Source organism: Psychrobacter sp. JCM 18902, assembly GCF_904846615.1.
Taxonomy (GTDB): Bacteria; Pseudomonadota; Gammaproteobacteria; order Pseudomonadales; family Moraxellaceae; genus Psychrobacter.
On record NZ_CAJHBK010000001.1, the window covers coordinates 2,710,557 to 2,941,242 of the forward strand.

Below are 230,686 nucleotides of genomic sequence, written 5' to 3' on the forward strand. Positions count from 1 at the left end.
AATACGAAAATCTGTATCAAGCTCGTCTAATTCTACATCTAGTTCTGAGCCTAATTCGTCTTGTGTTGAATGAGGGTGCTTTGAGCGCATAGCATCAAAAATATCGCGCTCTAGCGCATAGCTTAACACCATATAATCGCCTTGCATAAAACCGCGTGGATCGACAGGTGCCAGCGCTAATAATACCGTTTTGCCATTACTAAGATGGTTTTCGTATTTGATGATATTCATGGTCATTACGACCAATATCAGCGCCAATCCAAGTAAGGCAACAGTGATGGTAACGGCTCGTTTTTTTAGCCAATGCGTGGATGGTGACGTGTTATCAATCAAGCGCTTGGTCAAAATTTTATTTTTCATGAGTGGCGCTCCTGATGATCGTTGGCGCTCATTGTCAAATCAGTATCGTTGATAAAGGGGTTAGCGAAATAGCGTTTAATCAATAGCCAACGCCCCATCAGCATGGTCAGTCCGACGATTAGCATTGAGAGAGATTTGATTAGCAATGAAGTATCGAGCTGATAGTAATACCAAAATACATAGCTGACCAAGGCGGTGATACCCAAACCTAATAGCAGCCGTTGGCTATTGGCGATCGCAATGACGATAATAAGGCTGGTCGCGAGCAGTCCTGAGACGTAAATCGATATTATCCCAAGCAATACAATCCCACCACCAATGAAGAGTCCCGCTGCCGATAGTAATTTAACGTCGTAACGTTTTAGAATCAGATAAGCGGCATAAAGGCTGGCAAGTGTAAGCAGTACTTGCGCCAAATAGTAATTGTAGCGAAAAGTGTCGCCATAATAAGTAGCAAGGCTATGACTATGTTCAGCGGCGATAAAGTACACAGAAACGCACAACAGCATCAGCGCGCTGGCGTAACCAAGGGCTTTAATAATATCAAAAGCATCCGCGCGCCATTTACTAGGTATACGCTGCAATAGAGAATAGCGTGATAAGTTGCTGCCAGTCGTAATCAGCGCCAATAATCCCAAGCTAACCTCAGGTAGATGATAATAGTTAAGCAGATAAACCGTCAAACCTAGCGTCATTATGCTGCCCAATAGGCGATAGATACGGTTGGGCATAATGACCGTCATAACGGCTTGCACGATTAAAAAAAGCCAAATATCTATAGGATGTGACAAATTATTATCAAATAAAGCAAAGCCAATGTAGGCTTGCCCAGCCGAGCTAATAGCCAATGCTAGGCTACTGATAAAGGTATTATCACGGCTTTGCTTGTTTCTAAATAAGACAAAACCCGCCGCGCTGAGTACTAGACCTGTAATTAACAAGGCAATCACGCTGTCAAAGCCATCGATGCCGAACAATAATAAAGACAGAAAGGCGATTAGAAACAGACTTGCTACAATACCGCTGAGACCAAAAAGTATTTGTATAAACCAAGGAATATCGTTTTGAGAGTGATTATTCGCTATTGTTGCCTTAGCACTTGTCTCACCAGTACGGGCATCAATCACATTGCCATCAATAAATCCAAGCTGTTGCAGCTGTAAAAGGACATTGTCCGAGTGTTGATTATTCATATCATTACTCATAATTACCTCCTTTGACGACAGCACTGGGGCGGTTGTTTTCGCTGTTTAAACGTGCCGCATGACGCAGCCAAACAACCGCCGCTGAACTCATGCCAATCAACAATAGGGCTAAGATGAGAAAACCACCCATATCAAAATTGTCTAAAAACAACTTACCCGCCCAAAACATCACCACGACAATGACAGAGCCACATAAATAGGTCAGCATTAATAGATTGATGCGATACCAATAAAATCGCCAAACCATAAATCCGCACCAGCTCATCCATAGCAATAAAGTGATTAGCGTCATTACAATATTGGCGTCATCAAAGACATAAAGAATGGCAAGGTAGGTAATAAAATAGCTGCTGAGTAAACCGACGACATAAGCGCTCCAATCCAGCTCGGGCTTAAATCGGCTGCGTGTGACTGATGGTAGTTGACGGTCGATAAACGCGAGCCACAAGTTTAGCGCCACAAAATTAACAGCGGCAAGCACGCCTATCTGTAAGACACCTTCATAAAAATAACTGACAAAGGCAAAGTCCATAACGCCGAAATATAAGATGAGACCAGTATTGACGAGCCCCAACCATAGCAGCCATAGCGCAGGGAAGCGGGCGATAATTACCCACGGAACAATCAATACGGCCCAACCAAAAAATAGCTGCCACGTATCAGCACCCGTTTGATAGACCTGCCCAAATAGCGCCAATAAGCTACCCGTAATCACGCTGGCAATAAGCAATAATAATTGGCGAATAAGCTGAAACCGTCGCCTAAAAGACAGTGCAACGTATAAGGCAATAGTGACAACCAACGCCCCTTCGACCAAAGCGAACTTGCCCATTTTGCCCATATTTATCCAGTTATAGGCAATAAAAAACACCAGCGATAATACCAGCGCTATCGCCCCGATAATCAGCAGGGCTTTATCAAAAAAGACCAGCCATGAGCGTTTGCTAGGATAGACTTGCAAATGAATCGCTGCATCGTTGGCATGCGTCAATGGCAGTATGCCTTGCTTGAGTAAATGCTCGATAGTACGCCGTGGTTGGCTCATAGCGTCCTCTAAATAAAAAGATGATGTTGCTTATCTTAGCTTTTTTGTGAGAGGCGGGTACACTAAAGTTTATAGTTTTTTACTCAATAAAACTCAATACGGCTAAGCACCTGCTCTTGTACAAAATAGGCGCAAATATAAGCGCTCGGCCACGCGACTATACAATCAAAATTTCATCAAGAGATCAGCGTTATTAGCTTTATAAAAAGGAATTAATAGTGATATGGATAGGTATTTATTCTAAGTTTAGTGATTTTTATCATGATCTTACTCAGCTATTACAAAAATAAGTAATTGCAAAAATCAAAAAATTGCACGATTTTGAATAGCGAATAAGTCTGGTTTTGAATGTCGAAAGTACCACACTCTTATCCATCAGCATCGGCTTAAAAAATCTATCAAATGATTAGTTATTAATAATAGTCTTATAAATAAAATTCATCATATCTACTAGGGTTTTATTGCTTGATAGCATTGAGTTCATTCACTTGACAGTGATAATTAGTGATTAAGAAACTGAGATTTGTAGTAATAATACAGGTTTCGAATGAGCGGTAGTATATTGCTGATGAAAGGTAATAAGTAGCTATAAAATTTACTCAATTAATAGTAATCACATCTAAGTTTTGGTCGTCGAAACTGCTTTGATTGCAAGCTTATTTTGCTTGTTAGTATCGGGGAGGAATTAAAACTTATTGACATTTGTATCGTTTTTAATTACTAATAGTTGTCTACAATATGACCAATAGTTAGTTAAAGTATTGTTAATAAACATAGTCAATATACGGATATATTAACTCGAATCACTACTATTTAGTTGATCCGCCCAGCCACTGACCAGCAAGGATAGCTATTATATGATGCGCACTCCTAATCACTTTTTGTCCTCTATATTTTTGCCTACCTCTCTTGCGCTCGCCATGTCTATGACTGGCTGTAGTAGCGAGAAGTCTGGCACTGACAGCCAAGCAGCTGCCGTTGATCCTAATGTACTGGCTGATACTCAAGCGCTCGTCGTCAATAATGGCACTGAACCTGAATCACTTGATCCACACAAAGTATCGGGGGTACCAGAATCTACCCTTGGCCGCCAGATGTTAGAAGGTTTAACCAATACGGATGCCGAAGGTAAGACCATTCCAGCAATGGCAACCAGTTGGGAAAGCGAAGACAATAAAGTATGGACCTTTAAGCTGCGCGATGCTAAATGGTCAAATGATGATCCAGTAACGGCAGAGGATTTTGTCTACAGTATGCGCCGCTTGGTCGATCCAAATACTGCGTCGCCGTATTCAAGCTATTTGGTCGATGCCAAAGTAGTAGGCGCTGATCAAATCGTTGATGGTAAGGCTGGCATTGAAACCCTTGGCGTAAAGGCTATCGATGATAAAACTTTGCAAATTACGTTATCAGAGCCAGTCCCTTATTTTCCAGATATGTTGATTCATAATTCAGTCAAGCCCGTTCATAAAAAGACCGTTGAAGCCTTTGGTGATAAGTGGACAGCTCCTGAGAACATCGTGGTTAACGGTCCTTACAAGCCTACCCAGTGGCAAATTAATGACAAAATCGTTTTAACGCGTAACGCTTCTTATTATGACGATGCCAATACGACTATCGATACCGTCACTTTCCTGCCGATTCCTTCTAGTACGACTGACGTCGCACGCTATCAGGCGGGTGAAATCGATGTGACCTACAATGAGATTCCAACCGAGCAGTTCGCTTCGCTTAAAGAGCAAGTGGGCGATCAGCTAACCGTATCTCCTTATCTTTGTACTTATTATTACGAGTTTAATACGGTCAAGCCACCGTTCAACGATCCCAACGTACGCCGTGCTTTAGCCTTAGCTTTGGACCGCGATACCATTGCGGATAAAGTTATCGGTCAAGGACAGACGGCCGCTTATCAGTTGACACCCCCTGCCACCAATGGCGATATTGCAAATAGTCCAGAATGGTCGACTTGGGATCAAGAAAAGCGGGTTACTGAGGCCAAAAAACTTCTCACTGAAGCAGGCTATAGCGATAGCAATCCGCTGACTTTTGAGCTGCTATACAACACTAATGATAATCATAAAAAGACTGCGGTCGCGGCTACTTCACTATGGAAGCAAGCGCTCGGTTTCGTCGATGTGACTTTGACCAATAAAGAATGGAAAACCTATTTGGATACTCGCCGTAATGGTAATTATCAAATCGCGCGTGCTGGCTGGTGTGGTGATTATAACGAAGCGTCAGCTTTCTTAAATATTGCCAAATCTGACAATAGTGGCAACTACGGTAAATACAATAACGCTAACTTTGACAGTTTAATGGCGCAAACGCTGAAAGCTGGCGTTAGTCCTGAGCAGCGTGCCAACCTATACAAGCAAGCTGAAGCTCAGCTCGATCAAGATATGGGTTTACTTAACATTTATCATTACGTCAGCCCGCGTCTAGTAAAACCTTATGTCATTGGATTTCCGACTAAGGATATATTAGACAATTGGCAGGTAAAAAATCTCTCAATTGCTAAGCACTAATCGTTTGACTGATCGCTAAATAATTCTATCGATTGAATGTCTGAGAGCGTTAAAAGCAGCTGGTTTTATTTATCGCTCTTATCAAATAACGCTGATAGCACCATTAGTTTCATTTTTCACGACCACTCTCATTAGGCGTGTTAGATGAAACTTTTGTTATTTATAAACGACGATTATCAATATTTTATTTAAAACCAAGTCATTGAATATTGCTAGTTGAGTGATAACTGGGCGTTAGGTTTGTGCTAGTTATCTCATTTTAATTTAGCTGAAAAATAAGCATCATTATAAAAGAGGCATTATGCTAAAACTGATTTTTCGGCGTATCTTAGAGGCCATTCCGACCTTATTTGTATTGATCACGGTCTCCTTTTTTATGATGCGTTTGGCGCCAGGCAGTCCATTTACGGGTGAGCGTAGCTTGCCACCTGCGGTACTGGCAAATATCGAGGCCAAATACAATCTCAACGATCCTATGTGGCTACAGTATGTTAATTATCTAAAGCAGCTGGCGGTAGGCGACTTTGGACCGTCTTTTAAGTATAAAGATTATACGGTTAACGAGCTGTTGTCGCAGTCGTTTCCCGTCTCTATGGAGTTGGGTCTATACGCTTTTATATTGGCATTGGTCTTAGGACTTATCTTCGGTGTTATCGCAGCCCTTAAGCAAAACTCATGGATAGACTACGTACTGATGGCCTTTGCTATGACAGGCGTTGTGATTCCAAGCTTCGTTAAAGCGCCATTATTAGTGCTGATTTTTGCCATTATTTTGCAATGGCTACCGGCTGGTGGCTGGAATGACGGGGCACTCAAAAACCTTGTATTACCAGTCGCCGCTTTAGCGCTCGCTTATGTTGCGAGTATTGCTCGTATCATGCGCGGCTCGATGATTGAGGTGATGAATAGCCAGTATATCCGAACGGCTAAGGCGAAAGGTTTGCCGATGCGCCAAATAGTGATGAGGCATGCGCTGAGACCCGCACTACTACCCGTTATCTCTTATTTGGGCCCAGCCTTTGTCGGTATTATCACAGGCTCCATTGTGATTGAGACGATCTTTGGTTTACCTGGTATCGGACAGTTATTCATTAACGGCGCACTCAATCGTGATTATGGGGTAGTGCTTAGTTTGACCATTTTAGTCGGGGTATTGACCATTGCCTTTAATGCTATCGTCGATATTTTATACGCGGTAATTGATCCAAAGATTCAGTATTAAGGCGACCATTTAAGCGCATTATCATTCCAATACGGTTTGATGGGTATCATTCATTATTATTATGCTAAATAGATTATTAAAAGGACGACTATGAGCCTTACCGCAGACCAGACAACTGACCTAGCAGACATAGGGGCTCAGGAAATCAAAGGCCGCAGCCTTTTGCAAGATGCTAAGCGCCGTTTTTATCGCAATAAGGCCGCCGTAGCCAGTCTTTTTATCTTGCTACTCGTGGCTGCTTTCGTCATCTTTGTGCCGATGTTAGCACCTTTTGGTTATGCCGAAACCGACTGGAACTTTATGCAGTCCGCGCCAGCCATCGATAACAAGCACTACTTCGGTACTGATTCACTCGGTCGTGATTTGTTAGTGCGAACCGCAGTAGGTGGTCGTATCTCCTTAATGGTAGGTGTCGCTGGCGCTACGGTTGCAGTGATTTTCGGTACGATATACGGTGCAACGTCAGGCTATCTTGGTGGCAAAGTCGATACCGTGATGATGCGTGTATTAGAGATTTTAAGCGCCTTCCCCTTTATGTTTTTTGTGATTTTATTAGTCACTATCTTTGGTCGTAACCTTATCTTAATCTTTGTGGCGATTGGACTGGTATCGTGGCTGGATGTTGCGCGTATCGTTCGCGGGCAAACGCTAAGCCTGAAGAGTAAAGAGTTTATCGAAGCTGCGCACGTAGGCGGCGTATCAGGCTTTAATATTATCTTACGCCACATCGTGCCCAATGTACTCGGGGTGGTGGTGGTTTATGCCTCTTTATTAGTGCCAACGATGATTTTGTTCGAGTCATTTCTAAGCTTTTTGGGACTTGGTGTTCAAGAGCCGATGACCAGTTGGGGGGCGCTGTTGCAAGAAGGCTCAAAAACCATGCAGGTAGCACCTTGGCAGATTTTGATTCCCTCAGCTTTTTTGGTCATTACTTTATTTTGCTTTAACTTTATTGGCGACGGTCTGCGTGATGCGTTTGACCCCAAAGACCGCTAAGAGGGTGACATCATGAAAAACCAAAGTATGAAGGATAAAAGCATGGAGGGTAAAAGTATGGAAGATAGAAACATAGCAACTCAAAAGATTCATAACGCCGCCAACGCGCCTAGTGCTCCTGAGAAAATAGAGTCTACTACCTTTAATATAGGTACTGATTCAGCGCTCGATAAGCCACCTAATGCAGAAAACAGCTTGTTAGCAGTCAAAGATTTATCGGTACAGTTCACGACCGAAGAGGGTCTAGTAACGGCGGTCAATGGCTTAAATTTTAACCTGCATGAAGGCGAAACCTTAGGTATCGTTGGTGAGTCCGGTTCAGGTAAGTCGCAGACAGCGTTTGCTATTATGGGGTTATTGGCAAATAACGGTGATGCCAAAGGTTCGGTACGCTTTGAGGGTAATGAGCTACTAGGATTGTCACAAAAAGCACTAAATAAAATTCGCGCCGAGCAGATCGCGATGATCTTTCAAGATCCGATGACCTCATTAAATCCTTATATGAAGATAGGCGACCAGCTCGCTGAAGTATTGATTTTACATAAAGGTATGAGTAAAAAAGACGCTTGGGCCGAATCCATACGAATGCTAGACGCAGTTAAGATTCCAGAAGCCAAAAACCGTATTGGCATGTATCCGCATGAGTTCTCAGGTGGTATGCGTCAGCGGGTCATGATTGCGATGGCATTATTATGTCGCCCTAAGCTGTTGATTGCTGATGAACCAACCACCGCGCTCGACGTTACTGTTCAGGCGCAGATTATGGTTCTATTAAACGAGCTAAAACGCGACTTTGGCACCACCATTATTATGATTACCCATGATTTGGGAGTTGTGGCGGGTATCTGTGATCGAGTACTGGTGATGTATGCTGGGCGCACCATGGCGTATGGAGAGACTGAAGAGATTTTTTATGCCCCAAGTCATCCATATACTATTGGGCTACTAAAAGCGATTCCGCGTTTGGATAACGATATGGGCAAGCTTGAAACCATTCCAGGTAGTCCACCAAATTTATTAGATTTGCCTGCAGGCTGTCCTTTTTATGAGCGCTGTTCTCATGCTATGGATATCTGCCGTGATACACCGCCACCGTTGGAATTTTTACCGAACGAGCGTCAACGCGCTTGTCACTGGCACCCTGAAACAGCCGTTGATCACTCACTAGATAGCTCAGCAGATATCGATGCCAATAATCAATCAGGGATGGAGGGCTAGCTCATGATGATACAGAATTTAGATAGCGCCAGAAGCAATAACCCAGCACCGTTATTGCAAGTAAAGGACATTCATACCACCTTTAATATCAAACAAAAAGGTACTTACTTTTGGCAGAAGCCTGTCACTCTAAAAGCAGTTAATGGGGTATCGTTTGAGCTATTCGCTGGTGAGACTTTAGGGGTGGTGGGCGAATCAGGCTGCGGTAAATCAACACTCGCTCGTACTATCATCGGATTGATACAAGCTGACTCTGGCAGTATCAAATTTTGTGACGAAGAGATGGTGGGTGCGTCCAAAAAGACCATGAGATTAAAGCGAAAAGACATTCAAATGATCTTTCAAGATCCGCTGGCATCACTTAACCCGCGCATGACTGTAGGGGATATTATCGCCGAGCCTCTTCGCACTTATTATCCTGAAATGAAGAAGCCTGAGGTGCAAAACGAGGTACGCGCCATCATGAAAAAGGTGGGGCTACTGTCCAATCAAATTAACCGATATCCGCATGAGTTTTCAGGAGGTCAGTGCCAGCGAATAGGCATTGCTCGAGCACTGATATTAAAGCCCAAAATTATTATCTGTGATGAGCCAGTCTCCGCCCTTGATGTCTCGATTCAGGCGCAGGTCATTAACTTATTGCAAGATGTGCAAGAAGAGATGGGGTTAGCGCTTATTTTCATTGCCCATGATCTTTCTGTGATTAAGCACATTGCTGATCGAGTCTTGGTCATGTATTTAGGCAACGCCGCCGAGCTGGGTTTGAACAAAGCCGTATACGGCAATCCGACTCATCCCTATACCAAAGCACTGATGTCTGCTGTACCGCTACCTGATCCTATTGCTGAGCGTAACAAGGTCATTCAGTTATTAGAGGGTGATTTACCCAGTCCGATCAATCCGCCGTCAGGTTGCGTTTTTCGTACCCGTTGTCCACTAGCTGATGAAGAATGCGCACAGATTAAGCCCGTGTTAGAAGGCAGCATAAATCACCGAGTGGCTTGTTTAAAGAACAAGGTCGAGGTGACTTAAAAGTGGTTTTTGGTTTATGAGTATTGACTGTATTAAAAGCATGCGGACTTATTCAAATGCTCTTAATACAGTCTAATGTTTTTGCTCATTGGTTTTAAACGTCAGCAGTTAGCATCAATCAATCTCACCGATATCGATAGTCATTTGATTAAGTAATATTGTTAGCTGACCACGATGGTGGGCTTGGAGATTGACTTGTTACGGGAGTAATTAGGGTCATTAAAGCCTCTTATCCAGATCTAGTCACTTATCATAATATGACTCAACATCCTTAATACCCAATCAAAAAACACCCTTTTATCTTCGCATAAAATACCTTCAGCAAGGTTGTGTATACGACCACGGATTTCTTAATTTATAGCGGCATGATGATTTACCATCAACTCACAGCAATGCGTCATCGTGGCATTCTCATACTTTAACTTCTAGCTGGTTCAATAAAACTCAATACGACTGAGCAAATGCTCTTGGATGAGATAGGCGCAAATATAAGCGCTCGGCCACGCGACTATAAAGGCATATTTCCATGAGTGAAACAGCGTGATAAAGAACCCATCGACGAATCCTACATTGATCAGCAGTAATGCAGTTGAGATAATCGTGGACATCAGCAGTGCCATTAAAAAGGTAAAAATAAGCCGATAGTACTTGCGCCGTGTGCGTATTCTAATGGTAGGGAATTTTGCCATAGTGTGGAGGTATCCTACATGGTGATGGTGGCGTTTGATGAACGATGAACGATGTTGCGTAGCGTCATGAGTCGTCATTACCAACCATGATATCGTATGTTGTTGAGTGGATAAAATCGTTATTATCAATGGTGACATTCGTTATATTTTAATGACTGTTGTCTCATGCATAAAAATAAAAATTCCTGAAAAATAACAAACTAAAGATGATTAATTTTGCTACGATAAAATCGATTACAATCCACAAATAAGGCAATAAAATGACCGTGCACAAGCAGCGAACATTGGGCATCATCGGTGGTATGAGTTGGGAGAGTAGCGAAAGCTATTATCGGCTGATAAATGAGGGTGTCAAGGATAAGCTGGGTGGCTTACATTCAGCAGATTTATTCATACATAGCGTGGACTTTGCGTTGATTAATAAGCACCAAGAGCAAGATGAATGGGCAGCGCTGGGTGTAATCATGGCGAATAGTGCTAAGCGTTTGCAAGCCGCTGGCGTACAAGGGCTCATGATCGCCTCTAATACAATGCATAAATTACTTGATGATGTGCAAGCCGCGACGCATTTACCCGTTATTCATATCGCCGATGCTACTATTGCCGCCATCAAAAAACAGAATCTGTCTAAAATTGCCTTACTGGGCACTCAGTTTACGATGACGGAAGATTTTTATAGGCAGCGTTTGGTGGATGCAGGGCTTCAAGTGTTGATACCAGAGAGTGATGCACGAGCAGAGGTACATCGAATTATCAAAAAAGAGCTGTGCGTCGGTCAATTTAAAGACAGCTCGCGCCAGTATTATCAGCAGGTGATTAAAGATTTAGCAGATCAAGGCGCAGAGGGCGTCATCTTAGGCTGTACAGAAATTGGGCTGCTCATTAAACAAGCAGATAGCTCAATTCCCGTATTTGATACCACTTTGATTCATGCAGCGGCAGCGGTGGATTTTTTATTAGAGTAGCGCAGACTGATAAAAATATTTAAGCCTATAACATTTTGACCAAGCGCTCTAACAGCTCAATCGTGCGCTCTTGTCTGACCAAAGCGACGCCTTGTCCCGCCCATAAAGACTGATATTCTGGGTCAAGATTATTGGTCGCATGACCACGCAAAAATTTGGTCATCGCATTTAATTGTGGATAGGGCGGTAGCTCATGCGCGCTTTCAAAGCGAGCAAAATCACGCAAATAATCATTTAATAAACCACGAGCTTGTTTACCTGAAAACAGTCTCGTTAAGCGTGTCTCAGCACTGCGTTTATTTTCACTAGCATCAAGTAGTGCTTGTTTATAAATATCATTAATACCGCATTTATCTGTGGTCAAAAACGCCGTTCCGATTTGCGCCAGCTCAGCGCCAGCCGTTTGCACTGCTTTGATATCTTGCCCAGTCATGATGCCACCTGCTGCAATTAACGGAATATCGGTACACGCGCGCGTTTGAGTAATCAGCGTCAATAATCCCAATGGATCGGTTTCACTTTGCGCGAGCCAGCCACCGCGATGTCCACCCGCTTCGACCCCTTGTACACATACCGCATCTGCGCCAATATCGCTCCATGCTTTCGCTTCTAATGGATGATTTGCCGTCCCGATGACACGCGTGCCTAGACCTTGCAGATGCTGAACTTGCTCGGCACTGATAATGCCAAAGGTAAAACTGGCGACAGGAACGGGATTGTCATAGAGCACTTGCAGCTGATCCGCGAAGCTTAGTGCTGGGCGTTCAGGTAGTGCAAACTCTATATTGTTTTCTTGATAGTAATGACTTAGCCAAGCAGGGATTTCGGTATCAAAGGTATTCGACTCATGCTCAGACAATACCATTAGATTGATCATAAAAGGGCGATCAGTGAGCGATTTAATGGTGTCAATATGGCTATGCAAAACCTCTGGCGGCGTCATGCCCGATCCCAATGAACCCAGTCCACCAAAGTTACTCACTGTCGCCGCAAGCTCAGGGGTGGTTGCGCCTGCCATTGGTGCTTGCACGATAGGGTGGGTTATATTAAGGGTATTCAGTAAGGTCATGACGGGCGTCCTTTTTATTTTGTTAGGTTTTTATCTCACTTACTTTAACAGAGGTAGGCGGAGCGTGTGTTGGATAGTGTTTATTTAGTTATTCGATAAAAGAAGTAGGTTTTGACTACAGGGTTATAGATAAATAAATTAAACTCCACTCAAAATCTTAGTTTGAATAGAATTTTGTTGGATTATAAAGGTAAAAGCTGTAATACTACACTTAATTATAATACCTCAATCTAATAAAAATATAAGGAATTTTGATGCCAGATTTAGTAACTCCACTTGTATTGAAAGCTACTATTCCGGTCTTAATAAAAAAAATACTGGATGAGATCAGACCTACTGTTGGAAATATAAATGACCAAACTAGACAGTTTTTTGAAATTGGTTTAAAAAAATATTTAAATAAGAAGTTTGATCAATATTCTGAGCTTAAAACTCTACTAAGAGGTAATACACCAGTATATATTTATAATATATATTATCCTTTAAAGTTAAAGAATGATGATGAAGTTATTGAAACAAATAATGTCGCTAATATATTTGAGAATTCTAATGCTGTTACTATTATAGGCGATGCAGGTAGTGGTAAAAGTACACTTATAAAACATTTATTTCTAAATACAATTAAAACAGGATATGCAATTCCTGTACTTGTAGAATTACGATATTTGAACAACGATGAAAATAGCCTACAAGAGTATATTAGGAATAAAGTCTTAGAAGATTGTATTGCTGAAAATCCTAAAATTTTAGACAAACTATTTGAAACAGGAAAATTCGTATTTTTCTTAGATGGCTATGATGAACTAAATACTGAAGTTAAATCTAATATTGTTAAAAATTTAAGTGAGTTTAGGAATAAATATCCAAGCAATAAGTTTATATTAACTACAAGACCCTACTCAGGTATCGAGCAATTACAACGATTTCATAATTATTATGTAAAAGAGCTTTCTATAGAAGACAATGAAATTTCGGAATTCGTAAATACACAATTAAGAGATGAAGTTGAGCTTAGAAATAAAATAAATGAATCTATAATCACAAATAGTAGTGGACATATTAATAGCTTTCTAACAAACCCTTTACTGCTATCACTGTATATTCTAACCTTTAAATCTAATGCAGATATACCAGCTAAAAAACATATTTTCTACCGCAGAGTTATTCAAGCGTTATTTTCAGAACACGATAGTCAAACTAAAGTTGGTTACATTAGACAAAAACAATCTGGATTAATTCAAGAGGAGTTCGAAACAGTATTACAGTTATTCTGTTATCTATCTTATTTTGAAAGCAAGTTTAGCTGGGATACAGATTTTATATTTGAAAAATTTAAAATTATTAAAAATAAAAGTGAAATTAATTTTGAAAACTATAAGATTTTAAAAGACTTAAGTTCAGCCGTTGCGTTGTGGATTGAAGATAATGGGTTGTATTCTTTTGCCCATCGCTCTTTACAAGAATATTTTGCCTCATTGTTTGTTAAACAAATGACTTTAGAAGGCAAAGAAATAGTATATAAGAAAATACTTAATAGGCTGGATAAAAACCAAATATTTTTTGAATCAGAAAACTTTTTATCCTTATTGGAAGAGATGGATGAGTTGAACTTTAATAAACTTTACTACCTTCCCTTATTAATTGAAATTAAAAGTATTTTAGATTTTTCAAGTAATAAGAGCCTTTATTTATCATTTATTAAAAAGTCATTTCCAAAAATTAAAAAAAGTCCTGTTCTTATGGGTACAGCAATAGAGTTTAGCGATGATTTTGGTAAAATATCTTCTTTTAGAGAAGACTATCTAATTGAGTTGCATGGTATTCTTATTAAAGCGATCAAAGTTATTGATAAGGAAATATTGCCTATAGTTGAAGTGGTAGACGGTGTGAAATATTGGGAAATATCATTAATAGAAGAATTCCCAGATTATTTCATTCAAGCAACATATGATGATGCACTGAATATAGCTATCTCATATAAAGATGCATTACTCGATGAGATAAAAAAGACAAAAGATTTCATCGAAAAGTCAGAGAAGAACGATATAGATTTTGCCGATCTAATTTAGTAGATAAAAAATATTCAGTGATAAGAATATCAGACTATATATATCCTTCAAAGAGATAAAAATTCTCACCTTTGCATATTTAAGGTAAGAATTTTTGCTAAGAATACATATTTATTTAGTTTTTAACTAATAGCAGCGGTTAGCTAAGCCTTCTTGACATCGCCTGAAACTACTGCTTAGCTTATGGAATGCGTTGATTTTATAATACTAAGTAAGGTCATGAAGGATCTTCTTTTTATTAAGACTACTACCTAGGTTTATAACATAAGAATTAACGGAAATAGGTCAGCCCTCAACCCATCAAAAAGACAGCCAAGAAAACCAACCCATTTATTTCAACTTGATGCTTAGATTAAACGCTTAATTCAACTGCAAAGAGCCCTTCGCATTCATCAGAAGCTCAACCACATCATCACCGCTAATCACTTCAAAGCGCTTATCGATGGCTGATTCTTCGACACCATTATGTTTCATGCAAGCGCCGCAGACCAATACTTGACCGCCTTTTTCGATAAAGGCTTCTAACAATTCGCCCGCAGGTTCAAATGGCGCGCCAATATTGACGTTATCTAACGCGTTGGGCAGTGCCAAATGTACCGCGTCCACCATCAATATCACTGAGGCAGAATGACCTTTTTTGAGTGCCACGCCAGCCATAGTAAATGCTAAGGTGATTTTGCTTGGATTTGATTCACTATTATCAAATAACGTACCGACATAATCCGTCGTGTTAGCCATAGTATTCTCCTTATAAGACTGTTTTAATTAGATAGTATTTAGTTGAGCTGAGTATGATGCTCACTACTATCCTAACATTTAATATATATATTTATATAATGTATTGTTAGGAAATAGTAGTTATAAGGTTAACTGATTGTGAATAGGTGTTTGTGACTTATGAATAAAGCTGAATAATAAATGCTAACTTTGCGGTGGCCACGGACGATCAGCATCACTGATGATCCATTCTGCCACATAGCCACTCGGTGGCAACTGCCAATCTGCTTGCCCCAATGAGGCTAGTACACGTGCTGTTTCTATCACCTTACCTTTTTCAGTCACGCCCGTACGCAGTAGCGCAGAGGAGCAAGGTTTGCTCTTTACCCACATCGATTGCTCAATATATATCCAGCGCTCATCGAAGCCGACGATATGCGTTTTCATGGTGATTTTATCAAAGGCACGAATGCGTTTGCGATATTGGATGGTGCTGCCAGCGACGACCAAACCCCAACGCTGCTTGAGCAGTTGGCTACCAAGCCCGCTACGCACCGCGAAGTCAGTACGACCCATATCAAAAAGGGTAAGTACGCGACCATTATTCATCTCTAAGAAATTATCAATATCTGTCAGACGACAGCGAAAGCTAATCTCACTCGTATCTTTAAACGTTAAGGTATTGCCTTTTTTGACTTGTAGCGCGGCGTGGGCGATGGTGCTGGCATAACGGATAAATGGATACATAGTGCAATCTCAAAAGAGTAAAAGGTAAAGTGAGTATTCTTATTTTAGGGCTTATTAGATGCTACACCGATATGATTAAAATAAGCGCTGACAGTTTCAGGTATCCAGTTGATATCAAATCTTGATTTTTTATAAAGATGCGGCAATTTGTCTTTATCAGAGCGATAACGAATAAAACCCACATGCCCGCCATGCTCAGTGTCTAAGATAGTGACACTGTTAGACACATCATTCGGCGTGGCGGTAAAACCAAGGAAGGGGTCGTCTTTGGCACTAATTAACAATAAAGGCTTCGTTACTTTTATCAAATAAGGCAGGGCTGATGAGGCTTGATAGTAGTGGTTATTAGAGCGGTAGCCGTGACGCGGCGCGGTAAAGATATCGTCAAAATCACTGATGCGATTGACTGCTTTGATTGAGTCGATCTCTTCTTTGCTGATGTCATTGGCTAAGGCTTTTTTGATAATCGGGTTGAGCAAATAAGGGGTGTAAATTCGATGACTCAAAAAGCTGTGCATACTAAGCGCCGCTGATGACATATCGACGGGAGCGGAGATGACCACAGCGCCTTGGCAGATTGCGTCGTCGCCATATTCGCCCATATATTTTGCCAAAGCATTGCCACCCAGTGACACCCCAGCCGCATAGATATTGGCGTACTGCTGACTTAGGTTTTGCAGCGCATGATGCACCTCATCGGTATCACCCGCATTATAAAAAACTCGACCATTAGCAGGAATGCCGCCACAACTGCGGAAGTGCGCCACCACAAAGTGCCAGCCCTGAGCGTGCATTTGATGCGCCAAAGCACGTGCATAATGGCTGTCGCTACTGCCTTCCATACCGTGGAATAGCACGATTAATGGCGTTTGTTCACGCTCGCTGTTTTCTACGGTGGCGATAGGATGCGCATCATAAAAGTCATAAGCAATATCACTTTCATCCAACGAGTCTTTTTCGACCACACGGCGATAAGTAGGCGTTTTGGGCGCAAAAAACTTAGGCAAGATGCTTTGCAGATGCGGATTGGCCAGCCAAAAGGGCGGCTTAAAAGGCGCTGGAGAGAAGGGTTGGCTCGGTTTTGACGTTGGCGAATTTGAGGTTGGCATAAAGGTATCTTATTTAATGGGCGTTAAAATCATCTTTAACAATCAGTGCCTTATCATACCCATGCCAGTTATCAAAACCAATAAGATTTAGTGAATGCTCAGTGAACGCATGATTACTCATTCAATTTTTCCGACGCATTTAATACCCGTCCATCCATCGCCAGACGTTCTTTTAAATGGTCGATATCTGCCTCAGCAATCGTCACGGTCAATGTCACTTGTTTACTATAGGCAACATCATCGATACTGCCATTTAAACTGTCGACCACATAGCGGCACTGTGCTTCGGTCGCAAACTCTGCCAATATCTGCACTTGTACCATTGGCACATAAGGGCTTAAATCCATCTCATCGACGACTGCTTGCGCTGCGCCTGCATAAGCACGGGTTAGACCGCCTGCGCCCAGTTTAATACCACCAAAATAACGCACCACGATAATAATGACGTTACCGATCGCTTTATGTTGCAGCACATTTAATATAGGTCGCCCTGCCGTGCCATTCGGTTCACCATCATCATCAAAGCCTGCACTGGTAGTATTATTGGGATCACCAATGATATACGCCCAGCAGTGGTGGCGCGCATCGGCATATTGCTCGCGTAGTTGTTCCACGTGAAACATTGCCTGTTCACGCGAGGTTACAGGATAAGCGTAAGCAATAAACTCGGATTTTTTAATTTCTAAGCGCGCAGTGACAGCACGTTTTAGCGTTTGATAGCTCATATTTCATCAGGTCTAGGTTGGATATGGTAAACTTGTCTAACTTTCACTGTCGTCCGTATTGGGTGCAGTGTTCATTTAATTTTTTATTATAGTACCACTTCTGACCCATGAAGATAGCGGACACGCTCAGTGCGAGTGCTGATGTCGTTAGCTGCTACGGTAAAGTAGGTATCATCAAACGAATGGTAGGCAATATATGCGTCTAGATAAATTTTTGAGTAAAGCTACTGAGCTATCGCGTAAAGAATCCAAAAAAATTCTGCACGCTGGTGAAGTGACGGTAAACGATCAAGTCATTAAAGACCCTGGCGTCCATGTCGATGTGGTCAATGACGATGTGATTTGGGCAGGCGAGCCATTATCGGTCGCGGCGGGCAGTCGTTATATTCTATTACATAAGCCTGAAGGCTTTGAATGTACGCTGAAAGTGAAAGAGCATCCAATCGTCACTGAGCTGATTGCGGTGCCAGAGCTTGGTAGCTTGCGCATTGCAGGGCGTCTTGATGTTGATACGACCGGCGCATTACTAATGAGTGATGATGGTAAATGGTTACACCGTGTCACCAGTCCTAAACATGAACATGCCAAAATCTATGAGCTGACTTTAGCAGATGCGATGGATGAAGCGGCGCAAGCCAATGCCGTCAAAGAAGTCGCTGAGGGCATCCTTTTAGAAGGCGATCACGAAGAAACAAAACCTGCGGTTCTAGAATTCATTGATGAGACGCATGCACGTTTGACGCTTGAGCAAGGTAAATATCATCAAGTAAAACGCATGATGGGTTACTTTGGTAATAGAGTGGTTGAGCTGCATCGCGCTAGTGTCGGTCATATTACTTTGGAAGGATTAGAGAAAGGCGACAGTCGCTTTTTAACACCTGAAGAAGTGGCTAAGTTCTAAGTTTTTCATCTTGAAATGAACTCGCAAGCACTTCTTTACAATCAGCAGCCACTTCACGTGTGCTGCTTTTTTTGACCGTAGTGTTTGACCATGTTTTTTAACTGTAGTTTTTAACTATCACTTTTACCCTGTTATGTCTCGCGTGTCCACTGTGTTGCCTATCTCTTAAAGCTCAGTAGCAGTTTTGCAAAATTGAGCCGTTAAACCTTTGCAAAAGTATTCCTTGTGCTAAAGTCTGCCTATCTTTTTTTTAATCTATTTTTTTACATAATATCGTTGTCTTTATTAAAGGTGGCTATTGTTAAAAACCGATATTGTTAGAAGCGAGTATTATTAGAAACAGCTATTCTTAAGATTGAGTGTTGTTAAAATTAAAGGTTATTAAAAATCGTTGTTACTGAAACGCGCTGTTATTAAAAGCTGTTTTTGTTAAAACCAGATAGGACTGTCTCTGTGAAATCATCTCTATTAAAATCTGCCAGTTTAATTGGCGCCATGTTATTGGCAACCACCGCTTGTGCCCAGTCTAGTGATACTGCCGCTACTAACCAAAAAGCGAGCCAGAGTACTCAAAATACAAAAGCCGCTGGCACTGTTAGCAAGTCTGTTGACAGTCGCTTGCGCCAATTGCTCACTCAGGCAGGGATCAAAACACAAATTAGCTCTATTGTGCCGTCCAACTTACCCAATATGTATCAAGTCAATTTGGCGGGGCAGTTGCCTTTGCATATCACTGAAGATGGCAAATATGTCATTCAAGGCGAGCTACAAAAGAATCCAAGCAAGCGTGTAGTCACCAAGACGCCAGCGCGTAGCACCAGTGCGCAGGCAGGCAAACCTGTCAGTGCGAGTGTCAAAGCTGATATATTGGCAAATATGGATGCGCTGAAAAATATGAGCACTAAGACGCCGTTCTTTTATACCGCAGTGCCAGGTGTGATTTGGGGTGCGACATTAGAAGGCGTGCCTTTTTTACTATCGGATGATGCACAATATATTACTGATGGCGAGATTTCTGTCATCGAAAATGGTCAATTCATCGGACTCGATGAGGAGTTTGAAAAGCGTAAAAATCAGTCTGTGTTTGCGACTTTAGATGAAAGCCAGCTGATTAATTATCCAGCGACCGGCTCTGAGAGAGCGGTTATTTATGTGGCCAATGATGTCAACTGTCCTTATTGCCGCCGCTTGCATCAGCAGCTACCGATGCTTAATGCCAAAGGTGTGACGGTTAAAACCATTGGTTATCCGATATACGAGCAGTCCCCTGAGCAAATGCGTGGCATTTGGTGTCAAAGTGATGAGGACAGCCGCCGTAAAGCTTTTGATAAAGCAATGTTGCAGGGTGAGATGACACGTGCACCAGCAAGTTGTACAGCCGATCATGTGACGCCCAATCGCGAAAAAGCGGCAGGGCTTGCAGTCATGGCTACGCCTGCTATCTACCGTGAAGATGGCGTGCTTTATCAAGCGAGCTTTGAGAGTCCTGAGTTTTTAGAATTTTTGGGCGTACAGTAGCTCACACAGATGTTTAATAAAGTTATGAATAAAAAATGTGTTAAGAGATGATATTCCTTAATATTGATAAAAAAGACCGCCACAAATTAATTTATGTGGCGGTTTTTTATTACCTCTAAAAGATGGAGATAGAAAGTCTATTGTGGCAACACGATATCAACGATTTTCCAACCAATTAAACCGTTACGCTGCATCTTGATGGTGAGCGGATAACCTTTTACCTGACCGCTAATGGTGAAGCAATTAATACCGCAATAGCCCAATGTTGGCTTGTCACTGTCCGACCCTTGCGCTACCTGTTGCTCCAGTTCAGCGGCTTGTTTTTTCATGATTTGCTGCATTTGGCTTTTGACCACTGCATCCACATCACCGCGCTGGATGATAAGATTTTGAATCAAATTTTTGAGATCGACCTGATTACTGGCGATTGCCCATGCAGCGGCCAGCTCTTTGGTCGCGGTATTGGCCTGACCTTGGGTATTGATGACTTTTTCGATATTTTGTGGCGTGATAGCACCATTCACCGCCTGCGTGATAAAACTATTAGCGGCTTGGGTCAATGGCTCGCCGCCCAACTCAGCGACCAATGGATAATTGGCCATAGTCGCCGTAAACTGACTGGTTAGTTGGTTTTGGATGCTAGGTCGCACTTGCTCATAGTCGATCGCTGCGGCGATGGTCGCGCCGTCTTTGGCATCGTAGGCATTTTTAAGCTGATAAGCGCTGTAATAGGGCGAGCCTGCATAGACAGCGAAGGCAATGACGATTAATAAAATAATCAGCTTCTTCATAAAGATCAAACCCTTATCGCAAAACAAAAACGTAATGATGGGCAGATTTAATACTGGTGAGTATAAATCTAAAACCCCAAAGATATAGCGATAAATATTAGCATGGCTGAGACTTTTTAAGGTATGAAAACCTTTGTTCATTCCTTAATAAAACCTTTTTGTATGGCCAAGCGCACTATAGTGGATACTTTCCCTGCCTAAGCGCTTGATAAATCGCCATAGCATCTCCATAAATAGCGCAAACTTTTAATAATTGATTTGGCTAAGCAGCATCCCGCCGTATTCGCTTGTAAGATTCATAGCAGTATCACCTCTTTTCTCTCACTATTTATGATGTTTCATGTGAAACCTTTGAGTGCCATAGTGAGTCGTATTAAGGTGGTGGTTGACTAGAACTACTGAATCGACTGTCCGGTGGACTGTAAAGACGATAGGAGAGCCCATGAGTAAGCGCGATTTTTATGAAGTATTAGGTGTGAGCAAGACCGCTGAAAGCAAAGAAATTAAGCGAGCTTACCGCAAGCTGGCTATGAAATATCACCCTGACCGTAACTCTGATGATCCAGATGCTGAGGATAAATTCAAAGAAGCATCCATGGCTTACGAAGTACTAAGCAGCGAAGAGAAGCGCTCTGCTTACGATCGCATGGGTCATTCAGCCTTCGAAAATGGTATGGGCGGCGGCGGCTTTGGCGGTGCAGGTGGTGGCAACTTCCAAGATATCTTCGGTGATATCTTCGGCAACTTCGGCGATATCTTCGGTCAGCAGCGTGGCGGCGGCGGTGGACGTTCGCGCCGTGGTTCTGATTTGCGTTATGTGATCGAGCTGACTTTAGAAGAAGCGGTACGTGGCTGTAAAAAAGAAATCAGTTTCACTGCGCCTGCGCCTTGCGACACGTGCGATGGTAAAGGGGCAAAAAATGCCTCTGATATCGTAACTTGTCAGACCTGTCATGGACAAGGTCAAGTGCGTATGCAGCAAGGATTTTTTGCCGTGCAGCAGGCCTGCCCACATTGCGGCGGCACTGGTAAGCAAATCAAAAACCCGTGCTCTGACTGTCACGGTAATGGCGTTAAAGACAAATCACGTACGCTAGAAGTGTCTATCCCAGCGGGTGTTGATGATGGTGATCGCGTCCGTTTAGCAGGCGAAGGTGAAGCAGGCGGCGCGGGCGTCCAAAACGGCGATTTATACGTTGAAGTACGCGTAAAACCGCATAATGTCTTTACCCGTCAAGGGGCTGATCTCTATATGGACGTACCTGTGAGCATCACCGATGCAGCACTGGGTAAAGAGGTCGAAATTCCAACCCTAGATGGTAAAGTGAAAATCAAGGTTGCAGAGGGCACGCAAAGTGGTAAGTTGCTGCGTGTGCGCGGCAAAGGCGTGACACCAGTACGCACCACCATGAAAGGTGACTTGATTTGCCGTGTGGTTATCGAAACCCCAGTGAACTTAACTCGCGAGCAAAAAGACCTGTTGCGCCAGTTCCAAGATACGCTCGACGGTGATAGCAAGCATCAGCAGTCGCCACATAAGAAGTCATTCTTTAAAAAGATTGGTGACTTATTTGATTAACTGAGTTGTTTTAATCACTCGTTTGGTTAAATGACTAGATACAAAACCCCCAGTGTTTCATGTGAAACACTGGGGGTTTTTATTGACGCTATAAAAAACCATTCAGGTGGTGATATTTGCTAAACTTAGCATCATAACATTTAAAACCTTTCTTATTAATATAGAGCTTTTAGGGTAAAAATATGAGCCAACAGATAACAGCGCAAGAAAATACAAATAAACAAGCCATCAAAGTCGGGGTTATTGGTGCTGGTGGTCGTATGGGGCGCATGCTAATAGAAGCGGTACAAGATAACTCGCAAACGGCATTAAATGCCGCGATAGAACGTCAAGGCTCAAGCCTTGTTGGTGCGGATGCTGGCGAAGTCGCCGCTATCGGTCGCTTAGAGGTACAGATTGTCGATGATTTAAAAGTTGTCATTAATGACATCGATGTACTCATTGACTTTAGCTTGCCTGATGCTACTGAGCAAAATATGCAGATTTGTGCGGCAAACAATGTCGCGATGGTCATTGGCACCACAGGATTCAATGAGCAGCAAGAGCAAGTGTTGGCAAAAGCCAGCGAGAAAATTGCGATTGTCTATGCTGGTAACTATTCAACAGGTGTTAATCTGTCATTGAAATTGCTCAACATGGCAGCGAAGGCATTTGGTGAGGATGCCGATGTAGAAGTTATCGAGGCCCACCATAAGCATAAAATCGATGCGCCATCAGGCACAGCATATATGATGGCAGAAGCCGTTGCAGAAGCTCGTGGACAGAACCTAAAAGATGTCGCTGTTTATGGCCGCGAAGGACAAACGGGCGAACGCAAAGCAGGTACTATTGGTATTCATGCCATTCGCGGCGGTGAAATCATTGGCGATCATACCGTGATGTTTATTGCCGATGGTGAGGTGGTTGAAATTACCCATCGTGCCCGCGCGCGTATGACGTTTGCCGCGGGTGCTGTACGTGCCGCGACTTGGGTTATCAAACAAGAAGTTGGGCAATATAATATGCAGGATGTGTTGGGTTTGAATGACTAGTTTTTGAGCAAGTAAGGTTTGAGTGATTAATGTTTCTTGCTTGCTGCTTTATGGTTGCTGAGGATAGCTTACTGATAAAGTGGAATGACGTTTAGGAGTCAAGCATGGATAAGTTTAGCAAGAATCTAATAGCGAGTTTTAGTCGCGTTGTGGCTGTTGACAGGGTTGCCAGAAGTATCAAAGCTGCCAACAGCGTCACGACACTCAAACCTAGCAAAAGCACGTTTTACGCTAGCCAAATAGCATTTGCCCTAAGTTTGACGGTAGTGCCAATAGTCGCACAAGCTGCGACTTTTCAAACCTACGTCATCGACACTTATGGCGGTGATGCATTATTACCTGCTGTTCGTCAGCAGCTAAATACCAATCGTGACGGCGGTACAGTTACTACCTATCAAGACAAGTTAATGTTGCATACGACAGCCGCTAACTATCAGGCGGTACAGCAGTTATTGACTCAGATTGACGGTCAGCCACAGGCATTGACGGTCGCTGTGCGTGTTGGCAACAATAGCAGCGTCCAAGGTAATATTCAGCAAGGGCAGGTCATTATTAGCAATCGTGGTATTCAAGGGTCAGGGATTATTCATCAGAGCAATAGCCAACAGCAAACAAATAATTTATACCAAGTACAAACCTTGTCAGGTAGTGCCGCCAGCATCAGTACAGGGACGCTTTATGCGCTGAATCAAACCTACGATGTAAATAGTTATACAAATTATAAAAGTCCCTCAGTACAGATTGTCATTCAGCAGCAGGTATTGCTACCAACGACGCAAGGCATCACGGTTACGCCAAGATTATTACCGACTGGTCAAGTCGAAGTAACATTGTCACAAGTTGAAGAAACACTCGCACGCTCCTATTCATCTTTTCAGAAAAACAGTAATCATGCCATTCAAGGTCAACGATTAGACACGACCATTATTATCCCACGTGGTCAATGGGTAACTATCGGACAAATCTCTCAAAGTAGCCAAAATCAACGCGCAAGTGATGGTAGCAATCGTGCCATTGATAGTACTAAAAACACACCAATTTGGATAATGGTGCAGTAGTCTTGCATTCACTCATATTATTTTTGGCATAAAAAAGCACAATACTGTAATGAGCAGTATCGCGCCTTTTTATCGACAATAATCTATTGCAGATTAGTCAACGTAGATCACTTCTAACGGTGGAAAACCATTGAACTCAATAGATGAATACGAGTTAGTATACGCACCCGTGGTCAACCAAAAGATTTTATCACCAATCTCCAGCTCTTCTGGCAATTGATAGCCCGCTTCTTCATACATGATATCGGTCGAATCACAAGTAGGACCGGCCAGTACCACAGTGCCTTTGCTGGTTGACGTTTCCATCTTAGGCGTATAAACCGGATACTTGATGGCTTCACCCAACGTCTCGATTAAGCCTTGGAATAAGCCCACATCGGTATAGACCCAACGCGTTAAATCGGTGTGCGACTTACGCGAGATAAGCACCACATCACTGACCAATACGCCCGATCCACCAACCAATGAACGACCTGGCTCAAGGATAATCTCAGGCATGTCTTCTTCACTATAGTCGTCTGTCAAATAACGAGTGATCTCTTCAGCGTAGACCTTTATAGGGTTCACTTCACTGATATAGTTGGCTGGAAAGCCGCCACCCAAATTGATCATTTGTAGCTTAATATTTTCTTCGTTTTTCATCCAGTCAAACATGTATTTGACCTTGGCTAGCGCATCATCCCAAGCGGCAACGTCTTTTTGTTGACTACCAACGTGGAATGAAATGCCATAAGGCACTAGACCCAAATCACGAGCTTGAATCAACAGCTCAATCGCCATATTGGGATGACAACCAAACTTACGAGACAATGGCCATTCAGCGGTCTCAGAGCCTTGTACTAAGATACGCACAAAGATTTTTGAACCAGGGGCGTGCTTGGCAATATTTTTTAAATCCGCTTCTGAGTCGGTCGCATACAAGTCAATACCTTTTTCAAAGGCATATTTGACATGCTCCGCTTTTTTGATGGTATTGCCATAAGAGATACGCGATGGCTCAACGCCGCAGTCTAATACGCGATCAAGCTCATAGATGGAGGCACAATCAAAGTTCGAACCAAGATCAGCAAGCAAGTTAATCACTTCAACAGCAGGACTGGCTTTCATTGCATAATGGATTTTAGCATTGGGAAAAAACCCAACCATTTCATGATATTTGGTTTTGATACGGCTAAGGTCCACGACCAAAAATGGCGTCTCGCGACCTTCAGCAGCTTGAGTGAATTTCTGCCAGCCGGCAGGGTCAAAATATTGGTCAATTTTGATCATGGTCATGGTAGGGAACCTTTAATAAAGACAGTAGGTGTTAAAGAGTAAATGCTCGAATCACGTCATTGTCATCTCACATTAGTGTCATCACGCATCTCACAGGTAATGAAACCTTGCATCCATGCTGATTAAATGACGTAAAAATAGCTTAGATGATGAATGGACTAAGAATGGCTGGGCTGCGGCTGTTTATCCGCCATTTGTTCGCCTTGTTTTTCGCGTATTTTAACGATTTTACGCACTTTATCGCGAGCACGAGTTTGCTTGAGACGTGATAAATAATCGACGAATATGACCCCATTTAAATGATCCATTTCATGTTGGATGCATACCGCGAGTAAGCCTTCTACTTCTTCATCGATTTTTTGACCATTCTCATCTAAGGCTTCAATACGCACTTTGTTCGGGCGCTCAACACTGTCATAGACTTCAGGTACGGACAAACAACCTTCTTCATAGGGCTGTTTCTCTTCCACCAATGGTGTCACCTTTGGGTTGATAAAAACTCTAGGGCTATTTTTATCTTCAGACAGATCCATGACGATGAGCTGAATATGGCGATCCACTTGGCTTGCCGCTAAACCGATACCTTGTGCCTCATACATCGTCTCAATCATATCAGCGATTAAGGTTTTGATTTCAGCAGTCACTTCCTTAACAGGCGTAGCAATAGTACGCAGGCGCGGGTCTGGGTAATTTAAAATAGGGAGTAAAGCCATAACGCTCACCTCAATGATAGGGATAAAATAGGGTTGATATTATAGGATAAATGGGGACAAAAGTAATGCTTATCAATACTTTCGCACAATTATTGCTTTTTATCATCGTAAAAAATCAAGGAGGTCGCTTTTATTATAGGTATAAAAAAGCCCTGCAATTCGCAAGGCTTTTGGATTTATATAAGCTAGACTAGATGTAATATGACTTGCATAAGTAGAGTTGCTTTTTAGTAAATTGAGTTTAGTAAATCAAGTCACTTCTAAGTCATTAAAGTCACTTGATGCAGCTAAAACATCTGAGCAAAAGTGTAAAGTTATACGCCACGTTTGCTCATAATCATCTCATAGATAAATAACAGGATGATCGCACCGATTACTGAGAATATCAAACCAGTAAATCCACCATCAGCATTGATACCGATAAGACCGGCCAAGAAGCCACCTAATAAAGCACCGACGATACCCAATACAATGGTCATTATCCAGCCCATCGGGTCGCTACCTGGCTTGATGGCTCGTGCCAATAAACCTGCAACCAGACCTACAATAATCATCCAAATAAAGCTCATATTATTCTCCTAATTTATTATCATTTATAATAGTTAATCAATTTTGATAAGCTCATTGTAAGCACTGTATAGACGTAAAGGTAAGCGCGAAATGTTACCAGTGTATGAGCTATGTGAGGAAAATCGTAGATTTGCTAATATGCAGGTAGAATAGGTAAATGAAAGGTTACAAAGGTAGTGAAGTCGAAAACGCCGTTTATATATTAAGGCATTTTTGGATATCGACGCTCCCTAATACTGATACTCTCTATAGTAATCGCAAGTAATCAGAAAAAGTTGATCATAAAAAAACGTTGCTCATTTATAATAAGCAACGCTCTTATTTGACACCAGAACTAAACCAGCTAGATTATTTGTTGCGTAGCTTTATTAAGTGGCTTTATTACGTAGCGCAGTTAATAAGCGTTGATGAATACCTTCAAAACCGCCATTCGACATAATCACAATGGCGTCACCCGCTTCTGCATGCGTGTCGATATGCTTGATGATGGCATCGATACTAGAGAGCACCTGTTGGTTGCCCATGTTAGGATTTACGCTATTGGCATTTTCAATGACTTCTTTTAGACCCCACTCCAGTCCTGTCGGCTCATACCATAAGGTATGATCGGCGAGAGCAGCAGACTCAGCCAAGCTGTCTTGATGAATGCCCATTTTCATGGTGTTACTACGTGGTTCAATAATCGCCCAAATTCGTCTGTTCGCCAGTTTTTTCTTGGCACCATCTAAAGTCGTAGTAATGGCTGTAGGGTGATGAGCAAAATCATCAAAGACTAAGATATCATTGACATCGCCAATCAGCTCCATCCGACGTTTAATGCCAGCGAATGCTGATAACGCCGCGCAAGCAGTTTTAACACTGACGCCGATGTTATAAGCCGCTGCGATAGCAACCAAGGCGTTATTCACATTATGCATGCCGCTCATCGACCAATCGACGACTCCCATGGCTTCTTCATCAGCAATATCAGCCGCAAAACTAACCGCAAATTGACCACCATCTTCGCTGATAAGCTCAGCCTGCCATTCGCTGTTATTGTCTAAATTCTCATCTTCTACATTAGTAGCGTTTGCTGCTGAATCCAGTACGGCTGTCCGCCAAACGGGTGTCCAAACCCCTTTCGCTAACGTCTCCTCTAAGCTGGCAGTCGCTGTGGGCATAATGATTTTGCCCGTGCTTGGAATCATGCGCACCATATGATGGAATTGGGTCTGAATAGCTTCAAGATCCGCAAAAATATCCGCATGATCAAATTCTAGATTATTTAAAATAGCCGTACGCGGACGGTAATGAACGAACTTTGAACGCTTATCAAAAAATGCAGAATCATATTCATCCGCTTCGATAACGAAATAGCCAGTATTTGCCGAATCGTCATTATCAATTTTATCCGCACCCAAATAACTGCTGTGAGCGAAGACGTGCTGTAAATGCTCGTCAGTGGTATCAACCAGTGGCACACCGCCGATTAAAAACCCAGTATCGATACCCGCATAGTGCAATATCCAAGCGAGCATAGTCGTCGTCGTGGTTTTACCGTGAGTACCGGCAACGGCTATCACATGACGCGATTGTAATACCTGCTCAGATAAAAACTGTGGTCCTGAGGTATAACGTAGACCTGTGTCCAGCATGTATTCGATGACATCCATACCGCGCTTCATGGCATTACCAACGACGACTAAATCTGGTGCTGGTTGTAAATGCTCTACCAGATAGCCTTGCTCAATGGTCACGCCCGCGTTTTCCAGTTGGGTGGACATCGGCGGATAAACGTTGGCATCTGAGCCCGTGACCGTATGCCCAAGCTCGCGCGCTAGCAATGCCAGTGAGCCCATAAAAGTACCACAAATACCAAGAATATGAATATGCATAGACGTTCCGTACGAGCTTAAATTAAAAGAATAAAAATGGAGCATTATCCCAAAAGTTACCGATATTAACTGTGGTGTATTCTAGGATACGCTCAACCTAATGAGCATCAGTCTTGGCTATAATTAAAATATCATAAATGGTGACAGCGTTAACCGTGCTTCATGTACCAAACGTACTATTGACGCCCGCTTGCCTTATCTCTACTTTATATTGCTTCGACCCTATATTCTGTCACAAAAACAGTATAGGTTCGCCAAATAGCAGCGTCGAAAACAAGCCCTTATTGTAAAGTAAACACCGCATGATGACCAATAAAAAACGCCCAACAAGTAGGCGTTATTAAAAGGATGGTTTTGCTCATTGAGCATCACTATATTCAGAGCACCTAAAATTTAGAGCCTCTAAATGTTTATGCCGCTATTTTATTATTTACGCGACAGGGTATAATCATTGTTAGGTTTTTTATGTTCATCCATTAAGACAAGATGATTGTCTTGAATATGATACGCTTCAATGTTTTTGTCTTCATAGACAATCGTAATCATATCATTGTCTTGACGATAAACACCAGGCTCAAACAGGGGTACATTCGGCATTTCGGGATTGTTATCTATACTGGTTTTTAGCACTGAACCATCAGCGAACAAATTCAATGTAATATCAGTGCTATCACAAGATTTACAGGGTACCATGCCACCATAATCGCCCATTAACGTGGCTTGTAACGTGCCATTACGCGGCTCTGAGCGTGTCAGCGATTGATGTGGATATGCACCGTTACTCGATTGGGCAGCCGCAATCAGCGATTGTCCTTCTGACACTTTATCTAGCTCACTACCTGCATTTAATAGATTGGTCTCTGACAAGTTCTCTGCGCTAGCTTGTGCGCTGTTCTCTTCTACATGATCGATAGGGGCGACCTTAGTCGTCATACCTTTATCGCCGCTAGACGAGGTACTATCACAGCCGATGAGCAGCACACAGAGGGGCAGCGCTAGCAAACAACGACCACCGCGTTTGAGGATAGTTAGCGTGTTAGAACAAGTAGGCAAAAAATATATCATGGTCACACCAAAAAACAGTTTTTTAATAGTCATTCCAAATGATTATCGACACTATCGACAACTCAATACGTTGTCAAAAAGGAAAGATAATAGGAAGGATAAATGTTTAAATTAGAGTAGAAGACTACGAGACTACAAGTGCCATCTGAGGCTAGGCGGCGAGAAGAAGCTATCGGTAGCCTATCGCCAATCAGTCAACAGTGATGGATATTTAAAACGCTATTTTACCCATCAAAAGCAAATAAACTGTGTCAAGATATCAAAGGTTAAAGATATCTCTGTGGCCTTTTTGTTATGATAGGTTTAGCCATGAGCTAAGAATAATGGTTTAACATTGATAGATATGACGAACCAAAATTATCGGAGATATTTCATAGTGGCTCATGAACGAACAGACGTTTAGTAATACATACGCCTGTTCGTTTGGAAAAATGGATCTAGCAAAAACAAAGGATATAGCAAAAAGCAACGTAGGGGCTAATTCGCTATCAAGCAAGGCGGCTAGGGGCAACAGGTCGTAAAATGCGCCATAATATCAACCCGTGTACCACCAATAGTAGACTAAATAGAATCAAAGATTGTTCAGGAATACTCAGACCCATAAATGTCCACTCAACAGAGGCACATTCGCCAGAGCCCGCAAAAACTTCTTTAAATACTTGCAAAATCGGTAGCGTATCTAACCAATAATCCAGCCCCGGACCACAAGAAGGTACTTGGTCGGCAGGCAGATGCTGTAGCCAAACATGTCGTCCAGCCACGGCAGTCGCCCAGCCGATACCTGCTAAGCTACCAAGCCATAATACCAATCTAACTGCCTTAGATTTAGGGTTGAATAATGCGGCTATCAAAGCAAAACTGCCCATGATTATGAGGCCAATACGCTGAAAAATACACAGTGGGCAAGGCGAAGACCCCATATAGCGCTGTAAAAAAAACAGTGCAAAACTCATACCTATTACGGCTATTATCACCAAAAATATTTGCAAATTGCGGTAAGTGGTCAGCTTTAGCATCGGGCAGTTACTCTTATAAAATAGTCATCTATACACGTTAAGTGGCGGTCAGAATTTAGTACTCAAAACTCAGAAATCAAAACTTAGCGATATTGCTGTAAAAATTCCATAAAATCTTCAGTTTCGGCTTTTTCAATCTCAGCTTGCTGTAATATTGATTTTTCTGCCAACACTTCATATTTGGCTTGAGTGTTTGGACTAAGCGTTTGCTGTAATAAAGACTCACGATGCTGCTGCGCCAAGGTAAAGCCAAGCTGCCATAAGCTGCCTAAACGCTGACTATCAGAGTTCACTTGTGCTGAAATGGTTGATTCAGAGTGCCCTGCTTTACCTTGCATTAACGCGACTGCTGCACGGTAATCGTTGCCGCCATAATGCGCATCAAGTAGCGCGGCAAGTGGTTGCATACGTTCTAAGTGCACCAGCATCCAGCTCTCAAGCAGTTGCTCTTCGCCGTTGTTTATAATGTGTAAGCCTTCGCGGCGACCTTCGTTTACCACGCGCTCAAGATTGATGGCTAGGGTCTCTTCTTCCTCAGGTAACAGATCAGGTGAGTCGCTCAGCAGACAGTACAGCGCCATGACCTCTAAGAAACAAGCGCTAGACAGACGAATACCGACATCGCTATAAGGGTCTAGATCGATTGCACGGAACTCAACATAGGCGATACCGCGGCGCTCTAATGCTTCGGTCGGTGTCTCGCCGCTCATCGCAATTTGTTTGGGACGAATAGGGCTATAGTATTCGTTTTCTATTTGTAAAATATGATTGTTGATTTGGATAGGGTTGCCATCGGCATCATCTAAGCCAAGCTTGGCAAAGCTTTCGTGCGGAGTCTGAATCGCACGGCGCAGTCCATCGACATACTCTGGCAGATAGTTATAACGAATATCGAGCTGTTCTTGCACACTATTGGTATAACCAAGCTTGCCCATACGTAGGCTGGTGGCAGCAGGCTTATAGTAGGTTGAGTCGTTTAGTAGCTCTAAATCATGCTCACGACCAGCTAAGAAACAAGGACAAACGCTAGGGCTAGCACCCAGTAAATACAACACCAAACTGGTCAGTCGCTTAAAGTTACGGATAAGCCCTAAGTACTTTTCGTTTTTAAATTCTGTCAGCGTTTGCGCTTGTGCAGCAGGCATTTCAGCTTGCCAGACTTCAAATAATCCGTCACCAAAAGACAAGTTATAATGTAAACCTGCAATCGTTTGCATGCGGCGACCATAGCGGATGCCAAGCCCGCTACGGTATAGCGTCTTGAGCTTACCTGTATTAGAGCTGCCATAATCAGCCAGTGGGATGTCTTCGTCATTCGATGACAGCATACAAGGCATAGACAGCGGCCACATCAGCTCACCTTCAGGCATGGCTTGATAGACCAATACATGCAACTGACGCAGCATGTTTAGCGTCTCTTTTGGTGAGGTTTTGGGGTCAGTAATTAGCTCAAGTAGGCTTTCTGAATAATCAGTTGTGATAAACGGATGGGTGAGCTTTGAGCCAAGTTTGGCTGGATGCGGCGTCTGAGCCAAGTATCCATCGGGTCTTACGCGCAGACCTTCTTTTTCGATACCGCGGAGCATGCCCGTTAGATGCTTGCTATCAAACCAATTAGGAATGTCAAAATTCACAAAGCTACTCGCAAAATTACTCATAATAGTCATCTATTGTTATTTATTATGGCGGATCAAAACACGACTGGCGTTTGACCATAATGAAGGTAAATATTGGATTAAGAATGCCGTCAGTTTAGCTCAAAGCTGCCCTGAAAACCACGGACAATTACAAATACGATAAGCTTTACAGGCGCTCATTCATCTTGATTTTAATAGGTATTTCAATAAAAAATTTTATGAACAGCGCGTTACTGTTTTCTAAAAAACGCATAAAACAAGAAGCATCTACCTACGAGATAGATGCTTCAAAAGTACGACGTTAAGCGGTTTATGATAGCGTTGACTAACGAGGAAGGTATCTTGATCAAAAGTCATGCGTCTTGCCAACTTAAATAGAGAAGGATGAGCCACAGCCACACGTGGTGGTGGCATTTGGATTGGTGACGATAAAGCGTGCGCCCTCTAACCCTTCAGTATAGTCAACGGTAGAGCCTTGTAAATACTGATAGCTTAGTGAATCGACGACCAAGGTTACATCGTCATTATCAAAATTGGCATCATCTTCATTGAGCTCATTGGCGAAGTTAAAGCCGTAAGAAAAACCTGAGCAGCCGCCGCCCGTCACATAGACACGTAACATCAGATCGCTGTCGCCTTCTTCTTCACGTAGACGTCGCACCTTTTGTGCAGCGCTATCGGTTAAGCTTAAAACAGTTGGGTCTACTGGCTGGCTGGCGCTTGGATTAAATTGGTTGGCTGATTCGTTCATATCTACCTCAGTTGCTAGGATCAAATGCGGTCGTCCAGTTAGGGTTTGCAATGAAATAGTTGCAAATAAAGATACGCACGGCGTTTGATTCAATTGGGTGCTGTTATTATGGCGCTGCTATTGGTATGACTAATGGCGCATTATAAATATGATATCTGTGTCATTACAACGATTTGGTTGATAACGGGCACTTATCTCATCGCAGTATATCATAATGGGGGTATTGATTCGTTTGTCAAGAGTGACGCTACTGGCTGAAGGTGGCTGATTGATACTAGCGGTTATTATCCCCATAAACTCATGCTAAGAGAAAGACTTTTTGTGCGAATAAACACTTGGTTTTGAAATAGTTATTTAATCGTTTGCCTATGGGGCAAGCGTTTGAAATAATAGCCGCCAGTTAACATGCCAGATGTGTGTTTTTTATTGCCTTATATTTTATATTACTGTTGAGTTGAAGAGATTATATGATCGAATTTAAAGACGTTGGTGTTCGCCGTGATGGTCGTGAGTTGTTTGCAGGGGCAAGCTTCCAGCTACATCCGGGCCACAAAGTTGGCTTGACGGGCAACAACGGCACCGGCAAATCTACCTTATTTGCCTTATTGTTGACGCGAATGGACAGAGGAGATACCGAGGTCACGCTTGATAGAGGTGAAGTTAGTATTCCTGATAGCTGGCATGTGGCGCATATGGCGCAGGAAGTTGGTGCTACGACGCAGTCTGCAATCGATTATGTATTGAGCGGTGATGAGCAGTGGTATGAGATTAATGCTTCTTTGAATGATTTGAGTAGCGTCAGTGATGAGCAGATTGGGGTATTGCATCAGCAGTTTGATGAAATTGATGGCTATCGTACGCCGACTAAAGCGGCACAAATCATGGCAGGTCTTGGTTTTAATACCAGCCAGCATGAATTACCCGTAGAAGGGTTTTCGGGTGGTTGGCGCATGCGTTTGAATCTCGCCAAAACTTTGATGAGCCGTGCGGACTTAATGTTACTCGATGAGCCGACCAACCATTTGGATTTGGATGCGATTTTGTGGCTTGAGACTTGGATCAATGCCTATACTGGTCTGGTCATCGTCATCTCGCATGACCAAGCCTTTTTGGATGCCACGGTCGGTCATATCTTGCATGTCGAACAACAAAAAATCACCCTTTATACCGGTAACTATCAGCAGTTTATTCGCACGCGTCACGAGCGTATGGCGCAGCAGCAGCAAGCCTTTGAAAAACAAGAAGCGACTAAGGCACATTTGGATGACTTTATTCGTCGTTTCCGTGCCAAAGCCAGTAAGGCTAAGCAAGCACAAAGCCGTATCAAGCAGCTTGAGCGCATGGCTGAGCTGTCACCGATGATGGCGGACAACCCGTTCTCTTTCCGCTTCTATGAGCCAGCAAATATGAGCTCACCACTGATTGAGCTGACCAAAGCGGATATTGGCTATAGCGATACGCCACTTCTATATAATGCCAATGTGCAAGTGACGCCTGATACGCGTCTTGGCTTGCTAGGTATGAATGGCGCAGGTAAATCAACATTGATTAAGGCATTGGTCGGCGAGCTTGGCGTATTAACAGGGACGTATCGTGTTTCGGATACCCTGAAATTAGGCTACTTTAACCAGCATCAAATGGATATCTTGGATGCCAAGGCAACACCGATAGAGATGTTGCGTCGTCTAGCCGGTAAAACCTCTGATGCGATGTTACGTTCGTTTTTGGGTAGTTTTGACTTCCGCGGTGAGCGTATCGATACGCCGAGTGAGCTATTCTCTGGGGGCGAGCGTGCGCGTTTGACGCTGGCATTGATTGTTTGGCAACGTCCGAACGTTCTGGTACTCGATGAGCCGACCAACCACTTAGATTTACAAATGCGCCAAGCGCTGACCATCGCCTTGCAAGGATTTGAAGGGGCAGTGGTACTGGTTTCGCATGATCGTGAGTTGATTGCCAACGTCTGTGATGAGCTGTTTTTGGTACATGATGGTCAAATCGAGGAGTTCGATGGTGACATCAGCGACTACGGTAAGTGGTTGGCAGAAAAGCGTAAGCAAGAGAACTCATCAGATAAAAGTACCAGTAAGAAAAAAAGCAAAAAAGAGAGTAAGAAATTCGTTTCACGTGAAACGGATAAGGGTCAAGTGAGTAATCAAGCACCTGATAATTCATCAAAAAGTAAAGCGACGACGCCCACGCTTAGTAAAGATGCGCAGCGCAAATTGGCGGCTGAACAACGCAAACTCACCGCGCCTATTCGCCGTGAGATAGAAGAGATAGAAAAGACATTGGCTAAAATTGATGGACAGCTCGTGACCCTTGAAGAAAAACTGGCTGATACGGATTTGTATGAAGAAGGTCGCAAGTCTGATTTGCTGTTATTACTTAATGAGCAAACGGCATTGCAGCAGCAGCACAGTGACAATGAAGAAAAACTATTGCTTTTGATGACGACATTAGAAGAAATGGAAGCGGGTTTTGAGTAGAGAGCTGTTCACTATAGTAAATAACAGGTTTTGATTGTTTTTTAAGCTATTTTTACTTGATAAAAACAGTCACAAAAAAGGGAGAGCGCTGGCTCTCCCTTTTTTATTACGTTATTCCTTACGGTATTTACCATCACCATAAGACAGTATTTCCATTGTGGTCGTACATAACTGACAGTTTATTTGACCAGCAGCGGCTTTCGATAAATCCAAAATACGACCCCGAATGAAAGGGCCTCTATCGGTGATTTTTACGATTACACTCTGCTTTGTCTTCTTGTTGGTCACTTGTACCTTCGTACCAAACGGCAACGTGCGATGCGCAGCGGTCAAAGAGTTCATGTTGAAGATACTACCACTAGCAGTGCGTTTACCATGGAACTGACTACCGTAATAACTGGTGTTTCCAGCAAAAACGGTGGTACTCAGCAATAGTGATAATGTGATAACCAAAGACTTGATTAAATAAGACATTTAATACCTTTAAGCAATTTATAAAATAGACAGATACACTTGCCTATGTTATTCATACTCCCTATGAGTACAAATATTATATTCATTTTACAACACATACTTTGTCATATTCTTACGGTTCTGTAAAAGAACTACCAAGGTCAAAACGCTCATTTAGGCACGCTAGCTATTAAATACCAGTGATCTGTATGTAATTGTTTTAAATAATGATTTACATTGTTAATGGTATTTTTGGCTTGACTCTCTATTTTTTCATTAGGGCGAGTGTTAAATTGATATGACGTCTGTGGTTATCAAAGAATAATAATGCCAGAATCATAGAGAAGTATGCCAATGCAGTGACAAAGGCGAATCATAATGTATTAAGTGCTTCAAACAACCTAAACACTGCTGTTGTTCGGCACTATTACTGGTAATATTTGTATAACGGTATTGAATTTTTATATTACTATCATTATTAGATAGACTATCGTTACCACCTGTTATGTCGCAGTTGAATAAATTTCCGTACCATATCGTTTAAAATGGGCATACCAGTATCATTAACATGCTTTTATGTTGAGGACAAAAACATGGCAGAGAAAAATTACTATGACATTTTAGGGGTCAAAAAAGACGCGTCAGCTGCAGATATTAAAAAAAGATACCGTAAGCTTGTCCGTCAATATCACCCTGATGTGAGCGATGATCCAGATGCAGACAATAAGATTGCTGAGATTAATAATGCTTACGAAACCATTAGAGATAAAGAAAAGCGTGCCGAATATGACGCCATGCTAGACAATCCCTTTGCTGGTCAAAGTGGTGGTTTTGGTGGTCAATCTGCAAGTGGCGGGCAAGGCGGCTACCGCTGGGAAGATATCAAAGATCAGTTTGGTGAAGGCGAAGCTTATGGCGATGGTGGCTTCCGCTTCGATGACATCTTTTCGGCATTTGGTCGCGGTGCACGTGGTTCAGCGGGTGGACAATCGCAGCGTGGTGGTTTTGGCTCGCAAGATAGTAAAGGTCAAGATCAACATGCAGAGATTACGGTTGATTTGGCGTCCGTTTATAATGGCGACGACTACAGCATTAAGTTGAATGTCCCTATTCGTCAACCGAATGGCAGTGTCGAGTATGACAACAAAACGCTGAAAATTAAAATCCCTAAAGGCATCACGGATGGCAAGCAAATTCGCTTAGCAGGGCAAGGTGCCGCTGGTATTGGTGGCGGTAAAAATGGCGATTTATTTTTAAAAGTAAAAATCCGTCACGCAGACAATATCCGTATCGAAGGCGCTGATGTTTACCAAACCGTCAATATAGCGCCATGGGAAGCGGCGTTGGGTGAAAAAATCAACGTCAGTACGCCAGCTGGTACGCTCGCTGTGACTGTGCCTAAGAACAGCAAGTCTGGTAGCAATTTACGCCTAAAAGGTAAAGGTATCCCTGCTAAGCAAGCGGGTGATTTGTATCTAACCTTAAACATCGTGAACCCTGATATCAGCACTGAGGCTGCGACCCAAGCTTATGAGCAACTAAAACAAGCCTTTGCCGACATCAATATTAGTCGTTAATGGCCGCCAAAAATTACTCACATTGAAACACTGTAATAGAGATGAAGACCATACGATAACGATGAAATAAAGAGCAAACGAGGATAATAGCTATGAAACACTCGCCTGAATTTACCGATATTATCATGAGCTTGGATGAGCTGGTATCTGCCTGTGGCCAAGAGCGCCAATGGGTCATCGAATTGATTGAAGAGGACATCATCGAATATGATGTGCCGGAACGTGAGCAGTTCACTGGTTATCAGCTGACGACAGTGCGCCGTGCCTCGCGCCTTAGCCGCGACTTTGAAGCCAGTGTTCCTGCGATTGGCTTGATACTTGAGCTGTTGGATGAGCTCGAACAATTACGCCAATTTAAACGCCAATTAGACATGCAGACACCAGTGATTGAAATTGAAATCGATCATTTAAAATAATTTTTTCCCCTTTAGTCAGTACATAAAAAATCAGCACAAAAAAAGGGTCTCTAAAATGAGACCCTTTTTTTGCAAATAATATATTTAGCGTTTAACGCGCATATTTTGGATCAGCTGCTGCGGTAAACAGTACATCCGTTGAAGAGTTCAACGCCGTTTCTGCCGAATCCTGTATCACACCAATAATAAAGCCAATCGCAACCACTTGCATGGCGATATCGTTTGGAATGCTAAATAAGCTTGCTGCTAATGGTATAAGCAATAATGAACCACCAGCGACACCAGAGGCACCGCAGGCGCTAATGGTTGCAACCAAACTGAGTAGCAGTGCTGAGGCAAAGGTCACTTCAATACCGAGTGTATGCGCGGCTGCAAGCGTTAAGACGTTAATTGTAATCGCCGCGCCTGCCATATTAATGGTCGCACCCAGTGGAATTGTTACCGAATAAGTATCTTCGTGTAGACCCAGTTTGCGGGCAAGGTTCATATTGACGGGAATGTTAGCAGCCGAGCTACGCGTAAAGAATGCGGTAATCCCTGACTCACGCAAGCACTTGAATACTAGCGGATAAGGGTTTTTGCCCGTTTTGATCAGTACAATAATAGGATTGGCAATCAAAGCGATGAATAGCATACAACCAACCAGTACCATCAAGATACGCGCATAACCTGCCAAAGCCGCAAAGCCTGTCTCAGCGACGGTGTTGGCGACCAAACCCAATATACCAAAAGGTGCTAGGGCAATGACCCACTTCACCACTTGGGAGATGGCGTCAGAAAAATCACCGACCACAGTGCGTGTGGTATCACTGGCTTGGCGCAGTGCGAAACCGATGATAATTGCCCACGCTAAAATACCAATATAGTTGGCTTCAGCGATGGCATTAACAGGATTGGCAACCAGGTTTAGTAGTAGATTGGTCAGTACTTCTTTGAGGTTGGCTGGTGGGACTTGCTCAATTGTGGCGTTGACCAATACCAGTTCTGTCGGGAATAAAAAGCTCGCGCCGACAGCTGTCAGTGCGGCTAAAAAAGTGCCAAACATATACATGATAAGCACAGGCTTGACGTAAACCTCATTACCGCTGCGATGTTGGCTAATGGCCGCCATGACCAACACAAATACCAGTATCGGTGCGACGGCTTTTAGTGCTCCTACAAATAAGGTACCCAATAATCCTAAGGCAATACCGATATCTGGTGCCAACCAACCTATCAATACGCCCGCTATCAAACCGATAATAATAAGTGGTACTAGACCAATGCGCTTATACATTGCAAAAAATGAATACATCCTTACCCCGACAATCTAATGAATAATGAAAGAGAACAAGCCATTTTATGTTTTTTGCTTTACTAGTCTCATACTCATATACAGGTAAGATTCGTAAAACAGAATAAAAATGGGTAAATTATAACCAAAAAAAGGGCAGTTAAGCCCTTTTTTTATTTTTATACCTATCAATTAAGGTGATTGGTTTGTTATGGTCGTTTTAAAGAGACCCAACATTAGCGTGCATATTTTGGATCAGCAGCGGCAGTAAACAAGACGTCTGTTGATGAGTTCAATGCGGTCTCTGCGGAGTCTTGCAGCACACTAATAATAAAGCCAATAGCCACCACTTGTAGAGCAATATCATCAGGAATATTGAATAAACTGGCCGCCAAAGGAATGAGTAGTAATGAGCCACCAGCGACGCCAGAGGTACCGCCAGCACTAATTGTAGCGACTATACTTAGCAGTAATGCTGAGCCAAAGGTCACTTCAATACCGAGTGTATTCGCGGCTGCAAGCGTTAAGACATTAATCGTAATCGCGGCACCTGCCATATTAATAGTAGCGCCTAATGGCAGGGTGACTGAATAAGTATTTTCATGTAACCCTAATTTGCTGGCAAGGTTCATATTGATAGGAATGTTAGCAGCAGAGCTACGGGTAAAAAACGCAGTAATACCAGATTCACGTAAGCAGGTGAATACCAGTGGATAAGGGTTTTTACCTGTTTTGAAATATACGAGGAGAGGGTTCGTCACCAAAGCAATAAACAACATACAGCCTATCAGTACTAGCAAAATTCGTGCATAGCCCAATAACGCAGCAAAGCCAGTATCAGCGACGGTATTGGCGACTAACCCCAAGATACCAAAAGGTGCTAGCGCGATGACCCATTTGACTACTTTTGAGATGGCATCTGCAATGTCATTGACAGTGCTGCGAGTCGTCTCGCCAGCTTGTCGTAACGCAATGCCAATAATAACGGCCCAAGCTAATATACCGATATAGTTAGCATTGGCTAGGGCAGCAACTGGATTGGCGACGAGACTGAGTAATAAATTGTTCAATACTTCTTTTAAGTTTGCTGGCGGTACTTGCTCGATGGTCGCATTCACTAACGTCAATTCGGTTGGGAATAAAAAGCTGGCACCAACAGCGACTAAAGCGGCTATAAAAGTGCCTATCAGATATAAAAACAGCACCGGTTTTACATAAACCTTATTACCGCTACGATGTTGACAGATAGCAGCCATCACTAAAAAAAATACCAGTATAGGGGCAACAGCTTTTAGGGCACCTACGAACAGAGTCCCCAAAATACCTAAGGCAATACCCACACTTGGCGCCAGCCATCCTATCAAAGTACCTAGTACTAAGCCGATAACAATCAGCGTTACCAATCCGATTCGTTGGTACATCGCTATTAATGAATGCATTTTTACCCCTTTAGTCCATTTGGAAATAAATATTAGCTTAACAATCGTTAGCTTAACGACCGAAGGATGTTAGCATTTTTTGTGATAAGCGCCTACTGACAGATTTTATAAGGCAGTAGGCAATAACGTACTTATAAGCCTCTAAGAATTTTAAAAGTCAAAATTTAAGCACAAAAAAACGCCATGACTGGCGTTTGATTTTGTAATAGAAGACTAAACTTTGAAATGGGTAAGCTCATAGCCGAGTTGCTGGTAATGCTTATATTTAGCGCGGCCTGCCTCAGTGCTGACCGTATCAGGTTTGATAAGCTCTAGAATACGAGTTGGCAATGTATTGCTGGTAGCATTTATAAAGTCATTAACGGGACGTATCGTAGTATTGAGTACGATCCCTTTAAAGTCGGCTGGCATATAGCTGGCAAGCAACACTGGTGCTAATAATTGATTATTAATATCAATATGAACACCGTCAATATCGGCGCCTTCAGGATTAGAATCTAAAAGGCGTTGATGCGGTATAAAGCTCGTATCGTCTTGTGCCCAAAGGGCTTGATCAAGCGTCGACAGCAATGCATCGTCTTTTTCGATAAGAATCAATAACGACTGGCTGCTTTTATTGAGCGCCGTCTGGGTCAGCTGACAAATAAAGCCCAAGAAATCTTGGGCTTTATTCTCAGTTAATACATAAAAGCTAACTTTCATAGAGTGGTTTTCATTGAATGGTGATTCATCAATAGATTATGCCATATTTGCGCTATTTTTTAGGTATTGCATGAATAATGGCACTGGACGACCAGTCGCGGCTTTGTCTTGACCTGAAATCCATGCCGTACCAGCGATGTCTAAATGCGCCCATGCTTGACCTTCTTCGATGAAGCGCGATAAGAAACAGGCAGCAGTCACAGCGCCAGCACCTTTACCACCGATATTTTGAATATCAGCGATAGGGGAGTCAATCTGCGTTTGATACTCGTCATCCATTGGCATGTGCCAGATTAGATCGCCTGATAAGTTACTGGCGTTTTCTAAGTCAAACAACACATCTTCGTCATTACTAAAGACTGCCGAGCGTACATGACCCAACGCAACCACACAAGCACCAGTCAAGGTTGCGACATCAATGATGGCTTTTGGCTGATAATACTTCTGCACGTAGCATAAGGTATCGCACAATACTAAACGACCTTCAGCATCGGTATTTAGGATTTCAACGGACTTACCGTTCATTGCTATGATGATATCGCCTGGACGCGTTGCCTCTCCTGATGGCATATTTTCAGCACAAGCTAGTGCACCGACGACATTGATCGGTAGACGCGCTTCACATAATGCTTTTAGGGTACCGAGTACCGCAGCAGAACCGCCCATATCAAATTTCATCTCATCCATCGCCGCACCCGGTTTGATTGAGATACCACCTGAATCAAAGGTAACACCCTTACCAACAAGCACGATAGGGGCATCATCGTGTGCACTTTGGGCATTGTCTTCGCTATTTTGGTCAGCTTTTTTAGCGGCTTTTTTGCTAGCAGCTTTGGTTGGTAGTTTATCAGCCAAGGCTTTGAGACCGCCAGCTACTTTTGCGCTGTTGGTGGTGGCTTTGCTAGTATGGCCATCAGCATTGACGCTAAAATTAGACTTGCCACGATACTCCATCAGTACCAGCTTGCCTTCTTTAGTAGAGCCTTGCGCGACCGATAAGAAGCAGTTCATACTCAGTGCTGACATCTCGTTTTCACCAAGTACCGTGACTTTTAAGAGGTCAGGATAAGTGGCTGCCAATTCTTGTGCTTGTTCTGCCATATACGCTGGGAAACAGATATTACCCGGCTCATTGGCGACATCACGGGTCAAGCTTTGACCAGTAAAGACCGCTTGTGCAAAGTTTAATGAGTCTTCTAAAGACGACTCTGCCAATAAGTAGATGTCTGTTAAAACAGGTGTTTGCTGCTCAGATTTGTACTTGTCAAAACGATAGCTTGCTGCCAATAGGCTCAGCGCAAATTGGCTAAACTGGTTTTCTTCTAAGCTATCACCTAACGCCACAGTGATAGAATCGACGCGTTTTTGGGTGCTCTTATAAATGGTCTTGGCAATTTTTTCTAGAACGCTATGACGCAATTTATCAACATTACCCACACCGACTAATAATAGCTGTACTGGATTTTCTTTGGTGGTTTTCTTATCACCCGCTAGCGCATAGTCAGCGACGGTTTCACAAGCTTTGCCGTTAAAGTGTGATACTTCAATCAATTGCTCAATGCGGGTTTGATAATCGCTCAATACTGACTCAGCTAAGATATTTTTTTGATCATCAATTAAGACGACAAGGCAGGCCGCGTCTTTACTTTTCGCTTCTTTTTTGAGGATTTTTTGCGTATGAGTTTTTGGCAGTGTTTGGGTTAATTTAATATTCATATATTTATCCTTATTGGGGTTATGACATTATAGTTATGACGTTAACGCTATGAAAATGGCAGATTTTTTTAATTGCTGATACCTGTTAAATTATCAGATTGTTTGGCCAATCAAGCAATCGCAATAGTGTAGCATATTGCGAGGTGAGTGCGCAGTGAGCAAGGTTTAGGTCATGGGTTCGAACCGCTTATTAGCTATTAACTAACTCATCGGTTGCTACTAAAGCGGCAAATCTATCTTGCAGTGCTGCCATGGCGGTAGCATGCATGGTATCAGCGCTGATTTTCTCTTTTTTATAGTCAGGCAGGTCGCGAGTGGCACAAGCATCATGGCAAACAAAACTGTCAAAGCCTAAATCAAAGGCGGCTCTCACGCTTGAGCTAACACACATATGACTCATAAAACCTGCAAAAATAATTTGCTGTTTTTGCGCAGCTGAAATAAGTGCTTGCAGCTGGGTATCATGGAACGCATTGGGATTTTTTTTGACGATGACGGTTTCGCCATCCTTTGGTTGTAATTCAGCGATAATCTCGACGTTAGATGATAAAGGATCAAAAACGTTGCCATTATCTGCGCCGTGATGGGCGATATGGAATATCGGAGCGTTCTGTATACGAGCTTTATCTAGCAATAGTCGCGCATTTGCAATGGCATTCGTACCAGCTTGCCCCAATGGCATCGCACCATCGACATATTCGTTTTGATAGTCAATAAAAACTACGGCGCAATTTGACCAATTGAGCGTATCAAATTGACCACCAGCGATTTCAAGTAAAGTAGAAGGGGTAGAACCGAGTTTATTTGTCATTAATATTCTCCATTGGGCGAGCTAATTAGGAATTTTTAGTTTTCTCAGTTTAACAAGTAATCCTAATGGTGCGAGGGCAGTGATACGAATGACACACAAAGGTTTCCAAATGACATCAAGTAAAAATGTTATATAAAGACTTAATAAAAAGGCTTCTTAGATAAGACAAACTAATGAGTTAAGTTCTCATTATTTTTTTCATATCATATCTATTATTAGTGAACCATACAGCGTTATAGGAAGATGGACGCAATGTTTGCAAACACATTTCACAGCCATTTTTGAGCAAAATATGCTAGGATTAGCGGTTATCTTTATCGCTAATTTTTACAGCATGTCGCTAACCCGTCTCGCAGATATTTTCATATCTTTTGCCGTTGCTTTTAGGGCTGTTTAAGTATCTGATTGAGCAGCACGGTCTTGTATTTCTATTGTCCAGTTATCGGTATCAGCTATTTTATTTAGAGCTATCCATAATTGTCAGTGTTTGCCAATAAAGCTGCGATAAATCGTGCGACTATCAACCTTTTTAAAAGAGTGCCCATTGTGATATTACGCCGCTATATGACTCAACAAGTTGCCTCAACGACCGCATTGGTCTTGGGGTTTTTAGTGGTGATGATGCTGGGCGGTCGTTTGATCCGTTACTTTGGTATTGCCGCAGAAGGCAATCTAGATATCAGCTTGTTATTTACCATCATTGGTTATAATTTGCCGTACTTTTTAGAGCTTATCCTGCCATTAGCATTTTTTATCGCTCTAATGCTGGTATTCGGGCGGCTGTATGTCGATCAAGAAATGGCGGTGATTAATGCCAGTGGGGTGTCGCGTGGTAAACTTGCCCGTTTGATGACGCCTTTAATCCTGGCGTTGTTTGTTGGTGAAGCGGCTTTATCTATCGTTGGTAAACCGTGGGGCGTACGCTCATCAGAAAGTGTCTGGCAACAGCAAGCATTGACCAGCGCTTTTGATTTAATTCGTCCCAATGAATTTATTAGTAGTGGCAATTATCATTTGTATGTGGGCAGCTTGAGCGATGATAAAAAGCAATTGCAAGATGTCATATTGATTCAATCTGAGCCTGAAAAAAAGGGCAGTGCCGCTAAAAATAACACTGCTAAAGAGGCTGCTGTCGATGTTAAAAACACCATCGATCCAGAAACGGCTGAGCAATTAAATATTTCAGACATGCCAAATATGCCAACGGCGATTACTAATAATACCAACATCAGCAAAGATACTATCACGTTGGCTAAGCGTGCCGAGCAAGTAGACACGGGTAATAGCGGTGTGACCCAATTGGACTTGTTCCAAGGGCGTCGTTATGAAGTCGGTGCTGGCAGTCTGAAATACAATCAAGTGGGCTTTGATCGTTACCGCATTACTTTGACAGAATCCTCAAAAGAAGTCATCACTGAAGATAATATCGAAACGCAAGCGATTGGACCATTATGGCAAGCCGCGACGGGTGGTACGGCAAGTAGTGGCAACTCGCTGCGTGTGGCACAAAGTGAGCTTGGCTATCGTTTGGCATTGCCGTGGTTGATGATCATTGCACCAATGCTCGCTGTACCACTGGCACAAGTACGCCCGCGTCAAGGTCGCTGGTTGCGCCTATTTCCTTCGATTTTATTGTTTGTCAGCTGTGCGCTGGGTATTATTTCACTTAAAAATGCTGTTAGCAAAGGCAGCGTGAGCGTCTGGGCATATGCGTGGCTCATTTTAGGATTTATGGCATTGGCGCTTTATATGAATTGGGGTAGCCGTGTGCAGCATCGATTACGCTTTCGCAAACCGAAGAACACGCCTTTAACAGTTGCCGATCATCAGAGCAGTGGCTCACAAGGAGGGCAGTCCTAATGAGTGTCTTATCTTCTAAACCATCTAATCCTGACTCGCAAAACGCTCATGCTAAGTACGCTCGCAAACCTGCCAAACTAAAAGTGCTGAGCCGTTACGTCAAGCTGAACGCTTTGCTCGCAATCGTCGGAGCTGTCATAGGCTTGTGGGCATTACAGCTGGTATTCTCTTATTTGTCTGAGCTGGATTCGTTAGATGATAGCTATACGATGGGCGAGGCGATTAAGTATATTTTTTATCGCTCGCCTTATTTTTTAGAGCAATTTATTCCCACTGGCGCATTGCTAGGTGCAGTGGTCGGCTTGGGCTTGCTTGCCAATAAAAGTGAGCTGGTCGTGATGCGTGCCGCTGGCGTCAGCGTTTATCGTATCGTCGGTTGGGTATTGCAGCCTGCTTTGATTTTTGTGTTGCTCGCATTGATTATCAATCAGTTCGTGCTGCCGCACTCTAATCAATTGGCAAAAGAAATCAACGACGAAGATAGCAGTTCATTGGTCACATCGGTACGCGGTTATTGGACGTTGCAGCCACGCTTTGAGAGTACAAAAGACGGCAGTGCCAAGCCAGATGGTAGCGATATTTTGTATATCGATTATGCTGATGTGCAAGGCAATATCGGTGAAGTTAAACGCTGGCATTTAGACAATAATGGCAATCTGCAAACGGCCATTCACGCTGAGGGTGGTAAATATATTGGTCGTGAACCTGTTAATCCTGCCAGCAGCAAACCGAGCGAGCAATATCGCTATGAGTGGCAGCTGAACAACATGACCAAGCTGATGATTAATCAGGGCTTTGAGAGTAGCCAAGCCATCTCACCGTCAGATATTTTAAGCCTGCCCTTTGCCCCAGAATCGGTATATCTGCTTACCCGTAAGGCAGAGGATTTGTCATTGACTCAGCTGTATGAGCATCGTCAATTTATGCGCCAACAAGGCACACGCTCGTTAAGTCATGAGCTGGCTTTTTGGCAAAAGCTACTGTCACCATTATCGATTTTATCGCTGGTGATTGTTGCCTGCTCATTCGTCTTTGGCTCACTGCGGACGCATAGCTTGGGTTTACGTATTGTCGTTGCATTACTATTTGGCTTGCTGTTTAGTTATGTGCAAGACTTGGTTGGCTTTGTCTCATTGGCGACTGGATTTTCGCCATTATTAATGGTGATATTACCGATTATCGCCAGTGCGATATTGGGTGGATATTTGCTCAAACGGCAGATGTAGCCAGATATCATGTGCCATCAAGAAGCCCACTAAGACACTATGTTTTAGCGGGCTTCTTTGATTATACAGCTTTTAAGACATAAGCTTTTAAAGCTTAGTCTTTCGTCGCCATGGTAATCGTATAGGTCTTACCTTGTTTGATCTTTTCGCTGTTGCCAAACACTTCGGTAAACGAGCGCTTCATAAACTGACGCAAGCCATTGATGGTGACCACGTAAAAACGCCCACCTTTACGCATACGGGCATAGGCATCGAGGAAATATAAATAATGCTGCTCTTTACCTACTTTGGCTGGCAAGTTTGACATCACAAGGCTAAAGTCTTTGTCTTTTGCTACGTGATTGAAGCCATTTGATAAATGCACATCGACGTTTTTTAGACCGTTTTTCTCACAATTTAGGCGTGCATATTCTACCGCCATAAAATCTTTATCAATCAACGTATGCAGACCGTTTGGACATTCACGCGCTGCCGTCATACCGAGTACGCCATAACCACAGCCCAAATCAATCGAGTCGTCATCCGCTTCAAAGTCAATATAATCAAGCAGCATCAAGCTACCGTCATCGAGCTTTTGCGGTGAAAAAATGCCCCACGTGGTCGAAAAATCAAATGGCTTACCCAGTACGTCTTGGCGAAAATTAATGTCTTCACGCCAATGTTGGGCGTTTTTCAATAGGTCAGCAGGTGGTCTATGGCTCATGAGATTCTCGGATAATGGATAAGTAAAAGGTGGTGCATTGCTCAGTTATGCAGCGTGCACATCATACGCGTATTGTAACGAGAAAAGGGTAGGTTTGCAGCTATGGTTCTTTAGATTTTATACTTTTATAATTTGTATGTTACATTATGGCTGCATATACTCTACTCACTGATAGATTCTTTTCGAACATTATAATCACATGGAATGTCGCATGAAAAATCTTTTACTTAGTTTGGCGCTCAGTTTAAGTGTTCTATCAGCGACCCCTGTCATTGCTGCCGTACCAGCTTTCTCTGCCGGTAAAATAGCTCAGGTTAAAATCAAAGACTTAAGCTTTAAAGAAGTAATGCGTCAGTTTTATAATGGTCAGATGTTCGATATTCATGTGGATTATATGGAAGATATACCGTATATCGGATTAGGGAAATATGATGATTCTGGCAGGGCGACTATCGCCTTAATGCGCCCTATTATTCAATATAAAAATACAGCTCGTGAAGATCGTTATCTGATTATTATTGAAAAAGCTCAGGTTTCTCATGGAGAAATTGATACTTGTCATATGTGTAAGGCAACAGCAGACTTATACAGTTTTAAAAAATTGAATAATGGATTGTTTCAGTTAGTGAGTCAAACACCGAAGGACGTAGAGTATTCGAGTAGTAATGGAAGTGTGGGGCTATATGCCGAAGATATTCAGGATGGTTTGCAGCCGTTAGGTAAGAATCTAGTAGGTAGTGTATTTACGAATTTTTATATGGGCCAAGGTGCAAGAGATGACTGGTGGGAAGCCTTACACCTACCTGAAAATGATTTCATCAATGTTTATTATATTGGTGATGCTGGCTCAAGCAATGAGCGTTACGATGAAGACTCACCTTTGTATTATGGTTATGAAGGGACTTTAAAAGTATTGTCGGACAATACCACTTATTATCCTATTATGTTGACTTACAAAGGCGAAAAGCCTACTGAAGATGATGAGCGTATTGAGACTATTAACTACAGTAAAATTGTGAAATTCAATCCGATAAAAAAAGCTTATGAATAGATTTAGTAAATGAGCTGAATATTTCCTTAAGAAAAGAATAGTACACAACCTATATCAGATTTAATTTCACTTAACCCCTTGGATGATGCTCTGCATGCAATTTCTGCAATCTTGCCGTCGCCACATGGGTATAGATTTGCGTAGTTGATAAATCACTGTGCCCAAGTAGTAACTGCACGCTACGTAAGTCTGCACCATGATTCAGCAGATGCGTAGCAAAAGCGTGACGTAGGGTATGCGGTGATAGTTCTTTATCGATACTGGCCACTTTGGCGTATTTCTTAAGCAAGTACCAAAAATTCTGCCGCGTCATATAGCCGCCTTGTGCGGTCAAAAATACCGCTTGGCAATTTCCTGATTTCAAATGTGCAATCAAATCACCACGAGCATGCGTTAGATAGTCTTCTAGCGCATCGCTTGCGTATTCGCCGAGTGGCACTAGTCGCGTTTTATTTCCTTTCCCTGTGATTTGAAGCCAGCCAGCATTTAGATTCACTTGCTCTAATGAGAGATTAATCAATTCACTCACACGCAGCCCGCAGGCGTATAGCACCTCTAACATGGCTTTATCACGGAGTCCTAGCGCAGTGCTGGTATCAGGCGAGGCAAGTAGATTATCGACATCTGCCTCTGCTAAGTCTTTGGGAAGTGGACGTCCGAGCTTGGGGCTTTTGATACGCTCGCAAGGATTGTCTTCACGCAGATTACTAGCAATCATCCATAGATAAAACTGACGCAAGCTTGAGAGCATGCGTGCCTGAGTACGTGGGGTTTTGCCTTCTTGAGTAAGGGTTGATAAGCAGTGCAGCACGTCATCAGGCTGCCAGCGTGTCAGGGCAATAGGATTGGTCAGCTCGCAGGAACGCAGGTCGCGGACATACGCATTACGAGTACGAGTCGCTAGACCACGTGCCAGCATGGCTTGACGAAACTCAGTCACATAACTGGGTTCATCATCTACTGCCAGCGCCTTAGGTTGGCGCTGTTGCACGGCACGATCACGGCTCATAACTCAGTACTCGATGGTTGAATGTTAGATAAGCGTTAGACACCATAATGAAGTGACTTCAGCACTGCGCGCGACATGTAGAGGGTCCGTATCATCTTGACTGCGACCATGCTTAGGTTGGGTGTCCAGACGATATTTTACGGCCAATCCAGCATCGGCAAACAAGCTTAGTAACTCATCACGGGTGCGTAGTTGCAGGTGCTCTGCCAAGTCCGACATTATTAACCAAAGCTCTCCGTGCTCAGCTAAGTGCTGTTTGGCACCTTGCAATACTCCACGCAGCATCGCGCTCTTGGCATCATAGACGGCGTACTCAAGAGACGAGCTTGGCTTAGCAGGTAACCAAGGTGGATTACAGACAATCAGATTGGCGAGTGGTGCATCAGTCGGATACAAATCGGCTTGCTGCAATTGTACGGCAGGTAACTCTAATCGTGTAAAATTCTCGTTGGCACAGGCCAAAGCACGTGGATTCAAATCCGTTGCGATCACTTGTGGAACACCGCGCTGCGCTAAGATAATAGCCAGCAATCCCGTGCCGGTACCGATGTCATAGGCGACATCATGGCTCGCTGGTAGCGGTGCATCGAGCAATAGCTGTACATACTCATGACGGGTTGGTGCAAACACACCATAATGCGGGAAAACTGATAACCCTAAGCTGTCTATTGGGACGCCTTTTTCGCGCCATCCTGCTGCACCAAGTGCACCTTGCAAGTCACGAAATGACAGCACACAAGACTCATCCATTGCCTTATCTAGTGGGCCAAAAGCGGCTGTACAAGCTGCACTGACATCGGGGGCGCGGCGTAGTTGGCTGACATAATTGGCATCAAGCTCTAGTAGCAAACGGCTTAATATGCGCGAACGCTGCGCTTGGAGTTGGCGCTGCTGATGAAATAGATTGGGTATTTCTTTAGAGTTGCTTGAACCAGATTCTGTTGTAGATTTAGCCGCTTTTTTTGCTTTACGCAGCTCGGAGCGCTCATTGGTACGATCTATGCGACGACCGAGCGCTTGTAGCAACTGGCGTGCATTATGAAAATCACCGCGCCACAGCAGTGAGCTGCCTTCGCAAGCTAAGCGGTAAGCGTCATCTGCGGTCGTTGTATCATCGACCAATACAATACGCGCAGGTGGCATATGATTGCTTTCAGACAACCAAAGAGCATTATGTAGAGTCTCGTTTTCTTGCCATTGTACATACTGCTTTTCTGTTTGTAACACGTAATAGCCTACCTTTTGTGAAAGATACTTCGCTTAAAATGCAAAGATACCTTTATATTGTTTATTGCGCTGTCAATGTTGTGCTGTGATCAATGCTTTGCTGCGGTAACTTGAGTGCATTTAAGCGCTTTTTTTCTTAACCAGATAACGATAAAGCGTGGCGCTGATTGGTGCATCCTCATCGCCAGCGACCATTATTTCATCGGGATCGACGTTTAGATTTACATTTTCAGCAAGCGTTTCTTGCTGCACAAGCTCATGTCCCAAATGACGACAAAAATTAGGAATGTCACGAGTGGTGGCTGGGTCGGTGGCGAGTATTTCAATCACCTCGCCAGCATCAGCGTTACGGATGGTTCGATGCAGCATCATGACTGGCTCAGGGCAAATCAGCCCTTGAGTATCTAAATAATGATTGATCGTCGTCTGCGTGGTAAAAGTGCTCATAGTAGTCATTTAAATCGATAATATAAGGTGAAAGTTTTTTGCGTCATTTATAAGTATGCTTTACGCTTCTTCAGCGATGTCTGTGTCTGTGTCTTTTTCTGCTTCTAGAAAATTAAAAAAGCGCTTAAAGCTCACTTTAAATAAAAACGCCACACCTAGCCAACAAGATAAGCCTAACCAGGCGGTATCAGCGAATAATAAGCCACCAACCAATATGATGGTCGATACGCCAATGCTCATGGCAATCATCGACGCTTGGTTTAAGCGATAACGATAAATCACCAGCGCATCATAAATAGTAATAGGAATCGTAAGCGCAACCAAGGCATAGGGCAAGTTATAGAAAAGTTGATAAAGCAGTTGATTGTCATGAAAGGCTTTGATACTGGCAATGGTGCCAAAGACCATAAAGGCGAGAATAGCGGCATAAATGAGATAAATCGCTATTTGATTCGCTCGCTGTGCGCCTTTGATACGGGCGATGGCAAGCGGCGCAAAACCATGTTGCGATTTGTTTTGCAGGGAGTGGTCTGAGACAGTGGTCATAATAATCAGGTATTTATCCGTGTAGAGTGACGATATGTCAGAATTGGCAGTGTTTTAATTAAGAGTGCTTTAACAGCAGGTTTATCGCTGATTTAATCGGCTTTGATAGCGTCGATGGCGATACTGCTACTGGGGTCAGCGAAATAAGTCGACATCAGAATGCAGGCAGAGATGTCGTCAATTGGGTCGCGTTCATGCTTAATCCAACCATTATCCCATGCAATCTCACGCGCTGCCACTGAAGTCAGGCGCTCATCACAAAGGCTCACGACCACTGGTAGATGCTGTTCCATGACTCGATGCGCTAGACGACGGGCAAATTTATGCGCACGTTTGGAGAGCATGGAGCTGCTACCATCCATATTAAGTGGCAACCCAACCACCACTTTTGCCACGCCCCAGACTTTGATAATACCGAGCAGATTATCCCAATCAGGCTGACCATTATTCATCGCCAAAATATCAAAAGCACGCGCAGTCTCGGTAATGGTGTTACCCAGCGCCATGCCCATCTTTTTTACCCCGTAATCGAGCGCCAAAATAAGATGAGGCTTAATAGCAGGTTCCGCCACAGTAGTGTCAGCAGTTTCGATTTCAATGCTCGTATCAGACTCTACCATCATTATGCATACTTCCTATTTCTATTGGGCGTGATTCATTTAGCTTAACGGCTTTAATTTAAATGCAGCTTTAATTTAAAAGGATACTTTAGCAACCGTAGCCAATCATTAAGCATGACCAATATCGCTACTAAGGTAATCAAAGTTCACCCCAATCTTATCCGCGGCAATTTGCCAGCGTTCTTCGAATGGTGTATCAAACAATAAATTCAGATCAGCAGGGCAGACAAGCCAATCGCCATTATTTAGTTCTTGATCGAGCTGTTTTTTACCCCAGCTGGCATGACCCAAGCACAGCTGATAATGCCCAACGCCTTGACCTGCGGCGATACGCTTAAGGATATCTTGACTGGTGGTAATACAGACGTTTTCTGAAATTGCAAAAGACGATGCCCATTCTGGTTGACCCGTATGCAGCACAAAGCCAACCTCTGGATACATCGGGCCACCCTCTAATGCCACATCTTCCATCACTTGCGCATCCGTCACTTCAATGTCTAAATCTTCTAGCAGTTTGCCCACGCGTGCCTGCTCTAATGGACGATTGACCATCAGACCGAGTGCACCGTGTTTATCATGGCGGCAAATATAGATCAGCGCCTGCTCAAACCGTGGGTCTGACAGTTCTGGTGCCGCGATTAAAAAATGATGGGTCAAATTGGCTTTAGACATAGAGACAAACGCACCCTAATATTGAAGGTAAAATAACAGAAATGACACACCACTATATGGCGATACTGAGGTGAAAATCAACCAAAGCAAATATTTAGCAGTGATGAGACACAGCGCTGCACAACTGGTTGATGAATGACCAAGCCTTTATTTCACATCGGTCAATAAGCTACGCGCATGGTCGCGAGTGACGTCAGTGATGATCACACCGCCAGACATGCGTGCCAACTCGTCGACTTGCGCGCTATCAGTCAGTATTAATAGCTCGCTTTCGGTCTGCTCGTCATGATGTTTTTGTACCAAGATATGCTGATGTGCTTGCGCCGCGACTTGTGCTTGGTGAGTAATGGCCAGTAGCTGCTGCGTCTGCCCAAGTGCGCGCAGTAGCTCACCGACCACTTGCGCCGTACCGCCACTGATACCGACATCGACTTCATCAAATACCAGCATAGGTTTTGCGGCATTATTATCGGCATTGGTTGCTTGCAGTACTTGCATCACCAGTGCCATTCGTGACAGCTCACCGCCTGAGGCAATCTTATGTAATGGCTGCATAGGCATACCGACGTTGGCGCTAAATAATAAATCAATATCATAGCAACCTTGTGCATTATAGTGGCTCGGCTCGGCCTTCTTGGTAAAGACAAACTCGCAGCGGGCGTTGGGTAGCGCGAGCGGTTGTAGTTGCTGCATTAATTGTTTGCTGACGATCGGCGCGGCTTTCGAGCGCTCTTTATTTAACTGAGTGGCGAATGCAAGATAGTCTTGCCAAGCCTGCTCAATTTGTGCCGCCATCGCATCACTGCTTGGCTCGTTTTCTAGCTGCTCTAATTGCGCTTCCCAGCCCTTTGCTTCATCGATTAAGTCGCTCGTTGGCAAGCTATGTTTACGTGATAAGCGATGTCCTAAGCTGATAAGACTGTCTAATGTCTGCAAACGCTCAGGATCAGGCAATTGTTGCTCAGCATAATCTGACAGTAAGCCTGTTACCTCAGTAATTTGTTGCTGTGCTAAATGCAGCTGTTCGGAGGCTTGCTCAAAAGTTTGGCTGACACTCATTTGGTTATCACAAAGCTTGATCGCTTGCCCAAGCAAGGTCATGACGTCTGGCTCATCCGTGTCATTATCAAGAAGATGTAAGCCATGACTGGCCTCGATCATCAAAGCTTCGATATTAGACAGCTCTTCGTGCTCCGCTTCGACTTCTGCATAATCAACTGCCAATAATGGCGCAATATCAGCAAGTTGGCTTTGCAATAGTTGAATACGGTCTTGGCGATGAGCCTCACGGCTCGCAATGTCTTCAGCACGGCGTTTGAGCTGCTGATAGGTTTGATAGCTACTGGCAGTTTGTAAAGCTAGAGACGTAATTTGCGCCATCTCGTCGAGCCATTGCACTACAAACTGAGGCTTGAGGAGCGCTTGCTGAGCATGTTGACTATGGATATTAACTAACAATGCACCTAAGCTCTTAAGCTCCGCCAAGCTGACAGGCGTGCCATTTAACCAAGCTTTTGAGCGTCCAGTATTACTGAGCTGACGACGAATGAGGACTTCGGGTTCTTCTAGTGCTCTATCATTTTTAGCGAACCACTCAGCGATGACATTGTTATGCTCCACATCAAACTGCGCATAAATATCAGCTTGCGCCGCCCCGTGTCTGACCATTGCACTGTCTGCGCGCTCGCCAACACACAAAGACAGCGCATCCAATAATAATGACTTGCCAGCACCGGTCTCACCAGTGATGACATTGAAGCCTTCAGCTACACTCAGCTCATGCTGAGCAATCAACGCAAACTGATGTAAAGTTAATGATACTAGCATCAATGCCTCTCATGACAGACAATAGACTTCATATACATCTCAAGAAGCCATATATAAAATAGGGTAGATAAGGGAACCAAATTATTCATTCAACCGTGTTAATGAGATAACTATTATAGGCAAATAGTATGGTGTTAAACGCGCTTAAATACAAACTTTCAAGCGATGTATAATAGATTTTATTGTTGGAAGATTACCATAAAACTGTCAAAAACTGGCTATGAGTCATCATCATAATATTCACAATATCAATCATTAAGATGATTAAGCCTATCAAAATGATGGCTGTGTACTAAGTATGGTTGCGGATTAGACTTATAAAAATAGTCCAATTGTAGCGATCAGGTGCTGACTCAAAAAAGGTGAGTAAATAAGTTTAAGATTCGCATCAAACAGCATTTTCCTAGTCGCTTTAACAAACTTTATAGATATAATGTGGTAGCATAATCTCACATAATGATAAACTCTTCTGATTAGATTAGTGCAGTGTAATATACGATAACGAGTCATAATTTTGTAAAATGATAGGCGTATAGTTGGAAGAGTATGCCACTCGGTCATTATTCTAAAGTATTTTCATAGAACCTGTGGCTAGCTTTAGCACACAGATATCTAGTATAGAAGGATACAGTACGTAGTACAGAGGTGTCGGTTAACGATGCAACTCTGGCGGTACTCTAACCAATTACTTATTTTTTAGTTTCGTAATGATTATTTGATAAGGAAGCCACTATGACAGCGGCGCAATTTACTAATGTAACAGTTAATGCTCAAGCGACGGTATCTTATGATGGTCGTTGTTCAAGCCACACTATTATGTTCGAAGATGGTCGACATAAAACATTGGGCGTTATCTTGCCTTGTGATAATTTGGTTGAGCATTATCATTTTAGCACCAATACCTCCGAGCGTATCGAGATCACAGGCGGTGAGTGTGAGGTCAAAATTAATGGTGACGAAGAATTCAGCTATTACCGCGCTGGTCAATCATTCGTGGTTGAAGGCAATAGTGGTTTTAATCTGCGAACAGAAGAAATTGTTCAATATATCTGTCACTTAGAAGGGTAAGTTTGCTAAAGCTGTTATTAAGTAATTGATGACAGCAAAAAGCCTTTTACTCAAAAAAAGAAAAACCTTATCGAATTGGTAAGGTTTTTCTTTTTCTGCTGATATTATTTATATGCAGATATCCATTTATTGATACAATTACTGTCATCTCTTTTTATCGCCTAGTTTTTATCATATAGCGCGATACCCACTTTATACTCAATAGGCCTATTATGGCAAAACCTACCTATTTTTATGGCATTCATGCGATTGATGCCTTACTCGAATATCGTCCTTTAGATGGGCTAAGCTTGTTTGTGCAGCAAGGTCGTGAGACTGATAGCCATGTACAAGCGATCATGGCGCAAGCACGTGACAATGGTATCAGTATCCAACCCACGCAAAAAGACAAGCTCACGCAATTATGTGGCAGCCCGCAGCACCAAGGTGTGGTGCTAAATGCGCGTCCTTTAGGATTTGCTGATGAAGGCTTGCTTACTACCCTTGCTGGGCGTGACCAATGCTTATTATTGGTCTTGGATCAAATTACGGATGCGCATAACTTTGGTGCTTGCTTGCGTACCGCAGTGGCGATGGGTGTGGATGCCGTGGTTTGTCCGAAACATCATGCGGCAAGTCTGACACCAACAGTGGCTAAAGTATCGGTCGGTGCAGCAGAGATGATGCCGATTATCAGTGTTACCAATCTGGCACGTACGCTCACGCAAATCAAAAATGCTGGGGTGTTTGTGTTTGGTACAGCGCTTAATGCAGATGCCAAACCGATTCATGCCGCTGATCTGACTGGCAAAACAGCCATTATCATGGGTTCAGAAGGTGAGGGGATGCGTCGCCTGACTATGGAGAGCTGTGATGAGCTGGTGTATATTCCGATGTCAGGAAATGAGCATGGCAACCTTCAAAGTCTAAATGTGAGTGTTGCCACTGGTATGGCGCTGTATGAAGTCAATCGACAGCGTACTTTAGCTGCTGGGCAAGCTTAAGATATTCTTGGTGTAATGGCGCTAGTTGCACATACAGAGCCGCAAGATCACTTTCGTTGAGCACCACATCATCTGCATGACGATTGCGCTCTTCGCGGCTCAGCTGATTCACCATGATGGCTTTGATTTTTTGTATACTTTGTTCGTCGCGCTGACTGGCACGCGCAATCTGCGTATCCTCGGTGGCATCCATTACTAAGATACGTTGGCATAAATTGGCAAGCCCTGCTTCTGCTGCTTCAATAAGTAGAGGCGCTGACAGTATCACGTAAGGCGAAGTACTGGTTGCTAACTGTGCTTTTGCTGCTTCGCGTATCGCTGGGTGAGTGATTGCTTCTAACTCAATCAATGCCTCAGGATGTGAAAAGACGTGCGTTCTTACTGCCACTCGATCCATTGATCCATCACTATTCAACACCCAATCACCAAATTTTTTCTGGATTTTGTGCAGAGTGTTGCTACCTTTAGCGACGACTTCATGGGCAATCACATCCGCATCGATAATATCAATGCCTTGCTCAGCGAACCAAGCACTCGCAGCGGACTTGCCACTACCGATACCACCCGTTAAGCCAACTACTAAGGTTTTACTTTTCTTTTGCGGGGTCTGGGGCTTATGAGAATAAGGTGAAGATGCTTGTTTTGACATAATAATGACTTATCTGCTCGATATAATGACAGTGATGGTTATAAGCTAAGAAAGTATTTTGGTGCCTATTTTAAGATTTGGTGTCTGTTTAAAAAGGAGCGACCGAAATACTTTCTAGAACAATTTAGTAAGTATACATGCCGAGATACCAGTTGACGATATCTGAGCCATATAATAAAGCAACAATACCAGCGATAGCGATATAAGGACCAAAGGCAAACGGCTTGCTTTCACCCTGTTTCTTCATCAAAATAATCCCAACAATTGAGCCTAATAGAGAAGACAATAAAATAATCAATGGCAACATCATGGGCCCAAGCCAAGCACCTAATACTGCCAATAATTTGAAATCTCCCTGCCCCATACCATGCTTTTTAGTGATTAGATAAAATATCTTAACCACTATCCACAATGACAAAAATCCTAGCAATAAGCCCCAAATTGACTGGGTAGGTGAGACAAACCAGCCTTGTGAATTCACTGCTAATCCTAAACCCGCTAATGGAAAGGTCAAGCGATCAGGCAGTAATTGGGTATCAAAATCAATACCAGTTAATGCAACCAGCGTCCATACCAAAATCAGGGCTGACAAGCCAGCTGCAGTTACGCCAAACTGATAAATTACTAACATTGATAGTAGGGCTGTTGCTAGCTCAACCAGTGGATAACGCAGTCCAATCGCTGCTTTACATTCTGAGCAACGGCCACGTAGTATTAACCAGCTAATTAACGGTATATTTTCGTACCACTTTATTTTGTGGGCGCAATGAGGACAGCGTGAGGCTGGTCGACTCAAAGTAATCGGCTGGTCAGCTGCTACGATATTTGATAGGGGCAAAGTGTGTTCGCGAGGCATGTCTGCTTGTTCTGACATAAACTGGCTGCACTCTTGTCGCCAGCTATAAACCATCATCAGTGGAATACGGTGAATCACCACATTTAAAAAACTGCCAACACAAAGACCTAATAGGCCGAATATGCCTAAAGCGATAGGCATATTATCTTGTAATAACTCTATAAATTGCATGAACAAGCTGTCCTTTAGTTAGCTTTTAGCCTACTACTGCGCCCATCTGGAAAATCGGTAAATACATGGCAATCACCAAGCCACCGATTAATACGCCTAAGACTGCCATAATCAAAGGTTCCATCAAGCTGGTCAATCCATCAACAGCGTTATCTACTTCATTTTCATAGTAGACGGCAACTTTGTCTAACATCTCTTCCAAACTACCGGATTCTTCACCAATGCCAACCATTTGAATGGCTAAGCTTGGGAAAAGGTTGGTCGAGCGTATTGAAAACTGTAATTGTTGACCAGTAGAAACATCATTTTTGATTTGCTGAGTGGCATTATAAAATACAACATTATTAGTGGCACCAGCTGTAGAGTCGAGGGCATCAATAAGTGGCACGCCCGCAGCAAAGGTCGTCGATAGTGTACGAGCAAAACGAGCAATAATAGCTTGATAGGCAATATTGCCAAATATTGGTGCTTTTAAAACCGCACGGTCTAAGAAGTCACGGAATTTCTTAGAACGTTTTTTCGTCTCTGAAAAGCCAATGATAGTACCGCCGATAATGATAATTAAAATAAACCACCACGCCTGCATCCACTCAGACATATTGACAACCATTTGGGTAAAAGCAGGCAGCTCTGCACCAAAAGACTCAAATAAACCAGAAAATACAGGTACTACTTTAATTAGCAGGATGATAGTCACAATAATAGCAACGACGATAACGGCGATAGGGTACTTCATTGCTTTCTTAATTTTGGCTTTAAGTAATTCACTTTTTTCTTTATAGGTAGCAACGCGTTCAAGCATGGTTTCCAGTGCACCTGACTGCTCACCAGAATCGATGAGTGAACAAAACAGATCGTCAAAATAACGCGGGTGCTTGCGTAGCGCTGAAGCAAAGGTTCCACCCGCTTCAATGTCCGATTTTATTTGTAATACCAGATCTTTCATACTGGGATTGTCAAGTGAGTCAGCAACAATCTCAAAGGATTGGGTCAATGGCACGCCCGCTTTCATCATAGTCGCCATTTGCCGAGAAAAAATAGCAATATCAATAGGTTTGATGGATTTCTTGAAAGTGTAAAGCGGCTTCGGTTTTTTCTTGATACCTTTGACGCTGATACCTTGTTTGCGTAAAGTCGCTTTTGCCAACTCTAAACTACGGCTTGTAGTCTCCCCTTTTACTTTTTGTCCGCGTCGATTCACCCCATCATAGACAAAGTCTAACAGCATGTCGGTCTTCGCTTTTGCCATGTTACTACCCTCAAAATATTGTCTAATATAGATATTGCAAAGATGTACAACGATGCCTGACTCATTATATAAAAAGGCATACTTTATTTTAACGTAAAAAACCAGTATAACTCTGTTTTATATTTAAGTATATCTGGTAGGGATTATTGCTAATTTATAAAAGTATGTACGATTACCACCCATCATATAATTCCTCATATAAATAATGGCATTACTCATATAAGAGTGGTTCTGAACTTTCGACTATACTTTTCACCATCGCACTGACAAAGACTGCTTTTTAGATAGCTGAAGATTAAAAAGTAGTTGGTTTAGTCACTTCAAACGTTTCTCTTTAGTGATCAGCAGTGTCTTTTTTTTGTGCGTATGCAACATGCGCATAGCCAGTATGCTTACTCAGAAGTAACGCGCATCATTTCTTGAATACTGGTTACGCCTTGTAAGACTTTTAAAATCCCAGAGCGACGCAGGTCTCGGAAGCCATTTTTGAGTGCAGCGTCTTTGATATCTATCGCGTTACCATCTTCCATAATGATGCGTGAGATATCAGGGCTGACTTTCATGACTTCGTAGATACCGACTCGTCCTTTATAACCTTCACGGCATTCATTACAGCCTACTGGCTCGTGAATGATATTGTCTGGATTGTCCAAATCGGCGTCTGTAAAGCCGAGCTCAAGCAGACTTTGCTTAGGGATATTAATAGGTTTTTTGCAGTTTTTACACAAACGTCGTGCTAGGCGCTGGGCAATGACCAAGTTCACTGAAGTCGCGATATTAAAGGAGGCCACACCCATGTTCCGCAGCCGCGTCAGTGTTTCAGGTGCTGAGTTGGTATGTAGGGTTGAGAGCACCATATGCCCTGTTTGCGCTGCTTTAATTGCAATTTCAGCAGTCTCAAGGTCACGAATCTCACCAACCATGACAATATCAGGATCTTGGCGTAAAAAAGATTTGAGGGCATTTGCGAAAGTTAGACCCACTTTTGGATTGACGTTGACTTGATTGATCCCCTCCAAGTTAATCTCCACTGGATCTTCAGCAGTGGATATGTTGGTCGCGCCAGTATTTAAAATATTAATACCAGTATAAAGCGACACGGTCTTACCAGAACCAGTTGGTCCCGTGATAAGCAGCATACCTTGTGGTTTATGCAGTGCCTCTAAAAACATATCTTTCTGATCAGGTTCATAACCGAGCGCTTCAATACCCAACATTGCTGAAGAAGGATCCAAAATACGAAGTACAAGTTTTTCGCCAAATAGGGTAGGCAGACAGCTTACTCGAAAGTCGATGGCTTTATCTTTAGATATCTTGAGCTTGATACGTCCATCTTGTGGCACACGGCGCTCTGAAATATCCATCTGCGACATGACTTTTAAACGGGCCGCAATTTTCCCAGCCAGTTGTACGGGTGGATTGGCCATTTTTTGCATCACCCCATCGACACGAAAGCGAACGCGATAGGTTTTTTCATAGGGTTCAAAGTGCAAGTCAGAGGCGCCCATACGAATGGCATCAACCAGCATTTTATTGACAAATTTTACAACGGGTGCTTCCTCGACGCTATCACTAAGCTTGGTCTCGCCTTCCTCTTCTTCACCTTCATCAAAGCCAATATTTAAATCGCTATCAGAGAAGCTATCAAAATTTTGCATGGTATCAGCGTAAAGACTTTCAATACGCTTTTTTAACTTATCTTCTTCGACGACAATAGTTTCAATAGACAGCCGTGAATTAAAAGCAATAGCGTCGATTGCATCCACACGAGTTGGATCACTCAACGCGACGAATAAACGCTGTCCTCGCTTGAATAGTGGCAACGCATTAAATTTACGAACGATTTTTTCATCCACTAAGTCTTTTGGAATGACATCAATATGTAAGGCATCAAGATCGAAAAGAGGATCACCAAAAGCTTGTGACAACATCTGTGCAAGATGATAAGCATCTGCCAATTTATTATCGACTAGGTAGGGCACTAGTCCTACTTGTTGCTGTTGCGATTCGGTCTGCGCGATTTTCATATTCGCTTCGCTGACGATACCTTCGCTGATTAGCTGGTGCGCTAAACCACCATACTTGCTCGTGGTGATAGACATTACGACTTCTCCTTAATACCCAATATGCTATATATTTGTCTGAAATCCATATACTTCTGAGAGCCACTTACTATTATAATTTTTAACAGAGACCTGCTATAAGTCATTGTTAGCCTTTAGGCTATCATTAATAACAGTCAATGCAGAGATGCTCTTACAAGAGATCTAGCAGAGAAAGCGTTTTAATAGTGTAGGTCATCAGTAGCTTGGTCGTTAGATTGGTGATAATGTTCTGTTATATATAGACACAATACTATAAAACATTACTTTAGTTTAAAGATTTTATATGGACGATTGAGTGCTTGACCCAAAAAATCATAGCTTGAGACAATGTCTAGAGCGTATCCTCAATTTAATAGACTATCCTCTAAATAAGTTGAAAATGGTTGAATTTTGCCAAACATCGTCAAATAGCTTATCAATATCTCGATAATATTTGCGCTACTTTCCTTGTTTAACAGTAATTTATCTGATTTTTATCATAATTTTTTAGAGTGAGGACACGCCCTAGTAAATATTCGCACTGACTGTCTGTTTTTCTGCTGGTGGCAGCATACTATAGCACTTGAGAATTATTTGTTATACTGGCGCGCATATTAGCCAAATTGGCAAGAATAGATGAAACAAGGTAGATGAGTATGCAAGCTTGGGTAATTGGTAATTGGAAACAAAATCCAGCAACGAGTCACGACGTCGATTTATTGTTGAATAATTTGTTGACTACGATTGATGCTAAAGAGCAAGCCGACACAGAACGGTCAAGTAGTCGCTGTCAGTTGATGGTGGCACCAAGCTGTATTCATCTGGCAGCTGTCAGTGCGCGTTTAGCCGGTAGTTCGATATTGAGTGCAGCGCAAGACGTCAGTGCGCATAGTGCCAGTGTTGGCGCTTATACGGGTGAATGCTCAGCACAGCAAATAGCAGACGCTGGGGCAACTTGGACGATACTGGGTCATTCTGAGCGTCGCCAGTATCATAGCGAGTCTCACGATACGTTATTGCAAAAAGTGACTCACGCACTCACCCAAGGTTTGGGCGTGGTATTTTGTATTGGTGAAACTCAGGCTCAATATGATGATAAGCAAACCCTTGACGTAATTGACACTCAGTTATCAGTCATAAAAGAAGTAATTACTACCCAACCAGATCTCATATCATCACTATCTAATCGACTGATCATTGCTTATGAGCCAGTGTGGGCGATTGGTACTGGCAAAGTCCCAACCGTGAGCGAAGTCAGTCAAACGCATCAGCATATTAAGCAAACCATCACAGGCTTTGCAGAATCACTAAAGGTAATGAGTGTGCTATATGGTGGTAGTGTCAATGCGGACAATGCTGATAGCTTTGCTGCAGATCCTATGATTGATGGGGCATTAGTTGGCGGCGCATCATTAAAGGTAGAGAGTTTTTTGGCAATTGCCAATGCCTTTAGTCGAGCTAAAGACTAGTTAATAGAGATAAAACGTGCATTTCATGGCAGTCTCGATTATAAAATGTCTTTATCAGTTGGCAAAAGTAGGTTTAACAGTGCCCTTGCAATCGTGTACAATGCGCCTTATTTATATAATCGATTTGGCAGCATTACCCGTCAATTGCTATTCCTATTAACCGTAAGATTTATTTTCCGTTATCAGTCGTCATTACGCGGCAAAAGAGGCCACCATGTTTACGTTTATATTAGCCCTGCATATTATCGTGGCGATTGCCATGATCGGCTTGATTTTGATACAGCATGGTAAAGGGGCAGACGCTGGAGCTTCTTTTGGCGCTGGCTCGTCAGGTACGGTCTTTGGTGCGGCAGGAACAGCGAACTTTTTAACGCGTGCGACAGCAGTCTTAACAGTGATATTTTTTATCACCAGTATGACGCTAGCCGTTCACGCGCGCAAACAGGCTGAAGATCAGTTCCGTTTAGATGCACCTGTGTCAGCACCACAAACGCCGCGTCCATTGACACAGAATCCTCAATAACTGTATTTTAAAGACACTTGCCTTTAATAGCTGTCTTTAGTCATTGCCTTTTAATTGAGGCAGCTCTTGCTATTTTGAGGCGTTAGATTTACAATGCTTTTCTGTTTTAGCAGTCTGATCCTATCGATGCCTACCTTAAGCATCTATTATGATAGAGTAGATAGTAATAGTAGAGCAGTGAAAAATGCGATTGTGGTGGAATGGTAGACACGCCATCTTGAGGGGGTGGTGGCGCAAGCTGTGGGGGTTCAAGTCCCCCCAATCGCACCAAGTTTTTAAAGTTGTAACGTATTAAGTGCGGCGTTAGTAATATAGGTAAGAAATTTAGTTTAATTTATTTAAAATAAAGATTGACACTTATATAAAACCCCCCTATAATACGCACCATAGATTGATGCGGGGTGGAGCAGTCTGGTAGCTCGTCGGGCTCATAACCCGAAGGTCGTTGGTTCAAATCCAGCCCCCGCTACCACTTTTTATACTGATGTTTTGTACACTAAATTTGTCAGTAACGATTAGCCCACCATTATGTTTGTGGGTTTTTTTGTATCTGACGGTCAGTGGTATCGCGGTATCTATCCTACTTATGCTAAGCTCTAGTTCTATAGAGTGCGATATTATTCGTTATTGGTTGTCACCTGCCGCTATCGGCGCGCTGCTTCTTAAGCACACTATCCTTTATTACTCACTCCTTTATCGATAGTACTGCTTTGTGAATAATAAAAGCATTGTCTGGCTGAGCTTGATGTTTTTTGTGCTCATCCCTATATAAGCGCATGTCATATAAAATAATATGTTTGTGATTTAAGATAATATAATGACTGTGTCTCTTACTAATAAATAAACTCCATGAGTGAGCGACAATTACGCGGTTTACTAAGTACGATAGATACGTGAATAGGAAAAGATAAATAGATTATGAAGCTTTCAACCAAAGTTACAGAACTGACCAATATTATTGCTCCTGCCGTCGCGGCTTGCGATGTGGCATTATGGGGTATCGAGTTTGCACCGCAAGGCAATCGCTCTTTATTACGCATTTATATTGAGGCGTTGCCAGAAGAGCAGGCCCAAAATAAACAAGTAACCATTGAAAACTGTGCAGCAGTGAACCATCAAGTGAGCGGTATTCTTGAGGTTCATGATCCGATTGCTGGTGAGTTTATCTTAGAAGTTTCTTCACCAGGTTTTGACCGTGCATTCTTTTCCGATGAGCAGATGCATGCCTATGTTGGTCAAACCGTCAGCTTGCGTTTAATACAAGCGATTGGTGAAGGTGATCAAAAACGCCGCAAAGCGACAGGTACTTTAGATAGTATCGATGCAAATGTCTTAAATCTGACATCAAGCGATGGTCAGCAGTTTGAGATTGCGCTGAGTAATATTGATAAAGCCAATTTGATTTATGAAGATGCCTAAGCTTTTGTACAGCTTGGTTTGATTTGACAACTTGAAGTAATAAATCATCCATCAGCATTTTAATATCCAAACAGCTTATATAGCTTACGGTGAAAATATAATAGCAATACATAAATCATAAAATTTAAGTCAATTAAAAATGATAGGACAGGTATAGCATGAGTCGTGAAATCTTAACGGTAGTAGAAACTGTCAGTAATGAAAAGGGCTTAAATCCTGAAGATATCTTTGAAGCGATAGAAGACGCTTTGGTGGTATCGACCAAGAAAAAAGTATACACCGAACAGCCAGAAGTGGCAGTACGGGTTGCTATCGACCGTACAACGGGCGATTATGATACTTATCGTTACTGGACAGTGGTTGCAGATGAAGACCATGAAATGCCTGCTTGTCAGCTAGCCATCAGCGATCTTGATCCAGAAGAATGGTCAATCGGCGATGTCAAAGAAGAACAGATTGAATCGATTGAGTTTGGTCGTATTGCTGCGACTCAAGCCAAACAAGTCATCATCCAAAAGATTCGTGAAGCTGAGCGTAATTTAGTAGCAGATGCTTTTGAGCCACGTGTTGGCGAGATGATGTATGGCGAAGTCAAGAAGCAGACTCGTGATGGCTATATCATTGATCTAGGTGACAATGCCGAAGGCTATTTGTCACGTGATCAGATGCTGCCGCGTGAGCAATTACGTGCAAAATCACGTATCAATGCCATTTTGTATCATGTCAACCGTGAAAACCGCGGTGCTCAGTTGCTACTGTCTCGTACTCATCCTGAAATGCTTTCAGCATTGATGCAAAAAGAAGTACCTGAGATTGCCGAACAAATTATTGAAATCCGCAACGTCGCGCGCTTGCCGGGTACTCGTGCTAAAATAGCTGTGAAAACCAACGATCATCGTATCGATCCAGTTGGTGCTTGTATTGGTATGCGTGGTACACGTATCCAAGCCGTACAGCAGGAGCTTGATGGCGAACGCATTGATGTTGTGGTGTGGTCAGATGATCCAGCACAGTTCATTATCAGTGCTTTAGAGCCAGCTGACGTCAGTAGCATCATCTTGGATGAAGATACGCAAACGGCTGATATTATCTTTAGCACCAACGATCAGTTGGCGCGTGCGATCGGTTCACAAGGTCAAAACGTACGTCTAGCGTCTGAGCTAACGGGTTATAAGCTTAATATGATGCTAGAAGAAGAATATCAGCAGCGTCAACAAAACGAATCGAAAGCCTTTATCGAATTATTCTATGAACGTTTAGAAGTGGATAAAGACTTAGCGCAAGCACTTGTCGATATTGGTTTTACCAGTATTGAAGAAGTGGCTTACGTACCAGTTGAAACCTTTTATGATATCGAAGGTCTAGACGATGAAGCGATTGAGATGATTCAAGAGCGTGCAAAAGAAGTCGTCATCGCTGATGAGCTGGTCAAACAACAGAACATGAAAGAGCCAAGTCAAGAGCTACAAGAGCTTGAAGGTATGACAGTCAATTGGGCTTATAAAATGGCACAAAAAGACATTATTACCGTTGATGATTTGGCAGAACAAGCAGTCTTCGATCTCGAAGATATCGAAGGTTTAGACTCTGAAACCGCAGGAAAACTCATCATGAAAGCTCGGGAATCTTGGTTCAATGAATAAGCGGTAACTGCATATCGCTGTCTTTTAGTGATATGCTATCGATAATAAAGTGCTGGTATGAACGCAGTACCAATACCAGCCTTACCCCAATCATTTGTAGCCAACAACTGAATTGAACATATAGCAAATAATAGACAGTAGGTGATAATAAATGGCAGATAAGACCGTCAAAGAACTGGCAGATATGGTAGGCAAAACCGCAAGTGCTGTACAACAGCAATTGGTAGATGCTGGACTGCCTGCTCGTGCAGAGGGTGACCTAGTCACTGAGCTTGAGCAAGAGAAGTTGGTGACGTATTTAAAGCAAAGTCATGGTCAGCAAGAAAAGCGTCGTATTAGTCTTAAATCTAAGACAACTAGCACTGCGCGCGTGACCGGCTCTTCAGGTAAATCTAAGAGCGTCAATGTGGAAGTGCGTAAAAAGAAAGTATTTGAAAAGCCTGATCCAGAAAAAATGGCTGAAGAGTTGGCTGCGCGTGAGCAAGCGATGATTGAGTCGCAAGAACGTGCTGCTAAAGATGCTGAAGAGCGTGCTGCTACCAAGAAGAAATCTGAAGAACGTCAAGCTGCAACCTTGGCTGCAATGCGTGCAAGCTTAGGCTCTAGCAAAAAGTCAGATGATAAAAACGACGATATCTCAACCTCAGTGGTCGTGAAAAAAGGTGGCAAAACCACTGTCGAAGTAAAACCTAAAGACCAACCGAAGAAAAAAGTTGCAGCGACGAAACCGAAAGTTGAAACGGCAGTTGAGCGTAAAGCGCGCGAAATGCGTGAGAAAGAAGAAGCTCGTTTACGTGAAATCGAAACAGAAACACGCCGCGCTCAAGCTGAAGAAGCACAGAAACGTACGCTTGAACAAATGCGTAAAATGGCTGGAAAATATACAGATCAGCCTGCTTCTGAAGTTCGTAAAGATGAGCCACTAGCAGAAGGTTTGGTTGGTGATGCCTTAGAAGAATCATTTGAAAAAGAACGTCGTGAAATTAAGCGTGGCACCAGTAGTACTAGTGCTCGTGGCCGTGGTCGTCGTAAGAATCAAGATGAGCGTGAAATCAAAAACCGTAAAAACGGTTTGCGTTCAACGCAAGCATCACAGCATAAGTTCGAAAAACCTGTTGAAAAAATTGTTTACGATGTTGAGATTAGTGAACAAATTACAGTCGCAGATCTTGCTCAACGTATGGCAGTTAAAGCGCGCGAAGTCACCAAATTGCTTATGAAAATGGGTGAGATGGCTCGTGAGTCAGATACGATTGATCAAGCGACAGCAAGTTTGCTCGTTGAAGAGATGGGTCACAATCCAGTACTGGTTAGTGATACTAAGGTTGAAGACGATCTACAAGACGCCGTTGATGAGCGTAGCAGTAACGTTCAAACTCGTCCGCCAGTAGTCACGATCATGGGTCACGTCGATCACGGTAAGACATCATTACTTGATAAAATTCGTGAAACAAAAGTGGCAACTGGTGAAGCAGGTGGTATTACTCAGCATATCGGTGCTTATCATGTTAAAACCGATCGTGGTGTGATTACCTTCCTTGATACTCCAGGTCACGCGGCGTTTAGTGCTATGCGTTCACGCGGTGCACAGGCGACTGATATTGTTGTGTTAGTTGTTGCCGCTGACGATGGTATGATGCCGCAAACAGCAGAAGCTATTGATCATGCCCGTGCTGCTGGTACGCCAATTATCGTTGCAATCAATAAAATGGATAAGCCAAGCGCTGATCCAGATCGCGTCCTTAATGAATTGACTGCTAAAGAAGTCGTTTCAGAAGAGTGGGGCGGCGATACCCCAATGGCTCGCATCTCAGCCAAAACCGGCGATGGTATTGATGAGCTGTTAGAACTTATCAGCCTACAAGCTGAACTAATGGAGCTAGAAGCACCGTTAGATGGCGCTGCTCAAGGTGTGGTTATTGAATCAAGACTTGAAAAAGGGCGCGGTCCGGTTGTTAGTGTCTTAGTTAAAAAAGGCACATTAAAGCAAGGCGACTTGGTCTTGGCAGGCGAGCATTACGGTAAAGTTCGTGCGATGACTGATGAACATGGTAAGCGTATTCAATCAGCAGGTCCTTCTATCCCTGTAGAAATTTTAGGCCTACCTGAAACGCCAGCAGCTGGAAGCGAGTTCTTAGTCTTAACCGACGAGAAAAAAGCTCGCGAAGTGGCAGAGTTTAGAAGCAACCGTGAGCGTGAGCGTCAACTTGAACGTCAGAATGCCATGCGTTTAGAAAGCATGTTTGATCAGATGGAACAAGGTGATGTGTCATTCTTGAATATCGTATTGAAAACGGATGTTCGTGGTTCGCTTGAAGCGTTACTTTCTGCATTGAATGAGCTATCAACTGATGAAGTTAAAGTCAGAGTAATTAGCTCAGGCGTCGGTCCTATCTCTGAATCTGATGTGACACTTGCAGAATCTAGCGAAGCGGTATTGTTAGGTTTCAACGTTCGTGCTGATGCGACCGCACGTCGCAAAGCAGATGCCGCCAACATGGATATCCGTTATTACAGCGTTATCTATGGTTTGATTGATGATGTAAAAGCAGCTATGAGTGGTATGCTTGCGCCAGAACATCGTGAGAAAATCCTTGGTGTTGCAGACGTTCGTGAAGTATTCCGTTCTAGTAAGTTCGGTGCTGCTGCTGGTTGTATGGTGGTTGAAGGTACAATTTATCGCAACAAACCTATCCGCGTATTGCGTGATGACCAAGTTATCTTTACTGGTCAATTGCAATCATTGCGTCGCTATAAAGAAGACGTTAATGAAGTACGTACTGGTATGGAATGTGGTATGGCTGTTCGTGGCTATGATGTCGAAGCTGGCGATAAGATCGAAGTCTTTGAAATCCAAGAGTTTGCACGTACTATCTAACGTTACAGTTCGATAGCAGGATATCTAATCATGCAATATGCTTAATCAGCTGAGCAGGTTAGTATCTTCTTAATATCTAGCTGTACTTAGGCCTAACAGGTACATCCTGCTAGGCCTTTTTTACCAACTATTAGTCCTAAAATTTGTTAATAAGCCAATATATCAATCAGTGAAAATAAGCCATATTAAAGTAAGGTAACAATATGAACCAACGTCTACAACGCTTAGCCGACCAAATTCAACGTGAGCTTGCTGTTCTCATTCGTGATGCAGTCAATGACCCTCGTTTGACTGGTTTTGTCACTATTTCCAGCGTCAAGGTTAGTCCTGACTTAGGATATGCTGATGTCTATGTCACCATCATGGAGCCTGAGCTTAACGATTCCATGAATAAGACCAATCATGAAGAGAGTATCAAAGTACTTAATAAAGCGGCGGGTTTTTTGCGCACCGAATTAAGCCACAGCCTAAAAACACGTACCACACCACGCTTGCGTTTTCATTATGACGAAGTGACTGCTCGTGGTAATTACATGATGGATTTAATCAGTAAAGCAGTTATTAAGACTGAAGAAAATGAGTCTGACGAGCAAGAAAACGAAGAGTAGAAGGGTAAAAGTCGTTATGTCTATCGCATCTACGCAAGCGGATAAAAAGTTTAGTAATCACCCTGACAAGACTAAAGTCTCGGGTGTTATTTTAGTTGATAAACCCAAAGGCATGACTTCACAGCAAGTGGTTTCAAAGGTGAAGTATCTTTTTAAGTCGCCAAATCATGACAGTAAAAAAGCGGGGCATACAGGGACACTTGATCCAATGGCAACCGGTCTATTGCCGATCTGTATGGGTGAAGCGACGAAATTTAGTCATTATCAGCTAGATGCAGATAAATCTTATCAAGCAACTATTCTACTTGGTGGTCAAACTGATACGGGTGATGCCGATGGACAAATAACTGCTAAGGCACCCATTCCAAAATTTGATGATGTACTTTTAGACAAAGTCGCCCAGCAGTTTTTAGGTGCTCAGCAGCAGATACCACCGATGTATTCTGCACTAAAAAAAGATGGCAAAAAACTCTATGAGTATGCTCGTGCTGGTATTGAAGTAGAACGAGCGCCTAGAGATATTGTAATCAAGGCCATTGATCTAAAAGCACTTGATCATAAGCAAATTCAATTGACAGTGACCTGTACTAAAGGGACTTATGTGCGTGTACTTGGTGAAGACATCGCCAAAGCGATGGGTACATTAGGGCATTTGACTGCATTACGCCGTACGCAGGTTGGTGATTTTAAAATCAATGATGCGATTACTTTGCCAGACTTAGAAGCATTAGTGTTCGATAACAGGCAAGAGCAATTGATGCCGGTAGATGCTTGCATTAATATTGAAGCTGAGATGGTATTGACGGTTGAGCAGTGTGAGCGTATACACATGGGTCAACGTTTGAATGTATTTGAGCAACTGACAGACAGTCTGCGCGACTATATTTCAACTAGTATCAGTCATCAGTCGTCTGTGTCAGAAAACAACGATATTCAACTAGATAGTGATATGGTTAGTAGTGACGATGACCAACAACCCTTGATCCATGAGATTCCAGTTGATATTCGTTTGATAAATCAGCAAGGTCAGTTTCTTGGATTGGGTGCCGTAAGTCTCAACGGTAGATTGCAGCCTAAAAAATTAATCCAGCGTTAATGTTACGGTTCTTATATATCCCTCGTTTAAACACGATTTAGCTTACTAATAGTTTACACTAATCACATATCCTCACATTTTATTGCAGGTTTCACCTATGGTGGAACCTGTTTTTTTTGTACTTTAGATCTACCGGATAGGAAGTCTGGATAGAAAAATAAATCGAACTAAGACTCTAAGAATAAGAACATAAAAAAATAATAAGATAAAAAGTCATATATCAAAAACAAAAACTAGGTTCGAAAGAGAATATTTAATAGGAACAAGGTGGGTCAGAGGAAGACTATACAGCCAATAATAACAACGACTCATAAAAATAAAGTATGAATAATAAAACAACTAAAAGAAAATCACTCATAACGAAAAAAGGAATATCATGAAAACCATCGCTTTTTTACTACACAATAACTTCGAGCAAGCAGAATACGAAGAGGTTAATAATCAACTCAAAGATAAAGGTTACAAGACACTTCTTATAACCACAAATAAAGAAAAAGAAGTGCAAGCCATGCAGCAAGATGTAGACAAAGGCGACACCTTTATTGCTGATATTTTTGCAAAAGACGCAAGCATTTCTGATTATGATGCGTTGGTACTACCAGGTGGTACTGTCAATGCGGATACGATTCGTGGCAATGAAGAGGCTCATAGTATTATCAATGCTATCAATGATGCAGGCAAGCCATTAGCTGTCATTTGCCATGCTCCTTGGGCACTTATCAATACAGGTATTGCCAAAGGTAAAACGCTCACTGCTTATTATACGCTGCAGATAGATTTAGAAAACGCTGGTGCAAAATTTGTAGATCAAACAGTACAGGTAGACGGTAATTTGATTACCTCACGTAATCCAGATGATATCAGCAATTTCGTTGATGCTATTGATAAGGCATTATCTTAATTTTTCTACCCACTTACTGAGTAATTAATTACTTATATTTCTTAAATATTCACAACCGTAACTGAGGATAGTATTATGTCAAACTCTAATCCAAACGATACCAAGCTTGAGCAACAACGTTCTGAGTCAGCAACTGCAGCGCTTAAAGGCCAAACTGAGAACAATCATACTGAAGATAATGAAGCCGCAGCAGATCGTATTGCGGACAACCTAGGAAATGCTAAAGAAGACAAGTAGAGTATGTAACGTGTCATCCATAATAAGGTGATACTGATATATTTGCTGATCATCTCTACATCTCAATGCCACTGACGATATTTGTATCTCAATGTAAGAAGTATAAAACAGCTACTTTAAAAAATAATAATTCAGGAGCTAATATGAGTAATTCATTGAATAACATGGATGAGCAAGAAAAAGAGATTGAAAGGCTTGCAGAAGACATCAATCCTAGCGAGCATGCTACTCCTGATAGTTTAGCAGAAGTTACCACAGCTGCACCGCTTGAAGATGATGAACTAGGCGGTAACGCGACGGAAGATTAGGTCAAGAAATAAGCAAATTCTATTGCCTATTGACGGGTGATTTAACTATAAAAAATAAATCTGACTTTACAAGTATTGTGAAAAACTGCTGCTAGTTCAGCAGTTTTTTGTTATAATCACCGTCACATTTACATTAGGTTGAGATCAGACATCGTGCTTCATAGACTGTCCAAAACGGATAGTTATATTAAGTGCTCTCTCATAGCAACTTATCCTAAATGGTCGTTATGACTCATTAGCTTGTCGTACACTAGGTCAACTCTAGTAATGCAGGGTTGTCCTGAATGACGTGCAAGCTATTTTATTTACTATTCTACTGCTTTAGATCTTACTCAAATTCGAGAATGTCTTAAAGCTTTTAGCATTGCCGGAGATATTTATGCTAACTAATACCGATCGCGAACAAATCATTGCTCAATACCAACGTGGCGAAAATGACACTGGTTCTCCAGAAGTTCAAGTAGCACTATTGAGTGCTCGTATCAACGATTTGCAGAACCATTTTAAAGCACATAAAGCTGATCATCATAGCCGTCGCGGTCTTATCCGTATGGTTAATACGCGTCGTAAATTGCTTGATTACCTAAAAGGTAAAGATCTTGGTCGTTACACCACGCTTATCAGCCAGTTAGGTCTACGTCGTTAATCTAACGACAATAGTACGAGTGGATGCTAAAATAAAAGAAGCCATCATATGGTGCTATTTTAGAATTTTTGCTGAATCGCTTGGAACTTGCTTGTTGCTATCGATAAAATAGATTTTTCTAAAAACGGTGTGGAATAGTTTCACGCCGTTTTTTTATGCTTATTCATTTTCAAGATTGATTTTGGATAGCATTGGTTATAAAGACCAATTCAAGTAGGTAATAGAATTTTTCGTAAAAACAGTAATACTAGAGCCTAGAGCTAAGTGTTTTCTATCGATAATTGCTGTGTTCCGCAATTCATTGGTCAATGGCTATAAATCACTGTAAAATAATGCCTTGTGAGTTTGATAGTATATCTACTACATATATGGTGACTATTTATAAAATACCCGTTTCTTAGCTTATAGAATACCTAGCTGCGCTAATACCTGACTCTCAAAAGCGCAGAAAAATAGCCTATAGGGTTTTTAGCACCGAAGTCTTTTGACTTAAGGTCTTTTTGATAGTATTTATAGTAAAGCCAAAATTGAATGACCAAATATACACAATAGTACGATGTCTAGCACCGATAGGCATATGGAATAACTAGGTAATGTTATTGGCACTGGTTGAGATGATTTCTGAGAGAAAGACTGTCAATTATTAGTCATATACACTAGTAGTCACATACACAGAATTTTAATGAAAAATATCAGCTTTTTATAATGCTGATATTACTTTCGTCAGTCAACATTAGGAAGATTATATGACAATGTTTAACACCATTAAGCGTGAATTTCAGTATGGCAACCAACAGGTTGTGATTGAGACAGGTCGTATTGCTCGTCAAGCAAACTCTATTTTGGTTCACATGGGTGGCGTTACCGTACTTGTCGCAGCAGTGGTAAAGTCAGAGGCTAAAGAAGGTCAAAACTTCTTTCCGCTAACGGTTAATTATCAAGAAAAAATGTATGCAGCGGGCAAAATCCCAGGTGCCTATGGCAAACGTGAAGGTCGTGCAAGCGAGTTCGAAACCCTAACCTCACGCTTGATTGACCGTCCGATTCGTCCGCTATTCCCTGAAGGTTATGTTAACGAAATTCAAATTACCGCAACGGTTGTTTCATCAGATAAGACTCAGTCTGCAGATATCGCAGCCTTAATCGGCGCATCAGCGGCACTGGCTATCTCTGATGCACCATTCAATGGCCCAGTCGCAGCTGCCCGTGTTGGCTTTATCAACGGCGAGTACATCCTGAACCCAACCATTGAGCAGCTTAAAGAGAGTGATCTTGATTTGGTTGTGGCTGGTACGAAGTCTGCGGTACTAATGGTTGAATCTGAAGCCGCAGAGCTGTCAGAAGATCAAATGCTAGGCGCGGTATTATATGGTCATCAACAACAGCAAATCGTTATTGATAACATTGCTTCAATGGCAGAAGAAATCGGTACTGCTAAGCAGCAGTATATTGCCCCTGAGCGTGATCAAGCGCTTACCAGCAGCATGAAAGAGCAGTTTGGTGAGCAAGTTGCTGACGCTTATACGATTACTGATAAGCAAGAGCGTTACACTAAGCTTGACGAAATCAAGCAGTCAATTATTGATGCACTTGCTGGTGATGCTGAGTCAGAAACTTATGCTGATACCGTATCTGAGCTTAAAGAAATCTATAACGATCTTAAATATCGTACGGTTCGTGACAATATCTTGTCAGGTAAGCCGCGTATTGATGGTCGCGATCTTGAGACTGTTCGTGCCCTTGACGTACAAGTTGGTGTATTGCCATACACGCATGGTTCAGCATTGTTCACACGCGGTGAAACGCAAGCATTGGTTACGACCACGCTTGGTAACAGCCGTGATGTCAACATGATTGACTCACTAGGTGGCACGATTCGTGACCATTTCATGCTGCATTACAACTTCCCACATTTCTCAGTTGGTGAAACAGGTCGTGAAGGTATTCCAAAACGTCGTGAAATCGGTCATGGCCGTTTAGCACGTCGCGGTGTACAAGCAATGCTTCCAGATAGCGAGCGCTTCCCGTACGTCATCCGTGTGGTATCAGAGATTACTGAATCAAACGGTTCATCATCTATGGCGTCTGTTTGCGGCGCAAGCTTGGCATTGATGGATGCTGGTGTTCCACTAAAAGCACCAGTTGCTGGTATCGCGATGGGTCTGGTTAAAGAAGGTGAGCGTTTCGCTGTACTATCAGACATCTTAGGTGATGAAGATCATCTTGGCGATATGGATTTTAAAGTTGCTGGTTCTAAAGATGGTATCACTGCGCTGCAGATGGACATCAAAATCGAAGGTATTACGCCTGACATCATGGAGCAAGCGCTTAAGCAAGCCCATGCTGGTCGTATCCACATCTTAGATGCGATGAATAAAGTATTGCCTGAGAGTCGTACTGAAATCAACGCTCATGCACCAAACTATGCGGTTATCGAAATCAATCCGGATAAAATCCGTGACGTAATCGGTAAAGGCGGCGCGATGATTCGTCAGCTAACCGAAGAGACTGGCGCAGTTATCGATATCGATGATGGCGGCACGATTCGTATCTTTGGTGAAAACAAAGCGGCAACTAAAGCAGCTATCGGTAGAATCGAAGCGTTGACTGCAGAAGTTGAAGTGGGCAAAACTTATGAAGGTACGGTTGCTCGTATCGTTGATTTTGGCGCGTTTATTAACGTCTTGCCAAACACTGATGGCTTGGTACACATCTCACAAATCGCTGAAGAGCGCGTTGAGAACGTTTCTGACTACCTAAAAGAAGGTCAGATCGTTAAAGTCTTCGTCCAAGACGTCGATAACCGTGGTCGTATTAAATTGACTATGAAAGGTATCGAGCAAAGCTAATCGATATCTATTATAGTCAACATATAAAAACCGCTTTAAGTCTCTCGTCATGATTGCTTAAGGCGGTTTTTTTATGGGTGTAAAATCTTGTTTGCAGTAGAATATCCTATTAAAGTAACTGGTCTATATCAAAGTGATTGGTCTATATTAAAGTCTTTAGGAAGATGAATATCGATTCGAACTTTAGGCAAATCTTGTAGGTGCTGTATGAGTAACGGCAAGATATCAGCGTGCCAGTCTAACGCAAGTGAGCCTGTGTTTGCTAAATTGGCTGCGTTGGACACGTTATCTGTATCATTTCGTGAGTGGTTATGAATAAGAGGACGTACCATTAGGGCAATTCTGCGAATACCTTGATAACGGATGAGCGGGATAAGCTGCTCAGATAAATCATTCAACGCGGCAATTAACCATTGTGACCGTGTGGGGTGGTAAGGATGATTTGATACCACAAGATTAGCGATATAACTGGGCTGATTACCATTACTGCTGATACTTAAACCAGCTTGCTCAAGCGCGCGTTTATGCAGTAAGCAGCTGCCAACACGTAAACTGCCATCACGGCATGCACGATAGTAACGTTGATAATTATCAGCAAATAAAGTCTTAGCTTTTGTGAGAACAGGATCTAAAAGAATCCCTGCAGTATTGACTGGTAGAATAAGCAGCTGCGCGCTACTATTTAAGATAGGGGCATGGGTTAGTTGTATATTTGCCATTGTCAGCCCCTTGATAAAAGTCTAAATAATGAGCTACTGTTTGTCGCCGTTTGTCTCGGCTTCTAATTGCGCTATTTGTTGTTCAAGTAGGGCGATTTGCTCTGCTTTCATATCAGTTAATTGCTTGTTCATCGTCAGTTGTTCAGCAGCCAATTTTTCTTGTTCAGCTAAGCGCTTACGCTCGTCTTCTAAGCGATCTATTTCTTCTTTGGCAAGACTATCTGTTTCTGGCAAAGCCGCATTTAAGATAGCATCAGCATTAGGTATTTGATTAACTGTGGTTGTCTCATTAGTATTTGACGTTAAGTCACTATTGTTTGAACTATTGTCATTATTACCTAAGGACGTAGCATCTAATTGAGTAGCGCTATCTGGTTCGGTCGTCGGTGGTGTACTTTCGATAGGCGCAGTATTAGTGTCTATTGAATTGTTTTTCCAGACCAAGTAGCCAATCAGTAATGCCGCTAATATAATAATTGACAACCATTTCTGGCGTGACTTACTGGGCTTTTTTTTCAGTGACCTGGTTGACAGACGACGCATTTTTTGGCTTTTCATACTATAGTCGATTTATGTTAGAAATATAAGTAGCCATACTATAGCAAACTCAAAATAAAAAGCCTATCTATTGCTAGATAGGCTGGTAGCTATTAAGACTTGACGCTTAATATTTAAGGTTTGAATTTTACTGTGCCGCTGGTACCAGTAGCCATAATATCACGTGCAATTTGGTCTTCAGCATGGTTTTTGGCACTGATTGCATCAGGATCAGGGCGATGTTCGCTATGTCCACATAATGTGCATTCAATATACTCATCAGGTTCTGGGGTGACGACGTTTATTTGTACCACCGCATCCATCGCTTGACACTTAGGGCAGCGAACACCGGATAAAAACTGTCGCTTTGGTCGCGTTGATTGATAGCGCATTTAAATCATCCCATGTGTTGTTGAGGCATTAGCAGCAGCACTGCCTTTTTTAGTATCAGCAAAACCGCTATGACGTAACAACGCATCGATACTAGCACTGCGACCACGGAAGTTTTCAAAGTTGGTTTTGGCAGGAAAACTACCACCGACTGCTAGGATAGTCTCACGGAAGGCTTTACCAGTGACAGGGTTAAAAATACCTTCTTCTTCAAACTTGCTAAAGGCATCTGCCGATAGCAACTCTGCCCATTTATACGAGTAATAACCTGCCGCATAGCCGCCTGCAAAGATATGACTAAAGCCGTTAGCAAAACGGTTGTAGTCAGGTGTCTGCATGATAGCAATGTCGTCTCGAACGGTATTTAGCGTGGCTAATATACCGTCATAATCTAGCGCTGGCGTATGCGCATGAATCAATAAGTCAAACAGTGCGAATTCGATTTGACGTAGGGTTTGCATGCCGCTTTGGAAATTCTTCACCGCCAATAACGCTGCAAGTTTGTCTTTAGGCAAGGGCGCACCGGTTTCGACGTGGCTACTAATCAGCGCAATACCTTCGGCATCCCATGCCCAGTTTTCCATAAATTGACTGGGCAACTCGACCGCATCCCACTCAACGCCATTGACACCAGCGACATCACCGACTGTCACTTGGGTTAATAAATGATGCAAGCCGTGACCAAACTCATGGAATAGAGTCAATACTTCATCATGCGTCAATAAGCTTGGTTTGCCATCGAGGGCAGGGGTAAAGTTGCCGACCATAAAGCAAACGGGCAGCTGCTGATGATTTTTTTCACTGTAAGTATAACGTGACTGAAAACCACTCATCCAAGCGCCGCCGCGTTTACCACTGCGTGCAAATAAGTCAAAGTAAAAGCCACCAAGCAAGTTATCATCAGCATCAAACAACTGATAAAAGCTGACATCGTCGTGCCAGCGTGATACGGATTCACTTTGCTCTTGGACTTTGATACCGTACAGACGCTCAACGATGGCAAATAATCCGCTAATCACTTTTGGTAAGGGAAAGTACGGGCGGATTTCTTCTTGCGATAAGCTGAACTCGCTTTGTTTGACTTTTTCGGCGACATACGCACTGTCCCACGCCTGTAACTCCTCAATACCATAATCCTGCGCATACTTTTGCAACTGAGCTAAGTCTTGCTTAGCCGCTGGAGTTGCTTGCGTGTCCAAACTCCGTAAAAAGGTTTCTACTTCTGCTACGTTATCTGCCATTTTAGTCGATAGTGAGACTTCTGCATAATTGTCAAAACCTAATAGCTTGGCTTTTTGCTCACGTAATTGCAGGATTTGACCCATGATATCGGCATTGTTTAGCGACTCACCTTTGGCATTGGTATGTGCATCGAACTCAGAAGCACGAGTGACATAAGCGCGGTATAGGGTCTCGCGCAGTTCACGGTCATCCGCATGGGTCATGATGGCAAGATAAACAGGGATATTTAAGCTTGCCACGTAATAAGGACTTGGCAACGCATCGACTTCTACTTGCGTGAGCGTACCGTTGGCAAGCGCGCGCGCTTTATACTGTTCGCCAACATCTGCGAGTAGCGCCAGTCCACTTTCGGTTAGACCTACCAATTGCTCTTGCTGCAGCGGTAAGGCATAAGCTTGGGTGGCATCCAGTACATTGTCTGAAAAGGTCGCTGATAAGGTAGAAAGCTGACTTTGAATAGCCGCAAACTTTTCCTGTTTATCTTTTGGTAATGCGACACCTGACAGCTCAAAACTGCGTAGCGCAAGCTCAATAGCCCGCGCTCGTGCAGGCTCAAGCGCCGCAAAAAATGCTGTGTCATTGACGATAGTTTGATAACGATTAAATAGCGGCTGACACTGTCCCACTCGTGTGCCATAAGCTGATAGTGTGGGTAGCAGTTCATGATGGACATGACGAATGTCGTCATTGCTCATGACGCTATTCAGGTGCGATAAAATGCCCCAACTGCGATCCAATGCCAGATTAATATGATCAAAAGTCATCACATCGGCCAGCGCTTGCTCAGCACTGATATTAGCAGCGCTATCATGGTTGTCAGTATCTGCACTCATCTCATCTAAAAATGTATTGGCTGCATCGATGGCACTGATGACATGGCTTTGTAATGTACTTGGCGAAACGTTGTCAAAATCGACAAGGCGTAAATCTGCAGGAAGGGTTTTCATAAAAGTATCCGATATCTGATCGTAGTGAATGAATTATTATTGAGTAAACGTCGCTTTATATAAGAGATTGGCTTGCCGTGACATTTAGAACGTTATTAGCTTTGTGTTATTTTTCTTTTTTTGCTGTCTTATCGATAAGCTATATAAAAGATGGGTTCGTTTGACGAAAATGCAACCTAATCATTGACTATATAAAAAGTGAAGCGAGAAGATAGTGAATATTAAACGGGTTTAAAGCCGATCAGCTAGACTTTTAGAACAATACAGAGTGTTCTACTTACAAAGCGCTATCATTTGCTTGCAAATTAACCCTACAGCGAGTGAGGTTTGACTGCTAGCATCAAGGCAACGGAATAAAAAGATTAAGTACTACTGATAGCAAAAACTATTAATCAGTTGACTCATAGCAAAAATCACAATGTTAAAAGTAAATGATAATAAAACAAGGAGCAATAAATGAAAGCGACTCTCAAAAGTTTACGTGAAACCAAAGCCAACCCTGCGGTTAGTATCTTTGTTAAGACTCATCGTGAGCATCCTGCTAATGATCAAGATCCCATTGCCCTGAAGAACCAATTAAAAGTGGCTGAAGAACGCTTAACCAACGAATACGATAAGCGCACAGCGACTACTATACTCGATAAGATTCATGATAAAACCAAAGAGCTAAATCACAACTTAAATCTTGATACCTTAGCTATTTTTGCCAGTACCGACGATGTGCAAGTTATCCGTATGCCGATTGACACCACGGAGCGTGTGGTGATTTCACATCGTTTTGCGACTCGAGATTTGGTGCGTGATATGGCAAGCGCGGTGCATTATTACACCTTGGTGCTCACTCGTGATAATGCCCGCTTGATTGAAGCGTCTAATGATCGCGTGGTGAGAGAGTTCGATAAGGACGATGACTTACAAAAAAACATGGATAATATCCCATTTCCTATTGAAAACAACGGTCTATATACGACAGGCGATGGTGGATCGGATCGCTCGTCTAATAATGAAAGCAGCTATCTAAAAGAGTTTTTTAATCAGGTGGATAAAAGTGTCCAAGAGCTGTGGGGTGAGCATAAAATGCCTCTCGTCGTTGTTGGCGATGCTAAAAATATCGGCTACTATAAAGAAGTTTGTGATCGTCCAGACAACATCATTGCCACAGTGTCAAATGCGACCAATTTAGAAGATGGTAGTGCTCAGCATATTATCAATAGTGTGCAAGAGGCGGTGGAAGGCTATCGTACATCACTGCATCAAGCTGCCATGGGCGAGATTGATAAAGCACGCGGTGCCAATATGTTGCAAACAGATCTACAAGAAGTCTACCGCAGTGCCTTCCAAGGTGCAGGCGAGACGCTTTATGTCCGTCGTGGTTATATACAATCAGCCAAAATTGATGAAAAGGCACAGACTTTGAGTCTCGCAGATGATGCGGCTTCAGAAGGCGTTACTGATGATGCAATTGGCGAAATCATTGAGCATGTCATTCATAATGGTGGCGAAGCAGTATTTATGCCACAAGATATTATGGGTGAAGATCAACCAATTGCTTTGGTGACACGCTATTAGTTGATAGATAGTGCCTATTGATGACAATCCTTTGCGAATTCGCCATTGATAGAAGATAGGTATAATATGGGAGCATTGGTTCGATAAGAATCAATGCTCTTTTTACATTGATGATATATTAAGCCTTTATCTAAAACTTATACTTGATTGCCTTAGGTTGTTAAATGATGCTAAATAACATACCAAATACTCTTATGCAATTTAGCGTCACAGCAATGATAGCCTTTAGCTCCAGTCTCAGTATGGCAGAGACAGATGTGAATAATATATCTGTGAGCCATCTATCATGGGGTCAATTGCCGCCTTCTATTCAAAACTATTATCAAATAGACTCTAAAAAAAATAAAATGAGGCTAAAGACCAAAGATATTGTTGCTATTCGTTCTTGGATCGGCACAGTAGGAGAACAGTATTTGGTTCAATTACAGCGTTTCAATTCAACCAATAGCCCTGACGAGCCAGCAGGAGAGGTCTTCACGCATTTATATGTTATAGATGAACAAGAAGCTTTACGAGTATGGCAAATATATGATTATGTACCCTGCGATGGGTTAGATGTAATCGCAGAATTCGCTAAAAACACCGCCGTAGTGACTGATATTAATAATAACGGTGTTATCGAAGTGAGTGTGCCTTATTATCTCGGTTGTCGTGGTGACGTAAGTTATGATGAGATGAAAGTAATCATGTACGAAGGGCAGCAAAAACTTGCTGTACGTGGTAACTCTGCAATTTGTAACGCCAAGACAGACCAGCCAGTTGATGCTACTGGTTATTACGGTGGTGACTACAAGATTGATGAAAAATTACTACAGCAATCAGCGCTATCAGCTCCTCAAAAATCAGTATTTAGGCGTCACTTGCAATCAGTGTGGCGAGATAACCAATGTTCCATTTATTTTAAGTATGATGACTAATTCTATGACTACCACAACCTCTTTTGTGCTAACCAGCTATAACATTCATAAAGGCATGTCGCCGATGAATCGCCAAGTTAAAATACAAGGTATCGCCCAAGCGCTCGATATTATTGGCTCCGATGTACTGTGTCTCCAAGAAGTGCAAGGTCAGAATCTTAAGCGCAATATGCAATACAACGAATATCCTGACCAATCGCAACATGAATGGTTTGGTGAGTATTTACAGCTGCAAAATAGCTATGGTAAAAACTCAGAGTATGAAAACGGTCATCATGGCAATGCGGTATTGAGCCGTTTTCCATTGGATCCTAAGCATAACGTCAATATCACCGTCAATAAGCTTGAGCAGCGCGGCGTCTTGCACTGCGAAGTACAACCAGTTGGATGGGATGTACCAGTGGTTGTACTGTGTGCACACCTAAATTTGTTTGAGCGTGATCGCATCAAGCAATATGAAGCCATTGCCAACTATGTTCGTAATGAGATTGCACCTGATCAACCACTGATTTTGGCAGGAGATTTTAATGATTGGAAAAAAATGTCTTGTGATAAGCTTGCTACTAGCTTGGGTATGACCGAAGCTTTCAAGCATTGTCATGGCAAACTGCTGCCAACTTTCCCAGCCAAGCTTCCTGTGCTTAGCTTAGATCGTATTTATGTGCGTAATCTAAGAGTGAAAAATGCCTGGGTGCATACGGGCAAACCATGGTCGACACTGTCTGATCATCTGCCGCTCAGTGCGGAATTGGCACATTTATAAATGATTATTAGATAAGCTTAAGTTATTCACTAAAAATAAAATTGAATGCAAAAATAAAGCAATAGATACCTATAAGGATATATAACGATGTCTACTCTTTCTCATAACCCGCTACCAACGACCCAACATGCCGTACTCATACGTGAGTTTGGCGAACCTAAAGTGATGAGCTATCAAGAGGATGTGGCCATTCCTGTGTTAACAGATAATCAGGTATTGGTCAAAGTTGCTTACGTGGGTATCAATCCTGTCGATTACAAAACGCGTCAAGGCAAAGGCTGGGGCGCTGATGCCATTCAAAAAGACAAGTTTGATAAAAATGAGCCTGCAATTTTGGGGTTTGATATGTCAGGCACTGTGGTCGATAGTCGTAGTGAGCAGTTTACTATCGGTACACAGGTCGCTGCCCTGACTTTTCATGGTGGCTGTTATGCAGAGTATGTAGCAGTCGATGCTGACATGCTGGCAAAAGTACCGGATTCTGTCACGTTACAGCAAGCAGGTGCGCTGCCTTGTATTGGACAGACGGCGATACAGTTTGTAGAGTTTGCAGATATTCAAAATGGTGAGCATGTGGTGATAAACGCGCCAGCAGGCGGCGTGGGTCACTTGTTGATTCAGCTGCTCATGGATAAAGTGGCTAAAAACAATATCAAGGTGACCGTCATTTGCTCACCAGAGAAATATGCCAAGCTTGATGAAATAATAGATACCAATCAGCTTACAGGTTGGATTGACTATACCAAAAACGATGAATTTCCTGAATTACAGGCAGATGTGCTACTGGATTTGGTCGGTAATGAAGCAGGCGTGCGAGCGCTTAGCGTGCTCAAATCTGGTGGTCGCGTCAATGTGTTACCAACGATTTGGGTGGATAAACTCAAAGAGGCAGGTAGCCAGAAGCAGTTAAAGGTAGCGGGTTATAAGGCGCAGCGTAGTGGTAAAGATATGGCGCGAGTTTTACAGCTCGTTGCAGATGGCAAGCTAACGCTACGTATTCAGCAAACCTATCCATTGTCTGAAGTGGTCGCGGCTCATCATGAGCTGCAAAAAGGTGCTGCTTTTGGCAAGATCGTTTTGAAAGTGAGCTAGAGTATGTGCTTAATCTGAAGGCATGCGACTAAATGGGCTAAAAATGGTTAAATCTTTCTAGACTGCATCAAATAACGGGTTAATATCGATATTAATCAGCTATTTTCCTTGTTTGGCTACCGTTTATCTCATTTTTATCCCCATTTTCAAAACGAGGACGCGCTCTAGCTTATATTAAGTTACATTAATTTAATGCGGTAGCACTTTTCGAAACGTGAGGCTGATGCGCCCTGATGAGACAGTTTTAGTTTTTGTAATGGTATGCATCCAAAAATCCTGCGTATCGCCATGCATAACGATAAGCTGACCGGACTCAAGATATAGCTCAACCTTGACGGGCTTGTTCTTTTGTCTAATAGTTTTATGCTTAAAAACAAATTTTCGCCTAGCACCGAGCGATAAAGAAGCAATAATCGGCTGCGCGCCCAGCTCTTTTTCATCGTCGGCATGATAACCCATGCCATCCTCACCAGAGGGATAGTGGTTAAGTAAGCAAGAATTGAAATCAACGTTGATACCACTGCTTGATAATTGCTGCTCAATATGTCGTTTTACGTGCAACATCTGCTTTGACCATGGAATGGCTCGACGCGTCTGTCCAGAGTAATGATAACTGACATCGTGGTCACCCATCCAGACGATTTGGCGAGTGGTAACATGTGTTTTACCAAACAACGTCACGATGTCAGACTGCCAAGGTAGCTCGGTTAGTAGATTCTCATACAGAGCGTTAGCATCATTGATAACTACCCCTAAGTCATTGACCTGACCATCGTAAGGCAATAGGTTATCAGTCGGTGTAGGCGCAAAAAGGTCAGTCATCACTTAGACGGCTCAGCTCATTTATGACTATGATAATGCTCATTGATAACTTGAGCACATAATTCAGGTGCTTCCATCGGCAGTAGATGACCGTAATCTAACAAAGATATGATGCTGTCATCAGGGACGAATTTTTGCCATTGTTGTCGCACTTTATGGTTAATAAACAACGTCGGCTTGCCAGTGATAAGCGTATAAGGACAGCTTAATTGCTTGAGGGCGGTATCGATATGCGGCGCGCCGAAATAGTTGGCGAGCTCTTGTTCAGGCGCAAATATCAGCGTGTAACTGCCATTGGTATCTTTGGACAAACTTTGCTCTGCAAATACTCGCAAATGCGCATCACTCATGCGCCTATAAGCACGTTGAGCACGTAAGTTCTCATAATAATCATCGATGCTTGCCCAAGTAGACTGTTTGGTTAGAGTGCTTTTAAATGGTTCGCGACTAAGCAGAAGCTTACGCGGCAATAGGTTGTAAAGTCTGGCTTGTGGTTTGGTAAACGTCACAGGCTCTATTAAATATAGCTGTGAAAACAGATCTGGGCGCTGGGCTGCAGCGATGGCAGTGGCAGTGGCTCCTTGCGAATGACCAATACCAACGATGGGTTTGTCTTGCGTTTTTTCTAAAAATTCAATAAGTATCTCAGCATCCTGCTCGCGCGTAAGACGACGGCGCTGCGGCTTGTCATACCAATAGCCACGAAGCGCAAGCGAGCTGATTTTGAAGTCAGTTGCCAGCGCACTTAATAAGGGACTATAAGTACCAACGGTAAAACTATTGCCACCATAAAAGTGTGCTGGCACGCGAGAGGCAGTACTTGACTGTATTGATGGCGTAAGCTGGCTAAGGTTATAGTAGCGCGCTTGTTTTCCACTAATATTAATATTTTTTGCAAATGCTTTCATAATGTACACACCTCCTTGTGTCTGATTTTTAATGAAAATTAAGGGTTGTACTTAGCTGTCTTCACCTAAAAATCCGCCACTTTGACGGTGCCACAAGCGAGCATAAACACCGTGTAGATTTAATAATTCATCATGGCTGCCTTGTTCGATAATTTGACCTTTATCCATGACCACCAATCGATCAAGTGCGGCAATGGTGGAGAGACGATGGGCAATCGCAATGACCGTTTTACCTGTCATGATGTCATTCAGGCTTTCGGTAATGGCAAATTCAATCTCAGAGTCAAGGGCGCTGGTCGCTTCGTCCAATAGTAAAATGGGCGCATTTTTCAGCATAACACGTGAGATGGCGATACGTTGACGTTGACCGCCAGAGAGTTTGACGCCGCGCTCACCGACTTGTGTATCAAGTCCTGTATTGCCCTTATCATCATATAAGTCTTTAATAAAGTCCCATGCTTGCGCTTGTTTGGCAGCCGTAATAATTTCTTCGTCGGTTGCATCAGGACGACCGTAAGCGATATTTTCACGTACTGTCCGATGTAGCAAAGACGTATCTTGCGTCACCATACCTATCTGCTGGCGCAAAGACTCTTGGGTGACTTCATCAATTGCTTGTCCATCGATAAGGATTTTACCGCTATCAACATCAAAGAAGCGTAACAATAAATTAACCAAGGTAGATTTACCGGCACCTGAGCGTCCAACCAAGCCTATCTTTTCGCCAGGTTTAATGTCCAAATAAAAGTTATCGAGCAATTTAGTCTTCGTAGTAGGCGTTGCTGATGTTTTCACTGTATCTAAGCTATCGCCTTCGACCGCATCGCTATCATTCTCATAACTGAAATCAACATGATCAAAAACGATACGACCTTCGGTGACTTTCAAAGCGGGTGCGTTGGGCTTATCAATGATTTTTTGCGGCGCTGATAAGGTACGCATGCCATCTTGTACGGTTCCGATACTTTCAAATAGACTGGCAGTTTGCCACATGATCCAACGAGTCAAACCGTTCAAACGTAGTGCCATGGCTGTCGCGGCAGCAATCGCACCGACACCGACCGCGCCTTGTTGCCATAAATATAAGCCAATAGCCGCAGTGCCACTAACCAAAATCACACTGATCATATGGGTTGATACTTCTAAATAACTGACCCAGCGCATCTGTGCATGGACGGTACCTAAAAATTGCCCCATGGCATTTTTGGCATAACTCAGCTCACGGCGTGAGTGGCTAAATAGCTTGACCGTCATGATATTGGCGTAAGCATCGGTAATGCGGCCAGTCATTAAAGCACGGGCATCGGCTTGCACAATGGCAGTTTGTTTGAGCTTAGGGATAAAGTACCAAATGGTCAGCGCAACCAAGACTAGCCAAACGATAAACGGGATTAATAATAGGCTGTCCAGATTAAATAAAATGACACCTGACGTAATAAAATAAACGGTGACATACATAAACATGTCGGTGACGGTCATGACTGTATCACGTACGGCCAGTGCGGTTTGCATTACTTTGGCTGAGACACGTCCAGAGAATTCATCTTGATAAAACTGCATCGATTGCCCAAGCATCCGCTGGTGAAAGCGCCAGCGCATTTGCATAGGAAAGACGCCTTGCAAGGTCTGAAAATGGATGAATGATGACAATGCAATCCATAGCGGACTCATGATCATGACGGCTAGCATGAGCAGTAGCATATCGCCTTTTTCTAACCACAGATTCTGCGGTGTATAGACGCCTAGCCAGTCAACAATATTCCCAATCCAAGCAAATAGCATCGCTTCATAGATGCCAATGCCCGCAGACAAAATCATAAATATCAATAGCCAGCCACGTAAACCGTTGGTACACGCCCACAAGAACTTTAGCATGCCATCACGGGGTGAAGGTAGCGGCATAGGGGTTTCAGGAAAGGCAGGGAGGCGAGTTTCAAAAAATCGAAATAGAGCATTCATAGGCAGTCATAAAACATCAATAGCAGTACGCCAAAATCAACGACATTACTCGTTATTTTGAATCTTTACTTTTGTTATTAGGATTGAGTACTATTTTAGCAAACTTCCCAATCAGACCTGCATGCTAATTGTAAATTGAAGGCTAACGAACTACTTGTCAGCAGTCGAATAAAAGCCAATAAATAGATTGCTGTGTAAGAAATACTTTGTTACATTCTATGGCTTTATCCCAATTGGCAGTTCGCGCTTTGTCTTCAGTATATGAATGATGAGCGAATAGTACCCCCGTAAAGTGGCAGTTTAACAAGGTAGTAGCTCATGATATATTTGACGATTGCGGTGCTTTGTAGTGTCGCCGTTTCAGTATTGCTAAAAGTGTTACGACAGAAGAATATAGACATACGCCAGACCATCGTCGCAGGCTATCCGGTGGCTTTTCTACTGACGTGGTTTTTATTGAAGCCAGACGTCAGTGGCATGAATGCGCTTGGCGGTGCTTGGGCGATTATTATTGCGCTTGGCATATTGCTACCTGCGGTATTTATTATCCTTGGAAGGGCGATTGAATCTGTGGGAATGGTAGCAACCGATGCGGCTCAGCGGCTATCGTTAATTATTCCTATCGTCGCGGCTTTTTTATTGTTTGGTGAAGTACTGACCGGCACGCGAATATTTGGACTGTTATTAGGCTTTCTAGCACTCGGAGCGTTGATTTATCGTCCACAGCAGGGTCAGATTAGCAGACAAGCGAAGCATACACCGCTTTGGCTATTTGGCGTCTGGGCAGGCTATGGCATTATTGATATCTTGTTCAAGCAAGTTGCCAAGCAGGGCACTGCTTTTCCTCTGACATTATTTGTCAGTTTTGGTTTAGCAGGATTATTGCTGTTTATTTATTTGCTGATTACGCGGGTGCGCTGGCAGGGGAATGCGCTCGCAGTAGGATTGTTATTAGGTGCGCTCAATATGGGCAATATTTATGCTTATGTACGTGCGCATCAATTATTATCCGAGTCGCCTAGCATCGTCTTTACCGGCATGAATGTCGGTGTCATTGCAGTGGCAACCTTGATAGGAGTTGGTGTGTTTAGGGAGTCGCTTAACCGTATTAATGTCTTGGGTTTATTATTAGCCATTTGCTGTGTGGCAGTGCTGTTTTTAGCATAAACGTTCAGCCTAGTGAGTTAGCTCATAAGATAGGTGATAATTATTTTATCAACGCATTAACTTATCAGATATAGGCACAAAGAGCGTCCTATGATAAGGTTGTCTACAAACAGTAAGGCTAATATTAGCCAATAAAAAGCGATTTACTTTGTGACACTTGACCTCAACCAATAATAATAGGACGCACTCTCAATGGAATATCAAAACCAATATAACAAACAGCTACAACGCATTAAAAATGGTTCAGGGTTCATCGCGGCACTGGATCAAAGTGGTGGCAGTACACCAAAAGCGTTAGAGAATTATGGTGTCACAGGCGATGATTATGACAACGATGAAGCCATGTTCGACCAAGTGCATGAGATGCGTGCGCGTATCATGACTTGCGAGGCTTTTGATAATGAGCGTGTGCTTGGGGCGATTTTGTTCGAAGATACTATGGAACGTGAGGTCAATGGCAAACCGACGGCCAATTATCTATGGGAAGATAAAAATATTGTCCCATTTTTAAAAGTGGATAAGGGTTTGGCTGAGCAAATGAATGGCGTCCAAGTGATGCGTCCGATGCCAAATTTAGATTTGCTACTCGATAAAGCCAAAAACTATCCAGTATTTGGTACCAAAATGCGCTCAGTAATTTATGAGCCGAATGTCGATGGCATTGAGCTGGTCGTGCAACAGCAATTTGATGTGGCAAAACAGATACTCTCAAAAGGTCTGATGCCAATCGTAGAGCCTGAAGTCGATATCAACAGTAGCAAAAAGCATGAATGTGAAGTCATACTAAAGACCAGCATTTTGCACAATCTGGATCGTTTGGCTGATGATCAGCAAGTGATGCTAAAACTGACCCTGCCTGAAGAAGCTGGTTTTTACCAAGAGCTGATTGATCATCCAAAAGTGCTAAAAGTTGTAGCGTTATCGGGCGGCTACAGCCGTGGCGATGCTTGTGCTAAGCTCAAGCAAAACCCGGGTATGATTGCTAGCTTTTCACGGGCCTTTACTGAGGGGCTGAGTAAGCAGCAAAGTGATGATGAGTTTGCTAATACTATCAACACATCTATCGAAGAGATTTATGAGGCGTCGAAGGTTTAAAGCCTTCAACCTTTATAATTGATTTTGAATCCCAGCTGACTTCAGGTTTGCTGGGATTTTTTTAATGGCATTCACAGTAGATATTTATTAAACTTGTGTTTGCTTTCATAGTCTCTGGAGAGGTTGTGTTTCGCTTTATTACTTTAGGATTATTTTTATTAAGTTGGAGTGTTTCTAGTCAGTCTATGGAGCCTGTACATTTTTCAGGTACTTGGGCAAGCGCTGCTTATTTTAATAATGCCATCGATGTTATATCAGAGACAGTTAATATCGATATTACAGATGATGCTAATAATGCTGGTTATACAGTGAGCTATAAGCTGTATAACAATCGTGAAGGGCTTCAATTCCCATTGGTTTTTGAAGTATTCGATGAATTTGGACAAAGTAATGAGTTCGAAATTACTGTCGATGGTCAATCGGTGCCTGTTGTAACGGTTACTGAAGATAATAACGGGCTTGAGACTTCTGACTTCTATATACCAGCCAATACTGGTTTAGAGCAATTCAGAGCAGATTCAAAGTATATCAATCTGGATTTGTCGTCAGGGTTGCATACTATTACAGCTACTTATGACGTCCAGCCGCATTATTATGGCAGTGATTGGACTGGGATAAGCACTTACTCTTATTCGTTAGTGCCGATGAAGGAGAGCGTCAGTGATGATAAGCAGTTTAAAGGGTCATTTATTAAGCTAAATTTCAATGGTAGTTTAGACTATATCAGTATTGGTATCGATGGCACGAAGAATACTTTACCTTCTAATAACCAATGGCATTTCAAAGATAATCTAACAAAAGAGATTGATTTTACTATTCAAGCACCTCTGAATCCTGTGGCAAAAGTTTTGACGGCTGTTTCGCCATTCATAACTATAAGTTTCGCGCTATTTGTATTGGGTGGACTGCATTTACGTATGATGAAACGTAGACAGCAAGCCCAGCCCGAAACCCTTTGGACAGTCATGCTCGTGGGTGGTTTTCTAGTGCCTCTGCTTAGCCTGATAATTTATTACCTCTATCTACTGGTGACAGATATGATCATTGGTCAAGGCGCAACAGGAGAGAGTCGCGATTTGTTCTTTATATGGGTTTTGCCGTTAGGCTATATAGTAATAACACCTATTTATTTGATAATTAGTTTTGTGGTTTTTATGATGGTTAAACAGACGGTTACTGAAACAGTAAAGTAATTATAGTTGAAGGCTGTAAATAGCTTTGTGATTCGCGAACAGCTAGCTGACGAGCCATTTGAGAGAATATTAATGCGTAGGATTATTTTAGGATTGCTTTTATTAAGTACTAGCATGTTTAGCTATGCCAATATGGCGTCTCCCATTATCGACGGTACTAATGCCAGTACGGCATATTCAAGCAAAGATATCGATATATTGTCTGAAAACATAGATATCAATATTGCTGAAGGTTTTAATAAAGCTGACTATGATGTCACTTACGAAATTTATAGCGCTAAAGAAGGCGATCGAATACCTTTGGTTTTTGAGGTGTTCGGTAGCATAGGGAATGATGCAGACAAAAGCTTTATGGTCGAAGTCGATGGGCAAGCGGTACCAGTACTTATCAATTATGATTATGAAAGTCATTCAAAATCATTGCCCGCTTATCATGATCCAGAAACGGATACGGCTGTACAGTTCCATAATGACGCTAAATACTTTGAGATAAACTTAAGCGAAGGCAATCATGTCATTAATGTTAAATATTCTGCCTATCCTACAGTAAACCGTAGTGATTGGACCAATCAATATATCTATAGCTATTCATTAAAACCTGCCAAAACTTGGAAAAGCTTTGGTGACCTGACCGTTACTCTAAAGATTGCTGATGAGTCGCAATATTTGAAGACTAATCTTGGCGAACCTTTAAGTGGGATGATAAAAGCAGATTCTAAGTGGTTTTTTGATCATCTGCCTAACGATGTTCTAGAAATATCCTACCGACAGCCACCAAGTTCTTTGGCTCAATGGCTGATTGATTTAGATGGAAGAGTAGTGTTTTTAGTATCGATAGTATTACTTGGTTTTATGCATTATAGATCGTTGCGTTCGAGTCACAAAAAGCATTCTAAACAAGCAAAAGCAATCCTTTGGTCGGGAGTGTTCATTGTGCCTCTCATAGCATTGATGATAGTTTTCTATAAAATTTACTTTATAGACTGGTTACTGGGCGAGCATGCTAGCAGGTATCATGGCTATACACTTTTGATTGTTATCTTTGGCTATCCACTAGTTTTGCCTTTTTATCTAATCATTATGAAGTTATGCGATTCTTATTTGAAACGAGTTTTTTTACAACCCTCACAAGTAGGTACAAAAAGAGCTTGAACCCAGTGAATGGATTCAAGCTCTTTAAGTTAGCCAGTTTTCAGTAAGTAAAGCACTACACCTCTTTAATAACATGACCTACATTGATTGAATCATCCGATTTCGGAGTTGATTTTTTATTAGCGGCATCTTTATCCAGTCCTGCCGCATAATCCCGCACATTCTGAGTGATTTTCATTGAGCAAAACTTAGGTCCACACATAGAGCAAAAGTGCGCCGTCTTATGCGCGTCTTTAGGTAAGGTTTCATCATGGAACTCACGTGCCGTATCTGGATCAAGTGCTAGATTGAACTGATCATCCCAGCGGAATTCAAAACGTGCTTTTGATAAGGCATTGTCACGCGCCTGTGCGCCTGGATGACCTTTTGCCAGATCTGCTGCGTGAGCGGCGATTTTATAGGTGATGATACCGTCTTTAACATCTTTTTTATTAGGCAGACCGAGATGCTCTTTTGGGGTGACATAGCACAGCATAGCAGTACCAAACCAGCCAATCATCGCCGCACCAATCGCACTGGTAATATGGTCGTAACCAGGTGCGATATCAGTGGTTAGTGGCCCTAACGTATAAAATGGTGCGTCGGCACAAACTTCTAATTGCAAGTCCATATTCTCTTTAATACGGTTCATTGCTACGTGACCGGGACCTTCAATCATGACCTGTACGTCATGCTTCCACGCCACTTGGGTCAACTCGCCAAGGGTACGCAGCTCACCAAATTGCGCCTCGTCATTGGCATCTTGCAAACAGCCTGGACGTAAGCCATCGCCTAGACTAAACGCCACATCGTACTGCTTCATGATTTCACATATATCTTCAAAATGAGTATATAAAAAGCTCTCTTTATTATGAAACATGCACCACTGCGCCATGATAGATCCGCCACGCGAGACGATGCCCGTTAAGCGTCCAGCAGTTAGCGGCACGTACTCTAATAAAACACCCGCATGGATAGTAAAGTAATCGACACCTTGTTCGGCTTGCTCAATCAGCGTATCGCGGAATATCTCCCACGTTAAATCTTCAGCCACGCCATCGACTTTTTCTAGCGCTTGGTAAATCGGTACAGTACCAATCGGCACTGGCGAGTTACGAATCAGCCATTCGCGCGTTTCGTGAATATGATTGCCAGTCGACAAATCCATGATGTTATCCGCACCCCAACGCGTGGCCCACGTCATTTTAGACACCTCTTCATCGATAGAAGAACCTAACGCTGAGTTACCGATATTTGCGTTGATTTTCACCAAGAAATTGCGTCCGATAATCATCGGTTCAGATTCTGGGTGGTTGATGTTGTTTGGGATAATTGCGCGACCTGTAGCTACTTCACTCCGCACAAACTCAGGAGTGATAACCGTCGGCGTATTAGCACCAAAGTTTTCACCGTCATGTTGACGCATATCGGTCAGCTCATGCTGTTTTTGCGTTTCGCGAATGGCGATGTATTCCATCTCAGGGGTAATGATGCCGCGACGAGCATAATGCATTTGCGTGACGTTGCCAGCTTTGCCATCGACATCTTTGGCGCGGCGTGGTTTGTCGATATGAGCAAATCGTAGATTGGCAGTGCTGATATCGCGGGCGCGTGCCATTCCGTAAGAGCTAGACAGTCCGCTTAATTGCTCGGTATCACCGCGCTCAGCAATCCAGCCTTCACGCAGCTTTGGTAAGCCTTTGGTCAAATCAATCTCGACGTTGGGATCGGTATAAACGCCAGAGGTGTCATAGACATAAAATGGTGGGTTCTGTTTCCATTCGTTTTCAGAAACGCCTTGCACAGGGGTAGGATCAAGCGTGATTTCACGCATGGGTACTTGAATATCGGATCTAGAGCCTTCGATATAAACTTTACGGGAGGCGGGGAGAATGCGGTGTAAGTCGCGAGCGTCTTCTTCAAAGCGCGCATCACTGGCACTGCGGTGAGCAGGGGTTTTTAACGCATCTGTCTTAGAAGGTTTTTGAGAAGGAGAAGTGGCTAATAAAGTTGTCATATGCTGTCCTAGCGTGTTGGTTTTTGAATAAAAGCAACACCGCCAGTAGCTGCGGGGGTAGCATCTGTGATCCAGACAAATTCAGCTCATGAGCATCATTCGCGACTAAAACTGAAGGATATAGTCGTGAATAATACTCATCAAATGTTGGACGCAGCTTTATATCAGTCTTCACTACTTAATAGTACATCACGCACATTAAGATAGTAATGAGGATAAAAAAGGCATTTCTGCACGTCCTTTGCCATAAATAACAAAGTGCTTAAGACTTCCCTGCGTCGGTACTAACCGCATCAGGTTCGGCGGGTGATCTCTCAGCGAATGTATAAAGGCGACTACTTTAATAAAGCAAGTTTAGTAAAGCGAGCCAATAATACACCGCACCCCGAGTCTGTCAGTGTTGTAAATCAACTCAATACTAACAAAGTTCTGCAATGAGGGCTAATGATATTTGAATGAAAACATCAGACTTTGAGTTTGCTGTTCGGTCTGGTTATGAGCACAGATTCTTAGTAATAGTTATCAAAATTACTCGATATTACTGGTATTTAGAATACTTATCTAAATATTATGTAAAGCGAATGAAAGATTCCAGAGGTTGTCATTAAACTGTCATAAAGATTTGGCAAGATAGCACGCATATCACAAACAAATACTTTTTGTATCGTTGTTAAACTTTAGGAGTCCTACATGCGTTATTCGTTATTAGCAGTGGCCGTTAGTTGTACATTAATGCTTACGGCATGTAATAAATCGACTGAAACGACAGAGCCAGCTGCTGATACTAGCAGTAGTGCCGCTACCACGGCTGAAACAACCACTCAGAATCAGGCAACGCCTTCTGCTGATACAGGTTTTAAATCTGCTGAAAATATCGCAATGAATATCACGGGTGCAGGTGCATCGTTCCCGCAGCCTATCTATGCCAAATGGTCTTATGACTACAATGCTGCTACTGGTGGCCAAGTCAACTATCAATCTATTGGCTCATCTGGCGGTATCAAACAAATTCAGTCAAAAACCGTCGATTTTGGTGCTTCTGATGCGCCGATGACGCCTGAAGAGCTAGACGAAGCGGGCTTGATTCAGTTTCCGACGGTCATCGGCGGCGTTGTTCCAATCGTCAACATTGACGGTGTCGAGCCGGGTGCGTTGAAATTAGACGGTGCAATGTTAGCAGACATCTATTTGGGTAAGATTAGTAACTGGAATGATCCTGCGATCAAAGCCATGAACCCAGATTTAACACTACCTGATGCTGCTATTACTACCGTATTCCGCTCAGATGGTTCAGGTACGACGTTTAACTTCACAGATTATCTAGCTAAAGTTTCACCAGATTGGAAAGACACAGTTGGTGTTGATAAAACCGTTAAGTGGCCAACGTCTGCGACTGGTGCAGGTGGTAAAGGTAACGAAGGCGTTTCAAGCTACGTCAACCGTATGAAAAACTCTATCGGCTACGTTGAGTATGCTTACGCTAAGCAAAACAATATGTCACATACGGCACTGAAAAACGCAGCTGGCAACATTGTTCAGCCCTCTGCTGAGACATTTGCAGCAGCTGGTGATATCGACTGGTCACAACAAGAAGGCTTTTATAAAGTCATCACTAACTCTGAGACGGATCAAGCATGGCCTATCGCTGCTGCTACTTTCATCTTAGTGCATAAGCAACCAGAGAATCCTCAGCAAGTCGCTGGTGTATTGAACTTCTTTGATTGGGCTTATACCCAAGGTGATGACGATGCCATGGCACTCGATTACGTACCATTCTCTGATGCAGCGGTTGCCTTATTCAAGGAAAAATGGAACGAGGTAAAAGGCAGTGATGGACAGCCTGTTTATAAGCCTGCTCAGTAACCTGTTTCTGCTAAATATTCTTTAATACCTTGTCAGTGCCTTACTAGTCCCTTTCGAGTTATCCTCTCGAATAACTATTCTCCGGTAGTTATTTGAGAGGTTTTATCACAGCAAATTTGATGACAAGTTTGTTGTGATAAAACCGAATGAATGCTTCTACTATTTTGACTTGATTCTATTTAATGCTGAGACACTTATGAATGATTTAAGGTCCCAACTGGCTAAACAAAAGCGCTATGACTTATTGTTTGTGAATGCTACTAAGGCTTTTGCCATACTGGTACTCTTATCGTTGGGCGGCATTTTAGTCTCCTTGATTATCGGAGCATGGCCGAGCATTCAGGCATTTGGTCTTGGATTTTATACCAGTAATAATTGGGATACGGTCGCCAATGAATACGGGGCTCTTGCCCCTATTTATGGCACGCTAGTAACGTCATTTATAGCTATTCTCATTGCAGTACCAATCAGTTTTGGCATTGCCATATTTTTGACCGAGATGTGCCCAACCTTCCTCAAAAAACCACTTGGTATCGCCATTGAGCTATTGGCTGGTATTCCTTCTATCATTTACGGTATGTGGGGATTGTTTGTATTTGCGCCTTTCTTCGGTGATCACATTCAGCCTTGGTTCATTGAACACGTCGGTCCACTACCCATCATTGGTAAGCTATTTACGGGCGCGCCAATGGGACTGGGGATGTTTACGGCATCCCTTGTACTTGCCATCATGATCATTCCATTTATCGCCGCCACCATGCGCGATGTTTTTTCGGTCGTGCCAGACCTGCTTAAAGAATCAGCATATGGTATGGGCGCAACGACGTGGGAAGTTATGTTCAAGATTATTTTGCCGTATACCAAAGCTGGCGTGGTTGGTGGCGTGATCTTAGGACTGGGTCGGGCATTGGGTGAGACGATGGCAGTGACTTTCTTGATTGGTAATGCGTTCAATATCAGTCCAAGTCTCTTTACCTCTGGTGTCACCATTACCTCAGCTTTAGCCAACGAGTTTGCCGAAGCGTCGAGTGAGCTACATTTGGCTTCTTTATTACATTTAGGCTTAATCTTATTTGTCATCACCTTCATTGTGCTATCTCTAGCAAAACTCATGCTCATGCGCATGGATCACAAGGCAGGCAATCGGTAGTCGTTTGATAATCTCGATAGGTCTTTTACGGATTTATTGGACATCAATAAACATTGATAGATATTGATAAAAGATATGGGAAATAAATAGTATGGCTGCTAACAATGCGATCAATGCACCACTACCGACTCAGCCAAACAGTGCTAGCCGCTACAATCGAAGCCTTTATAACAAGCGCCGTTTGACCAACAAGTTAGGTCTAGGCTTTGCCATGTCGGCGATGGTTTTTGGACTATTTTGGTTGTTTTGGATTTTGTTGACGCTCTTTGTGGAAGGCTTTCAAGGTATTGTACAGCTGCCTATTTTTACTGCTGATACACCGCCACCGATGAGTGCGGGCGGGCTGCGTAACGCCATTGTCGGTTCAGTAATGCTCGCGTTTTCAGGATTGTTTATCGGTGCACCTATTGGCCTCATGACAGGTATTTATTTATCCGAGTTCGCTCAAGGCAGTATGCTTGGCAAGGTAACGCGTTTCTTAAATGATATTTTGTTATCCGCACCCTCGATTGTGATTGGTCTTTTTATTTATGCATTGATGGTAAAAGGTCAAAGTTTCTCTGGTTGGGCAGGCGCGTTAGCATTGGCATTAATCGTTATTCCTGTGGTCGTGCGTACCACTGAGAATATGCTCAATCTAGTGCCTAATAGCATTCGTGAAGCGGCTTACGCACTTGGCACACCCAAGTGGAAAATGGTGACTCAAGTAACAATTAAGGCAGCTAGAGCAGGACTGACCACTGGGGTGTTATTGGCATTTGCTCGAATCACTGGTGAGACAGCACCGTTGCTATTTACGGCGCTTAACAACCAGTATTTCAGTACTGATATGGGTCAGCCTATTGCCAACTTACCCAATACCATCTATCAGTTTGCGATGAGTCCTTATGAAAACTGGCATACCTTAGCGTGGGCGGCGGCGTTGCTGATCACGACCTCTGTCTTGGTATTAAATATTTTGGCGAGATTCATCGGTAGTAGAGGTCAGGCTAAATAAAGGCTGATGGTAAATTAAGGCTTGTCCTAGATTACCTCGAGCCTTTACTTCCATTTATATTCATTGAGCTGGGTTGGAACATATTATGAATGATGTCATGAGCAAAATCCGTATAAAAAAGCCTGTCGATAAATTCAATGCGGCAGATAAATTTAATCCAACAACAGACAGTTTATTAAACAGACCGATGTCGACGGCAGCACAAATGGAGCAGCCAGATATTGCCAGCCTAACCAAACAAACGCTTCATGATATTCCCAAAAACATGCCTGCAGCAAAAATGCAAATTCGGGATCTGAATTTCTATTATGGTGACTTTCAGGCGCTAAAAAATATCAATATCGATATTCCTGATAAAAAAGTCACTGCTTTCATTGGTCCTTCAGGTTGCGGCAAATCGACGCTATTACGTACCTTTAATCGGATGTATGACTTATATCCGGGTATGCGGGCAGAAGGCAATATTAATCTTGATGGCAACAATATCTTGGGCAAAGACGTCGATGTCAATTTGCTGCGCGCCCAAGTCGGTATGGTCTTTCAGAAACCAACCCCATTCCCGATGTCAATCTATGACAATGTCGCCTTTGGGGTACGCCTTTATGAAAAGTTGAGCAAGGCTGAGCTGGACAATCGAGTAGAGTGGGCACTCAAAAAATCCGCATTATGGCCAGAAGTGAAAGACAAGCTAAAAGCGTCAGGGCTTTCGTTATCAGGTGGTCAGCAGCAACGCTTGTGTATCGCACGTAGCGTCGCGACCAAGCCTGAAGTGTTATTGCTTGATGAGCCAACGTCAGCGTTAGATCCTATCTCGACAGGTGCGATCGAAGATTTGATTGAAGACTTAAAACAGGATTACACCATTGCCATCGTTACGCATAACATGCAACAGGCCGCACGGGTGTCAGATTACACCGTCTATATGTACTTAGGCGATATGATTGAGATGGGCGAGACCGACCAGATATTTACCAAGCCTGCCCAAACCGCGACGGAAGATTATATTACGGGTCGTTATGGCTAACATCGCGGTCTGAGCAAGGACGACGTGCTCGATACGTTCAATAAGATATCGTGAGCCAATCTGTTCGACTCAACAGCCACACCGCGCTACCAAAATATGGATTTTAGGGAATACCTCTTATGCAAAGCGATAAGCATATCTCCAAAAGTTTTGACCAAGATCTTGATGAAGCTATCCGTCTATTTCTATACATGGGTGATAGCGCGGCCAACCAAGTGGCGAAAGCGATCCATGCGCTTATCGATAAAAATGAGACACTGGCGCAAGAGGTGATTGATATGGACTTTGATATCAATCGAATGGAAGTCGAGTTGGATGAGCATATCTTGCTATTGGTCGCCAAACGTCAGCCCGCCGCCAGTGATTTACGCTTGGTCATGTCCATCAGTAAAGGCGTGGTTGATCTAGAACGCATCGGTGATGAAGCCGTCAAAATTGCTCAGATGGCCAAAAAAATTGCGGCACAAGGTAAACTGTCATACGGTTATGCGGAAGTGCAACATCTTAGCAATCAGGTTCGTTTGATGCTGCACAATGCGCTAGAGGCATTTAGCCAATCGAATGCTGAGCAAGCGTTTGAGGTCATGCGTAACGATAGCATGGTCAATGATGAGTATCAGTCAGCCATCCGTGCTTTGATGACCTATATTATGGAAGATTCACGGCACGTTTCAAAAGTCATTAATATTATGTGGGTATTGCGCGCGCTTGAGCGGGTAGGCGATCATGCACAAAATATTGCAGAACTGGTGATTAACTATATTAGTGGGCAAGATGTGCGTCATTCCGACTATGCGCTGGTCGAAAAAGCCGTGCAAGAAGCCAATGACCGTATGGCGGCGCGCCAAGTCAGTACCCTGTCTGCTACTAAATCTGCCACCGATTTCGTAGACTCAAACGGTGATGATGGCTGAAAAAAACAGTTCATCGTTAATTTTACATCCAAAAAAACGCGCTATATTAAATAGCGCGTTTTTTATATTGTGGCAATAATAAAAACAATTAGCTCTCTGGCGTCCAACCTTGTGCACGCTCATAATCTTCATTATCTAAAAATTTATCTCGTTGTTCGGTGAGGAATTTTTTGGCAGCAGGATCTAACATGCTTAGATGGTTTTCGTTAATCAGCATCGTTTGCTGTTCAAGCCATTCTTTCCATGCTTTGTCAGATACCGTTTCTTGTAGCTCCTGACCTTTTTTATTAGGAAAAGGCGGGTGCGGCATTTTTGGCAATTCTTGCTGATATTTACGGCAAAATACCGTATTGGCTTGCGGATTAAAAGTCTCAGTCATAAGGCGTTCCTTATTATGGTTTGGTTATTATAAAAATATGTTATTGAATCACTCATAAGAATAGTTATACCAAACCCAAAAAGTAAGATTAGCTGTGTCAAACTCGCTTAGCCTACAAGGCGTAGTACTTTGACTCGTTTTCCTTGCTACTCTAATTTCTGTGAATGGTATTAGTTAGCATTTATTCAGCATAAGTGACTTAAATATTATTAGCTGAATTTACTTTACCTCATCATGGTATCAAAAACACCCGCAGCAGGGGCGGGTGTTTTTTATGGTAAAAGCTGTCTGGTCAACAATGCGATTTTACGCAAATACCTCTAAACGGCTACGACCGCGAGCAACGGCTTGCTTAACTTGATTTGGCGCTGTACCACCTAAGTGGTCACGGGCTGCTAATGAGCCTTCTAACGTTAAATATTCAAAGACATCATCACCGATTGCATCGCTAAATTGCTGTAGCTGCGCCAATGACAAATCGCTCAAATCAACACCCTCGGCAATACCTAAAGCAACGGCATTACCCACCACTTCATGAGCATCACGGAACGCCACACCATTACGTACCAAATAATCTGCAAGGTCAGTAGCGGTAGCATAGCCTTTCATTGTGGCAGCGCGCATGTTTTCTTTATTTGGGGTGATATTCGGTAGCATATCAGCAAAAGCCAATAAACAGCCGGTAAGCGTATCGACGCAATCAAACAACGGCTCTTTGTCTTCTTGGTTGTCTTTGTTATAAGCCAGTGGCTGGCTTTTCATCAGGCTAAGGAGTGTCATTAGCTGCCCAAAGACACGTGCTGCTTTACCGCGAACCAACTCTGGTACATCAGGATTTTTCTTTTGCGGCATGATAGATGAGCCAGTACAGAAGCGATCAGGGATTTGCACAAAGTTAAACTGCGCTGACATCCATAGGATAATCTCTTCACTCATGCGAGACATGTGCATCATAAGGATAGACGCGGCAGAAGTGAATTCAATCGCGAAGTCACGATCTGAGACGGCATCAAGCGAGTTTTGGCAAATACCTTCGAAACCTAACAGCTCAGCAGTAATGGTACGATCAATGGGGAATGTCGTGCCAGCAAGGGCAGCACTACCAAGTGGCATCTGATTGATACGGCGGCGCGCATCGACCAGACGTTCGGTATCGCGATATAACATCTCAAACCACGCCATGACGTGATGACCAAAGCTCACTGGCTGCGCCGTTTGTAAATGCGTAAAGCCGGGCATAATAGTGTCAGTATGCTGCTCAGCCAAATCAAGCAAACCACTTTGCAAGCGTACTAATAAGGCAATGATATTATCAGTCTCTTCGCGTAGCCAAAGACGAATATCGGTGGCAACCTGATCGTTACGGCTACGACCCGTATGCAGCTTTTTACCAACAGCGCCGATGATGTCAGTCAAGCGCGACTCAACATTCATGTGCACGTCTTCTAGCGCGATTGACCAGTTAAACTCGCCAGCCTCAATCTCGCGCAGTACTTGATGTAGACCATCAATAATGGTGGCTACTTCGTCAGCGGTCAAAATGTCACATTCTTTAAGCATGGTCGCGTGGGCGATTGAGCCTTGAATATCGTGACGAGCAAAGCGTTGGTCAAAGCCAACAGAGGCGGTGAAGGCAGCGACAAAGCTGTCCGTCGCTTCACTGAAGCGTCCGCCCCACATCTGCTGGCCTTGGCTGTTTGAAGGACTGCTTACAGGGTTGTTTTGTGCAGCGTTATTTGTTATCGGAGCATCTGTGCTAGAATCAGAGACAGATGGGTTTACATTTGATTCGGGACTACTAGGTTTTGAAGAATTGGCGTTCATATCGGTACAAGACAAGTCAGCAGAATAAGAGCTCAAGTATAGCAAAGGATGAGGTTGCCTTACTAGCGGAGCGCTTAGAGTTTTTTATTCCCAAGCTCATGGAAGTCATGAAGCCTTGGCAGTGGTTCATTTATATCTTTTTTTGGTCACTATTCGTCACGGTAATAAATCGCTATGATATTGCCACGTGGTCAGATTTTTTGATTCAGCTGTTTAGCAGAGTCCTGCAAAACACCTTGAGTATTATTCCTTCCTTATACATCATTGATTATTTGCGCCCCATTTTTAAGGGCATGAGCATACCTAAAGCCAGCATGTATGTGCTTGCCTTACTCATGGTGGCATCTACCATATCCATGATTTTAGTCATGCTGGTGATGATTAACATTGGTTGGTTTGAATATGATCGTCAAACTTTTATTCTAAATATATTATTTGATGCGGTGATTAGTGGTGGCTTTACCTTAGTGTTCTTACTGTATTTTTTACGCCGTTATCGCGAGACGAATGCGCTCAAACAATCGTTTGAGCAGAAATTGAGTGCACAAAATGATGTGATCAAAGCACGAATCGCTCCGCATTTTTTCTTTAATACCATTAATACCCTTGTGTCACTGATAGAGTCCAATCCAGCAAGAGCTTCTGCTTTATTACAGCACGTTTCTGCCTTATTCCGTGCCAGTTTCAATGGGGCACGAGAGATTAGTTTTGAAGAAGAAATTGCTCTTTGTGAGCACTATCTAGCGATTGAGTCTAGCCGCTTAGCGGATAAGCTTGAAGTGAGTTGGCAATTGCCTGACGAAGATGTCATGTATGACATGGTGATTACTGCCTTGACCTTACAGAGCGTGCTAGAAAAAATGCTGCTGAATGTGGTGGAGATGACCACTGAAACCATTTATATCAATATTAGAGTCACTTGGCAGCAGCATCGGGTTGTGATTACGATTGGTGTCGCGCTGCCGAAAAAAACCATGATTATTAACCATGATTTACGTCAGCACATGAACTTTTATATTCAAGCGGAACGTTTACGGGCTTATTTCGGTCAAAGTGCGGATATTAAAAGTAGCGTTACCAGTAGTCGAATTATTACCGTCATCGACTATCCGCTGCAAGATGTTAGTTTATGACCGTTTTTTTGGGCTTAATTTTGTATTTTATTTCTCAAGAAATAGGTATGGCATACTTATTGCACCATGTTTATAGCTAATGGGTTGTTTTACTTTGTATTTAGCCATGATTCCCCATAAAAATTATTATCGATAAATGCATTGAAATAAAACTCAATGCACAAGGCTATCAACGTCAATATAGCCAGTTATTGTTTTATGAAATAATTAAAGGTTTTTATGCTAAGTGATTGGTAATGAGTGCTAATATGTTGGTAAGACCATTGAAAAAAATACTAAGTTTATCCTGGGATTGGAGTTTGCATGCGTATCGTAGTTTGTGATGATGAGCCACTAGCACGTGAGCGTTTGGTTAGAATTGTACAGGAGTCAGGTCATCAAGTCGTTGCTCAAGCAACCACGGGTGCAGAAGCCATTATCGCTGTCAAAACTCAGCAGCCAGACATCATATTATTAGATATTCGTATGCCTGAGATGGATGGGGTGCGCTGTGCGCAAGAGCTTGCCAAGCTTGAGCATCCGCCAGCTATTATATTTGTCACCGCTTATGATCATTATGCCATTGCCGCGCTAAAAGCCAATGCGATTGGTTATTTATTAAAGCCTGCCAATAAAGATGAGTTACTAGAAGCACTAGATAAAGCGAAAAATTTGAACGCGGCGCAGTTAAATGAGATTCGTAAACTCGAAGACCCAACAGCGCGTCCAGTACGTGAGCATATCGCTGCTCGTACCCACCGAGGCGTTGAGCTCATCAAGCTCAAAGATATCTATTATTTTACCGCCGATCAAAAGTACGTCAAAGTCCGTCACAAAGATGGCATTGTCCTGATTGATGAGACGCTAAAAGAGCTTGAACAAGAATTTGAGGATCGGCTGTTTCGGGTGCACCGTAATGCCATCATCAACCTTAGCTTTTTGGACTTTTTAGAAACGTTGGATGCAGGACAATATCAAATACGCTTTAAAGGCATTGATGAGACACTCGCGGTTAGCCGCCGTCACTTACCTGCATTACGTGACAAGATTCAAAGCATGTAAGCTGCGGTTTGCATAGTGAAATAACAGCAAAATAACAGCAAAATAACCGTGAAATAATCATCCCATATCATCAAACCCTTATTTATGCTTAAATAGGGGTATTTTTTTGCGTCAGCATTGACTATATATGGTTTATATCGCCCATTTTTTGTGGAAAATTTGCAGTATTGTCTAATACTGACATGCATAGTACTGATGTGAACAGTATCGAATTTATTGAGGCCCTTTATGAGCAATCCGCAGCAAACTGCTTTGACTACCTTGAATATCGCCACGCGTCAGAGCCCTTTAGCACTATGGCAAGCTGAGCATATCCGTGCTCGTCTACTAGATTTGTATCCTGAATTGACGATTAACTTGCTAAAAATTGTCACTAAGGGTGACAAGATTTTGGACACACCTTTGGCTAAAATTGGTGGTAAAGGTTTGTTTGTCAAAGAGCTTGAGCAAGCACTATATGACAAACAAGCGGACATCGCGGTACATTCATTAAAGGACGTACCGATGCAGCTTCCTGAAGGCTTGATGCTGGGCGTCTATTGCAAACGCGCTTCACCGACTGATGCTTTTGTGTCTAACACCTATAATAGTCTTGATGAGTTGCCGCAAGCCGCAGTCGTTGGCACGTCAAGTTTGCGTCGTCAGTGTCAGCTTAAAGCCTATCGCCCAGACCTACAAATCAAAACCCTACGCGGTAACGTTGGTACACGTTTGGGCAAGCTGGATGCTGGCGAGTATGATGCGATTATTTTAGCGACCAGTGGTTTGCAGCGTATCGAGCTGGATGAGCGCATACGCGGCGAGCTTGATATCAATGCCTGCCTGCCTGCGGTTGGTCAAGGCGCTTTAGCGATCGAATGCCGTGAAGGTGATGATGAGGTGCTAAAATTACTGGCACCACTGAATGATGATAAAGCTCGTATCCGTCTCATTGCTGAGCGCGCGCTAAACCGTCATTTAGAGGGTGGCTGCCAAGTGCCCATTGCTGCTTATGCTGTGTTACAAATAGCGGATGAAACAAGCAGCAACAATGATGATAACGGTGATAATGGCAATAACGACAACGGCAATGTGTTATGGCTACGTGGCCGCGTCGGTCAAGCGGATGGCAGCGAGCTGCTAAAAGCAGAAAAACGCGTCACATTGATCGGCACACAAGCCGAGCAAGAAGTACAGGCTAATCAGCTTGGTATTGATGTTGCCAATATACTGCTTGCCGATGGCGCGGGTGATATCTTATCCGCGATTTATCATCCTGAATAACATACCAGTATTTTGATTATCTTAGTCATAGCCCCAGTATTATTGATGCTAGGGCTATCGTTAAGCCAATTCTATCAGTCTTTTGTCATGGTACGTCTATGTCATCAACATTAAATCACGCCCAGCTTATTGCTAACAGTCAATCAAATAATGAGTCATCACTCACGCAAGTAGTCATCAATACTCGCCCAGTAGAGCGTGCCGCTGCATTGACGGATCATCTACAAGTAGCAGGGCTGACGGTGGTAGAGATACCGATGTTGACGTTACAATCACGCCCAACGACTGAGCAAGACATGACGCTGATGCGGCAGTGGCTAGCAGGCGATTATAAGGCGCTTGTGATTGTTAGCCCAACGGCGGCCGCTTCAGGACTGGCTGTTTGGCAAGCGCTTGAAGATGAGCGTCAAGCTCAAAATCATGACGATGATAATAATAATGAGCGAAAAGATATAGCAATTAATGCTCTGCAAGCTCCGAGCTACTTGATTGCCGTGGGTGAAGCGACTGCGTCAGTATTAAATCATGCCAAAATGGAGGCATCGAATTACCAAGTGCTTCAGCCTCACATTGCCAATAACGAAGGTATGCTAGCGATGCCTGAAATTGAGCGTTTGCAAGCAGGTGACAAGTTGCTCGTGTGGCGCGGATTGGGAGGTAGGCGACTATTGGTCGATACGTTGCTGGCACGCGGTGTGCATATCGATAGCATTGCTTGGTATGAGCGCATAATGCCAGTCGATGCGATGGCTCAATATGAGCAGTGGCTAAAAGAGTTTTTAACCGATAATTTAACGCATAATATAATGCAAGATGCGTCGGCAGTGCAGCAACCAAAGCCAATCGTTGTGGTCAGTAGCGGTACAGCCTTTGAGCATTGGGAAAGCATCGTTCGGGCTGTAGCAGAAAAGGCATTAAAGCAAGAAACAGCCAGAGAAACCCCCGCTATTTTGCCCTATGAATTGTCAGACTTTTCTTATGTGGTGTTGGGTGAGCGTTTAGCCAATATGGTCGCTGATCAGCAGTTAAGCTATTGGCGTGTGGAAGATTTGGCGCCAGAAACCATTCTTGCTGCTATCCATGCTAAAGCCTGTTAAATGTATAAATGTACCAACCGATGATCTGTCCTTATCTATTATGTTTCACTTTTTATTTATTTGCTTTAAACCTGTTTTAGCCAAAATAACGGTGCTGCCTTATGTCAATCAATTCTGAATCGTTATCTCAGGAACCTTCTGCTACTCAGCAGCGCCGACAAGCAAATGTGTTTTTGTTGCGCCTGCAGTGGCTGGTTATCTTGTTGCTTATCGCCGCCCTATTGTGGCTCTACATCAGCCAACAGCGTTTCCAACATAGTGTTAATGAGCGTTTGCAAAGCAACGAGCAAGTCGTCAGCCGTCTGAATGAGATGGATGACCGTCTATTTGCGATGAGTCAGCAGACGCTGCCAGAGCCTCGATCTGCCGCCAGTAGCCAAGCGCAAAACCAGTTAGATCTACTGCGTATTCAGATACAAGCTGCTGATAGATTGTTGGCAGACAATAACGACAGTGCGGCGATTGATTTGTTGCGTGGTCTACACTGGCAGCTTTCGCAAAGCAGCAATGAGATTGCTCCAGCGCTAACGGTTGTGATCAAACAAAGCTTGATGAAAGACATCGAACGTTTGCAGGCGAGCAGCTCTCAGCCCAGTCCTTGGCAGCTACAAAACCTCGCCATCCAAAATATTCAAGAGTTTTTGCACAGCTATGAGCGTGTGAGTAGCGAGGCGACACCGCACAATAGCGCTGATAGTAATATGAGCCTCTCGCGCAAACAACTGACCATTCACGAAGTGATTATGACCTTAAATCTGGCCAGTCAAGCCAGCAATATGCGCGAACAAGAGCAGCTTATTGGTTATCTGCGTCAAGCAAGAAATCAACTACAAACATTGGTGCCGAAGTCTGCTATTCCTCAAGAGTCAGCGCCAAAGGCAGCCATGACTAATACTGAAAACACCTCTAATGATGCGTCCGCAGGCAAAAAACAAACCTCTACCGACAAGAATCTACCAACCAGATCCTCTCCGACAAATATCGCAGAAGTTATAGATTGGTTAGATAAATTGATTGCCAATGCACCGAAACCAACGCCATTGTTGACCACTCAGATTTTGGATAAATCTCAGCGTTAGTGGTTCAGTGGATGTTGATTGATAGATTTATGAATATAAAAATAAGAGAAATGACGTTATGGACAGTTTGAATCAAGCAGCACATGTAGCCTCTAATATCGCAGATAATCATCCTGACGAATTGTCTCATTATCCCATTATTCATCACCAGCCCATTCACTGGGGCGAGATGGATGCGTTTAACCATTTAAATAATGTGATTTATTACCGTTACGCTGAATCAGCACGAATTGGCTATTTGCAGGCGCTAGGTATGTTTGATGGCAGTATGGTGACGGTATTGGCACAATCTAGCTGCCAGTATTTACGCCCAGTGACTTATCCTGATACTTTGCTATTGGGAGTGCGCTGTCAGCGCTTGGGCAATACGAGTATCGTGATGGAATATAGCTACTATAGCACCGTGCAAGCGGCCATCGTCGCGACGGCTGAGGCAGTCGTGGTACGGCTCGATAGTGAGGGAAAGCGTAAGTTAGCTTGGACAGAGGAAGAGCGCGCTCGGCTATTGGCATTAGAAGCGAAAGTTGGTCATACACCAAAGCTTTAGTACTGAATGTTAAATAAATGAAAAAAAGGCACGCTAATGTTATGTTAGCGTGCCTTTTGCTATGTGGCTGATATCGAATCAGCCAATTAATCAGTCAATCAACTATTAATCTTGCTTTGGCGCATGTACGAAATCGATGACGTTCAAGTCAAAGCCTGATAATGCGTAAAACTTCATGGGTGATGATAATAAACGCATATCACGAACACCTAAATGCCGCAAAATCTGTGCGCCAACACCAATGCTGCGATACGGCTGCTGAGTAATGGTCGATTGCGATTCATTGTCTGCCGCTTTGTCTAACGCCTCTCCTAAATCTATTGGCTGGTTGCTACCAATCCAAACTAATACGCCGCGATCTGAATTACTGATTTCCTCCAGTGCTGAGCGTACGCTCCAGCCACTACGACCCGTCATATCATTTTTGGCAGCAAACAAGTCGCGTAGTGGGTGAAAACCATGGACACGGACGGTGCTGACGCCTTCGCTCACATCGCCTTTTACCAAAGCCAAATGCGTTTCATCAGCGCCAAATTCGCGGAAGCGATGTAGCGTAAAGGTGCCGTATTCCGTTTCAAAAGGACGCGACTCAATTTCTTCTACCGTTTGCTCGTTCGCGATGCGGTAGTTGATGAGGTCAGCAATTGTACCCATCTTGATGCCATGCTCTTCGGCAAATATCTCAAGGTCATCACGGCGCGCCATCGTACCATCAGCATTGATGATTTCGACAATCACTGCTGCGGGCTCAAGCCCTGCTAGGCGTGCTAAATCACAACCAGCTTCGGTATGCCCAGCGCGGTGCAAGACGCCACCATTTTGAGCCATGATTGGGAAGATATGTCCAGGCTGGACGATGTCTTCAGGTTTTGCCGAAGAAGAAACCGCTGCTTGAATAGTACGTGCACGGTCAGCAGCAGAGATACCCGTGGTAACGCCTTCAGCGGCTTCGATAGAAACCGTAAAGTTGGTGCTAAATTTTGCCTCGTTATGATCAGACATCAGCGGCAAAGCCAACTGTTGGCAGCGTGCTTGTGACAAGGTCAAGCAGACCAAACCACGTGCATGAGTAATCATAAAGTTAATATCTTCAGGGCGCACATGGGTCGCTGCCATAATGATATCACCTTCATTTTCACGGTCTTCATCATCCATTAAGATGACCATCTTGCCAGCACGAATGTCTTCGATAATCTCAGGAATCGTATTTAAACTCATAGTAAGTCTCAATATTTTATTATTTATAGATAGGTGTGATGTGGAATATAAAGCATACTCTGTCTATTGTAGCAGTAGATGCTACAGAGCGCTGTTGCGGTTAGGCAAAGTGCATTGGATCAAATTGATCCACCGTAGACAGACATTATGGAATCATTGCTCATATATCAATATGAGGACATTTTAACGCTTTTCAGCCCACTGTGCTGCTTCATCTCGAAACTATATGGGCCAGTCTGTCAAATATAGTGATAAGTATTACTAATGGTCACGACGATTCATGTATTCAATGAAGTATTAAGCAAAGGGCTAATCGACCATGTGAGCCATCAGTCGTTACTGGCTGCTTGGCTTTTTAGCCAATCCATAAACTGTTTGCTGTGTTGCTCGCGTTGGTTGTCGGCAAATTCATAAAAGCTGGTACCAACTAAGTTGTCTGGCAAATAGCTTTGCGGATAATAGTGATTGGGGTAATCGTGTGGATAGGCGTAACCTTGACCATAGCCTTGATTGCGCATCAGTTTGGTCACGCCATTGCGAAGGTGTAGCGGTACTGGAGAAGCATCTTTTTCTGCCAACGCCATCGCAGCATTGATGGCTTTATAAGTGCTGTTACTTTTGGCACTGGTCGCCAGATAAACCACTACTTGTCCCAAGATTATACGCGCTTCTGGCATACCAATTGATTGCACACTACGTAATGCTGCATCGGCAAGGAGTAAAGCATTAGGGTTGGCATTACCTATATCTTCACTGGCCAAGATGACCAAACGCCGCGCGATAAAATCGGCAGGCTCACCGCCAACTAACATCCGCGCCATCCAATAAAGCGCAGCATCAGGGTCTGAGCCACGTACGGACTTTATCATCGCCGAGATAATATCGTAATGCTGCTCGCCATCTTTGTCATAGCGTACCAACGCGGTCTGAGCGACACGAGCGACCAATTCATCGTTAATGACGAGCGGTGATTGCTTAGTGTCCGCCGTTTGAATAGCAAGCTCTAATAAATTCAGCGCCTTCCTCGCATCGCCGTGCGCCAGTTGGCTGATAGTGTCCTGTGCTTGTAAATCAACCGTCAAATTTTTCAGCACTGAATCTTCTGAAATTGCCCTGTGCAATACCGCACTGATTTGCTTAGGCGTCAGTGGCTCTAAACGATACACTTGGCAACGTGATAGCAGGGCATTATTGACACTAAAGGACGGGTTTTCAGTTGTCGCACCAATCAAGGTAATATCACCAGATTCAACCGCGCCCAGTAAGGCATCCTGCTGAGCCTTGTTAAAGCGGTGTATCTCATCGATAAAAACCACTGGCGATTCAAATGCCAATGAGTCCTTATTGTCTAACACTTCTCGCAGCTGTTTGACCCCAGTATTCAAGGCAGACAAGGCATGAAAAGGTCTGCCAACAGCATCAGCCAACAGCATGGCAATAGTCGTTTTGCCGATGCCAGCTTCACCATGCAAAATAATCGATAGCAGATGCCCTTGTTCGACCAAACGCCGCAAGGGCGCACCTGCTGCCAGTAGATGTTCTTGACCAATGATTGCATCAAGTGTCGTTGGGCGCATACGCTGGGCAAGGGGTGTATCGGCATGAAAATTAGGCGGCATAGAAATCTCTATTATCAATTTAAACAGCTATCAATTAGTTCATAACGACAGTGATTAATGGGTTTTTATTGCTGCATCTAAATGACTACATCCTAGATTACATTCATCATTTGTATGGAAAAATATTATATCTGTCTGTTTGGCATGATTTTCGCACTAATGAATATTAGACATGAGTAGTAAAAGTAGGCTAATTTATAAAGATGCTATTTAGTATGTGTCTTGGTATGTGTCATACACGATAGGCTAACGCAGATTTACGTTAATAAAAGTCAATCAAGTGTACAGCTTATGTCCCAAATACTTTGATTTTTATGCTTTTATCCCTATTAACGGTTCAACAGCATTGATAGATCGCAGATATCACGCGCGATTTACGACCTATCATTTGTGATCATCCATTCATTAGGCATAAGGTATTACCGTCATGATGTCTCCGCCGATATTGCAGCGTTTGTTTGCTCGCTATTTATATCGCAGTGCCAAGCAGCAATCACGTTTGCTTACTACAGGTGAGATAGCGCTGGCGCGGTCAGTATTTGGCGACAGTATCAATCTCGATGAGGTTCAGCTCAAGACTGCTTGGTGGGTGTTGAAACATTATGCCGTTAGTCCTAATGGCAATATTTATTTTAACCCAGCAGATTGGATAATAGATTTTAGCGATGCTTCATTGAGTAAAAAAAGCTGGCTGATACATGAATTGACCCATGTATGGCAACTACAGCAAGGCTTAAAAGTGGTGCGCGGTGCACTTATTGATCGCCGTTATGATTATGTGCTCAAGACAGGCAAATCCTTCTTTAACTACGGTATCGAACAGCAGGCGCGTATGGTTCAGGATTATTTTATTCGTCGTCAGCGTGGACAAGACTGTCAAGCATTAGAAACTTGTATTCCATTTTTAATCGTGAAGTCTGACGACAATATGAAGTGATATCCATTGGCAATGGATTGCCATGATAATTTTGGTTTTTATTATTTTGCCTTAACAAGGACACGTACCCTTATGTTTAAATTTTTGCCAAAAAAGCCCAATTATAAAATGAATAAAGGTGTGGTTGATGATTCTATCAATCAAAACAACACCCTTTTACAGCACTCGTCAACCTTGCTTGCGGCAACACTCAGCGGCGTATTACTGTTAAGTGGTTGTCAGCAGCAAGCAGAGACTCAACCGGCGCCAGAAGACAGTCAGAGCGTTGAAAAAACGAGCACTGAAGACAGTCAACCTATGCGCCCAAGTGATTCTGCTGCTACCCGCATAAAGCAGTTCCAGCCTATCTATGTCGCGCAAGCACAAAGGCTACAGCGTCGTTTACAAGCAGAGTATGAATCCCTACAAGCCGCTGATAGCTCAGATAGTGAGGATTCATTGCTGCTAAATGATGATACTGCTGCTAGCGATACTAATACTAATACTAATACTGATAACGTGATGGAGAATAACAGCGATGCAGCTGATAGCAGCTCACTATCTGCTGACACCACAGATGATGAAGTGGATATCTCCGCTGAGGCTGATATCAATACCAGTACGGAAGTTGGCGAGCGTGATTTAACGGTGTTAAAGCGCATTAGCCTTGAGCCGCGCAAGCCTGTCATGCTAACAGAAGATCAAATCATCGAAAGCTACCAGCAAGCGATGGAAGCGCTTTATCAGCCTGTGACGACACCTCTTAGCGCAGAAGATGTTGATACGTTAATTAATATCGCGACATTGGCTCCGCAATTATTTGAGCATGCAGAAATTGCTGGCAGGCTCAGTGCCAAGAGCCCAGCATTAGCGCGTTTGATTATTCAGCATCAGGTTTGGGAGCAGATAGAAGCTCAGCAAGTGATTGATATGCAGCAGATGAAACTGAATCAACAAAAAGAATTTGAGACGCTTATGACTAAGTTTAATGACACCATTAAAGGTTATGATGAGCAAATTGCCAAATATGAGCAGACACTAAAAGAATTCCAGTAGCCGCAATTCTGTCACTCAACCAGTTATTCATTCAGTAACGGATAGGGTTTCTATAAAATGTAATGTGGCTAATCGTATCAAATGAGACAGTAAGAACCATAAAACCAGAACCATAAAAAATCCCGCACGATGGCGGGATTTTTTATGGTTCTAAAAACTAAAATATAAGTGACTATTTACGGTCTTCAACTTTAACGAAGTCGCGATGCGTTTCACCCGTGTATAACTGACGTGGACGACCAATTTTGAACGGTGTGCTGTGCATCTCTAACCAATGGCTGATCCAACCAGAAGTACGAGCCAATGAGAAGATTACGGTAAACATTGACGTTGGAATACCGATGGCTTTAAGGATAATGCCTGAGTAAAAATCAACGTTTGGATACAAGTTACGCTCAACGAAGAACGGGTCTTCTAAAGCGATTTTCTCAAGTGCCATGGCAAGCTCAAGCTTAGGATCATTGATGCCCAATGCGCCCAATACTTCGTCACAAGTTTCTTTCATCACTTGTGCACGTGGATCAAAGTTTTTATAAACGCGATGACCAAAGCCCATGAGCTTCACTTCACGGCTCTTCACTTTTTCCATGAATTCAGGCACATTTTCAACTGAACCGATCTCATCTAACATCTCAAGCACGGCTTCGTTCGCGCCGCCATGTGATGGTCCCCAAAGGGCGGCGATACCAGCAGCGATACACGCATAAGGGTTGGCGCCAGTAGAACCAGCTAGACGTACCGTAGACGTTGACGCGTTTTGCTCGTGGTCAGCATGCAAAGTAAAGATTTTGTCCATGGCACGAGTGATGACGTCATTGGTTTGGTAATCAACATCAGCAGGCGTGGCAAACATCATGTATAAGAAGTTTTCAGCATAGCTAAAGTCATTGCGTGGGTACATGAACGGTTCGCCTTGCGAGTATTTATAACTCATCGCAGCAAGCGTTGGCATTTTAGCGATTAGACGGATAGCCGTGATTTCACGATGCTCTTCGTTACTGACATCTAATGCTTCATGATAAAACGCAGATAAAGCACCAACGACACCAACCATAATAGCCATCGGATGCGCGTCACGGCGGAAGCCTTCAAAGAACTTGCGCAATTGATCATGAACACCCGTATGCTTACGGATTTTTTCAAAGAAATCTGCTTTTTGCTCAGCGTTCGGCAAATCGCCATGAATCAAGGCATAAGCCACTTCTAAATATTCAGCATTGTTTGCCAATTGATCGATAGGGTAGCCGCGGTGTAGTAGCTCACCCTTACCACCATCAATATAAGTAATCTTTGATTCAACAGGGGCGGTTACTTTAAAACCAGGGTCATAAGACCAAAATCCTGATTCTTGTAGAGCAGCAATATCTAGAACTGGACGCCCTAAAGTACCTTCGATAATAGGAAACTCGTATTCTTTACCATTGACGGTTAGTTTGGCATTAGTGTCAGCCATAAATTGCTCTCCATTGGTTTTAGCTTGTTAGAATAAAATTACGACAGACGCACACCCTCGGTCTATCGTTAGTCAAATCATAAAAATGCATTTAACTCATTTAATACGCAGGGTATATTAGCAGTAATTACTTATGATTTGAAAAGACTTTTACCATCAATAGCACCAATTGGCACGGTTTAGTCGTGTTTATTCACTGTAATTTTTGTATCAAAATATGTCTGATTGGTTATTTTGCTTAGAAAGCTTGTTTTTATGACAGTAAGTACAGCTACATTATCCGCATAATTTTTAAAGAATTTTACGATAATAATGTAGCAGGTTTGATTAATATTCGGGTTAAAAACAGACAGAGTATGCGTAGTAGACGAATTGAGTTTGGCGTAAATTCCCTCAATATTGAGCAATTTTGGCAAATACGTATGACTGCTGTCTATTTATTTGTTAACCCAGCGTTTGCCTTTTACTACTTAGGGGATAAATTTGTAATTATCGCCCAGTCATTTTATAATTGTAGGAACTTAACTGGCACTCGCTTTGTGCGAATTGATAAGTGGTCATGATGTAGTGTCGTTTTTCTATTCATACTCGGTTATGGCTGAGTAGCACCAGAGCAACGACGCACTAGCGTTTTGATAGACAATATCTGTAATCCAGGGTTTGAATGCTTTTGTTAACTGTTCTATTTTTAAGTCATTAGTAAAAGGGCTGTATTGATATCGATGACGGAGTAGCGCTGTCTTTATTGATATGACCAGTAAAAATAGACTAGTTAATCGATCTTACTCATGTTTATTTTCTTTGTTGTATAATAGACGGGTTGTTTTATAGACCTGTCGATTTGACGAGCGATATTAAACAGTTTATCAATACCTTGTACCCCACGATCCTTTCTTCATATTTAGCGCAAACTAAACGAAGTCAGCTAGCTCTTCCTTACTTTATTCGTCTCGTGTGTTGCTCAATGCTTAATCGACATCAGTGATATCAAGCGTTGATAGCAGATACAGGAGTATAACCGCAAAAAGGATGCCCGCTGTGAAAAGCAACCGACCTATTGATCTGCCTTTAAGCCAAGTGATTAGCGTTAATCGCTCACCGATTGCGATCGCCTCTATCTTGCATCGTATCTCTGGCATTATTTTATTTTTATTGATTCCTGTCATGCTGTGGTTACTACAGAACTCATTGGCTTCGGCTGAGAGCTTTGAAACCGTATTTGACAATGTACTTGTGCGCTTTTTAGCATGGATATTTGTTGCAGCGATTGCTTATCACTTTGTGATGGGCATCAAGCACTTATTTGCTGATATGGGCATGAACGAAGAGCTAAAATCTGGCCGCACTGCGTCTATGGTTAGTTTTGTGATTGCAGCGATTCTAATTGTCGCGTCATTTGTATGGGTGATGTTCTAATGATAAAAAATGATTCAGGAATCAAAAGTGCGACTGGTCTGACAGGTTCAGGCTCACGCGATTGGATTATCCAGCGTATTAGCGCTGTCGTTTTAGCCGTTTATAGTGTGGTATTGCTGGGCTTCTTTTTGACGCACGGCGAGGTTACTTATCTTGAATGGTCATCATTCATGACCAGTTTGCCTATGCGCCTATTTAGCTTGGTGGCGGTACTTGCCCTAGCTGGTCATGCTTGGGTTGGTATGTGGACCGTGTTCACCGACTATATCACTACTGGCAAATTGGGCTCAAGCGCAGCAGGTCTACGCTTAGTGCTACAGTCATTGATGATTATCGCTATTTTAGTGTTTCTATTTTGGGGCATTATGATTTTTTGGGGTACTGGTTTCGGTGTGGTTGCTGTTTAACGATAGCCAATCCCCTATAATCTGGATACGGTGTCAGGCTCGCTTAGTCTACTATTTGTAGTTCTGGTGACTCGCCCTCCTTGTATCCATATTATATTGAACAGACTATGTATTGATAATATTTATTTATCTGTAACTTGATTTATCTATAAACAATAACGGACGCGACTAGCAAATGTCAAAGTCATCCGTTAGTAGCCAAAAATAGTCATAGCCAATCATAGCGTTGGACATCATTGACTTAGCCAGTCACTTATATAATAGGTGCGCTATGGTTTAGTCAGTGAGCGAACCCAATATAACGATAGATATGCAAATTAGGTGGTTAAAGGTTGTGAGCGTCATCCACTTTGATAATTGCAAATAGTGGCAAGACAATAAAGTGTTTTGTCCAGCAATAGGATGATTTTGAGACAGCCTTTTTATTTACTTCTAAGCATTAATAGGCATTAGGAAAACCGTAATGGCAACTAGACAAGATAATACCATTAGTAATATTAAGACGCTAAACTACGATGCAGTCATCGTTGGTGGCGGCGGCTCAGGTATGCGTGCTTCACTACATTTGGCAGAAGCGGGCATGAAAGTTGCCGTTTTGACCAAAGTATTCCCAACCCGTTCGCACACGGTTGCGGCTCAGGGCGGTATCGGCGCAAGTTTGGGCAACATGAGCAACGATAACTGGCATTTCCACTTTTATGACACCGTTAAAGGGTCAGATTGGTTGGGTGACCAAGACGCGATTGAATACATGTGCCGTGAAGCGCCTAAAGTCGTCTATGAGCTTGAGCACATGGGCATGCCGTTTGACCGTAACGAAGACGGCACAATTTATCAGCGCCCATTCGGTGGTCATACCTCGAACTATGGCGAAAAAGCCGTACAACGTGCGTGTGCTGCAGCTGACCGTACGGGTCACGCGCTATTACATACGTTATATCAGAAGAATTTGCAGCAAGGTACTGAGTTCTTTATTGAGTGGATTGCGCTTGATTTGATCAAAGACGAAGCGGGTAATATCAACGGTGTTATCGCGCTTGAACAAGAAACCGGTACGGTTGCCGTATTCCAGTCACCGATTACTGTCCTAGCGACAGGTGGTGCTGGTCGTATCTTCGCCGCTTCTACTAACGCTTATATCAATACTGGTGACGGTATTGGCATGGCAGTTCGTGCTGGTATTCCATTACAAGACATGGAGTTTTGGCAGTTCCACCCAACGGGCGTTCATGGTGCAGGCGTACTGTTAACTGAAGGTTGCCGCGGTGAAGGCGCTATCTTACGTAACAAAGATGGCGAAGCGTTCATGGAGCGCTATGCGCCAACCGTGAAAGATTTGGCACCACGTGATTTGGTTTCTCGTTCTATGGATCAAGAGATCAAAGAAGGTCGCGGCTGTGGTCCAAACGCTGACCATATCGTAATGGATATGACCCATTTGGGTGTAGAAACCATCATGAAGCGTTTGCCATCGGTATTTGAGATTGGTAAAAACTTCGCTAACGTTGATATCACCAAAGAGCCAATTCCCGTTATTCCAACCATTCACTATATGATGGGCGGTATTCCAACCACTATCCATGGTCAAGTAATCACGCCTGATCTAGAAGCAGGTACGGACGAAGACGGTCTATATGCAAAAGGCAACGTGGTTAAAGGTCTTTATGCTATCGGTGAATGTGCTTGTGTTAGTGTTCACGGTGCCAACCGCTTAGGTACCAACTCTTTGCTTGATCTATTGGTATTTGGTCGTGCTGCTGGTAAGCATATCGTTGATGAATTCCATCATGCCGATCATAACTATAAGCCTCTAGATCCACGCGTGCTAGATTATACGGTCGGTCGTTTAGACAAGCTGCAACAGTCGACTGAAGGCTACAATGCCCAAGACGTGGCTGACGAGATTCGTGCGACCATGCAAGCGCATGCGAGTGTGTTCCGTACGCAAGCGATGATGGACGAAGGCGTTGAGAAGATTTTAGCGCTTGGTGACAAGATTGAAAAAATCCATTTGGCCGATAAATCACAAGTATTTAACACAGCGCGCATTGAAGCATTCGAAGTGGCTAACTTGTATGAAGTGGCCAAAGCGACGATGGTATCAGCGGCAATGCGTCACGAAAGCCGCGGTGCTCATAGCGTGTCTGACTATGACCGTCCAGAAGATGATGATTACGCACCAAATGGCCGTAATGACCACGAGTGGATGAAGCATACCTTATGGTATTCTGAAGGCAATCGCATCATTTATAAGCCAGTTCGTAAAGTACCACTAACGGTTGATTATATCGAACCGAAAGTTCGCGTCTATTAATTTTAGACTGCGCAATTTAGCGATACGAACAGCGTAAACGTTTTATTTTTTATTCATTTATTAAAAGGTGACCGCCAGCTACATGCTCATGCCAGCGTGACAATATGATTAGTTGATATTTGATAATTACTGTCAATATGGGCTAATCAATAGCGCTGATATGCTGCAACCTTTGTATGCCCGCCATCACCTACGTGTGGAGTTTAGCATTATGAGCCGAGGTACTCGCACCATCGAAATCTATCGCTACGATCCTGATCTGGACGCAGCGCCGCGCATGCAAACGTATACGATTGAGTTGCTAGACTCAGATCGTATGTTGCTTGACGTGTTATTACGCCTAAAAAAGGAAGACGAAACACTGACCTTCCGTCGCTCTTGCCGTGAAGGTATTTGTGGCTCTGATGGCATGAACATCAATGGCAAAAATGGTCTAGCGTGTCTCATTAACATGAACACTCTGCCAGAAAAAGTCACGGTTCGTCCATTACCAGGTCTACCTGTTGTTCGCGATTTGGTTGTTGATATGAACCAATTCTATGAGCAATATGAGAAAGTACATCCGTACTTGATCAATGACCAGCCAGCGCCGCCAACTGAGCGTTTGCAGTCACCTGAGCAACGCGAAAAGCTAAACGGTTTGTACGAATGTATTCTATGCGCATGCTGTTCAACCAGCTGCCCATCGTTCTGGTGGAACCCTGATAAATTCTTAGGTCCATCAGCACTACTGCATGCTTATCGCTTCGTGGCTGATAGCCGTGATGGTGATACGCAAGCACGTTTGGCGCGCTTAGATGATCCATTTAGCCTATTCCGTTGCCGCGGTATCATGAACTGTGTATCAGTTTGTCCAAAAGGTTTAAACCCAACCAGAGCAATTGGTCATTTACGTAATATGCTCATTGACCAAGCAGGTTAATCGTTTATAATTGTCTGGTTTTTTGCAGATAGCGTACGAAAAACACCACCTAATCATTAGGTGGTGTTTTTTATGAGCAGTATATCTGAGATTCTTTGATCGTCTTTCAGTGTTAGATAGAACTTATAGAGACGATTATTCGACATGGTTAAAGGTAAGGCTGGGCTATCAGTACGTTGGTTGTATGTAAGAAGGCATGATATATACGTCAGCAATCTATATAATTGGTGTTAGAAAAAAGTATTCAGCCAGAGATATTCACCACGTTAAATGTTAGAATAGCGCATTATTTTAATAATTAGTTGTTTTGATAAACCACTATCAGTCGTTAATGTTTAACTTACTGATAAATAAGTATTCAAAACAAGTAGTAGAATGAATAATGCACTCAATATGATAGTAGATATTCATTACCTAAATAGTTAGTATTGAACAAACAAACTATGGCGCGAAACGCTGTCATGCTACTCTATACAGCAACGTATGTTTGCCATAAAAAAAGTAATGATAGCTTGGAAATAACCAGACGTTCCAGTGAGGATAGCCAAATAATAGGCCAGCTTAAGGCGTCAATAATTCATCGATCGTTTATCTTTGATGAATTGGTTATGACTAACTTCAGTATATATAAATTAATGTTGTGAGACGAGTCAGATAACAAAACTGGACGTTCACAAATAATTATATTTTTAATATAGGTACTGTAATGGCACTTATTATCACTATTTAGCATCACTGTCCGTCATAAGCAAAAGCACAGATAAGCGTACTTTTCTTTTATAGTAATAAGTGTGGTTCATAAATCAGTACTGAACAGAATACGATTGAGTTTTTATAGCATTAAGTATTTAGATGTCTCACATACAACAGATTACACAATAATAAGCACGATTCCATTCATTTATCTATCAAATAGACGATTATTATGAATAGTATAACTAAAGAAGCCGCAAGCCTAGGACATACAGAACTGGCTGCTGACAACGCCAGCTATATAGAAGCTCTTTATGAGCAGTACCTAAACGACCCTGATAGCGTTGATACCGATTGGCAGACGTATTTTGAACAATACAAATCGCCAAACGATGCACAGCATAACGCTATTAAAGAACAGTTTTTGTTGCTTGCTCGCAACCAAACTGCTAACAAAGCCAGCACTCAAGCGCCTGATGCAAATGCAGGCTTAGCCGACTGTGCTAACCCTAAACAAATGGGTGTACAGCAGCTGATTTCAGCTTACCGTCGCCGTGGTCATCGCCGCGCCAAGCTTGATCCGTTAAATCTACATCCACGTGCAGAAGTGGAAGATTTGACCCTTGCTTATCATAATCTTTCAGAAGCTGATCTTGATACCGTATTTCCTACCAATGATTTAAATATCGGTAAAGACGAAGCGCCTTTACGTGAAATCATCGAAATTATGGAACGTGTTTACTGCCGTTACATTGGTACTGAATACATGCACGTTACCACCAGTACTGAAAAACGCTGGATGGAAAAGTATCTAGAAACCAACTTAGGTTACATCAAGTTTGATAAAGAAAAGCGCTTATCTATTCTTGAGCGCCTAACAGCAGCTGAAGGTCTAGAAAAATATTTAGCACGTAAATATACGGGCGTTAAGCGTTTCGGACTAGAGGGCGGCGAAAGCTTTATCCCTGCTATCAATGAAATCATCCAACGTGCAGGCGGTTATGGCACTAAAGAAATGGTCATTGGTATGGCTCACCGTGGACGCCTAAACCTACTGGTCAATATCTTAGGTAAAAACCCTGCGGACTTGTTTGACGAGTTTGATGGTAAAGTACAGCCAGAAAAAGGCTCAGGTGACGTTAAATACCATAATGGTTTTTCATCGAATGTGATGACGCCAGGCGGTGAAGCGCATTTGGCTTTGGCATTTAACCCATCACATCTTGAGATTGTCGCACCGGTATTGCAAGGCTCTGTACGTGCCCGTCAGGTGCGTCGCAACGATCAGCCACTTTTAGACAATAAAGGCGGTAATTCAGTATTGCCAATCGTTATTCATGGTGATGCTGCGTTTGCTGGTCAAGGCGTGGTTCAAGAAACATTCCAAATGTCACAAACCCGTGCTTATACCACTGGTGGTACTGTACATATTGTGATCAATAACCAAGTCGGTTTCACGACCAGCCGTCAAGAAGACGTGCGTTCGACTGAGTACTGTACTGACGTTGCAAAAATGGTACATGCACCTATCCTACATGTGAACGGTGACGATCCTGAGTCGGTCGTATTTGCCGCGCAGTTAGCATTAGATTACCGTCATGAGTTTGATAAAGACATCATTATCGATCTGTTCTGCTATCGCCGTAATGGTCATAATGAAGCCGATGAGCCGTCAGCGACTCAGCCACTCATGTATGCAGTTATCAAGAAGCTACCAACGACTCGTACGATTTATGCACAAAAACTTATCGAAGACGGTATTTTGAATGCTGAAGAAGAAAAGCAGTATGAAGATGACTATCGTGAGTCTTTAGACCGTGGTGACTATGTTGCAAACTCATTGGTTAATGAGCCTAACGAAGAGTTGTTCGTCGATTGGAAACCTTATTTAGGTCACGATTTGGTGGATGATTGGGATACCAGTGTCGATATCGAGATTCTAAAAGGGTATGGACGTCGTATGGCGGAAATGCCAGAAGGCTATAAGTTACAACGCCAAGTCCAAAAAGTGGTTGAGCAGCGCTTAGCCATGCAGACAGGCGAAGAGCCATTAAACTGGGGTGCAGCTGAAACGTTGGCATACGCATCACTAGTCGATAACGATAAAGTATTGGTACGTATTACTGGTGAAGATGTGGGTCGCGGTACTTTCTCACATCGTCATAGCGAAATCTATAATATCAATGATGGCAGTATGTATGTGCCATTGGCTCATATGAGTGACACTCAAGCCCGCTTTGCCACTTATAACTCATTGTTATCAGAAGAAGCGGTATTAGCCTTTGAATATGGTTATGCAACGACAGTACCAAATGCCTTGATCGTTTGGGAAGCGCAGTTTGGTGATTTCGTCAACGGCGCGCAGGTGGTGATTGACCAGTTTATCTCAAGTGGTGAGACCAAGTGGCAGCGCGTTTGTGGTCTAACTATGTTATTACCACACGGTTTTGAAGGTCAGGGTCCTGAGCATTCATCTGCTCGTCTTGAGCGTTTCTTACAGCTATGTGCTGAAGACAATATGCAAGTAATAACGCCAACGACACCTGCGCAGATCTATCATGCGCTACGTCGTCAAGCAGTTCGCCCAATTCGTAAGCCATTGATTGTCATGTCACCGAAGAGTTTACTACGTCATAAGCTAGCCACTTCAAATCTTGAAGAGCTGGCGAATGGTAAGTTTGAAACGGTACTGCCAGAGATGGACAACCAAAATGCAGACAAAGTCACTCGTATGGTGCTTTGTGGTGGTAAAGTTTATTACGACTTACTTGAGCAGCGCCGCGCATTAGGTCTAGATCATGTCGCTATTGTTCGTATTGAGCAGCTCTACCCATTACCAGAGCAGCGTTTGATGGCTGAGATTGAAAAATACAGCAACTTGGCTGAGATCGTTTGGACACAAGAAGAGCCGCTGAACCAAGGCGCTTGGTATTATTTAGCACCGCATATGTTCCGTATCGTCGTACCACACCCAACCAAGGCGAAAGTCATGGAGCCAGTGGCGCGTCCTGCGAGTGCAGCACCTGCTACAGGGTCACCAAAACTGCATGCTCAACAGCAGCAAGCGTTGATCGCTGGTGGTCTTGGTATCAGTGTCGATGAGTTGGCTAAGTAACAGATTATTGAAGATAAATGAATCAGGCGATAACAGTCAGTATGTTGTAATAAAATCTAGATAGTATTATCTAAGATCGCTATGCAAGATGGCACTGACTGCCTATCACGACTTAATAACAAATATGAATATCCCAATCTAAGGAGTATATCGATGGCTGATATCAAAGCCCCCGTTTTTCCAGAATCAGTTGCCGACGGTACTATCGTTGAGTGGCATGTCACTGAAGGTCAGCAAGTCAATCGTGATGACCTATTGGCTGAAATCGAAACTGATAAAGTCGTATTAGAAGTTGTGGCGCCTGATAACGGCGTTGTGACCAAAATCGTTAAGCAGGTTGATGATACCGTGTTGTCTGACGAGATCATTGGTCAATTCGAAGCTGGTGCAAGCGCCAGTGCAGATAATGCTCCTGCGGTAGATCCAGATCAACCAGCAGCGCCAGTACAAGCCAAGCAAGCAGCAGATGGTGGCGAGCCTGTCCAAGCAACAGATAAAAAAGACGAAGCGGATCATAAAGATCAAAGCCCAGCGGTACGTAAAGCAGCGAAAGAGTCTGGCGTAGATCCTAAAGAAGTGGAAGGTAGTGGTCGCGGCGGCCGTGTGACCAAAACAGATATGGCTAACCCAACATTGAAAGCAGACAGCAGCATCAAATCTGATAGCGGCCGTCCAGTAGCTGAATCAATGGGTGAGCGTACTGAGAAACGTGTTCCAATGACGCGTCTACGTAAGACAGTCGCCAATCGTCTGCTAGCAGCTTCACAAGAAACGGCGATGCTAACGACGTTTAACGAAGTGAACATGAAGCCATTAATGGACATGCGCGCTAAATATAAAGATCAGTTCGAAAAACGTCATGGCGTACGTTTAGGCTTTATGTCATTGTTCGTGAAAGCGGCAACCGAAGCACTTAAACGCTTCCCAGCAGTCAACGCTTCACTAGACGGTGATGACATTGTTTATCATGGTTTCTACGATATCGGTGTTGCTGTATCATCTGATCGTGGTTTGGTTGTTCCCGTACTACGTGATACTGATCGCATGAGCATGGCGGACGTCGAAAGCCGTATCCGTGAGCTTGGTGGCTTGGCTCAAAAAGGTAAACTTGGTCTAGATGACATGACTGGTGGTACTTTCACTATTTCAAACGGTGGTGTATTTGGCTCATTGATGTCAACGCCTATTTTGAACCCACCACAAACAGCTATCCTAGGTATGCATGCGATCAATGACCGTCCTATGGCTGTTGATGGTAAAGTTGAAATTCTACCGATGATGTATCTTGCATTGTCTTATGACCATCGTATGATTGATGGTAAAGAAGCGGTACAGTTCTTAGTAACCATCAAAGAATTGGTTGAAGATCCAGCCATGTTGCTACTAGACCTGTAAGCTTTTAAGCTTGTATTGGCAACCGCCGATACAAGCTTTTTAACTTTAGTCTAAACAGTGGTGCTCGTTGTTTATTAATAAATAAGAATGCTTCGCTGATATGGTGTATTTACCGTAAAGTGAGAAAATTTGAACCAAAACATGGCTTATTTATTAACGAGACAATCCTCAGTTTAAACGATATTTACAATTAGAACGATAATTAGAAATAGGAACGTACTATGAAAGACAATTATGATTTAGTCGTCATCGGCGGCGGTCCTGGTGGTTATGAAGCCGCTATCCGTGCAGGTCAGTTAGGTATGAGCGTTGCTTGTATCGAAAAGCGTGTTTATAAAGGTGAGCCAGCACTTGGCGGCACTTGCTTGAACGTTGGTTGCATCCCATCAAAAGCCCTACTTGATAGCTCGCATCGTTACGAAGCGACTAAGCATGACCTTGCTGAACATGGTATCAGCACTGGTGACGTTGCTATTGATATTGAGCAAATGATTGCACGTAAAGAAGGTATCGTTAAGCAATTAACGGGCGGCGTTGCAGCATTATTAAAAGGTAATGGCGTTGACTGGCTACAAGGCTGGGGTACGCTGGTTGATGGTAAAGGCGTTGATAAAAAAGTTAAATTTACTGCCCTTGCAGATGAAGCAGAAACGACCATCACTGCTAAAAACGTGATTCTTGCGGCAGGTTCTGTGCCGATCGATATCCCAGTTGCTAAAACTGATGGCGATCGTATCGTTGACTCTACTGGCGCCCTTGACTTCACTGCTGTACCTAAGCGTTTAGGCGTGATTGGTGCTGGTGTCATCGGTCTTGAGCTTGGTTCAGTATGGCGTCGTCTAGGCGCTGAAGTGGTTGTTTATGAAGCGTTGCCAAGTTTCTTAGCAGCCGCTGATAAAGACATCGCTAAAGAAGCGGGCAAAATGCTGAAGAAGCAAGGTCTTGATATCCGCGTTGATACCAAAGTAACCAATGCTGAAGTCAAAGGCGATCAAGTTGTTGTCACGAGCGAAACCAAAGGCGAGTCATCTGAAGAAAGCTTCGACAAACTGATCGTTTGTGTTGGTCGCCGTGCATACTCTGAGAAACTGCTTGGTGATGACAGCGGCATTCAATTGACTGAACGTGGTCTTATCGACGTGAACGATCAATGTAAAACCAATCTTGATGGTGTTTATGCCATCGGTGATTTAGTTCGCGGTCCAATGCTTGCACATAAAGCGATGGAAGAAGGCATGATGGCCGTTGAGCGCATTCATGGCGAAAAAGCCCAAGTTAATTATGACACGATCATTAACGTCATCTATACCCATCCAGAAATCGCATGGGTTGGTTTGACGGAGCAAGAAGCTGAAGCCGCTGGCTACGAAGTTAAAACAGGTTCATTCAACCTAGCAGCGAACGGCCGTGCATTGGCTCAAAGCGAAGCAGAAGGCTCTATCAAAGTCGTGGCTGATGCTAAAACAGATCGCCTATTAGGTATGCATGCTATCTCTGCTGGTGCTGGTGATATCGTCCATCAGGGTATGATTGCGATGGAGTTTGTCTCTAGTATCGAAGATTTACAGTTGATGACTTTTGCTCATCCAACCATTTCAGAAGCCGTGCATGAAGCTGCTCTGTCTGCTGATGGCCGTGCTATCCACGCCATTCAGCGTAAAAAACGTAAGAAATAAGTCGTTATTTTGATCAGTACCAACTTATAACCTGATCGCGGTGGGGTCGTTATGGCTTCCACCACGGTCATGAGTGCGCCATATGCCTGTCTAATATGTATATACGCGCACTTGTTTTCACTTTTTATTAATTGTAAAAAATAAAGGATACAATCAATGAATTTACATGAGTATCAAGCAAAAGAGCTATTAAAAAGCTATGGTCTGCCGATTCAAGAAGGCATAATTGCCTATAACGGCGACGAAGCTGCTGCTGCTTTTGATAAAACGCCAACAGACATTGCGGTTATTAAAGCGCAAGTACATGCTGGTGGTCGCGGTAAAGCGGGTGGCGTAAAGCTGGTTAAAACTCGTGAAGAAGCCAAGCAAGTTGCTGAAGAGCTAATCGGTACCAATTTGGTTACTTTCCAAACTGACGCTGATGGCCAACCAGTTAACTTCGTATTGGTTGCAGAAGATATGTATCCAGTACAAACTGAGCTATATCTTGGTGCAGTCGTTGATCGTTCTACGCGTCGCGTAACGTTCATGGCATCAACCGAAGGCGGCGTTGATATCGAAGAAGTCGCTAACGAAACCCCAGAAAAAATCTTCAAAGTACACGTTGATCCTTTAGTTGGTCTAATGCCTTTCCAAGCGCGCGATGTTGCGTTCAAACTTGGTTTAGAAGGCAAGCAAATCAACCAGTTCGTTAAATTGATGACGGGTGCTTATAAAGCATTTGTTGAAAATGACTTTGCACTAATGGAAATCAACCCATTAGCCGTTCGTGAAAATGGCGAAATCGTTTGTGTTGATGGCAAAATTGGTATCGATTCAAACGCACTGTATCGTTTGCCTAAAATCGCAGCACTACAAGACAAAACACAAGAGAACGAGCGTGAGCTTAAAGCGGCTGAGTTTGACCTAAACTATGTTGCTCTAGAAGGCAATATCGGTTGTATGGTTAACGGTGCTGGTCTTGCTATGGCAACGATGGATATCATCAAATTGTACGGCGGCAAGCCTGCTAACTTCTTGGACGTTGGCGGCGGCGCAACTAAAGATCGCGTTGTTGAAGCATTCAAGATTATTCTTGAAGACAGCAGCGTTGAAGGTGTTCTAATCAACATCTTCGGTGGTATCGTACGTTGTGACATGATTGCAGAAGCGATTATCGCTGCTATCAAAGAAGTTGACGTAAAAGTACCTGTTGTTGTCCGTCTAGAGGGTAACAACGCTGAAAAAGGCGCGCAAATCCTAGAAGAGTCTGGTCTGAAATTGATTTCTGCCCAAGGTCTATCAGATGCGGCTCAAAAAATTGTCGATGCTGTTAAAGCTTAATATATTTGAGGCATAGTCCTCTAAATATATGTGCTTAAGCATAGTAGTCAACGCGTAATAGCAGCTTGTTGATATGAATTTATCATTAACATTTAATGGATAACACATCATCAAGTGGCTATTGCAAGACAACCGAATACAAGGAATAAATAATGAGTGTATTAATCGATAAAGATACCAAAGTATTGGTACAAGGTTTCACTGGTAAAAATGGTACGTTCCACTCTGAGCAAGCGATTGAGTACGGTACTAAAGTCGTTGGCGGCGTAACTCCAGGTAAAGGCGGTCAAACGCATTTAGGCCTACCAGTATTCAACACGATGGCAGAAGCTATGGAAGCGACCCAAGCTGACGCTTCTGTTATCTATGTACCAGCACCATTCGTACTAGATTCTATCGTTGAAGCGGTAGATGCTGGTGTTAAATTGATTATCGTTATTACTGAAGGCGTGCCTACTTTAGACATGCTAAAAGCAAAACGTTATATCGAAGAAGCTGAAGGCGTACGCATGGTTGGTCCTAACTGCCCAGGTGTTATCACGCCAGGTCAGTGCAAAATTGGTATCATGCCAGGTCATATCCATTTGCCAGGTAAAGTGGGTATCATCTCACGCTCTGGTACATTGACTTATGAAGCCGTTGCTCAGACCACTAAGCTTGGTTTTGGTCAGTCAACTTGTATCGGTATCGGTGGTGATCCTATCCCTGGTATGAACCAAATTGATGCGTTGAAACTGTTCCAAGAAGATCCACAAACTGAAGCGATCATTCTAATCGGTGAGATCGGTGGTACTGCTGAAGAAGAAGCAGCCGCTTATATCAAAGACCATGTAACCAAGCCAGTCGTTGGTTATATCGCTGGTGTTACCGCTCCAGAAGGCAAGCGTATGGGTCATGCTGGCGCTATTATCTCTGGTGGTCAAGGTACTGCTGAAGAGAAATTCAAAGCGTTTGAAGATGCTGGTATCGCGTATACGCGTGACCCATCTAAGCTTGGCGAGAAGCTAAAAGAAGTTACTGGTTGGTAAGATAGGCATAAGTCTACAGTTTAACTACCAAAACTGCATTGCAAAGAAACAAAGACACCCCTACAATGGGGTGTCTTTTTTTGTCTCAAAAATAAATTTATGAAAAACAAGATACTAGTCACGGGTGGTGCAGGTTATATTGGCACACACACCTGTATCGCACTGCATGAAGCTGGGTATGAGATTGTAGTTTACGACAACTTGTCTAATAGTAGTCGTGAAGCAATCAATCGTGTCTCAAATCTCATTGGTCAACCTATTGAGTTTATCGAAGGCGACATACGAGATGCTGAATTACTTAAAAAAGTATTTGCTGCACATGATTTTTTTAGTGTCATTCATTTTGCTGGCTTAAAAGCGGTTGGTGAATCTGTTGCCAAACCACTCCTGTATTATAATAATAACGTCAGTGGCACCATTACCTTACTACAAGTGATGGCTGAGTATGATGTCAAAAACCTCGTTTTTTCTTCCTCTGCGACTGTTTATGGTGATCCCGAAACGCTACCTATCGATGAGAACTCAAAGCGCTCTTGTACCAATCCCTATGGTCAGAGCAAGCTGGCTGTTGAGCACATATTAGAAGACCTAGCCGTATCTGATGACAGCTGGAACCTGATACCTCTTAGATACTTTAATCCAGTAGGGGCACATCTGTCAGGGCAGATTGGCGAAGACCCTAATGACATACCTAATAATTTGATGCCTTATATCTCGCAAGTAGCAGTTGGCAAGCTTAATAAACTCAATATTTTTGGCAATGATTATCCTACCGTAGACGGTACAGGTGTACGTGACTTTATCCATGTTACGGATTTGGCGCAAGGTCACGTTGCTGCGCTGAACTATTTAGAGCAGAAAATTAGTCTAAACGAATATAAGAATGACCAAGAATACTCAGTAGGATTTTTACCTATTAATCTAGGAACTGGCAAAGGAACTTCTGTATTGGAGTTGATATCTACATTTTCTAAGGTATCTGGACAGGCTGTTCCTTATCAGTTCGCTTCCCGCCGTGCTGGTGATATTGCCAGTTGCTATGCAAGTGCTGATAAGGCAAAGGAGCTATTAGGCTGGGAGGCAAAACTATCTATCATCGACATGTGCCAAGATAGCTGGCGCTGGCAAAGACAAAGTCCGAATGGCTATAAGTAAATAAACTTATTAGATCTATCAATTCTGTTACTTACAAAGGAAACCTATATGAGTATTATCGTGCAAACTGGACATGAAACTTCTAAATCCAAGCAATTGATGGAAAAACTATATGAGAGAGGCTTGAGTAGACCTGCCAATAGCTATACTCACGAAATGACTCCTGAGCAAGTTTCAGAGACTCTTTATAAGGTATTATCACGAGAAGATATCTCACTTGGTAATGAAAAGATGGCTGATAATGTCATGACTGATTTTTTACTGGCTAATTTGGATTTTAAGCATTGGGGTTGGGCGTCCGAAAAGAATATAACTACCTTAGAATATTGGCAGCATATTAATCCTGATATTCGATCTATTCTTGTATTTGATCATCCTAAGAAAGTTTTTGAATTCATTAACTTTGAAGAGCTTACTATTACAGAGATAGATAGATTAATTAATGATTGGGTAAATTATCATGAAGATATGTTGAAAGTATTTGAATCTGAAAATGTTGGATTAATATTGGTAGAGGGTGACAGTGCAATACAGTATTTTTCAGAATTTAGCTCCCATCTGAGTAATATCACTAATAATTTAGAGTTGAAAAAAAATTGGCAAGTTCAAAGGAAAGAGTCGAAAACTACTGAGTTCAGTAACAAGAAGTACTCAAATATAGCTTCTGATATGATCATAGATCAAATACTGAAGAATTATCCAGAAGCAATAAGAGTTTTTAATACTTTGCTTAGTAAAGCTACTATGAAGAAAAGTGATGTTATTTACAAATCTAAAGCCCCAGACCTAGGTGTTTTAGTAGACTCACTAAACTATATAATGCAATGTCTACATTCTAAAAATTTAGAAAGTACTATAAGTAAACTTGAACAAGAAAAATCATCTTTAGTTAAAAATAAGGATAGTATAATTTCAACTAAGGATAATAAAATTAAGCAACTACAAGCTGAGATAAATCAATTGCAAGCAAAGATTGAGTTGATTGAGAGCGAGTTGAGTAACAATGATTCGAAGGAAATATCAGAAGTAAATAGATGTATTGATAACGAAAGTAAATTACTTATTGAGCAGCTTAATCAAGTTCAAGAAGAGTTAGAGATGTTATATTTTAAAAATGAAAATTTAAGGCCGGTATATTTGAAAGGTCGATCTAATAGCAATAATAATTTTAAATATTATGGAGCAGTGGATAGAGTTAAAGAGGATTTACCATATAGATTAGGTAATACAGTGATTAATAATAGTAAAAATATTACTAGTATCATAAAGATGCCTACCAAATTAATTCAAGAGTATAAAGATTTCAAAAATAGTGACGCGCCTAGTCTTCCTGATCTTGAAGATTATGAGGACTCATACAAAGCTGAAAAGGTTAAAAGTCATTTATCCTATAAGATAGGTAAGGTAATTGTTGAAAGCAAAAAATCACCAATTAAAACTTTAGGATTGCCTATTCGTATAGTTAAAGAAGTAATACTATTTAAAAAAACATTAAGATAAGAGTGATATTATGATTAACGAATATAAAATCCCTAGAGACAAGTTTAGTAGCTTGTTATTCGCATTATCAAATTACGAACAAGAAGACTTTGGTGAGGCAATCAAGAATTTGAATGATTATAACAAATCAATAAGGAAAATCTACTCTGATATATATTCGGTTACTAATATATCAGATGTACATACATCTATTATCATAGTTTATTCCGAATACAATGATATAGAGGAGTTTTATAAGTGCGTTAGATCTGTTTGTAAATCCAACAATGATAAATTAGAGCTTATAATAGTTAACAATTCTGTAAAACTAATTGATATTAAGAGTTTGGTTAGTGGCTTCAAAACATCCATAATTAATTTATCGTGCAATATACTACCTTCGGCGGCAAGAAATATTGGTTCGATTGTAGCCAGTGGGGATTGGCTATATTTTATTGACGATGATGCTGAAGTTGAAACGGAATGTCTTGAGACATTAAAATTAAATTATAAGCGTAGACATGCAGCAAGAGGATTGATTTATCCTAAAGACCCTAAGTTAACTACACCTAAGCATTATAATTTAGGCTCTAATATCGTGTCTTCAGAATTAAATATTGAGGGTAACTTATTAATTAGGAAGACGCTATTTGAGGCTGCGGGAGGATTTGACCCGCTTATGTTTGCTCATGAAGGAAAGGACTTAACGAGGAAGTGCAAATCATTAGTTAAAAATAATGAGATTATTTATGATCCTAAATTGATTATATATCACAATCCTAGTAATTATGAAGAACATAGTGCTAAGAAAGTTAGAAATGAGCGTTCAGAAAGGTATATGGCTTATAAAAAAAGTAATAATATTGATATTATTAAATGTTTAGCTATTGTTTCTGTTTCAGAGAAAGACTCATTCAATAATATATTGAAGCTAATTGAGCAAGAGAATGAAGTATCCATTCATTTTTTATTACTATCAGAAGATACTGCATCAATTTTAAAAAAGGTCAAAGAGTATCATCTATTACATCGAGTAACTGTATTGCCTGAAGCGTTTTCTGACTTTCATATCTTCGATAGGCTTGGATACTCACTGTTACTATTCATGAACGTTAATGCATCTTTTAATGAATCTGATATAAAGCGTGCATCATCAGATTCTCTTAGATATGCAATTATTAAAAGTATATCAGATCAAGATGCATGGATAACATATTTAAATCTTCTTAATAGTTCTTCTCCAAACGAATTAGCGAATAAAGCTATGGATATGGTAGAAGTTTCTCATAATAAAGATAAAATACTTTATAAATTAGATAGGCCTGAAAGTCCTAAATATCGTGAAAGAGACGATATAATAGTTATTAGTTTTTATACTACGGATGAATATTATTCTGAAAAAGCTAATGAGCTTAAAAAAGAGCTTAATTGGCTAGGTATACAGCACGATATTCAACCCATTAATATACCAGATAATTTGGCATGGCCAGACATATGTAGAAAAAAAGTAAATTATTATTACACGCTTTTTAGCAAACATAGAAAAGAGTTTAAGAAAGTAGTTTGGATAGATGTCGATTGTAACCTTAATTATCTTCCATCTTTTATACACGATTTTGATGTTGACTTTATGGCGTTTAGAAGAGGTTTTCCTCATAGTAAACACTTAGAGAAAAATAGAACTAGACACTGGGAGCCTTGCTTTTTTGTTTTTAAATCATCATCTCAAGTTTGTTATGATATGCTCAAATACGCTTCAGACTTAGAAACTGAAATGCCAACATTGAAGGCAACTGACGATTATTTTTTTGAAGAGGCGTGGAGGAAGTTTGGGTCGGCTTTAAGTGTTTTTGAGATTCCCGGAGAAATGTCTTCTAGAGGAAACAAATCACAATTCAATCCAGTTGAATCTAGAAGTCATAGTGTTTTCTTTAAATTTGGAGATAGCGGTAACGTTGCAGACTATAAAGGTAAGGTTATACAGCATTCAGTAGCTGCTAATACAGTTTCAACAAAACTAATAGTCCAGAAAGATAAAAAAGCGTCTCTACCGACTTTAATTAATATTGCCAGAACTGATAAAAAAGATATTTTTGATCCTGTATGTACGTTTGGAAAAGGATTTACTGAAAATGAGAGAGAATTGGTCAAATCTCTAACGAACTATGAATTTTCAGAAAACCCTATACTTTTAAATTGGTGGATAAGACCAGCACCAGGGAATATGGGAGATTGGTTATCGCCTTATATTCTTAGTAAGGTAGCGAAAAGATCCGTGAAGTATGCTCCTCCTCCGAAGGCGAAAGTAATTAGTCTAGGATCGGTTGGTAAATTTATTTCTGATCATCACACGGCTTGGGGCACTGGAATAAGTGCACGACATACTGATATGAATAAGAACGCGCGGTATTTGGCGGTAAGAGGGCCATATACTGCAGAAGCAATCAGTTTATCAGGTGGCACTAGCCCAAGAGTTTTTGGGGATCCAGCTATATTAATGCCAGATTTATATCAACCAAGAAAGATTAAAGGAAATGATAAAAAACAGTACGGCTTAGTTAGGCATTTTATACATCAAAATAGTGATTTAACTATAGATAGTGATATTCGTGATATTAACATTCTACTTTCATCACAAAATGATATTGAAAACTTTATTGATCAACTATTTGCTTGCAAAGCAGTTGTGACTACCTCATTACATGTGATGATACTATGTTTATCTTATAAGATACCGTGTCGATTAATTGATATTACTGAACAAGAAAAATCTGTTCATGGTGACGGTATAAAGTATAAAGATTTTTATGAAGGCGTAGGTATTAAGCCAAAATTGCATGTTGATTTTGGTTCAATAATTACAAAGTCATCAATAGAAAGTGCAGTTGTTGACGATGATTTTATTGATAGGAGTCTAATTGACGAACTTCGAAAAGTATTACTTGATGATATATCAAATAATCCATTGTCATATATATAACTTTATAAAATAAAATCGACTAATAGTATTGACTCATAGGAGTAAAATTAAACTTTATATAAGGGGTAACCTTAGATAAATAAAATTATCTAAGGTTACCCTTATATTATGATGATAATAAGTAAGATTGACATCATGCTGATTTTTTTGTGACAGTATATATTAGAATAGATTAATAATTTTTTTTCAGCGGTAGACTGTTATTTCCATAAAACCAGTTTTGTATGAGTGCTAGCTTTAGAAAGTTTAGATTAAGATATGGAGTATAATAGAATTTTAAAGTGACAAAAGGATTTGGGTACTCTAGCATCAGAGATTCTACTAATCGACCTATGTATTGTGATAATTAATCGGGGAACCACAACAGATAAAAGGTAAATATTACACCATCTTTTCATAGCTTTAAGTTGCTTAGATTATGGTCCATAATTAAACTTACTTTATAATAAACAGCATTAAGCTGAATGTTGAGTAACTCGTCAGCTGTCTGAGCTGTTGCTTCAGCTATAAAAAATTCTAGTAGCCATAGCTGTGATTTTTTACTTAACTTACAACGGGTTACCCTCATAAAAGAAGTTTGTCATAGTTCTTATCTACTAAAGCTCCGATCCAATCTGCTGTTATAGAGTTCTCAACACCTTTTAATAAAATCTTGGAGGCATAATGGATACGATTAATAAAGATGTAGTTATATATGGCGCAACATTTTCGGCTTGTGTTTGTGCACTAAGAATTGCTAGAACAGGTAAACAGGTTGCTATTGTGGCTCCCGAAAAGCAATTAGGCGGCATGATTACAGGTGGTCTTGGTATCACTGATGCAGCCAATGTTCGTATTTGGTGGGGTGAGGCTCAGGAGTTTGCAGATGCTATGTCCGCAAAAACAGGATATACAACGCCTCGATTGAAGTGGAATTTTCCTGCAAGATACGCTAAAGAATGGGTTGATGCGACAATAATGGCCGAAGATAACATTGAGTTGTTTCTAGGTGAGTCTATCTATTCAGTTGCTAGGGATGGTTATTTATCTAAAGGAGGTTATCTTGCAGATAGTAATAACTTTGGAAAAATTAGAGAGATAGTTACTGCTCAAAACAAATTTAAAGCCTCTGTTTTTATTGATGGTTCATATTCTGGTATGTTGATTGCTAAGGCTAACGTAAAACATGGAATTGGTAGGCAGCCAAAAAGTTTATTTCATGAAATAGCAGCTGGACGACTTATTAATGATGAGCCGCAGTTTAAACAAGATTTAACTGATGAGGATGGTGATCTTATGAACTGGGCACAGTTTGTAGAGACCTCAACAGAGGGTAGTGCAATGGCCATGGGTTTCAGACTCATGGTAACTAATGACCCTGCTCGGTCCGTTGGATGGCCAGCACCCCCGAATTATAATGAAAATGATTTTCAAGATGAAATTTTAGACGCTAATCGTAATGGATCATTATATAATAAACTACTAGGTTTCAGGGTTTTCAAAAGAGTAGTCTATAATGATATGTATTGTAGAGAAGTGATGCCTGATTATGAAGCAGCAACAACAAAACAACGTGAAGAGTTTTGGCTAAGTTATAGTAAATCAAAAATTGAACGCTTGGCATACTTAGATGAATTTGCGACCAATGGTGCTGACTTTGGTGGACCTTTAACATGGGAATATGCAAGCACAACAGATGAAGCTAGGCGAAAAGAAATACGTGAACAGATAATGTATAAGATGCTCGGTCGTTTCCATACATTTGCACATTCGGAAAAAGTACCTAAAAAAATTCGTGATGGAATGGCAGAGATTGGCTTGACTAATAATAACTTTGAAAATGATTACATTGGGGTTCCAGGTTGGTCGCATGAATTATATCAAAGAAACGGACGGTATTTGCAAGGTGCATCAGTCATTAACGAAAAACACGTATTGAATGAAAGTAGATGGGCTGACCAAGTGGCAGTTTGCGGCTATTTTATGGATAGTAAATACATACAACAAATAGCAACGTCAAACGGTAAATCCATTCGTGACGGTGACTATCAGGCAACATATTTCGAAACTGATGATGGCTCACATAAGGGTCGTCTAGAGCGTTATCGTTATTTTGGAATACCAATGTCAGCAATGGTTACAGAGCCGGGTGTATGCGATAACTTAATATCCATATGGTGTATTTCTGCTACTAATGGAGCTTTTAATGCTATACGTCTTGAGCCATCTTTAAGCAATGTAGCATTAGCGGGCGCTGAAATGGCGATTGAATCAGTAGAGTCAAATGTGCCTGCAAGTATGCTAAGTTATAGCAGGGTAAGAAAAAGGCTCGAGGATGCAAATGCTGTATTGTATAGATACTTTGATGGAAAGGGTGTGTGATTATGAAATGGATAAGCAAAAATGGAAGCGTCAAATCAAATACAAGTTGTGATACATCAATTTTATCAAATTACATCAATTTACATGGTGCAGGCGTTGCAATTTCATCGCCTGATGGTACTCATGGTCCTACCGAAATCGTAGTAAGTCAAGATGGGTGGGCATTTTTAGAATTGGATTTATCCCAACTTGGTGAGCAAGTAATGCAAGTTAACGCAAATGGCTGGTACGTTTTAGATGATTTATATATTTTTGCACCGAGCGGCGAATATCCGATAGACAATATTATTAGCGTTACAACTAAACCAAACGGCGCAGGCCGTGAGATTGTTTCAAACATATCATTATCTAACATTAATAATCATAAAGAGTCTATTAAAGCAGTATCTATGTATGATAAGCCCATTAGAGCACCATTTTTGTATTTTAACTTAACTGGTTCTGCTAAAGTAGGCAAGGTGTTAGCAGTTTTTACAGGTAAAGTATTGACTAGCCAAACGCCTATTTCTACCAATTATGATAAAAGAAATATTTAATTCCACTGAATATAGTCAGTTCACAATAAAATTAGTACAGCCCATATCATGAAACAGTTTAGGTAAATCATTCTCCATCCAACTTTGGCGTAGAAATTTTGCCTGTGCCCACTTTTTCTCGATGGGATTTAGATCAGGATTGTAAGGTGGCAACCAAAAAATACGATGTCCATGCCTATTCAGTAGCTTTTGAATGTATTTGCTCTTATGAAATCTAGAATTATCTATAACAATCATGCATTTAGTCTTAAGGCTTGAGATCAACGTGTGTTTGCACCAATGATAAAATATGCTGCTATTAATGTTTTTCTCAAAGTAATCAAGCGCAAACAGCATTTTTTCATAGAGCGTACCAATGACATTAGTACGCTTTTTTGCTTGCCAGTTTGTAGCGATCAATACCAGGTTTACCGATAGGTGCATATCCGTAAGGTCTTATGGTTACAGCCTCAAAGCCACTTTTATCCATAAAAATAATGGGAAAGCCTTGCTGCGTAAAGCTAACAGGCTTATTCTGTTATATTGCCCTTTTTATTGCCCTTTTTATTGGACAGGTTTTTGGATGCTATAAGGTCTTTTTTTTGACTGAGTCCAAGACGCTTTAAAGCAGTGTGTATGCCTGTCTTACTACAGTTAAAGCGCCTAGCTCGTTCTGAACCGTCCCGACTTTATCGGAGGTTGATTTACTTGAGTCAGGCAGCTATGCCTAACAGGGTTAAACTATCATAATACCGCTTTTCAAATTCAAAAGGCGATACATAACCAATCGTGCTATGCAGTCGTGTTTTGTTAAACCAGTCTGCCCATTCAAGGATTGCCAGTTCAATCTCATTTACGCCAGTCCAGTTCTGCTTTAAATAATGAATCACCTCAGGCTTATAAAGGCCATTAACCGTTTCAGCTAATGCATTGTCATACGAATCACTAGTTGTGCCGACAGAAGCGATAATGTCAGAGTCAGTCATACTAGTAGTGTAGTGGATAGACAAATACTGCACTCCTCTATCGCTATGATGAATTACATCCTTGGCCTTGCTTTTACCGCGCCAAATGCCTTGCAATTGATACTGTCTCACTATCGTTCAATGGTACAACGAGCAACACATATTCCATCAGCTTTCATCTGTTGCCAGCCTTTACGCACACCATAACGGAATTTACTGTCCTGCCAGATACCTTTAATCTTACTGATATAGAAATCGTCATGCTAACTACGCAATGAGCGCTTTTCAGGGCAATCTTCTAAGTCCTTAATACGCTGATAGATAGATGGGTCAATCGGTAGTACCTTACAGATTGGCTCGATCCCATAAAAATGCTTGTTGTCGTCAATAAACTGAACCATTATCTCATTTAGCGGTCTAGCTCTTTAATACGTTGCTCTTGGCTTTGAGATTGTACTTAGGAAGGAATGGTTTGGTCTATGTGCTTCTTGTGCCATGATCGTAAGGTTTCAGGCGTGCAGCCAATTTTAGATGAGATAGCTTGAATGTCTAACCATGTGGAGGGGTAGTCGCTTGATGCTTCAATCAGCATGCGAACGGCGCGTTCTTTAATCTCAGGAGTGTAGGTTTGTCTTTTCATTGTCGTACTCTCTCAGAATATTAAGTCTCCGACAATACCGGGGCGGTTAATAAGTTAAAAAGCAGCATTTATTTATGATAATCAGAGAGTATTATGAATTAGATGCTGAACTATCAAGTTATTAAGACGGGAGAAATCGAGGTGTTAATGACTGGAAAAAATGCTGTAAGAGAAGTGATCTTACAGCTCAATTCTCTTACAATGAAATCAAGAAACGCTGTAGTATTGCTCATCTAGGGTATTAATTGAATAATACTAGCCAGCAAGAATATGGCCAGACTTATTAGAGAAACTTGTGGTATCGTCTGTCGTTAGGTTCAGATTACTATGTTGTTATTAACGACAGTGTTATAATCTTATAAGGGAGTTATTTACAGTATTGTTTAATCTCTATCTTATACTGTGAATTTTGTAATAAGTCTAATAAATATGAAAAAAATAACTATCGTAGGTACAGGGTACGTTGGTCTATCGAATGCTTTGTTACTTGCACAACAGCATACAGTGATAGCTTTAGATATTAACGAAAATAAAATCAATAGAACTAATCAGCGACAGTCGCTTATCGATGACAAAGAAATAGAAAACTTTCTAGTTCGTAAAGAGTTGGATTTATTTGCGGCGACAGATAAGGTACAAGCTTATACAGATGCTGATTATGTATTAATAGCAACTTCTACGAACTATGATACAGATACCAACTCTTTTGATATCGTAGCGTCGAGGCAGTAATCAACGACGTATTGGCAGTTAATGCTGGTACTCTTATTATCATAAAATCTACTATTCCAGTTGGCTTTACGCAAAAAATGAAGAGGAAGCTCGGCATAGATAACCTTATCTTAGCTCCTGAGTTTCTGCGAGAAGGTAAAGCACTGTATGATAAGCTGTATCCCTCACATATTATCGTTGGTTAGCAGTCAGAGCGGGCTGCAGCCTGTGCAGTTAAAGAAGACATTGATATTTTATTCACCAATAGCGTTGAAGCAGAAGCTATCAAGTTATTTGCCAATACTTATCTTGCTCTGCGCGTCTCTTACTTTAATGAGCTTGATACTTATGCAGTTGTGCATGGTTTAGATACTGAGCAAATCATCAAAGGCGTTTGTTTAGATCCAAGGATAGGAGATTTTTATAACAATCCCTCCTTTGGTCATGGTGGTTACTGTCTACCTAATGATACGTAGCAGCTATTGGTTAATTATGAAAATGTACCGCAGAATTTAATACAAGCTGTGGTTCCATCAAACGATACTTGTAAAGAATTTATCGCTAATGATATAGTGTCGAGTAATCCAAAGGTCGTTGGTATTTATCGTTTAATAATGAAAGCGGGCTCTTATAATTTCCGTGCTTTAGCGATTCAAGGTATTATCAAACATTTAAAGCTATTAGGTACTACTGTCATTATTTATGAGCTTAAGCCTGATGAAGATAACTTCTTAGGTTGTAATATGATTAATGACTTAGATATTTTTAAAAGTAGGTCAGACGTTATAGTAGCCAATCGTATCTCAGAAGAATTAGAAGATAGCTTAGATAAAATGTATACGCCAGATCTATCAGGTTCAGACTATTAATTAGGCTTAAATTTGAAATACTTTACCTACGTTAGAGACAAGCAGTTTGCTCATGCGCTAGCAACTTTAAGCCCTAGGATACGCTATATTAGTGCTAAGCGACGTTGGTATGCAGCGCGCTTAGGCTTGTATAGTACTATTTCAAAAAAATCGTCATGGTTACTAGTAAAGACGCCAAGGCATACATTAGTGTCTACTATAGCCAATATTAAGCGTCGAAACTTAACCGAAAATATGGCTAAAAGCCATATAGAGCATATCTTATATCGTAAACGCTACCGCCAGTTTCATAATGAATTTATTAAAGAAATAATATCCTTCTATCCTGAAATGATATTTAATTTTTTAAAAGCGCAGAAAGAAAAGTCAGGTATGTTAGATATATCCTATTATCAGGGGCTATATATTGCGCTTTTACAGCAGTATTACCCACTAGATACTAACATCAATAATTATTTAAGTAGTTTTTTATCATACCAAGCAGATAATGAGTATACAGATAAAAGATGTCTCTACAATAATATAGCACTTCATATGCCACTGGCTAAGCTTTCCAATTTAAATCAAATTTTTACTCATCATCAGCTTAGTCATATACAACTGTTCGATGAGCATCAGCAATTCATGGTAACCAATTTAAGTGCAGTAGAGCAGCAGAAAAAGTTACAAGATAATAATCAGCTGCATAAAGTGACCGTTATGATCACTACTTATAATGCCAGCGAAACGATAGATAGCTGTATTCATAGCCTACTACAGCAGACATGGCAAGATTTAGAAATAATAGTGGTTGATGATGCCAGTACCGATGATACCTTACTGCGTTTGCAGCACCTAAGTGCTCACAATACCGCTATAAAAGTTATTTCTCTACCAAAAAATACAGGTACATTTGCTGCCAAAAGCATTGGTGCACAATATGCGACAGGTGAATTTTTAACCTGTCAAGATTCTGATGATTGGGCACATCCACAAAAAATAGCAGAGCAAGTGCGGCCATTGATAGAAGACGCTAGTATCATTGCCACGACATCCCATTGGTTGAGATTAGATCATGATGGTCAATATTATGTACGTCAAATATATCCCTTTCTGCGTCAAAACCCAGCTTCGCCTATGTTTCGTTTGCAAACAGTTAAACAAGAGAGTGGTTTGTGGCATATCGTAAGAACGGGTGCTGATAGTGAGTTCTTTGAACGCTTAAAGCTAATATATGGCAATGAAAGCATTGTAGTCATCAAAAAACCGTTAACCATCGCCAGTCATCGCCCTAACTCCCTAATGACATCAGAGCAATTTGGTATTTATAATCGTACAGCAGCGCTGGCTCGTTTAGACTATTGGGAAGCATGGCGACTATGGCATATAGACAAACTTCATCAAAAAGCGTGTTTGGTTATGCCTAGTGTCGAAAAACAAGCAAATGCTCCACAAGCTTTATTTGTTGGAATACCAGATAGCATTCAAGTAGATATGCTGAATTTAAAAGAAAACTTAGCCACACATATAGTATTGAGTAAGCTTTGATATGAACTCTAAATAAAACTCTTTATTACATACTAACGATAAATATTAAGCTAATAGGATTTTTGAGGTATGAACAAAATCACCCACGCCGTTATCCCTGTTGCTGGCTTTGGCACCCGTATGCTACCGCTATCTAAATCCGTGCCAAAAGAACTGTTACCACTTGGCAATCGGCCTGCTATTCATTATGTGGTTGAAGAGGCGATTGCTGCTGGTATTAAGCATATTGTCTTGGTTGGTCATGCACAAAAGAGCGCGATTGAAAACTACTTCGATATCAATGCCGAGCTGGACAATCAGCTGCGTCACAAAGGTAAAGATGAGCTAGCCGATAGCTTAAACTGGCTGCCAGATGACGTGACCGTATCGATGATACGTCAAGGCAAGGCGTTAGGCTTAGGTCATGCGGTACTCGCGGCTCGCCCCATTATTGGTGAGCATGATTTTGCCGTATTGCTTCCAGATGTGGTACTCGATCCTTTTACGGGCGACATGGCTGCTGATAACTTAGCCTTTATGATTGATGCTTTTGCTGAAGACAACCATTCACAGATATTGGTGGATAACGTTGCTGATGAAGATGTGCATAAATATGGTATTGCTAAGCTGAGTGATACCAGCAATATTGATAATCAAATAGACATAAATGCCAGCTTTAAAGTCGCGGGATTTATAGAAAAGCCCAACTTAGCCGATGCTCCTTCTAAGTTAGCAGTCGTTGGTCGCTATGTGTTTAGCAATCATATCTTTGATTATTTGGCCAATACCAAAGCCTCGGTCGGTGGTGAAATTCAGCTGACCGATGCTATTGATGCACTGATTAGTGAATACGGCGTGAATGTCACGACCATGCGCGGCGACAGCTATGATGCAGGCGATATGCGCTCCTATATGCAAGCATTTATCTATTTTGCCGAGCAGCAATTAGCAAATGAAGAGTAATCAATGAGCGATACGAAAGATAATAACAAGTATAGTAGTGCTCGAAATTCTAAGTACTGGCAGCAATTGCAAGAATTAGCGGCACAGCCATGGTCGCTGGATAAACTATTTACGCAAGATACTGAGCGCACGAGTCGTTTTAGCACTCAAGTTGGTGCACTATATATGGACTATAGCAAGCAATGTATTGATGAACAGGTACTGGCAAGTCTTTTGCAGCTAGCAGAAAGCTGTGAATTGCCCACAAGGATTGATGCACTTATGCAAGGTGCGATGGTCAATACTAGCGAGGAGCGTGCTGCCTTGCATACAGCACTACGATTGCCAGAGTCTGCCAAACTAGACGTTGATGGGCAAAATGTCGTCGCTGATGTGCATGATAGTCTGTCTCAAGTAGCACGTTTATCTGAACGTGTCCGTAGTGGTACATGGCGCGGATTTTCTGGTAAAGCCATCACGGATGTGGTCAATATTGGTGTTGGTGGCTCTGACCTTGGGCCGCTTATGGCGACGACCGCGCTAGATGAGTGGGCAGATACCGACATTGAAGTACATTTCGTCTCTAATATGGACGGTACTCAGCTTGATAATTTGCTCAAGCACCTCAATCCTGAGACCACCTTGTTTATTATTTCGTCCAAATCATTTGGTACGGTTGATACGTTATCTAATGCTAAAACAGCATTGTCATGGCTGCTTGCCACTGCCAAGCTGCGTGCAGGTACTGAAGACAGTGTGCTACGCCGCCACTTTATTGGTATATCTGCTAATAGCGAAAAAATGAGTGCTTGGGGTATTCATTCTGAGCATCAGCTACAGCTTTGGGAATGGGTTGGTGGGCGTTTTTCTTTATGGTCGGCGATAGGACTGGCGATTGCTATTCGTATTGGTATGGCTGGGTTTAAAGCGTTATTAGCTGGTGCGCATAGTATGGATCAGCACTTTGCTCAGGCTGATTTTGCAGAAAACGTGCCCGTATTATTGGGGCTACTGGCTGTTTGGAACAGTACCTTTTTACAGGTGAATGCCCATACAGTATTGCCCTATGATGGTCGTCTCAGCTATTTACCAAGCTACTTAACCCAGCTTGAGATGGAGAGTAATGGTAAATCGGTCACCCAGCACGGTGATCATATTGATTATGATACCTGTCCGATTCTGTGGGGCGAGATTGGCTCTAACGCGCAGCATGCCTTTTATCAGTTGCTACATCAAGGCACACAGCAAGTGTCTTGTGACTTTATTGCTTGTGTGCGCCGCTATAGTGGTCAATCGCAAAACGCGCCATTACAGCAGCAGCATGAACTGTCTTTAGCCAATTGTCTAGCACAGAGCCGAGTGCTGGCTTTTGGTAATGCCGCAATCCAAGAGTCTGAGGTTCAAGTAGCTTCTGCCGCTGATAAATACAAATATTACCGTGGCAATCAGCCGTCAACGACATTGCTAATCGATGAGCTGACGCCGCACAGTTTGGGAGCGCTGATTGCGCTTTATGAGCATAAAGTCTATGTCATGGCCAGCATTTGGGATATTAACCCGTTTGATCAATGGGGCGTCGAGATGGGTAAGCAAATGGCGGAGTCTGTACATCAAGCCATGCAGCAAGCAAGTGAGAGTCAGTTTGACAGCTCCACTAACCAGCTGTTAAAACATATTCAGCAGTTGTCTTGATCGTTTTGCTACTAAGTCAATAATTATTAAAGGTGAACGCATGAGCGCTGTTTCTATAAATGACAATACACCTAAATATACGCATGAATCTAAACCACAAAGCACTGCAAGCAAGCAAGTTTGTGTGCTTATTGGTCATAGTATTGAGGCCATTACTAGCGCCGTGGTGCTGGCAAGTCTCGGTCATCGCGTGCATCTTTATGCAGATATTGAGCTATTGACGCAGCAAATACAGCAATACGGCTTTGAGCATCATTTGCAAGCACTGTGGCAAATGTATGAGCAGCAGCAGGTTATTATCAGTACAGCATTACCAGCTAGCGCTGACACGTTAATACAATATTATGAAACGACAAATTTTAGTGACAGTCGTCACATTAATGAGAGCAATGAGATTGACGACCAAAGCACCGTTGCGCTTTATTGGTTGTTTTTAGACAGTATCAAGCCAGCATGGGCAGAAGCCAGCTGGATTACCGCCTTCAACCACAGCCATCAGCAATCGTTACCCGTGATTATAAGTGGCACTGAGAAACTAGGGGTTGTCTCAGCACTGGCGCAAAATTTGCAGCGCGCGTGGGTCTATTATGTGCCGTTTGTATTCTTGCAAGACGGTGAGGTTTATAGCTCAATGCTAAGTCCTTCACTATGGTTACTTGGTGAAAAAACAGCCAACAGTAGCCAGCATCTAGAAGTATTAAAGCCGTTAATGCAGCATGCGCGTGCCGCTCATCACGCTGATATCGCAACGATAGAGTTTACCCGTAGCAGTATCATGGCGATGCTGGCGACGCGAGTGAGTTTTATGAATGAGATGTCACGCTTGGCGGACAGTCAACAGGTTGATATCAAACAAGTTAGCCGTATCATGGGGCTAGATGAACGCGTTGGTAGCAGCTATCTACAAGCAGGCTGGGGCTTTGGTGGTAACACACTACCCACTGAACTGGCTAAGTTACAGCAGTCCAGCCAAACGCACAGTTTAGATATGCCGCTATTACAGTCAGTCATGCACATCAACGAAGACCAAAAAGAGCTGATATTCCGCAAATTCTGGCAATATTTTGATGGCTTTATTGACAATAAAACGGTGATGATTTGGGGCGGTAGTTATAAATCAGGTTCAGGACGTACCGCAGGCTCAGCCATACATCCATTACTAACGTTATTATGGTCTTATAATATTCGTACTTTAGTGTATAGCGATAAAGCACAAGATGAACTTGCCATGCTTTATCAGCAGCAATCATTACTGAAATTGATTAATAATCCTTATCAGCAGCTAAGTGCCGCACAGGCGATTTTTATCATTAGTTGGTCGCCACAAGATCAACTAGATATTGCCAAGCTTAATCAACACGCGATGCCAGTATTTGATGCACAAAATGCTCTGACTCGATTACAAATAAATAGCTTAGTAGGCGATTATATGGGTATTGGTCGGTCTAAATAGCGTTATTCAAGATTCAAGTTTTTCAGTTACTAAAAAAGCTCGTTGATAATTATCAGCGAGCTTTTTTGATTTTTAGTCGAAATCACTTATATTAAATCGTATTCGTTTACGCTGGTACAGCACCTTGGCTAGCAAGCCATTGCTGAATCTCTTGTATTTTGACTTTGAGCAAATCTTCGTTACCACGACTTTCGATATTAAGCCTGATTAGTGGCTCGGTATTCGATGCGCGCAAGTTAAAACGCCACTCTCTGAAGTTAAGACTTAAGCCATCGAGCGTCGATTTGGTGGGATTTTCGCTGCTAAATTTTTCCTCAATAGCGCTAATAATAGTTGGCGCACCATTTGTTGTGAGTCGAAAATTAAGCTCGCCTGAACTTGGATAGGCTTGAATATAGCCAGTAACCAATTCTGATAAAGTCTTACCAGTGACAGACAACAGCTCAATGGTGAGCAGCCATGGAATCATGCCGCTATCGCAATAGAAAAAGTCACGGAAATAGTGGTGGGCAGACATCTCGCCGCCATAAACCGCGCCAGAGTCACGCATGACTTGCTTAATAAATGAATGTCCAGATTTACTGATGACAGCCTTACCGTTATGTTCTTTAATCACGGCTTCAGTATTGTAAATGACCCGTGGATCGTAGACGATTGACTCATTTGGGTACTTATTCAAAAATGCTTGGGCAAGCATGCCGACGATGTAACTGCCATCAATAAATTCACCATGTTCATCGAATAAAAAGCAGCGGTCAAAGTCGCCATCAAAGGCAATGCCAAGGTCGGCTTTATTTTCCAAAACAGCTTGCTGAGTCGCCACTCGATTGGCTTCAATCATAGGGTTGGGGATGCCATTGGGGAAGCTACCATTTGGTGTATGATGCAGTTTAATCACTTCAATTGGCGCACCAGCTTGTGCAAGCTTTTCAATCAACAAGTCAACTACGGGTCCCGCACTGCCATTGCCTGAGTTAATCACTAATTTAAGCGATTTGAGCTTATCGGTATCAATAAAAGTCATGACATGATTGATATAAGCGCTTTTATCAGTTAATAATTGCAACGTTCCTGATCGGTTTTTAGTGATAAATTTCCCAGACTCTGCCAATGCTTGAATCTCTGCCAAACCATCATCAGCACTGATCGGCTTTGAATGTTCCTTAACCAATTTTAAGCCGTTATAGTTAATAGGGTTATGACTGGCTGTGACCTCAATACCACCCAAGGCCTGATAATAACTGGTGGCAAAATAGACCTCTTCTGTACCGCTCATGCCCAAGTCAATCACATCGACACCAGCATCTATAATACCAGCGATGGTCGCTTGTTTTAATTGCTCGCTTGAATGGCGAATGTCACTACCAATAACGATGGCAGGTTTTAGATTTACCATATCATTGTCATGAGCCTCAACCGCCGCACCATAACGCTGAAATAAAATCTGTGCAAAAGCACGACCAATACGGTAAGCAATGGCTTCGTTTAGATTTACCCCAAGCTCGCCGCGAATATCATAAGCTTTAAATGAATCAATAATAATGGGATTAAATGCAGTTTCTGGCTGATAACGAATGGTCGCAGACGTAGACATAATGATAAAATTCCTTGCGCGTGTGCAATGATAAAATAATAAAGTAGATAGCACAATTATAAGCCAATCAAGGTTCAATGATACACTAACTGCTAAATTGAACGATAAGCAAAAATATAAGAGCCTCCCTTATGAATACTCTCGACAATAAAATAGTAGCGCCTACACCAGCACAAGGAACGCCAACTGCTAGTGGTGAATTAGACGATTTATTGGCGTTGATGGCACGGCTACGTTTTGATTGTCCGTGGGATAAAAAACAGACCAATCACAGCCTAATTCCTTATGCGATCGAAGAGGCTTATGAGCTGGGCGAAGCGGTACAAAGCGATGACGATGAAGATATCAAAGGCGAGCTAGGCGATGTGCTGCTGCAAGTGGTGTTTCATTGTCAAATGTATGCTGAGCAAGGTCGCTTTGATATGAGTGACGTTATTACTACTTTACAAGAAAAGCTCATTCGTCGTCATCCGCATGTGTTTGAGGCTGAAACCCTTGAAGATGACACGGCGGTAAAAGCTCGTTGGAATGAGATTAAAGCAGAGGAGCAGCAAGCGCGCGAGGCACGAGGCAAACCAAAACGTCGTTTAGACAATACCAAAGCGGGCAGTGCGCTCATGCAAGCGCAAGATGTACAAAAACAGGCGTCAAAGTTAGGGTTTGACTGGGAAGGCGTTAGCGGTGCTTTTGATAAGCTAGATGAAGAGATTGCCGAGTTAAAGGCTGAATTGATAGATAAATCAAAAGATGTTGCTGAATATAACACAAGCAAAGCCAATATTAGCGATATTGAAAAAGAGCTGGGTGATTGTATGTTTGCGCTGGTCAATGTGGCGCGCAAACTCAATCTTGATGCAGAAGCAGCCACCTTAACGTGTGTGCATAAATTCAAATCACGTTTTGGTTATATTGAAGAACAGTTAGCTGCGGCTGGCAAGCGTTTAGAGGATAGTGATATTAACGAGATGGATGCGTTATGGGAAGCGGCGAAACAACATGAACGATCGTCATGAACGCTTATCATACGGCCTCGTTTGTTAGCTTGGTCAATATGGCTGTTTTCAGTCTAATATTGGCGGTTTTTATGTTGAACAGTGTTCAAGCTGCGCCTTGTTTTGATAATCCTCAAAGGGCTTATGAATATCTATTGGCGCAAGAAAGTGCCAAAATACAGGTACGTGACCAAGCCATCATTAATATCAATCGTGCTAGTGAAGGCGCGCTCGTTTCATTAAACGGTATCGGCAGCAGCAAAGCCCAAGCAATTATTTTATATCGTGAGATGTTTGGTGATTTTAAGACAGTGGATGAGTTAGCAAAGGTCAAAGGTATCGGTGCAAAAACGGTTGAGAAAAATCGAGGACGTTTACGCGTACAAGATTAAGGGCAGTATTTTGCTTTAATTAATCCTAATATTGACAAAATAGCACGTAAGTATCAGTCATAACACACCTACTAGGCGCAAAATTTGTTAAACTAGCAGGTACATCCGCCTGATAAACGCTGTGTTCATCAGGGGTGGTTAAAGAATACCGGCGAGGAGTAGATGCATGGCCGAGCGTGCCGCCAAGCAGTTAGAACTGAATAAATCTGAATTACCCAATTCCATTACTGAAGTGATTGCCACCTTAAACCGAGCTGGGTTTGATGCCTATATCGTCGGTGGCGGCGTGCGTGATACCTTATTGGGTTTACGTCCAAAAGACTTTGACGCTGTCACTGATGCCAAGCCGCATGAGATCAAAGACGTCTTTGGCAAGCGCTGCCGCATTATCGGTCGCCGCTTTCAGTTGGCGCACGTGTATTCAGGCCGTGAGTTGATTGAGGTTGCTACCTTCCGTGGTCCACCAATCAATGATGCTAATACCAATCAAGACGGTATGATCCTGCGTGATAATGTTTGGGGTGATATCAAACAAGACTTCTCTCGTCGCGATTTCTCTATTAATGCGCTTTATTATCAACCACTTAAAGGTGTGGTTCATGATTTTTGCGGTGCGCTTGACGACATTGATAATAAAATCATTCGACTGCTCGGCCATGCGCCCGTGCGTATCGAAGAAGATCCAGTCCGTTTGTTGCGTGCTTTACGTTTCAAAGCCAAGCTCGGTTTTGAGTTTGATGACGAGTTAGCCGATCAGTTTCATGATGGCAACTGGGCATTGCTTGAGCAAATATCACCGCATCGTCTCTATGATGAAACCCAGAAAATGTTTACCGGTGGTTATCTGGTGCCATTATTGCCGCTATTGTTTGAGTCAGGGGCGATTGATAGCTTAATTATCTATCCACCATCTGAGCCGAGTGCACTGGTCAATCAAGTCGCTATTAATACCGACAAACGTATTGCTGCTGGCAAAAGCATCAATCCGGCGTTCTTTTATGCCGCGCTATTATGGGAAAACTATCTGCATCAGTTGGCAAAAGCCAAGAAGCGCAATATGCCGTTTGCTGAAGCGCAAATGCACGCCGCTGGTAAAGTGATTGATCGTCAACGTATCAAGACCGCGATTCCTAAATTTGCAGAGCAGTTTATCCGTGATATCTGGATACTGCAGCCAAGACTTGCAGCCCCGCGTAGCAAACAAATCGTCCAACTCTCTGAGCATCCACGTTTTCGCGCAGGTTTTGACTTTTTATTATTGCGTGAGCAATGCGGTGATGCTGAGCATCCGTTATCAGAGTCGACCAATGGTATGGGCGATTGGTGGCAGACCTATCAGACATTGTCTGAACGAGAGCAGCAGCAAGCCATTGATGATTTTGATGAAAATATTCGTCGCGGTGCCTATAAAAAAGGCCAACAAGCGCAGCGTAGCCGTGGGCGTAATCATCAAAATTCAGAGTCAAATAGCATCGATCACTCAATATCTCATCAAAAAAATACCAAGCACAGCAAAGCCAATGATACTGCTGAGCAGGGTAGGAATGATAAGAATATGGTAAATGACCCGTCAAATATTCCAGCACGTCGTCGCCGCGCTGTCAGTCAATCAGCCTCTGTTAAGCAATCTGGTGGCAATAACAACAAGCACTATGAATCGCAGCAAGTAAGTCAAGACAGCCATGAGCTTGCTCAGTTACGACAGCTATCCCTTGCCAATAGCAGTAACCAAGCGGCAAATAAACGCCATCATTCCAAGCCTGCACCACTTTTTGTAATTGAGCACGAAAAAGTCGTGCCGCCATTGCAGAAGCAGCTATCAAATGGTGATAAACCTGATAGTCGTCAAGGGGCGGCGCAGAAAAAACCTGCCCATAAGAGTGTATTAACTGAGAAAGCGCTAAAAAATCAGGATGTCAGTTCTGATGCTAACTCTTATAGTAAGGCTGACAGTAAGCCTGATCGCTCAAATCAAGCTCAGCAGCCAAAAGCAACACAGTCAAAGGTTACGCCTTCATCTGTGGCTCGTTCGGTAGCAAGATCGCCTGCGCTCGTCAGTATGAATAACGAGCCGATACCTCATAAGCGTCGCCGTCGTCAGCCGAGTGTAGAGAGTATAAATCTTGCTAGTAACACAGAGATGCAAGTAACGACTAACAACGATGTTAAAGCTGCAGCAAAGTATGCAAAAAAAGCACCTAAGCCAGCAGCCCAGCCTACTGATAAAACAGAGATTCCGGCTAAAAAACCAGCCAAAACGACAGAAGCAAAGTCTGCTAAAACCAGCCAAGCTGCTAACGGCAATGTTGGTATGAGTAGTGTAAATGACAATAAAGGCCCTATCCCATCGAAACGTCGCCGTCGCCAACCTAGTACTGACAATGTCTAATATTACTAATGATGCGGGCAACGCGAATTGGGTAACCTGCTACGTAGGTTTGGGTAGCAATTTGTCTAACGACTTGGGTTCACCAGTAGAACATTTGCAGCAGGCAATCGCAGCGATGCAAGAGCATAAGCAAATACGTGCGGTTCGTGTTTCTTCGTTTTATGCTTCAGCGCCTATGGGACCGCAAGATCAGCCTGATTTTGTTAATGCCGTCGCTGAGTTTGAGACGATATTGCCGCCTTTTGAGTTGCTTGCTTACTGTCAACAGTTAGAAAAAGAGGCTAAGCGTGCACGAATACGGCGTTGGGGTGAGCGTAGTTTGGATGTCGATATTTTGTTATACGGTGAGGCGCAAATCACTGAGCCACAATTAACCGTACCGCACGCTGGATTGTTTGAGCGTAATTTTGTCTTATTACCACTGCGAGAGTTAGCTCCAGCGCTTATCATTGCTAGCAAGTCGATAGATGACTATCCGCCTAGCAAAGATTGGACAGGCTTAAAATTACTGTAGCCAATCTACTATAAAAGAGTGAAAACGCTTACCTCTTTTAAGGTGAATCACCTATAACAAACGATTGCTAAAAGTTTTGATCACAATCAGAATAATAGCTAGAGACAGCTAAAGGTTAATCGAGGATCATATGACGACGTTATCTACTTTAAAAAAATTCAAAAAAGACGGCACCAAGTTCACTTGCTTAACGTGCTATGACTCGATGTTTGCACGAATGATGGAAAAAGCAGAGATTGATACCATTTTAATCGGTGACAGTTTGGGCATGGTGGTGCAGGGTCATGACTCAACGTTACCCGTGACTGTCAATGACATGGCTTACCATACGGCCAATATTGCCCGTAGCAATAAACACGCGCTGATTTTGGCTGACTTGCCGTTTATGAGCTATGTAACCCTGCCAGAAGCGGTTGCCAATAGTCGCCAGCTGATGCAGGCGGGCGCGCATGTGATTAAGATTGAAGGCGGTAGTGAGCTTTGCGATTTAATCACGACTTTGGCGCAAGCAGGGACGCCTACTTGTGTGCATTTAGGATTAACACCGCAATCAGTCAATGTGTTTGGTGGTTATAAAATCCAAGGTCGTGGTGACGAAGCGGCTGATAAATTGCTTGCTGATGCGAAAGCAGTCGTTGCGGCAGGTGCTGCGCTGCTAGTGTTGGAGTGCGTACCTGCTGAGCTTGCAAAAGTAGTGACGGAAGCCGTCGCAGTACCAGTTATTGGGATTGGTGCTGGTGCAGATACGGATGGTCAAGTGTTGGTCATGCATGACATGCTAGGTATGACGCACGGCCGTGTCCCGCGCTTTATTCATGACTTTTTGACCGATAAGCGTAATAGCGCGCACAGTATCGAAGGCGCATTTGCCCTTTACCAGCAGTCAGTACGTAAAGGCAGTTTTCCAACCGAGCAGCACCAGTTTAGCTAATATTTTAGTTTTTACGATTATCAGTAGAAGAATAGTTAACCATGCCAATCATTCATCATCATATCTCCGCATTGCGTACGGCTTTACAGTCTTATCGTGGACAAAAAAATGACAATCAAGATGGCCCACAGCGTATCGCTTTAGTGCCAACGATGGGCAATCTGCATGCCGGTCATCTTGAATTAGTAAAAATAGCCAAGCAACATGCTGATATCGTGGTGGTTAGTATTTTTGTCAACCCTACTCAATTTGGCGAGGGAGAGGATTTTGATAGTTATCCTCGCACGCTTGATGAGGATGTCGCAAAGCTAGCAACGGTCGATACTGATTATGTGTTTGCGCCCAGTATTGAAGAGATGTACCCAGTCTTACCGCCACCGACCTCCGTTCTTGCAGGTGCTATTACCACTCAATTATGTGGTCAATCACGCCCTGGGCATTTTGACGGTGTTGGTATTGTTGTCTCTAAACTGTTCAATATCGTACAACCGGATATGGCTGTTTTTGGACAAAAAGATTATCAGCAATTAGCGATTATTAAGCAATTGGTACGTGATTTAAGTTATCCCATTGAAATTATAGGGGCACCTATTGTCCGCGCTGCAGATGGTTTGGCGCTCTCATCGCGTAACCAATATTTAAGTGCTACTGAGCGTGAGGCAGCACCTGTCATCCATCAAGCGCTACAATATTTAGCAAAGCAGTTAGAGAGAGGCGAACAGAGCCAACAAGCCGTTCAGTCGTTGCTAGCAGAAACGGATCAGCGTATTACGGATGCTGGCTTCATTATTGATTATTTAGACATTAAAACCGATACGCTAGAGTCTCTCACTAATGATACTGTAACTTTTAATGCAGAAAATGAGAATTTGATGATTCTAGTCGCTGCTTGGCTAGGACGTGCACGTTTGTTAGACAATCAATTGGTGACGGTGGATCAATCGTTGTGACATAGTAATTTGCAGGATGCAATGGACTAGAATGGGTGAATCATGGATGTGAGTCAGGGTGAAAATAACAGTCAATCTGAGCAGGCAGCGTGTAAAATAGCAACCGATAAGCTCAGTATCCTAGTGGTATCAGGGCGTTCAGGCTCAGGTAAAACCTCAGTATTGAATATCTTAGAAGATTTAGGATATTATTCTATTGATAACTTACCGTTATCCTTATTGCCGGATGCTGCGCATAAATTGGTCAATGAAAGTGGGATTCGTCGTATTGCGCTTGGTGTTGATATTCGAACACCGCGAGCGGATCTATCCAACTTTGCAGAGATGCATGCATCCCTAAAAAAAACATATGGGGCGCATGCGGTCAAAGTAGTGTACGTGACCGCGCAAGAAAGTACCTTGATAGCACGTTTTAATGCGACACGCCGCGTACATCCGCTGATGTCACAGGATATCGATAGTGACAATGCTAAGCACATTGCTTTTAATCTACCTGCCGCGATTAAAAAAGAAGTGGAGCTGTTAGAGCCTATCGCAGGTCATGCCGATATCAGAATTGATACCAGCAATTTGAATATTCATCAATTGAAAGACAGCTTGCGTGAACATGTCGGCGTGGACAATCAGATTGTGATTAATCTGCTGTCTTTTGGCTTTAAATATGGCAGTCCTATTGATGCAGATTTTGTCTTTGATGTGAGAATTTTGCCGAATCCGCATTGGAATCCTGAATTGCGTACTTCGACAGGTCTAGACACGGAAGTTGCCGCATTCTTTGCCGACTATCCAGAAGTGGCTGAGATGACTGATGATATAGATAAGTTTTTAACCCGTTGGTTGCCCGAATTTTTACACAATAACCGCCATACAGTGACAGTGGCTATTGGCTGTACTGGTGGTAAGCATCGTTCAGTATTCATCACCGATAATTTACAACGTCGTCTTGCCGATGTTATGCCGCAAAGTATAAAAGTGCTGGCGAAACATCGTGAAAAAAATCGTTGGTAGTTATTGGTAAACACTGGGGCATATCTTCATTTTTATGACTATTCCTAAAATGAGGACATGCCCCTGTTAATTTTATTATTTATTATTTTGGAAAGCTTTTATGATTGACTGGAAAGAACAGGATATGCGCGTCTCGCGCACTGAACTCAAAAAAGCCCATGAGCGCTTGCAGAAGTTGTCGATACCACTTGCCAGCTTATCGAAAAAGCAACTCAAAAATCTGCCAGCCAGTGACTATTTTATGGCAGAACTCATGGCATTGGCCGATATCACCAGCGCTAATGCTCGTATTCGCCAAACCAAGCGCGTTGGTAAGCTGATTAGTGAAGAAAACCGCCACGAATTGGTAAAAGCATTATTTGATGCGTTTTTCCCTAAAGAACAGGTCTCAAAAATAGAAAGTTGGTTTGAGCGTTTAAATATTAATGATGAAGGGACGCTTAAGCAGTTCGTTAAACAATACCAAGCATCTGAACAAAATAGTATGTATCAATTACTGTTATGGATTGAGTACGCCAAACATACCCAAGATGATGAGCTGATGGCAGAGTCTAAAGCAGACTTAGCCAGTTATATTCGTGAAGTCACTATTTTGTCGCAATTGAAAAAAGAAAAATAATAAGATGATAGCGACTAAGTAACTTTGACCACTATTTATACAATATCTCCACTTATAAATTAATGTAGTCTGCAAATAAAAAAAGCCAATCATCAAGTGATTGGCTTTTTTATGGGTAAGAGCATTTAGGTACAAATGACACTTGTGGATAAATGCTAGTCCCTAGTTTATAACGGTACCTAATTTATATTAGTACTTAACCTATTTCTTTTCAGCACGCACTTTGTCAACCAAATAGTCAACGACTTTAGGTACAGTAGCACTTTCACCAGTTACAACGTATTTGCCTTGCACGACGACTGCTGGCACACCAGAGAGCTGATAACGCTTAGCGCCTGCTTGTGAACGACCAATTTTCGTACCAACGGCGAATGAATTATAAAGGCTGTTGAATTTCTTCTCATTAACGCCTTTCGATGCATACCATTTACTTAATGATGATTGGTCAAAGATTTTCTTACCATCTTTGTGAATGGCATCAAATAGCGCGTCATGAGTCTTGTCTTCAAACCCTAGCAGCTGAGCGGCATAGAAACCACGAGCGTTGGCTTCCCAGACAGGGTTAAGCGCTGCTGGCGTTTTGAAAAAGGCAACGTCTTTGTCTTTGTTTTTAGCCCATTTTTCCATATGTGGGTTAAGAACGTTACAATGCGGGCAACCATACCAAAAAAACTCACGAACAATGATAGCATCACCGCTGATTTTTTCTGGATTGTCTAGCACGCGATAGTCTTTTCCGGCGACATAGTCGGCAGCTTGTGCGCCCATAGTGGCAAGTCCAATGGCCATGGCCAGACCAGTCAATGTGATGACACGTTTCATACTTTATCCTTGAGGTGTGAAAACTTAGGGTTTGTTGAGATGTTTTAGTATCGTATGGTTTTGGGTATAGCGCACAGGTTTTTAAAGTGCCCAAACGAGACAGCGTCGAGTATAATCGAACTATAGTGACGTATCGACTATAATAACGTAAAACATGGTCGCTTGTGAATCCGATTCTTAACTAATGGTTGTAAAGCTGTGAGCCATTATTTAAGGCTTATTTCACCGTGTTTTTTGGAATTTTTTTAGCGTTTTATTATTTAGGTTTCGGGCTGTTTGAGGCATCTATCCTCTAAAAAAACGGTACAGAAAGTATGAACGTTTGCTAAGAGTATTCACAATCGGTGACGATGTACTCACGACAAAGCTGCCGCTCTCATGCTAATATTAGGTACATAATTGTGCACTGTATATGATTACAACGATAATGACAATAAAGGAAAAATGCAATGAGCTCAGCTCTATCTTCCTCGCCTTCTTTGAATGAGCAAGCAAACAGCAGTCTTGATGATACAACGGCTACCGCCATTAATGTAGATCCTAGCGAAGTCGACAAGTTTAATAAGTTGGCAAGCGAATGGTGGAGCAAGACGGGTGCATTTGCGACTTTGCATGAAATAAATCCACTGCGTCTAAATTGGATAGAAGAAAACGTCAAGCGTAGTTATCAAAATGACAGTGCTGATACGGACATTCATAAAACGGCTGAAACCGGCTTGGCTGGAAAAAAAGTGCTCGATGTCGGCTGTGGCGGCGGTATATTGTCAGAGTCTATGGCACGTCGCGGTGCGGATGTGACAGGGATTGATTTGGGTACCGAAAATCTGAAAGCGGCAGCGCTGCATGCAGAGCAAAGCGCTTTACATGAGACGTTGCGCTATCAGCATATCCCAGTAGAAGAACTAACCAAAACTCATGCAGGTCAGTTCGATGTAGTGACTTGCATGGAGATGCTCGAACATGTGCCTGACCCCAGCTCGATTGTGCAGGCGTGTTTTGAGTTATTGGCACCAGGCGGTGTTTGCGTGCTATCGACGATCAATCGAAACCCTAAATCATATCTATTTGCCATCGTTGGGGCAGAGTATGTATTGCGTTTGCTCGATCGCGGCACTCATGACTATGCCAAATTTATTACGCCAGCCGAGCTAGACAAAATGGCAATTGATGCTGGATTCACACGTCAAGATATCATTGGCTTGCATTATAATCCGCTGACCAAGCGCTATTGGTTAGCTCAAAATGTCGATGTCAATTACATGATGGCAGTACACAAGCCACTGGCTTAAGCTGAATGCCGTATTTGGTTGTTTTCATGCCATCCTATTTCACTCAACACCTTATCTATATTAAGAGCATTCACTATGAGCCAATTTGTAAAAGCGGTTTTATTTGATCTCGATGGGACATTAATCGATACGGCTGCTGATTTTGTCCGTATTATCGGTAAAATGAGCCGCGAAAATGATTGGCAAGCACCCCCTGAAACAGAAATTCGCGAGCAAGTTTCTGCTGGTGCCTCAGCGATGGTACAGTTGATGCTACGTCATAACGATCAAATTGAGGTTAGCGAAGAAGCTTTGCAGGAGTTTCGCCAACAGTTTTTAGATGATTATGAAGCTGAGATATGCGTCGATAGTTGTGTGTTCGCTGAATTAGAAGACGTGTTGACTGCTCTTGAAGAAAAAGGGGTGCCATGGGGTATTGTGACCAACAAGCCGCGTTATCTGGCAGAGAAGTTACTAGACAAGATGCAGTTAGACGGGCGCTGTTCTGCTTTGGTCTGTCCTGATGATGTGTCTCGCTCAAAGCCTGACCCAGAGCCTATGTATGCGGCGTTAGAGAAGCTTGGTATCCCTCGCGGCGCCGCTGAAAGCGTGATTTATGTTGGCGATCATATCCGTGACATTGAAGCTGGCAACGCGGCTGGCATGCCGACGATTCTAGCTGCTTATGGTTATATTCCGCCTGAAGATCAAAAAAACCTAAAGAAATGGGGCGCAGATTATATTACTGATACGCCTGAGCAATTAAACAAGCTGTTGCTTTCTTCTGGTAAATTTGACTATTTATAAATCAAATTATAAATCGAGTTCGCCACACCCTATGTTTTTAAAGAAATACGATAAATACTTAGCATCCCAACTATTAAACGATAAGCAGTGAGTAATGCCATGAGTGACAATATTAATCAGCTGGCTAATCAGCAAGACCACCAAAAAACCGTTCAAAGTCTAACTCAACCTTTAACTCATGATGATATTCGCAACTTTGTGCCATCTGATAATTGTTTAGATGGTAAGACTATTTTGGTCACGGGGGCAGGTGACGGTATCGGCCGCGTTGCCGCGCTGACTTATGCTCGTTATGGAGCGACAGTCCTGTTATTGGGACGTACCAGCAGCAAGCTTGAATATGTTTATGATGAGATTGAAAGTCTTGGTGGCAAACAGCCTGCCATGCTACCGATGAATCTAGAAGGAGCAACCTATGCTGAGATGCAGCAGTTAGAGGGATTGATTAATAAAGAAGTCGGTCAGCTCGATGGCATCTTGCACAATGCGGGTATGCTTGGGCAGCTAACCCCACTTGAGATGTATGACGTCGATACTTTTGCACAAGTTATGAAGGTGAACTTTACCTCGACGTTTATGCTCACCCAAGCACTGCTACCATTACTTAAAGATGCTGAGAATGGCTCTATTGTTTTCACCTCTAGCACGGTCGGTACACATCCTCGCGCGTTCTGGGGTGCTTATGCGCTGTCCAAGCAAGCCGTAGAAGGCATGAGTGATATCTTTACCCAAGAGACGCAGAATACGACTAATTTACGTTTTAACTGTGTCAATCCTGGTGGCACTCGTACCAATATGCGCGCCCATGCTTATCCAGGAGAGAGTCCTATGAGCTTAAAAACGCCTGAAGATATCATGGCAGGCTATGTTTGTCTGATGAGTGATGCCAGTATCGGGGTACGCGGGCAAGTGGTTGAGCTACAGCCAAAAGATTAGCCATGTGATTTTTTGCTAGGAAATGTCATTATTTAGCGCATTTATTCGCTTAATTTCAGATTGAGGCATGCTCTAGTAGGTTGCAATTAATTATAAACAACCCCATCTATTTGTTATTAAAGCGATTTGTAATATCTGATTATCGTAAATAGGATGAAGTTATGGCAGGTGGTTGGTCAAGAGATGGTGCTGAGCATGAGCAAATGGATGCAACGGTAAATGATGCATTAGAGCGGGCAAGACGTGCGTTGCCAACTGGCATCAGTGCCGAGATGTGTGATGAATGCGGCAAGCCTATTCCAGAAGCACGGCGGTTAGCAGTGCCTGGTATTCAGCATTGCGTCAGCTGCCAGACAGAACTTGAACAAGAGGCGAGAGCCGCTGAGTTGTTCAACCGGCGCGGTAGCAAAGACAGTCAATTACGTTAAAAAAGAAAAAGGGCGGACATTGCTATATCGAACAGTAATGTCCGCCCTTTTTTTATCTATTACTATATAACCAGTGCCATTAGTTCACGGTCGCAGGTATCCCAATCGATAGAAGGTAGCGTCTCTATAAAAGATAAAAATGCTGTCCTATCTTTTTCTTCTGAGCGGTCGCTTTCTACCGCTGTATCGTTGTCGTTATTAGTATTTGCATCCAACTGTAATATAATCTCTAGCCGACTATCAACTTGTGCGCTGACCGTACTGGTGGTTAAACTGTCAGGGGTAAAATTGATTTGTAGCCAGCCATCAGACGTATGAACCACACCTTTGATACGTTGCCAGTTCGGTAGCGCTAATAACCAACTCTGTAACTCATCCGCTTTTAATATGTAGTGCGCTGGCAGTCGCCAACCCGCCAACTGTAACTCTTGCTGTTTCTCATGATAACGATAAGGTAGCTCAATATCTGTGTCGGTCTGCGAATCATCTTTGTTTGTAAAAGCGTCGGATGACAAGGTGGTCGATATCGATAGGGCATTACTCTGTGGTTGCAAGCTAGTAATCGATTTTTGAGGGTGAACAATATTGACTGTGCGTTGTTTCGAGATAACCTGACTGGGCTTGGTTAGCTGAGTTTTCAACTCTGACACGCTTGATTTTGATAAAAGAATATTGGATGAATCATTTGTATCATGAGATTTCTGCTCAGATGCTGCCCAAATAATTTTTACCTGTGCATTGAGCTTGGATATCCATTGTTGCAGTGCTTGTTTTTCGCTATCGCTCAATTGAGCATAGCGATTAATGACCAACACATCGGCATCACGGACATGCGCTTGAAAACCGTCATGATGACGATGTTTATCTTGCTGCCATTGCACACCACTCAGTACCGTTATTACTGCTTGCATATTGAGTGCTGTTTGCCAATGCGGTGCACTGAGCTGCATGATAAGCTCACGCGGATGAGCAAGCCCTGTGGGTTCGATGAGCAACCGCTGTGGATGATGCTCATTAAGTAGCCGACTGATAGCAATTTGTAATGGCAGCTGACTGGTACAACAAATACAGCCACCACTGACTTCGCGTATCGCAATATTATCTTGCTCAGGCTTACTATCTTTCGCACTTGCCAGCAGCGCACCATCAATACCGATACGACCAAATTCATTGATCAGCAATGCCCAGCGCTCATCGGCAGGTTTGATAGCAAGCAGCTGATTAATCACTGTGGTCTTGCCAGCACCCAAAAACCCTGTCACCAAGGTGCAGGGTATGTTTTGAAAAATAATAGGTTTTTTCACAGAGGCACTCATCATATAGGTCGTATTTGTGAGTAATCAAACACGGCCTATATTAAAAGGAAATGATATTAGCGTATGTCCTCAATTCAATCGATAATCGGAATTTTCGAAATGAGGACACACATAGTCAAAAGTTACTCACTTTTAACGGTTTCTACTTCAGCTTCGTCAGGAACGAATACGTAGCCTACACCCCAAACGGTTTGGATGTAACGCGCTTGTGAAGGGTTGTCTTCAATCAAACGACGCAAACGTGATACCTGTACGTCGATAGAACGCTCCATCGCACCCCATTCACGACCACGCGCAAGGTTCATTAGTTTGTCACGGGTTAATGGCTCACGTGGATGCTGTACCAGTGCTTTTAGCACCGAAAATTCACCTGTCGTTAAAGTGACAACATTGCCGTCACGTTTAAGCGTACGTGTCGATAAATCAAGCGTCCACGGTCCAAACTCAACCACTTCAAGCTGATGGCTTGGTGCGCCAGGCAGCTCGCGATTTTGACGACGTAATACCGCTTTAATACGAGCCAATAGCTCTTTGGGGTTAAAGGGTTTTGGCAGATAATCATCTGCACCCGCTTCTAGACCAGCGATACGATCGGCATCACCACCTTTGGCTGTTAGCATAATGATAGGAATGTCACCATTATTTTCGCGTAGACGTTTACAGATACTGATGCCGTCTTCGCCTGGTAGCATCAAATCGAGTACCACCAACGAGAAAAGCTCACGCTGCAACAGCTTATCCATTTGACTACCATCATGAGCGGTACGAACGACAAAACCGTCGTCTTCTAGAAAGCGCTGTAATAAAGAGCGCAAGCGTGCATCGTCATCAACGACTAAAATTCGCTGAGTTAAGGTATCAGGGCTGTTATTTTCAGACATACAGGCATCCTCTTATAAAAATTATTATTAGTAGAAATTATCGTTAACAGTCAAGGCTAAAGGTTATATAGTCAAAATGATATAAAGAAAATACGGTGTCAGGTTCGTTGAGTCTACTATTTATAGTATTTTAACGTGCTGTCCTCATCGCTCAATTATCTTGAATCGACTATACAAAAAAACCTGAGCAAAAAAACTGTCTTTATTCAATGAGTGGTCAAAAGTAAAGGTCCGTCTCAATCCATCATAAATTTGAATACTATTGTTCAATGCGTCAGCGCGTACCAATATTTGCGCCTTCGATACTTTAGTGTATAAGATTGCACCACTAATTGCATCACCCATCAGGACAAATGCTGTATGCGTTTGTTTAACAAAGCGACAGAACCTATGATATGAGACGATTTTCGTCATAAAACTAGCGATAAATAACGAAAAGATAAAAAGGATTTTTATTCATGCAGCTTTTGCTATAATGCAAAACTACATTTCTCAACGATTGATACGTCTATGAGTAGCACTGATACCTTAACGCCATCTCAAACCTCGACAAATGCACAGGTTTTGGATGCAACCACACACGCGAATATTCACGACAAGCTTGCTCGCGCGCTTGGCATTAAGACTGCTCAAGTCAATGCGTTTGTCAAACTTTACGATGAAGGCGCGACCGTTCCATTTATTGCCCGTTACCGTAAAGAAAAGACGCAGAATCTTGACGATGCGCAACTGCGAGCTTTAGAGAAGTCACTCAATTATGAGCGTGACATGGCCACCCGTCGCCTCAAAATTACTGAGCTGCTCAGCACGCAGGGCAATCTGACGGACGAGCTACAGACGCGTATCGATAATGCGACGTCGAAACTTGAGCTTGAAGACATCTACTTGCCATACCGCCCGCGTCGCCGCTCTCCTGCCGCCAAAGCACGTGCTGCTGGTCTTGATGTGGCAGCGCAAGCCGTCTTGACGCAAGAAATCATGCCGACAGAAGCACTGGCAGACTATCAAGTACAATCGAGCATTACCGATGATAGTGGTAATGAGATCGAAATTGATTTTAGCGATATCACCAAGCAATTGGCTGGTGTACAAGCCATCATCGTTGATGAATGGACGCAGGCTTTGGCTTTGCTAGACAACTTACGCAGTGGCTTTGCCAAGACGGCCAGTATCGTATCTGCCGTTGCTAGTGAAGAAAAACGTGAAGTCGGCGAAAAATTCAAAGATTACTTCGAGCATAGTGAAAGCCTTGCACGTCTGCCAAATCATCGCCTATTAGCAATGCTGCGCGGTCGCCAAGAAAACGTCTTAGGTCTTAAAATCGAAGGCGAAGACGCACCCTTTATCGAAAAAATCATTAAACATTTTGAGATTGATTCTAAAGCACCTGATGCTCGTCAAGAATTTTTGACAGAAGCTGCGACCAGTTTATGGAAAGACAAATGGCGTCCGCATATTGAACACCGTTTATTGACAGAAAAACGTCTGACTGCTGAGGCCGATGCGATTGACGTGTTTGCTAATAATTTACAGCACTTATTAATGTCAGCGCCTGCCGGTCGCAAAGTAATTTTAGGCGTTGATCCTGGCATTCGTCATGGTGTAAAAATGGCCATCGTCGATGCTCAAGGTCACGTCATGTTAGACAGTGAAGACAAGCCTGTCGTCGCCACAGTTTATCCATTTGCTCCTGATAATAAGATGGATGAAGCTAAAAAAGTCATCGATGAATTATTAAGTACTTACCACGTTGATTTAGTCGCTATCGGTAATGGTACGGCGAGCCGCGAAACAGATGCGATGATTAAAGAAATTTTGGCTGCCAACTCTGAATTACAAGCCAAATCAGTTATCGTCAATGAGTCAGGTGCGTCTGTTTATTCAGCCAGTGAGCTTGCCACTGATGAGCTTGGTAATTTAGACGTTTCTGTACGCGGTGCGGTTTCTATCGCCCGTCGCTTGCAAGACCCTTTATCAGAATTGGTCAAGGTTGATCCAAAAGCGATTGGCGTTGGTCAATATCAGCATGATGTTAACCAAACACAATTGGCAGATAGTCTTGATAAAGTTACGCAAGATAGCGTAAATGCGGTTGGCGTTGATGTAAATACCGCAAGCCCTGCTATCTTGGCACATATCGCTGGTTTGAATAAAAACGTCGCGCAGCAAATCGTGACCTATCGTAAAGAGCATGGTGCTTTTGAAAGTCGTGAATCATTAAAAAACGTTCCACGCTTAGGCGCTAAGACCTTTGAACAAGCAGCAGGCTTCTTGCGTATCCATGGTGGTAGTAATCCCCTTGATGCCACTGGTGTGCATCCAGAAAGCTATGCGCTGGTCGATAGCTTATTGGCACAAACTGGTAAGGCATTGCCAGAAGTCATCGGTAATGACGGCGTACTAAATACGATAGATAGCACTGCACTGGCTGCTAATGATGACAATATTAGTGTAACTGCTATCATCGATGAGCTAGCCAAACCAGCACGCGACCCACGTCCTGAATTTAAGACTGCTAACTTCCGTGAAGACGTTAACAGTATTAAAGACTTGAGCGAGGGTATGCAGCTTGAAGGCGTGGTGACCAATGTGACAGCCTTCGGTTGCTTCGTTGATGTTGGCGTTCATCAGGATGGTTTGGTACATATCTCACAGATGGCCAATGACTTTGTCGCAGACCCGATGAACCGTGTCAAACCAGGCGATATCGTCTCGGTACGTGTCATTTCTATCGATGAAAAACGTGGTCGTATTGGATTTAGTATGAAGCCAGAATCTGAAAAGCCTGCGCGCCCAACAGCGAAAGCGGCTGAAAGTACTGGTAATGATGAGAAAGTCAGTCGTCCACGTAGCGATCATGCAAATAGCAAACGCCCAAACAGTAGCCGTCCATCGACTGATAAGCGCCCGTCGAAATCTCGCGGTAATCGTCAGGATAAAGACCATGCTAATAATGATCGTAGCAAAGCGCCAAGGGCTGATAAAGCAGAAGCACCTAGCAAAATGGGTACGCTTGGGGCGCTGTTACAGGAAGCTGGCGTGACTAAAACCAAAAAATAGTCAATGTTAATAGTGACAAAAAAGGCAGCCATTAGGCTGCCTTTTTTATGGAATGTATCTAAAGATAGAAATTGTTAATGAACACTGATAACTGCTCAAACCTAACTCGCTGAATAACCTCTTTTCAATGATTTCAGCTAACAGCGGGATTTGTATCGTATTCTATAATTCTTCTGTGGCTTCTTCAGCTTCTTGTAATTCTTCTTGTGTGTCTAACGAGTCTTCTTCTTGCATCGCTTCTTCAGAATCTTGAATCAACTCTTGCTCGGCATCCATCGCTTCTTGCTCAGCTTGAAGCTCAGTAGTCATCGGCTGTTGCTCAGCACTGTTGTTAACGCTTGCTCTTGAGATAATCTGTGTCTCACTAATCTGAAATGGGCTAGATTGATTGTCTGCTGAAGTATTATTTGTATTGTCACCTTCCATCTCAAGTGTGGTGGCAGTAGCCGCTGATTGCACATCTACTGCTGCAGTATCAGCAGGTGCTGCCATAGCCAAACTTGGGATAGTGAGTGCAGCGCCAATCAGTAGCGATAAAGACAGAGTACTTTTTTTCATTAATCAATTCCTTAATTTACAATCTTATAATGTCAGCTTAAAAAATTTCAAACTTGACGCTTATGTTGCTAACTGCTGTATACAGCCGTTGCATATCACACATTCATTTAGTAATTCAAATCTATATATTTAATATATCTAACATTTAATTGGTAGACAAAATAAAATCATGATAACCATTAAGAGACTATCATGATGGATTTGGATAAAGAGCTTTATAAGCTGACCTAAATCAGTGATAAAAATCTAAAGGGGAGAATACCAATTAAAGAAGCGTTAGTTCAGTAGTCCATAGATTAAAATTCTAACAGACGGATGTTAGCAGGTGACTTTGTGCAACTATTGTATGGTTATTGTCAGATAAGAAAATAGCATTATTTTCTACTTTCCTATCTCTAATTTTCCTATCTCTAATTTTTATAGCAACGATGTCTCAACGAATCTTGTTCGTTTATATTTCATTAAAGTCTTATTCAATAACAATATACTTGCCAGTGTTTGGATCAACGACGCGTTGTTGAGTGCTGCTACTAGGAACACGAATGACTGGGAAAGTTTGATTGATTTCAGTATTGTCGATGACATCCGCATCTGCTTCTTCACCAACGATTACAGTACGATTAGCCTCGTCTTCGATAGCAATGGCTGTACCTGACGCTGTGTTTACTCGCTTGATTTGATCGTTCGGTACGATGATGACTTCTTTGACACTATATTTAGTAGGGCGGATAACACGTGTGGTTTCAACGATGACAGGCTCTACACGGCGATCTTCGATAATCGCGAGTTGTGCTTCTGGTGCTTCAGCTTCTTTTGTTTCGCTCGTAATAGGCGTTGGAAACTTGGCACCGAAGTGGTTATCGCACTGCTGCATGCTTAAACGTACTGGATTGCCAGCCTTATCCATATAGACGTTGACAGGCATATCAGCGGCGATAGGGACGTATTTCCCAACCAATGCACCCGAAACACCATAGCGACCATTTGACTGCCCAACCCCTAAATCACAAGCACCTGCTGAGTAATCACTGGCTGTTAAGTTGTTTGCATTGACCACTGTTTGAGGAATCATTACTTCAGACAAGCGCATTTTTTTGACAGTTGCTTCACCTGCTTGGCGCTTTGGGTTTTGATAAGTATAAGGGGTATAAAATTTGGCCGAACCGTCTTTGACAGCGGTGACACACTCCTCATAACTGTCATAGCCAACATTGCCGTGGCTATCGGTAGTCATAGCGGCGTTAGCAGAGCTTGCAAACACAGCAAGACTGGATGTCATCACAGCAGCGGTCAATATATTTATTTTCATTGTTATGTCCTTTTAATTAGATGAGGGTCTATTGATTTATTACAAATTTATGATAAATCAGTAAAACTTAATTTTTATTAATATGATTTTTATTGCACTAGAAAATTACTCTGAGGTGTCTAAGGTCCAAATGAAATATTAATGAGCCAATTATCCCTCTCAAAGCTGCTATACAATATGGGATAAAAAAATATGAGATAAAAAATTGCTTAACCTCTTTTATCCTACGTCATTCACTGCAATATGGCTGTGACATTACTCTAGAAATGTGTAGCTTAATGTATTAAAAAGGCAAGAAATGCCAATATCATTTACCAAATAATCACGTTATTATTATTTATTAACAATCGCTCAAAAGATTTCAATCTGAATAATGAGAAAAAATAGGCAATAAAAAACCGTATCTCGTTGCTAAGATACGGTCATTAATTAGATATTAAGAAGTAGATTGCTTCGATTTATAAATGGGTAATCTTACGAATCGACAACTTCAAAACTAAGACCCGCATGCTCTTCTAAACGCGCCAGTAGATGATTACCCATGGCAGAGGCTGGTGTCCAAAAACCACCACCAATTTCTTCTTTGCTGATATCTTGTGCTAAGCATAACGCTGCTTGCGCTAGCATACGCGAGGTACTGCCGTAACCTGGATCTTTGTCACCCGTTACTTTCGTATTGATGGTGTCTTTATTAGCCGTTTCTCCAAAGAGGCGAATGTCAAAGTAGCCGTTTGCTTGCTCTTCTGCAGAAGGACCAGAACCTGACTTTGGTAGCACGTGCTTAGCTAATAACTCACGGCTCGGTTTGACCATCATAGCAGTGGCAAATCCAAACAAGCCAGCGCTCATTGCATAGCTTGATAATTGACCTTTCACACCATCTTGCATCCACATTGCTTCGTCATATTTAAAGTCACGACCATATTCATAGCCAAGCAATTGGTTGGTGCGATGCACGATACGGGTATTGATGCTAGCCATGACAAAAGGCGCAAGCCAGCGTTTGTGCTCACTATCGTATGCTGGCTTACTGACATTAGCTTGGCGCACGTTTGGCGCATCTTTGTCATCATTGAGCAGATAAGGATTTGCTACCTGCTTACGACGTGACTTGTCCTTTCCAACTTCTTCAAAAATAGTCGCCATCGAGGCAATGGTGCCACCCGATAGACCGCCTTTCGCTGCTTTGACACGCATATGAATCACATCACAAGCGCGACCAAATTTCTTTTCTGCTTGGGTTTGGGTAAAGTAGACGCCCAAATCCGATGGAATCGAATCAAAGCCACACGAGTTGACAATACGAGCGCCGCTTTGCTTTGCCGCGTCCTGATACTTATCCATCATGTCTTTGATAAATATAGCTTCACCGGTGAGATCGACATAATCTGTCCCATGAGTGGTACAAGATTTGATCAGCGGCTCACCGTATTTAAGATAAGGACCGACGGTTGAAATGATGACTTGGGTTTGTTTGGTCATCTCATCAAGGCTATCCGCATCGTCACTATTAGCAAGAATAATATCGACAGTGCTGCCAAGTTTAGATTGCAATTCGTTCAGTTTTGCTTCATCACGCCCAGCAATCGCCCACGTGACATCGGCGCCATCTTTGTCTTTAGTATTAGATAAAAACTCTTTTAAATAGTGTGCTGTGATTTGACCAACAAAGCTGGTTGCACCATATAAGACGACTGCGTAAGGGCGCTTTTCATCGCTGCGCTGTCGTGTATTGTTTGAGGTATCCGTATTAGTATTGGTATCCATATTTATTATCCTTAATAGCTATTTTGATGAGTCGTGTGACGTTTAAAATTTGTTGCCATTTAACAGTCAGAGTTTGAAGTCTAATTTTTTGATAGAAATCAGGTTAACTATATATATAAGTCATGACTAAATGAGTCATGGGTCAGACTTATATCTGCCTGAAAAAGATATATTAAAGTATTTTTGACCATTAAAAATGACTTGTAAGTTACTGTTTATAGCAGATTATATGATGAAAATGTTGATGGCTAAGTGATAACTAACCATCTGTACACATAACTCCCATAAAGAGATGAAAAAAAGGTTCGATGTTAAGATTTGCTACAAAGGTTACATAACCTACCGATATCATTACCAAAATGAACGTTTTCTAAAGATAAATATTGCTAATCTATGGTCGTAAGCAGTATTAATGGTTGAAAAACTAATAAATATCAAAAAAACAAAAAGTAAAGAAAAAGGAGTTTTAGAGAGAGCAAGGCAGTCATTAATAATAGTAATTATTTCTTATTAATAATTGTCCATTGCATCAATCTAAATATCTGGTTTTCTAATAATAATTTTTAAGGAGAAGGTTATGTTTCGCTGGGCTATTATTTTTGCCGTGATCGCATTGTTAGCAAGTTTATTGGGTTTTGGCGGTGTTGCAGGATTGTCTGCTAATTTGGCATATATTTTCTTAGCAGTCGCTGTCATTTTATTTATTGTGGCATTTGTAAGCCGCAAGATGTAATTAATAACTGTAAATTGTTAAATAAAAAAGTCCTCAATTGAGGACTTTTTTTGGTATTTAATAATGTATTTACTAATGAAAAATTTTTATAAACATTATAAAAACAAACACATCACTATAAACGTTTCGGCTGGACTATGTGTTCCATCCGTTTCGCCAGACGAATATCATGGCTGGTAATACCGCCGGTATCGCCAGTAGTCAAGCGCACCTCTACCATGTTATAAGTGTTGCGCCATTCGGGATGATGCTCGAGCGCTTCGGCATGGAACGCGGCTTGATTCATAAAGCTTATGGCTTCGATGAAATCGCTGAAGTGATATGTTTTTACGATAGCATTGCCCTCGCGCTGCCAACCGGGCAATTCTTCTAGCTGCAAATTTACTTGCTTATCAGATAAACTACTCATATTAATCACCTTTATTATTATGTTGGTTTGGTTTATTAAAAACTATATCAGGCACTACATTGTAGCTGTCAAAGCTATTGTACGAAACTTCAATCCTCTTTTTCAGTGGTATCATTGACGCTATTACATTACTGTAAAGACCTTTTTTTCTATTGCCATTATAGGTCAGAAAACCCGCCTATATTTGCTATCTTGCCATATATTCGAAGATAAATATACGAGGGCAGATAGCAAATAAATAGGAGGGTAGTAGCGTATTAACGCTTCAATTTTATTAGCCAAGCTGAACCATAGTAAATGCTTAAAACATTTCTAAAGAAATTATGACGCTTATTAGCATACTGCATTTTCTATGGCTCATCGCTAAAGAGTGGACTATAGCAAGTCTTGGTAATCAGGATGTTTGCTGATATATGACGAGACAAATGAGCACTGTGGTATCACTTTTTTATTCTGTTCACGAGCATAGTTGAGGGCATGCTTAACCAATGCTGAGCCAATACCGCGCCCGCCTAGCTCCTGAGGTACGATAGTATGATCATAAACTAATGTATCGTCACGCTCTTGATAGCTAATATAGACAGTATAACCGTCAATAGAGGTCTCAAAGCGTTTAGCCTGTTCATCATGGGTGATGGTTAGGTTTTGTTCAGAGTTTTGATTTTTCATGGATATTCTCCGTTATTATTGATTATTATCGTTAACTATTATTGGTTTTTTTAGTATGGATCAATCGTATTTTTAAATGAAAAGAGCTTGAATGACCAAATAGATTGTTCACTAAAGTATGAGTCCTTTCGATTCACATTTATAGTTCTTTACCGTAAGAGTCGATAGAGTAAATGTTAAGACTAAAGGGGTCTACCAGTGATCTCCATATGAGCTGCATATCAAGCATAAAATAAGGCTTGGCGCATGACAGGGGGAAGATATTTACCCAATCCACGTATAGCGGGCAGCTCTTTTTGTCTTTCTGCTACGGCATGATTTGTTTCAGTGATTGACGTAGTTTGTGATTGTAAATAAGACTGCCATTCTTCAGCACTTGGCTTGCTAAAGTGGCGGATACGTCCCAGCATTTGCCGGAATTGTGTACCAAAGCGCCCAGTATTATAGGGTAGATTGTACTTGCGGCATATTGCCTGTAATTGTGGTGCGATACGAGCATAGTGACTGGCTGGCATATCAGGGAAAATATGATGTTCGATTTGATGCGATAAATTACCCGTCAAAATATGAAACAGCTTACTGCCCTGAATATTGCTGGAGCCAAGAATTTGACGCACATACCAGTCGCCTTTAGACTCATCGGCATCGAGATGGGTATAGATATGGGCTTGTTCGGTAAAGTGTCCACAGAATATCACCGCCCATGTCCATAGGTTACGAACGATATTGGCAGTAACATTACCGCTCAGTGTGGTCATAGCACTACTTCGACCTAATGTCAGCCCTGCTAACGTGGGTAGTACAATATGATCTTTGCCCACTTGCCGGGCGATTTTGGCAAATAATGCGCGAGATTTCTGTTGCATGGTTTGGTGTCGATCAGGGGAGTCCGCGTATTCGTCGACACTGATTTGAATATCATGAAAGGCGACCGCCCACTCAAAACCTAAAGCCAATATCGCTGTTTTAGACATATTATGGCGATCGCTTGGCGTCCAAGGTTGCTCATCAGTCACGCGAATTAAGTGATAGCCAACATCATGGTCACGACCAACGATATTGGTAAAAGTATGATGCAAGTAATTATGAGAGTGTTGCCACAAGGGGGCAGGACAGACAATGTCCCAATCAAACTTTTGGCTATTGAGATACGGGTGCTGCATCCAGTCATACTGACCATGCATGACATTGTGCCCAAGCTCCATATTATTTAGAATTTTGCTGAGGCTCAGTAGTGAGGTACCCAATAACCAAGTCGCGACAATTTTACGTTTTGACTGCATGCATCCAGCCGCTGCCAGTAAGCCACGTGCTGTCATTTCACTATAGACTACCGCGGCATACACTCGTTTAATGTATCGTGCGTCATCACTACCTAACGAATCCATCACGCTTCGGTAAAGCACATTTAATTCATGAGCGAGGGCATCAGATTGCGCCTTCGGTAAGGGCGCTCCTGTCAATGTTGGGTAGCGAGTCAACTGCTTTGCTTTCTGCTTTTTTGCATCAGTTAGTTGGGTCAAAACGGGTACAGCAGATTGTGCAGTAGTGACGGGTGGTAGCAAGCGCATAAATAATCCTTAACCGAAATGGTACGGATAGTCGGTACTGGGTTCGGTTCAATAAGTTGTTTAAGTTTTTACCGTAGGCTATAAGGTAACAGTAGGCTATGTTTCTATCTTATGAGCCGTTATGAGCATTTATTTTTATCACCGTGTTGCTAAATATCCAGCACCACATCAGTCATGGCAATGTTGATGCAAGTTTGAATAGATTCATAACCATCACTGCTTATTTTTCCTGTGTGAATATTTTTGACCACACCGCTGACTTTATTGCAGCGACACAACTGGCAGATACCTTGTCTACAACCATGCGCTAAGCGAATTCCTGCGTCCTCCGCGGCATTCAATATTGTCGTGCTACTGTCAAACTGCCGTTGCCTCGCCCGTAAATAAACAGTATGTTGCGCTGCGTGTTTTTTTCTATCGAGCGCTTGTTCGTTATCAAAATTGAAATCAGGCAACGCATGACCAAAGTTTTCTACAATAATATTATCGCGCAGGTTTTTATTGTGCGGTAAAGTCACCTTCGCCGCTGCTTTATATAAGCCAGTCAACAGAGCCTGTGACCCGCATGCAAATATTTGCGTATCTGCCAGCGGTAGGTTTAATGCCAACAAACTGTCTACGCTCAAGTGTCGCTTGCCAGCCAAATAAGTATCAGATTTCTCGGTATTGACCAGATGATAGGCGAAAGCTGGATACGCTGTGCTCAGTTGTTGCCATTGGTTTTTGAACGGGAGCATTTCAGTGCGACTGTAATATAGCAACGTCACATGATGTCCGTTGTCTAGTGCTTGCGTGATGAGTCCTAACATGGGCGTAATACCGCTGCCACCTGCGATAAATAATAAAGAAGCAGATTTTTCGGCAGCTGATTTTGTCTGTACCTTTATAGATGATTGTGCCAAAGTGAAAGAGCCACTGGGGGCACTACTGTTGATGACACTGCCAAGTGCCATATGTTTGGTTAAATAATCCGAAACCAAGCCTTGCGGCTTAATGGCAATAGTAACCGCAAGATAAGGGGGTTGCTTTTTGCTATCGTCACTATTAATACTGTTGTTGATAGCAGCATCTTGCCACCAGAGCGGTTGGTGCGCTAAACCTAATAATGAATAGCTGCGCTGATGATACACACCTTTAATAAGAAGGCTTAAGTTAAGATGTTGACCACCCTGCCAACCACGTTGCGGACTCACTAATTGCCGTCGAAAAGCATGATTGGTCTCAAATCTGAGCGCTATTAAGTCATCGCTAAGGGTATACCGCGCAACAAGTCGCAGCTTTGGGACAGTGAAAGACCAAAACGGCTGTAAGTGTGATCCAATAAAATCGATAAATGCATGTTGAATCATTTCAGGACGATAGCCGTTGGTCATATTATCAATACCTTTGTTAATACTATCAAAATGATTGACGTCATAAATATTGTGTTCACCTGTGCGCCAATTTAGCGGATATCACTTAGGTCAGGTTGATTGAATTTATTAAGCTATCCTAACATGCTAACGGCTATTGATTAAATTTGCGAAAGTTTTGATGCTATTTTTTGTGGTCTTTATAAAACAGTTATAAGTCAGAATGTTAAGCGAAACGGTTCGATAGTAGGTTTCGTTACCGCTTTTAGCTAGAAAGCGGAGCACTCTGTGACAAAAGCCGTAAAACAATCGTTAAAACAATCTGTTGGCTTGCAGGGTATGCGCCACAATGCGATAATGGCTTATAATTTGTAACCCTGATTTTGAGGTGCAGCACGCTTGGCATTATTGCTAAGTATGATTCGCTTGCCTCTTTTATGCAGTCTATCGGAGTGTTAATGGCTCAATATATTTACACGATGAACAACGTGTCAAAACTTGTTCCACCTAAGCGTGAAATTTTAAAAAATATTAACCTATCGTTTTTCCCTGGCGCCAAAATTGGTGTTTTAGGTATCAATGGTTCAGGTAAATCGACTTTGCTACGCATCATGGCGGGCGTGGATACTGAATTTAGCGGTGAAGCTCGTGCGCAAACCGGTACCAAAATTGGTTATCTTCCGCAGGAACCACAGCTTGATGACAGCAAAGACGTACGTGGTAACGTCGAAGACGGTATGCGTGAAGCGTTAGATGCACTTGCTCGTTTAGATGCCATTTATGCAGAATACGCTGAGCCTGATGCTGACTTTGATAAGCTTGCTGAAGAACAAGGCAAGATGGAAGACATCATTCAAGCGTGGGATGCTCATAACTTAAATACCCAGCTCGAAAAAGCAGCTGATGCCCTACGTCTGCCACCTTGGGATGCGGATGTTAGTAAGCTGTCTGGTGGTGAAAAACGCCGTGTGGCACTATGCCGTTTGCTATTGTCACGCCCTGACATGCTGTTACTTGACGAACCAACCAACCATTTGGACGCTGAGTCCGTAGCATGGTTAGAGCAGTTCTTGCAGAACTATAGCGGTACAATCGTTGCCATTACCCATGATAGATATTTCCTAGACAACGTCGCTCAGTGGATTTTGGAGCTAGATCGTGGCCATGGTTATCCGTATGAAGGCAACTATACTGAGTGGCTCGAGCAAAAGAACACCCGTTTAGAGCAGCAGAATAAGCAAGAAGAATCATTTGCTAAAGCACTGAAAAAAGAGCTAGATTGGATTCGCAAAAACCAAAAAGGTCAACAAGCCAAGTCTAAATCTCGTGTACAGCGCTTTGAAGAGTTGAACTCAACAGAGTTCCAACAGCGCAATGAGACCGCTGAAATTTATATTCCACCCGGTCCACGTTTAGGTAATAAAGTCATTGAAGTGAATAACATCTCCAAATCATTTGGTGATCGTCTGCTTTATGAAAACCTAAGCTTTAACGTGCCAGCTGGTGCTATCGTCGGTATCATCGGACCAAATGGTGCGGGTAAAACCACGCTATTTAATATGATTACTGAGCGTGATACGCCAGATACGGGTTCAGTCGATTTGGGCGAAAGTGTCAAAGTCGCTTATGTTGGTCAGGTACGTGATAACTTAGATGACAGCAAAACCGTTTGGGAAGAAGTGTCTGACGGTCTTGATATTATTACGGTTGGCGATTACACCACGCCAAGTCGTGCTTATATCGGTCGCTTTAACTTCAAAGGCTCAGATCAGCAAAAGCACGTCGGTCAATTGTCTGGCGGTGAGCGTAACCGCTTGCAGCTTGCTAAGACATTGAAGCAGGGCGCGAACGTATTGCTCCTTGATGAACCTTCAAACGATTTGGATATTGAGACCTTACGTGCGCTAGAAGATGCGATTCAGGTCTTCCCAGGTACGGTCATGGTCGTCTCGCATGATCGCTGGTTCCTTGACCGTATCGCCACTCATATCTTGGCGTTCGAAGATGAAGGCCCAGTTTGGTTCGATGGTAACTATTCTGAGTTTGAAACCTATCGTAAAAAGACGATGGGTGATGCTGCCACTCCTAAGCGTATGAAATATAAAAAGATTTCAACCTAGGACTGTTATTTAAAAAGTAGTTGTTAAAAAAAACTACTTAGAAATTTCAAATTTAAAGATAAAAAAAGACCTCTAATCAATTAGAGGTCTTTTTTTGCTCGATATATTTAGTTTAGCTCATTAAATATTGTAGCTGGTTACAAATTAACGCTTACGGCCAAATTTACGCAGCTTTTTATTACTAATCTCAGTAATCGCATGGGTAATTTCTTCTTCATCTAAGCTGGCGACTTGCTGCAAAATCTGCATCATGTCAGGCGTTAGCACGTACTTAGCATGACGAGCAATATCATTGATACGATGATCAAAGGTCAATACGCCGGTTTCATCATCTTTTTGCAAGTAATCAAGACGAGTCAAGGCACTGATGAAGCTAGTGAATAAGGCGCGGTCAAAGAAATCAGGAATATCGTCTGCATATAGTACAGATAGGCGCTGACCCAGCAGATGACACAGATCAACGACTTCGCTTTCAGTTAGATTTCCTGAGCCTTGCTGGGCGAGTAGGGCAAGCGTCATAAAGTAACGCTCAAGGCTCTGTCCGACAGGCGTCGCTAGCACTTGCAGCTGCTGATAGTATTTGCTGTTTGACTCAGGGACGCTGAGTACGCCATCACTCAATTCGACAATTAGACCATGCGAGAGTAAGCTGTCGACTTTTTTGTTTAAGGTATCAGCTAAGCCATGTGCTGGGTAATATAAGAACAGCTCGCTTTGTAAAAATGGATAGAGTTGCTTAGCAATATTGTCCAAACGACTACGCTCGATACGGCCGTTACGCGCCACTAATGCTGATAAGAAAGAAAGTAGAATAAAGACATGAAGAATGTTATTACGGAAATAGCTGAGCAAGGCCGCTTGCTTGCCGGCAATCTGAATGATGTCGCCTAAGATATGCGGCGTACGTTCAATGAGCTTTAGCTTGATACCATAATCAATAATTTGCTGCGGACTCATATCTGTAATGACGGTATCATCTGAGTAGGACAACTGCTGAGCAAGACCTTGATAAAGGGCAATTTGCTCACGGCAGATTTCTTCATCTAAAGCCGCTTTAGGCGCTGATAATAATACCAATGATAATAACGAAACGGGCGTCACAACCGCCGCCTTATTGATGTGCTGCATGATTTTGACGCCGATGTTATCGACCATCGCGCTGGCTTTATCATCGAGCGGGGTATCGGTGCGATCCATTGGCAAGCTATTGGCTGGCACATCGAATTTTGTCATAAAGTCGCTAAGATGCAGCGGTGTGCCAAAGCTTAGATGTACATTACCAAAGATACGCTCAATTTTACGACCAACTTTGAGTAAGCCTAGTAAAGATTCAGATTCTTTTGGCTTGCCTTTTAGCTCACCAACATAGGTGCCACCTTCCATAATACGCTCATAACCGATATAAGTCGGAATGAAAACCACTGGCTTCTCAGAATGACGTAATTGACTGTGCACTGTCATTGCTAGCATGCCCATCTTCGGTGGTAATAAACGTCCTGAACGCGAGCGACCACCCTCGATAAAGTATTCAATCGGTGTGTTACGCGTAATAAGGGTGTGCATATATTCGCGGAGGACGGCGGTATAAAGTGCATTGCCACGAAAGCTACGACGTATATAAAAGGCAACCGCGCCGCGTAATAATGGCCCTAATACGGGTACATCTAGGTTGTCACCAGCAGCGACATAAGGAATGCTCAGACCACGCTTGTAGATGACATAAGATAGCAATAGATAATCGACATGGCTACGATGACAAGGCACATAAACCAGCTCATAGTCAGTCGCAAGCTCACGTACGCGCTCGAAATGATGGACTTCTACGCCATCATAGAGTTGCGTCCATAACCACGTTAAAAACTTATAAAAACCGCGCACGATGGAATGTGAATAGTCATTGACCATCTCATTGGCATAACCTTTAGCCAAGACACGGGCTTCACGTACACTGATACCAGATTCTACTGCTTCTGCCTCTATCGCATGTTTGATAGCTGGTGAATACACCAGCTTATCTACCAAATTACGCCTGTCTGATAAATCAGGACCGAGCATACTGGCACGCTGCTTGTCTAAATAAACCGTAAGCCGCTGCTGTAGCATACGTACCAGCTCACGATTGCTGTCAGCGGTCGCTACCAAAGCATAGTTTGGTGCTTCGTCAGCATCGCCCACGCTACTGGTGATGTCTAAATGGCTGTCTTTTGCAGAGCTTTCTTTTACATTGCCTTCTTTTATAAAGTTCTCTTTTGAATCAACGGCTAGTGAATCAAAAATAGAAAACCCTTCTTCATCACCTTTAAGGCTATCATTGATAAGGGTACGTAGATCTTGAGGTGGATGGAACTGTACAAAAGTGTCACGTCCCATTACTCCGATATTAAAGAGCTGCTTGGTGATGCTAGGGTCTTGCCAGTTGTCAGCGGTCAGCAGTTTAAACAGTGAATCCTCTTTTTCTGGGGCGCGTCCCCATAAAATAGAGACGGGCACTAAACGTACTTTTAGCTCTGGATATTGCAAAACAGCAGACACCAAACGTGACAGGCGCGGCGAGAGCTGACTGTCTTTGGCGCTTGGATGGTTCAAAAATATGATGGCTGCGTTTTCTTTGATATTATGGGCGGTATCATGTACCCCAACCAATGCTGGTGGTAAATTGTGCTCTTGCGTCTGCAGGTCAATCAAAATACTGTTGGAACGCGAATAATCTTGCAACACATAAAATCTTAGCGTTTGATCGTCTGTATCGAACTCAGGTAATTCACCCAATAACTTAGGTTTAACAGCGACATCGAGTAGCTGCCCCGATAGCTTGCGATAAATTTGATTAATCGGCGCATTGGAATAAGGCTTGGGGGCGATTGGATTGACGTCAGTATTAGAAGCGCTGTCGGTTGTGACTGGCGCTTTAAAAATCCGTTTTTTTAAGAACTTCGGTATCATAATCAGTATCAAAAATAGTCAAATATGTTGCGCTTATGATGCCATAAAAGCCATCAAAGCGATATATAGTGTCTGTATATACTGCTAATATTAATACGGTCTGGTTACTATATAGTGAGTTAAGTCGCTCTTAATAAGCTCAAATAATTGAAAGTTAATGTATTTAGCGCAATAATAGTTCGGCGACAACCAAGAGTCACTATAGAGTAATTATGTTTAAATCTACCCATTAATATCATTGATATAAGCTGAAATATTATGACACCAGCGATTAATCTTGCCAAACAACGCGCTCTGAACTATCAATTACACGACTATGTCCATGACAGTAATGCCGCCTCTTTTGGCTTAGAGGCGGCAGAAAAGCTAGGTGTGGATGTGTCACAAGTGTTCAAAACCTTGGTAGTGTCGACAGAGACTGGCGCGCTTGCTGTTGCTATCTTACCCGTGGATAAAACGTTAAACTTTAAAAAAACGGCTAAGGCGCTATCTTCGAATAAATTGCTGATCTGCAAAAAAGTGCAAATGGCGGATCCTAAGCAGGTAGAGCGTAGTACGGGCTATGTGCTAGGCGGCGTCAGCCCATTGGGACAAAAGAAGCGCTTGCCGACTATCATAGACAGCTCGGCTGCAGAGCAGACAACGATTTATGTCAGCGGTGGTCGCCGTGGTTTAGAAATTGAGCTGCCACCAGCACAATTAGCTGAGACCCTTGCTGCTTGCTTTAGTACTATTACTGATGACTAAAAAATTACTGATGACTAAAAATCGTTGCCGCTAACGGGCTGTTCAATCAAGCCTGAAACGATGGCTAATATTTTACTCTCTCACTCATATTTTATAAGGAAATATTCATGCCACATCTAACCATTCAAATGACGCCCAATGTCAGTATTGCTCATGAAGAATCATTGCTTAAAGCGTTAAATAAAGCGTTATGGGACAGTGAGCACTTTGGCAAGCCGACTGATATTAAAGCACGGATCGTACCTATTGAGACATTTTTGGTAGGCGTTGAAGATGATGAGCAGGCGTATGGCTTTATTTATGCGCATCTAAAACTGATGACTGGTCGTGACATGGTTATTCGTAATCAGCTAGCAGGGCTGCTGGTGACGGCGATAGAGCAGGAGATAGGCGCAGAGCAATCAGGGCGAGCAGCCTTACAGATATGTGTGGAAGTTGAAGAAATTAGCGCGGTGTATCATAAAAAAATGCTAGGTAGCTAAAATGCTGATATCGTCCGAAACAACGATTCATCAATTGTTATAAGTACTCACATAGCAATTTACTGGCATATGTGGGTAATATCATTACCTCAACCTTATAACCAGCCGTTTTGCCTTCAGTCGCCATCAAGTTGCGGGCAATGCGTAAGCGATATTCTCCGGTTGCGGGTAGGCAGCCTTGATACACGATACCGCCTTTGCTGCCATCTTGCGTACCGTTTGGCATATGTAATACGCCGACATTAGCTGTCTCAGGCGTACCAGTAAGTGGTGCAATATTAATAACGGCATATTGCCAGCTGGTGGCATCAAAGCGAAACCAGCGCTCATCTTCATTGGGGCTTAATTTGCCAGTGACCGTACTACTGATCGTGCCTTTGATAAATTTAATAGGAATGTCAGGGTTTTTAGCCAGCTCCGTAGCACTAGTTGCGCTAAAACTAATCAGTGCCGTACTGAGCAGTAGCACTCGTATAAATGATGAGGCTAAAGAAGTTTTTTGATAATCAGTGGGTAACATTATTGGCTCCTAAAATGGCCGTTTATCTATAATGAATTACTCGTTAACCGTCATCTATGATTTATATTTATTATCGATAGTCTTTAATGAGAACGTTTGTACTTTTAGTTAAGCATAAAAAAGCGCCTACATGCTAGGCGCTTTTTTTATTAATTATTGCTTAATTGTGATGCTATCTTAGTCTAAAAAACTTAGTCTAGAAAAGCAAAGTTCTCAATCTTCATTGCTGTCATGCTGTCACTTGGTGCAACCATGGCTTCGGCATGCCCCGAGGTACGGGGTAACAACTTATCAAAGTAGAATTCAGCCGTTTGGATCTTAGCTTTGTAGAATTCTGGTGATTCAGCGCCGCCGTTTTCTAGCTTGTCATAAGCAACAGCCGCCATACGCGCCCAGTGGTAACCCATCATGACATAGCCTGAGTACATCAAGAAATCGTCTGATGCAGCAGAGATGATTTCACGATCTTTACGTGCCATTAGCATCAAGCGCACGGTTAGTGTGTTCCACTCAGCGCATAGCTTGGTGAGCGCCCAAACGAATTTACGCATGTCTTTATCAAGTGCATACTCGCCACACCATTTCATGATGCTTGAGGTATAATCACGGATGATTTTGCCTTTAGACTGCAAGATCACTTTACGACCGAGTAAATCCAATGCTTGAATACCAGTTGTCCCTTCGTACATGGTAGCGATACGAGCATCACGAGCGATGAGCTCCATGCCCCATTCTTTGATATAACCATGACCGCCATAGACTTGCTGACCGTGTTTGGCCGCTTCGATACCTAGCTCAGTTAAGAAGCCTTTTAGGATTGGTGTGTAGAAACCCAATTTGTCATCCCATTTTTCAAACTCTTCATCATCGCCATTGATGATACCTTGTGCCATTTTATCGGCATAGCGCGCAGAATGATAAATCATCGAGCGACCGCCTTCGGCAAAGGCTTTTTGGGTCAATAGCATACGACGTACGTCAGCATGGTTGATGATGGCATCAGCAACTTTTTCAGGCTCTTTTGTGCCTGATAAGGTGCGCATAGAACGGCGATCTTTTGCATACGGCAGCGCGTTTTGGAATGACAATTCAGTATGCGCCAAACCTTGGATACCAGTGCCAATACGGGCTGTGTTCATAAAGGTGAACATAGCTTTTAGACCTTTGTTCGGCTCACCAATTAAGTAACCAACGGCATCATCAAAGTTTAGTACACAAGTAGCCGATGAGCTAATGCCCATTTTGTGTTCGATCGATCCACAAGTCACGCCATTACGCTCGCCAATTTCACCTTCAGTAGTTGGTAAGAATTTCGGTACGATAAATAATGAGATACCGCGTGTGCCTTCTGGTGCATTTGGCAAACGTGCTAAGACAATATGAACGATGTTTTCCGTTAAATCATGCTCACCACTTGAGATGAAAATCTTAGTACCGCTAAGCTTATAAGAGCCGTCATCTTGTGGAATGGCTTTAGACTTAACTTGACCCAAATCCGTACCACATTGTGGTTCAGTCAAGCACATGGTACCAGCCCAAGAGCCTTCGACCAATTTATGCAAGTAGGTTTCTTTTTGCTCATCGGTACCATATTGCATAATGGTATTGATACAGCCAGTTGATAGACCAGGATACATTGCCCATGGCCAGTTCGCCGTACCGATCATTTCAGCTTTAATTAAGTTCAATGAGGTCGGTAAGTTCATACCGCCGTACTCTTCAGGGTAAGAAATACCTTGCCAGCCGCCTTCTACAAATTGATCATAAGCTTCTTTAAAGCCTTTAGGGGTTGTGACAACACCATTCTCAAAATGACAACCTTCAGCATCTGCTGGCTGGTATAAAGGCGCTAAGACATTTTCAGCAAAATCTGCCATCCCTTGAAGAATCATATCAACGGTTTCAGGATCGGCATTTTCGCCATTGTCCAAATCTTTATAATGAGTTTGAAAGTCGAAAACATCATTTATTAAAAACTTGATATCACGTAAAGGTGCTTTGTAAGTTAACATAGTCGCTCTCTTTAGTTATTCGCTATCATAAATGGCTAGCTCGGTATTTGAGCCACGTTTCATGCAAAAGGGTGTTTAATCATTTGGGGTAAGAATAGACGATATCACGGCTCGTCATTCAGATTTATCAAAAACAGCTCATCCATTTTGATTGCCGTTAAGGCATCCTTGATAAAAAACAGCTGTCGCGGCGTTACTGTCAGTATAAATCTTCTATAGCGACAAATATATAACTAATAACTAATATTCATAATTAATATTTTAAATCAAAACATTAATTTATGTATTGATGGATTCGGTTTCTATTATTGTCTGTGGTTAAGTAGCTATCTATGATAGATGTGGCCGTATCAGAAAAACATTTTTTAACTGCATTTACGATATAAGGAAAGCCAATTATGAGCGCATCCAAGCGTGAGGCAACGCGAGCATCTTGGCTGACAGCGTTATTTGCTCGCATAAAGGCTTTAATTGATGGGGAGCTGGCGCATTTGCTGACAGTGAACCGTAGTAAGAGACCGTGGCATATGCCGATTATCGCGGCGATTGCGATTAGCTTCCCCGTGTTTGTGGGCGCTTATTTTGATGCTTTATCGTCAGGCATTAAAGCGTCTTTGGGGGCGATGGTTATTTTGAACATACCGTTAGTGGGCAAGCTGCCGTATCGATTGGTGACGGTGATGGCTTGGGGTTTTGCCATGTCGCTGTGCTTTGCGCTCGGTCTAATTGCTCAGCAAATCCCGCTATTAAAACTGCCGATATTTACGCTCATGGCGTTTGGTATTGTGATTTTTGGACGTTATTATCGTCAGCCACCGCCAGCGGGACTGTTTGTGATGATGGCAGGTGCTATTGCGCTATTTATACCGTTGCCTTTGGAAGACATCTTGCCTGCAATTGGACTGGTGATGCTTGGCAGTGGCTTTGCTTTAGTGATGGCATTGCTGTATTCGTTGTTTTTATTGGCAACGCGCCCAGCGACACCGACGCCTAATTATAGCTACGAGCCAGATACCATTACTGAAAGTTTGATTGTCGCCAGTTTTGTCAGCTTAGCCTTGCTCATCGCCGTCACTTTACAGCTGTCCAACCCCTATTGGGCAGCAGTTAGTTGTTTTTTGATTATCCAAGGTATTCATTTGCGTACCATGTGGATTAAGCAAATACATCGTTTACTTGGTACAGTATTGGGCGTGGTTTTGGCGAGTTGGATGTTGTCTTGGGGATTGTCAATATGGGGTGTCGCACTGGCGATACTGACGATGATGCTTTGTATCGAGACGTTGGTGGATCGACATTATGGTTTGGCAGTCATATTTATCACGCCGTTGACGATATTTATTGCAGAATACGGCAGTGGTTTACCGTTTTCTGAGTCCGCCTATCAAGAAGTGATTCGCACGCGCCTTTTTGATACTGTGATTGGCTGCTTGGTGGGTCTGAGCGGCGGAGTAGTAATGCATTCAACCAACTTACGCATACCACTACGGCGTATCGAAAACTGGCTGCTGGCGCGCTTTGGCTAATTGATGAGTGTCAAATCACCATTACGTTTGAAATCAAGTATTAATCAAAGTCGCATGAGCTAAGTTCATGCGACTTTTTTCATATCAATTTTCGATTAACGATTGTGTAACGCTTCGGTCGCTCGCGCAACATCGATCGTATGACCTGTCCAACGCTCAAAACTTAGCGCTGCTTGCCCGATGAGCATGCCATAGCCATCAGAAATCTGCGCACCACGTGCAGAAAAATGCTGCAAAAACGGCAGCGTGCGTCCGTACATCATGTCATAAGCATAGTCACCGTTTAGCGTGTCGCTTAGTGGTAGCGTATCTGCTGATAAACCAATAGAAGTCGCATTGATGATGATATCAAACTTTCCATTTAAATCCGCCGTGCGACAAGTTTCAATCTGCTGCTCATGAATAGCCGTGCTTGCCGCGCTAAGCTCAGTGACTAACTCTGTTGCCTTGCTCAGCGTGCGATTGGCAATCGTAAGATGTGTGATACCAGCTTCAATCAATGGCAATATCACCCCACGTGCTGCGCCGCCTGCGCCAATGAGTGCCACGCGAGCCTCTTTTAGTGGCCAACCCAAACTTACGATGTGATTGACCAGTCCTTGTCCATCGGTATTATCTCCATACAATGCCTCGGTGATTGGCACGCCACTTTTTACCAGCGCTTTATTTAGTAACAGCGTATTGACTGCGCCTGCAACCTTGGCATGTTCCGATAAACCACCGCGCACCGCGCAACAGTCATAAGCGATTTGTTTAAAAGGTACAGTCACGTTGGCTCCAACGCCGCCACCCTGAAAAAACGCCTCAAGCACCGCGGTAAAACTGGCTGCATCATCAGGACAATATTGGCGTTGATAGCTAATCTCAATGCCCGTCTGCGCTGCAAATAACGTATGAATTTCAGGGGATTTGCTGTGGGTAATGGGATTGCCGATAACGATAAAATGCTGGGTCATAATAGGTCTGCTTGCGATAAGAGGCAAAAATTAATCAGTAGAAGGGCATCGATATACAATCATCATAAGGGATAACGCGATATTTGACAAATCGGTGGTCTAACGAGTAAACACTTGAATAGGTAGGTTTTTTGACAGGTTAGGTCTTTAACAAATCTGTACTGTCTGGGAGCGTTATCCGTAACGTAAAGGGTGGTCAAGTGTTAAGCAGTTGGGTAAACTAGAGAGTATGAAAATTTTATATTGATATTTTGGCAGTTGCATAACTATCATTAACTGAACTGTCAAAAACCAAGTCATAACAAACTGACATAACAAACTGACATAACAAACTGACATAACAAACTGACATAACAAACTGACATAACAAACTGAGTCATACAATACCAAGTATAAGAACGCTTGTTTATAAAATATAATGTCCATTATCAGCGGCCTATCTGCCTGCTCGTTAATACTATTTTGAGAATCATCTAAAAGTGTGAGTAAATTGCCCATGTGGAATAATAGCCTACAGACCCTCTTGGTCGGTACGATAATGGCAGTCGGCGTGTCGCTCAGTGGCTGTGATAGCAGCAAAGACGACGCCCAAAACCAAGATGCCGATATGAGCGAGCAAACCGTCGCTGACGATGCGCTAGTACAGGACAATGCTGCGCCGAACGCCGATTTAGACGGCGCTACTGCTCAGCAAGGTACACAAGTGAAATATGACGTTGCGGGATGGGGCACTAAAAATGTAGCGTCACTGAACGTCGATAATTTAGATGAGATCAAAGCGACTTTTGGCAAGGTCATGAGCACTGACGAGAACAGCCTCGACTATGCCAGTAATCCAGCCGCCAAATATCGCTTTATGGATACCGATGCGCCGTATTTGGATCTGATTGATTCTGAAAAGTATCTCGAACTGGGCTGGTACTTTGCCAATCCTACTGACTCTGATAAAGAAAAAGAGATAAGCCAAAACCATGCCGAAAAAGCGCATAAGCTTGCCCGCCAACTGATGGGTGATGAGGGCGGACAACTGATTTCTGATATGCTTAATGGTCAAATTATCAAAAATAAAGTCATCGGTGGTCAAAAAATAGAGCTGGCAAAATGTGAGTTCTACAGTTGTATGCTGGTCATCAATAAATCTGCTGCCCAAACAGATAAGAAGTGAGCTGTGCTAGCTATCATGCCGCTCAATAATTGGCTATGCATACATCCATCAAGTGCTACGACGGATATCTCAGACACATTATCGCTGGACAATCGTGGGTTGGCATATGGCGATGGATTTTTTACCACGATGGGGGTCATCGATGGGCAGATACTGTGGTTGGCTCATCATCAGCAGCGCCTTGTTTCCCATGCTGAAGCTTTACAACTTGAATTAGACAGTCATTCTGTCATGGCTTTATTGCAGACGCATGCCGAGCAACTACAGCAAGGCATGCTGAAACTGATGGTGACTCGTGCCGTGCAAGATGTCCGTGGTTATGGCTATGTGCCAACCACATCTGGTAGCGCTTGTGAGATTTGGCTAAAATCCTCTGTGATGACCGTCACTACGACTGAGCAATTACGCTTGCCTGATGGATGCTTAATCCCGATGCAGCCTATCAGTTCTGCCATTTGCCTATCTTCGCAGCTTGCTTGCTTACCGCCACCATTAGCCGGACTCAAAAGCCTCAATCGCCTCGACAATGTGCTGGCAAGTGGTGAGCTGCAAGCTATCAAAGCCAAAGTATTAGAAGACAATATTAAACCAAGCATCAGTGAGGGGCTGCTACGAGATATGAGTGGTTGTTGGGTTGAAGGTACGATGAGCAATGTGTTTTATCAATTATCAGAGCAGCAATCCTCAAAATCCGCAAGCCATTTAGACATTAATAAAAATGATCCGAATTATTTAGACCAAGGTCAATGGTATACACCTTCGATGGCGCAAGCGGGCGTCGCTGGCGTGATGCGACAAGTGCTTATCGATGCGTTATTGACTAGCAAACATCCCGTCATTATCAGATCATTGAAAGATGAGGATTTGCCACAGTTAAGCCAGCTGTTCTTTTGTAATGCACTGCGCGGTGTCATGCCAATGAGTAGCCTGACGTTATTATCGGGTGAGGTGGTGGGTTTTTAAGCGATTGAATCGTATTTAAAAAGGGCAACCTAGAGCTGAACGTTATAGTGAAAAGCGTCTAATATAATTTGCAATAACGCCCACGACCCAAAAACTCAATAATGCCTTTATCACGCAACACTTGCAATTGCTGACGGATTTTATCTTTAATGTGATTATTTTCAGGATGTTTACGCTGTAATTCATTAGCAAAAGCATAAACCTGATTGAGAGAAAAGCTGTCTTCTAGTCTATCAATACATTGCCAAACATCCAGTGTCCAACCACGCGAAGCTGTAGATTGCTCGCGTAAAAACAAGGTTTTTTGAAATTGCTCGGTGACATTATCGCGTGGTATGACTTGCTGGTTTTTAACCAAAAATACTTTGCCTGATTCGGGCACTTGTCGCAAATCAATATTGCAACCAACCCAACCGGCACGTTTAGCAGTGACTGATAAAGGCTTACGTTTGATAATCATATCAGGCTTAAAAAAATGCTTAGGAATAATCAGGAAGTTGTTAACGCTATATTCTTGAGAATAGGTTAAAAAGAAAAAGTTAGGATTATTGTCGCTACTGATACGCTCAATCATGGTGTCATAAGCACCGTCATTGATAATATTGCTTAACTTTGCTTGCTTACTTTTTAGCTCATATTGCTCATTACAATTTGCACAATAAAAGTCAGCGACAGGCTGATTGTTAGTAAATTCCGCCAATGGTTCAGCATCGCAATTAGGGCAGTAACTTTGCTTAGCAACCCAATCTTCACTGAGTACTCTAATAATTTGACTAGGCGACTTGTAATTTTTGGCAAGGTTTTGATTAAAATGTAGGTTCATAACCAGTTTTCGTTATTAAAGAAAAGGAAAAACGCCAAAAGAAGGTAGAAATATTAGCCCATATCAGCAGGCGTAAATACCAAGATAATTGATAAGCTAAGCAAATACCATTGAAAATCGCACGGTTCAGTGCTAAATTCTAGCAAACTTCTGCCTCGCGAGTTGCCATGAGCAAGCCTACATCTGAAACGCCTCCTGAACGTCCTAATGAAACGCCATCGAATAAACCAGATAGCAGTGTTGAGGAGCGTGTCGATACCACACTACCTGACGCGCAACCAGCAGTCGATGGGGTAGAGGAAACGCCAGCGACAGATGTGTCACTCATCAGTGGAGCGGCTAAGCCACGCGAATATAAAGCGGATAATCAATCGTTCTTTATGCAGCGTGGTTATCAAGTGTTGCTAGTGCTGGGGCTTATCGCTGCGTTTTTCTTAGTGATGGTCTATCAGACATTGTTTGGGCGGATTGAGCAGCCAAAGCAAATGGTCACTATTGAGCAGGGTCAGAGCTATTATGGCTTACTGCCGCAGTGGCAACAGCAAATCCCGCTGTTTTCTGCCACGATTGCCAAGCTCTATATGAAAACACAAGTCGATGGCCTCTTACATGCTGGTATTTATCAATTACCAGAAAACCCTACCTTTGCTGAAACGCTACATATACTTGGGCAAGGGGTAAAAGCATCGATGGTAAAGGTGCAAATCATCGAAGGCAAAACCTCTAAAGATTTATATCAGACGTTACGGGATAATAAAGGCATCAAAAAAGAGGTGCTGACCGACGATAGTGGCAATGATAGAGACAATGCTGGTATTGCTCAAGCGTTGGATTTGGTCGGTATATTGCCAAATGAAGTGATCAATAGTAACGACCCTATCGTCAATCACAATCTTGAAGGTTGGTTTGCCCCTGATACTTATTATTATGGGGAAGGCAGCACTGATAAGCAGGTACTGACCGATTTATATAAGCGTCAACAGCAAGTATTGACTGAAGCGTGGGAAAATCGTGCGCCCAATTTGCCTTATAAGACGCCTTATGAGGCGTTAGTGATGGCCTCTATTATCGAAAAAGAAACCAGTGTGGCAGAAGAGCGTCCTTTGGTCTCTGCGGTGTTTAGAAATCGTTTAGATAAAGGCATGCGAATGCAGACCGATCCGACCATCATCTATGGTATGGGCAGTCGCTATGAAGGCAACATTCGCCGCAAAGACATTGATGAAAAAACGTCTTATAACACCTATCAAATTGATGGCCTACCGCCAACACCTATCGCGCTACCATCGTCCGCCTCTATCGAAGCGACCTTGCACCCAGCAGATAGTGATGCATTGTACTTTGTAGCGACGGGTAATGGCGGGCACAAATTTACTAATAGCTTGGCGGCGCACAATCAAGCGGTAAAAGAATATCTCGGCGTCATGCGTGAGAAAAAATTACAAACCCCGCCGCAGTAATTCAATCCTCTATCTTCTTTCAAAACCTATCGTGAACTGAGCGTTATGCAACTGTCTACATAACGCTCATCAATGACATAAGGTCATATCATGTCAGCATCTATACAAGACCACGTATCTCAAACAGTCCAGTCGCAAGCAAGTCAGCCCAAAACAAGTCAGCCCAAAGCAAGTCAGCCCAAAGCAAGTCAGCCCAAAGCAAGTCAGCCCAAAGCAAGTCAGCCCAAAGCAAGTCAGCCCAAAGCAAGCAATGACATCAGTGATATCGCACTCAATCAAGGGCGCTTTATCAGTTTTGAAGGTACTGAGGGCGTAGGCAAAACGACTGCCATTGAGCAGCTGTGCACACGCTTAGACGATAACAATATTGCGTATCTGCGTACCCGTGAGCCGGGTGGTAGCCCGTTTGCAGAACGTTTGCGCGCTATATTATTGGACCCTGCGACCGACATCAATGATGATACAGAGCTATTGCTACTATTTGCGGCGCGCTGCGATCATATGCAGCAAGTGATTCTGCCAGCGCTACAACGTGGGACGTGGGTAATATGTGATCGTTTTACCGATTCTACTATTGCTTATCAAGGCTTTGGGCGCGCACATGGCGATGCGGTGGTACGAGCCAAAATTGAATCACTTATCGAGCAGTTTGTGCCGCAACTACCTGAGCTGACATTGTGGCTGGATTTGCCCGTATTAGAAGGCATGGCACGCGCTAATAAACGTAGCACCGCTGATAGATTTGAGCAGCAAGCGACCGAGTTTTTTACTTGGGTGCATAAAGGCTTTAACACGCTGGCGACTCAGCACCCCGAACGGATACAGCGCATTGACGCATCAGGCAGCGCCGATGAGGTGAGCGCGCGAGTATGGCAGGCGGTACAAGGCAGAGTTGATGTTTCGTAACGGATTTTATAAAGCCATCACCTAGCCAAATAAAAAGCCCCAACATTGCGTTGGGGCTTTTGTGTTTTATAAACTGTTATATTCTATAAAGTATCAAAACAGTCATCAAGATATTATCAAAACTGTGTTAAAACAAAGCTGTGGCAATGATCATTTATCCTGTTTATTCACCGCTTTATTATTTGAAATTTCTTGAACATTGCCTTTGTTGATGTTGTCTTTAGTGATATCACCTTTAGTAATATCGCCATCAGAGCTGGCATTGGTTGTATTATCTTGACCAGAATCGGGTAAACGATTTGGATCAAGCGCGCCCTTCTTGGTTTTAGGTGCGTTGCCATTACCATTCGTACTGCTGCTGTTAGACACTTTATTTTTAGGCATTGCCTTCGAAGTCGCTGTCGAGTTGGCTGACATGACGTCTTTATTAACGACGTCAATAGACTCATCTTTTGACGTTATTACTTTGTCATTCAAGGTGTCTGGCGTGGTTTTAGTTCCAGCACTGCTGCTCGAATGGTTTGATACCTCGTTATCTGCATTTTGCTCAGCGACTTTCTGCTCAGTGATTGCCTGCTCAGCGATTATTTCTTTAGCGCTGTCGCTATCAGTGGCAGTGGATTGTTCTGTTGCATCAACATTATCATCGCTCAGCTCTTTTTCTTTACGCTTTTCAGGCGCTTTTGAGCTGGACTCAAAGTTAGCATCAGCTGCCAGTCGCGCCTGCTCTTGTTTAGGTGTCACATCGACAGGTTTTGGCTGTACTTCATCTTCCACTACCAGTGAGATGAGTTTGCGATCGCGTGGCACGATGCCATCAAACTTATCGGTAATGACGTGCAGCTTGCCTTCTTTGTCGATTGTATACAGCGGCACGAATTGCTTATTGTCGGCTTTGTATTGCTCAAAGCTGTAGCTGTCGGTGATGTTGGTAATCTTGATACGGGCTTTTTTCGACAGCATGCTGGCAAGTTTGGTATAGGTGACGTCTTTGCCAAACAGCCACTGCGAGTGGAAGTTGCCTTGCTTATCATCGCGCTCGCTTTTGACCTTTTCGTCGCTGAACTTGAGACGGTACAATTTGCGCTCACCAAATTCATGACGATAATGAATCTCAGATAAGGTATTCATCTCTTTGTCCATACTCATGGCAAACAGACGACCGATACCGATCAGGTCAAGATGATGATCGGCATGATCAGAGATAGGATTGCCAAAATAAGTACGCAGACCGCTCATGCGTGCGCGGGCAATATTGGTATAGTTGTTGTGTGCGACGATGACATCAAAGCCCTGATCTTTTAGAGAAGTTGCCACCAAAAGCGCAATGGGATTTGAGCCAACGATAAGAATGCCATTGGTCTCAGGCTCACGGACACCCAGCAAGTTGCCGACTATTTTTGCCCCCAAGCCCTGAATCATAACCGTGCCAATAATGACCATGAATACTAAGGGCACAAGCAGCTCAACACCTTGAATATCATACTCTTGCAGACGAATAGCAAACAGTGATGAGATGGCTGCAGCGACGATACCACGTGGCCCAATCCAACTAATCATCAGCTTTTCATTGGTCTTTAAGTTTGAGCCAATAGACGATGCCCAAACGGATAAGGGTCGCGCCACAAACATGACGATAGCAAGTAACACCAGACCTGCGAAACCAACGCTAAGTAAGCTTTCCAGCTCTACACGTGCTGCAAGGATAATAAACAACACAGAGATAAGAAGGATGGTTAAAGATTCATTGAACTCTAAAATCGTATCGCGTGGGAATTTTGGCCAATTCGCCAATGCCACGCCCAGTACGGTGACTGTCAATAGCCCAGATTCATGCTCTAAATGGTTCGATACTGAAAATAACACCAAGACAAAGGCGAGCGTAAAGACATTGCGTAAAAATTCAGGAATCATATGCCGACGCATCAAGAACGCAAGCAGCCAAGCGCCTGCCATACCCATCGCTGTCGCTAATACCACGATTTTGGCAAACAATAAGATACTGCTGGCTTCGCCGCCTGAGATGATGTATTCATAAACCAAAACCACGGCAATAGCGCCGATTGGGTCAATGATGATACCCTCCCATTTGAGGATATTAGAGATCGTCTTATTGGGACGCACACTACGTAATAACGGCATAATCACCGTTGGACCCGTGACGCACACGAGCGCACCGAACAGCAAAGCAATCAGTGGATCGACATCGAATAAGAGATAAGTCGATAACGCCACGATAGCAATGGTGATAAGTACACCGACCGACACCAGCATTTGCACTACGGTGCCATGCTGTTTAATCTCGTCAAACTCTAACGTCAGCGAGCCTTCAAATAGGATAATCGCCACGCCCAAAGAGATGAAGGGGAACATCAGCTCCCCCAGCACCAAGTCAGGATCGAAGACTCCCAGCACTGGGCCCACGATAATGCCAATCAGTAATAAAAATAAAATGGACGGTTGCTTTAAATACCAAGCCAACCATTGGGCAGCAATGCCAATCCCAACCACGCCAGATAATAATAGGGCGGTATCCATAAATTGATCCTTTTATAATCTTGTCGTATTTTATAGCTATCAACCGCTTTTTTAGAGTTGCGGCTGCCAGTAGTATAGTAATAAGTTGACGCTACTCGCTATAGAGACACATCTCTATGAAACGTAAGCGACGACAATGGTATCCATCATGAATCACCACATGAGCCAGATATGATATAACTACTATAGAGTAGTAAAGACAAAAGCATTGCTAGAAAAAATCGTCAATCTTATATAAATCGTATATGGCATCAAGCTCGCTCAGTCTATTATTGATAGTACTGTCACGCGACTTTTTTTATCCATTTATCTTGAATCGACCATCTCATTATTCTAGTGATGCAAAAGATGAAAAATAAGGGTGATAATAGCCAGCTTTATAAAACAATAGTCAATAACGATTAATTATAGACTTTAGTTTGCTTAAAAATTTATTTGGCTTGCTATCATAACATGCTTTTATTTCATGCTGAGCAAGGCCGTATCTAGCACAATATCAGTAGGCAGCGGTAAAAATATACAATAACTGGGTCAAATAATTGCGCCTTGGGTTATCCTACATGATCGGAATAATGACAAAATAGCACGATGACTTATCATACAGTAGCCGTCTTTATCATGCACCTAGCGAGGATTATCATTGTTTTGGGGTGTTTATATAAGGAAAGGCGAATGGTTGATGGCATAAGGGTATAAAAAACAGTAACCTAATAAACGACTAGATAGCGACTAAAAAGGTTGGCCGCCATAACATTAAGTGCCGATGCAACGTTTGTCATATACGGATTTGGTTAAAATTAAAACATCGTATACACGTCACTAGCGATAGTAGCCTAAACATAACCACTAAAAATAACAACGATTACTTATATGGAGGACAACATGCCTATCAATATGCTTATAGCGCAATTTAAATTTTATGTGCCGCATTGGTTAAAACGTAGTGCGCTGGTGCTTGCTGTCAGTACCTCGATGGTTACTGGCGTCACTGCAACAGCCATGGCAAGCGCCCAAGCTGTCGTCACCACGGCGGATTTTTCTGACTTAGTACAGCAAGTTACCCCAGCCGTTGCCCGCGTAAATGTCACCAAGACCGTCAGCGAGGCTGAGCTTGCCCAAGCCCAAACAGCCGAATTGTTGCGGCAGTTCTTTGGTGATCGTTTACGTATTCCTGATCAGACTGCCACGCCAGCAATTGAGCATGCTTATGGCACGGCCTTTTTTGTCACAGCCGATGGTTATATGCTGACCAACCATCATGTGGTGGAGGGCGCTGATAAAATCACTGTCACTCTTAATGATAGAACGGAGCTTGATGCAACCTTGGTTGGTAGTGATGAGCGCTCTGATGTGGCTGTACTAAAAGTTTCGGGCAACCAATTTCCTGCTTTGCCTATTGGCGACTCTAATGCTCTGAAAGTGGGGGAGCCAGTACTAGCCATTGGTTCGCCATTTGGTTTTGATTACTCAGCATCGGCGGGCATTGTCAGTGCTAAATCACGCAGTTTTTCACGCGATACCAGCGTGCCATTTATCCAAACAGACGTGGCATTGAACCCGGGTAACTCAGGCGGTCCACTATTTAATCAGCGCGGTGAAGTGATTGGTATTAATTCGCGTATCTTTAGTGGTACAGGTGGTTACATGGGTCTGTCGTTTTCCATTCCGATTGATGCGGCGATGGATATTTACGAGCAGCTAAAAACCGATGGCGAAGTGGTGCGTGCTTATTTAGGTATTTACCCGCAAGACATCGATCGCAATTTAGCAGAAGCTTATAACCTAGATCGTCCTCAAGGTGCACTACTGACAAGAGTATCACCAGACTCACCTGCACAAAAAGCTGGTCTAAAACCTGGCGATATCATTTTGCAATATAATGAAGTGCAAATTATGCGCGCCTCAGATTTATTAAACTTGCTCAATCGTGCCAAACCGAGCGATAGCTTCCGCGCACAGATTCAGCGTAACGGTAAGCAGATGACCATCAGCGGCAAACTTACTTATGCGCCCAATGATGTGAGAGCACAAGGCGGCGATCAGCAGAATGATGAGGTGCAGTTAGGCTTGCGTTTACGTAACTTGACCGCTGATGAGCAAGCAGAAATCGCAGTGGACAATAAGACGGGTATTTTGGTCACCACAGTTGATCCAACGGGATTGGCGGCGCGTTCAGGTCTGTTGGCAGGTGATGTGATTACCAATTTTCACCAAAAGCCGATTAAAAAGGTCACGGATTTTTCAAGCGCGATTTCATCATTGCCCAAAAAAGGCGTAGTGACCATTGAAATTATCCGCCAAGGTATTCCCGCGATTATTGGTTTACGTATTGAGTAAGCCTTGATAGCTTTGATAGCTTGGTAGGGGTAATGGGTAGTCGGGGCAGCAATTGAGCATGGCATAACATGCGCGTCAATAATTCTACTTGTCTATGATAGAGCTCGACCCCTATAATGGCTGATTTTTTAACCATGACTTAAAATAATCTAACACTGTCACTAACTTATTCATGGAGCGATTTATTTATCGCTCTATACGTTCTAATATAGGGTAAGCCAGTTGCTAGGCTCATACTCTCTCGTAACCATCAGGTAATTATGACTGACCATGCTCTTTATATCCTAAGTATCTCTACGACAGCAGTATTGCTTGCGTATATTATACTGTGGTCAGGATTACAAACGTTCAATGCCAATCCTACCAAACGTTTTATGCGTATTTGGTTTAAATTGGCACTATATTATGCTGCCTATACTATGCCCGTTTGGGCTTTGCTGTTGGTGATAGGTTGGTCGCAAGACATGCTGCCGATACTAGCGCAGCTATCACTGCCACTCGTGCTAGTGGCCGTATTTGCAATGGGGTTCTATTTTTATACCGTGGTGATACAACCCAATCGTTTACGTTTAGATCATCATGCAATCGACTTAGATTTATCCACACCGCTGACGGTTGCCGTATTGGCTGATTTACGCATAGGCTTGTATAGCGGCAAGCCGCGTCATATTCGTAAACTGGTTGCTACCATCAATGCGTTACCAGCAGATGCGGTGCTGATTACGGGCGACTGGTTGTATTACCCAAGTGCTGATTTAGTGGGTCAGCTCATGTTGTTTAAAGGGGTTAATAAGCCTATTTATACAGTGATGAGTACCTCAGACTTGCGTTATCAATCGATTAATACGACTAAGCAAGGACAGCCGCTATTAGAAGATACGTTGTCTAGTGCCTTTGATGTGCTTGATATCAGCTATATTGGTCAACAGTGTACCTCGCTGCCACTTAAATGTACTGGGGCTACTAATGCGCTTCCAGTAATGCCCAGTGCGAGCTATTCTAAAAATAATAAAGAGGGTTTTAGACAGCAAAATTTGGAAAATAGCCCAACCGTCGCCGTGCTTTGCGGCTGGCAAGATGTTCCTAAACAGTTTGCTGATATTGAAGAAGCAAATGCGTCTGATAAAGCCGCACTTGGTGCTGAAATTGCTAATACCACGAAGCCCGTCATCATATTGGCTTCACGATTTGATAGTATTAGCGATTTGCCAAAATCCTTACAGCCACGACCACTATTGATTACTGGTGCGGCAAAGGCGATTCAAAAAAATATATGGTTGGCACAAAAACAAAAAAATATCGCACGTAGTAGCGAGCAGTCAACCCTGTTGAATAATAGCCGCATGGGCAAGCAGCGGGGTTTATACCAACATGGCAGTGCGCAGATATTTGTCAGTAGCGGTATCGGTACACGAGGGCTGCCTTTTCGCTTGTATCGCCCCACTATCGATGTGTTGACGATTCGTTAACATGACTCAAAAGACTTATCAGCGCTGATTCATTGCGCTAAACTGAGAGTTGAATAATAAGGCTGTTGGTTTGTAGGTTGTAATGGCATGTCAGCAATTCAATTGATTGAACGTTAATTGATTGATAGCGGTCAAATCAAAATATGCTACACTAGCAGGCGTTTTTATTATTCTATTTTTAGTACTAAATAAGCGTTGTCGGTCATTGGTAAAAATAAGGCTAAGACGATTTTTAGCATCTATATTGCGAACGCTTTTATCATAGAAAAAGATTGATAATAAAAAATACTCAGCATTAATATCAAGCAAGATATTGCCAATGTTGCCTATGAATGTACACAATATGAGTACAGGCGTAGACATAATCATTGACACTTGCCAACGACCTATCATGTGACAGCTTTGAAAAAAGCTAGGATAATACAGTAAGGCACGGTTATGAGCACAGCATACGACGAGATCAAAACCCGACTACAAGGCTCAATGGTAGCCTTGGTAACGCCCATGCATCCTGACGGCACGGTCGATTATAAACGTCTGGCGGATCTCATAGATTGGCAGATTGAGCAAGGCACGCATTGTCTCGTTGCCGTTGGTACTACTGGCGAGTCAGCGACATTATCTATGCAAGAGCACAGCGATGTCATTCGCTACTTTGTTCAGCATGTCAAAGGTCGTGTACCAGTGATTGCTGGAACAGGTGCCAATAATACGATGGAAGCTATTAAGCTGACCCAAGATGCTGCCGACGCTGGTGCAGATTGTGCGTTATTGGTTGCGCCTTATTATAACAAGCCGCCACAAGAAGGCTTATACCAACATTATAAGGCTATCGCGCGCGCGGTAAATATCCCGCAGATGCTTTACAATGTGCCAGGACGTACGGTCGTTGATATTGCACAAGAGACCGTAGAACGTCTGGCTGATATCGATAATATCGTCGCGATTAAAGATGCCACAGGCTCTATCGCTCGCGGTGAGCAATTGATCAAAGCCGTTGGCGATAGAATCGTCGTGCTATCTGGCGATGACAGTACGGCGCTTGATTTGATGACATTTGGTGGTAAAGGTAATATCTCAGTCACTGCCAACGTCGCCCCGAAAGCGATGAGCGAGACTTTTACAGCGGCGCTTCGTGGTGATTTTGACGCGGCTCATAAAGCACATGATGTGGTCAAGCATTTACACCGTGACTTGTTTATTGAGTCAAGTCCTATCCCAGCAAAATATGCGCTTCATAAAATGGGTATGATAGATACTGGTATTCGTCTGCCTTTGGTATGGTTGGCTGAACAACATCATGCCACTATTGATGAAGCCTTGGTGCGTGCGAACTTATTATAAAATGATGCGTGTAAATGCTAACTCAGAGAGATAATATGATGAAAACATCATCACCGACTGCAAAAATATTCCCTGCGCTGCTGACCTTAATATTGGGAAGCACCTTAGTATTGAGCGGTTGCCAAAGTGCTAAAAACTTACTTGGTAAGCGTGACAATGGTAGCTTAGAATATCAGCAAAGCAAAAAGCTTGTGCCAATAGAGCTGCCTGCTAACAAAGAACCAGCTCCTTTTGTACCTTTGTATGCAACTCCTAATGCTGGTGCAAATACGCTGAAATTACAGAACGAATCAGGTAATCAGTACCAGCTACCGAAGCCTGAGCGCGCTGTCAGTAGTCTTTCGAATTAAAGCTATTTCCTTATTTATACCGCTGACATTTTACAGTGATTAATGTAAATATTATTCATTCTGTCATACAAAAATCAGCGGTCGCTGCGCGTTTTTACCACATAAGCTTGAACGAACAGGAACTCCCATAATGCAAAAGCAACAACTGCTGTATAAAGGCAAAGCCAAATCTGTCTATGAAACTGAAGATAATGATCTTTTGATTCTACATTTCCGTGATGATACTTCAGCGCTTGATGGCAAGCGTATTGAGCAATTAGCACGCAAAGGTGTCGTTAATAATCGTTTTAACGCTTTCATCATGCAAAAACTGGCTGATGCTGGTATCGAAACGCATTTTGAGAAGCAATTGTCTGAAGATGAAGTATTGGTCAAGCGTTTAGAGATGATTCCAGTTGAGTGCGTGGTGCGTAACTTTGCTGCGGGCAGCTTGGTTCGTCGTTTGGGCTTAGAAGAAGGGCAAGCATTGACGCCGCCTACTTATGAATTGTTTTATAAAGATGATGCGCTGGGTGATCCAATGGTCAATGAGTCACTTGCTGTGTCTCTTGGCTGGGCAACCGAAGCACAACTTGCAAGAATGGAAGAGCTGACTCATCAAGTAAATGAAGTGTTAAAGGCGTTATTCGAAGCAGGTGATTTGATACTAGTTGATTTCAAACTAGAATTTGGTGTGTTCCATGACCGTATCGTCTTAGGGGATGAATTCTCACCAGATGGCTGCCGTATTTGGGATAAGACGACTAAGAAGAAGCTGGACAAAGACCGCTTCCGTCAATCATTAGGCGATGTCATTGAAGCTTATGAAGAAGTGGCTAACCGTATTGGTGTGCCATTAAGCTAGATGTTTGATTGGCACTGCACTGCAGGTCAATCTTTAGCGTAAAAAAAACTGAGCCATGTGCTCAGTTTTTTTGTGATTTTAAATTAATCTTCGTGTTCATCTTACGACTAATAATATAAAGGCTTTGACCTAAAGGTAGTCGTTATTATCAAATATGGCTATTCTGAATAGCTCCACTGCTATTTGATTTACTTCATTATTATCTAAAGATAAGAACAACCTTTTTATTAAAATAGTTAAGGTTGGAGTTATAGGATTTATTATAAAAACAAGAGTCCTAAACCAATCACAACACCACTGACAATCAGCACGATGACACAAAAACCCATGATATCTTTGGCTTTTAGACCTGCGATCGCCAGTGCTGGTAATGCCCAAAATGGCTGAATCATATTTGTCCAAGCATCACCCCATGCCACAGCCATAGCAACTCGCGACGGATCACTACCCAACATTTCCGCGGCTTCTAACATAATCGGTGCTTGTACTGCCCATTGTCCACCACCTGAAGGAACGAAAAAGTTGACGAGTCCTGCACTGAGGAAAGCAAAAAGTGGTAGCGTCTCCGCTGTTGAAACGTTAACAAATGCTTCTGACATCACACCTGCCAACCCCGAAGCTGTCATCATTCCCATAATGCCTGCATAAAAAGGAAATTGGACGATGATAGCGCCTGCACCTTTAACTGCTTCTTGAACTGCAATCAAATACTTGCGAGGTGTACCGTGAAATATAATACCAAGAAACAAGAACATAAAGTTAACCAAGTCGAGCGTTAGAGCAAAACCGTTCTGTGCGAAATAATACACGATAAAGGCGATGCCCAATACGCCAATGACCATTGATAAAATCCAGCTGTTTTCTAAACGCTCTGCTGGTGTCATATCCGATTTGGCTGGCAGCTCCTCAGGGATAGGATCTACTAGAAGTTTTGGATCTACCGTAATCGTATCTTCTTTTTTTGGCATCATCAGACGGTTTAATAAAGGGACGATAATAACCAATGCTGCGACGATAATTAGGTTATAGCTAGCAAAGATGGTCGCACTTGTTGGAATAACACCGATTTTATCAACGAAGGGATGGCCTGCTGTTGCAATGGATAATGGAATCGACCCAGAGAATCCGGCATGCCAAATGATAAATCCAGAATAGGCGCTGGCAATCAATAAACGGTAATCGACATTTTCGACACGCTTCGCCAGCTCTTTGGCAAATAATGCCCCAATGACCAAGCCAAATCCCCAATTAATCCAGCTTGCTGCAAGCGATACTAAGGTGACCAGTATAATCGCACTACCTGGCGAGCTTGCGAAACTGGCAAGTTTACCCAATCCTTTTTTGAATATGGGGCTGCTTGCTAATACAAAACCAGTTACTAGCACCAACACCATTTGCATTGAGAATGCCAGCAAAGCCCAGAAGCCTTCACCCCAAAACGCCACCATCTGTACCGGTGAAGAGTCGGTTAAACCTAAGCCCATCACAAAAATAACCAAGGTTAAAATAATGACGAACAGAAATGGATCTGGTAAATATTTTTCCATCAAGCTATTCGAGAAGCGTGTAATCCCTTTCATTTTTTGACTTCCTTTTTGTCTAAGTTTACGTTTCATTCCTCATTCCAATGTTACCTCATTCTTCCTTTTTTATGCTTATTCATTCAGCAGAAATCATCTTTTTGAATGCTATATCGACCTTGCAAGGTTTGTTTAAACATTCCTTAAACACTGTGTGCCATACCTTTTCTTAATTTTATGATAACTTATTAATTATTCAATGATATAAAAGCATAAAAGGTCATTACTCATGTCAACGTCTCAAACTTCCACGGCGCAGCCTACTATTTTAGCGCCATCATGGTTTACTCGACCAACCTGTGTGGTCGCTGCTGACTTAATAGGTAAAGTGCTGTGTAGAAAGCTGTTAGATACGGATGGCACGCCTAAAATACTACGTATGCGTATCTCAGAAACCGAAGCTTACATCGGTGCGGGCGATCCCGCTTGTCATTCACATGCAGGCAGCCGAACGCCGCGCACTGAAATCATGTATGAGCAAGGTGGTGTTTTTTATGTGTATTTGACTTATGGCGTCCATCATATGCTCAATTTAATCAGTGGTGCTATCGACTCCCCTGAGTCAGTGCTGATACGCGCTGGGTTTTTAGCAGAAGATAGTGATCGCCTGCGAGATGAGCAATTATTGAGCTTAGATCAACAACTGATTCATCCCAAGCAGTTCGCTGGCCCCGGTAAGCTGACCAAGCGTTTACAAATCGACCGTGACTTGTATGGCAAATCCATTTATCCAGCATCAGCTGTATGGGTAGAAGAAGACGGTTGCAAGCCGCCAGTATCGCTGCGCCCACGGATTGGCATTGATTATGCGGGCGAGGCAAAAGAGTGGTTATTACGCTACATTTGGACGGACCATCCTTCGTTATCCAAAAAATAGTAAGATTGATAGTTGATGGCTGTTTTTCTAAATAGACTGGAAGGAAGTAACACATGTATAAACTGACCGTTTTTATTCCAGATACAGCATTAGAGCAGGTAAAATCCGCTTTATTTTCGGCAGGCGCTGGGACGATTGGCAATTATGAACAGTGCTGTTGGCAAGTGCAGGGAATAGGGCAGTTTATGCCACTGGCAGGCAGTAATCCGAATATTGGAGCACATAATCAACTGGAAACCGTTGAGGAATGGCGGGTAGAAATGGTAGTGGCTGATGCTGATATTAAAGAGGTCATCGAGGTGTTAAAGCAGGCGCATCCTTATGAAATGCCTGCCTATGATGTGATTGAGGTATTAGACTTTTAGGGTTGCTATCAGTCCTCTTTGATCTTAATCACGTTATAACTCGGATAGCTAAGCTCGATTTTGTAATCTTCACTGCCGCGTTTGGCTTTTACTTTTATTTTACTGTCACCTTTTTTGTATTTGACGTCTTTGACCTGATAACCCATATTGCTGACTTTATTAGCGGCTCTTTGCTCAATAGCAGGCTGATAAAGCTCTTTATCAATAGAGTTGATGGTCTTCTTGTGCTTTTTGTAGACCTTACTGTCTTTATAAACATCTTCGTAAAGGTCGCCGTAAGCATTGTAACTAGGTGCGGTGACACAGCCAGTCGTTATCGTCAGCAACACTGCAATCATACTGGCGCTAGCAGTGGTTTTTAATAAAGTATGGTGGTTCATCAAATCCTCTTATGATGTCAAAAATATTTTTGCGTCTCTTATAAAAAAGGGTCAAATAAACCAAGGGCTGGCTTATTTGACCAAAGGCATCAAGTAATAAACGATGCCAAAATTTTTATTTAATAGCTTTATTTTACTAATTTCATTTTTAGCGCACTTAGATATAGTCGGTTCAATATAATTTAGATTCAAGGAAGGCAAGCGAAAGTACTATAAGTAGTAGACTAAGCGAGCCTGACACCGTATCTGATTTATATAGGATTGACTATAACTATCAATTGAATGGAGGACATGCCCTAGTCTTTTTCAATCTTAATCACATTTAAATTTGGGTAACCAAGTCGTATTTCATACTCTTGTGAGCCGCGCTTGGCTTCAATCTCGAACACGCCGCGTCCGTTATTTTCTTCCAGCTCAATGTCGTTGACCCGATAGCCCATACCTTGTATTTTATTGATTGCACGTTGCTTAATTGCTGGATAACGCGAGTCTCTTTTAATGCTATCTTCGATATCATCATTTTTATAGTGCTTATTATTCTTATGCTTGCCATTATTTTTATATTTATCTTTTTTGTAATGGTCTTTGTCATATCTATCGTCTTGCCAAACATTAGACCAAGCTTTTTTATTTGAGCTAATAAGTTTTAGATCAGGATACGTGTATTTTAGCTCGTATGCTTGGTTGTTCTTTTTGGCATAAGCGGTCATTATGCGATTGCCACGGTAGTTGTCGGATTTGATATCCATAACCTGATAGCCTTTACGGCGCAGATCAGCGCGTAGCTTTTGACTAATGCGGTTGTAGTCAGCGTTACCATAATCATCATTACCACCATATACTGGGTAATTATCATACCCTGGACCGACGACGGCACACCCAACTGTAGTACCCAATAATGCAACCGCAAGACCAGTAGATATAACGGTCTTAAATGAGAAAGGCTTTAGAGTTTTCATGATCCAATATCCTATAATATTTTTAAATTACCCGTCGCATCATTGCTGGTGATAGCCGAGCACGTACGCACTCTGTAAATTGTTCATATAATCGTATTCATAACTTACTGGCAAATTAATTATTACCATCGTCATTACCATTATGCGCTTTGAAATATTTTCTTACATTATCTATCATAATGGACGAAGCTTGATGATTAGTGTCTTTTGCGTTAATAAGTTGTAATCAGGGTAACGAATATGAATCATGTAAGCATATGCTTACACGTAATGACGCTTACGCGACTTAACATCAGGTTAGGAATTAGGCATTATAGTCACACGGCATTAGGGAATGTGACTCAAGGATTGAGTTGACCGCATTAAGGATAATGATTCACTTATTAGCATCAGGATGATTATGATAAGTGGAGTAAGGACACATACCCTTTGCTGCTATCAGTAGTTAATGCTGGTAGTTGTAGTAAAAAGGGCAGGATGCCCAGTATCACAATATGCTGAATATTATGCAAGGATGCATGGGAAACAGTGGTGATAGGTAACATGGATGGTTAACAATAAAACCGCATAACAGTTAATTGCTATGCGGTTTTATCGTGTCTGGACTTTGAGTTTTATCTTTTAGAATTATTTGATATAAATCAAGTTGGTGATCAGTCCAGCATAAAAAAACCGCATTAGAAACTAATGCGGTTTTCGTTTAAATAATCTGCTTATAAAATTTTTATCTTAATACTTCTTACAAGCATGATTATTTACTAGTATTTATGTTCAGTACGCCATGCGTCTACTTCACGTTCAGCATCATCTTTGCTGTGACCATAACGTTCTTGAACTTTTCCGACCAATTTATCACGGCTACCTTCAACGTGTAATAAATCATCATCAGTAAGATCAGCCCATTTTTGTTTTACTGAGCCTTTTATTTGGTTCCATTCACCTTTTAGAGTATGTTCGTTCATTTTTATGTTCCTTCTTTTATTATAAAATTGGTTATTGAGACAATTATTCCATCTGTCTTTAATCGACATTTTACTCAGCTGCTATCAGTACTTATTAATCAGCTAACTGGTGATATCTAATATAAGTGCTCACCATCGTCATGTCTGTATATGCAATGTTGAGAGTGTTGCTCCATTATTGAGATCTGCACAGCTATGTTATGCATCGTCCATTTGTGTAATGAATGAAGTGTTTTATCAGTGACATACGTAAAGAGGATCAACAAGTCTGGCGATGATTTATAAAAAATGACGTCGTAACACGCTGTAAATATAGGAATAAAAAAAGTAGCTGTCATCATAAATGTGGCGGCTATTTTTTTATGATTGTTTTAGGATGGGTTAAAACGAATCATCAAGAATAAGTAAGGTTAAATATTTAGTGATAGACTTCTTGTTTAAATGGCTATAGCCTTATAGTTGAAATAACAATTGTTTTATAGATTAAGTTGGGGCAGATTGATAGTGAATGTACTTAACAGCGTAAGTGCTAAAAAACCGGAAACAAAACGCGAGCTGGCAAAGGCGAAAACGCGTCATACGTTACTAAAAAGTGCCTTGCAGCTGTATAGCGTAGAGGGCGCTCTTGGTATGAGCATGAATAAAATCGCGAAAGGTGCAGGTATTGCTCAGCCAAGTTTTTATAATCATTTTGATAGTTTAGATGCGTTGCAGCAGGTGTTAGGCGAGCAACTTAAAGGCAACTATTTATCACCAATGCGCATGGCGTGGGTAGATATGCTTAAAGACTATCCAACGCTGTCTAAAGAGGATTTCAATGAGCGTTGTCAGGAATGCCTAACATTGATTTTTGATGCCGCCTTTCAAAACATCACTTTATTTCAACGTTTGCTCGAAGACAGTCTGCGCTTTGATTCAAACATAGAACGTAACGGGTTGGGAAGTCTAATCATAGAGATAAGAGAGGAGTGGACTAAGATATTTATAGAGGGATTGCAGTCAGCCGAGTGCTCTTTTGACGAATCTGACGTTCATCTCTGTGTCGATATCGCTGCCGCCCAAGTACATGAATTGATATTGGGCTGTCATCAACAGCGTTATTCACGGCAGCAAGCCATTGAGATATTGTGCAAAAACTTTGATGGACTTTTTAACAGTTTTTTCGCCAAAGACAAGCGCAGAGTAAATGGCTAGTCATCCAGCTTATCAATGTTGCACTTTGGCTAATTCTCAGTGTTTTTAAGATTGTTAAAATGAGCAAATGTATTAACCTCATAAAACGGAATTTATATAGTGAAAGCAATATAGTCGATTCAATTGAAAAGTAGTACAAGGCAACCGAGTGTAGCTGTATATTTAATACTTCAAGCGAGGTTAACGCAGTAATACTTTTATAGTGGAATGACTATAGTAAAAAATAACAGGGAGCGCGACCATGGCTAGTGAAAAGAGTCACAAGGATGAACAAACACATTTTAGAACCTGCAACTTATGTGAAGCAATGTGCGGAATTGTCATCAAGCACGATGGGAAAAAAGTATTATCGATTAAAGGCGATAAAGATGATCCATTTTCTAAAGGGTATATTTGTCCAAAAGCGACTGCTTTGCAAGACTTGCATGAAGACAGTGATCGCCTGCGTCATCCCGTTGAGAGAACGGCTAACGGTTGGAAAGAGATTGGCTGGGCTGAGGCGTTAGATAAGGTGGCAGCTGGTATTCAGTCGGTACAGAAAAAACATGGTCAAAACGCTTTCGGTATTTATCTAGGCAATCCTAATGTCCATAATTTGGGCGGCATGTTAACCATTAAGCATCTATTAACCAGTATCAAGACGCGCAGTCGCTTTTCTGCGACTTCCATCGACCAGTTACCGCATCACATTGTTAGCATGCATCTGTTCGGGCATATGCTGCGCATCCCTGTGCCTGACGTCAATCGTACCCAATATATGCTCATCATTGGTGGCAATCCGCTGGCGTCTAACGGCAGTATCATGACCGCACCAAATATGCGCCAAAAGCTAAAAGATATCAAAGCAGGTGGTGGTAAAGTGGTGGTGATTGATCCACGCCGCACCGAAACAGCCGACATTGCTAGCGAGCATCATTTTATTCGTCCAGCGACCGATGTTTTGCTCTTGCTTGCCATGCTCAATGAAATTTATCTCCAAGGGTATGCGGACAAGGCACGCGCTAACAATAATAGAGCAGCGGCGCTCGCGCCAGAGATTGCACGCCTTGCAGACTTTGCTAAAGACTATAGCGCCGAGTCCGTTGCTGATATTACTGGCATTGCGGCAGATGAGATTAAACGACTGGTCAAAGAATTTTGTGAAGCCGAAAGCTCGGTTTGTTATGGGCGCATGGGCGTCTCGGTGCAAGAGTTTGGCTTATTAAGCCAGTATCTGATTATGCTGATTAATATTGTCACAGGTCGCTTGGATGAAGTGGGTGGTCTGATGTTCCCCAATCCTGCGGTCGACGTGGTCAATAACTCAGGCCCAGGTTATTTAGGTAAGCGTCATAGCCGCATGAGTAACTTGCCTGATTTTAATGGCGATTATCCCGTTGTGGCAATGGCGGATGAGATGCTGGTAGGAGGCGCGGGCCAGTTAAAAGGCTTTATGACTGTCGCGGGCAACCCTGTACTCAGTACGCCGAATGGTGAAAAGTTAGATACGGCGTTTGCCAACTTAGACTTTATGGTCGCTATTGACTACTTTGTCACAGAAACCAGCCGTCATGCGCATATTATTTTGCCGCCGGTATCGCCACTAGAGCGCGATCATTATGACGTCACCTTTAACAATTTTGCCGTCCATAACGTCGCCAAATATTCAAAGGCATTGTTTGCTAAGCAAAGAAGCGCTAAACATGATTGGCAAATCTACTTAGAGTTAGCAAAACGCTTGGATAAAAAAGCCGTACTTGCAACCAAAGTCGAACGTTTATTAATAAAAGTTTTGGGTCCGAAATTTGTGCTTAATCAAGGTCTGAAACGTGGGCCTTATAAGGGTCTCAATCTAAAGAAATTGAAGAAAAATCCGCATGGTATTGATTTGGGATCGCTCAAAACCATGCTGCCACAAGCGTTAAAACACAAAGACAAGCAGATTCATCTTAATGTTGATTTTTATCAAGCAGATTTAGAGCGCGTACAGGAGGTGATGCAGGACTATGATGACAAGCAAATTCTATTGATTGGTCGTCGTCATGTACGCAGCAATAATTCGTGGCTACACAACAGCTATCGCTTGGTAAAAGGTAAGCCGCGCTGTACTTTGATGTTACATCCTGAAACAGCGAAAGAGTACGGTATTGAGGATGGTCAAAACGTAAAAGTCACGTCGCGTGTGGGTAGTGTGACGATCGTAGCAGAAGTGACGGATGAGCTGATGCCAAATGTCGTGAGTATCCCTCATGGGTGGGGTCACGGCCGCAAAGGAGTAAAACAAAAAATCGCTCAAGCGCATGCGGGCGTCAGTGTCAATGATTTGACAGACGATACCTTAATTGATCAGCTAAGTGGCAATGCGGCAGTCAATGGTGTACCAGTACAATTGGAAGCAATCCCGCCAGAAGTGGTTGATTTGGAGACGGCTGATTCTGATGTTAATTTTGATATGGAATCAGGGAGCGCTGCATAAAATAGTTCTAGAATAAAAGTCTTCCATATAAAGAAAAAAGGCGCTGACTTATAGTGGTAGCGCCTTTTTTACGTTTCTTATTCTTACGTTCCTAAGCCAACAAAATCAAAATCGACTGGTGGTGTCTCACCCTGTATTAATAAACTGATCGCCTGCGCCGAACCGCAAGCATGCGTCCAGCCAAGCGTACCATGACCCGTATTGAGCCATAAATTATCAAAACCAGCATCCATATTATGACTGCCATGACGGACTTGCCCCCTATGCGCGCGCCCAATTAACGGCACATTTGATGGGGTCATCGGACGTAGCCCTGTCCAATATTGCACAGAATTGGCAATGATACCTTTAGGAAATAACTGCTGCACACGGCGGGTAATGGCTGCACAGCGCGTGCTATTTAAATCCAAATTGTAGCCGTTAAATTCTGCCGTTCCAGCGACGCGTAACTTGTCGCCAAGGCGTGATGTCACCAGCTTAAACTCATCATCAATGAGACTGACAAAGGGTGCTAGATGCGGGGCGCGGGGGTTGATTTGATAAGTGGCCGAGTAGCCTTTGGCTGGAAATATCGGAGCATGTATTCCCAAAGGTCTTAGTAATGACACACTATAGCTACCGAGGGCTAGTACATGGCTGTCTGCACTAAAGGTTTGCGCGTTTTCTCCCTTGGGTTGAATGGTAATACTATGGATATGCGGGCGAGCAGAATGGGCGTCAGTGTTTAACGCCAGAATCTCGGTATCGTATAAAAACTTAACGCCAGCCTCGATGCAGCGCTCGGCTAAGCGCTGGGTAAATAAATGGGCATTACCCGATTCATCACGGCTGGTATAAGTAGCGCCTTTTAGCTTATGAGCAATAGGGTAAAGCGCAGGCTCTAGGTTAACGGCATTATTGATATCGATGACATGACGCTCACAGCCTAACGCTTGCATGCGCTCCGTTGGCGCAATGGCGGCATCAAATTCCGCTTGATTGGTATAAAAATGCATAATACCGCGCGTTTGCTGCTCGTAATCAATACCAATATCAGCACGCAGCTGTTGTAGGGCATCTCGTGAATACAAGCCTAAACGTACCATTTGTACCAAATTGGCATCGGCTTTATCTGCCCGGCATTCTTGCAAAAACTGCATCGCCCATTTGAGCTGCGCCTTATCAGCACGCAAGCGATACAACAGCGGCGCATCCTCGCGAAACAGCCATTTAAGGGCTTTCATTGGAGCCGCAGGGTTTGACCAAGGGGTTGCGTGCGAGACAGATATTTGCCCACCATTGGCAAATGAGGTCTGCATACCGGCCGCTGGTTCACGCTCAATGACGGTCACATCGTAGCCTGCTTGGCGAAGATACCATGCGGTGGTCACGCCCACCACGCCCGCTCCGAGTACCGCAATATGGGTCATAGATTACTCTGCTGCTTTTTTAGTAAAAATGTTTTGAAGAGTGCTATTTATTACGCGTCATTCATTATGCCGCACTATTTTTGGCGTGCAACATCGGCTTTCAGCGCTGGCGGTAAGTCTAATATCGTAAGCTCACTATCGGCTAAATGCTCTGGACGGGCAACGACCAATGCTTTAAAACCATTACCATTAATAGTGTCATCGGCAATCGTATTAACCACATGGATTTTTTCTAGCTTGTCACCGGCTGCTGGCACGTCACCTGCGCCGCTGACATAATGTAAAAACGCTTTTGGCGCTGACTTAAAATAAATACGGGCAATCACTTCTTGACCAAGATAGCAGCCTTTATCATAGTCCATACCGCCGCGCTGATGCAGACGCAGCTCTTGTGGCTGAAACAGACCCTGTGTAGCAGCAACTATCCAATAGTTGCCAATGGCAAGACTCGCTTGCATCCACGCTTGGGTATCGGTTGGCGTATTGTGGTCTTCTTGATGGCTAAAGGTTGGCACCTCATCAAGCACGCAAGGATAAATGGGCGCGGGCGCACTGGTGTCAAATTTTGAAAAGGCACCGAACTTTTTTAAATGGGCTTGAAAAGCCTCAGCGCAATCGGCACTGATAACCACATCATAATGCTTTTCGGCTTGTTTTTTTATCCAAAGACCAAAATCAATGCGACCTTTTAAATTGCTAAGCGCCGTTGCTTGATAGCTGAGTCCGAGCTTGGTGACATCAGAGGTTAGCTGACCCTGCAAGAATTTTTCTGCATCTTCACCTTGAATCGTTAGTTGAACAAATTGTGGCAATGTTGATGAGAGGGTCGATACGTTTGATTGAGTCATTATTATTATCCTATTCATAAGTCGCTATCGTTATCAGTAGCCATAGCCTCAGATATTGTGGTGAATACTGAGTTGTTAAAGTAATTGATAAAGTAAATATTGAGGTTTTACCATCTAAAGATACATGGTCATCAAACCAAATTTAGTTAAAGCAGAGTACCACAAAACACTGTGTGATAAAAAACGTCCGCTGTAAGACATGAGTGAATCTATACATTGGACACAGAACCGCATTTACGAGCGAAGCGATTGGTTAAAGCTAGCGAGTTACGGTACAATGTTAGCTCTAGAATACACCCAATTTATCACGGCTGACGAGGAAATTATGAGCTTACCCAATTGCCCAAAATGCGATGCTGAATATACGTACGAAGATGGTGCGTTACTAGTATGTCCCATGTGTGCTCATGAATGGACTGCGGCTGAAACCGATGCGGCGCAAGCTGAAGAGCAAGACGCGGTCATTCGTGATGCGGTCGGTAATGAGCTGCAAGATGGCGATACCGTCACCGTGATTAAAGACTTAAAAGTCAAAGGTTCATCGATTGTTATTAAAGTTGGTACCAAAGCAAAAGGTATTCGCCTGCTGCCCGATGCCTCTGATGGTCATGATATTGACTGTAAACTTGATGGCTTTGGGCCAATGAAGCTTAAATCATCTGTTGTCAAAAAAGCATAAATTATTAAATGTGCTTTAAAAATCTGCTAAGCATTAACAACAAGCCGCAAGGTTATTTTTAATAAAATAAGACAGAATCAATATTAAAGAAATAATAAGTAGAGAATAATTATGAGCACTAAAAACGAACAGCTATTTGCGCAAGCCCGCAAACATATTCCTGGCGGCGTAAACTCGCCCGTCCGTGCCTTTGCTGGTGTTGGTGGCACGCCTATTTTTATGCACCGTGCTAACGGTAGCAAAATTTATGATACCGAAGACAATGCTTATATCGATTATGTCGGCTCTTGGGGCCCAATGATTTTGGGACACGCACACCCTAAAGTGATTGATGCAGTCAAAAAAGCGGCTGATGATGGTTTAAGTTTTGGTACGCCAACGCCGTTTGAAACGACTGTTGCCGATAAAATTTGCGAAATTGTCCCAAGTGTTGAGATGATTCGTATGACCAGCTCCGGTACAGAAGCGACCATGAGTGCAATTCGTTTGGCTCGTGGCTATACCCAGCGTGACAAAATCGTTAAATTTGAAGGCTGCTATCATGGCCATTCAGATAGCTTGTTAGTAAAAGCAGGTTCGGGCATGCTTGATATTGGCGAGCCAACCTCAAAAGGCGTGCCAGCAGATTTTGCTAAGCACACGATTACGATTCCTTATAATGATCCGCAAGCGATTAAAGATTGCTTTGAGAAATGGGGCGAAGAAGTCGCTTGCGTTATCTTGGAGCCAATCGCGGGCAACATGAACATGGTCATTCCAACACAAGAATTCCATGATACCTTGCGTGCAGAATGTACTGCCAACGGTTCAGTGCTGATCTTTGATGAAGTGATGACGGGCTTTCGTGTTGGTCTGGGCGGCGCACAAGCACATTTCGGCATTGATCCTGATTTGACGTGCTTTGGTAAAATCATCGGTGCAGGTTTGCCAGTTGGTGCTTTCGGTGGTAAAAAAGAAGTGATGTCTTGTATCGCACCACTCGGCGGCGTCTACCAAGCCGGCACATTGTCAGGTAATCCACTGGCAATGCGTGCGGGTATCGCGATGTTCGAAGACTTAACCGTAGATGGCTTTTATGCTGAGTTAGCAGCGAAAGTTGATCGTCTGGTAGATGGTTTTCAAGCGGCGGCTGACAAACACGGCATCAACATGCGTACCAATAAATTGGGCGGTATGTTTGGCATGTTCTTCGTCAAAGACAATGAAACTGACACGCCAAAGAACTTCGATGACGTGACAGAGTGTGACATGACGGTGTTTAACACGTTCTTCCATGGCATGTTGGATCGCGGTATTTATCTGGCACCGTCTGCTTATGAAGCAGGCTTTATGTCAATTAAACACAGCAATGAAGATATTGATGCGTCGATTAAAGCCGCTGACGAGATTTTTGCAGAAATGGCAAAAGCGTAACTGTTTATTCAGGACCTTGTTTATTTAAGACCTGTTTAAAATATATGTACTTACAAGAACCAGTATGAGAAATCATGCTGGTTTTTTTTGTGTCCAATATTTATCCTTTTGTGATTTTTACTATAAGAGATAAAGATTTTTTGACGATGACTGCATAAATGAAAAAACCAAGGCTAAGACAATTCCTTCTTTGGGTGATTGCAAAATAAACAATAAATTATGCTATTCTGAGATGAATCAAGACAATTGAGCAAGGACGCCAACTGATGACTACAAGCACTAATGATATGCCTAGCAGTAATACGCCACCGTTATGGCAAGCCTCATATGAGAAATATGGAATAAGAAATAATTTAGATGTATTAGAGGGAAAGCACAACCTGCTAGATTTGTTGCAACCCAAGATAGATCAGCATAGTGATTCTGTGGCTTTTAGTATGGGGTCTGCCGTCCTTACCTTTGCACAACTGGATATTGCCAGCCGCCGCTTTGCTGCTTTTTTACAAGCACAAGGCATCAGCAAAGGCGATCGTGTCGCTGTGCAATTACCCAATATATTGCAGTATGCCGTGGTGTTACTTGGTTGTCTGCGAGCAGGCGCGGTATTGGTGAATGTCAATCCGATGTATACCCATTATGAATTGGCGCATCAGCTGACGGATGCTCAAGCTAGTGTGCTGATTGTCCTCGATGGTATGACCTCTGCTTACGATCAGTTAGATGATGCAGTCAAAGCGCAACTGTCATTGGTTGTACATTGTTCCGTCAATCCGAATGCTGCACCTGCTGATAACGATATTGCCTTGCTTACCCAACTTGAACCGTCGACCAATACTACTCGTCAATTCAATCAAACCAACCAAACCACAGCCGATAATGCTGCAAAAAATATCTCAGAGCATAATATAAGCTTTGCCCATATTATGAGTGCATACCACGCTGAGCAATATCAGCCTGTTACTATCGAGCGTGAAGATTTAGCTTTATTGCAATATACGGGTGGCACGACCGGCAAGCCAAAAGGCGCGATGCTCACGCATTACAATGTCATGGCCAATGTCTGTCAGTGTTATGCGATGTTTGGTCATGCGATTGAAGCGGGTCGTAGCGAGCAGATTAAAATACTCAATCCGTTGCCGCTCTATCATATCTTCTCATTTACCGTTTGCGGCTTACTAGGCATTTATGGCGGCTGGGAAGATATACTGGTCACCAATCCGCGTGATATCGATGGACTAGTCAATACCATCGAGCAGCATCGTCCGCATGTCATTCCTTCGGTGAATACCTTATTTATTGGTATGCTGCATCATCCAAAGTTTGCCAACCTTGATTTTAGTCGCTTGGCACTATCTATCGGTGGCGGCACCGCAATCATCAAAGCCGTATCTGATCAGTGGCAACAAGTCACTGGTATGATTATCAATGAAGGTTACGGCATGTCCGAAACTGCACCAGTTATCTCTTTTAATCCACCTGGTATAGATCGTTTTAATGGTAGCGTTGGTCTGCCACTTGCGATGATGGATATTAAAATCATTGATGAACAGGGTGCAACTTGTGCAATAGGTACACGGGGCGAGGTTTGTATTAAAGGCCCGCAGGTCATGCGTGGTTATTGGCAACGAGACAATGCAGACACTTTTACAAAGGATGGCTACTTTAAATCGGGTGATATTGGTGTGCTAGATGAACATGGATTTTTGACGCTGGTGGATCGCAAAAAAGACATGATATTGGTTTCAGGATTTAACGTCTATCCAAACGAAGTGGAAGCGGCATTGACAGAGCATCCGAAAGTACTTGAAGTCGCGGTGGTTGGTATTGCAGATGAGCACAGCGGCGAGGTACCCAAAGCGTTTGTGGTCAAAAAAGATTCGAGCCTAACGGTAGAAGAGTTACAAAGCTTCGCAAGCGAACGTTTAACAGGTTATAAACGCCCGCAGTCATACGAGTTTATCGATGAATTGCCCAAAACGGCGGTAGGAAAAATATTACGTAAGTCTTTACGTTAGTTGGGCTAGTGGCGAGTTATTATCGTCCGATTTTATCAAATTTACGGTCTTTTAAGCTGAGTCTACCGCGTAGGACATCACTGTACATACGAAAGTCGCTAGCAAAGCTTTTTAGCGGGAATTTGAACGAGGCAGGTTTGTTTTTTTCAAAGAAAAAATGACCGACCCAAGCGCAAGCATATCCAGCAGCGATGCCTTTAAGTAATGGTTTTGGCGAAGCGGTTTTGACCGACTTTGCGAGTCCCAATAAGCCAAAGCTACTACCAGCGAAATGTAAGCGGCGGCAAGCCATGTTTTGATGTTCAGCTAAATAGAAGTCATAAAATTTCTGCTTTGTTGGACTGACGGTTGTCATCATGCTTTTTTTAGCATTGCTGACCGCTTGAGCATCGGCGTTTTTGGTAGTGTTTTGTGTGGTCGTTTGATTCATTTGTTTAGCTTCCTTGCTAATCGTTTATTGAGTATAGATATTAGGGCGAGTCATTAGGGGGCTTTCTTTTTTGCTAAAACGGCTAGGCGGTCATTAAGTGACTGTTATTTATTATAATATTGGTCGTTTTTAATGTAGCAAAACGCTATCCTTAACACAAGCAATGGATGTTTATGGCGCATTTGTTATTTTGTTGATGATGTGCTTGCTGCTTAATTAGCATTTGGGTTACTTGCCAGTGTTTGGCATAAATGCTTTAATGGCGAAAATTGCGTCAAACACGTGAGCATCTTTGTATAGGTGGCACTATTTGGTGCAGCTACGATGTTTATATGACTCAATCGTCTGATTTTTAACCCATATCCTCTCCCTTTTATCCAACACGGTAACGATTCCTCTTATGCCTATTGACTACCTTACAAATCCGCCGCTTGCTGATGATGAAATGATGGCAGCCATTGATATCGGTTCCAATAGTTTTCATCTGGCCATTGCGCGTCTTGACCATGGTGAGGTGCGAAAAGTCGTTTCTATGTCTGAAAAAGTCCAGCTCGCCGCAGGCTTGGATGAAAATAATATCTTAAGTGCGGCAGCTGCACAGCGAGGTCTTGACTGTTTGAGCCGATTTGTGGCGCGTTTGGATTCGGTACCACCCGAACGCATTCGCGTGGTTGCGACCAACGCTTTACGCCAAGCCAAAAATGCCAATGACTTTATTGCCCGTGCCAATAAAATATTGCCGAAACCTATTGAGATTATCGCGGGACGAGAAGAGGCGCGCTTGATTTATTTGGGCGTCTCACACACCAATGCCAGTAGTGACAAGCGTTTGGTCATCGATATTGGTGGCGGTTCGACAGAGTTTATCATTGGTCAAGAGTTCGATCCGCTATTGACCGAGAGTTTGCAGATGGGCTGTGTCGCCTTTACCCAGAAGTACTTTGCCGATGGTCAAATCACGAAAGAAGCCCTTAATAATGCGATATCAGCCGCTCGCAAAGAAGTGTTAGCGATTCAGGGTCGTTATCAAAAATTGGGTTGGAGTAGTGTGGTTGGCTCGAGTGGGACGATTAAAGCAGTACGTAATGTGCTGGTATCTAAGGGCTGGGCTGATGAGCAAGAGCGCATCACTTATAAAGGTGTCAAAAAGTTAGAGAAACTGTTGCTTAAAATTGGCAATGTCGATGACATCGATTTAGAAGGCGTTAAGGAACATCGCAAAGCCGTCTTCCCAGCAGGCGTTGCGGTACTGCGTGCAGTCATGAAAGTGCTGGGTGTCGATACCATTACTTACTCAGATGGTGCACTACGTGAAGGTGTGATGTACGACATGCTTGGACGCTTTGCTAGCGAAGATGTTCGTGACCGCAGTGTGCTGGCGCTGATTAAGCGTTATTCAGGGGACAAAAAACAAGCCAAACAAGTGGTGAAAACCAGTCGTCATTTATTTGAACAAGTGAAGAGTCAGCTTGCCCTTACCAATGATGATTGTGATTTACTCAGACGTGCGGCTTTCTTGCATGAGATAGGATTGGCCATCAGTCATAGTAGTTATCATAAGCACAGCGCGTATTTGCTTGAGTATTCTGATATTCCAGGATTCTCGCAAGTCGATCAAAAGCGCATGGCACAGCTGATGCTCAATCATCGTCGTAAGCTCAAGGCTGATATGTTAGAGCAGACCTGTACTATCGGTGGTAATCAGCTCGTTTATCTTTGCCTGTTGCTACGCTTAGCCGTACTGGCGCATCACAGCCGCAGCGATTATGAATTACCAGAATTACAGTTACAAGCCATGGATGATCATTGCTGGCAAATCACCGTTGCCAATAGCAGTGAGCACTACGCTTTCTTATTGCCCGATTTGCATACTGAGATTGAGCAGTTTGCCAAATGGGGCGTGACGCTGAGCGTGGTTGAGGGCTAGGCAGCGCTAGTTTGCACTGACGATCAACACGATGCCGTTACTATTGTAATGAGTATGCTATAGATTAACGTAACAAAAGCGGCTTTGTCAGTAATGTCATGCCATTTAAGATGTGCTACTATAGCTTCTATTGAGTTTACAACTGTACTTTCATTATCTAAAAATCGATAACGATATTATTCTTAAACATAAATACATTAAGTATAATTATTAAAGGGAAGCGTCTATGAGCACTGTCTGGGATAGTGTGCAGCTTGCACGGCACGCCAAGCGTCCATTATTTATGGACTATGTTAATCAGCTGTTTACCGAATTCGATGAGCTGCACGGTGACCGTGCTTTTGCTGATGACAAAGCCATTCTTGGTGGTCTGGCGCGTTTTGATGGTCAGCCTGTGATGGTAATTGGTCAACATCGCGGTCGCAGCACCCGTGAGCGTATTGCTCATAACTTTGGCATGGCCAATCCTGAAGGCTACCGCAAAGTGATTCGTTTGGTCAAAATGGCTGAGCGTTTTAATATCCCTGTGATGACCTTTGTCGATACCCAAGGCGCTTATCCGGGTATCGGCGCTGAAGAGCGCGGACAAGCGCAAGCCATTGCCGAAAGTATCGCTGTTTTTTCTAGCCTAAAAGTGCCTATTATCGTGACTATCATCGGTGAAGGCGGCTCAGGTGGGGCGTTGGCTATTGGCGTTGGTGACAAAGTCAATATGCTACAAAATAGTATTTATTCGGTTATCTCTCCGGAAGGCTGTGCCTCTATCCTGTGGAAAACAGCTGAAAAAGCACAAGATGCTAGTGAAGCCTTGAAATTAAATGCGATTAATTTATATCAGATGGGGCTGATTGATGCCGTCATTGAAGAAGGTGAAGGCGCACATATCAAGCCGCAGCCTGTCATGATCGCCTTGAAAGCACTGATTGCTGAGCAGTTAAATGAGATTAAAGATTTAGACGCACACGCGCGTTGTGAGCTGCGTTATGAGAAGCTGAAAACCTTTAACTCAGAAGTGATGTTGCCTGCTTAATTGGTCGCTATGACACCTCTGTTACTAAGCCTCTATGCATGTACACAAAGCTTTTCATATTAGAGACTGAGTCTTAATGCTAAAATAAAAACGTGTCATTTTATGGCGCGTTTTTTTGTGGCTGTTAATATAGGTGCTAACTGACGCTGTAACTGATGTCGTAGCTGACGTATGAGCAGATTCATTTATATGTCAATTCATGTATGCATGCTAAATAAATAAGGCTGATTATGACCAGCAGTGCAATCCTCTCGCATCCTATGAAGCCAATCGCAGACTTGCCTGTCGATGCCGATCTGGCACAAGCATTATTGAGCAGTATGGTTGAATACGGTGAACAGCTGCACGGTCGACGGCTTTGGCTGGCGTGTAGTGGTGGTCGTGATTCATTATCACTGGCTACGCTGTGTGTGCAGCTCTATCGCCAAGGTAAGTTACCATTTTTGCCACAATTGCTGCATGTCAATCATGGTTTGCAAGCAGATAGTGACACTTGGGCGATGCATGTCGCTCATTGGGCAGCAGTGCAGCAGATACCGTGTCGGATTTTACGTGCGCAAGTGAATGGTCATGATGAGCAAGCCGCAAGGCAAGCTCGTTATGATGTCATGCGAGCGCAACTCAATCAAGATGATGTATTGCTCTTAGCGCATCATGCCGATGACCAAGCAGAGACAGTGCTGATGCGGCTGATACAAGGCGCTGGGGTGAATGGTCTGTCGGGTATGCAGCCGTGGCGTATCCAAACGCAAGGCACACAGCGTATGGCATTATGGCGACCTTGGCTGACGGTCAAACGCGCCAATATCAGCAATTATGCTCAGCGCCTAAAGCTCCCTTATATTGATGACCCAACCAATGATGCTGGCGATAATGTACGTAGTGGGCTACGCCTCGACATCATGCCAGTATTGGCGACCTATAATTCCAATGTCATTGACAATATCGCCCGTAGCGCACAGCTATTGCGTGATGCCCAATTGATAATCAATGCACAAGCGGTAGAAGATTTACAGCAGATAGAGGTAGCATCATTACAGCTATCGTCTGCCCAGCGTGTGCTAAATATAGGCAAGCTACAAGCATTACCCATTTATCGTCAGCGCCAACTATTGCATCATTGGCTCGGTCAATATGAACCGTTACCGCCTGCTAAGCAGCTGGTAGATGATGTATTTATGCTAAGCCAACGTGAAGATCCTGATCACCAAACGGCGCTTTTTTGGCAAGCTCGCAAGCAGTCCTATACGATTTGCCGCTACCGTCAGCAGCTTTATCGTCTCAGCAGCGATTGGTTGACATGGCTTGAGTTGCCGCTTACCAAACAGATTCAACCCTTATCTAATCTTGTGGTGGCTGATGCTGATTCAGCGGCTGCTCAGCCTGTATCAGTTACCTTACGCAGGGATAGTAAATTTACTTGGCAAGCGCAAATGATGCCAAATGCCTTGGCAGAGCTATTAAACAGTGACCAAGATGGTGATGAGAAGTTTGAGATTACCTTTGCACCATTAGGTCGTCAACAGCGTATGCAAACTGCATTGGCATCACGTCCACAAGCGGGCAAGAAACTATACCAAACGCTTGGTGTACCTGTATGGTTGCGCGAGAGTTTGGTGGTGGTCAGTGCCGTATCCGTACAGCAGGATAAGGAGTGGCCATTATTGCTGGTTTCACCTTTTGAGAGCTGGGTATTAGGGACGAGTAGATCGCTAACAGACACGACAGAAAATATTGGCGTTTTAAACAGTGCTATTAGAAGCAATGTTATTAGAAATAGTGTTATTAGAAACAGTCTAAGCATCAATAACGCTTTTTAATATTTGTAACCTAAGCCTTTTAGGAGGTCAGGTTATCTAGGGCTAGGGCATCAGGACATCAAGTTTTCTAACCATTTTGATATCTATTATTTGCGTGCTTTTGTAGCATTCTTCACTCTTTTCGCCATTAGCTACAAAGCCAAATTTTTGATAGAAATCAATAGCAGCCACATTATTTTCTAATACCCATAAATAAAAATGGGCATGGATATGAGATCCTAAGAGGGCTTGTAATGATGCTGTCATTAATTGAGTGCCTATACCCAATCCTTGATAGTCGGGCAAAACATACAACGTGGTAATTTCATAATTTTTATTATTAATGAAGTACCCAATAAACCCCAAATTATGATGATGAGCATCATATGCTATCCAGACAATAACATCAGGATGCGCCATTAACTCCTGCCACATTTTTGTTTTATTACATAAGCTGTTTTTATCATTGATATAGGACACTGGTAGCAAACCTAAATAGGCGGCATGCCAACTTTTGAAGTGAATGTTAGCAATGTCTGCATAATCCTCTGGGTTAGCTTTACGAATGAAAAACATAGTACTCTCCGTCACTGATTTTATATAATGCCCTTGTTAATCTAACCGTTTGGTTGTGCAATAGTCCATGGTAATTAAGTGGTTCAACGGAGCTTACAACGGGGTTAGATACCGTCAATTTATCAAACGATGCCAGTAGCAGTATGGTAAACTGAGTGTCATTTTACCTATCATTATGTTAGTTTGAATACCTTTGGATTTTTGAATAGGAGACATGTATGTCAGTATTAGATAATAAGAAAATCAGCTTTATCGGTGGCGGAAATATGGCGCAGGCCTTGATTAGCGGGCTTGTCAGCTGCGGTATCAAACCGAGTTTAATTACCGTTGCTGATCCTAGCAGTGAAGCGCGCGAGCAATTGGCTGCTAAAGGATTGAACACGGTCGATCCAACTGCTGATGCAAAAGCTGCCGTTATCGATGCTGACATTGTGGTGCTGGCGGTCAAGCCGCAAGTGATGAAAGCGGTAGTCAGTAGCTTTGCGGATGTCTTAGACAAGCAGCTGGTGATTTCAGTGGCAGCAGGTTTGTCGACTGAGCTTTTATCTGACATGTTGGGTGGCTATGACAATATCGTCCGTGCGATGCCAAATACCCCTGCAATGATTCAAATGGGCGCAACGGGTCTGTACGGTACGGATAATATTTCTGCTGAACAAAAGCAATTAGCAACGGCGGTGATGGAAGCATCAGGTTTGGTCATGTGGGTCGATAATGAAGAACACATGCATGGGGTAACCGCCGTATCAGGGTCAGCACCAGCATATATGTTTTACTTTATTGAATCCATGATTGACGGGGCAGTGGCTTTAGGTTTGGATAAAGAGCAGGCTTCAGCGCTCGCTATGCAAACCATGTTAGGCGCGGCAAAAATGGCAATGAATAGTGAAGACGCACCTGCTGAATTGCGTCGCAAGGTCACCTCGCCAAATGGAACCACCCAAGCCGCCGTTGAGTCAATGCAAGCCAATGATATCGGTGGTCAAATCGTTGAGGCTATGCAGGCTTGCTATGACCGTAGCCAAGCCTTGAGTGAAGAGATGAGTAAATAATCATCCCTATATCAGGCGCGTTATTTGCTAAAAGCGAATGACGCGCCTGAGCTGTAATACTAAGCACCAATATTAAGCACCAATACCAAGCACCTAGTAATGACAGTCGTCATCCCAAAACCTGTTAATAATGTCACATTGAGTAGCACTTCATGAACAACATGTTATTTCAAATCTTTGATTTGGTCACCACCTTCGCCATGATGTTGGTGTTTATTCGCTTTATGCTGCAATTTGCAGGGATGGATGCCAGCAACCCCATGATTGCGCCTGCCTATAAAGCAACGCACATTGTCGATGTGTTTGGGCGTATTTTTCCAACCGTCGGGCAAGGGCGTATCAGTATTGCGGCTATCGTCCTGATGTTTTTGATTCGTTTGATCGATATCTCTGGAAAAGCAGCACTGACCCATAAAGGTATCGCTCCTGTACCGTTATTTTTTACGGGTACTATCAGCTTGGTATTAGACTTTTTACGTATGTGTCGCTATCTCGTCATTGGCTCCATCATTGTCAGCTGGATTGTGGTATTTACCCAATCTCAGCATCCGATTATTGGTATCATTGTTAATTTAGCGGAGCCAATCTTGGCACCATTTCGTCGAATCACGCCAAACTTGGGCATGATTGATTTATCACCAATGGTCGCCTTCATTGCTTTTATTTTGCTTGAGATGTTTATTGGTGGCTTTGCCGCGAGCTTTATGCCGATGTTGGGTTGAGCTGGATTAATGGTCACTTGAAAGCCGCTATCTAAAATTATCAATAGCTATCTAAAAAAGGGCGCTCTACGAGATATAGAGCGCCCTTTTTTTATTGATTATTTAGAGGTTATGCTGAAAGTCTATAAAACGATTGGGTATTAATTGGGCTTGCTCATTGTTAGGGTGCGGTGCATCAGCGGCTCGCAGCGTCTGGGTAATCCAGCTGTCTGCTGCTCTTACTGCATCGATAAGCGCATCACCCATTGCTAAGCGCCCAGCGATAAAGCTGGCAAGTGAACAGCCAGAGCCATGAAATTCGCCCTTTAAGCGCGGCAAGGTGCTTTTATGTACCATCTCACCCTTTATGTACAAATACTGCTCTATATCGCCGCTATCAAAGTCGTGTGAGGTCTTTACCAATACAGCATAGGTGCCTTGGGCGCATAATTCTTGCGCGCCAATGTGTAAGTCTTGCTCACCGCTTAATGCGCGTAGCTCATGAGTATTCGGTGTGATGAGGGTCGCGTATGGTAACAGCTCCCTAAATGCGCTAACGAGCGTCTTTTCATCGCCCAAACTGCCACCACTATTGGCAACCAATACGGGATCTAATATAAATGGCGTATCAGCGGTGATAAGGCGCTCGGCAAACAATTGAGTCAGCATAGCAATATTATCAGTCGTACCCAACATACCTGACTTAATAGCTGCAACAGGCAAATCATCGAGCACTGCGGTGGCCTGATCCTTTACCAAATTTGCTGCACAAGCTTCAAAACCAAAGACTTGCTGCGAGTTTTGTATGGTAATAGCTGTACAAGCAATGGCAGCATGCGCACCTGCTTGACCGATGGCTTCTATATCCGCTTGTAATCCAGCGCCGCCTGAGGGGTCTAATCCTGAAAAACACAGTACCACTGGTCGCATAAAAATTCCTTTGACATAATCTACAATGAGTAACAAATACTATAGACACCCACTGCTAAAAAAGCCATAGTAGGTGAGAGATGGTATATAGACAATCCATCAATTAATTAACAACAACCCAGAGCGTGCTGACTAACTTAAACATCGTTTTTACTAGTTTTTATTGATATTTGAGCTGCTCAAGAGGCTATGAAACCATACAAACAAATAAATATGATAAAAACTGCATTAAATTTGTAGACAGTGCTTGCAATTCGTTTTGGCTTTGCTATAATACTCGCCCACGGGATAAGACGTATTATCAGCAATAATACTATTTTTTAGAACTTAAAAAGTCTTACGTCGTTTGGTGAAGTGGGTGAGTGGCTGAAACCAGTTCCCTGCTAAGGAACCATACGTTTGCGCGTATCGAGGGTTCGAATCCCTCCTTCACCTCCATTTATTCGGTTTTTATTAGAGTAGTAACGCGATATAAAAGCGTTAATAATCTTCTGTTTTATTAAAGCAAAAAATAATTTGATTTTAATAAAAAAAGATGTTGACATAAGCGAAATTATCTATATAATAACCAACCTAATTTGCTGCAATTGTTTCTTAACAACGCAGTAAATGATGTGCAAAGTACGCGCTTGTAGCTCAGTTGGATAGAGCACTTGGCTACGAACTAAGGGGTCGGGAGTTCGAATCTCTCCAAGCGCACCATTTGCATTATCACTTCTTTAACTCAGTTAAAGAAACCTTAAAATAATCGCCTGTCTTATGACAATTTGGCGATTTTTTTATGTCTGCAATTTCTGTGTGATAGTCTGATGAGTTGATGAGTCATACGACATTGTTATATGACTTACGGCATCTTAGGATAATGTACGATAAGACAGTGAATTACGGTACAATAGAGTCACTATTCACTGCTTGCTATGAGCTTGTACCATGTCAAAGAGTTTACCTAAACGACCTACCAAATCTGCTGCTAAAACTAAAGCCTCAGCACACCATGCCTCTGACGTTGAAGAGCTAACGATTGCTAAAGCTGGCACCCGTATGGCAGCCATTCTCTATGATGGCATGTTAATTTTAGCGTTGTTGTTTTTGGTCGGTACCCTGCTAACCGTGATTGGTACATTGCTGACCATGAATACCGGTACAGACTCTTCTCAAGCGCAGTCGCTGCCAACGTGGTATCAAAACGTTGTTATGACGCCGTCTTTTATACTGACGTTAGTCGGATTCTATGGGATATTTTGGCGTCGTGGTGGGCAGACATTAGGTATGCAGACTTGGCGGTTAAAGACGGTCAATAGTAATGGTCATTTGCTAACGTGGGGACAGTCATTTAAGCGGATTTTAGCGGCCAGTATCATGCCACTTATATTTGGTATCATTGGTAGTATTATCGATGGCTCGCGTGCTGTTCTGTTGACCAGTGCTTTTTTGGGCTTTGTCTTTAACTATGCTTTTTGCCTCTTTAACCCACGTGGTCTCGCAGTGCAAGACATGCTATCGAATACCATTACCTTAAAAATGCCAAAAACAGAGAATGAAGGACTATGGCGGGTGATTAGAAACCGCAAGCAAGGAAAATAAACCACATTATCATCGCCATAGTCTGTTCATACATTTTAAGGTCTGTTAACACACTTTAAGCGTTACAGATTGACGGTTTGTATCAGCCATAAAGTATAGCCGACAAAGAACAGCATCAATGTCGCGCCAGAGGTACGTCCGAATGGACGCTTACTTATAAAGGCAAACCCGCACAATACCACAAGTAACAAGGTGACCAATCCCATCGCCACTATATCGCGTGATAAGATGATTGGACTGACTGTGATTGGCGCTATAAGCGCTGCGAGACCAACGACGCCTAAGGTGTTAAATATATTAGAGCCAATAATATTACCCAATGCCATGTCGTGTTCGCCTTTACGGGCGGCTGATAGGCTCGATACCAGCTCAGGTAATGAGGTCCCCACAGCAACAATCGTCAATCCAATCACCAGTTCGCTCACGCCCCACAGCGTTGCCAATTCTACTGCACCCCAAACTATAGCCCGTGAGCTAATGACCAGTAAAAGCATGCCGATAACTAAGCTGATGAGTCCCCGTGTTAGGGTTTGCTCGATATGTTCAGCATCGATGCTTTCTGCTATGGGTTCTCCTTCGTGCTCATGGTTGCCTTCACGTAAGCTTAGTACAATCTGAATGCCTAAAGTCACGACCAGCAGCGCTATCAACACAATACCATCTGCTTGGTCTAATTGCCCATCACGCAGCTGCCATGCGGCGACCATAGTAATCAATACCAATAGAGGTAAATCACGCTTGATAATGCCCTTACGAATGATAATAGGGCTAATCAATACGGTTGCACCCAATACCAGCGCAATATTGATGATGTTTGAGCCATAAGCGTTGCCTAATGCCAAATCAGGGCTGCCTTCTAGTGCCGCCAATACTGACACGACCATCTCAGGGGCGGATGTACCCACACCCAAAATCAACACACCGATTAAGAAACTAGGGACGTTGAATTTTTTTGCTAAGGCAGTGGCGCCATCAACAAAAAGGTCTGCACTCCAAACAAGAATAGCTAGTCCGATCAATACTGCAATAACTGCCAACCACATCAGTCTGTTTCCTTATTAGTGTTAATACCAAACCTAAAAATACGCTTAGCCGTGTCAAATTCATTTAGCCTAAAAACATAGCGCTGACATTTATTTTTCTGACGACTTCATCTTTTGAGAGTGGTATAAAATGTGAATTTGCCATATAAAAATGGCATAAAAAAAGCTGAATCAGAATGGAGATTCAGCTCTCATATTAGCATAGCGGTTTTGGTTGGATAATAAGAATAACTTCAACAGCTTAGTCGATTATTTATCCTTGCTTTATCCAAAAATCTTCGATGTTCCGGTGCTTTAAGCCACTTGTACCGGAATGATGTTTGCTGTGTCTTTTACGGTGTTGTCTTCGTTGCAATACACCAGTTTTGGCTGGTAGGTTGCCGCTTCTACTTCATCAAAATGAGCATAGGCACAGATGATAACGATATCGCCTAAATCTGCCATGTGAGCCGCCGCACCATTTAGCGAGATGATACCAGAACCTGCTTCAGCGCGGATAGCGTAGGTGCGAAAGCGCTTGCCATTGGTCACATTGTAGATATCGATAGACTCATTTTCGCGCAGACCAGCAAGATCCAATAAATCACCATCGATACCGCATGAGCCTTCGTAATGAAGTTCGGCATGGGTGACGCGAGCACGGTGTAATTTGCATTTAAGCATATTAAGTAGCATAGGTTGCTTCCTTAGCGTAACTGAGATTAATGATTCAAATCAAAAGGTTAATGGGGGATAACTTGCTAAAATAAAAGGCTATTATAGTTGAAGCATGATTTTATTCTGGCAGTTTGAAGCCATTAATTTGTGAACGTGCTTTTTCAATATCGCCATTTAGTAATAATGGTAGCGCCTCAAACGCTGCTGTCAGAGCGCTATCAATGGCAATCTGTTCATCGGGCGCAGCTTTTGAGAGCACATGACCACTAACTTTAGACTTATGACCAGGATGACCAATACCAATACGCAAACGATGGAAGTCGTTGCCGATATGAGGGGTGATATCACGCAGACCATTATGACCGCCATGACCACCATTCGTCTTAAGTTTGATACTGCCAGCTGGAATATCGAGCTCATCATGAGCAATCAGTAACTCATCATTTTCAATGCCATAAAATTTCACCATCGGCACCACTGACTGACCAGACTTATTCATAAAGGTGAGCGGCATCAATAGACGTACGTCATGCCCATGAATCTGCCCACGTCCTGTGATTCCATGAAACTTTTTATCATGAGAGAGGGTAATGTTGAACTGCTGAGCCAAGTGATGGACAAACCAAAACCCTGCATTATGACGTGTAAACATATACTGCTGACCAGGATTACCAAGACCGACAATAAGCTTTATGGCCATAAAAACACCCTGCTTAAATTGAATAAATGAGTCATAAGGTTTGCGATTATGCTATTTATCCATAGCATATCTGTTATTTTTCAAACCTTACTTACAAAAACAGCAGGAGATATTTATCACCTGCTGTTTTTTGACTAAACAAACCTTGTATTACATAGCAGACGCTAGATTGCGTGCTCTATGTAACCGTGGTTTATTATTCGCCGTCTTTGTCTTCAGTACCTTGCTCAGTAGCAGGTACGTCAGCAGCATCAACTTCTTCAGCGTCTGCGTCAACTTCTTCAACCGTTGGTGGCTGCATGTTAACGATAGTACGGTCGTGAGCATCTTCCATGTCAAGATCAAAGATGATAACGCCTTCAGGTAGTTTGATGTCTGATAGACGGAATAGATCACCGATTTCCATGCCTGATACGTCAATTTCTAGGTATTCAGGTAATTGTGATGGTAGGCAAACGATTTCGATATCAGATACTAGTGTTGATAGAACACCACCAGCTTTAGTACCAGGCGCTTCTTCACGACCAGCAAAATGCACAGGAACGTTCATGTTGATTTTCTGACCTTTTACAACGCGCTGGAAATCAGCATGCATTGGGAAGCCTTTAGCTGGATGGCGTTGCAAGTCTTTGATAACCGCTTGATGCTCTACGCCATCAACATTGATTGTCAAAATGTGTGAGAAGAAAGCTTCGAATTCAAGTGACTTTACTAGCTCGTTGATCTTGATAGAGATAGACGTTGGCTCTTCGTTACCACCATAGATGATAGCAGGAACTAGATTCTGCTTACGTAGGCGGCGGCTCGCACCTTTACCTTGTTGCTCAGCAGAACGATCAACAGCGTTTAGTTCAAAATGATTAATGCTCATGGATATAATCCTATAAAAAGAATGATGAAGTGTCTGGTCATAAAAAAGTGGATTTGCGACCAATCCACTAATACGTGATGATAGCTAACATTTATGATTACTAATAAAATTCACAATTGATAAATGTAGCCATTTGCTCATCATAACGATTTTTTGGATAGTCATTATCATGACAATCGTTACTTTTGGGCATGATCAGCACTTTTGAGAATGCCAACCTAATTAAATCGAACAAATGGTTGGCACAGGCGCGCATTATACGTGATTTTGTAGTAATAATAAAGACCTACGCAAAATGACTGTGCAACACCAATAGGCAAAAAAAGCGTCAAGTAAAGATACTTGACGCTTTTTTTTAAACTTAAGCAGTGTTTTATAACGAGCATTGCCAACAGAAAGTAGAGCAAGTGCTCATTAAAAATCTAAGCGTCAAACATGGCGCTGATAGATTCTTCGTTATTGATACGGCGTAAGCTTTCAGCAAGCATCGGTGCGATACTCACTTGGCGGATTTTGCTACAGGCTTTTGCCGCTTCAGACAATGGAATCGTATCGGTAACAACGACTTCGTCTAGCGCAGATTCGCTGATATTTTGTAGTGCGTTGCCTGATAGGACAGGGTGCGTAATATAAGCCAATACGCGACGTGCACCGTTTGCTTTCAATGCTTCAGCTGCTTTACATAGCGTACCTGCGGTATCAACCATGTCATCAACGATGACGCAATCACGATCACGGACATCGCCGATGATGTGCATGACTTGCGACTCATTGGCACGGGCACGGCGTTTATCGATAATCGCCATGTCAGTATCGCCCAACTGTTTAGCCATAGCGCGCGCACGCACCACGCCGCCCACATCAGGTGAAACAACCATGATGTTGTCATAATCTTGTTTTTGTAGGTCGTTAAGCAATACAGGCGTGCCGTAGATATTGTCTACAGGAATGTCAAAGAAGCCTTGAATCTGATCTGAGTGCAAATCAACCGTCATCACGCGATCGATACTCACGATGTTTAGCATGTCAGCGACGACTTTAGCAGAGATAGGCACACGAGCTGAACGAGGGCGACGGTCTTGACGAGCATAACCGAAGTAGGGCATGACTGCTGTGATGCGACCCGCACTAGAGCGACGCAGCGCATCGGCCATCATCATGATTTCCATCAAATTGTCATTGGTTGGTGCACAAGTTGGCTGCATGATAAACACGTCTTTACCGCGCACGTGTTCTTTGATTTCTACGGCGATTTCGCCATCAGAAAAACGCGTGATATCAGCTTTACCAAGAGGTATATGGAGATGATCGGCTACGGTTTTTGCTAATTCAGGGTGGGCATTACCCGTAAAAATCGCCAAATAAGGCATGACAGAAGTCCTATTGATTGACTCAAGCAGCGACCGCTAAGCAGTGTCAAACTGCTCAAATTCAGAAAAGAGTGGTGAAAAGTTTTGATGACTACTATTACAGTAAAAAATGGCAGGGGTAGCTGGACTCGAACCAACGGATGTCAGGATCAAAACCTGATGCCTTACCAACTTGGCTATACCCCTGTAATGTCTAGGCTGTGTACGTCGATATCTAATAGCAACTTTTAATAAAAGTCATTGTTAGAATAGCGTCACGACCTGTTCGCTATATTATAAACGGATAAACCATTTAAAACATAACTATTCCCTAGCGGTGTCCATTGCGA

The 230,686-nt window shown here is 42.7% G+C and carries 192 protein-coding genes, 5 tRNA genes, 2 pseudogenes, 1 riboswitch and 1 other annotated feature (1 of these 201 running past the window's edge); of the genes and pseudogenes, 116 read left to right on the forward strand and 83 right to left on the reverse strand.

What is annotated here, in order from left to right; translation table 11 throughout:
* The 3 genes in view from JMY05_RS11205 to JMY05_RS11215 are tightly spaced (each overlapping or abutting the next) and all read right to left on the reverse strand, a layout consistent with a single transcriptional unit that may run on beyond the window.
* Nucleotides 1-360, reverse strand: partial view of a GDYXXLXY domain-containing protein gene (locus JMY05_RS11205; RefSeq protein WP_201615126.1) — the 5' portion only. Its footprint begins 321 nt before the window's first position; 360 of the gene's 681 nt are visible here — the first part of the coding sequence; it begins with the start codon at nucleotides 358-360; its stop codon lies off the left edge, out of view.
* Nucleotides 357-1,565: a DUF4401 domain-containing protein gene (locus JMY05_RS11210; RefSeq protein WP_055125600.1), complete on the reverse strand. Its 1,209-nt coding sequence runs from the start codon at nucleotides 1,563-1,565 to the stop codon at nucleotides 357-359. The genes JMY05_RS11205 and JMY05_RS11210 overlap by 4 nt, the downstream gene beginning before the upstream one ends.
* On the reverse strand, nucleotides 1,558-2,610 hold the full coding sequence (locus JMY05_RS11215) for a DUF2157 domain-containing protein (RefSeq protein ID WP_201615128.1): 1,053 nt from the start codon (nucleotides 2,608-2,610) through the stop codon (nucleotides 1,558-1,560). The genes JMY05_RS11210 and JMY05_RS11215 overlap by 8 nt, the downstream gene beginning before the upstream one ends.
* An 857-nt stretch (nucleotides 2,611-3,467) precedes the next feature.
* Here JMY05_RS11215 and JMY05_RS11220 point away from each other — a divergent pair.
* The 5 genes from JMY05_RS11220 (at nucleotide 3,468) to oppF (ending at nucleotide 9,603) form a co-directional block, all read left to right on the forward strand.
* The gene (locus JMY05_RS11220) at nucleotides 3,468-5,135 is read left to right on the forward strand and encodes an ABC transporter substrate-binding protein (protein ID WP_227678173.1); all 1,668 of its coding nucleotides are present in this window, start codon (nucleotides 3,468-3,470) and stop codon (nucleotides 5,133-5,135) included.
* A 301-nt stretch (nucleotides 5,136-5,436) separates the two neighbouring features.
* Nucleotides 5,437-6,357, forward strand: a complete 921-nt coding sequence (gene oppB / locus JMY05_RS11225; protein ID WP_045442924.1) for an oligopeptide ABC transporter permease OppB — start codon at nucleotides 5,437-5,439, stop codon at nucleotides 6,355-6,357.
* Nucleotides 6,358-6,447: 90 nt separating this feature from the next.
* Nucleotides 6,448-7,353, forward strand: a complete 906-nt coding sequence (gene oppC / locus JMY05_RS11230) for an oligopeptide ABC transporter permease OppC (protein WP_201501720.1) — start codon at nucleotides 6,448-6,450, stop codon at nucleotides 7,351-7,353.
* Nucleotides 7,354-7,365: 12 nt separating this feature from the next.
* Nucleotides 7,366-8,571: an oligopeptide ABC transporter ATP-binding protein OppD gene (gene oppD / locus JMY05_RS11235; RefSeq protein ID WP_227678174.1), complete on the forward strand. Its 1,206-nt coding sequence runs from the start codon at nucleotides 7,366-7,368 to the stop codon at nucleotides 8,569-8,571.
* A 3-nt stretch (nucleotides 8,572-8,574) separates the two neighbouring features.
* Nucleotides 8,575-9,603: a murein tripeptide/oligopeptide ABC transporter ATP binding protein OppF gene (gene oppF / locus JMY05_RS11240; protein WP_201615130.1), complete on the forward strand. Its 1,029-nt coding sequence runs from the start codon at nucleotides 8,575-8,577 to the stop codon at nucleotides 9,601-9,603.
* A 434-nt stretch (nucleotides 9,604-10,037) separates the two neighbouring features.
* On the opposite strand, the gene JMY05_RS11245 is transcribed toward oppF, so the two are convergent.
* Nucleotides 10,038-10,292: a DUF2798 domain-containing protein gene (locus JMY05_RS11245; RefSeq protein WP_045442930.1), complete on the reverse strand. Its 255-nt coding sequence runs from the start codon at nucleotides 10,290-10,292 to the stop codon at nucleotides 10,038-10,040.
* A 260-nt stretch (nucleotides 10,293-10,552) separates the two neighbouring features.
* On the opposite strand from JMY05_RS11245, the gene JMY05_RS11250 reads away from it, so the two are divergent.
* Nucleotides 10,553-11,257 (forward strand): aspartate/glutamate racemase family protein, encoded by a 705-nt coding sequence (locus JMY05_RS11250; protein ID WP_201615132.1) that lies wholly within the window; start codon nucleotides 10,553-10,555, stop codon nucleotides 11,255-11,257.
* A 25-nt stretch (nucleotides 11,258-11,282) separates the two neighbouring features.
* Here the strand turns inward: JMY05_RS11250 and JMY05_RS11255 are convergent, their stop codons facing one another.
* Complete coding sequence (locus JMY05_RS11255; RefSeq protein WP_045442933.1) at nucleotides 11,283-12,326, reverse strand: NAD(P)H-dependent flavin oxidoreductase; 1,044 nt, start codon at nucleotides 12,324-12,326, stop codon at nucleotides 11,283-11,285.
* 254 nt (nucleotides 12,327-12,580) lie between these two features.
* Between JMY05_RS11255 and JMY05_RS11260 the strand changes: the two genes are divergently transcribed.
* Nucleotides 12,581-14,395 (forward strand): NACHT domain-containing protein, encoded by a 1,815-nt coding sequence (locus tag JMY05_RS11260; protein ID WP_201552257.1) that lies wholly within the window; start codon nucleotides 12,581-12,583, stop codon nucleotides 14,393-14,395.
* Nucleotides 14,396-14,755: 360 nt separating this feature from the next.
* Here JMY05_RS11260 and JMY05_RS11265 read toward each other — a convergent pair whose 3' ends face one another.
* The 4 genes from JMY05_RS11265 to JMY05_RS11280 form a co-directional block, all read right to left on the reverse strand.
* Entirely contained in the window at nucleotides 14,756-15,133 is a 378-nt protein-coding gene (locus tag JMY05_RS11265; protein ID WP_045442939.1) for a DsrE family protein, read from the reverse strand.
* A gap of 183 nt (nucleotides 15,134-15,316) precedes the next feature.
* Complete coding sequence (locus JMY05_RS11270; RefSeq protein ID WP_201615134.1) at nucleotides 15,317-15,859, reverse strand: acyl-CoA thioesterase; 543 nt, start codon at nucleotides 15,857-15,859, stop codon at nucleotides 15,317-15,319.
* A 44-nt stretch (nucleotides 15,860-15,903) separates the two neighbouring features.
* The gene (locus JMY05_RS11275) at nucleotides 15,904-16,968 is read right to left on the reverse strand and encodes a YheT family hydrolase (protein ID WP_201615136.1); all 1,065 of its coding nucleotides are present in this window, start codon (nucleotides 16,966-16,968) and stop codon (nucleotides 15,904-15,906) included.
* A gap of 113 nt (nucleotides 16,969-17,081) precedes the next feature.
* The gene (locus tag JMY05_RS11280) at nucleotides 17,082-17,693 is read right to left on the reverse strand and encodes a YigZ family protein (RefSeq protein ID WP_201615138.1); all 612 of its coding nucleotides are present in this window, start codon (nucleotides 17,691-17,693) and stop codon (nucleotides 17,082-17,084) included.
* Nucleotides 17,694-17,889: 196 nt separating this feature from the next.
* On the opposite strand from JMY05_RS11280, the gene JMY05_RS11285 reads away from it, so the two are divergent.
* Nucleotides 17,890-18,594 carry a pseudouridine synthase gene (locus tag JMY05_RS11285; RefSeq protein ID WP_045442943.1) on the forward strand — a complete coding sequence of 235 codons (705 nt, stop codon included), beginning with the start codon at nucleotides 17,890-17,892 and terminating at the stop codon, nucleotides 18,592-18,594.
* A gap of 453 nt (nucleotides 18,595-19,047) precedes the next feature.
* Complete coding sequence (locus JMY05_RS11290) at nucleotides 19,048-20,112, forward strand: disulfide isomerase DsbC N-terminal domain-containing protein (protein ID WP_045442946.1); 1,065 nt, start codon at nucleotides 19,048-19,050, stop codon at nucleotides 20,110-20,112.
* A 137-nt stretch (nucleotides 20,113-20,249) separates the two neighbouring features.
* Here JMY05_RS11290 and JMY05_RS11295 read toward each other — a convergent pair whose 3' ends face one another.
* Nucleotides 20,250-21,044, reverse strand: a complete 795-nt coding sequence (locus tag JMY05_RS11295; protein ID WP_227678175.1) for a DUF2939 domain-containing protein — start codon at nucleotides 21,042-21,044, stop codon at nucleotides 20,250-20,252.
* A 301-nt stretch (nucleotides 21,045-21,345) separates the two neighbouring features.
* Between JMY05_RS11295 and dnaJ the strand changes: the two genes are divergently transcribed.
* The 3 genes from dnaJ (at nucleotide 21,346) to JMY05_RS11310 (ending at nucleotide 24,571) form a co-directional block, all read left to right on the forward strand.
* The gene (gene dnaJ / locus JMY05_RS11300; protein ID WP_087814909.1) at nucleotides 21,346-22,482 is read left to right on the forward strand and encodes a molecular chaperone DnaJ; all 1,137 of its coding nucleotides are present in this window, start codon (nucleotides 21,346-21,348) and stop codon (nucleotides 22,480-22,482) included.
* Between the two features lie 182 nt (nucleotides 22,483-22,664).
* Nucleotides 22,665-23,513 carry a 4-hydroxy-tetrahydrodipicolinate reductase gene (dapB, locus tag JMY05_RS11305; protein ID WP_045442950.1) on the forward strand — a complete coding sequence of 283 codons (849 nt, stop codon included), beginning with the start codon at nucleotides 22,665-22,667 and terminating at the stop codon, nucleotides 23,511-23,513.
* 104 nt (nucleotides 23,514-23,617) lie between these two features.
* Nucleotides 23,618-24,571 (forward strand): hypothetical protein, encoded by a 954-nt coding sequence (locus JMY05_RS11310; protein ID WP_045442953.1) that lies wholly within the window; start codon nucleotides 23,618-23,620, stop codon nucleotides 24,569-24,571.
* A gap of 93 nt (nucleotides 24,572-24,664) precedes the next feature.
* On the opposite strand, the gene JMY05_RS11315 is transcribed toward JMY05_RS11310, so the two are convergent.
* The 8 genes from JMY05_RS11315 to erpA all read right to left on the reverse strand — a co-directional run bounded on the left by JMY05_RS11315 (nucleotide 24,665) and on the right by erpA (nucleotide 33,472).
* Nucleotides 24,665-25,840, reverse strand: a complete 1,176-nt coding sequence (locus JMY05_RS11315) for a type III PLP-dependent enzyme (protein WP_201615398.1) — start codon at nucleotides 25,838-25,840, stop codon at nucleotides 24,665-24,667.
* A 164-nt stretch (nucleotides 25,841-26,004) separates the two neighbouring features.
* The gene (gene def / locus JMY05_RS11320; protein WP_045442956.1) at nucleotides 26,005-26,559 is read right to left on the reverse strand and encodes a peptide deformylase; all 555 of its coding nucleotides are present in this window, start codon (nucleotides 26,557-26,559) and stop codon (nucleotides 26,005-26,007) included.
* A 314-nt stretch (nucleotides 26,560-26,873) separates the two neighbouring features.
* The gene (locus tag JMY05_RS11325) at nucleotides 26,874-27,128 is read right to left on the reverse strand and encodes a GlsB/YeaQ/YmgE family stress response membrane protein (RefSeq protein WP_055125583.1); all 255 of its coding nucleotides are present in this window, start codon (nucleotides 27,126-27,128) and stop codon (nucleotides 26,874-26,876) included.
* A gap of 369 nt (nucleotides 27,129-27,497) precedes the next feature.
* On the reverse strand, nucleotides 27,498-29,003 hold the full coding sequence (gene mpl / locus JMY05_RS11330; protein ID WP_045442958.1) for a UDP-N-acetylmuramate:L-alanyl-gamma-D-glutamyl-meso-diaminopimelate ligase: 1,506 nt from the start codon (nucleotides 29,001-29,003) through the stop codon (nucleotides 27,498-27,500).
* A gap of 426 nt (nucleotides 29,004-29,429) precedes the next feature.
* Complete coding sequence (locus JMY05_RS11335) at nucleotides 29,430-30,068, reverse strand: copper resistance protein NlpE N-terminal domain-containing protein (protein WP_201615140.1); 639 nt, start codon at nucleotides 30,066-30,068, stop codon at nucleotides 29,430-29,432.
* Between the two features lie 488 nt (nucleotides 30,069-30,556).
* Nucleotides 30,557-31,084: a disulfide bond formation protein B gene (locus JMY05_RS11340; protein WP_045442961.1), complete on the reverse strand. Its 528-nt coding sequence runs from the start codon at nucleotides 31,082-31,084 to the stop codon at nucleotides 30,557-30,559.
* An 83-nt stretch (nucleotides 31,085-31,167) separates the two neighbouring features.
* A complete protein-coding gene (gene gshA, locus JMY05_RS11345; protein ID WP_201615142.1) occupies nucleotides 31,168-32,742 on the reverse strand; it encodes a glutamate--cysteine ligase in 1,575 nt (524 codons plus the stop codon).
* 349 nt (nucleotides 32,743-33,091) lie between these two features.
* Nucleotides 33,092-33,472: an iron-sulfur cluster insertion protein ErpA gene (gene erpA, locus JMY05_RS11350; protein WP_045443732.1), complete on the reverse strand. Its 381-nt coding sequence runs from the start codon at nucleotides 33,470-33,472 to the stop codon at nucleotides 33,092-33,094.
* A 467-nt stretch (nucleotides 33,473-33,939) separates the two neighbouring features.
* Here erpA and JMY05_RS11355 point away from each other — a divergent pair, with 467 nt between their 5' ends.
* Nucleotides 33,940-35,961 carry an ABC-F family ATP-binding cassette domain-containing protein gene (locus JMY05_RS11355; protein WP_045442964.1) on the forward strand — a complete coding sequence of 674 codons (2,022 nt, stop codon included), beginning with the start codon at nucleotides 33,940-33,942 and terminating at the stop codon, nucleotides 35,959-35,961.
* 111 nt (nucleotides 35,962-36,072) lie between these two features.
* Here JMY05_RS11355 and JMY05_RS11360 read toward each other — a convergent pair whose 3' ends face one another.
* On the reverse strand, nucleotides 36,073-36,435 hold the full coding sequence (locus tag JMY05_RS11360; RefSeq protein WP_045442968.1) for a septal ring lytic transglycosylase RlpA family protein: 363 nt from the start codon (nucleotides 36,433-36,435) through the stop codon (nucleotides 36,073-36,075).
* A 572-nt stretch (nucleotides 36,436-37,007) separates the two neighbouring features.
* Between JMY05_RS11360 and JMY05_RS11365 the strand changes: the two genes are divergently transcribed.
* Together JMY05_RS11365 and JMY05_RS11370 are read left to right on the forward strand one after the other, a co-directional pair.
* Nucleotides 37,008-37,991: a DnaJ C-terminal domain-containing protein gene (locus JMY05_RS11365; RefSeq protein ID WP_045442971.1), complete on the forward strand. Its 984-nt coding sequence runs from the start codon at nucleotides 37,008-37,010 to the stop codon at nucleotides 37,989-37,991.
* Between the two features lie 92 nt (nucleotides 37,992-38,083).
* Nucleotides 38,084-38,407 carry a chaperone modulator CbpM gene (locus tag JMY05_RS11370; RefSeq protein ID WP_045442974.1) on the forward strand — a complete coding sequence of 108 codons (324 nt, stop codon included), beginning with the start codon at nucleotides 38,084-38,086 and terminating at the stop codon, nucleotides 38,405-38,407.
* Between the two features lie 91 nt (nucleotides 38,408-38,498).
* Here the strand turns inward: JMY05_RS11370 and sstT (JMY05_RS11375) are convergent, their stop codons facing one another.
* The 5 genes from sstT (JMY05_RS11375) to JMY05_RS11395 all read right to left on the reverse strand — a co-directional run bounded on the left by sstT (JMY05_RS11375) (nucleotide 38,499) and on the right by JMY05_RS11395 (nucleotide 44,348).
* A complete protein-coding gene (sstT, locus tag JMY05_RS11375) occupies nucleotides 38,499-39,701 on the reverse strand; it encodes a serine/threonine transporter SstT (protein WP_055123716.1) in 1,203 nt (400 codons plus the stop codon).
* Nucleotides 39,702-39,916: 215 nt separating this feature from the next.
* The gene (sstT, locus tag JMY05_RS11380) at nucleotides 39,917-41,119 is read right to left on the reverse strand and encodes a serine/threonine transporter SstT (RefSeq protein WP_045442977.1); all 1,203 of its coding nucleotides are present in this window, start codon (nucleotides 41,117-41,119) and stop codon (nucleotides 39,917-39,919) included.
* A 213-nt stretch (nucleotides 41,120-41,332) separates the two neighbouring features.
* On the reverse strand, nucleotides 41,333-41,821 hold the full coding sequence (locus JMY05_RS11385; RefSeq protein ID WP_045442980.1) for a DNA polymerase III subunit chi: 489 nt from the start codon (nucleotides 41,819-41,821) through the stop codon (nucleotides 41,333-41,335).
* 36 nt (nucleotides 41,822-41,857) lie between these two features.
* A complete protein-coding gene (locus JMY05_RS11390; protein ID WP_045442983.1) occupies nucleotides 41,858-43,537 on the reverse strand; it encodes a leucyl aminopeptidase in 1,680 nt (559 codons plus the stop codon).
* A 190-nt stretch (nucleotides 43,538-43,727) separates the two neighbouring features.
* Entirely contained in the window at nucleotides 43,728-44,348 is a 621-nt protein-coding gene (locus JMY05_RS11395) for a cysteine hydrolase family protein (protein ID WP_201615144.1), read from the reverse strand.
* Between the two features lie 564 nt (nucleotides 44,349-44,912).
* Here JMY05_RS11395 and JMY05_RS11400 point away from each other — a divergent pair.
* Together JMY05_RS11400 and lptG are read left to right on the forward strand one after the other, a co-directional pair.
* Nucleotides 44,913-46,208, forward strand: coding sequence for an LPS export ABC transporter permease LptF (locus tag JMY05_RS11400; RefSeq protein WP_045443735.1), 1,296 nt, complete (start codon nucleotides 44,913-44,915; stop codon nucleotides 46,206-46,208).
* Nucleotides 46,208-47,434: an LPS export ABC transporter permease LptG gene (gene lptG / locus JMY05_RS11405; protein ID WP_201615146.1), complete on the forward strand. Its 1,227-nt coding sequence runs from the start codon at nucleotides 46,208-46,210 to the stop codon at nucleotides 47,432-47,434. Before JMY05_RS11400 ends, lptG begins: the two co-directional genes overlap by 1 nt.
* A 94-nt stretch (nucleotides 47,435-47,528) precedes the next feature.
* On the opposite strand, the gene JMY05_RS11410 is transcribed toward lptG, so the two are convergent.
* A complete protein-coding gene (locus JMY05_RS11410; protein WP_045442989.1) occupies nucleotides 47,529-48,137 on the reverse strand; it encodes a class I SAM-dependent methyltransferase in 609 nt (202 codons plus the stop codon).
* 211 nt (nucleotides 48,138-48,348) lie between these two features.
* On the opposite strand from JMY05_RS11410, the gene JMY05_RS11415 reads away from it, so the two are divergent.
* Nucleotides 48,349-49,188: a hypothetical protein gene (locus tag JMY05_RS11415; RefSeq protein ID WP_201615148.1), complete on the forward strand. Its 840-nt coding sequence runs from the start codon at nucleotides 48,349-48,351 to the stop codon at nucleotides 49,186-49,188.
* 70 nt (nucleotides 49,189-49,258) lie between these two features.
* Here JMY05_RS11415 and xerD read toward each other — a convergent pair whose 3' ends face one another.
* The 7 genes from xerD to recN all read right to left on the reverse strand — a co-directional run bounded on the left by xerD (nucleotide 49,259) and on the right by recN (nucleotide 55,536).
* Entirely contained in the window at nucleotides 49,259-50,197 is a 939-nt protein-coding gene (gene xerD, locus JMY05_RS11420; protein WP_045442992.1) for a site-specific tyrosine recombinase XerD, read from the reverse strand.
* Between the two features lie 24 nt (nucleotides 50,198-50,221).
* Entirely contained in the window at nucleotides 50,222-51,424 is a 1,203-nt protein-coding gene (locus JMY05_RS11425) for a methyltransferase (RefSeq protein WP_045442994.1), read from the reverse strand.
* A gap of 120 nt (nucleotides 51,425-51,544) precedes the next feature.
* Nucleotides 51,545-51,871, reverse strand: coding sequence for a sulfurtransferase TusA (gene tusA, locus JMY05_RS11430; protein ID WP_201615150.1), 327 nt, complete (start codon nucleotides 51,869-51,871; stop codon nucleotides 51,545-51,547).
* Nucleotides 51,872-51,931: 60 nt separating this feature from the next.
* Nucleotides 51,932-52,417 (reverse strand): hypothetical protein, encoded by a 486-nt coding sequence (locus JMY05_RS11435; protein WP_045442997.1) that lies wholly within the window; start codon nucleotides 52,415-52,417, stop codon nucleotides 51,932-51,934.
* Nucleotides 52,418-52,509: 92 nt separating this feature from the next.
* Nucleotides 52,510-53,040 (reverse strand): Holliday junction resolvase RuvX, encoded by a 531-nt coding sequence (ruvX, locus tag JMY05_RS11440; protein WP_413786573.1) that lies wholly within the window; start codon nucleotides 53,038-53,040, stop codon nucleotides 52,510-52,512.
* 105 nt (nucleotides 53,041-53,145) lie between these two features.
* Entirely contained in the window at nucleotides 53,146-53,709 is a 564-nt protein-coding gene (locus JMY05_RS11445) for a YqgE/AlgH family protein (RefSeq protein WP_045443003.1), read from the reverse strand.
* Nucleotides 53,710-53,856: 147 nt separating this feature from the next.
* Nucleotides 53,857-55,536: a DNA repair protein RecN gene (gene recN, locus JMY05_RS11450; protein ID WP_201615152.1), complete on the reverse strand. Its 1,680-nt coding sequence runs from the start codon at nucleotides 55,534-55,536 to the stop codon at nucleotides 53,857-53,859.
* A gap of 732 nt (nucleotides 55,537-56,268) precedes the next feature.
* Between recN and JMY05_RS11455 the strand changes: the two genes are divergently transcribed.
* Both JMY05_RS11455 and rlmB read left to right on the forward strand, forming a co-directional pair.
* Entirely contained in the window at nucleotides 56,269-56,604 is a 336-nt protein-coding gene (locus tag JMY05_RS11455; protein WP_045443006.1) for a pyrimidine/purine nucleoside phosphorylase, read from the forward strand.
* A gap of 212 nt (nucleotides 56,605-56,816) precedes the next feature.
* Entirely contained in the window at nucleotides 56,817-57,587 is a 771-nt protein-coding gene (rlmB, locus tag JMY05_RS11460) for a 23S rRNA (guanosine(2251)-2'-O)-methyltransferase RlmB (RefSeq protein WP_045443009.1), read from the forward strand.
* Here rlmB and coaE read toward each other — a convergent pair.
* The 4 genes from coaE to pilB form a co-directional block, all read right to left on the reverse strand.
* Nucleotides 57,550-58,236 carry a dephospho-CoA kinase gene (gene coaE, locus JMY05_RS11465; protein ID WP_045443012.1) on the reverse strand — a complete coding sequence of 229 codons (687 nt, stop codon included), beginning with the start codon at nucleotides 58,234-58,236 and terminating at the stop codon, nucleotides 57,550-57,552. The two genes, rlmB and coaE, sit on opposite strands and share 38 nt — an antisense overlap.
* A gap of 124 nt (nucleotides 58,237-58,360) precedes the next feature.
* Nucleotides 58,361-59,263 carry a prepilin peptidase gene (locus JMY05_RS11470; RefSeq protein ID WP_201615154.1) on the reverse strand — a complete coding sequence of 301 codons (903 nt, stop codon included), beginning with the start codon at nucleotides 59,261-59,263 and terminating at the stop codon, nucleotides 58,361-58,363.
* 25 nt (nucleotides 59,264-59,288) lie between these two features.
* The gene (locus JMY05_RS11475) at nucleotides 59,289-60,512 is read right to left on the reverse strand and encodes a type II secretion system F family protein (RefSeq protein WP_045443014.1); all 1,224 of its coding nucleotides are present in this window, start codon (nucleotides 60,510-60,512) and stop codon (nucleotides 59,289-59,291) included.
* Nucleotides 60,513-60,904: 392 nt separating this feature from the next.
* Entirely contained in the window at nucleotides 60,905-62,614 is a 1,710-nt protein-coding gene (pilB, locus tag JMY05_RS11480) for a type IV-A pilus assembly ATPase PilB (protein WP_201615156.1), read from the reverse strand.
* Nucleotides 62,615-63,252: 638 nt separating this feature from the next.
* Here pilB and tpiA point away from each other — a divergent pair.
* The 14 genes from tpiA (at nucleotide 63,253) to pnp (ending at nucleotide 77,173) form a co-directional block, all read left to right on the forward strand.
* Nucleotides 63,253-64,065 carry a triose-phosphate isomerase gene (gene tpiA / locus JMY05_RS11485; protein ID WP_201615158.1) on the forward strand — a complete coding sequence of 271 codons (813 nt, stop codon included), beginning with the start codon at nucleotides 63,253-63,255 and terminating at the stop codon, nucleotides 64,063-64,065.
* A gap of 214 nt (nucleotides 64,066-64,279) precedes the next feature.
* On the forward strand, nucleotides 64,280-64,588 hold the full coding sequence (gene secG / locus JMY05_RS11490) for a preprotein translocase subunit SecG (protein ID WP_025652589.1): 309 nt from the start codon (nucleotides 64,280-64,282) through the stop codon (nucleotides 64,586-64,588).
* A gap of 186 nt (nucleotides 64,589-64,774) precedes the next feature.
* Nucleotides 64,775-64,858 (forward strand) — tRNA-Leu (locus tag JMY05_RS11495).
* Between the two features lie 125 nt (nucleotides 64,859-64,983).
* A tRNA-Met gene (locus JMY05_RS11500) sits at nucleotides 64,984-65,060 on the forward strand.
* 446 nt (nucleotides 65,061-65,506) lie between these two features.
* Nucleotides 65,507-66,007, forward strand: coding sequence for a ribosome maturation factor RimP (rimP, locus tag JMY05_RS11505; protein WP_045454872.1), 501 nt, complete (start codon nucleotides 65,507-65,509; stop codon nucleotides 66,005-66,007).
* Nucleotides 66,008-66,165: 158 nt separating this feature from the next.
* Nucleotides 66,166-67,650 carry a transcription termination factor NusA gene (gene nusA / locus JMY05_RS11510; protein WP_055123697.1) on the forward strand — a complete coding sequence of 495 codons (1,485 nt, stop codon included), beginning with the start codon at nucleotides 66,166-66,168 and terminating at the stop codon, nucleotides 67,648-67,650.
* A 151-nt stretch (nucleotides 67,651-67,801) separates the two neighbouring features.
* The gene (gene infB, locus JMY05_RS11515; protein ID WP_045443021.1) at nucleotides 67,802-70,528 is read left to right on the forward strand and encodes a translation initiation factor IF-2; all 2,727 of its coding nucleotides are present in this window, start codon (nucleotides 67,802-67,804) and stop codon (nucleotides 70,526-70,528) included.
* A gap of 203 nt (nucleotides 70,529-70,731) precedes the next feature.
* Complete coding sequence (locus JMY05_RS11520; protein WP_045443024.1) at nucleotides 70,732-71,136, forward strand: ribosome-binding factor A; 405 nt, start codon at nucleotides 70,732-70,734, stop codon at nucleotides 71,134-71,136.
* A gap of 16 nt (nucleotides 71,137-71,152) precedes the next feature.
* Nucleotides 71,153-72,232 (forward strand): tRNA pseudouridine(55) synthase TruB, encoded by a 1,080-nt coding sequence (gene truB / locus JMY05_RS11525; protein ID WP_045443027.1) that lies wholly within the window; start codon nucleotides 71,153-71,155, stop codon nucleotides 72,230-72,232.
* Between the two features lie 376 nt (nucleotides 72,233-72,608).
* Complete coding sequence (locus JMY05_RS11530) at nucleotides 72,609-73,133, forward strand: type 1 glutamine amidotransferase domain-containing protein (RefSeq protein WP_045443030.1); 525 nt, start codon at nucleotides 72,609-72,611, stop codon at nucleotides 73,131-73,133.
* Nucleotides 73,134-73,208: 75 nt separating this feature from the next.
* Nucleotides 73,209-73,370 carry a hypothetical protein gene (locus JMY05_RS11535; RefSeq protein ID WP_201615160.1) on the forward strand — a complete coding sequence of 54 codons (162 nt, stop codon included), beginning with the start codon at nucleotides 73,209-73,211 and terminating at the stop codon, nucleotides 73,368-73,370.
* A gap of 143 nt (nucleotides 73,371-73,513) precedes the next feature.
* Nucleotides 73,514-73,678 (forward strand): hypothetical protein, encoded by a 165-nt coding sequence (locus tag JMY05_RS11540; protein WP_201615162.1) that lies wholly within the window; start codon nucleotides 73,514-73,516, stop codon nucleotides 73,676-73,678.
* A gap of 379 nt (nucleotides 73,679-74,057) precedes the next feature.
* A complete protein-coding gene (rpsO, locus tag JMY05_RS11545) occupies nucleotides 74,058-74,324 on the forward strand; it encodes a 30S ribosomal protein S15 (protein ID WP_045443035.1) in 267 nt (88 codons plus the stop codon).
* 746 nt (nucleotides 74,325-75,070) lie between these two features.
* Nucleotides 75,071-77,173 carry a polyribonucleotide nucleotidyltransferase gene (gene pnp / locus JMY05_RS11550; RefSeq protein ID WP_045443038.1) on the forward strand — a complete coding sequence of 701 codons (2,103 nt, stop codon included), beginning with the start codon at nucleotides 75,071-75,073 and terminating at the stop codon, nucleotides 77,171-77,173.
* A gap of 128 nt (nucleotides 77,174-77,301) precedes the next feature.
* Here the strand turns inward: pnp and JMY05_RS11555 are convergent, their stop codons facing one another.
* The 4 genes from JMY05_RS11555 to JMY05_RS11570 form a co-directional block, all read right to left on the reverse strand.
* A complete protein-coding gene (locus tag JMY05_RS11555) occupies nucleotides 77,302-77,892 on the reverse strand; it encodes a hypothetical protein (protein WP_045443041.1) in 591 nt (196 codons plus the stop codon).
* A gap of 33 nt (nucleotides 77,893-77,925) precedes the next feature.
* Nucleotides 77,926-78,450: a hypothetical protein gene (locus JMY05_RS11560; RefSeq protein WP_045443044.1), complete on the reverse strand. Its 525-nt coding sequence runs from the start codon at nucleotides 78,448-78,450 to the stop codon at nucleotides 77,926-77,928.
* A 113-nt stretch (nucleotides 78,451-78,563) separates the two neighbouring features.
* Nucleotides 78,564-78,821 carry a YheV family putative metal-binding protein gene (locus JMY05_RS11565; RefSeq protein ID WP_045443046.1) on the reverse strand — a complete coding sequence of 86 codons (258 nt, stop codon included), beginning with the start codon at nucleotides 78,819-78,821 and terminating at the stop codon, nucleotides 78,564-78,566.
* Complete coding sequence (locus JMY05_RS11570) at nucleotides 78,822-81,008, reverse strand: M3 family metallopeptidase (RefSeq protein WP_201615164.1); 2,187 nt, start codon at nucleotides 81,006-81,008, stop codon at nucleotides 78,822-78,824.
* A gap of 456 nt (nucleotides 81,009-81,464) precedes the next feature.
* Between JMY05_RS11570 and JMY05_RS11575 the strand changes: the two genes are divergently transcribed.
* From JMY05_RS11575 to JMY05_RS11590, 4 genes are all read left to right on the forward strand, one after another.
* The gene (locus JMY05_RS11575) at nucleotides 81,465-82,577 is read left to right on the forward strand and encodes a hypothetical protein (RefSeq protein ID WP_045443051.1); all 1,113 of its coding nucleotides are present in this window, start codon (nucleotides 81,465-81,467) and stop codon (nucleotides 82,575-82,577) included.
* Between the two features lie 164 nt (nucleotides 82,578-82,741).
* Nucleotides 82,742-83,494, forward strand: coding sequence for a M949_RS01915 family surface polysaccharide biosynthesis protein (locus JMY05_RS11580; protein WP_201615166.1), 753 nt, complete (start codon nucleotides 82,742-82,744; stop codon nucleotides 83,492-83,494).
* Nucleotides 83,495-83,498: 4 nt separating this feature from the next.
* Nucleotides 83,499-84,257 carry an endonuclease/exonuclease/phosphatase family protein gene (locus JMY05_RS11585; protein WP_045443058.1) on the forward strand — a complete coding sequence of 253 codons (759 nt, stop codon included), beginning with the start codon at nucleotides 83,499-83,501 and terminating at the stop codon, nucleotides 84,255-84,257.
* 87 nt (nucleotides 84,258-84,344) lie between these two features.
* On the forward strand, nucleotides 84,345-85,349 hold the full coding sequence (locus JMY05_RS11590; RefSeq protein ID WP_045443060.1) for an NADP-dependent oxidoreductase: 1,005 nt from the start codon (nucleotides 84,345-84,347) through the stop codon (nucleotides 85,347-85,349).
* A 189-nt stretch (nucleotides 85,350-85,538) separates the two neighbouring features.
* Here the strand turns inward: JMY05_RS11590 and JMY05_RS11595 are convergent, their stop codons facing one another.
* Genes JMY05_RS11595 through JMY05_RS11605 form a run of 3 tightly spaced genes read right to left on the reverse strand, consistent with a single transcriptional unit; the run spans nucleotide 85,539 to nucleotide 89,038 of the window.
* On the reverse strand, nucleotides 85,539-86,171 hold the full coding sequence (locus JMY05_RS11595) for an alpha-ketoglutarate-dependent dioxygenase AlkB family protein (protein WP_201615168.1): 633 nt from the start codon (nucleotides 86,169-86,171) through the stop codon (nucleotides 85,539-85,541).
* Between the two features lie 17 nt (nucleotides 86,172-86,188).
* The gene (locus JMY05_RS11600; protein WP_045443064.1) at nucleotides 86,189-87,079 is read right to left on the reverse strand and encodes an alpha/beta fold hydrolase; all 891 of its coding nucleotides are present in this window, start codon (nucleotides 87,077-87,079) and stop codon (nucleotides 86,189-86,191) included.
* 51 nt (nucleotides 87,080-87,130) lie between these two features.
* Nucleotides 87,131-89,038 carry an ABC transporter ATP-binding protein gene (locus tag JMY05_RS11605; protein WP_201615170.1) on the reverse strand — a complete coding sequence of 636 codons (1,908 nt, stop codon included), beginning with the start codon at nucleotides 89,036-89,038 and terminating at the stop codon, nucleotides 87,131-87,133.
* A gap of 318 nt (nucleotides 89,039-89,356) precedes the next feature.
* Between JMY05_RS11605 and JMY05_RS11610 the strand changes: the two genes are divergently transcribed.
* The 4 genes from JMY05_RS11610 (at nucleotide 89,357) to JMY05_RS11625 (ending at nucleotide 93,645) form a co-directional block, all read left to right on the forward strand.
* Entirely contained in the window at nucleotides 89,357-90,205 is an 849-nt protein-coding gene (locus JMY05_RS11610; protein ID WP_045443066.1) for a hypothetical protein, read from the forward strand.
* 192 nt (nucleotides 90,206-90,397) lie between these two features.
* Entirely contained in the window at nucleotides 90,398-91,300 is a 903-nt protein-coding gene (locus JMY05_RS11615) for a fructose bisphosphate aldolase (protein WP_045443069.1), read from the forward strand.
* A gap of 125 nt (nucleotides 91,301-91,425) precedes the next feature.
* Nucleotides 91,426-92,493, forward strand: a complete 1,068-nt coding sequence (locus tag JMY05_RS11620; RefSeq protein ID WP_201615172.1) for a hypothetical protein — start codon at nucleotides 91,426-91,428, stop codon at nucleotides 92,491-92,493.
* Between the two features lie 6 nt (nucleotides 92,494-92,499).
* Nucleotides 92,500-93,645, forward strand: a complete 1,146-nt coding sequence (locus JMY05_RS11625; protein ID WP_201615174.1) for a hypothetical protein — start codon at nucleotides 92,500-92,502, stop codon at nucleotides 93,643-93,645.
* Nucleotides 93,646-93,700: 55 nt separating this feature from the next.
* Here the strand turns inward: JMY05_RS11625 and thiC are convergent, their stop codons facing one another.
* Entirely contained in the window at nucleotides 93,701-95,641 is a 1,941-nt protein-coding gene (thiC, locus tag JMY05_RS11630; RefSeq protein ID WP_201615176.1) for a phosphomethylpyrimidine synthase ThiC, read from the reverse strand.
* A gap of 253 nt (nucleotides 95,642-95,894) precedes the next feature.
* Nucleotides 95,895-96,039, reverse strand: a riboswitch (TPP riboswitch).
* 292 nt (nucleotides 96,040-96,331) lie between these two features.
* On the opposite strand from thiC, the gene pstS reads away from it, so the two are divergent.
* The 5 genes from pstS to phoU all read left to right on the forward strand — a co-directional run bounded on the left by pstS (nucleotide 96,332) and on the right by phoU (nucleotide 101,589).
* On the forward strand, nucleotides 96,332-97,504 hold the full coding sequence (gene pstS / locus JMY05_RS11635) for a phosphate ABC transporter substrate-binding protein PstS (protein ID WP_201615178.1): 1,173 nt from the start codon (nucleotides 96,332-96,334) through the stop codon (nucleotides 97,502-97,504).
* A gap of 196 nt (nucleotides 97,505-97,700) precedes the next feature.
* Nucleotides 97,701-98,654 (forward strand): phosphate ABC transporter permease subunit PstC, encoded by a 954-nt coding sequence (gene pstC, locus JMY05_RS11640; RefSeq protein WP_201501773.1) that lies wholly within the window; start codon nucleotides 97,701-97,703, stop codon nucleotides 98,652-98,654.
* Between the two features lie 91 nt (nucleotides 98,655-98,745).
* Entirely contained in the window at nucleotides 98,746-99,651 is a 906-nt protein-coding gene (gene pstA / locus JMY05_RS11645) for a phosphate ABC transporter permease PstA (protein WP_045443081.1), read from the forward strand.
* A 97-nt stretch (nucleotides 99,652-99,748) separates the two neighbouring features.
* Nucleotides 99,749-100,675 carry a phosphate ABC transporter ATP-binding protein PstB gene (gene pstB / locus JMY05_RS11650; RefSeq protein ID WP_095849314.1) on the forward strand — a complete coding sequence of 309 codons (927 nt, stop codon included), beginning with the start codon at nucleotides 99,749-99,751 and terminating at the stop codon, nucleotides 100,673-100,675.
* Nucleotides 100,676-100,794: 119 nt separating this feature from the next.
* On the forward strand, nucleotides 100,795-101,589 hold the full coding sequence (phoU, locus tag JMY05_RS11655) for a phosphate signaling complex protein PhoU (RefSeq protein WP_045443084.1): 795 nt from the start codon (nucleotides 100,795-100,797) through the stop codon (nucleotides 101,587-101,589).
* An 88-nt stretch (nucleotides 101,590-101,677) separates the two neighbouring features.
* Here phoU and JMY05_RS11660 read toward each other — a convergent pair whose 3' ends face one another.
* Entirely contained in the window at nucleotides 101,678-101,968 is a 291-nt protein-coding gene (locus tag JMY05_RS11660) for an oxidative damage protection protein (RefSeq protein ID WP_045443086.1), read from the reverse strand.
* A 306-nt stretch (nucleotides 101,969-102,274) separates the two neighbouring features.
* Nucleotides 102,275-103,648 carry an argininosuccinate lyase gene (argH, locus tag JMY05_RS11665; RefSeq protein ID WP_045443088.1) on the reverse strand — a complete coding sequence of 458 codons (1,374 nt, stop codon included), beginning with the start codon at nucleotides 103,646-103,648 and terminating at the stop codon, nucleotides 102,275-102,277.
* A gap of 125 nt (nucleotides 103,649-103,773) precedes the next feature.
* On the opposite strand from argH, the gene JMY05_RS11670 reads away from it, so the two are divergent.
* The 6 genes from JMY05_RS11670 to JMY05_RS11695 all read left to right on the forward strand — a co-directional run bounded on the left by JMY05_RS11670 (nucleotide 103,774) and on the right by JMY05_RS11695 (nucleotide 109,952).
* Nucleotides 103,774-104,925 carry a sensor histidine kinase gene (locus JMY05_RS11670; protein ID WP_201580693.1) on the forward strand — a complete coding sequence of 384 codons (1,152 nt, stop codon included), beginning with the start codon at nucleotides 103,774-103,776 and terminating at the stop codon, nucleotides 104,923-104,925.
* 303 nt (nucleotides 104,926-105,228) lie between these two features.
* Nucleotides 105,229-105,966 carry a LytR/AlgR family response regulator transcription factor gene (locus JMY05_RS11675; protein WP_045443089.1) on the forward strand — a complete coding sequence of 246 codons (738 nt, stop codon included), beginning with the start codon at nucleotides 105,229-105,231 and terminating at the stop codon, nucleotides 105,964-105,966.
* A gap of 228 nt (nucleotides 105,967-106,194) precedes the next feature.
* On the forward strand, nucleotides 106,195-107,229 hold the full coding sequence (hemC, locus tag JMY05_RS11680) for a hydroxymethylbilane synthase (protein WP_045443090.1): 1,035 nt from the start codon (nucleotides 106,195-106,197) through the stop codon (nucleotides 107,227-107,229).
* A gap of 98 nt (nucleotides 107,230-107,327) precedes the next feature.
* A complete protein-coding gene (locus JMY05_RS11685) occupies nucleotides 107,328-108,326 on the forward strand; it encodes a uroporphyrinogen-III synthase (RefSeq protein WP_201615180.1) in 999 nt (332 codons plus the stop codon).
* A 101-nt stretch (nucleotides 108,327-108,427) separates the two neighbouring features.
* Nucleotides 108,428-109,405, forward strand: a complete 978-nt coding sequence (locus JMY05_RS11690) for a hypothetical protein (RefSeq protein ID WP_201615182.1) — start codon at nucleotides 108,428-108,430, stop codon at nucleotides 109,403-109,405.
* Nucleotides 109,406-109,463: 58 nt separating this feature from the next.
* Nucleotides 109,464-109,952, forward strand: a complete 489-nt coding sequence (locus JMY05_RS11695; protein ID WP_045443091.1) for an acyl-CoA thioesterase — start codon at nucleotides 109,464-109,466, stop codon at nucleotides 109,950-109,952.
* A 105-nt stretch (nucleotides 109,953-110,057) separates the two neighbouring features.
* On the opposite strand, the gene ribBA is transcribed toward JMY05_RS11695, so the two are convergent.
* Together ribBA and JMY05_RS11705 are read right to left on the reverse strand one after the other, a co-directional pair.
* Nucleotides 110,058-111,170 (reverse strand): bifunctional 3,4-dihydroxy-2-butanone-4-phosphate synthase/GTP cyclohydrolase II, encoded by a 1,113-nt coding sequence (gene ribBA / locus JMY05_RS11700; RefSeq protein WP_201615183.1) that lies wholly within the window; start codon nucleotides 111,168-111,170, stop codon nucleotides 110,058-110,060.
* Between the two features lie 329 nt (nucleotides 111,171-111,499).
* Complete coding sequence (locus JMY05_RS11705) at nucleotides 111,500-112,789, reverse strand: replication-associated recombination protein A (protein WP_201615185.1); 1,290 nt, start codon at nucleotides 112,787-112,789, stop codon at nucleotides 111,500-111,502.
* Nucleotides 112,790-113,219: 430 nt separating this feature from the next.
* Between JMY05_RS11705 and JMY05_RS11710 the strand changes: the two genes are divergently transcribed.
* Nucleotides 113,220-113,726 (forward strand): hypothetical protein, encoded by a 507-nt coding sequence (locus JMY05_RS11710; protein ID WP_045443744.1) that lies wholly within the window; start codon nucleotides 113,220-113,222, stop codon nucleotides 113,724-113,726.
* 72 nt (nucleotides 113,727-113,798) lie between these two features.
* Nucleotides 113,799-114,761: a hypothetical protein gene (locus tag JMY05_RS11715; protein ID WP_201615187.1), complete on the forward strand. Its 963-nt coding sequence runs from the start codon at nucleotides 113,799-113,801 to the stop codon at nucleotides 114,759-114,761.
* 172 nt (nucleotides 114,762-114,933) lie between these two features.
* On the opposite strand, the gene gltA is transcribed toward JMY05_RS11715, so the two are convergent.
* The gene (gene gltA / locus JMY05_RS11720; RefSeq protein WP_055123667.1) at nucleotides 114,934-116,214 is read right to left on the reverse strand and encodes a citrate synthase; all 1,281 of its coding nucleotides are present in this window, start codon (nucleotides 116,212-116,214) and stop codon (nucleotides 114,934-114,936) included.
* A gap of 1,029 nt (nucleotides 116,215-117,243) precedes the next feature.
* Here gltA and sdhC point away from each other — a divergent pair.
* From sdhC to JMY05_RS11790, 14 genes are all read left to right on the forward strand, one after another.
* The gene (gene sdhC / locus JMY05_RS11725; RefSeq protein WP_083475612.1) at nucleotides 117,244-117,630 is read left to right on the forward strand and encodes a succinate dehydrogenase, cytochrome b556 subunit; all 387 of its coding nucleotides are present in this window, start codon (nucleotides 117,244-117,246) and stop codon (nucleotides 117,628-117,630) included.
* A 2-nt stretch (nucleotides 117,631-117,632) separates the two neighbouring features.
* Entirely contained in the window at nucleotides 117,633-118,037 is a 405-nt protein-coding gene (gene sdhD / locus JMY05_RS11730) for a succinate dehydrogenase, hydrophobic membrane anchor protein (protein ID WP_227678233.1), read from the forward strand.
* 463 nt (nucleotides 118,038-118,500) lie between these two features.
* A complete protein-coding gene (gene sdhA / locus JMY05_RS11735; protein ID WP_045443095.1) occupies nucleotides 118,501-120,351 on the forward strand; it encodes a succinate dehydrogenase flavoprotein subunit in 1,851 nt (616 codons plus the stop codon).
* 211 nt (nucleotides 120,352-120,562) lie between these two features.
* On the forward strand, nucleotides 120,563-121,273 hold the full coding sequence (locus tag JMY05_RS11740) for a succinate dehydrogenase iron-sulfur subunit (RefSeq protein WP_201615189.1): 711 nt from the start codon (nucleotides 120,563-120,565) through the stop codon (nucleotides 121,271-121,273).
* A 925-nt stretch (nucleotides 121,274-122,198) separates the two neighbouring features.
* A complete protein-coding gene (locus JMY05_RS11745; RefSeq protein WP_201615191.1) occupies nucleotides 122,199-125,081 on the forward strand; it encodes a 2-oxoglutarate dehydrogenase E1 component in 2,883 nt (960 codons plus the stop codon).
* A 153-nt stretch (nucleotides 125,082-125,234) separates the two neighbouring features.
* The gene (odhB, locus tag JMY05_RS11750; protein ID WP_045443097.1) at nucleotides 125,235-126,476 is read left to right on the forward strand and encodes a 2-oxoglutarate dehydrogenase complex dihydrolipoyllysine-residue succinyltransferase; all 1,242 of its coding nucleotides are present in this window, start codon (nucleotides 125,235-125,237) and stop codon (nucleotides 126,474-126,476) included.
* A gap of 221 nt (nucleotides 126,477-126,697) precedes the next feature.
* Complete coding sequence (gene lpdA / locus JMY05_RS11755; RefSeq protein ID WP_201615193.1) at nucleotides 126,698-128,152, forward strand: dihydrolipoyl dehydrogenase; 1,455 nt, start codon at nucleotides 126,698-126,700, stop codon at nucleotides 128,150-128,152.
* A gap of 156 nt (nucleotides 128,153-128,308) precedes the next feature.
* A complete protein-coding gene (gene sucC / locus JMY05_RS11760) occupies nucleotides 128,309-129,475 on the forward strand; it encodes an ADP-forming succinate--CoA ligase subunit beta (protein WP_045443100.1) in 1,167 nt (388 codons plus the stop codon).
* A 152-nt stretch (nucleotides 129,476-129,627) separates the two neighbouring features.
* On the forward strand, nucleotides 129,628-130,503 hold the full coding sequence (sucD, locus tag JMY05_RS11765; RefSeq protein WP_045455414.1) for a succinate--CoA ligase subunit alpha: 876 nt from the start codon (nucleotides 129,628-129,630) through the stop codon (nucleotides 130,501-130,503).
* Between the two features lie 99 nt (nucleotides 130,504-130,602).
* Entirely contained in the window at nucleotides 130,603-131,658 is a 1,056-nt protein-coding gene (galE, locus tag JMY05_RS11770) for a UDP-glucose 4-epimerase GalE (RefSeq protein ID WP_201615195.1), read from the forward strand.
* A gap of 48 nt (nucleotides 131,659-131,706) precedes the next feature.
* Entirely contained in the window at nucleotides 131,707-133,158 is a 1,452-nt protein-coding gene (locus JMY05_RS11775) for a hypothetical protein (protein WP_045443105.1), read from the forward strand.
* A 10-nt stretch (nucleotides 133,159-133,168) separates the two neighbouring features.
* Nucleotides 133,169-136,117, forward strand: coding sequence for a polysaccharide pyruvyl transferase family protein (locus JMY05_RS11780; protein WP_201615197.1), 2,949 nt, complete (start codon nucleotides 133,169-133,171; stop codon nucleotides 136,115-136,117).
* Nucleotides 136,118-136,780: 663 nt separating this feature from the next.
* Complete coding sequence (locus JMY05_RS11785; RefSeq protein WP_201615199.1) at nucleotides 136,781-138,478, forward strand: FAD-dependent oxidoreductase; 1,698 nt, start codon at nucleotides 136,781-136,783, stop codon at nucleotides 138,476-138,478.
* A 2-nt stretch (nucleotides 138,479-138,480) separates the two neighbouring features.
* Complete coding sequence (locus tag JMY05_RS11790; protein WP_045443120.1) at nucleotides 138,481-139,014, forward strand: hypothetical protein; 534 nt, start codon at nucleotides 138,481-138,483, stop codon at nucleotides 139,012-139,014.
* Between the two features lie 15 nt (nucleotides 139,015-139,029).
* Here the strand turns inward: JMY05_RS11790 and JMY05_RS14075 are convergent, their stop codons facing one another.
* A complete protein-coding gene (locus tag JMY05_RS14075) occupies nucleotides 139,030-139,437 on the reverse strand; it encodes a transposase (protein ID WP_227678177.1) in 408 nt (135 codons plus the stop codon).
* A gap of 269 nt (nucleotides 139,438-139,706) precedes the next feature.
* Nucleotides 139,707-140,598 (reverse strand): annotated as a pseudogene (locus JMY05_RS11800) (IS3 family transposase).
* Nucleotides 140,285-140,393: a sequence feature (AL1L pseudoknot), on the reverse strand. (Overlaps the previous pseudogene by 109 nt.)
* Before the next feature lie 429 nt (nucleotides 140,599-141,027).
* On the opposite strand from JMY05_RS11800, the pseudogene JMY05_RS11805 reads away from it, so the two are divergent.
* The 5 genes and pseudogenes from JMY05_RS11805 to JMY05_RS11825 all read left to right on the forward strand — a co-directional run bounded on the left by JMY05_RS11805 (nucleotide 141,028) and on the right by JMY05_RS11825 (nucleotide 147,771).
* Nucleotides 141,028-142,178: pseudogene (locus tag JMY05_RS11805) on the forward strand (nucleotide sugar dehydrogenase).
* 189 nt (nucleotides 142,179-142,367) lie between these two features.
* Nucleotides 142,368-143,705 carry a glycosyltransferase family 2 protein gene (locus JMY05_RS11810; protein ID WP_201615201.1) on the forward strand — a complete coding sequence of 446 codons (1,338 nt, stop codon included), beginning with the start codon at nucleotides 142,368-142,370 and terminating at the stop codon, nucleotides 143,703-143,705.
* 69 nt (nucleotides 143,706-143,774) lie between these two features.
* A complete protein-coding gene (locus tag JMY05_RS11815; RefSeq protein WP_045443128.1) occupies nucleotides 143,775-144,647 on the forward strand; it encodes a UTP--glucose-1-phosphate uridylyltransferase in 873 nt (290 codons plus the stop codon).
* A gap of 3 nt (nucleotides 144,648-144,650) precedes the next feature.
* Nucleotides 144,651-146,318: a glucose-6-phosphate isomerase gene (pgi, locus tag JMY05_RS11820; RefSeq protein WP_045443131.1), complete on the forward strand. Its 1,668-nt coding sequence runs from the start codon at nucleotides 144,651-144,653 to the stop codon at nucleotides 146,316-146,318.
* Between the two features lie 40 nt (nucleotides 146,319-146,358).
* A complete protein-coding gene (locus JMY05_RS11825; protein WP_201615203.1) occupies nucleotides 146,359-147,771 on the forward strand; it encodes a UDP-glucose/GDP-mannose dehydrogenase family protein in 1,413 nt (470 codons plus the stop codon).
* 106 nt (nucleotides 147,772-147,877) lie between these two features.
* On the opposite strand, the gene JMY05_RS11830 is transcribed toward JMY05_RS11825, so the two are convergent.
* Nucleotides 147,878-149,365: a phosphomannomutase CpsG gene (locus tag JMY05_RS11830; RefSeq protein WP_227678178.1), complete on the reverse strand. Its 1,488-nt coding sequence runs from the start codon at nucleotides 149,363-149,365 to the stop codon at nucleotides 147,878-147,880.
* Between the two features lie 131 nt (nucleotides 149,366-149,496).
* Here JMY05_RS11830 and mazG point away from each other — a divergent pair, with 131 nt between their 5' ends.
* From mazG to yjgA, 8 genes are all read left to right on the forward strand, one after another.
* Nucleotides 149,497-150,378 (forward strand): nucleoside triphosphate pyrophosphohydrolase, encoded by an 882-nt coding sequence (gene mazG, locus JMY05_RS11835; protein WP_045443137.1) that lies wholly within the window; start codon nucleotides 149,497-149,499, stop codon nucleotides 150,376-150,378.
* Between the two features lie 71 nt (nucleotides 150,379-150,449).
* Complete coding sequence (locus JMY05_RS11840; protein ID WP_227678179.1) at nucleotides 150,450-150,749, forward strand: ComEA family DNA-binding protein; 300 nt, start codon at nucleotides 150,450-150,452, stop codon at nucleotides 150,747-150,749.
* 166 nt (nucleotides 150,750-150,915) lie between these two features.
* Nucleotides 150,916-153,138 (forward strand): polynucleotide adenylyltransferase PcnB, encoded by a 2,223-nt coding sequence (gene pcnB / locus JMY05_RS11845; RefSeq protein ID WP_201615205.1) that lies wholly within the window; start codon nucleotides 150,916-150,918, stop codon nucleotides 153,136-153,138.
* Complete coding sequence (gene folK / locus JMY05_RS11850) at nucleotides 153,131-153,652, forward strand: 2-amino-4-hydroxy-6-hydroxymethyldihydropteridine diphosphokinase (RefSeq protein WP_055123645.1); 522 nt, start codon at nucleotides 153,131-153,133, stop codon at nucleotides 153,650-153,652. Before pcnB ends, folK begins: the two co-directional genes overlap by 8 nt.
* Nucleotides 153,653-153,782: 130 nt before the next feature.
* On the forward strand, nucleotides 153,783-154,583 hold the full coding sequence (gene panB / locus JMY05_RS11855; protein ID WP_045443143.1) for a 3-methyl-2-oxobutanoate hydroxymethyltransferase: 801 nt from the start codon (nucleotides 153,783-153,785) through the stop codon (nucleotides 154,581-154,583).
* A gap of 41 nt (nucleotides 154,584-154,624) precedes the next feature.
* Nucleotides 154,625-155,533 carry a pantoate--beta-alanine ligase gene (gene panC / locus JMY05_RS11860; protein WP_045443146.1) on the forward strand — a complete coding sequence of 303 codons (909 nt, stop codon included), beginning with the start codon at nucleotides 154,625-154,627 and terminating at the stop codon, nucleotides 155,531-155,533.
* 42 nt (nucleotides 155,534-155,575) lie between these two features.
* The gene (rapZ, locus tag JMY05_RS11865) at nucleotides 155,576-156,541 is read left to right on the forward strand and encodes an RNase adapter RapZ (protein WP_083475611.1); all 966 of its coding nucleotides are present in this window, start codon (nucleotides 155,576-155,578) and stop codon (nucleotides 156,539-156,541) included.
* A gap of 100 nt (nucleotides 156,542-156,641) precedes the next feature.
* Nucleotides 156,642-157,160: a ribosome biogenesis factor YjgA gene (gene yjgA, locus JMY05_RS11870; RefSeq protein WP_045443152.1), complete on the forward strand. Its 519-nt coding sequence runs from the start codon at nucleotides 156,642-156,644 to the stop codon at nucleotides 157,158-157,160.
* 201 nt (nucleotides 157,161-157,361) lie between these two features.
* Here yjgA and JMY05_RS11875 read toward each other — a convergent pair whose 3' ends face one another.
* Nucleotides 157,362-157,982: a thiol:disulfide interchange protein DsbA/DsbL gene (locus JMY05_RS11875; RefSeq protein ID WP_045443155.1), complete on the reverse strand. Its 621-nt coding sequence runs from the start codon at nucleotides 157,980-157,982 to the stop codon at nucleotides 157,362-157,364.
* A gap of 449 nt (nucleotides 157,983-158,431) precedes the next feature.
* Here JMY05_RS11875 and ubiG point away from each other — a divergent pair, with 449 nt between their 5' ends.
* The 4 genes from ubiG (at nucleotide 158,432) to JMY05_RS11895 (ending at nucleotide 161,421) form a co-directional block, all read left to right on the forward strand.
* Nucleotides 158,432-159,271, forward strand: coding sequence for a bifunctional 2-polyprenyl-6-hydroxyphenol methylase/3-demethylubiquinol 3-O-methyltransferase UbiG (gene ubiG, locus JMY05_RS11880; protein WP_201615207.1), 840 nt, complete (start codon nucleotides 158,432-158,434; stop codon nucleotides 159,269-159,271).
* 75 nt (nucleotides 159,272-159,346) lie between these two features.
* A complete protein-coding gene (locus tag JMY05_RS11885; protein WP_045443161.1) occupies nucleotides 159,347-160,057 on the forward strand; it encodes an HAD family hydrolase in 711 nt (236 codons plus the stop codon).
* Nucleotides 160,058-160,156: 99 nt separating this feature from the next.
* Entirely contained in the window at nucleotides 160,157-160,993 is an 837-nt protein-coding gene (locus JMY05_RS11890) for a YciK family oxidoreductase (RefSeq protein ID WP_045443164.1), read from the forward strand.
* A 161-nt stretch (nucleotides 160,994-161,154) separates the two neighbouring features.
* Entirely contained in the window at nucleotides 161,155-161,421 is a 267-nt protein-coding gene (locus tag JMY05_RS11895; protein WP_045443167.1) for a DksA/TraR family C4-type zinc finger protein, read from the forward strand.
* Between the two features lie 62 nt (nucleotides 161,422-161,483).
* Here JMY05_RS11895 and JMY05_RS11900 read toward each other — a convergent pair whose 3' ends face one another.
* Entirely contained in the window at nucleotides 161,484-162,740 is a 1,257-nt protein-coding gene (locus tag JMY05_RS11900; protein ID WP_045443170.1) for a CobW family GTP-binding protein, read from the reverse strand.
* Between the two features lie 119 nt (nucleotides 162,741-162,859).
* Nucleotides 162,860-163,618, reverse strand: a complete 759-nt coding sequence (gene ompR / locus JMY05_RS11905) for a two-component system response regulator OmpR (protein ID WP_201615208.1) — start codon at nucleotides 163,616-163,618, stop codon at nucleotides 162,860-162,862.
* Between the two features lie 510 nt (nucleotides 163,619-164,128).
* Here ompR and JMY05_RS11910 point away from each other — a divergent pair.
* On the forward strand, nucleotides 164,129-166,678 hold the full coding sequence (locus JMY05_RS11910; protein ID WP_045443172.1) for a Tex family protein: 2,550 nt from the start codon (nucleotides 164,129-164,131) through the stop codon (nucleotides 166,676-166,678).
* A 162-nt stretch (nucleotides 166,679-166,840) separates the two neighbouring features.
* Here the strand turns inward: JMY05_RS11910 and JMY05_RS11915 are convergent, their stop codons facing one another.
* From JMY05_RS11915 to JMY05_RS11925, 3 genes are all read right to left on the reverse strand, one after another.
* Nucleotides 166,841-167,236, reverse strand: coding sequence for a hypothetical protein (locus tag JMY05_RS11915; RefSeq protein ID WP_045443175.1), 396 nt, complete (start codon nucleotides 167,234-167,236; stop codon nucleotides 166,841-166,843).
* Between the two features lie 469 nt (nucleotides 167,237-167,705).
* Nucleotides 167,706-168,545 carry a hypothetical protein gene (locus JMY05_RS11920; RefSeq protein WP_045443178.1) on the reverse strand — a complete coding sequence of 280 codons (840 nt, stop codon included), beginning with the start codon at nucleotides 168,543-168,545 and terminating at the stop codon, nucleotides 167,706-167,708.
* Between the two features lie 474 nt (nucleotides 168,546-169,019).
* A complete protein-coding gene (locus JMY05_RS11925; RefSeq protein WP_201615209.1) occupies nucleotides 169,020-170,312 on the reverse strand; it encodes a saccharopine dehydrogenase family protein in 1,293 nt (430 codons plus the stop codon).
* A 577-nt stretch (nucleotides 170,313-170,889) separates the two neighbouring features.
* On the opposite strand from JMY05_RS11925, the gene JMY05_RS11930 reads away from it, so the two are divergent.
* Nucleotides 170,890-171,045 carry a DUF1328 domain-containing protein gene (locus tag JMY05_RS11930; RefSeq protein ID WP_021814049.1) on the forward strand — a complete coding sequence of 52 codons (156 nt, stop codon included), beginning with the start codon at nucleotides 170,890-170,892 and terminating at the stop codon, nucleotides 171,043-171,045.
* A gap of 115 nt (nucleotides 171,046-171,160) precedes the next feature.
* Here JMY05_RS11930 and JMY05_RS11935 read toward each other — a convergent pair whose 3' ends face one another.
* The 4 genes from JMY05_RS11935 to JMY05_RS11950 all read right to left on the reverse strand — a co-directional run bounded on the left by JMY05_RS11935 (nucleotide 171,161) and on the right by JMY05_RS11950 (nucleotide 175,067).
* A complete protein-coding gene (locus tag JMY05_RS11935) occupies nucleotides 171,161-171,454 on the reverse strand; it encodes a 4a-hydroxytetrahydrobiopterin dehydratase (RefSeq protein WP_045443184.1) in 294 nt (97 codons plus the stop codon).
* 375 nt (nucleotides 171,455-171,829) lie between these two features.
* Complete coding sequence (locus tag JMY05_RS11940; RefSeq protein ID WP_045443186.1) at nucleotides 171,830-172,123, reverse strand: GNAT family N-acetyltransferase; 294 nt, start codon at nucleotides 172,121-172,123, stop codon at nucleotides 171,830-171,832.
* A gap of 221 nt (nucleotides 172,124-172,344) precedes the next feature.
* Nucleotides 172,345-173,694 (reverse strand): fatty acid desaturase family protein, encoded by a 1,350-nt coding sequence (locus JMY05_RS11945; protein ID WP_045443188.1) that lies wholly within the window; start codon nucleotides 173,692-173,694, stop codon nucleotides 172,345-172,347.
* 149 nt (nucleotides 173,695-173,843) lie between these two features.
* Nucleotides 173,844-175,067 carry a flavin reductase family protein gene (locus tag JMY05_RS11950; protein WP_045443191.1) on the reverse strand — a complete coding sequence of 408 codons (1,224 nt, stop codon included), beginning with the start codon at nucleotides 175,065-175,067 and terminating at the stop codon, nucleotides 173,844-173,846.
* A 437-nt stretch (nucleotides 175,068-175,504) separates the two neighbouring features.
* Here JMY05_RS11950 and ettA point away from each other — a divergent pair, with 437 nt between their 5' ends.
* Nucleotides 175,505-177,166, forward strand: a complete 1,662-nt coding sequence (gene ettA, locus JMY05_RS11955) for an energy-dependent translational throttle protein EttA (RefSeq protein ID WP_045443195.1) — start codon at nucleotides 175,505-175,507, stop codon at nucleotides 177,164-177,166.
* Between the two features lie 144 nt (nucleotides 177,167-177,310).
* On the opposite strand, the gene plsB is transcribed toward ettA, so the two are convergent.
* The gene (plsB, locus tag JMY05_RS11960; protein ID WP_201615210.1) at nucleotides 177,311-180,109 is read right to left on the reverse strand and encodes a glycerol-3-phosphate 1-O-acyltransferase PlsB; all 2,799 of its coding nucleotides are present in this window, start codon (nucleotides 180,107-180,109) and stop codon (nucleotides 177,311-177,313) included.
* 258 nt (nucleotides 180,110-180,367) lie between these two features.
* Between plsB and ybaK the strand changes: the two genes are divergently transcribed.
* Both ybaK and JMY05_RS11970 read left to right on the forward strand, forming a co-directional pair.
* Nucleotides 180,368-180,856 carry a Cys-tRNA(Pro) deacylase gene (gene ybaK / locus JMY05_RS11965; RefSeq protein WP_201615211.1) on the forward strand — a complete coding sequence of 163 codons (489 nt, stop codon included), beginning with the start codon at nucleotides 180,368-180,370 and terminating at the stop codon, nucleotides 180,854-180,856.
* A gap of 107 nt (nucleotides 180,857-180,963) precedes the next feature.
* Nucleotides 180,964-181,338 carry a 5-carboxymethyl-2-hydroxymuconate Delta-isomerase gene (locus JMY05_RS11970; RefSeq protein WP_201615212.1) on the forward strand — a complete coding sequence of 125 codons (375 nt, stop codon included), beginning with the start codon at nucleotides 180,964-180,966 and terminating at the stop codon, nucleotides 181,336-181,338.
* 37 nt (nucleotides 181,339-181,375) lie between these two features.
* On the opposite strand, the gene JMY05_RS11975 is transcribed toward JMY05_RS11970, so the two are convergent.
* Together JMY05_RS11975 and JMY05_RS11980 are read right to left on the reverse strand one after the other, a co-directional pair.
* Nucleotides 181,376-181,858: a hypothetical protein gene (locus tag JMY05_RS11975; protein ID WP_201615213.1), complete on the reverse strand. Its 483-nt coding sequence runs from the start codon at nucleotides 181,856-181,858 to the stop codon at nucleotides 181,376-181,378.
* Between the two features lie 191 nt (nucleotides 181,859-182,049).
* Nucleotides 182,050-183,870, reverse strand: coding sequence for an acyl-CoA dehydrogenase C-terminal domain-containing protein (locus tag JMY05_RS11980; protein ID WP_201560765.1), 1,821 nt, complete (start codon nucleotides 183,868-183,870; stop codon nucleotides 182,050-182,052).
* A 398-nt stretch (nucleotides 183,871-184,268) separates the two neighbouring features.
* On the opposite strand from JMY05_RS11980, the gene JMY05_RS11985 reads away from it, so the two are divergent.
* Complete coding sequence (locus JMY05_RS11985) at nucleotides 184,269-185,396, forward strand: FUSC family protein (protein WP_045443198.1); 1,128 nt, start codon at nucleotides 184,269-184,271, stop codon at nucleotides 185,394-185,396.
* A 95-nt stretch (nucleotides 185,397-185,491) separates the two neighbouring features.
* Here the strand turns inward: JMY05_RS11985 and aroE are convergent, their stop codons facing one another.
* Nucleotides 185,492-186,352, reverse strand: coding sequence for a shikimate dehydrogenase (aroE, locus tag JMY05_RS11990; protein ID WP_045443202.1), 861 nt, complete (start codon nucleotides 186,350-186,352; stop codon nucleotides 185,492-185,494).
* Between the two features lie 496 nt (nucleotides 186,353-186,848).
* On the opposite strand from aroE, the gene JMY05_RS11995 reads away from it, so the two are divergent.
* Nucleotides 186,849-187,517: a hypothetical protein gene (locus JMY05_RS11995; RefSeq protein ID WP_045452725.1), complete on the forward strand. Its 669-nt coding sequence runs from the start codon at nucleotides 186,849-186,851 to the stop codon at nucleotides 187,515-187,517.
* A 3-nt stretch (nucleotides 187,518-187,520) separates the two neighbouring features.
* On the forward strand, nucleotides 187,521-188,480 hold the full coding sequence (locus JMY05_RS12000; RefSeq protein WP_227678180.1) for an aminotransferase class IV: 960 nt from the start codon (nucleotides 187,521-187,523) through the stop codon (nucleotides 188,478-188,480).
* A gap of 58 nt (nucleotides 188,481-188,538) precedes the next feature.
* On the opposite strand, the gene JMY05_RS12005 is transcribed toward JMY05_RS12000, so the two are convergent.
* The gene (locus JMY05_RS12005; RefSeq protein WP_045443205.1) at nucleotides 188,539-189,303 is read right to left on the reverse strand and encodes a DpnI domain-containing protein; all 765 of its coding nucleotides are present in this window, start codon (nucleotides 189,301-189,303) and stop codon (nucleotides 188,539-188,541) included.
* A 167-nt stretch (nucleotides 189,304-189,470) separates the two neighbouring features.
* On the opposite strand from JMY05_RS12005, the gene mltG reads away from it, so the two are divergent.
* Nucleotides 189,471-190,763 carry an endolytic transglycosylase MltG gene (gene mltG / locus JMY05_RS12010; RefSeq protein ID WP_201615214.1) on the forward strand — a complete coding sequence of 431 codons (1,293 nt, stop codon included), beginning with the start codon at nucleotides 189,471-189,473 and terminating at the stop codon, nucleotides 190,761-190,763.
* A gap of 264 nt (nucleotides 190,764-191,027) precedes the next feature.
* On the forward strand, nucleotides 191,028-191,669 hold the full coding sequence (tmk, locus tag JMY05_RS12015; RefSeq protein WP_045443762.1) for a dTMP kinase: 642 nt from the start codon (nucleotides 191,028-191,030) through the stop codon (nucleotides 191,667-191,669).
* A 150-nt stretch (nucleotides 191,670-191,819) separates the two neighbouring features.
* Here the strand turns inward: tmk and JMY05_RS12020 are convergent, their stop codons facing one another.
* Nucleotides 191,820-194,207 (reverse strand): cation:proton antiporter, encoded by a 2,388-nt coding sequence (locus JMY05_RS12020; protein ID WP_227678181.1) that lies wholly within the window; start codon nucleotides 194,205-194,207, stop codon nucleotides 191,820-191,822.
* 972 nt (nucleotides 194,208-195,179) lie between these two features.
* On the opposite strand from JMY05_RS12020, the gene JMY05_RS12025 reads away from it, so the two are divergent.
* The 5 genes from JMY05_RS12025 to purC all read left to right on the forward strand — a co-directional run bounded on the left by JMY05_RS12025 (nucleotide 195,180) and on the right by purC (nucleotide 200,551).
* The gene (locus JMY05_RS12025; RefSeq protein WP_413786589.1) at nucleotides 195,180-196,544 is read left to right on the forward strand and encodes a Do family serine endopeptidase; all 1,365 of its coding nucleotides are present in this window, start codon (nucleotides 195,180-195,182) and stop codon (nucleotides 196,542-196,544) included.
* A gap of 260 nt (nucleotides 196,545-196,804) precedes the next feature.
* On the forward strand, nucleotides 196,805-198,013 hold the full coding sequence (locus JMY05_RS12030; RefSeq protein WP_045443211.1) for a hypothetical protein: 1,209 nt from the start codon (nucleotides 196,805-196,807) through the stop codon (nucleotides 198,011-198,013).
* A 438-nt stretch (nucleotides 198,014-198,451) separates the two neighbouring features.
* The gene (gene dapA, locus JMY05_RS12035; RefSeq protein ID WP_045443218.1) at nucleotides 198,452-199,357 is read left to right on the forward strand and encodes a 4-hydroxy-tetrahydrodipicolinate synthase; all 906 of its coding nucleotides are present in this window, start codon (nucleotides 198,452-198,454) and stop codon (nucleotides 199,355-199,357) included.
* Nucleotides 199,358-199,392: 35 nt separating this feature from the next.
* Complete coding sequence (locus JMY05_RS12040; RefSeq protein ID WP_227678182.1) at nucleotides 199,393-199,707, forward strand: hypothetical protein; 315 nt, start codon at nucleotides 199,393-199,395, stop codon at nucleotides 199,705-199,707.
* A gap of 130 nt (nucleotides 199,708-199,837) precedes the next feature.
* Nucleotides 199,838-200,551 carry a phosphoribosylaminoimidazolesuccinocarboxamide synthase gene (purC, locus tag JMY05_RS12045; RefSeq protein ID WP_045443231.1) on the forward strand — a complete coding sequence of 238 codons (714 nt, stop codon included), beginning with the start codon at nucleotides 199,838-199,840 and terminating at the stop codon, nucleotides 200,549-200,551.
* A 260-nt stretch (nucleotides 200,552-200,811) separates the two neighbouring features.
* On the opposite strand, the gene JMY05_RS12050 is transcribed toward purC, so the two are convergent.
* Nucleotides 200,812-202,131: a short-chain fatty acid transporter gene (locus tag JMY05_RS12050; RefSeq protein WP_198332269.1), complete on the reverse strand. Its 1,320-nt coding sequence runs from the start codon at nucleotides 202,129-202,131 to the stop codon at nucleotides 200,812-200,814.
* Nucleotides 202,132-202,360: 229 nt separating this feature from the next.
* Between JMY05_RS12050 and JMY05_RS12055 the strand changes: the two genes are divergently transcribed.
* Both JMY05_RS12055 and JMY05_RS12060 read left to right on the forward strand, forming a co-directional pair.
* Complete coding sequence (locus JMY05_RS12055) at nucleotides 202,361-203,008, forward strand: DNA-3-methyladenine glycosylase (protein WP_201615215.1); 648 nt, start codon at nucleotides 202,361-202,363, stop codon at nucleotides 203,006-203,008.
* Between the two features lie 53 nt (nucleotides 203,009-203,061).
* A complete protein-coding gene (locus tag JMY05_RS12060; protein WP_201615216.1) occupies nucleotides 203,062-203,373 on the forward strand; it encodes an NGG1p interacting factor NIF3 in 312 nt (103 codons plus the stop codon).
* An 8-nt stretch (nucleotides 203,374-203,381) separates the two neighbouring features.
* Here the strand turns inward: JMY05_RS12060 and JMY05_RS12065 are convergent, their stop codons facing one another.
* From JMY05_RS12065 to JMY05_RS12075, 3 genes are all read right to left on the reverse strand, one after another.
* Nucleotides 203,382-203,753: a hypothetical protein gene (locus tag JMY05_RS12065; protein ID WP_045443233.1), complete on the reverse strand. Its 372-nt coding sequence runs from the start codon at nucleotides 203,751-203,753 to the stop codon at nucleotides 203,382-203,384.
* A 296-nt stretch (nucleotides 203,754-204,049) separates the two neighbouring features.
* Nucleotides 204,050-204,712: a PepSY domain-containing protein gene (locus JMY05_RS12070; protein WP_201615217.1), complete on the reverse strand. Its 663-nt coding sequence runs from the start codon at nucleotides 204,710-204,712 to the stop codon at nucleotides 204,050-204,052.
* Nucleotides 204,713-205,470: 758 nt separating this feature from the next.
* Nucleotides 205,471-205,674, reverse strand: coding sequence for a CsbD family protein (locus tag JMY05_RS12075; RefSeq protein ID WP_045443240.1), 204 nt, complete (start codon nucleotides 205,672-205,674; stop codon nucleotides 205,471-205,473).
* Between the two features lie 504 nt (nucleotides 205,675-206,178).
* Between JMY05_RS12075 and JMY05_RS12080 the strand changes: the two genes are divergently transcribed.
* Both JMY05_RS12080 and JMY05_RS12085 read left to right on the forward strand, forming a co-directional pair.
* Nucleotides 206,179-206,868: a TetR/AcrR family transcriptional regulator gene (locus tag JMY05_RS12080; protein WP_045443243.1), complete on the forward strand. Its 690-nt coding sequence runs from the start codon at nucleotides 206,179-206,181 to the stop codon at nucleotides 206,866-206,868.
* A gap of 241 nt (nucleotides 206,869-207,109) precedes the next feature.
* Complete coding sequence (locus JMY05_RS12085) at nucleotides 207,110-209,323, forward strand: molybdopterin oxidoreductase family protein (protein ID WP_201615218.1); 2,214 nt, start codon at nucleotides 207,110-207,112, stop codon at nucleotides 209,321-209,323.
* An 83-nt stretch (nucleotides 209,324-209,406) separates the two neighbouring features.
* Here JMY05_RS12085 and JMY05_RS12090 read toward each other — a convergent pair whose 3' ends face one another.
* Nucleotides 209,407-210,732, reverse strand: coding sequence for a D-amino acid dehydrogenase (locus tag JMY05_RS12090; RefSeq protein WP_201615219.1), 1,326 nt, complete (start codon nucleotides 210,730-210,732; stop codon nucleotides 209,407-209,409).
* 74 nt (nucleotides 210,733-210,806) lie between these two features.
* Nucleotides 210,807-211,580 (reverse strand): YgfZ/GcvT domain-containing protein, encoded by a 774-nt coding sequence (locus tag JMY05_RS12095; RefSeq protein WP_045443246.1) that lies wholly within the window; start codon nucleotides 211,578-211,580, stop codon nucleotides 210,807-210,809.
* 325 nt (nucleotides 211,581-211,905) lie between these two features.
* Between JMY05_RS12095 and JMY05_RS12100 the strand changes: the two genes are divergently transcribed.
* The 3 genes from JMY05_RS12100 to JMY05_RS12110 all read left to right on the forward strand — a co-directional run bounded on the left by JMY05_RS12100 (nucleotide 211,906) and on the right by JMY05_RS12110 (nucleotide 215,687).
* The gene (locus JMY05_RS12100) at nucleotides 211,906-212,259 is read left to right on the forward strand and encodes a zinc ribbon domain-containing protein YjdM (protein WP_055123598.1); all 354 of its coding nucleotides are present in this window, start codon (nucleotides 211,906-211,908) and stop codon (nucleotides 212,257-212,259) included.
* A gap of 111 nt (nucleotides 212,260-212,370) precedes the next feature.
* Nucleotides 212,371-213,672, forward strand: coding sequence for a glutamate-1-semialdehyde 2,1-aminomutase (gene hemL, locus JMY05_RS12105; RefSeq protein ID WP_045443249.1), 1,302 nt, complete (start codon nucleotides 212,371-212,373; stop codon nucleotides 213,670-213,672).
* Nucleotides 213,673-213,938: 266 nt separating this feature from the next.
* Nucleotides 213,939-215,687, forward strand: a complete 1,749-nt coding sequence (locus JMY05_RS12110; RefSeq protein WP_045443252.1) for an AMP-binding protein — start codon at nucleotides 213,939-213,941, stop codon at nucleotides 215,685-215,687.
* 19 nt (nucleotides 215,688-215,706) lie between these two features.
* On the opposite strand, the gene JMY05_RS12115 is transcribed toward JMY05_RS12110, so the two are convergent.
* Nucleotides 215,707-216,045, reverse strand: coding sequence for a DUF962 domain-containing protein (locus JMY05_RS12115; RefSeq protein WP_227676045.1), 339 nt, complete (start codon nucleotides 216,043-216,045; stop codon nucleotides 215,707-215,709).
* A 472-nt stretch (nucleotides 216,046-216,517) separates the two neighbouring features.
* Between JMY05_RS12115 and ppx the strand changes: the two genes are divergently transcribed.
* The 3 genes from ppx (at nucleotide 216,518) to tilS (ending at nucleotide 220,894) form a co-directional block, all read left to right on the forward strand.
* Nucleotides 216,518-218,044 carry an exopolyphosphatase gene (gene ppx / locus JMY05_RS12120; protein WP_201615220.1) on the forward strand — a complete coding sequence of 509 codons (1,527 nt, stop codon included), beginning with the start codon at nucleotides 216,518-216,520 and terminating at the stop codon, nucleotides 218,042-218,044.
* 226 nt (nucleotides 218,045-218,270) lie between these two features.
* Nucleotides 218,271-219,074: an acetyl-CoA carboxylase carboxyltransferase subunit alpha gene (locus tag JMY05_RS12125; RefSeq protein ID WP_201539471.1), complete on the forward strand. Its 804-nt coding sequence runs from the start codon at nucleotides 218,271-218,273 to the stop codon at nucleotides 219,072-219,074.
* Between the two features lie 230 nt (nucleotides 219,075-219,304).
* Nucleotides 219,305-220,894 (forward strand): tRNA lysidine(34) synthetase TilS, encoded by a 1,590-nt coding sequence (gene tilS, locus JMY05_RS12130; protein ID WP_201615221.1) that lies wholly within the window; start codon nucleotides 219,305-219,307, stop codon nucleotides 220,892-220,894.
* 42 nt (nucleotides 220,895-220,936) lie between these two features.
* On the opposite strand, the gene JMY05_RS12135 is transcribed toward tilS, so the two are convergent.
* A complete protein-coding gene (locus JMY05_RS12135) occupies nucleotides 220,937-221,449 on the reverse strand; it encodes a GNAT family N-acetyltransferase (RefSeq protein WP_045443262.1) in 513 nt (170 codons plus the stop codon).
* Nucleotides 221,450-221,667: 218 nt separating this feature from the next.
* On the opposite strand from JMY05_RS12135, the gene proC reads away from it, so the two are divergent.
* Nucleotides 221,668-222,501: a pyrroline-5-carboxylate reductase gene (proC, locus tag JMY05_RS12140; protein WP_201615222.1), complete on the forward strand. Its 834-nt coding sequence runs from the start codon at nucleotides 221,668-221,670 to the stop codon at nucleotides 222,499-222,501.
* A gap of 152 nt (nucleotides 222,502-222,653) precedes the next feature.
* The gene (locus JMY05_RS12145; RefSeq protein WP_060490268.1) at nucleotides 222,654-223,223 is read left to right on the forward strand and encodes a YggT family protein; all 570 of its coding nucleotides are present in this window, start codon (nucleotides 222,654-222,656) and stop codon (nucleotides 223,221-223,223) included.
* A gap of 102 nt (nucleotides 223,224-223,325) precedes the next feature.
* On the opposite strand, the gene JMY05_RS12150 is transcribed toward JMY05_RS12145, so the two are convergent.
* Nucleotides 223,326-224,132 carry a hydroxymethylpyrimidine/phosphomethylpyrimidine kinase gene (locus tag JMY05_RS12150; protein WP_201615223.1) on the reverse strand — a complete coding sequence of 269 codons (807 nt, stop codon included), beginning with the start codon at nucleotides 224,130-224,132 and terminating at the stop codon, nucleotides 223,326-223,328.
* Between the two features lie 348 nt (nucleotides 224,133-224,480).
* On the opposite strand from JMY05_RS12150, the gene JMY05_RS12155 reads away from it, so the two are divergent.
* The 3 genes from JMY05_RS12155 (at nucleotide 224,481) to JMY05_RS12165 (ending at nucleotide 225,716) form a co-directional block, all read left to right on the forward strand.
* Nucleotides 224,481-224,570, forward strand: a tRNA-Ser gene (locus JMY05_RS12155).
* 187 nt (nucleotides 224,571-224,757) lie between these two features.
* A tRNA-Arg gene (locus tag JMY05_RS12160) sits at nucleotides 224,758-224,834 on the forward strand.
* 228 nt (nucleotides 224,835-225,062) lie between these two features.
* Nucleotides 225,063-225,716 (forward strand): RDD family protein, encoded by a 654-nt coding sequence (locus JMY05_RS12165; protein WP_045443268.1) that lies wholly within the window; start codon nucleotides 225,063-225,065, stop codon nucleotides 225,714-225,716.
* Nucleotides 225,717-225,778: 62 nt separating this feature from the next.
* Here the strand turns inward: JMY05_RS12165 and JMY05_RS12170 are convergent, their stop codons facing one another.
* The 6 genes from JMY05_RS12170 to JMY05_RS12195 all read right to left on the reverse strand — a co-directional run bounded on the left by JMY05_RS12170 (nucleotide 225,779) and on the right by JMY05_RS12195 (nucleotide 230,543).
* On the reverse strand, nucleotides 225,779-226,759 hold the full coding sequence (locus tag JMY05_RS12170; RefSeq protein ID WP_045443271.1) for a calcium/sodium antiporter: 981 nt from the start codon (nucleotides 226,757-226,759) through the stop codon (nucleotides 225,779-225,781).
* Nucleotides 226,760-227,053: 294 nt separating this feature from the next.
* Complete coding sequence (gene panD, locus JMY05_RS12175; RefSeq protein ID WP_045443274.1) at nucleotides 227,054-227,434, reverse strand: aspartate 1-decarboxylase; 381 nt, start codon at nucleotides 227,432-227,434, stop codon at nucleotides 227,054-227,056.
* A 100-nt stretch (nucleotides 227,435-227,534) separates the two neighbouring features.
* Entirely contained in the window at nucleotides 227,535-228,116 is a 582-nt protein-coding gene (gene pth, locus JMY05_RS12180) for an aminoacyl-tRNA hydrolase (protein ID WP_045443276.1), read from the reverse strand.
* A gap of 196 nt (nucleotides 228,117-228,312) precedes the next feature.
* Entirely contained in the window at nucleotides 228,313-228,987 is a 675-nt protein-coding gene (locus JMY05_RS12185) for a 50S ribosomal protein L25/general stress protein Ctc (RefSeq protein WP_045443278.1), read from the reverse strand.
* A 422-nt stretch (nucleotides 228,988-229,409) separates the two neighbouring features.
* On the reverse strand, nucleotides 229,410-230,357 hold the full coding sequence (locus JMY05_RS12190) for a ribose-phosphate pyrophosphokinase (protein WP_045452669.1): 948 nt from the start codon (nucleotides 230,355-230,357) through the stop codon (nucleotides 229,410-229,412).
* 110 nt (nucleotides 230,358-230,467) lie between these two features.
* Nucleotides 230,468-230,543 (reverse strand) — tRNA-Gln (locus tag JMY05_RS12195).
* Nucleotides 230,544-230,686: the final 143 nt, after the last annotated feature.

Excerpts from the sequence above, each read along its gene's own strand:
- JMY05_RS11910 (WP_045443172.1), top strand. The coding sequence starts at position 164,129 with ATGAGTAGCACTGATACCTTAACGCCATCTCAAACCTCGACAAATGCA.
- JMY05_RS11295 (WP_227678175.1), bottom strand. The coding sequence starts at position 21,044 with ATGAACAAAGGTTTTCATACCTTAAAAAGTCTCAGCCATGCTAATATT.
- JMY05_RS11615 (WP_045443069.1), top strand. The coding sequence starts at position 90,398 with ATGGAATATCAAAACCAATATAACAAACAGCTACAACGCATTAAAAAT.
- rpsO (WP_045443035.1), top strand. The coding sequence starts at position 74,058 with ATGCTAACTAATACCGATCGCGAACAAATCATTGCTCAATACCAACGT.
- JMY05_RS11825 (WP_201615203.1), top strand. The coding sequence starts at position 146,359 with ATGAGCGCTGTTTCTATAAATGACAATACACCTAAATATACGCATGAA.
- phoU (WP_045443084.1), top strand. The coding sequence starts at position 100,795 with ATGCAAAGCGATAAGCATATCTCCAAAAGTTTTGACCAAGATCTTGAT.
- JMY05_RS11695 (WP_045443091.1), top strand. The coding sequence starts at position 109,464 with ATGGACAGTTTGAATCAAGCAGCACATGTAGCCTCTAATATCGCAGAT.
- JMY05_RS11565 (WP_045443046.1), bottom strand. The coding sequence starts at position 78,821 with ATGCGCTATCAATCAACGCGACCAAAGCGACAGTTTTTATCCGGTGTT.
- mazG (WP_045443137.1), top strand. The coding sequence starts at position 149,497 with ATGAATACTCTCGACAATAAAATAGTAGCGCCTACACCAGCACAAGGA.
- JMY05_RS11970 (WP_201615212.1), top strand. The coding sequence starts at position 180,964 with ATGCCACATCTAACCATTCAAATGACGCCCAATGTCAGTATTGCTCAT.
- JMY05_RS11215 (WP_201615128.1), bottom strand. The coding sequence starts at position 2,610 with ATGAGCCAACCACGGCGTACTATCGAGCATTTACTCAAGCAAGGCATA.
- JMY05_RS12005 (WP_045443205.1), bottom strand. The coding sequence starts at position 189,303 with ATGAACCTACATTTTAATCAAAACCTTGCCAAAAATTACAAGTCGCCT.
- JMY05_RS11685 (WP_201615180.1), top strand. The coding sequence starts at position 107,328 with ATGTCATCAACATTAAATCACGCCCAGCTTATTGCTAACAGTCAATCA.
- JMY05_RS11580 (WP_201615166.1), top strand. The coding sequence starts at position 82,742 with ATGATGCTAAATAACATACCAAATACTCTTATGCAATTTAGCGTCACA.
- panD (WP_045443274.1), bottom strand. The coding sequence starts at position 227,434 with ATGCTACTTAATATGCTTAAATGCAAATTACACCGTGCTCGCGTCACC.
- JMY05_RS11445 (WP_045443003.1), bottom strand. The coding sequence starts at position 53,709 with ATGTCTAAAGCCAATTTGACCCATCATTTTTTAATCGCGGCACCAGAA.
- JMY05_RS12115 (WP_227676045.1), bottom strand. The coding sequence starts at position 216,045 with ATGATGACAACCGTCAGTCCAACAAAGCAGAAATTTTATGACTTCTAT.
- recN (WP_201615152.1), bottom strand. The coding sequence starts at position 55,536 with ATGCTAGTATCATTAACTTTACATCAGTTTGCGTTGATTGCTCAGCAT.
- gshA (WP_201615142.1), bottom strand. The coding sequence starts at position 32,742 with ATGAGTAATTTTGCGAGTAGCTTTGTGAATTTTGACATTCCTAATTGG.
- panC (WP_045443146.1), top strand. The coding sequence starts at position 154,625 with ATGCCAATCATTCATCATCATATCTCCGCATTGCGTACGGCTTTACAG.
- JMY05_RS12075 (WP_045443240.1), bottom strand. The coding sequence starts at position 205,674 with ATGAACGAACATACTCTAAAAGGTGAATGGAACCAAATAAAAGGCTCA.
- JMY05_RS12165 (WP_045443268.1), top strand. The coding sequence starts at position 225,063 with ATGTCAAAGAGTTTACCTAAACGACCTACCAAATCTGCTGCTAAAACT.
- dnaJ (WP_087814909.1), top strand. The coding sequence starts at position 21,346 with ATGAGTAAGCGCGATTTTTATGAAGTATTAGGTGTGAGCAAGACCGCT.
- JMY05_RS11600 (WP_045443064.1), bottom strand. The coding sequence starts at position 87,079 with ATGAAAGCATTTGCAAAAAATATTAATATTAGTGGAAAACAAGCGCGC.
- JMY05_RS12145 (WP_060490268.1), top strand. The coding sequence starts at position 222,654 with ATGAACAACATGTTATTTCAAATCTTTGATTTGGTCACCACCTTCGCC.
- JMY05_RS11370 (WP_045442974.1), top strand. The coding sequence starts at position 38,084 with ATGAAACACTCGCCTGAATTTACCGATATTATCATGAGCTTGGATGAG.
- JMY05_RS11790 (WP_045443120.1), top strand. The coding sequence starts at position 138,481 with ATGAAATGGATAAGCAAAAATGGAAGCGTCAAATCAAATACAAGTTGT.
- oppB (WP_045442924.1), top strand. The coding sequence starts at position 5,437 with ATGCTAAAACTGATTTTTCGGCGTATCTTAGAGGCCATTCCGACCTTA.
- JMY05_RS11675 (WP_045443089.1), top strand. The coding sequence starts at position 105,229 with ATGCGTATCGTAGTTTGTGATGATGAGCCACTAGCACGTGAGCGTTTG.
- JMY05_RS11265 (WP_045442939.1), bottom strand. The coding sequence starts at position 15,133 with ATGGCTAACACGACGGATTATGTCGGTACGTTATTTGATAATAGTGAA.
- JMY05_RS11530 (WP_045443030.1), top strand. The coding sequence starts at position 72,609 with ATGAAAACCATCGCTTTTTTACTACACAATAACTTCGAGCAAGCAGAA.
- JMY05_RS11365 (WP_045442971.1), top strand. The coding sequence starts at position 37,008 with ATGGCAGAGAAAAATTACTATGACATTTTAGGGGTCAAAAAAGACGCG.
- JMY05_RS12085 (WP_201615218.1), top strand. The coding sequence starts at position 207,110 with ATGGCTAGTGAAAAGAGTCACAAGGATGAACAAACACATTTTAGAACC.
- JMY05_RS11325 (WP_055125583.1), bottom strand. The coding sequence starts at position 27,128 with ATGAGCTTTATTTGGATGATTATTGTAGGTCTGGTTGCAGGTTTATTG.
- JMY05_RS11415 (WP_201615148.1), top strand. The coding sequence starts at position 48,349 with ATGAAAAATCTTTTACTTAGTTTGGCGCTCAGTTTAAGTGTTCTATCA.
- JMY05_RS11555 (WP_045443041.1), bottom strand. The coding sequence starts at position 77,892 with ATGGCAAATATACAACTAACCCATGCCCCTATCTTAAATAGTAGCGCG.
- sstT (WP_045442977.1), bottom strand. The coding sequence starts at position 41,119 with ATGCATTCATTAATAGCGATGTACCAACGAATCGGATTGGTAACGCTG.
- JMY05_RS11280 (WP_201615138.1), bottom strand. The coding sequence starts at position 17,693 with ATGAGCTATCAAACGCTAAAACGTGCTGTCACTGCGCGCTTAGAAATT.
- JMY05_RS12025 (WP_413786589.1), top strand. The coding sequence starts at position 195,180 with ATGGTTACTGGCGTCACTGCAACAGCCATGGCAAGCGCCCAAGCTGTC.
- JMY05_RS12050 (WP_198332269.1), bottom strand. The coding sequence starts at position 202,131 with ATGAAAGGGATTACACGCTTCTCGAATAGCTTGATGGAAAAATATTTA.
- galE (WP_201615195.1), top strand. The coding sequence starts at position 130,603 with ATGAAAAACAAGATACTAGTCACGGGTGGTGCAGGTTATATTGGCACA.
- oppC (WP_201501720.1), top strand. The coding sequence starts at position 6,448 with ATGAGCCTTACCGCAGACCAGACAACTGACCTAGCAGACATAGGGGCT.
- JMY05_RS12095 (WP_045443246.1), bottom strand. The coding sequence starts at position 211,580 with ATGACTCAATCAAACGTATCGACCCTCTCATCAACATTGCCACAATTT.
- sdhA (WP_045443095.1), top strand. The coding sequence starts at position 118,501 with ATGGCAACTAGACAAGATAATACCATTAGTAATATTAAGACGCTAAAC.
- pstC (WP_201501773.1), top strand. The coding sequence starts at position 97,701 with ATGAATGATTTAAGGTCCCAACTGGCTAAACAAAAGCGCTATGACTTA.
- dapA (WP_045443218.1), top strand. The coding sequence starts at position 198,452 with ATGAGCACAGCATACGACGAGATCAAAACCCGACTACAAGGCTCAATG.
- tusA (WP_201615150.1), bottom strand. The coding sequence starts at position 51,871 with ATGAGCACTTTTACCACGCAGACGACGATCAATCATTATTTAGATACT.
- rapZ (WP_083475611.1), top strand. The coding sequence starts at position 155,576 with ATGGATGTGAGTCAGGGTGAAAATAACAGTCAATCTGAGCAGGCAGCG.
- JMY05_RS11710 (WP_045443744.1), top strand. The coding sequence starts at position 113,220 with ATGTCTCCGCCGATATTGCAGCGTTTGTTTGCTCGCTATTTATATCGC.
- JMY05_RS11245 (WP_045442930.1), bottom strand. The coding sequence starts at position 10,292 with ATGGCAAAATTCCCTACCATTAGAATACGCACACGGCGCAAGTACTAT.
- JMY05_RS11270 (WP_201615134.1), bottom strand. The coding sequence starts at position 15,859 with ATGTATCCATTTATCCGTTATGCCAGCACCATCGCCCACGCCGCGCTA.
- JMY05_RS12190 (WP_045452669.1), bottom strand. The coding sequence starts at position 230,357 with ATGCCTTATTTGGCGATTTTTACGGGTAATGCCCACCCTGAATTAGCA.
- JMY05_RS11410 (WP_045442989.1), bottom strand. The coding sequence starts at position 48,137 with ATGAGCCATAGACCACCTGCTGACCTATTGAAAAACGCCCAACATTGG.
- gltA (WP_055123667.1), bottom strand. The coding sequence starts at position 116,214 with ATGGCTGACACTAATGCCAAACTAACCGTCAATGGTAAAGAATACGAG.
- JMY05_RS11775 (WP_045443105.1), top strand. The coding sequence starts at position 131,707 with ATGAGTATTATCGTGCAAACTGGACATGAAACTTCTAAATCCAAGCAA.
- JMY05_RS11610 (WP_045443066.1), top strand. The coding sequence starts at position 89,357 with ATGATATATTTGACGATTGCGGTGCTTTGTAGTGTCGCCGTTTCAGTA.
- JMY05_RS11435 (WP_045442997.1), bottom strand. The coding sequence starts at position 52,417 with ATGACCACTGTCTCAGACCACTCCCTGCAAAACAAATCGCAACATGGT.
- JMY05_RS11815 (WP_045443128.1), top strand. The coding sequence starts at position 143,775 with ATGAACAAAATCACCCACGCCGTTATCCCTGTTGCTGGCTTTGGCACC.
- JMY05_RS11605 (WP_201615170.1), bottom strand. The coding sequence starts at position 89,038 with ATGAATGCTCTATTTCGATTTTTTGAAACTCGCCTCCCTGCCTTTCCT.
- JMY05_RS12110 (WP_045443252.1), top strand. The coding sequence starts at position 213,939 with ATGACTACAAGCACTAATGATATGCCTAGCAGTAATACGCCACCGTTA.
- JMY05_RS14075 (WP_227678177.1), bottom strand. The coding sequence starts at position 139,437 with ATGCACCTATCGGTAAACCTGGTATTGATCGCTACAAACTGGCAAGCA.
- JMY05_RS11830 (WP_227678178.1), bottom strand. The coding sequence starts at position 149,365 with ATGTCTACGTCTGCGACCATTCGTTATCAGCCAGAAACTGCATTTAAT.
- erpA (WP_045443732.1), bottom strand. The coding sequence starts at position 33,472 with ATGAACGAATCAGCCAACCAATTTAATCCAAGCGCCAGCCAGCCAGTA.
- truB (WP_045443027.1), top strand. The coding sequence starts at position 71,153 with ATGTCTATCGCATCTACGCAAGCGGATAAAAAGTTTAGTAATCACCCT.
- argH (WP_045443088.1), bottom strand. The coding sequence starts at position 103,648 with ATGTGGGGCGGACGCTTCAGTGAAGCGACGGACAGCTTTGTCGCTGCC.
- JMY05_RS11975 (WP_201615213.1), bottom strand. The coding sequence starts at position 181,858 with ATGTTACCCACTGATTATCAAAAAACTTCTTTAGCCTCATCATTTATA.
- tpiA (WP_201615158.1), top strand. The coding sequence starts at position 63,253 with ATGCAAGCTTGGGTAATTGGTAATTGGAAACAAAATCCAGCAACGAGT.
- oppF (WP_201615130.1), top strand. The coding sequence starts at position 8,575 with ATGATGATACAGAATTTAGATAGCGCCAGAAGCAATAACCCAGCACCG.
- JMY05_RS11520 (WP_045443024.1), top strand. The coding sequence starts at position 70,732 with ATGAACCAACGTCTACAACGCTTAGCCGACCAAATTCAACGTGAGCTT.
- plsB (WP_201615210.1), bottom strand. The coding sequence starts at position 180,109 with ATGATACCGAAGTTCTTAAAAAAACGGATTTTTAAAGCGCCAGTCACA.
- JMY05_RS11285 (WP_045442943.1), top strand. The coding sequence starts at position 17,890 with ATGCGTCTAGATAAATTTTTGAGTAAAGCTACTGAGCTATCGCGTAAA.
- JMY05_RS11335 (WP_201615140.1), bottom strand. The coding sequence starts at position 30,068 with ATGATATATTTTTTGCCTACTTGTTCTAACACGCTAACTATCCTCAAA.
- thiC (WP_201615176.1), bottom strand. The coding sequence starts at position 95,641 with ATGACAACTTTATTAGCCACTTCTCCTTCTCAAAAACCTTCTAAGACA.
- JMY05_RS11455 (WP_045443006.1), top strand. The coding sequence starts at position 56,269 with ATGACAGCGGCGCAATTTACTAATGTAACAGTTAATGCTCAAGCGACG.
- pth (WP_045443276.1), bottom strand. The coding sequence starts at position 228,116 with ATGGCCATAAAGCTTATTGTCGGTCTTGGTAATCCTGGTCAGCAGTAT.
- JMY05_RS11980 (WP_201560765.1), bottom strand. The coding sequence starts at position 183,870 with ATGTTAACTTACAAAGCACCTTTACGTGATATCAAGTTTTTAATAAAT.
- JMY05_RS11920 (WP_045443178.1), bottom strand. The coding sequence starts at position 168,545 with ATGAAAATAAATATATTGACCGCTGCTGTGATGACATCCAGTCTTGCT.
- hemL (WP_045443249.1), top strand. The coding sequence starts at position 212,371 with ATGAGCACTAAAAACGAACAGCTATTTGCGCAAGCCCGCAAACATATT.
- oppD (WP_227678174.1), top strand. The coding sequence starts at position 7,366 with ATGAAAAACCAAAGTATGAAGGATAAAAGCATGGAGGGTAAAAGTATG.
- JMY05_RS11925 (WP_201615209.1), bottom strand. The coding sequence starts at position 170,312 with ATGGATACCAATACTAATACGGATACCTCAAACAATACACGACAGCGC.
- pgi (WP_045443131.1), top strand. The coding sequence starts at position 144,651 with ATGAGCGATACGAAAGATAATAACAAGTATAGTAGTGCTCGAAATTCT.
- pnp (WP_045443038.1), top strand. The coding sequence starts at position 75,071 with ATGACAATGTTTAACACCATTAAGCGTGAATTTCAGTATGGCAACCAA.
- JMY05_RS11210 (WP_055125600.1), bottom strand. The coding sequence starts at position 1,565 with ATGAGTAATGATATGAATAATCAACACTCGGACAATGTCCTTTTACAG.
- JMY05_RS11385 (WP_045442980.1), bottom strand. The coding sequence starts at position 41,821 with ATGAAAGTTAGCTTTTATGTATTAACTGAGAATAAAGCCCAAGATTTC.
- mpl (WP_045442958.1), bottom strand. The coding sequence starts at position 29,003 with ATGCATATTCATATTCTTGGTATTTGTGGTACTTTTATGGGCTCACTG.
- JMY05_RS12125 (WP_201539471.1), top strand. The coding sequence starts at position 218,271 with ATGAGCACTGTCTGGGATAGTGTGCAGCTTGCACGGCACGCCAAGCGT.
- tilS (WP_201615221.1), top strand. The coding sequence starts at position 219,305 with ATGACCAGCAGTGCAATCCTCTCGCATCCTATGAAGCCAATCGCAGAC.
- JMY05_RS11885 (WP_045443161.1), top strand. The coding sequence starts at position 159,347 with ATGAGCCAATTTGTAAAAGCGGTTTTATTTGATCTCGATGGGACATTA.
- panB (WP_045443143.1), top strand. The coding sequence starts at position 153,783 with ATGACGACGTTATCTACTTTAAAAAAATTCAAAAAAGACGGCACCAAG.
- proC (WP_201615222.1), top strand. The coding sequence starts at position 221,668 with ATGTCAGTATTAGATAATAAGAAAATCAGCTTTATCGGTGGCGGAAAT.
- JMY05_RS12170 (WP_045443271.1), bottom strand. The coding sequence starts at position 226,759 with ATGTGGTTGGCAGTTATTGCAGTATTGATCGGACTAGCTATTCTTGTT.
- JMY05_RS11355 (WP_045442964.1), top strand. The coding sequence starts at position 33,940 with ATGATCGAATTTAAAGACGTTGGTGTTCGCCGTGATGGTCGTGAGTTG.
- JMY05_RS12185 (WP_045443278.1), bottom strand. The coding sequence starts at position 228,987 with ATGAGCATTAATCATTTTGAACTAAACGCTGTTGATCGTTCTGCTGAG.
- JMY05_RS12100 (WP_055123598.1), top strand. The coding sequence starts at position 211,906 with ATGAGCTTACCCAATTGCCCAAAATGCGATGCTGAATATACGTACGAA.
- JMY05_RS11780 (WP_201615197.1), top strand. The coding sequence starts at position 133,169 with ATGATTAACGAATATAAAATCCCTAGAGACAAGTTTAGTAGCTTGTTA.
- JMY05_RS11745 (WP_201615191.1), top strand. The coding sequence starts at position 122,199 with ATGAATAGTATAACTAAAGAAGCCGCAAGCCTAGGACATACAGAACTG.
- JMY05_RS11260 (WP_201552257.1), top strand. The coding sequence starts at position 12,581 with ATGCCAGATTTAGTAACTCCACTTGTATTGAAAGCTACTATTCCGGTC.
- JMY05_RS11740 (WP_201615189.1), top strand. The coding sequence starts at position 120,563 with ATGAGCCGAGGTACTCGCACCATCGAAATCTATCGCTACGATCCTGAT.
- JMY05_RS11570 (WP_201615164.1), bottom strand. The coding sequence starts at position 81,008 with ATGAAAACCCTTCCTGCAGATTTACGCCTTGTCGATTTTGACAACGTT.
- JMY05_RS11220 (WP_227678173.1), top strand. The coding sequence starts at position 3,468 with ATGATGCGCACTCCTAATCACTTTTTGTCCTCTATATTTTTGCCTACC.
- hemC (WP_045443090.1), top strand. The coding sequence starts at position 106,195 with ATGAGCAATCCGCAGCAAACTGCTTTGACTACCTTGAATATCGCCACG.
- coaE (WP_045443012.1), bottom strand. The coding sequence starts at position 58,236 with ATGTCAAAACAAGCATCTTCACCTTATTCTCATAAGCCCCAGACCCCG.
- JMY05_RS12060 (WP_201615216.1), top strand. The coding sequence starts at position 203,062 with ATGTATAAACTGACCGTTTTTATTCCAGATACAGCATTAGAGCAGGTA.
- JMY05_RS11475 (WP_045443014.1), bottom strand. The coding sequence starts at position 60,512 with ATGGCAAAAGCGAAGACCGACATGCTGTTAGACTTTGTCTATGATGGG.
- JMY05_RS11915 (WP_045443175.1), bottom strand. The coding sequence starts at position 167,236 with ATGAAAAAAAGTACTCTGTCTTTATCGCTACTGATTGGCGCTGCACTC.
- JMY05_RS11585 (WP_045443058.1), top strand. The coding sequence starts at position 83,499 with ATGACTACCACAACCTCTTTTGTGCTAACCAGCTATAACATTCATAAA.
- JMY05_RS11690 (WP_201615182.1), top strand. The coding sequence starts at position 108,428 with ATGTCAATCAATTCTGAATCGTTATCTCAGGAACCTTCTGCTACTCAG.
- JMY05_RS11395 (WP_201615144.1), bottom strand. The coding sequence starts at position 44,348 with ATGACAAATAAACTCGGTTCTACCCCTTCTACTTTACTTGAAATCGCT.
- JMY05_RS12065 (WP_045443233.1), bottom strand. The coding sequence starts at position 203,753 with ATGAACCACCATACTTTATTAAAAACCACTGCTAGCGCCAGTATGATT.
- JMY05_RS12070 (WP_201615217.1), bottom strand. The coding sequence starts at position 204,712 with ATGAAAACTCTAAAGCCTTTCTCATTTAAGACCGTTATATCTACTGGT.
- def (WP_045442956.1), bottom strand. The coding sequence starts at position 26,559 with ATGGCTTTACTCCCTATTTTAAATTACCCAGACCCGCGCCTGCGTACT.
- JMY05_RS11470 (WP_201615154.1), bottom strand. The coding sequence starts at position 59,263 with ATGCAATTTATAGAGTTATTACAAGATAATATGCCTATCGCTTTAGGC.
- JMY05_RS11900 (WP_045443170.1), bottom strand. The coding sequence starts at position 162,740 with ATGATGAGTGCCTCTGTGAAAAAACCTATTATTTTTCAAAACATACCC.
- JMY05_RS11985 (WP_045443198.1), top strand. The coding sequence starts at position 184,269 with ATGAGCGCATCCAAGCGTGAGGCAACGCGAGCATCTTGGCTGACAGCG.
- ettA (WP_045443195.1), top strand. The coding sequence starts at position 175,505 with ATGGCTCAATATATTTACACGATGAACAACGTGTCAAAACTTGTTCCA.
- purC (WP_045443231.1), top strand. The coding sequence starts at position 199,838 with ATGCAAAAGCAACAACTGCTGTATAAAGGCAAAGCCAAATCTGTCTAT.
- dapB (WP_045442950.1), top strand. The coding sequence starts at position 22,665 with ATGAGCCAACAGATAACAGCGCAAGAAAATACAAATAAACAAGCCATC.
- ribBA (WP_201615183.1), bottom strand. The coding sequence starts at position 111,170 with ATGAGTTTAAATACGATTCCTGAGATTATCGAAGACATTCGTGCTGGC.
- pilB (WP_201615156.1), bottom strand. The coding sequence starts at position 62,614 with ATGTCTATCACCACGAGCAAGTATGGTGGTTTAGCGCACCAGCTAATC.
- JMY05_RS12040 (WP_227678182.1), top strand. The coding sequence starts at position 199,393 with ATGATGAAAACATCATCACCGACTGCAAAAATATTCCCTGCGCTGCTG.
- JMY05_RS11995 (WP_045452725.1), top strand. The coding sequence starts at position 186,849 with ATGTGGAATAATAGCCTACAGACCCTCTTGGTCGGTACGATAATGGCA.
- JMY05_RS11875 (WP_045443155.1), bottom strand. The coding sequence starts at position 157,982 with ATGAAACGTGTCATCACATTGACTGGTCTGGCCATGGCCATTGGACTT.
- pstS (WP_201615178.1), top strand. The coding sequence starts at position 96,332 with ATGCGTTATTCGTTATTAGCAGTGGCCGTTAGTTGTACATTAATGCTT.
- JMY05_RS11340 (WP_045442961.1), bottom strand. The coding sequence starts at position 31,084 with ATGCTAAAGCTGACCACTTACCGCAATTTGCAAATATTTTTGGTGATA.
- JMY05_RS11575 (WP_045443051.1), top strand. The coding sequence starts at position 81,465 with ATGAAAGCGACTCTCAAAAGTTTACGTGAAACCAAAGCCAACCCTGCG.
- JMY05_RS11890 (WP_045443164.1), top strand. The coding sequence starts at position 160,157 with ATGAGTGACAATATTAATCAGCTGGCTAATCAGCAAGACCACCAAAAA.
- mltG (WP_201615214.1), top strand. The coding sequence starts at position 189,471 with ATGAGCAAGCCTACATCTGAAACGCCTCCTGAACGTCCTAATGAAACG.
- JMY05_RS11390 (WP_045442983.1), bottom strand. The coding sequence starts at position 43,537 with ATGAATATTAAATTAACCCAAACACTGCCAAAAACTCATACGCAAAAA.
- JMY05_RS11705 (WP_201615185.1), bottom strand. The coding sequence starts at position 112,789 with ATGCCGCCTAATTTTCATGCCGATACACCCCTTGCCCAGCGTATGCGC.
- xerD (WP_045442992.1), bottom strand. The coding sequence starts at position 50,197 with ATGAGCCGTGATCGTGCCGTGCAACAGCGCCAACCTAAGGCGCTGGCA.
- JMY05_RS11935 (WP_045443184.1), bottom strand. The coding sequence starts at position 171,454 with ATGAGTAGTTTATCTGATAAGCAAGTAAATTTGCAGCTAGAAGAATTG.
- ubiG (WP_201615207.1), top strand. The coding sequence starts at position 158,432 with ATGAGCTCAGCTCTATCTTCCTCGCCTTCTTTGAATGAGCAAGCAAAC.
- JMY05_RS11315 (WP_201615398.1), bottom strand. The coding sequence starts at position 25,840 with ATGATCAAAATTGACCAATATTTTGACCCTGCCGGCTGGCAGAAATTC.
- rlmB (WP_045443009.1), top strand. The coding sequence starts at position 56,817 with ATGGCAAAACCTACCTATTTTTATGGCATTCATGCGATTGATGCCTTA.
- JMY05_RS12090 (WP_201615219.1), bottom strand. The coding sequence starts at position 210,732 with ATGACCCATATTGCGGTACTCGGAGCGGGCGTGGTGGGCGTGACCACC.
- JMY05_RS11255 (WP_045442933.1), bottom strand. The coding sequence starts at position 12,326 with ATGACCTTACTGAATACCCTTAATATAACCCACCCTATCGTGCAAGCA.
- lpdA (WP_201615193.1), top strand. The coding sequence starts at position 126,698 with ATGAAAGACAATTATGATTTAGTCGTCATCGGCGGCGGTCCTGGTGGT.
- JMY05_RS11940 (WP_045443186.1), bottom strand. The coding sequence starts at position 172,123 with ATGAAAAATCAAAACTCTGAACAAAACCTAACCATCACCCATGATGAA.
- ompR (WP_201615208.1), bottom strand. The coding sequence starts at position 163,618 with ATGTCTGAAAATAACAGCCCTGATACCTTAACTCAGCGAATTTTAGTC.
- JMY05_RS12055 (WP_201615215.1), top strand. The coding sequence starts at position 202,361 with ATGTCAACGTCTCAAACTTCCACGGCGCAGCCTACTATTTTAGCGCCA.
- JMY05_RS12150 (WP_201615223.1), bottom strand. The coding sequence starts at position 224,132 with ATGCGACCAGTGGTACTGTGTTTTTCAGGATTAGACCCCTCAGGCGGC.
- JMY05_RS11400 (WP_045443735.1), top strand. The coding sequence starts at position 44,913 with ATGACTCAACAAGTTGCCTCAACGACCGCATTGGTCTTGGGGTTTTTA.
- ppx (WP_201615220.1), top strand. The coding sequence starts at position 216,518 with ATGCCTATTGACTACCTTACAAATCCGCCGCTTGCTGATGATGAAATG.
- pstA (WP_045443081.1), top strand. The coding sequence starts at position 98,746 with ATGGCTGCTAACAATGCGATCAATGCACCACTACCGACTCAGCCAAAC.
- sstT (WP_055123716.1), bottom strand. The coding sequence starts at position 39,701 with ATGTATTCATTTTTTGCAATGTATAAGCGCATTGGTCTAGTACCACTT.
- JMY05_RS11950 (WP_045443191.1), bottom strand. The coding sequence starts at position 175,067 with ATGACCAACGGCTATCGTCCTGAAATGATTCAACATGCATTTATCGAT.
- JMY05_RS11945 (WP_045443188.1), bottom strand. The coding sequence starts at position 173,694 with ATGCGCTTGCTACCACCCGTCACTACTGCACAATCTGCTGTACCCGTT.
- sucC (WP_045443100.1), top strand. The coding sequence starts at position 128,309 with ATGAATTTACATGAGTATCAAGCAAAAGAGCTATTAAAAAGCTATGGT.
- ybaK (WP_201615211.1), top strand. The coding sequence starts at position 180,368 with ATGACACCAGCGATTAATCTTGCCAAACAACGCGCTCTGAACTATCAA.
- JMY05_RS11660 (WP_045443086.1), bottom strand. The coding sequence starts at position 101,968 with ATGACTGAGACTTTTAATCCGCAAGCCAATACGGTATTTTGCCGTAAA.
- lptG (WP_201615146.1), top strand. The coding sequence starts at position 46,208 with ATGAGTGTCTTATCTTCTAAACCATCTAATCCTGACTCGCAAAACGCT.
- JMY05_RS11560 (WP_045443044.1), bottom strand. The coding sequence starts at position 78,450 with ATGAAAAGCCAAAAAATGCGTCGTCTGTCAACCAGGTCACTGAAAAAA.
- sdhC (WP_083475612.1), top strand. The coding sequence starts at position 117,244 with ATGCCCGCTGTGAAAAGCAACCGACCTATTGATCTGCCTTTAAGCCAA.
- JMY05_RS11250 (WP_201615132.1), top strand. The coding sequence starts at position 10,553 with ATGACCGTGCACAAGCAGCGAACATTGGGCATCATCGGTGGTATGAGT.
- pcnB (WP_201615205.1), top strand. The coding sequence starts at position 150,916 with ATGGCCGAGCGTGCCGCCAAGCAGTTAGAACTGAATAAATCTGAATTA.
- aroE (WP_045443202.1), bottom strand. The coding sequence starts at position 186,352 with ATGACCCAGCATTTTATCGTTATCGGCAATCCCATTACCCACAGCAAA.
- rimP (WP_045454872.1), top strand. The coding sequence starts at position 65,507 with ATGAAGCTTTCAACCAAAGTTACAGAACTGACCAATATTATTGCTCCT.
- infB (WP_045443021.1), top strand. The coding sequence starts at position 67,802 with ATGGCAGATAAGACCGTCAAAGAACTGGCAGATATGGTAGGCAAAACC.
- JMY05_RS12030 (WP_045443211.1), top strand. The coding sequence starts at position 196,805 with ATGACTGACCATGCTCTTTATATCCTAAGTATCTCTACGACAGCAGTA.
- JMY05_RS11540 (WP_201615162.1), top strand. The coding sequence starts at position 73,514 with ATGAGTAATTCATTGAATAACATGGATGAGCAAGAAAAAGAGATTGAA.
- sucD (WP_045455414.1), top strand. The coding sequence starts at position 129,628 with ATGAGTGTATTAATCGATAAAGATACCAAAGTATTGGTACAAGGTTTC.
- JMY05_RS12020 (WP_227678181.1), bottom strand. The coding sequence starts at position 194,207 with ATGGATACCGCCCTATTATTATCTGGCGTGGTTGGGATTGGCATTGCT.
- JMY05_RS11310 (WP_045442953.1), top strand. The coding sequence starts at position 23,618 with ATGGATAAGTTTAGCAAGAATCTAATAGCGAGTTTTAGTCGCGTTGTG.
- JMY05_RS12135 (WP_045443262.1), bottom strand. The coding sequence starts at position 221,449 with ATGTTTTTCATTCGTAAAGCTAACCCAGAGGATTATGCAGACATTGCT.
- JMY05_RS11535 (WP_201615160.1), top strand. The coding sequence starts at position 73,209 with ATGTCAAACTCTAATCCAAACGATACCAAGCTTGAGCAACAACGTTCT.
- odhB (WP_045443097.1), top strand. The coding sequence starts at position 125,235 with ATGGCTGATATCAAAGCCCCCGTTTTTCCAGAATCAGTTGCCGACGGT.
- JMY05_RS11840 (WP_227678179.1), top strand. The coding sequence starts at position 150,450 with ATGTTGAACAGTGTTCAAGCTGCGCCTTGTTTTGATAATCCTCAAAGG.
- JMY05_RS11895 (WP_045443167.1), top strand. The coding sequence starts at position 161,155 with ATGGCAGGTGGTTGGTCAAGAGATGGTGCTGAGCATGAGCAAATGGAT.
- JMY05_RS11595 (WP_201615168.1), bottom strand. The coding sequence starts at position 86,171 with ATGACTGACCTTTTTGCGCCTACACCGACTGATAACCTATTGCCTTAC.
- JMY05_RS11590 (WP_045443060.1), top strand. The coding sequence starts at position 84,345 with ATGTCTACTCTTTCTCATAACCCGCTACCAACGACCCAACATGCCGTA.
- JMY05_RS11930 (WP_021814049.1), top strand. The coding sequence starts at position 170,890 with ATGTTTCGCTGGGCTATTATTTTTGCCGTGATCGCATTGTTAGCAAGT.
- JMY05_RS11360 (WP_045442968.1), bottom strand. The coding sequence starts at position 36,435 with ATGTCTTATTTAATCAAGTCTTTGGTTATCACATTATCACTATTGCTG.
- nusA (WP_055123697.1), top strand. The coding sequence starts at position 66,166 with ATGAGTCGTGAAATCTTAACGGTAGTAGAAACTGTCAGTAATGAAAAG.
- JMY05_RS11715 (WP_201615187.1), top strand. The coding sequence starts at position 113,799 with ATGTTTAAATTTTTGCCAAAAAAGCCCAATTATAAAATGAATAAAGGT.
- secG (WP_025652589.1), top strand. The coding sequence starts at position 64,280 with ATGTTTACGTTTATATTAGCCCTGCATATTATCGTGGCGATTGCCATG.
- ruvX (WP_413786573.1), bottom strand. The coding sequence starts at position 53,040 with ATGATGGTAGAGTCTGATACGAGCATTGAAATCGAAACTGCTGACACT.
- pstB (WP_095849314.1), top strand. The coding sequence starts at position 99,749 with ATGAGCAAAATCCGTATAAAAAAGCCTGTCGATAAATTCAATGCGGCA.
- yjgA (WP_045443152.1), top strand. The coding sequence starts at position 156,642 with ATGATTGACTGGAAAGAACAGGATATGCGCGTCTCGCGCACTGAACTC.
- JMY05_RS11785 (WP_201615199.1), top strand. The coding sequence starts at position 136,781 with ATGGATACGATTAATAAAGATGTAGTTATATATGGCGCAACATTTTCG.
- folK (WP_055123645.1), top strand. The coding sequence starts at position 153,131 with ATGTCTAATATTACTAATGATGCGGGCAACGCGAATTGGGTAACCTGC.
- JMY05_RS11275 (WP_201615136.1), bottom strand. The coding sequence starts at position 16,968 with ATGCCAACCTCAAATTCGCCAACGTCAAAACCGAGCCAACCCTTCTCT.